At 35.9% G+C, this 172,379-nt stretch carries 154 protein-coding genes, 2 rRNA genes, 1 pseudogene and 2 riboswitches; of the genes and pseudogenes, 113 read left to right on the top strand and 44 right to left on the bottom strand.

Annotated features, from left to right (window positions below; genetic code table 11):
• From I7822_RS15700 to purD, 16 genes are all read left to right on the top strand, one after another.
• Positions 1-122 (top strand): 23S ribosomal RNA (locus I7822_RS15700); the annotation flags it as partial.
• Positions 123-202: 80 nt separating this feature from the next.
• Positions 203-318: ribosomal RNA gene (gene rrf, locus I7822_RS15695) — 5S ribosomal RNA — on the top strand.
• A gap of 431 nt (positions 319-749) precedes the next feature.
• Entirely contained in the window at positions 750-1,292 is a 543-nt protein-coding gene (locus I7822_RS15690) for a DUF2179 domain-containing protein (RefSeq protein ID WP_207979831.1), read from the top strand.
• Entirely contained in the window at positions 1,289-1,489 is a 201-nt protein-coding gene (locus I7822_RS15685; RefSeq protein WP_207979829.1) for an NETI motif-containing protein, read from the top strand. Before I7822_RS15690 ends, I7822_RS15685 begins: the two co-directional genes overlap by 4 nt.
• Before the next feature lie 85 nt (positions 1,490-1,574).
• Positions 1,575-1,676, top strand: a riboswitch (purine riboswitch).
• 171 nt (positions 1,677-1,847) lie between these two features.
• Positions 1,848-2,336, top strand: coding sequence for a 5-(carboxyamino)imidazole ribonucleotide mutase (gene purE / locus I7822_RS15680; RefSeq protein WP_207979827.1), 489 nt, complete (start codon positions 1,848-1,850; stop codon positions 2,334-2,336).
• Positions 2,323-3,453 (top strand): 5-(carboxyamino)imidazole ribonucleotide synthase, encoded by a 1,131-nt coding sequence (purK, locus tag I7822_RS15675; protein ID WP_207979863.1) that lies wholly within the window; start codon positions 2,323-2,325, stop codon positions 3,451-3,453. The genes purE and purK overlap by 14 nt, the downstream gene beginning before the upstream one ends.
• Positions 3,454-3,468: 15 nt before the next feature.
• Positions 3,469-4,761, top strand: a complete 1,293-nt coding sequence (gene purB / locus I7822_RS15670) for an adenylosuccinate lyase (RefSeq protein ID WP_066333783.1) — start codon at positions 3,469-3,471, stop codon at positions 4,759-4,761.
• Positions 4,762-4,895: 134 nt separating this feature from the next.
• Positions 4,896-5,615, top strand: a complete 720-nt coding sequence (gene purC, locus I7822_RS15665; protein ID WP_207979824.1) for a phosphoribosylaminoimidazolesuccinocarboxamide synthase — start codon at positions 4,896-4,898, stop codon at positions 5,613-5,615.
• Positions 5,615-5,869, top strand: coding sequence for a phosphoribosylformylglycinamidine synthase subunit PurS (gene purS / locus I7822_RS15660; protein ID WP_066333767.1), 255 nt, complete (start codon positions 5,615-5,617; stop codon positions 5,867-5,869). Before purC ends, purS begins: the two co-directional genes overlap by 1 nt.
• Positions 5,866-6,549, top strand: coding sequence for a phosphoribosylformylglycinamidine synthase subunit PurQ (gene purQ / locus I7822_RS15655; protein WP_207979822.1), 684 nt, complete (start codon positions 5,866-5,868; stop codon positions 6,547-6,549). The genes purS and purQ overlap by 4 nt, the downstream gene beginning before the upstream one ends.
• Entirely contained in the window at positions 6,533-8,761 is a 2,229-nt protein-coding gene (gene purL / locus I7822_RS15650; RefSeq protein ID WP_207979820.1) for a phosphoribosylformylglycinamidine synthase subunit PurL, read from the top strand. Before purQ ends, purL begins: the two co-directional genes overlap by 17 nt.
• Positions 8,737-10,149, top strand: a complete 1,413-nt coding sequence (gene purF, locus I7822_RS15645) for an amidophosphoribosyltransferase (protein WP_207979819.1) — start codon at positions 8,737-8,739, stop codon at positions 10,147-10,149. The genes purL and purF overlap by 25 nt, the downstream gene beginning before the upstream one ends.
• Before the next feature lie 218 nt (positions 10,150-10,367).
• Entirely contained in the window at positions 10,368-11,408 is a 1,041-nt protein-coding gene (purM, locus tag I7822_RS15640; RefSeq protein WP_207979816.1) for a phosphoribosylformylglycinamidine cyclo-ligase, read from the top strand.
• The gene (gene purN / locus I7822_RS15635; RefSeq protein WP_207979814.1) at positions 11,405-11,971 is read left to right on the top strand and encodes a phosphoribosylglycinamide formyltransferase; all 567 of its coding nucleotides are present in this window, start codon (positions 11,405-11,407) and stop codon (positions 11,969-11,971) included. Before purM ends, purN begins: the two co-directional genes overlap by 4 nt.
• 18 nt (positions 11,972-11,989) lie before the next feature.
• Positions 11,990-13,528, top strand: a complete 1,539-nt coding sequence (gene purH / locus I7822_RS15630) for a bifunctional phosphoribosylaminoimidazolecarboxamide formyltransferase/IMP cyclohydrolase (RefSeq protein ID WP_207979812.1) — start codon at positions 11,990-11,992, stop codon at positions 13,526-13,528.
• A 245-nt stretch (positions 13,529-13,773) separates the two neighbouring features.
• Positions 13,774-15,042, top strand: a complete 1,269-nt coding sequence (purD, locus tag I7822_RS15625; protein ID WP_207979810.1) for a phosphoribosylamine--glycine ligase — start codon at positions 13,774-13,776, stop codon at positions 15,040-15,042.
• Here the strand turns inward: purD and I7822_RS30685 are convergent.
• Together I7822_RS30685 and I7822_RS15620 are read right to left on the bottom strand one after the other, a co-directional pair.
• Positions 15,023-15,100, bottom strand: a complete 78-nt coding sequence (locus tag I7822_RS30685) for an EYxxD motif small membrane protein (RefSeq protein WP_372442165.1) — start codon at positions 15,098-15,100, stop codon at positions 15,023-15,025. The two genes, purD and I7822_RS30685, sit on opposite strands and share 20 nt — an antisense overlap.
• A gap of 83 nt (positions 15,101-15,183) precedes the next feature.
• Positions 15,184-15,450 (bottom strand): YgaP family membrane protein, encoded by a 267-nt coding sequence (locus I7822_RS15620; RefSeq protein WP_207979808.1) that lies wholly within the window; start codon positions 15,448-15,450, stop codon positions 15,184-15,186.
• Between the two features lie 111 nt (positions 15,451-15,561).
• Between I7822_RS15620 and I7822_RS15615 the strand changes: the two genes are divergently transcribed.
• The 8 genes from I7822_RS15615 to pruA all read left to right on the top strand — a co-directional run bounded on the left by I7822_RS15615 (position 15,562) and on the right by pruA (position 27,162).
• Complete coding sequence (locus tag I7822_RS15615; RefSeq protein ID WP_207979806.1) at positions 15,562-17,304, top strand: adenine deaminase C-terminal domain-containing protein; 1,743 nt, start codon at positions 15,562-15,564, stop codon at positions 17,302-17,304.
• A 37-nt stretch (positions 17,305-17,341) separates the two neighbouring features.
• Entirely contained in the window at positions 17,342-18,385 is a 1,044-nt protein-coding gene (locus I7822_RS15610) for a DUF3048 domain-containing protein (RefSeq protein ID WP_307847776.1), read from the top strand.
• Positions 18,386-18,404: 19 nt separating this feature from the next.
• The gene (locus I7822_RS15605; protein WP_207979804.1) at positions 18,405-18,713 is read left to right on the top strand and encodes a YerC/YecD family TrpR-related protein; all 309 of its coding nucleotides are present in this window, start codon (positions 18,405-18,407) and stop codon (positions 18,711-18,713) included.
• Positions 18,714-19,051: 338 nt separating this feature from the next.
• On the top strand, positions 19,052-19,735 hold the full coding sequence (gene pcrB / locus I7822_RS15600; RefSeq protein ID WP_207979802.1) for a heptaprenylglyceryl phosphate synthase: 684 nt from the start codon (positions 19,052-19,054) through the stop codon (positions 19,733-19,735).
• Between the two features lie 69 nt (positions 19,736-19,804).
• Entirely contained in the window at positions 19,805-22,027 is a 2,223-nt protein-coding gene (gene pcrA / locus I7822_RS15595; RefSeq protein ID WP_207979800.1) for a DNA helicase PcrA, read from the top strand.
• Between the two features lie 37 nt (positions 22,028-22,064).
• Positions 22,065-24,071 carry an NAD-dependent DNA ligase LigA gene (gene ligA, locus I7822_RS15590; protein ID WP_207979798.1) on the top strand — a complete coding sequence of 669 codons (2,007 nt, stop codon included), beginning with the start codon at positions 22,065-22,067 and terminating at the stop codon, positions 24,069-24,071.
• Positions 24,072-24,086: 15 nt separating this feature from the next.
• Entirely contained in the window at positions 24,087-25,274 is a 1,188-nt protein-coding gene (locus tag I7822_RS15585) for a CamS family sex pheromone protein (protein WP_243459488.1), read from the top strand.
• 340 nt (positions 25,275-25,614) lie between these two features.
• Positions 25,615-27,162, top strand: coding sequence for an L-glutamate gamma-semialdehyde dehydrogenase (gene pruA, locus I7822_RS15580; protein ID WP_207979796.1), 1,548 nt, complete (start codon positions 25,615-25,617; stop codon positions 27,160-27,162).
• A gap of 216 nt (positions 27,163-27,378) precedes the next feature.
• Here the strand turns inward: pruA and I7822_RS15575 are convergent, their stop codons facing one another.
• A complete protein-coding gene (locus tag I7822_RS15575) occupies positions 27,379-27,822 on the bottom strand; it encodes a hypothetical protein (RefSeq protein ID WP_207979794.1) in 444 nt (147 codons plus the stop codon).
• A 569-nt stretch (positions 27,823-28,391) separates the two neighbouring features.
• Between I7822_RS15575 and putP the strand changes: the two genes are divergently transcribed.
• The 6 genes from putP (at position 28,392) to I7822_RS15545 (ending at position 35,395) form a co-directional block, all read left to right on the top strand.
• Positions 28,392-29,864: a sodium/proline symporter PutP gene (putP, locus tag I7822_RS15570; RefSeq protein WP_243459487.1), complete on the top strand. Its 1,473-nt coding sequence runs from the start codon at positions 28,392-28,394 to the stop codon at positions 29,862-29,864.
• 270 nt (positions 29,865-30,134) lie between these two features.
• The gene (gene gatC, locus I7822_RS15565; protein WP_207979792.1) at positions 30,135-30,425 is read left to right on the top strand and encodes an Asp-tRNA(Asn)/Glu-tRNA(Gln) amidotransferase subunit GatC; all 291 of its coding nucleotides are present in this window, start codon (positions 30,135-30,137) and stop codon (positions 30,423-30,425) included.
• Between the two features lie 13 nt (positions 30,426-30,438).
• Entirely contained in the window at positions 30,439-31,896 is a 1,458-nt protein-coding gene (gene gatA, locus I7822_RS15560; RefSeq protein WP_207979790.1) for an Asp-tRNA(Asn)/Glu-tRNA(Gln) amidotransferase subunit GatA, read from the top strand.
• 14 nt (positions 31,897-31,910) lie between these two features.
• Positions 31,911-33,341, top strand: a complete 1,431-nt coding sequence (gatB, locus tag I7822_RS15555; protein WP_207979788.1) for an Asp-tRNA(Asn)/Glu-tRNA(Gln) amidotransferase subunit GatB — start codon at positions 31,911-31,913, stop codon at positions 33,339-33,341.
• 319 nt (positions 33,342-33,660) lie between these two features.
• The gene (locus I7822_RS15550) at positions 33,661-34,047 is read left to right on the top strand and encodes a MerR family transcriptional regulator (RefSeq protein WP_243459494.1); all 387 of its coding nucleotides are present in this window, start codon (positions 33,661-33,663) and stop codon (positions 34,045-34,047) included.
• A 52-nt stretch (positions 34,048-34,099) separates the two neighbouring features.
• Positions 34,100-35,395: a hemolysin family protein gene (locus tag I7822_RS15545; RefSeq protein WP_207979780.1), complete on the top strand. Its 1,296-nt coding sequence runs from the start codon at positions 34,100-34,102 to the stop codon at positions 35,393-35,395.
• A 218-nt stretch (positions 35,396-35,613) separates the two neighbouring features.
• Here the strand turns inward: I7822_RS15545 and I7822_RS15540 are convergent, their stop codons facing one another.
• Positions 35,614-37,128, bottom strand: a complete 1,515-nt coding sequence (locus I7822_RS15540) for a potassium/proton antiporter (protein ID WP_207979778.1) — start codon at positions 37,126-37,128, stop codon at positions 35,614-35,616.
• A gap of 17 nt (positions 37,129-37,145) precedes the next feature.
• Positions 37,146-37,703, bottom strand: a complete 558-nt coding sequence (locus tag I7822_RS15535) for a tyrosine-type recombinase/integrase (protein WP_207979776.1) — start codon at positions 37,701-37,703, stop codon at positions 37,146-37,148.
• 248 nt (positions 37,704-37,951) lie between these two features.
• Here I7822_RS15535 and I7822_RS15530 point away from each other — a divergent pair, with 248 nt between their 5' ends.
• The 3 genes from I7822_RS15530 (at position 37,952) to I7822_RS15520 (ending at position 40,950) form a co-directional block, all read left to right on the top strand.
• Positions 37,952-39,088: an AI-2E family transporter gene (locus I7822_RS15530; RefSeq protein ID WP_207979774.1), complete on the top strand. Its 1,137-nt coding sequence runs from the start codon at positions 37,952-37,954 to the stop codon at positions 39,086-39,088.
• A gap of 223 nt (positions 39,089-39,311) precedes the next feature.
• Complete coding sequence (locus I7822_RS15525; RefSeq protein ID WP_207979772.1) at positions 39,312-39,932, top strand: DUF47 domain-containing protein; 621 nt, start codon at positions 39,312-39,314, stop codon at positions 39,930-39,932.
• A gap of 19 nt (positions 39,933-39,951) precedes the next feature.
• A complete protein-coding gene (locus tag I7822_RS15520; protein WP_207979770.1) occupies positions 39,952-40,950 on the top strand; it encodes an inorganic phosphate transporter in 999 nt (332 codons plus the stop codon).
• Between the two features lie 339 nt (positions 40,951-41,289).
• Here I7822_RS15520 and I7822_RS15515 read toward each other — a convergent pair whose 3' ends face one another.
• Positions 41,290-42,042, bottom strand: coding sequence for an AAA family ATPase (locus tag I7822_RS15515; protein WP_207979852.1), 753 nt, complete (start codon positions 42,040-42,042; stop codon positions 41,290-41,292).
• A 433-nt stretch (positions 42,043-42,475) separates the two neighbouring features.
• On the opposite strand from I7822_RS15515, the gene I7822_RS15510 reads away from it, so the two are divergent.
• Both I7822_RS15510 and rlmD read left to right on the top strand, forming a co-directional pair.
• On the top strand, positions 42,476-43,387 hold the full coding sequence (locus I7822_RS15510; protein WP_207979768.1) for a diacylglycerol kinase: 912 nt from the start codon (positions 42,476-42,478) through the stop codon (positions 43,385-43,387).
• A 262-nt stretch (positions 43,388-43,649) separates the two neighbouring features.
• The gene (rlmD, locus tag I7822_RS15505) at positions 43,650-45,032 is read left to right on the top strand and encodes a 23S rRNA (uracil(1939)-C(5))-methyltransferase RlmD (protein ID WP_207979766.1); all 1,383 of its coding nucleotides are present in this window, start codon (positions 43,650-43,652) and stop codon (positions 45,030-45,032) included.
• Between the two features lie 349 nt (positions 45,033-45,381).
• Here the strand turns inward: rlmD and I7822_RS15500 are convergent, their stop codons facing one another.
• A complete protein-coding gene (locus tag I7822_RS15500) occupies positions 45,382-46,251 on the bottom strand; it encodes a helix-turn-helix transcriptional regulator (protein WP_207979764.1) in 870 nt (289 codons plus the stop codon).
• A gap of 80 nt (positions 46,252-46,331) precedes the next feature.
• On the opposite strand from I7822_RS15500, the gene I7822_RS15495 reads away from it, so the two are divergent.
• Positions 46,332-47,027 (top strand): DUF4386 domain-containing protein, encoded by a 696-nt coding sequence (locus I7822_RS15495; RefSeq protein WP_207979762.1) that lies wholly within the window; start codon positions 46,332-46,334, stop codon positions 47,025-47,027.
• 802 nt (positions 47,028-47,829) lie between these two features.
• Positions 47,830-48,822, top strand: coding sequence for a glycoside hydrolase family 43 protein (locus I7822_RS15490; RefSeq protein WP_207979760.1), 993 nt, complete (start codon positions 47,830-47,832; stop codon positions 48,820-48,822).
• 167 nt (positions 48,823-48,989) lie between these two features.
• Here I7822_RS15490 and I7822_RS15485 read toward each other — a convergent pair whose 3' ends face one another.
• The 3 genes from I7822_RS15485 to garR form a co-directional block, all read right to left on the bottom strand.
• The gene (locus I7822_RS15485) at positions 48,990-50,309 is read right to left on the bottom strand and encodes a gluconate:H+ symporter (RefSeq protein ID WP_207979758.1); all 1,320 of its coding nucleotides are present in this window, start codon (positions 50,307-50,309) and stop codon (positions 48,990-48,992) included.
• Between the two features lie 175 nt (positions 50,310-50,484).
• A complete protein-coding gene (locus I7822_RS15480; protein ID WP_207979751.1) occupies positions 50,485-51,918 on the bottom strand; it encodes a four-carbon acid sugar kinase family protein in 1,434 nt (477 codons plus the stop codon).
• On the bottom strand, positions 51,915-52,814 hold the full coding sequence (gene garR / locus I7822_RS15475; protein ID WP_207979749.1) for a 2-hydroxy-3-oxopropionate reductase: 900 nt from the start codon (positions 52,812-52,814) through the stop codon (positions 51,915-51,917). The genes I7822_RS15480 and garR overlap by 4 nt, the downstream gene beginning before the upstream one ends.
• 303 nt (positions 52,815-53,117) lie before the next feature.
• Here garR and I7822_RS15470 point away from each other — a divergent pair, with 303 nt between their 5' ends.
• From I7822_RS15470 to I7822_RS15435, 8 genes are all read left to right on the top strand, one after another.
• Positions 53,118-53,741, top strand: coding sequence for a GntR family transcriptional regulator (locus I7822_RS15470; protein ID WP_307847775.1), 624 nt, complete (start codon positions 53,118-53,120; stop codon positions 53,739-53,741).
• A gap of 366 nt (positions 53,742-54,107) precedes the next feature.
• Positions 54,108-54,641 (top strand): YehS family protein, encoded by a 534-nt coding sequence (locus I7822_RS15465; RefSeq protein ID WP_207979745.1) that lies wholly within the window; start codon positions 54,108-54,110, stop codon positions 54,639-54,641.
• Between the two features lie 196 nt (positions 54,642-54,837).
• Positions 54,838-55,545 (top strand): M48 family metallopeptidase, encoded by a 708-nt coding sequence (locus tag I7822_RS15460; RefSeq protein WP_207979743.1) that lies wholly within the window; start codon positions 54,838-54,840, stop codon positions 55,543-55,545.
• Between the two features lie 459 nt (positions 55,546-56,004).
• A complete protein-coding gene (gene bioD, locus I7822_RS15455) occupies positions 56,005-56,694 on the top strand; it encodes a dethiobiotin synthase (protein ID WP_207979741.1) in 690 nt (229 codons plus the stop codon).
• The gene (gene bioA, locus I7822_RS15450) at positions 56,691-58,082 is read left to right on the top strand and encodes an adenosylmethionine--8-amino-7-oxononanoate transaminase (protein ID WP_207979739.1); all 1,392 of its coding nucleotides are present in this window, start codon (positions 56,691-56,693) and stop codon (positions 58,080-58,082) included. Before bioD ends, bioA begins: the two co-directional genes overlap by 4 nt.
• Positions 58,075-58,665, top strand: a complete 591-nt coding sequence (locus I7822_RS15445; RefSeq protein ID WP_207979737.1) for a biotin transporter BioY — start codon at positions 58,075-58,077, stop codon at positions 58,663-58,665. The genes bioA and I7822_RS15445 overlap by 8 nt, the downstream gene beginning before the upstream one ends.
• Entirely contained in the window at positions 58,662-59,666 is a 1,005-nt protein-coding gene (bioB, locus tag I7822_RS15440) for a biotin synthase BioB (protein WP_207979735.1), read from the top strand. The genes I7822_RS15445 and bioB overlap by 4 nt, the downstream gene beginning before the upstream one ends.
• Positions 59,667-59,948: 282 nt before the next feature.
• Complete coding sequence (locus I7822_RS15435; RefSeq protein ID WP_207979733.1) at positions 59,949-60,449, top strand: hypothetical protein; 501 nt, start codon at positions 59,949-59,951, stop codon at positions 60,447-60,449.
• 115 nt (positions 60,450-60,564) lie between these two features.
• On the opposite strand, the gene I7822_RS15430 is transcribed toward I7822_RS15435, so the two are convergent.
• The gene (locus I7822_RS15430) at positions 60,565-61,086 is read right to left on the bottom strand and encodes a YpiB family protein (protein WP_207979850.1); all 522 of its coding nucleotides are present in this window, start codon (positions 61,084-61,086) and stop codon (positions 60,565-60,567) included.
• 159 nt (positions 61,087-61,245) lie between these two features.
• Here I7822_RS15430 and I7822_RS15425 point away from each other — a divergent pair, with 159 nt between their 5' ends.
• Together I7822_RS15425 and I7822_RS15420 are read left to right on the top strand one after the other, a co-directional pair.
• Positions 61,246-61,854 carry a methyltransferase gene (locus I7822_RS15425; protein WP_207979731.1) on the top strand — a complete coding sequence of 203 codons (609 nt, stop codon included), beginning with the start codon at positions 61,246-61,248 and terminating at the stop codon, positions 61,852-61,854.
• A gap of 87 nt (positions 61,855-61,941) precedes the next feature.
• Entirely contained in the window at positions 61,942-63,288 is a 1,347-nt protein-coding gene (locus I7822_RS15420; protein WP_207979728.1) for a sodium-dependent transporter, read from the top strand.
• 238 nt (positions 63,289-63,526) lie between these two features.
• Here the strand turns inward: I7822_RS15420 and I7822_RS15415 are convergent, their stop codons facing one another.
• Positions 63,527-63,880 carry a hypothetical protein gene (locus I7822_RS15415; RefSeq protein ID WP_207979726.1) on the bottom strand — a complete coding sequence of 118 codons (354 nt, stop codon included), beginning with the start codon at positions 63,878-63,880 and terminating at the stop codon, positions 63,527-63,529.
• 121 nt (positions 63,881-64,001) lie between these two features.
• Between I7822_RS15415 and I7822_RS15410 the strand changes: the two genes are divergently transcribed.
• From I7822_RS15410 to I7822_RS15360, 11 genes are all read left to right on the top strand, one after another.
• The gene (locus I7822_RS15410) at positions 64,002-64,592 is read left to right on the top strand and encodes a DNA-3-methyladenine glycosylase (RefSeq protein ID WP_207979848.1); all 591 of its coding nucleotides are present in this window, start codon (positions 64,002-64,004) and stop codon (positions 64,590-64,592) included.
• A 128-nt stretch (positions 64,593-64,720) separates the two neighbouring features.
• Positions 64,721-66,106 carry a protoporphyrinogen oxidase gene (locus I7822_RS15405; RefSeq protein WP_207979724.1) on the top strand — a complete coding sequence of 462 codons (1,386 nt, stop codon included), beginning with the start codon at positions 64,721-64,723 and terminating at the stop codon, positions 66,104-66,106.
• A gap of 234 nt (positions 66,107-66,340) precedes the next feature.
• Positions 66,341-68,974 carry an aminotransferase class III-fold pyridoxal phosphate-dependent enzyme gene (locus I7822_RS15400; protein ID WP_207979722.1) on the top strand — a complete coding sequence of 878 codons (2,634 nt, stop codon included), beginning with the start codon at positions 66,341-66,343 and terminating at the stop codon, positions 68,972-68,974.
• Between the two features lie 23 nt (positions 68,975-68,997).
• On the top strand, positions 68,998-70,164 hold the full coding sequence (locus tag I7822_RS15395; protein WP_207979720.1) for a DUF3419 family protein: 1,167 nt from the start codon (positions 68,998-69,000) through the stop codon (positions 70,162-70,164).
• Entirely contained in the window at positions 70,161-71,324 is a 1,164-nt protein-coding gene (locus I7822_RS15390) for a Glu/Leu/Phe/Val family dehydrogenase (protein ID WP_207979719.1), read from the top strand. The genes I7822_RS15395 and I7822_RS15390 overlap by 4 nt, the downstream gene beginning before the upstream one ends.
• Before the next feature lie 15 nt (positions 71,325-71,339).
• Positions 71,340-72,548: an MFS transporter gene (locus tag I7822_RS15385; protein ID WP_207979717.1), complete on the top strand. Its 1,209-nt coding sequence runs from the start codon at positions 71,340-71,342 to the stop codon at positions 72,546-72,548.
• 176 nt (positions 72,549-72,724) lie between these two features.
• On the top strand, positions 72,725-73,315 hold the full coding sequence (locus I7822_RS15380; protein ID WP_207979715.1) for a TetR/AcrR family transcriptional regulator: 591 nt from the start codon (positions 72,725-72,727) through the stop codon (positions 73,313-73,315).
• Positions 73,316-73,351: 36 nt separating this feature from the next.
• A complete protein-coding gene (locus I7822_RS15375) occupies positions 73,352-73,726 on the top strand; it encodes a DUF5367 domain-containing protein (protein WP_207979713.1) in 375 nt (124 codons plus the stop codon).
• A gap of 60 nt (positions 73,727-73,786) precedes the next feature.
• The gene (locus I7822_RS15370; RefSeq protein WP_207979711.1) at positions 73,787-74,920 is read left to right on the top strand and encodes an acyl-CoA dehydrogenase family protein; all 1,134 of its coding nucleotides are present in this window, start codon (positions 73,787-73,789) and stop codon (positions 74,918-74,920) included.
• Positions 74,921-75,392: 472 nt separating this feature from the next.
• Positions 75,393-76,580: a methionine gamma-lyase gene (gene megL / locus I7822_RS15365; protein WP_207979709.1), complete on the top strand. Its 1,188-nt coding sequence runs from the start codon at positions 75,393-75,395 to the stop codon at positions 76,578-76,580.
• Between the two features lie 440 nt (positions 76,581-77,020).
• Positions 77,021-78,442, top strand: coding sequence for an alanine/glycine:cation symporter family protein (locus I7822_RS15360; RefSeq protein WP_207979707.1), 1,422 nt, complete (start codon positions 77,021-77,023; stop codon positions 78,440-78,442).
• A 352-nt stretch (positions 78,443-78,794) separates the two neighbouring features.
• Here I7822_RS15360 and I7822_RS15355 read toward each other — a convergent pair whose 3' ends face one another.
• Both I7822_RS15355 and I7822_RS15350 read right to left on the bottom strand, forming a co-directional pair.
• Positions 78,795-79,097 (bottom strand): DUF5634 family protein, encoded by a 303-nt coding sequence (locus tag I7822_RS15355; RefSeq protein ID WP_207979705.1) that lies wholly within the window; start codon positions 79,095-79,097, stop codon positions 78,795-78,797.
• A gap of 268 nt (positions 79,098-79,365) precedes the next feature.
• Complete coding sequence (locus tag I7822_RS15350) at positions 79,366-79,947, bottom strand: YitT family protein (protein WP_207979703.1); 582 nt, start codon at positions 79,945-79,947, stop codon at positions 79,366-79,368.
• Between the two features lie 188 nt (positions 79,948-80,135).
• Here I7822_RS15350 and I7822_RS15345 point away from each other — a divergent pair, with 188 nt between their 5' ends.
• Together I7822_RS15345 and I7822_RS15340 are read left to right on the top strand one after the other, a co-directional pair.
• Positions 80,136-81,137 carry a cation diffusion facilitator family transporter gene (locus I7822_RS15345; RefSeq protein WP_279381981.1) on the top strand — a complete coding sequence of 334 codons (1,002 nt, stop codon included), beginning with the start codon at positions 80,136-80,138 and terminating at the stop codon, positions 81,135-81,137.
• Between the two features lie 413 nt (positions 81,138-81,550).
• On the top strand, positions 81,551-81,964 hold the full coding sequence (locus I7822_RS15340; protein WP_207979699.1) for a hypothetical protein: 414 nt from the start codon (positions 81,551-81,553) through the stop codon (positions 81,962-81,964).
• Between the two features lie 78 nt (positions 81,965-82,042).
• Here the strand turns inward: I7822_RS15340 and I7822_RS15335 are convergent, their stop codons facing one another.
• The 4 genes from I7822_RS15335 to I7822_RS15320 form a co-directional block, all read right to left on the bottom strand.
• Positions 82,043-82,414: a hypothetical protein gene (locus I7822_RS15335; RefSeq protein WP_207979697.1), complete on the bottom strand. Its 372-nt coding sequence runs from the start codon at positions 82,412-82,414 to the stop codon at positions 82,043-82,045.
• Positions 82,415-82,428: 14 nt separating this feature from the next.
• The gene (locus I7822_RS15330) at positions 82,429-82,947 is read right to left on the bottom strand and encodes an acyl-CoA thioesterase (RefSeq protein ID WP_207979696.1); all 519 of its coding nucleotides are present in this window, start codon (positions 82,945-82,947) and stop codon (positions 82,429-82,431) included.
• A gap of 339 nt (positions 82,948-83,286) precedes the next feature.
• Positions 83,287-84,189 (bottom strand): cidABC operon transcriptional activator CidR, encoded by a 903-nt coding sequence (gene cidR, locus I7822_RS15325; protein WP_207979694.1) that lies wholly within the window; start codon positions 84,187-84,189, stop codon positions 83,287-83,289.
• Positions 84,190-84,337: 148 nt separating this feature from the next.
• Entirely contained in the window at positions 84,338-84,508 is a 171-nt protein-coding gene (locus tag I7822_RS15320; RefSeq protein ID WP_207979692.1) for an aspartyl-phosphate phosphatase Spo0E family protein, read from the bottom strand.
• A gap of 347 nt (positions 84,509-84,855) precedes the next feature.
• Between I7822_RS15320 and I7822_RS15315 the strand changes: the two genes are divergently transcribed.
• From I7822_RS15315 to I7822_RS15280, 8 genes are all read left to right on the top strand, one after another.
• On the top strand, positions 84,856-85,950 hold the full coding sequence (locus I7822_RS15315) for a GerAB/ArcD/ProY family transporter (RefSeq protein WP_207979690.1): 1,095 nt from the start codon (positions 84,856-84,858) through the stop codon (positions 85,948-85,950).
• Positions 85,951-85,988: 38 nt separating this feature from the next.
• On the top strand, positions 85,989-87,554 hold the full coding sequence (locus I7822_RS15310) for a spore germination protein (RefSeq protein WP_207979688.1): 1,566 nt from the start codon (positions 85,989-85,991) through the stop codon (positions 87,552-87,554).
• Positions 87,555-87,583: 29 nt separating this feature from the next.
• Positions 87,584-88,732: a Ger(x)C family spore germination protein gene (locus tag I7822_RS15305; RefSeq protein WP_207979686.1), complete on the top strand. Its 1,149-nt coding sequence runs from the start codon at positions 87,584-87,586 to the stop codon at positions 88,730-88,732.
• Positions 88,733-88,765: 33 nt separating this feature from the next.
• The gene (locus I7822_RS15300) at positions 88,766-88,930 is read left to right on the top strand and encodes a hypothetical protein (protein ID WP_207979684.1); all 165 of its coding nucleotides are present in this window, start codon (positions 88,766-88,768) and stop codon (positions 88,928-88,930) included.
• Positions 88,931-89,140: 210 nt separating this feature from the next.
• Positions 89,141-89,368: a hypothetical protein gene (locus tag I7822_RS15295; RefSeq protein WP_207979682.1), complete on the top strand. Its 228-nt coding sequence runs from the start codon at positions 89,141-89,143 to the stop codon at positions 89,366-89,368.
• Between the two features lies 1 nt (position 89,369).
• A complete protein-coding gene (locus I7822_RS15290) occupies positions 89,370-90,488 on the top strand; it encodes a GerAB/ArcD/ProY family transporter (RefSeq protein WP_207979680.1) in 1,119 nt (372 codons plus the stop codon).
• Positions 90,481-92,082 (top strand): spore germination protein, encoded by a 1,602-nt coding sequence (locus I7822_RS15285; RefSeq protein WP_207979679.1) that lies wholly within the window; start codon positions 90,481-90,483, stop codon positions 92,080-92,082. The genes I7822_RS15290 and I7822_RS15285 overlap by 8 nt, the downstream gene beginning before the upstream one ends.
• Positions 92,079-93,293, top strand: coding sequence for a Ger(x)C family spore germination protein (locus I7822_RS15280; protein ID WP_207979677.1), 1,215 nt, complete (start codon positions 92,079-92,081; stop codon positions 93,291-93,293). The genes I7822_RS15285 and I7822_RS15280 overlap by 4 nt, the downstream gene beginning before the upstream one ends.
• A gap of 101 nt (positions 93,294-93,394) precedes the next feature.
• Here the strand turns inward: I7822_RS15280 and I7822_RS15275 are convergent, their stop codons facing one another.
• Both I7822_RS15275 and I7822_RS15270 read right to left on the bottom strand, forming a co-directional pair.
• The gene (locus I7822_RS15275; protein WP_207979676.1) at positions 93,395-94,267 is read right to left on the bottom strand and encodes a Cof-type HAD-IIB family hydrolase; all 873 of its coding nucleotides are present in this window, start codon (positions 94,265-94,267) and stop codon (positions 93,395-93,397) included.
• Position 94,268: 1 nt separating this feature from the next.
• On the bottom strand, positions 94,269-95,048 hold the full coding sequence (locus tag I7822_RS15270; protein ID WP_207979674.1) for a DeoR/GlpR family DNA-binding transcription regulator: 780 nt from the start codon (positions 95,046-95,048) through the stop codon (positions 94,269-94,271).
• Positions 95,049-95,278: 230 nt separating this feature from the next.
• Here I7822_RS15270 and I7822_RS15265 point away from each other — a divergent pair, with 230 nt between their 5' ends.
• Entirely contained in the window at positions 95,279-97,231 is a 1,953-nt protein-coding gene (locus tag I7822_RS15265; RefSeq protein WP_243459485.1) for a BglG family transcription antiterminator, read from the top strand.
• Between the two features lie 313 nt (positions 97,232-97,544).
• On the opposite strand, the gene I7822_RS15260 is transcribed toward I7822_RS15265, so the two are convergent.
• Positions 97,545-97,907, bottom strand: a complete 363-nt coding sequence (locus tag I7822_RS15260) for a winged helix-turn-helix transcriptional regulator (protein WP_207979671.1) — start codon at positions 97,905-97,907, stop codon at positions 97,545-97,547.
• A 193-nt stretch (positions 97,908-98,100) separates the two neighbouring features.
• On the opposite strand from I7822_RS15260, the gene I7822_RS15255 reads away from it, so the two are divergent.
• The 7 genes from I7822_RS15255 to I7822_RS15225 all read left to right on the top strand — a co-directional run bounded on the left by I7822_RS15255 (position 98,101) and on the right by I7822_RS15225 (position 107,139).
• Entirely contained in the window at positions 98,101-99,297 is a 1,197-nt protein-coding gene (locus I7822_RS15255; protein WP_207979670.1) for an MFS transporter, read from the top strand.
• 95 nt (positions 99,298-99,392) lie between these two features.
• A complete protein-coding gene (gene pgoN, locus I7822_RS15250) occupies positions 99,393-100,235 on the top strand; it encodes a glyoxal/methylglyoxal reductase (protein ID WP_207979668.1) in 843 nt (280 codons plus the stop codon).
• 564 nt (positions 100,236-100,799) lie between these two features.
• Entirely contained in the window at positions 100,800-102,743 is a 1,944-nt protein-coding gene (locus tag I7822_RS15245; RefSeq protein WP_207979660.1) for a PTS fructose transporter subunit IIABC, read from the top strand.
• Positions 102,744-102,858: 115 nt separating this feature from the next.
• Entirely contained in the window at positions 102,859-103,089 is a 231-nt protein-coding gene (locus I7822_RS15240; protein ID WP_207979658.1) for an excisionase family DNA-binding protein, read from the top strand.
• A 100-nt stretch (positions 103,090-103,189) separates the two neighbouring features.
• Positions 103,190-104,152: an alpha/beta hydrolase gene (locus I7822_RS15235; protein WP_207979656.1), complete on the top strand. Its 963-nt coding sequence runs from the start codon at positions 103,190-103,192 to the stop codon at positions 104,150-104,152.
• A 159-nt stretch (positions 104,153-104,311) separates the two neighbouring features.
• Complete coding sequence (locus I7822_RS15230; protein WP_207979654.1) at positions 104,312-105,319, top strand: BMP family ABC transporter substrate-binding protein; 1,008 nt, start codon at positions 104,312-104,314, stop codon at positions 105,317-105,319.
• Between the two features lie 143 nt (positions 105,320-105,462).
• Positions 105,463-107,139, top strand: coding sequence for a sensor histidine kinase (locus tag I7822_RS15225; RefSeq protein WP_307847771.1), 1,677 nt, complete (start codon positions 105,463-105,465; stop codon positions 107,137-107,139).
• A gap of 146 nt (positions 107,140-107,285) precedes the next feature.
• Here I7822_RS15225 and I7822_RS15220 read toward each other — a convergent pair whose 3' ends face one another.
• Positions 107,286-108,965, bottom strand: a complete 1,680-nt coding sequence (locus I7822_RS15220) for a glutamine--tRNA ligase/YqeY domain fusion protein (protein ID WP_207979646.1) — start codon at positions 108,963-108,965, stop codon at positions 107,286-107,288.
• Positions 108,966-109,222: 257 nt separating this feature from the next.
• Here I7822_RS15220 and I7822_RS15215 point away from each other — a divergent pair.
• The 9 genes and pseudogenes from I7822_RS15215 to I7822_RS15180 all read left to right on the top strand — a co-directional run bounded on the left by I7822_RS15215 (position 109,223) and on the right by I7822_RS15180 (position 119,631).
• Positions 109,223-110,439: pseudogene (locus I7822_RS15215) on the top strand (MFS transporter).
• Positions 110,440-110,570: 131 nt separating this feature from the next.
• Positions 110,571-110,696, top strand: a complete 126-nt coding sequence (locus tag I7822_RS30260; RefSeq protein ID WP_279381980.1) for a hypothetical protein — start codon at positions 110,571-110,573, stop codon at positions 110,694-110,696.
• 371 nt (positions 110,697-111,067) lie between these two features.
• A riboswitch (SAM riboswitch) is annotated at positions 111,068-111,175 on the top strand.
• A gap of 144 nt (positions 111,176-111,319) precedes the next feature.
• Positions 111,320-112,447, top strand: coding sequence for a sugar ABC transporter substrate-binding protein (locus tag I7822_RS15210; protein WP_207979644.1), 1,128 nt, complete (start codon positions 111,320-111,322; stop codon positions 112,445-112,447).
• A 161-nt stretch (positions 112,448-112,608) separates the two neighbouring features.
• A complete protein-coding gene (locus I7822_RS15205) occupies positions 112,609-114,114 on the top strand; it encodes a sugar ABC transporter ATP-binding protein (RefSeq protein ID WP_207979844.1) in 1,506 nt (501 codons plus the stop codon).
• Between the two features lie 2 nt (positions 114,115-114,116).
• Positions 114,117-115,118, top strand: a complete 1,002-nt coding sequence (locus tag I7822_RS15200) for an ABC transporter permease (RefSeq protein WP_207979642.1) — start codon at positions 114,117-114,119, stop codon at positions 115,116-115,118.
• A 537-nt stretch (positions 115,119-115,655) separates the two neighbouring features.
• Positions 115,656-116,477, top strand: a complete 822-nt coding sequence (locus I7822_RS15195) for a basic amino acid ABC transporter substrate-binding protein (RefSeq protein WP_207979842.1) — start codon at positions 115,656-115,658, stop codon at positions 116,475-116,477.
• Between the two features lie 205 nt (positions 116,478-116,682).
• Positions 116,683-117,321 (top strand): amino acid ABC transporter permease, encoded by a 639-nt coding sequence (locus I7822_RS15190; protein ID WP_207979840.1) that lies wholly within the window; start codon positions 116,683-116,685, stop codon positions 117,319-117,321.
• Positions 117,318-118,040, top strand: a complete 723-nt coding sequence (locus tag I7822_RS15185) for an amino acid ABC transporter ATP-binding protein (RefSeq protein WP_207979640.1) — start codon at positions 117,318-117,320, stop codon at positions 118,038-118,040. The genes I7822_RS15190 and I7822_RS15185 overlap by 4 nt, the downstream gene beginning before the upstream one ends.
• Before the next feature lie 229 nt (positions 118,041-118,269).
• Positions 118,270-119,631 carry an aspartate kinase gene (locus I7822_RS15180; RefSeq protein WP_207979638.1) on the top strand — a complete coding sequence of 454 codons (1,362 nt, stop codon included), beginning with the start codon at positions 118,270-118,272 and terminating at the stop codon, positions 119,629-119,631.
• A gap of 192 nt (positions 119,632-119,823) precedes the next feature.
• On the opposite strand, the gene I7822_RS15175 is transcribed toward I7822_RS15180, so the two are convergent.
• The gene (locus tag I7822_RS15175; RefSeq protein ID WP_207979636.1) at positions 119,824-120,327 is read right to left on the bottom strand and encodes a DinB family protein; all 504 of its coding nucleotides are present in this window, start codon (positions 120,325-120,327) and stop codon (positions 119,824-119,826) included.
• 402 nt (positions 120,328-120,729) lie between these two features.
• Between I7822_RS15175 and I7822_RS15170 the strand changes: the two genes are divergently transcribed.
• The 7 genes from I7822_RS15170 (at position 120,730) to I7822_RS15140 (ending at position 129,424) form a co-directional block, all read left to right on the top strand.
• Positions 120,730-121,710, top strand: a complete 981-nt coding sequence (locus tag I7822_RS15170) for a LacI family DNA-binding transcriptional regulator (protein WP_207979634.1) — start codon at positions 120,730-120,732, stop codon at positions 121,708-121,710.
• A gap of 127 nt (positions 121,711-121,837) precedes the next feature.
• On the top strand, positions 121,838-123,262 hold the full coding sequence (locus tag I7822_RS15165) for a sucrose-specific PTS transporter subunit IIBC (protein ID WP_207979629.1): 1,425 nt from the start codon (positions 121,838-121,840) through the stop codon (positions 123,260-123,262).
• A 265-nt stretch (positions 123,263-123,527) separates the two neighbouring features.
• On the top strand, positions 123,528-124,991 hold the full coding sequence (locus I7822_RS15160) for a glycoside hydrolase family 32 protein (RefSeq protein ID WP_207979627.1): 1,464 nt from the start codon (positions 123,528-123,530) through the stop codon (positions 124,989-124,991).
• A 17-nt stretch (positions 124,992-125,008) separates the two neighbouring features.
• Positions 125,009-125,983, top strand: coding sequence for a carbohydrate kinase family protein (locus I7822_RS15155; RefSeq protein ID WP_207979625.1), 975 nt, complete (start codon positions 125,009-125,011; stop codon positions 125,981-125,983).
• Positions 125,984-126,392: 409 nt separating this feature from the next.
• On the top strand, positions 126,393-127,079 hold the full coding sequence (locus I7822_RS15150; RefSeq protein ID WP_207979623.1) for a Na-translocating system protein MpsC family protein: 687 nt from the start codon (positions 126,393-126,395) through the stop codon (positions 127,077-127,079).
• A gap of 251 nt (positions 127,080-127,330) precedes the next feature.
• Positions 127,331-128,017, top strand: coding sequence for a Na-translocating system protein MpsC family protein (locus I7822_RS15145; protein WP_207979621.1), 687 nt, complete (start codon positions 127,331-127,333; stop codon positions 128,015-128,017).
• A gap of 210 nt (positions 128,018-128,227) precedes the next feature.
• On the top strand, positions 128,228-129,424 hold the full coding sequence (locus I7822_RS15140; protein WP_207979619.1) for an ATP-binding protein: 1,197 nt from the start codon (positions 128,228-128,230) through the stop codon (positions 129,422-129,424).
• 41 nt (positions 129,425-129,465) lie between these two features.
• Here I7822_RS15140 and I7822_RS15135 read toward each other — a convergent pair whose 3' ends face one another.
• Both I7822_RS15135 and I7822_RS15130 read right to left on the bottom strand, forming a co-directional pair.
• Positions 129,466-129,603, bottom strand: coding sequence for a hypothetical protein (locus tag I7822_RS15135; RefSeq protein ID WP_207979617.1), 138 nt, complete (start codon positions 129,601-129,603; stop codon positions 129,466-129,468).
• A gap of 17 nt (positions 129,604-129,620) precedes the next feature.
• Entirely contained in the window at positions 129,621-129,845 is a 225-nt protein-coding gene (locus I7822_RS15130) for a hypothetical protein (protein ID WP_207979615.1), read from the bottom strand.
• 170 nt (positions 129,846-130,015) lie between these two features.
• Here I7822_RS15130 and I7822_RS15125 point away from each other — a divergent pair, with 170 nt between their 5' ends.
• On the top strand, positions 130,016-130,618 hold the full coding sequence (locus tag I7822_RS15125) for a CBO0543 family protein (protein ID WP_243459484.1): 603 nt from the start codon (positions 130,016-130,018) through the stop codon (positions 130,616-130,618).
• A 77-nt stretch (positions 130,619-130,695) separates the two neighbouring features.
• Here the strand turns inward: I7822_RS15125 and I7822_RS15120 are convergent, their stop codons facing one another.
• From I7822_RS15120 to I7822_RS15090, 7 genes are all read right to left on the bottom strand, one after another.
• On the bottom strand, positions 130,696-131,889 hold the full coding sequence (locus I7822_RS15120; protein ID WP_207979612.1) for a 3D domain-containing protein: 1,194 nt from the start codon (positions 131,887-131,889) through the stop codon (positions 130,696-130,698).
• Positions 131,890-131,989: 100 nt separating this feature from the next.
• Positions 131,990-133,231: an MFS transporter gene (locus I7822_RS15115; protein ID WP_207979837.1), complete on the bottom strand. Its 1,242-nt coding sequence runs from the start codon at positions 133,229-133,231 to the stop codon at positions 131,990-131,992.
• A 220-nt stretch (positions 133,232-133,451) separates the two neighbouring features.
• A complete protein-coding gene (locus tag I7822_RS15110) occupies positions 133,452-134,525 on the bottom strand; it encodes an ABC transporter ATP-binding protein (RefSeq protein ID WP_207979611.1) in 1,074 nt (357 codons plus the stop codon).
• Complete coding sequence (locus I7822_RS15105) at positions 134,509-136,236, bottom strand: ABC transporter permease (protein ID WP_207979609.1); 1,728 nt, start codon at positions 136,234-136,236, stop codon at positions 134,509-134,511. The genes I7822_RS15110 and I7822_RS15105 overlap by 17 nt, the downstream gene beginning before the upstream one ends.
• A gap of 20 nt (positions 136,237-136,256) precedes the next feature.
• Positions 136,257-137,300 (bottom strand): ABC transporter substrate-binding protein, encoded by a 1,044-nt coding sequence (locus tag I7822_RS15100; RefSeq protein ID WP_207979607.1) that lies wholly within the window; start codon positions 137,298-137,300, stop codon positions 136,257-136,259.
• A gap of 313 nt (positions 137,301-137,613) precedes the next feature.
• Positions 137,614-138,801, bottom strand: a complete 1,188-nt coding sequence (locus I7822_RS15095) for a chromate transporter (RefSeq protein WP_207979604.1) — start codon at positions 138,799-138,801, stop codon at positions 137,614-137,616.
• Positions 138,802-138,814: 13 nt separating this feature from the next.
• Positions 138,815-139,123: a PadR family transcriptional regulator gene (locus I7822_RS15090; RefSeq protein ID WP_207979602.1), complete on the bottom strand. Its 309-nt coding sequence runs from the start codon at positions 139,121-139,123 to the stop codon at positions 138,815-138,817.
• A 250-nt stretch (positions 139,124-139,373) separates the two neighbouring features.
• Here I7822_RS15090 and I7822_RS15085 point away from each other — a divergent pair, with 250 nt between their 5' ends.
• The 9 genes from I7822_RS15085 to I7822_RS15045 all read left to right on the top strand — a co-directional run bounded on the left by I7822_RS15085 (position 139,374) and on the right by I7822_RS15045 (position 150,879).
• Complete coding sequence (locus I7822_RS15085; RefSeq protein ID WP_207979600.1) at positions 139,374-140,231, top strand: aldose epimerase family protein; 858 nt, start codon at positions 139,374-139,376, stop codon at positions 140,229-140,231.
• A gap of 277 nt (positions 140,232-140,508) precedes the next feature.
• Complete coding sequence (locus I7822_RS15080) at positions 140,509-142,239, top strand: ABC transporter ATP-binding protein (RefSeq protein WP_207979598.1); 1,731 nt, start codon at positions 140,509-140,511, stop codon at positions 142,237-142,239.
• Complete coding sequence (locus I7822_RS15075) at positions 142,220-144,040, top strand: ABC transporter ATP-binding protein (RefSeq protein WP_207979596.1); 1,821 nt, start codon at positions 142,220-142,222, stop codon at positions 144,038-144,040. Before I7822_RS15080 ends, I7822_RS15075 begins: the two co-directional genes overlap by 20 nt.
• A gap of 471 nt (positions 144,041-144,511) precedes the next feature.
• Positions 144,512-145,633 carry an ABC transporter ATP-binding protein gene (locus tag I7822_RS15070; protein ID WP_207979594.1) on the top strand — a complete coding sequence of 374 codons (1,122 nt, stop codon included), beginning with the start codon at positions 144,512-144,514 and terminating at the stop codon, positions 145,631-145,633.
• Positions 145,630-146,568 (top strand): carbohydrate ABC transporter permease, encoded by a 939-nt coding sequence (locus I7822_RS15065; RefSeq protein ID WP_207979592.1) that lies wholly within the window; start codon positions 145,630-145,632, stop codon positions 146,566-146,568. Before I7822_RS15070 ends, I7822_RS15065 begins: the two co-directional genes overlap by 4 nt.
• Entirely contained in the window at positions 146,565-147,377 is an 813-nt protein-coding gene (locus I7822_RS15060) for a carbohydrate ABC transporter permease (RefSeq protein ID WP_207979590.1), read from the top strand. The genes I7822_RS15065 and I7822_RS15060 overlap by 4 nt, the downstream gene beginning before the upstream one ends.
• A gap of 74 nt (positions 147,378-147,451) precedes the next feature.
• Entirely contained in the window at positions 147,452-148,831 is a 1,380-nt protein-coding gene (locus I7822_RS15055; RefSeq protein WP_207979588.1) for an ABC transporter substrate-binding protein, read from the top strand.
• A 321-nt stretch (positions 148,832-149,152) separates the two neighbouring features.
• Entirely contained in the window at positions 149,153-150,607 is a 1,455-nt protein-coding gene (locus tag I7822_RS15050; RefSeq protein WP_207979586.1) for an alanine/glycine:cation symporter family protein, read from the top strand.
• Between the two features lie 116 nt (positions 150,608-150,723).
• Complete coding sequence (locus tag I7822_RS15045; protein WP_207979585.1) at positions 150,724-150,879, top strand: hypothetical protein; 156 nt, start codon at positions 150,724-150,726, stop codon at positions 150,877-150,879.
• Positions 150,880-151,100: 221 nt separating this feature from the next.
• On the opposite strand, the gene I7822_RS15040 is transcribed toward I7822_RS15045, so the two are convergent.
• Genes I7822_RS15040 through I7822_RS15030 form a run of 3 tightly spaced genes read right to left on the bottom strand, consistent with a single transcriptional unit; the run spans position 151,101 to position 154,339 of the window.
• Positions 151,101-153,080: a hypothetical protein gene (locus I7822_RS15040; RefSeq protein WP_207979582.1), complete on the bottom strand. Its 1,980-nt coding sequence runs from the start codon at positions 153,078-153,080 to the stop codon at positions 151,101-151,103.
• Positions 153,055-153,957, bottom strand: coding sequence for an ABC transporter ATP-binding protein (locus I7822_RS15035; RefSeq protein WP_207979835.1), 903 nt, complete (start codon positions 153,955-153,957; stop codon positions 153,055-153,057). Before I7822_RS15035 ends, I7822_RS15040 begins: the two co-directional genes overlap by 26 nt.
• Entirely contained in the window at positions 153,935-154,339 is a 405-nt protein-coding gene (locus I7822_RS15030) for a GntR family transcriptional regulator (RefSeq protein WP_207979580.1), read from the bottom strand. The genes I7822_RS15035 and I7822_RS15030 overlap by 23 nt, the downstream gene beginning before the upstream one ends.
• Before the next feature lie 182 nt (positions 154,340-154,521).
• Here I7822_RS15030 and I7822_RS15025 point away from each other — a divergent pair, with 182 nt between their 5' ends.
• Positions 154,522-154,974 (top strand): hypothetical protein, encoded by a 453-nt coding sequence (locus tag I7822_RS15025; protein ID WP_207979578.1) that lies wholly within the window; start codon positions 154,522-154,524, stop codon positions 154,972-154,974.
• A gap of 141 nt (positions 154,975-155,115) precedes the next feature.
• Here I7822_RS15025 and I7822_RS15020 read toward each other — a convergent pair whose 3' ends face one another.
• Positions 155,116-155,331 carry a YczO family protein gene (locus I7822_RS15020; protein WP_207979576.1) on the bottom strand — a complete coding sequence of 72 codons (216 nt, stop codon included), beginning with the start codon at positions 155,329-155,331 and terminating at the stop codon, positions 155,116-155,118.
• 122 nt (positions 155,332-155,453) lie between these two features.
• On the opposite strand from I7822_RS15020, the gene I7822_RS15015 reads away from it, so the two are divergent.
• The gene (locus I7822_RS15015) at positions 155,454-157,346 is read left to right on the top strand and encodes an ABC-F family ATP-binding cassette domain-containing protein (RefSeq protein ID WP_207979575.1); all 1,893 of its coding nucleotides are present in this window, start codon (positions 155,454-155,456) and stop codon (positions 157,344-157,346) included.
• A gap of 27 nt (positions 157,347-157,373) precedes the next feature.
• Here I7822_RS15015 and I7822_RS15010 read toward each other — a convergent pair whose 3' ends face one another.
• Positions 157,374-157,883: a site-2 protease family protein gene (locus tag I7822_RS15010; RefSeq protein ID WP_207979572.1), complete on the bottom strand. Its 510-nt coding sequence runs from the start codon at positions 157,881-157,883 to the stop codon at positions 157,374-157,376.
• A gap of 275 nt (positions 157,884-158,158) precedes the next feature.
• Positions 158,159-159,436, bottom strand: a complete 1,278-nt coding sequence (locus I7822_RS15005) for an MDR family MFS transporter (RefSeq protein WP_207979570.1) — start codon at positions 159,434-159,436, stop codon at positions 158,159-158,161.
• Positions 159,437-159,702: 266 nt separating this feature from the next.
• Between I7822_RS15005 and I7822_RS15000 the strand changes: the two genes are divergently transcribed.
• The 3 genes from I7822_RS15000 (at position 159,703) to I7822_RS14990 (ending at position 162,582) form a co-directional block, all read left to right on the top strand.
• Positions 159,703-160,077: a DnaJ family domain-containing protein gene (locus tag I7822_RS15000; protein ID WP_207979568.1), complete on the top strand. Its 375-nt coding sequence runs from the start codon at positions 159,703-159,705 to the stop codon at positions 160,075-160,077.
• A 741-nt stretch (positions 160,078-160,818) separates the two neighbouring features.
• Complete coding sequence (locus I7822_RS14995; protein ID WP_207979566.1) at positions 160,819-161,505, top strand: hypothetical protein; 687 nt, start codon at positions 160,819-160,821, stop codon at positions 161,503-161,505.
• A 141-nt stretch (positions 161,506-161,646) separates the two neighbouring features.
• Positions 161,647-162,582, top strand: a complete 936-nt coding sequence (locus I7822_RS14990) for an alpha/beta hydrolase (protein ID WP_207979558.1) — start codon at positions 161,647-161,649, stop codon at positions 162,580-162,582.
• On the opposite strand, the gene I7822_RS14985 is transcribed toward I7822_RS14990, so the two are convergent.
• Positions 162,577-163,062 (bottom strand): GNAT family N-acetyltransferase, encoded by a 486-nt coding sequence (locus I7822_RS14985; protein WP_207979556.1) that lies wholly within the window; start codon positions 163,060-163,062, stop codon positions 162,577-162,579. The genes I7822_RS14990 and I7822_RS14985 overlap by 6 nt on opposite strands.
• A gap of 417 nt (positions 163,063-163,479) precedes the next feature.
• Here I7822_RS14985 and I7822_RS14980 point away from each other — a divergent pair, with 417 nt between their 5' ends.
• Positions 163,480-163,995 carry a type 1 glutamine amidotransferase domain-containing protein gene (locus I7822_RS14980; RefSeq protein WP_207979554.1) on the top strand — a complete coding sequence of 172 codons (516 nt, stop codon included), beginning with the start codon at positions 163,480-163,482 and terminating at the stop codon, positions 163,993-163,995.
• 327 nt (positions 163,996-164,322) lie between these two features.
• On the opposite strand, the gene I7822_RS14975 is transcribed toward I7822_RS14980, so the two are convergent.
• The 3 genes from I7822_RS14975 to I7822_RS14965 form a co-directional block, all read right to left on the bottom strand.
• On the bottom strand, positions 164,323-164,475 hold the full coding sequence (locus tag I7822_RS14975; RefSeq protein ID WP_207979552.1) for a hypothetical protein: 153 nt from the start codon (positions 164,473-164,475) through the stop codon (positions 164,323-164,325).
• A 58-nt stretch (positions 164,476-164,533) separates the two neighbouring features.
• Positions 164,534-164,758, bottom strand: a complete 225-nt coding sequence (locus tag I7822_RS14970) for a DUF1128 domain-containing protein (RefSeq protein WP_066328204.1) — start codon at positions 164,756-164,758, stop codon at positions 164,534-164,536.
• Positions 164,759-165,151: 393 nt separating this feature from the next.
• Positions 165,152-166,513: an alanine/glycine:cation symporter family protein gene (locus I7822_RS14965; protein ID WP_207979550.1), complete on the bottom strand. Its 1,362-nt coding sequence runs from the start codon at positions 166,511-166,513 to the stop codon at positions 165,152-165,154.
• Between the two features lie 207 nt (positions 166,514-166,720).
• Here I7822_RS14965 and I7822_RS14960 point away from each other — a divergent pair, with 207 nt between their 5' ends.
• The 3 genes from I7822_RS14960 to I7822_RS14950 are packed head-to-tail and all read left to right on the top strand — an operon-like array spanning position 166,721 to position 168,372.
• Positions 166,721-167,191: a low molecular weight protein-tyrosine-phosphatase gene (locus I7822_RS14960; RefSeq protein WP_207979548.1), complete on the top strand. Its 471-nt coding sequence runs from the start codon at positions 166,721-166,723 to the stop codon at positions 167,189-167,191.
• Positions 167,192-167,208: 17 nt separating this feature from the next.
• Complete coding sequence (locus I7822_RS14955) at positions 167,209-167,541, top strand: YtxH domain-containing protein (RefSeq protein ID WP_207979546.1); 333 nt, start codon at positions 167,209-167,211, stop codon at positions 167,539-167,541.
• 9 nt (positions 167,542-167,550) lie between these two features.
• Entirely contained in the window at positions 167,551-168,372 is an 822-nt protein-coding gene (locus tag I7822_RS14950) for a YihY/virulence factor BrkB family protein (protein WP_207979544.1), read from the top strand.
• 416 nt (positions 168,373-168,788) lie between these two features.
• Here the strand turns inward: I7822_RS14950 and I7822_RS14945 are convergent, their stop codons facing one another.
• Together I7822_RS14945 and I7822_RS14940 are read right to left on the bottom strand one after the other, a co-directional pair.
• Positions 168,789-168,938, bottom strand: coding sequence for a BH0509 family protein (locus I7822_RS14945; protein WP_504739647.1), 150 nt, complete (start codon positions 168,936-168,938; stop codon positions 168,789-168,791).
• A 148-nt stretch (positions 168,939-169,086) separates the two neighbouring features.
• The gene (locus tag I7822_RS14940) at positions 169,087-170,283 is read right to left on the bottom strand and encodes an MFS transporter (protein WP_207979542.1); all 1,197 of its coding nucleotides are present in this window, start codon (positions 170,281-170,283) and stop codon (positions 169,087-169,089) included.
• A gap of 148 nt (positions 170,284-170,431) precedes the next feature.
• Between I7822_RS14940 and I7822_RS14935 the strand changes: the two genes are divergently transcribed.
• Complete coding sequence (locus I7822_RS14935) at positions 170,432-170,812, top strand: OsmC family protein (protein WP_207979540.1); 381 nt, start codon at positions 170,432-170,434, stop codon at positions 170,810-170,812.
• 319 nt (positions 170,813-171,131) lie between these two features.
• The gene (gene cax / locus I7822_RS14930) at positions 171,132-172,187 is read left to right on the top strand and encodes a calcium/proton exchanger (RefSeq protein WP_207979538.1); all 1,056 of its coding nucleotides are present in this window, start codon (positions 171,132-171,134) and stop codon (positions 172,185-172,187) included.
• Positions 172,188-172,379 lie beyond the last annotated feature (192 nt).

Raw genomic sequence — 172,379 nt, 5'->3', positions numbered from 1 at the left:
ATGAGATTTCCCATAGCGTAAGCTAGTAAGATCCCTGAAAGATGATCAGGTTGATAGGTCTGAGGTGGAAGCGCGGTGACGTGTGGAGCTGACAGATACTAATCGATCGAGGACTTAACCTAATAAAAGCGTTAAATGAAGTGAATTGAATTGTGTATCGTTATCTAGTTTTGAAGGAATATCCCTTCAACTTAATAAATTATCTGGTAATGATGGCGAAGAGGCCACACCCGTTCCCATGCCGAACACGGAAGTTAAGCTCTTCAGCGCCGATGGTAGTTGGGGGTTTCCCCCTGTGAGAGTAGGACGTTGCCAGGTAAGAGAGAAAAAGATCAGTAGAGATACTGGTCTTTTTTTATTACGTTAAAAATAGTTGTAAAAACTATCCTCATTTCTAACTTTTATTAAGTTAAAGGTTGGATGTGTAAAGATAATCAATGGGTGGAAGATTATAAAGGTCTCGGTTATTGGCTGCAAACTTCGATAAAAGACAGATTAGAGATAGTGACATTAGTTACTAGTCTTTTTTGATACTTTTTATAGGGGTTTATAGGTTTTTCTTACACATAGATATTTTAAGATATTTTTTCATTGTTTAGTGTATCTGAATATTCAGTAATTATAAGGAAATCCTATTAGTATTCATAAGCTCCGTAACTTTTTCAAAAGAATAACTTTGACCCATTGTATCGGTGAATATATTTTAGTAAAATATAGCCTACTTTATTGTTATCTGAGGAGGAGTTGTGTTGCTTCACAACAGTATTACTATGGTTATGATTATTTTGGTCATTAATATCGTTTATGTCTCATTTTTTACGATCAGAATGATTTTAACGTTAAAAGGTCAGCGTTATTTAGCTGCATTTATAAGTATGTTTGAAGTTGTTATTTATGTAGTTGGTCTTGGTTTAGTGCTTGATAACTTAAATGAGATTCAAAACTTAATTGCATATGCAGTAGGATATGGAATTGGTGTTATAGTAGGAATGAAAATAGAAGAGAAATTAGCGCTCGGTTATATTACGGTTAATGTTATTACAACAGAACATGATAAGGACTTGCCAAAGCAATTGCGGGAAAAAGGATATGGAGTTACAAATTGGATGGCAAATGGATTAGAAGGTGATCGTTTATCGATGCAAATTCTTACTCCACGAAAATATGAGCTTAAGCTTTATCAAACGATAAAGGAGCTAGATCCTAAGGCGTTTATTATTGCCTATGAGCCAAAAACGATTCATGGTGGCTTCTGGGTGAAAGCTGTACGGAAAGGGAGAATCAAGGCATGACAACTAAGCCTAAAAAGCAAAAATTTACTGTTGAAGAGAACGAAACTATTGATGACTGTTTAGATAGAATGCGTCAAGAGGGCTATTTTCCAGTTAGAAGAATGGAGCAGCCAATCTTCAAGGAAGAGATTCGTGATAATATCGTTGAACATGTACCTTGTGGTAGGATGATTGTATTTGAAGGAAAATTACTGTAAAAACCGAACATTAACATACTAAAAAAATAAATCGTTCGATTTTACGTTGACATTGATAGTCTTCATTGTTAAGATAATACATGTAAATAAGCGATAACGATAACCTCATATAAAATTGGGAATATGGCCCAGAAGTTTCTACCCGTTGACCGTAAATCATCGGACTATGAGGGAAAGTGTACGTATATACGATTCGGATGAAAAATGATTAATCCGGGCTCGATGTACTGTACTTTCTCTATAAAAGGAGAAAGTGCAGATATCGAGCCTTTTGTGTTTGTATGAAAAAATGGAACAACGCTAATATTATTGAATAACCATTTGTATCAAAGTAAGTAATGCTAAAGGTGGGGAAAAGATGGAGCCGCTTGTTGGGGTTATTATGGGAAGTACATCTGACTGGGAAACAATGAAGCATGCATGTGAGATATTAGATGAGCTTAACGTACCATATGAAAAAAAGGTAGTATCTGCACATCGTACTCCTGATTACATGTTTGAATATGCAGAGAATGCTAGAAATAGAGGTTTAAAGGTAATCGTTGCTGGTGCAGGTGGTGCAGCACATCTACCGGGAATGGTTGCAGCGAAAACAACACTACCTGTTATAGGTGTTCCAGTTCAGTCAAAGGCGTTAAATGGTCTTGATTCATTACTATCAATAGTACAGATGCCAGGAGGAGTCCCAGTAGCAACAGTTGCTATTGGTAAAGCTGGGGCAACGAATGCTGGATTGCTTGCAGCTGAAATTCTTTCAACAGGAGATCAGAGCTTAGCTGACAAACTTGATACTAGAAGAGAAGAGCTTCGTTTAAAGGTGCTAGAGAGCAGTGATGAACTTGAATAGTAAAAGAATCCTTCCAGGTCAGACAATAGGAATTATCGGTGGTGGACAGCTTGGTCGAATGATGGCGATCGCTGCAAGGCAACTTGGCTATCGTATCGCAGTATTAGATCCAACAGTAGATTGCCCTTGTGGTCAAATTGCTGATATAGAGATCACAGCAAGCTATGATGATTTGGATGCAATAAAAAAGCTAGCTGAAATTAGTGATGTTATTACTTATGAATTTGAAAACATAGATTATACTGCTTTGACTTGGCTAGAGGAAAATGCACATTTGCCTCAAAAGAGTTCATTATTACTGCTTACACAAGATCGTGAAACAGAAAAAGCTGCCATTGAAAAAGCAGGATGTGTAGTAGCTCCGTATCAGATCATTCATGATGAAGTAGAGCTAACAGATGCCATAAAGCTACTTCAGTATCCTAGTGTGTTAAAAACGTGTAGAGGCGGTTACGATGGAAAGGGTCAGGTTGTACTCCGTTCAGAGCAAGATTTAGCTGAAGCAAAAAAACTATTATTACTTGGAACATGTATTTTAGAGAAATGGGTTCCTTTTGATAAAGAAATTTCAGTTATTGTCACGAGATCTGTTAATGGAGAAACAAAGACGTTCCCAGTAGCTGAAAATATCCATAAAGACAATATTTTATATCAAAGCATTGTACCAGCAAGAGTTACGGAAGAGGTCATAACAAGAGCACAACAGGTAGCAATAAAGCTTTCAAATAGCTTCGAACTTGTGGGAACACTTGCTGTAGAAATGTTTTTAACAATAGATGGAGACATTTTTATTAATGAATTAGCTCCACGTCCACATAATTCTGGTCATTATACGATTGACTTATGTGAAACAGATCAATTTGAACAACATATTCGAGCGGTGTGTAACCTTCCTTTAGGGCGTACTACATTACTACAAAGTGGAATGATGATTAACCTTTTAGGGGAAGATTTAAGTATTATCAATGACCATATTTCATTACTCGAAACTGCAAAGCTTCATCTTTACGGAAAGAAGGAACCAGTTGCTAAACGTAAGATGGGACATGTTACTCTTATAAGTGAATCAATAGAAAAAGACATAGAAAACATTAACCATATATGGGGCCAAAATTAGAACGGGGGCAAAAAGATGATTGAACGTTATACAAGAGAAGAAATGGGATCTATTTGGACGGAAGAAAACAAATTTAAAGCATGGTTAGAGGTTGAAATTCTTGCTTGTGAAGCTTGGGCTGAATTAGGTGTTATTCCTAAAGAGGACGTTGCTCTTCTTCGCAAAAACGCTTCATTTGATGTTAATCGTATCAATGAAATCGAGCTAGAAACCAGACATGATGTAGTAGCATTCACTAGAGCTGTATCTGAGACATTAGGTGAAGAGCGCAAGTGGGTTCATTATGGCTTAACTTCAACTGATGTAGTAGACACAGCCCTTTCTTACTTACTTAAACAAGCAAACGATATTCTTTTAAAAGATATCGAGAACTTCATTCAAATTTTAAAAGATAAAGCACAAGAGCATAAATATACAGTTATGATGGGGCGTACACATGGTGTTCACGCTGAACCAACAACATTTGGCTTAAAGCTTGGTCTTTGGTACGAAGAAATGAAGCGTAACCTAGATCGCTTTAAACGTGCGGCATCAGGTGTTGAATTCGGAAAGATATCTGGAGCGGTTGGAACATACGCAAATATCGATCCATTTGTAGAAAAGTATGTGTGTGAGAAATTAGGAACACAACCTGCACCTATCTCAACTCAAACGTTACAACGAGATCGTCACGCAGATTACATGGCAGCTTTAGCATTAGTTGCAACTTCGATTGAAAAATTTGCGATCGAAATCCGTGGATTACAAAAGAGTGAAACACGTGAAGTTGAAGAGTCCTTTGCTAAGGGTCAAAAAGGATCTTCTGCAATGCCACATAAACGAAATCCAATCGGATCAGAAAACATGACAGGCCTTGCACGTGTGATTCGAGGCTATATGCTAACAGCGTATGAAAATGTGCCGTTATGGCATGAAAGAGATATTTCTCACTCATCTGCTGAACGTATTATCTTACCTGATGCAACAATTGCATTAAACTACATGTTAAATCGCTTCGGAAATATTGTGAAGAACTTAACTGTTTTCCCTGAAAATATGAAGCGTAATATGGACCGTACACAAGGCTTAATCTATTCTCAACGTGTACTACTAGCTTTAATTGATACAGGTATGACTAGAGAAGAAGCTTATGACCTTGTTCAACCTAAAGCAATGGAAGCTTGGGAGAAACAAGTACCATTCCGTGGGCTAGTTGAAGCTGAAGAAAAGATTACATCACGCCTTTCAGCTGAAAAGATTGAAGATTGCTTTGATTATAACTACCACTTAAAAGGTGTAGATGCAATTTTCGAACGTTTAGGTCTATAAAGATCACAAAAAAATAGCAAGGGTCTACTAAAAAGCCCCTTGCTATATCTTTGATTAAAATACAGGGTTAGATTATCTAACAAATAATACGTACTAGCCTGAAAGTTCACAATATTCCGTTTAGGAGGGCTACCATGATTACTGAAAAACTTGACTTACTTTACGAAGGTAAAGCAAAACGCATTTATAAAACAAATGAACCAAACATTTTACTAGTATCTTATAAAGATTCTGCAACAGCTTTTAACGGTGTGAAAAAGGAAGAGATTACTGGTAAAGGTCGCTTAAACAATGAGATTTCAACATTGATTTTTGAAAAGCTAACAGCTAATAATATTGAAAATCATTTTGTGAAGCGCTTATCTGAGACAGAGCAGCTTGTGAAAAAAGTGACAATTATCCCACTTGAAGTTGTTGTTAGAAATGTTGTTGCTGGAAGTCTTTCTAAACGACTTGGTATTGAAGAAGGAACAGAAATCAAAGAAACACTTGTTGAGTTCTACTATAAAGATGATGCATTAGGTGACCCACTAATTACCGAGGATCATATTGCACTTTTAAACCTTGCAACGAAGGAGCAAGTTGAAACGTTAAAAACACTTGCTAAGCAAGTAAATGAAGTATTAAAGTCTCACTTTTTATCATGTGATGTACGATTAATTGATTTTAAACTAGAATTTGGAGTCACTGAAGAAGGAAACATCATTTTAGCTGATGAAGTTTCACCAGATACTTGTCGATTATGGGATATTAAAACAAATGAAAAATTTGATAAAGATGTTTTCCGCCGAGGTATTGGCAGTTTAACTGATGCATATGAAGAGATTTTAACTAGACTTGGAGGCCAATCATAATGTACAAAGTAAAAGTTTATATCACGTTAAGAGAAAGTGTATTAGATCCACAAGGAAGCGCAGTTAAGAGTGCATTACACAGTATGTCTTATAATGAGGTTCAAGATGTTCGTATCGGAAAATATATGGAACTAACGATTGAAAAGTCAGATCGTGACCTTGATGTAGCCGTTCGTGAAATGTGTGAAAAATTACTTGCTAATACAGTGATTGAAGACTTTAGCTATGAGGTACAGGAGGTTGTCACAAAGTGAAATTCGCTGTGATCGTTTTCCCAGGATCTAACTGTGATGTTGATATGTATCATGCTATTAAGGATGAGCTTGGTGAAGAAGTAGAGTATGTATGGCATGACGAAACAGATTTAAGTGGTTTTGATGGAATTTTATTACCGGGTGGTTTCTCTTATGGAGATTACTTACGTTCAGGTGCTATTGCTGGTTTTTCTAATGTTATGAAAGAAGTTGTAAAAGCGGCTGAAGCAGGTAAGCCTGTACTTGGCGTGTGTAATGGATTCCAGATTTTATTAGAAGTAGGATTACTTCCAGGCGCGATGAAAAGAAACGAGAACTTAAAGTTTATGTGTCGACCAGTAAACCTAAAGGTTGCCAATAATGAGACAGCTTTTACGTCTGCATATAAGCAAAATGAGATTATCTCCGTTCCGATCGCACATGGAGAAGGGAATTATTATTGTGATGAAGAAACACTTCAAACGCTAAAAGCAAACAATCAAATTGTGTTAACGTACGAAACGAATCCAAATGGGAGCTTAGTGGATATCGCTGGTATTACTAATGAACGTGGAAATGTTTTAGGAATGATGCCACATCCTGAACGTGCGGTTGACGAGTTACTAGGAAGTGCAGATGGATTAAAATTATTTCAATCTATTGTGAAAAACTGGAGGGAATCTCATGTCACTACTGCTTGAACCAACTAACCAGATGATAAAAGATGAAAAAGTCTACAGACAAATGGGTGTAAGTGATGATGAGTTTGCCCTTATTGAAAAGATAATCGGTCGTCTTCCGAATTACACTGAAATCGGTATTTTTTCAGTTATGTGGTCTGAGCACTGCAGCTATAAAAATTCAAAGCCTATTTTGAAGAAATTCCCTATAACTGGAGAAAAAGTATTACAAGGTCCTGGAGAAGGAGCGGGGATTGTCGATATCGGTGACAATCAAGCGGTTGTGTTTAAAATTGAAAGTCATAACCACCCTTCAGCAATTGAGCCATACCAAGGTGCAGCAACTGGTGTGGGTGGTATCATTCGTGACGTTTTCTCTATGGGAGCAAGACCAATTGCAATCTTAAACTCTTTACGCTTCGGTGAATTAAAAACACCACGTGTGAAATATTTGTTTGAAGAGGTTGTTGCTGGTATTGCTGGCTACGGTAACTGTATTGGGATTCCGACAGTAGGTGGGGAAATCCAATTTGACAGCTCATACGAAGGAAATCCACTTGTTAATGCCATGTGTGTTGGATTAATTAATCATGAAGATATTAAAAAAGGTCTGGCAAAAGGCGTTGGCAACACGGTTATGTATGTTGGAGCTAAAACTGGTCGTGATGGAATTCATGGTGCGACATTTGCTTCTGAAGAATTGACTGAGGATTCTGGAGAAAATCGTCCAGCTGTTCAAGTAGGGGATCCATTCATGGAGAAACTTTTACTAGAGGCTTGTCTTGAAGTCGTTAAAAATGATGCTCTAGTAGGTATTCAAGATATGGGTGCTGCCGGATTAACAAGCTCATCAGCAGAAATGGCTAGTAAAGCTGGATCTGGTATTGAAATGAACTTAGACCTTATACCACAACGTGAAACAGGCATGACGCCATATGAAATGATGCTTTCTGAATCACAAGAAAGAATGCTTCTTGTTATTGAAAAGGGAAGAGAGCAGGAAATCATTGACCTGTTTGAAAAATATGATTTAGAAGCTGTAACAGTTGGTAAAGTAACAGACGATAAAATGCTTCGTCTTTTCCATAAAGGAGAAGTAGTTTGTGAGCTTCCAGTTGATGCATTAGCTGAAGAAGCACCGGTTTATCATAAACCTTCAGCAGTACCTGCGTACTTTGAAGAGTTCCAACAAATGGACGTTGCACCAATTCAAGTGGATAACTATAAAGAGACGCTTATTAATTTATTAAGCCAACCGACAATTGCAAGTAAAGAATGGGTTTATGATCAATATGATTATATGGTACGCACAAATACAGTTGTAGCACCAGGCTCTGACGCTGCAGTTGTTCGTATTCGTGATACGAAAAAAGCATTAGCAATGACAACTGACTGTAATTCTCGTTATTTATACTTAGATCCTGAAGTTGGCGGACAAATTGCAGTAGCTGAAGCTGCACGTAATATTGTATGTTCAGGTGCAACCCCATTAGCTATTACTGATAACTTAAACTTCGGTAATCCTGAAAAGCCTGAGATTTTCTGGCAAATTGAAAAAGCAGCTGACGGTATTAGTGAAGCATGTCGTGTGTTAGATACACCAGTAATCGGTGGAAACGTATCGTTATACAATGAAACGAACGGAACGGCAATTTACCCTACACCTGTTATTGGTATGGTTGGGTTAATTGAAGATACAGACTATATTACAACTCAAGATTTCAAAGCAGCTGAAGATCTTATTTACTTAATTGGGGAAACTAAGCCTGAATTTGGTGGTAGTGAGCTTCAAAAGCTAACTTACGGGAAAATCTTTGGTAAATCACCAGAGCTTGATTTAGAGAAGGAAAGAAATACATTAGGACAGCTTTCAAAAGCGATCCGTGCAAATACAGTTGCATCTGCTCATGATGTATCAGAAGGTGGAGTTGCTGTTGCCCTAGCAGAGCCTCTATTTGGTGGAAACGGGCTTGGAGCAACTGTAACACTTAAAGGTGATGCAACTGCTGCATTATTTAGTGAATCACAAACAAGGTTTGTTGTTTCAGTGAAAAAAGAAAATCAACAAGCGTTTGAACAACTGGTTAATGCGGTTTGTATTGGAGAAGTAACTGATACAGGGAAACTTATCATAAATAACGAAAACGATGAATCACTTGTCGATGCATCTGTTGAAGAATTAAAGGATGCATGGAAAGGAGCTATCCCATGCTTGCTGAAATCAAGGGATTAAATGAAGAGTGTGGCGTCTTCGGAATTTGGGGTCACAAAGAAGCGGCTCAAATTACGTACTATGGTCTACACAGTCTTCAGCACAGAGGTCAAGAAGGTGCAGGGATTGTTACAACTGATGGTGAGAAGCTAACAGGCATGAAGGGGTTAGGCTTAATTTCAGAGGTTTTCGGAAACGGCAAATTAAATGAGTTATCTGGTAAAGGGGCTATAGGACATGTTCGTTATGCGACAGCAGGTGGAGGCGGATATGAAAATGTCCAGCCTTTGCTTTTTAAATCACATAGCGGAAGTTTAGCACTCGCTCATAACGGTAACCTTGTAAATGCTAATCAGCTTAAACATCAGCTTGAGAGTCAAGGTAGTATTTTTCAAACAACTTCGGATACAGAGGTGCTTGCACATCTTATAAGAAGAAGCGGCTATCAGGATATGAAGGAAGCTGTCAAAAGTGCGTTAACAGTTATTAAGGGAGCATATGCTTTCTTAATTATGACTGAAACGGAAATGATGGTTGCGCTCGATCCTAATGGTTTGCGTCCTTTGTCAATCGGTGTAATGGGAGATGCTTATGTCGTTGCTTCAGAAACATGTGCCTTTGATGTTGTTGGAGCAAAATACGAAAGAGATGTTCAACCAGGTGAGCTATTAATTATTAATGATGAAGGAATTCGCTCTGAGCGTTTCTCAATGAATATTAATCGTTCAATTTGTAGTATGGAGTATATTTATTTCTCTCGTCCAGATAGCAATATTGACGGAATTAATGTTCATACAGCTCGTAAAAACCTCGGTAAACGTTTAGCTGTCGAGTCAGAAATTGATGCTGATGTTGTAACAGGTGTACCGGATTCAAGTATTTCTGCTGCGATTGGATTTGCAGAGTTAACTGGTATCCCATATGAGCTAGGCCTAATTAAAAATCGTTATGTAGGACGTACATTTATCCAACCTTCACAAGAATTACGTGAGCAAGGTGTAAAAATGAAGTTATCGGCTGTACGTGGTGTTGTTGAGGGAAAACGAGTTGTTATGGTAGATGACTCTATTGTACGTGGAACAACTAGTAAACGAATTGTAACAATGCTTCGTGAAGCTGGAGCAAAAGAGGTTCATGTTCGAATCAGTTCACCGCCAATTGCGAATCCTTGTTTCTATGGAATTGATACATCAACACACGAGGAACTGATTGCATCAAGCAATTCAGTAGAAGAAATTCGTCAAATGATTGGGGCAGACAGCTTAGCCTTTTTAAGTGTAGAAGGTTTACTAGAAGGCATTGGTCGCCAATATGAAGGTGAAAACAAAGGGCAATGCTTAGCATGCTTTACAGGACGTTACCCTACTGAAATATATCAAGATACTGTGCTTCCACATGAGAAGGCATAAATAAGAAAAGCGTAAGCGCCTTGAGACCTGACAGGTATAAGACGCTCAGCAATAGAAGACGTTCTTTGTCTTCAATTCCTGAGTGGCTGTAGACCTAAGATGGTCTAGGCGCTGGAGCTGGACAATAAGTAAAACCAGATAGGAATCGACATATCGATTCCTGTCTTGCTTTAACATAAATTTATCACTTTTAAGAGATTGCTAAGGAGGAATCAGACATGTCCGACGTTTATAAACAAGCCGGTGTGGATATCGAAGCAGGCTATGAAGCTGTTTCAAGAATGAAAAAGCATGTTGCCAAGACAATGCGTGCGGGAGTAATGGGTGGACTTGGTGGCTTTGGTGGAATGTTTGATTTAAGTGAATTAGATTATAAAAAGCCTGTTCTCGTTTCAGGTACGGATGGCGTAGGAACAAAACTAAAACTTGCATTTATGGCTGACAAGCATGATTCTATTGGGATTGACGCCGTAGCAATGTGTGTAAATGATATTTTAGCTCAAGGTGCTGAGCCATTATTTTTCTTGGATTATTTAGCATTAGGAAAAGCTGTTCCAGAAAAGATTGAGCAAATTGTAAAAGGAATTGCCGATGGTTGTGAAGAATCTGGTTGTGCATTAGTCGGTGGAGAGACTGCTGAAATGCCTGGGTTATATGAAGAGGATGAATATGATGTAGCTGGTTTTTCAGTTGGAGTAGTTGAAAAAGATGCGATTGTAACTGGAGAAAATATTAAGCCAGGACACGTTTTAATAGGTCTTTCATCAAGTGGCTTACACAGCAACGGATTTTCATTAGTTCGTAAAATTCTTCTTGAAGATCAACAACTTGATTTGAAAACAGTATATGAACCATTTACTAAAGACTTAGGTGAAGTTTTATTAACACCAACAAGAATATATGTTAAACCGGTTCTTGATGTAATTAAAAAATTCCAAGTAGACGGTATGGCACATATTACAGGTGGCGGATTTATCGAAAATATCCCACGGATGCTTCCTGAAGGAACAGGTGCTGAAATTGATTATGGTTCATGGCCTTTCCCGGAAATTTTTGATTTCCTTAAAGAAAAAGGTGAGCTTAGCAGTGAAGATATGTTCAATGTCTTTAACATGGGAATCGGGTTTGTTTTAGCGGTTAAAGAAGAGCTTCTACATGATGTCATTCAGCAATTAGAAGGAAATGGTGAAAAGGCATATATCATTGGACGAGTGATAGAAGGTTCTGGTGTTTCGTTTGGTGGAGGAGCGCTTCGATGAAGAAAATAGCCGTTTTTGCATCAGGAAATGGTAGTAATTTTCAAGCAATACTTGATCAAGTACAGCTTGGTGCAGTAAAAGCGGAGATTGGCCTTGTTGTTTGTGATAAACCTCAAGCAGGTGTAGTAGACCGTGCGAAATCAGCAGGTATACCAGTCTTTTGTTTTGTCCCAAAGGAATTTAAAACAAAAGAAGATTTTGAAAGTGAAATTTTAGCTGCTCTACAAAAACATCAAATTGATTTAGTTATTCTCGCTGGTTATATGAGGTTAATTGGTTCTACATTGCTGGGTGCGTATGCAAATAAAATCGTGAATATTCACCCTTCCTTATTGCCGGCTTTTCCAGGAAAAGATGCTATTGGCCAAGCTTTTCACGCAGGTGTGAAGGTAACAGGTGTGACAATTCATTTTGTTGATGCTGGTATGGATACTGGACCAATTATTGCTCAGCAAGCAATTGAAATTGCAAATGAAGATACTGCCCTGACAATCGCGGATAAAATTCATAAAGTTGAACATGCCTTGTATCCAAAGGTGATCGGGGAGTTAGTATCAAAATAAAGCTTAGAGGTGAATGAAATGACAGTCAAACGTGCGCTTATTAGTGTGTCAAATAAAGAAAATCTCGTTCCTTTTGTAAAAGAGTTAATAGAGTTAGGTGTTGAAGTCATCTCAACAGGTGGAACGAAATCATTACTAGAAGAAAACGGTTTGAATGTAATTGGTATTTCTGAGGTTACTGGATTTCCAGAAATTATGGACGGACGTGTAAAGACTCTTCATCCTAATATCCACGGTGGTTTATTAGCTGTCCGTAACAATGAAAGTCATATGAATCAGCTTAAGGAAAATAACATTGAAACAATTGATATGGTTGTTGTGAATCTTTATCCTTTTAAAGAAACAATTTCAAAACCAGATGTTAAATTCCAGGATGCAATTGAAAACATTGATATCGGTGGCCCTTCAATGCTACGTTCTGCAGCTAAAAACCATGAAGATGTAACTGTTCTTGTTGATCCACAAGATTACGGTGTTGTTTTAGAGGAACTAAAAGCATCTGGAACGGTTTCGTTAGCACAAAAACAACGTCTAGCTGCAAAGGTATTTAGACATACAGCAGCATATGATGCATTAATTGCAGAATTTTTAACAAACACGATTGGTGAAGAAGACCCAGAATCTGTCACATATACATTCGAGAAAAAGCAATCTCTTCGCTATGGAGAAAATCCTCATCAAAAAGCAACGTTCTATCAAAAGCCTTTCGTACCAGTTGCGTCAATCGCAAACGCGAAACAGTTGCATGGTAAAGAGCTTTCATTTAATAACATTAAAGATGCTGATGCAGCATTGCAAATTGTCCGTGAATTTACAGAACCAGCAGCAGTTGCTGTTAAGCATATGAATCCATGTGGTGTTGGTGTTGGAACTTCAACATTTGAGGCATTTACACGTTGTTATGAAGCTGATAAAACATCGATTTTCGGTGGCATTGTTGCTTTGAACCATGAGGTTGATTTAGCAACAGCTGAAAAGCTTCATGAAATCTTCCTTGAAATTGTGATTGCACCTTCTTACAGCCAGGAAGCTTTAAACGTATTAACAGGAAAGAAAAATCTTCGTATATTAACAATTGATGTTTCAGCACTTTCAAAACCAGAAAAACAGCTTCAATCTGTCCATGGTGGTTTATTAGTACAGGATGAGGATATACTTTCTCTTGAAGATGTTAAGGTGACAATCCCTACGAAGCGTGAGCCTTCTCCTGAAGAGTGGAAGGATCTAAAACTAGCTTGGAAGGTAGTAAAACATGTAAAATCAAATGCAATTGTTCTTGCTAAGGATGAAATGACAGTTGGAGTTGGTGCTGGTCAAATGAACCGAGTAGGATCAGCGAAAATTGCTATCGAGCAAGCTGGTGAAAAAGCACAAGGTAGTGCGCTAGGCTCTGATGCATTTTTCCCAATGTCTGACACAGTTGAAGCTGCGGCAAAAGCTGGTGTAACAGCTATCATCCAACCTGGTGGATCAATTCGTGATGAAGATTCAATCCGCATGGCTGATGAATATGGAATCACAATGGTATTCACGGGAGTACGTCATTTTAAACATTGATAACTAAAGCGTAAGCGCCTTGGTCTGTCTCGGGCAATAAGACGCTCATGAATAGAAGGTGTTCTTTACCTTCAATTCATGAGTGGCTTAGACCAAGAGGGACAAAGCGCTGGCAGTCAAAATACGCGACGTCCTGTCGCACTCACTGACTGCACTTGCACGACCTGTGCTTGGGAGCTGGATGTGGTGAGCATATCTAAGTACAAGAATTTTTAAATTTCTTAAAGAGATAAAGAGGTGTTAACATGAAAGTTCTAATAATTGGACAAGGCGGCCGTGAGCATGCACTTGTATGGAAAGCTGCGCAAAGTGACCTTGTAGAAGAAGTGTTTGTTGCACCAGGTAATGATGGTATGAATGATCTTGCAACAAGGGTATCAATAAGTGAGTCAGATAATCAAGGCTTATTGGAATTTGCAAAGGAAAAAAACATCGACTTAACAATTGTTGGTCCTGAAGTACCGTTATTAAATGGAGTAGTAAATGACTTTGAAGCTGCAGGCCTAAAGGTTTTTGGACCAAGAAAAGAGGCAGCTCTTATCGAGGGCAGTAAAAACTTCGCTAAGGAAATCATGTTCAAATACAACATTCCAACAGCAGACTATCAAACATTTACAGATGTAGAAGAAGCAAAAGCTTATGTAGTAGAGAAGGGTGCTCCGATTGTAATAAAAGCAGATGGATTAGCTGCTGGAAAAGGAGTAACTGTTGCTGAAACACTTGATGTAGCGATTGACAGTTTGACTGAAATGCTTGAGGATGGAAAATTCGGAGACGCTTCTTCATCAGTTGTTGTTGAGGAATTTCTTGCAGGGGAAGAATTTTCATTAATGGCATTTGTAAAAGGTGAAAAGGTGTATCCGATGGTGATCGCTCAAGATCATAAGCGTGCTTATGACAATGATGAGGGTCCTAATACTGGTGGCATGGGGGCTTATTCTCCAGTACCACAAATTTCTGAACACGTTGTTAATACAGCTGTTGAGACAATTTTAAAACCAGCAGCAAAAGCACTTGTGAGCGAAGGACGTTCTTTTACAGGGATTTTATATGCTGGACTTATCCTTACAACAGATGGTCCTAAAGTAATTGAATTTAATGCACGTTTTGGTGATCCAGAAACACAGGTTGTTTTACCAAGATTAGAATCTGATTTGGTGGAATCACTTTTAGCAATCCTTGACGACAAACCTGTTGAACTTGTTTGGTCTTCTAAAGCTGTGCTAGGAGTCGTACTCGCTTCGCAAGGTTATCCAAACGAGTACGAAAAAGGACAGGCTATTGGTCAATTGACAGAAAAACATGATGAAGCAGTTATTTTTCATGCTGGAACAAAAAAAGTTGAAGATCAATTCGTAAATAACGGTGGTCGTGTGCTTGTTGTTTCAGGATATGGTGATACGATAAGCGAAGCTCAAAAAAATGCATATGAGCTAGTAGAAAAAATAGCAGCACCAGCTCTTTTCTATCGTAAAGATATTGGGAATAAGGCTATTAAGCACGGCGTTTCTTAATATAAACGAATAATAACGCAATAATTGCGCCAACTAATGCTATCAATATAAACGACATATCAGTTAAATATTCAAACATATTAACACCTCCAAGATGAATAAGGGGCTGGCTTTTTTAAGCCAGTCCCTTATTATTAATATTTAAGATGGATTATAAACAATCTTTTCATCATCTTCTTCATAGCCCTCTTCATCGTCAAAGAAATATCCATTTGAATTTTCAAACATATAAGTGATTGGACAGAAACGTAGAATTCCTTCTCCAACCTTCATTGCTCCAAGTACGATAGCAATTAAATATGAATCTCTCCAAGGTTTTTTACAGTATTTAGATGTAGCCCAAGCTAGTAGGGAAAGGCCACATGTAATACGTATTAAAGAATTGACGATGCCAATATTTGGTCGCATCAAATTTACCTCCCTAAAATTGTCATAAAAATGAAATAAAACTTTAATGCGTTAATAAATTCCATATGTTAACATAGTATTAAGTTAGTAACTAAAAATGGAGGGTTTTTTATGCCCGAGAGAAAATTCCAATGGAAAATTAGTCAAATCCGCAAACAAATAGATGTTTTATCAAACAAATGTGCACCAACTGTTGTCTTAAAGAATGCAACCTATCTGAATTCTTACTTGCGTCAATGGGTTAAAGCACATATTTGGATAGTCGAAGATCGAATTGTCTATGTGGGAGACAATTTACCAGAGTATACAAATCAAACCGAAATGATTGATTGTACAAACAAAGTGGTAGTGCCAGGATACATTGAACCACATGCTCACCCATTTCAATTATATAATCCCCATACGTTAGCAAAGTATGTATCGCAAACAGGTACAACAACATTTATAGGTGATAACCTTTTCTTTCTTTTACAATACGAGAAAAAGAAAGCGCTTACGTTTTTAGATGATATGGGGAAATTACCTTACCACTTTTATTGGTGGGCTAGATTTGATTTGCAAACAGAGGTACATGGTGAGGACAAAATTTTCTCGCATGACTTTCTTAAAACGTGGTTAGAGCATAAATCTGTTGTTCAAGGAGGAGAATTAACGAGCTGGCCTAAGCTATTAGATGGTGATGACTGGATTTTATATTGGCTTAGAGAAACAAAGCGAAGAGGGAAACGGATAGAAGGACATTTTCCAGGCGCTTCCGATAATACATTAATGAAAATGAAGCTATTTGGTGTTGACAGTGATCATGAATCTATGACAGGTAATGATGTGATAAACCGTCTAAAAATGGGTTATACTGCAGCCTTAAGACATTCATCAATTCGTCCAGATCTCGCAGTTCTTCTTAAGGAGATACAGGATGAAGGATTAACAACATATGATCATTTATACTATACGACAGATGGGGCAACCCCTACTTTTTATGAAAATGGAATGATTAATCGTTGTATAGACATAGCTTTAGAGTGCAATGTTCCTTCAATTGATGCATATAATATGGCAGCATTCAATGTAGCGAAATATTACCAATTGGAAGAGCAAATAGGTGTTATTGCACCAGGGAGAATTGCTACTCTAAACATTTTGGATAGCATTGACAAACCTGACCCATCCTCTGTAATGGCAAAAGGAAAATGGATTCTAAAAGAGGGTCATCGTCAGGAGGATAAAGAAGTTGTTGAATGGGCTGAATATGGTATTCAATCCGCAGATATAAAATGGGATCTAACAATAGATGATTTACAATTTTCAATGCCTCTTGGGATGAAGATGCGGAATGCTGTTATTATGGAACCATACTCAATTACAATCGATAGCTCTGTTAATGAGCTTTCCGAAATACATGACGAAAGCTTTCTAGCTTTAATTGACCGAAATGGTAAGTGGAGAGTAAATACAGTCATAAAAGGTTTCTCCAAACAAGTGCAGGGCTTTGCAAGTTCTTATTCCACAACTGGAGATATCATTATCATTGGTAAAAATAAAACTGAAATGCTTGCTGCCTTTTCTCGAATGAAGGAAATAGGTGGAGGGATTGTGTTAACTGAGAATGGAAATGTTACATTTGAAATGCCGTTACAGATAAATGGAAGCGCTTCAACAGAAAGGCTTGAAGAGGTTATGGTAAAACAGAATCAGTTGAACACTCTATTAAAAGAAAGAGGCTATGGCTTCGATGATCCTGTTTATTCGTTGTTGTTTTTGTCTTCAACGCATTTACCTTATATTAGAATAACACCAAGAGGTATTTTTGACGTAATGAAAAAAACGGTACTCTTTCCATCGATAATGCGTTAAAATATAAAAGTGGAAAAGTAGATAAGGTTGTGTTTTTGTGTTAAAAAGAAAATTCTCACTTGCTATATTTTCAATGCTTATAATAATAAGCGCTTGCAGTAATAAAGAAGAACAACGTTCAGTTGAAAATACAGATTCAAATCAGAAAGAAGAAAAGCCAGTTGTTGCTGAAGTTGAAGAAAAAGTGACTTACCCGCTTACTGGATTAGAAGTAGAAGAAACTGAACTAGATCAACGACCTATAGCTGTTATGATAAATAATCATCCAAGTGCAAGACCACAATCAGGTCTTCATAAAGCTGATGTTGTGTACGAAGTTCTTTCAGAGGGAAGTATCACTAGATTTTTAGCTATCTTTCAAAGCGAAATACCTGACATAATCGGACCTGTACGTAGTGCAAGAGAATATTATGTTGATTTAAGTAAAGGCTTTGATGCACTTTATATTAGTCATGGTTGGAGTCCTACAGCTAAAGAAAAGCTTGAAGCAGGCGAAGCGGATTATTTGAATGGATTATCTTATGATGGTACTTTATTTTGGCGAGCGGATCATCGTAAGGCACCTCATAATTCCTATATTTCAAATGAAAATATATTGAAGGGTGCAGAGTCCAATCAGTATGAAATAACTGCTGAAGTGGAGCCTTTTGAGTTTCTTTCTGAGGAAGAAGTGGTAAATTTAAAAGGTGAACCTGCAAACAAGTTTGTTATTAAATATGACAGCTCTCAAACATGGCATGCAACATATGAGTATAATCAATCTAACCAAAGCTATAGCAGATTTAGTAATAATGAACAAACGGTTGATTTAGAAAGTGAAGAACCGATTCAACTATCAAATGTGTTTGTTGTTGAAATGGATCATAATTCTATTGATGATTATGGAAGACGGGGCATTAATTTAACCTCAGGGGGAAAAGCGATTCTTTTCCAAAATGGACTTATGCAAGAGGTAGAATGGGAAAACCGTGATGGTAGAATTCTCCCTGTAAAAGATGGAGAACTTTTAAAGTTTGTTCCAGGAAGAACGTGGATCAATGTAGTGCCAAGCATTGAGGAAGCATTTCTAATTCAATCGTAAAAGTAAAAGGAGAATGTTTATGCAAATAGAAAAGCTACGTGGAAAAGAACTTGATCAGCTTTTTGAATCTATTTTGTCATTAAAAGATTTAGAAGAATGTTATCGATTCTTCGATGACCTTTGTACAGTAAATGAAATCCAATCGCTTGCACAAAGACTTGAAGTAGCAAGAATGCTGCGAGAAGGATTTACGTATCATAAGATAGAAACCGAAACGGGAGCGAGTACTGCAACCATTTCTCGTGTGAAACGCTGTTTAAATTATGGTAATGATGCTTATACAATGGCATTAGAACGTGTGCATGATCAGAAGAAACCAACAGAATAAGAATTGGAAAGCGCCGAGGTTATCGGTGCTTTTTCTTTTGCGCAGGCTTTTTTCTAAGAGATTGTTGCCTTTAAACCAAAACTGCTTAAGGCTGATTGGAGCGAGCATCTCTCGCTGCAATCAACCACACCGGAATACTTGGTAAATAGCAACAAAGTTTGCGAAAAAGGCTTGCATAAAAGTAAATAGAAAAACCATATAGTTAAAAACCAGTGCTTGTCTGCTGCATTTTATTACATTTTGATGAAAGCGAAATGGAACATCCGTTTTTAAGTTTTTTGCCTCCTTGTTATTTGCTATAATAATGAAATGGATGTTTTTGAATGGAGGATTCCTACATGTATGATATTAACGAGTGGAAACATGTGTTTAAACTCGATCCTGATAAAGTAATAAGTGATGAGGACTTAGAGAAAATTTGTGAATCTGGAACAGATGGTATTATTGTTGGAGGAAGCGACAATATTACTGAAGATAATGTGTTGAACTTAATGTCTAGGATCCGTCGCTATTTTATTCCCTGTGTTTTAGAAGTATCAACAGCTGAATCCATTATTCCTGGCTTCGACTTATATTTTATCCCTACAGTATTAAATAGCAGAAGTACTAAATGGATGATTGATTTACATCATGAAGCAGTGAAGGAATATGGAGAGATTATGAATTGGGATGAGCTAATTGTTGAAGGGTATTGTATTTTAAACCCCGATTGCAAAGCTGCGGCACTAACAGATGCAAATACAAATCTCTCACTTGATGATGTAACAGCATATGCACGTGTTGCTGAGAAAATGTATCAGCTGCCTATTTTTTATCTAGAATATAGCGGAATGCTAGGAGATCTAGCAGTTGTTGAACAAACTAAGAAGGTATTAACAAAAACAAAGTTATTCTATGGTGGAGGCATTACATCAGCAGAAGAAGCTAAACATTTTGCTCAATTTGCGGATGTTGTAGTAGTAGGAAATGTTATCTACACTGATTTAAAGGCAGCTCTAAAAACAGTAGAAGCTGTAAAATGAAATTTTTTTTGAACTCAACCTCATTTTTTTGATAAAATAGAACATATGTTTGTTAAGGTGGTGAAGAAGTTGCAATTCTTATCAAATCAATTACTTTCAGGTTTGAATGACATGCAACAAGAGGCAGTAAAAACAACGGATGGTCCGTTATTAATCATGGCGGGTGCGGGAAGTGGTAAAACCCGTGTGTTAACCCATCGGATCGCGTACTTAATGACTGAAAAACAAATCGCTCCATGGAATATTTTGGCGATTACATTTACAAATAAAGCAGCACGTGAAATGAAAGAGAGAATTCAACGGATTTTAGGACCTGGTGCTGATGAAATATGGATTTCAACCTTTCACTCTATGTGCGTTCGAATTTTACGTCGAGATAGTGACAGAATGGGAATTAATCGTAACTTTTCTATACTTGATACGACAGATCAATTGTCGGTTATTAAAACTGTGCTTAAAGAAAAAAACCTTGATCCTAAAAAATATGAGCCAAGAAGCTTATTAGGTTCAATCAGCAGTGCGAAAAATGAACTGATAACACCTGAGGAATATGATAAAACAGCTAATAGTCACTATGAACAAATGGTTAGTGATGTATACAGGGAATACCAAAAGAAGCTACGCAAAAATCAATCTCTTGATTTTGATGATTTGATTATGACAACCATTCAATTGTTTCAACGTGTACCTGAAGTGCTTGAATCTTATCAACGTAAATTTCAATATATCCATGTTGATGAGTATCAAGATACGAACAGAGCTCAATATATGTTAGTTAAGCTTTTGGCCTCACGGTTTAAAAACCTCTGTGTTGTAGGTGATTCTGATCAATCAATTTATCGCTGGCGTGGTGCAGATATTGCTAATATCCTCTCCTTTGAAAAGGATTATCCTCAAGCGAATGTGATTTTGCTAGAACAAAACTACCGTTCAACAAAGTTAATTTTAGAGGCTGCAAATGAGGTTATTAAAAGGAATTCAAATCGTAAGCCGAAGAAGCTTTGGACTGAAAATCAACAAGGGGCAAAGATTACGTACTATCGTGCAGATAGTGAAGCAGCAGAGGGACAATTTGTTGCAGGGAGAATCAAACAGCTGGTAGATTCAGGACAACGAAAGCTTTCAGAGATCGCAATTCTTTACAGAACAAATGCACAATCAAGGATTATTGAGGAAGTATTACTTAAATCAAATCTAAATTACACAATCGTTGGAGGCATTAAGTTCTATGATCGTAAAGAGATTAAAGACTTACTTGCCTACTTACGATTAATTGCAAACCCTGATGATGATATTAGCTTAGCACGTATCATCAATGTACCAAAACGTGGTGTTGGTTCGACATCTGTTGATAAAATTGCTAATTATGCAATAGACAATGATTTATCTCTATTTCAAGCATTAGATGAAATTGAACAAATAGGTGTAAGTGCAAGAGTTATAAACGCTTTAGTTGAATTCCGTGAATTGATTCGAAACCTTGGTAATATGCAGGATTATTTATCTGTTACAGAGCTCGCCGAAGAGATCATTGAGAAATCTGGTTATCGAGAAATGCTTAAACTAGAAAAAACAATTGAAGCACAAAGTCGATTAGAGAATATCGATGAGTTTTTATCGGTCACTCAAACCTTTGAAAAGCAAAATGAAGATAAAAGTCTTGTGGCGTTTTTAACAGATTTAGCACTTGTATCTGACATTGATAAACTTGAAGAAGATGAGCAGGAACAAAGTGATGCACTTGTGTTAATGACCCTTCACTCAGCAAAGGGATTAGAGTTTCCTGTTGTGTTCTTAATCGGACTTGAGGAAGGGGTTTTCCCTCATAGCCGTTCATTAATGGAAGAGGATGAGATGGAGGAAGAACGTCGTCTTGCTTACGTAGGGATTACTAGAGCTGAAAAAGAGCTGTTCATTACAAATGCACAAATGCGTACGTTGTTTGGGCGGACAAGTATGAATCCTGAGTCACGATTTATTTCTGAAATCCCAAGTGAGTTGATCGAGAATTTGAATGAAGTAAAGAAATCTACTTCTCCTTCTACCTCTGCTTTTAATTCAAGTCGTCGTCTTGAAAAGCGCCCACCAGTTTCTAAACCTATTGCCGCTTCAACTGGTGGGGACGGAATTTCTTGGGCTGTTGGAGATAAAGCTGAACATAAAAAATGGGGAATTGGTACAGTCGTTAGTGTAAAAGGTACAGGGGAAGGAAAGGAATTAGATATTGCTTTCCCAAGTCCTGTTGGAATAAAGCGTCTGCTTGCAAAATTTGCACCAATTAATCGCGTTTAAAGAGAAGATAGTTAGGTAGAAAGGATTGGACATCTGAATGGATAAACAATCAGCAAATAAACGAGCTCACGAGCTCCATGAGCTAATAAACACTTATAATTATGAATACAATGTTTTAGATAAACCAAGCGTGCCTGATTCTGAATATGACCGCCTTATGCAGGAACTATTAAAGCTTGAAGAAGCATTTCCTGAATTAAAAACATCAGATTCCCCTACACAAAGAGTCGGGGGTACAGTGTTAGCGGCTTTTCAAAAGGTTGTTCACAAAACACCAATGTTAAGCCTAGGTAACGCTTTTAATGAGACTGATTTACGTGATTTTGACCGTAGAGTAAAGCAGGCTGTTGGTGACGATGTTCAATATGTTGTTGAGTTGAAAATTGATGGTTTAGCGGTTTCTTTAAGATATGAGAATGGACTGTTTGTACAAGGTGCTACACGAGGAGACGGTACAACAGGTGAGGATATTACGGAAAACCTTAAGACGATTCGCTCCATTCCACTTAGATTAAAGAAGGAATTGTCCTTTGAAGTACGTGGTGAGGCATTTATGCCGAAAAAGTCCTTTGAGAAGCTTAATGAATTACGATTACAACTTGAGGAAGAGCCATTCGCAAACCCACGTAATGCTGCAGCTGGTTCCATTAGACAGCTAGATCCTAAAATAGCTGCAAAGCGAAATTTAGATATCTTTGTATACAGTATTGCAGATTTAGGTGGAACAGGTGTTGAAAAACATAGTGAAGCACTTGATTTACTAGAAGAAGTAGGATTTAAAACAAATCAAGAACGAAGAAAATGTGAAACGATTGAACAAGTCCTCAACATCATTGAAGATCTTCAAGAAAAAAGAGCAAATTTATCTTATGATATTGACGGTATCGTTATTAAGGTGGATTCTCTCGCTCAACAGGAAGAGCTTGGGTTTACTGCTAAAAGTCCACGTTGGGCCATTGCATATAAATTTCCAGCAGAGGAAGTTATGACAAAGCTAGTGGATATTGAATTAAGTGTAGGTCGAACTGGTGTCATTACTCCAACAGCTTTATTAGAGCCAGTTCGGGTTGCGGGGACAACTGTTCAACGTGCCTCACTTCATAATGAAGATTTAATTAGAGAAAAGGATATTAAAATTGGTGATACAGTTGTCGTCAAAAAAGCAGGTGATATCATACCTGAGGTTGTCAATGTGCTAATAGATCTTCGCACTGGTGAAGAACAAACCTTTTCGATGCCTACACATTGCCCTGCTTGTGAAAGTGAGCTAGTTCGTATTGAAGGTGAGGTTGCTCTTCGTTGTATTAACCCACAATGTCCGGCTCAAATTAAAGAAGGTCTTATTCATTTTGTATCAAGGAATGCAATGAATATTGATGGTCTTGGTGAAAGAGTTGTAGCACAATTATTTCAAGAGGGATTAATTAAAGATGTTGCAGATTTATACAGATTAACGAGAGATCAGCTTCTCGAGCTTGAGAGAATGGGAGAAAAATCTACCGATAATTTATTAAATGCAATTGTACAATCAAAGGAGAACTCACTTGAAAGACTATTGTTTGGTTTAGGGATTCGCCATGTTGGTGCAAAAGCAGCAAAAACATTAGCGCAAGAATTTGAAACAATTGAACAGCTTCAACAAGCCTCAAAGGATGAACTTATTACGATAAATGAAATAGGAGACAAAATGGCTGATGCAGTTGTCACTTATTTTGATAACCCAGATGTGCAGTATTTAGTGAATGAGCTTAAATCTCTAGGTGTTAATACGACATACAAGGGACCAAAGTTGATTAGGGTTGAAGACAGTGATTCATACCTAGCTGGAAAGACTGTTGTATTAACAGGGAAGCTTGAACAGCTATCAAGAAATGAAGCAAAAGAAGGTATTGAAGCACTTGGTGGTAAAGTAACCGGTAGCGTTAGTAAAAGTACAGATCTTGTTGTAGCTGGTGAATCAGCAGGAAGCAAGCTAAACAAAGCCCAAGAATTAAATATAGAAATATGGGACGAAGCTAGGCTCTTTGATGAACTAAATAAATAAGAGGTGTGGAATCACTTGAAAAAGAAACTATTTATGGTGTTAACAAGCTTTTTTGTATTAACAGCTTGTGCACCAAACTTTGGAGAGCAAGAAGAAATCGTGCAGGAAACAGAGGACGAATCAAAGGAACAGGCGATTATCCCCAAATACAATATTTCAGATTCGTATTACAAGATGATCTTGCCTTTTAAACCAGGGGAAGCAAGAGGACTTGTTTCAGAACAATTAAATACTCGCTTAGATATTGATGAATTTGAAACAGGTTTAATGAGGGTTGCCCAAGATACGTTTTCTCCTGATAAGTATTTATATCAAGAAGGCCAATATTTAACTGGGGAAGTCATTCAAGGTTGGCTGAATCGAAAGCTAACCGGTGAAAAGTTAAAAGCTGCTCAAGAAAAGGCGAAAAAGGCAAAAAAAGAATATACTGAGGTCGGGCTAAATCCAGCTTTGCCTGATGGTGGAAATCTTGAGGAATTACATTCAGAAAACCCGATCTACTTATCCCATATTCTTGAACATAACTATTTAATTCGCGAGGATGAAAATACAGTTGAATTAGGTGGAGTTGTCATTGGTCTAGCGATGAACTCTGTTCATTATTTTCAACAGGAAGATGGGTATGCTCGTGAGAAACAAATAAGTACAAGTGAGCTTTTAACAAAAGGAAAAGAATATGCACAACAAGTGATTAATCGTGTAAGAAACACAAAAGGATTGGAAAATGTTCCAATTGTTATTGCGATATATGAACAAGAAAAAAAATCTTCGATTGTTCCTGGTAATTTCGTGACGAAAACAGTTGTGAAGGCAGGCAGCAATAGTCTTGGCAAGTGGGAAGGAATTGATGAAGATTATTATTTCTTTCCATCAGATGAAGCGACAAGTGATTATCGAGATGATGCACAAATGTTCAATCGTTTTAAATCTGATGTTGAGGAATTTTTCCCTAATTACACAGGTGTAATTGGAAAAGCCTTTTATAAAAACGGAGAATTAAATTATTTAGATATAGAAATTCCAATGCAGTTTTATGGAAAAGCGGAAGTAATCGCCTTTACACAGTTTATAACAGGTAAGGTAATGGAATACTTCCCTGACTATATAACACTTGAAGTCAATGTTATGTCTAATTCAGGACAGGAAGCACTTATAATGAAAGAACCAAACCAAGAAGAGCCAACTGTTCATATTTATAAGTAAATGTAAGGTGAGAATGCAAGCTAAGAACAAAATCTTAGCTTGTTTTTTTACGTTTGCAAGAAAATAATAAAATTCTTTTACTATGGATAAGCGCTTTGACATTCACTTTAGTGCTAAAACAGAAGTGAACTTCCCTGCTAAAATGTTAAAGTCAACATCGAACGCTTTTGATCATGATTAAAATAACTAGAAAGAAAAGATACTCATTTCTATCAATAGGCATGCATACGAATGAAGCATAAGAGCTCAAACACAAGATCAGTTTTAATTTGTGAGTTTTAATGAAGGAAAAGTCATGATCTTAACGCTCTATCTTAAAATTTAAAGGAGGCATTCGAAAATGGTGGTACCTTACAAGCACGAACCATTTACAGACTTTTTAGTAGAAGAGAATAAACATGCGTTTGAAGCAGGTCTTAAAGTTGTTCACTCCTATTTAAATCAAGATTATGACTTGGTTATAGGTGGAGAGCGTGTGTCAACAAAGGATAAAATCATCTCCATAAACCCTGCAAATAAGGAAGAAATTATTGGTACTGTATCAAAGGCAACTAGGGAGCATGCGGAAAAAGCGATGCAGATTGCCGATGTAACGTTCAAATCTTGGCGAAAATCTAAACCTGAAGTGAGAGCGGATATTTTATTTCGTGCAGCAGCTATTGTTCGGAGACGCAAACATGAGTTTTCGGCACTCCTTGTAAAAGAGGCAGGAAAGCCTTGGAATGAGGCAGACGCTGATACTGCTGAGGCAATTGACTTTATGGAGTATTACGGTCGACAAATGTTGAGCTTAAAGGATGGGATTCCTGTTGAGAGTCGACAAATTGAATATAACCGTTTTAACTACATACCGCTTGGGGTCGGTATCGTCATTTCTCCTTGGAATTTCGCATTTGCGATTATGGCTGGGATGACTTCAGCTGCATTCGTTTCTGGGAATACAGTATTATTAAAGCCAGCTAGTACAACACCGGTAGTTGCAGCAAAATTTATTGAAGTATTAGAGGAAGCAGGACTGCCGCCAGGTGTCGTTAATTATGTACCGGGAAGTGGCGCTGAGGTAGGAGATTATTTAGTTGATCACCCCCAAACCAGGTTTATTAGTTTTACTGGCTCGCGTGAGGTTGGTGTAAGAATATATGAGCGGGCTGCAAAGGTCCATGAAGGGCAAATTTGGTTAAAGCGTGTTATAGCAGAGATGGGTGGAAAGGACACGATTGTTGTTGATTCATCTGCTGATTTAGAATTAGCAGCACAATCAATTGTGGCATCTGCTTTTGGGTTTTCAGGTCAAAAATGCTCAGCATGTTCTCGCGCTGTTATTCTTGAAGACGTATATGATCAGGTGTTAACTCGAGTTGTGGAAATCACAAAGAATCTTACAGTTGGTGATACAAAGGATTCAACGATTTTTATGGGTCCTGTCAATGATCAGGCTGCCTATGAAAAAATACTAAGCTATATTGAAATCGGTAAAGCGGAAGGGAGATTAGTCGCTGGAGGGAAAGGTGATAATTCACAAGGCTTCTTCATCGAGCCTACTATTTTTGCAGATGTTAGTGAAAATGCCCGAATTATGAAAGAAGAAATTTTTGGACCAGTCGTAGCCTTTTGTAAGGCAAGAGATTTTGAGCACGCAATTGATATCGCCAACAATACAGATTATGGACTCACAGGTGCTGTTTTAACAAATAATCGTTCACACATAGAAAAAGCTCGAGAAGACTTTCATGTTGGCAATCTCTATTTTAACCGTGGCTGTACAGGAGCTATTGTAGGCTATCAACCATTTGGCGGCTTTAATATGTCTGGGACAGATTCAAAAGCAGGTGGACCTGATTATCTGCTGCTGCACATGCAGGCAAAAACGACGTCTGAAATGCTATAAACAATAAAGGGACTGACTAAATTTGAGTCAGTCCCTTTATTTGTTTGCGTATGGTAAATTATGTAATTATTGTACTATGGATAACACTTTGACATCCAGCTCCAGCGCCTAGCCCCTCGAGGGCATAAGCTAATTTAGAATTGAAGGCAAAGAACGCCTTCTATTCTAAATCATCATATTTGCCCGAGGCTGTTCAAGGCGCTTGCGCTTTTGTTCTTAACCCTTCCAAAAAAAACGTTCATTATCCTGATTTTCTGATGCTTCAAGGCGTGGCTCAACTTTAGTTTTAGTCGCACTGATAATCTTCGCATCTGTATCTTTGTATTCCTCGCGAATTGAATTGTGATTATCCGTTTTTTTCTCATTTTGAATTGACCGTTGTTCAGAGAGTGCTTGAATTAATTGAGATGTTAGCTCGCTGCGCTTTTGATACTCGTTAAGGAAGAGTGTGATGGCGATAATCACTCCGCCGCCAATTATGCATGATAAGTAAGGTCCAATGGTTGAACCAGTCATTTGAAGGATCATGAGGTGAATGGATCCCCCATACATTTCCTGTTCCTCTTGTACCGCCTTTATGGCCATTGAAATATGATTAATAATTCCTGCTGCACCTAGAAGGATTAAAAAGCCTCCAAAGCCGAACAAAAATTTCTTCACTAAGTCCACTCCTGACAATGATTAATTTTGTACAATCTTATCATGTTTCAGAAGAATCTTCTAGAAATACAAATGATCTCCAATTAAGTTTACGAGATAAATAAATGAAGAAATTTAAAAAAGTTTTATACTGAAATTATTTTACATTTTCCATATGAAAGACAAAATTCGCGAAAAAAAACAGGGTGATTATTTAGAAAAATGCAAACTTAATTTTATGAATTTTAATGAATAGATATAATGAATAATAGGGTATAGTGCAAAATCGATACTTTTTTTTGAATAAATATACATTTCGGAGAAAATCCAAACCCACTCAATTTGTTAGGTTTGTCATACTGTGTTACGATTGTAGACGTCTTGTGTTTACTGGTAACCTATTAATCTGTAATGATCAATCATCATGAAATTGCATAAGCCTGCATAAGGATTTGTTGAAAGCAATTTTAGGAGGTGATAACGTGGAATTAACTGTAGCGACTTGGTTTTGGCTGTTAATACCTATGCCATTGTTAATATTACTATCAATTATTACGTATTTTACAGAGAAGAGGAGTGAGTAATGAAAAATGGATATTAATATAGCACAGTTAACATCAATAATTATCTATCTAATAGGAATGGGAGCTATAGGTATAGTTGCCACCAAAATGACAAGTAATTTAAATGATTATGTACTAGGTGGAAGACGTCTAAGTGCTGGAGTTGCAGCTTTAAGTGCAGGAGCATCTGATATGAGCGGGTGGCTAATGTTAGGGTTACCAGGTGCTATGTATGTTAGTGGAATGGGAGGTATGTGGATTGCAATTGGGTTATCAATTGGTGCTTACTTGAATTGGCAATTTGTAGCTAAACCGTTCAGAGTATATACAGAAGTGGCCAATGATTCAATTACCGTACCAGACTATTTTGAAAATCGTTTTCATGACAAATCAAAGCTACTAAGGGTAGTATCGGCAGTTGTTATTCTTGTATTCTTTACATTCTATACTTCTTCAAGTCTTGTAGGTGGTGCCATTCTTTTAGAAAGTTCATTTGGAATGGATTATAGGTTAGCTTTATGGGTCGGATGCGCAGTTATTCTTTCGTATACACTATTTGGAGGTTTCTTAGCTGCAAGTTGGACCGACTTTGTTCAAGGTATTTTAATGCTTTTAGCTCTAATTGTTATACCAATCGTTGTAGTATATGAACTAGGTGGTTGGGGAGAAACATTACAGAAAATCGGAAATATTGATCCATCTTATCTAAATGTCAATAATGGAGCAACATTTATAGGTGTCGCTTCACTACTTGCTTGGGGCCTTGGGTATTTCGGTCAGCCACATATTATTGTTCGCTTTATGGGAATTAGGTCAACAAAGGAAATCCCAAAAGCACGCTTAATCGGGATGACATGGATGATTATTTCACTATTTGGAGCGATTTTTATTGGGTTTACAGGGATTGCATACTTTGCTGATGCACCTCTAGAAAATTCCGAAACAGTTTTTATCATGATTTCACAAGTTTTATTTAATCCATGGGTTTCAGGATTCTTACTTGCAGCGATTCTTGCAGCGATTATGAGTACAGTTGATTCCCAATTAATCGTTGCCTCAAGTGCATTAGCACAGGATTTTTATAAGCAACTCTTTAGAAGAGAAGCTAGTCAAAAGGAAGAAATGTTGGTTGGTAGAATTGCATGTCTTGCTATCGCTCTTATCGCGATTTTCCTAGGCTATGATCGAGAAAGTAAAGTACTAGAGTTAGTAAGTTATGCTTGGGCTGGTTTTGGTGCTGCATTTGGTCCGGTAATAATCTTGAGCTTGTTCTGGAAGCGTATGACGAGAAATGGTGCATTGGCAGGAATGATTATTGGTACTCTAACAGTAATTATTTGGTCAAATCTTACAGGTGGAATTTTTGATCTGTATGAGCTAGCACCAGGATTCATATTTGCATGGATTGCAATTATGATTGTAAGTTTAATAGGAAAGGCGCCTTCAGAAGAAGTCCAAAATGAGTTTGATTCTTTTAAAGAAGAATTGAAAAAATCCTAATATGGAATTGAAACATCCATCTTCTATTTATTTAGAAGGTGGATGTTTTTTTCGTATTAAATTTTATTCCATAAAAAATGGTAGTAAGTGATACTTGGGGATTATATTGGTATTTGTCGAACTGACAATATCTTTATGTCGGCTATGTATTATACTTTTCTCTTAGTTAAGGACGCACGATGCTTTTCTTAGGGAAATGTTGATTAAATAGTCCTTAGTTTGGTATCATCAGAGTATTGTGAATGAACGATTTTGTGGAGGTGAAAGGATATGTCAAGAATTTCTACTGATCAAGTTAAACACGTAGCTAATTTAGCACGCTTATCAATTACTGAAGAGGATGCGGAGCTTTTTGCTAGTCAGTTAGATGCAATCATCACGTTTGCTGAACAACTAAATGAAGTAGATACTGAAAATGTTAAACCAACATCACATGTATTAGATATGAAAAATATCATGCGCGAGGATATTCCGAAAAAAGGATTAGACAACGAAGAAGTTGTTAAAAATGCTCCAGATCATGCAGATGGGTATATTCGTGTACCATCAATTCTAGAATAAAGGAGGGACAAGCATGGCGCTTTTTGATCATAAAATATCAGAATTAAAAGAACTTTTACATAAAAAAGAAATCAAAGTTTCTGAACTAGTTGATGAATCTTATAATCGTATTCAAGAGGTAGACGACAAAGTTGGCGCGTTTTTAACTTTAAATGAAGAAAACGCACGTAAATATGCGAAGGAATTAGATGAAGCATTAGGTAGTCGTGACGAGTTTGGCCTATTAGTTGGTATGCCAATTGGAATAAAAGATAATATTGTTACAAAGGGTTTGCGGACTACATGTGCGAGTAAAATTCTAGAAAACTTTGATCCTATTTATGACGCGACGGTTGTTAAACATCTTCAAAATGCTGAAGCTGTTACAATCGGTAAATTAAATATGGATGAGTTTGCAATGGGATCTTCTACAGAAAACTCAGGATACAAACCAACGAGAAATCCTTGGAATCTTGAAACAGTACCAGGTGGTTCAAGCGGTGGATCAGCTGCAGCGGTTGCAGCAGGAGAAGTTCCGTTTTCACTCGGCTCTGATACAGGTGGATCGATTCGTCAGCCAGCAGCTTTTTGTGGGGTTGTTGGGTTAAAGCCTACATATGGTCGTGTTTCACGCTTTGGATTGGTAGCATTTGCATCGTCTTTAGATCAAATCGGACCAATTACACGAAATGTTGAAGATAATGCATTCCTTTTACAAGCAATTTCTGGTGTTGATGAAATGGACTCTACTTCTGCAAATGTTGAAGTGCCAGATTTTCTTTCGTCATTAACTGGTGATGTAAAGGGATTGAAAATTGCCGTGCCGAAAGAATATCTAGGTGAAGGTGTTAAGGAAGAAGTAAAGCAATCTGTTCTAGATGCACTTAAAGTGTTAGAAGGGCAAGGAGCAACATGGGAAGAGGTATCATTACCGCACTCTAAATATGCTCTTGCTACATACTATTTATTATCTTCATCAGAAGCATCTGCAAATCTTTCACGTTTTGATGGTGTTCGCTACGGTCACCGTTCTGATAATGCAGAAAGCTTAATTGAATTGTACAAGCAAAGCCGTGCAGAAGGCTTTGGTAATGAAGTTAAACGTCGGATTATGCTTGGCACATTTGCGTTAAGCTCTGGTTACTATGACGCATACTACAAAAAGGCTCAAAAGGTTCGAACATTAATTAAAAAAGATTTTGAAGATGTTTTTGAAAAATACGATGTTATTATTGGACCAACAACACCTACACCAGCATTTAAAATTGGTGAAAATTTAAAAGATCCGTTAACAATGTATATGAATGACATTTTAACTATTCCAGTTAACCTAGCAGGTGTACCTGGTATTTCAGTTCCTTGTGGTTTATCCAATGGTTTACCACTTGGATTACAAATTATTGGTAAGCATTTCGACGAGAGTACAATTTACCGAGTTGCCCATGCATTTGAGCAAGCAACAGATCATCATAAAGCAAAACCTGAACTGTAAGGGGTGAGAAACCAATGAATTATGAAACGGTTATCGGACTAGAAGTCCATGTTGAGTTAAAAACAGAATCTAAAATCTTTTCAAGTGCACCAAACCATTTCGGAGCAGAACCTAATACAAATACAACTGTTGTCGAGCTAGGTTATCCTGGTGTTTTACCAGTTTTGAATAAAAAGGTTGTTGACTTCGCAATGAAAGCATGTATGGCACTAAATTGTGAAGTTGCAACTGAGACAAAGTTTGATCGTAAAAATTACTTTTATCCAGATAATCCAAAGGCATACCAAATTTCTCAATTTGATAAACCGATTGGTGAGAACGGATGGATTGATATTGAAGTAAACGGTGAAACGAAAAGAATCGGGATTACGCGTATTCATATGGAAGAGGATGCTGGAAAGCTAATCCACTCTGGTGACGGCTACTCATTAGTTGACCTCAACCGTCAAGGTACACCACTTATTGAAATCGTGTCTGAACCAGATATTCGTACACCTGAAGAAGCATACGCTTATTTAGAAAAACTAAAAGCTATTATTCAATATACAGAGGTTTCTGACTGTAAAATGGAAGAAGGCTCACTACGCTGTGATGCTAATATTTCACTTCGTCCAGTAGGGCAAGAGGAATTTGGTACGAAAACAGAGCTTAAAAACTTAAACTCATTTGCATTCGTACAAAAGGGTTTAGAATATGAAGAAAAACGTCAAGAAAAGGTTCTTCGCTCAGGTGGTGTGATTGATCAAGAGACACGTCGTTATGATGAGGCCTCAAAAAAGACGATCTTAATGCGTGTAAAAGAAGGTTCTGACGATTATCGTTATTTCCCAGAACCAGATCTTGTTGAGCTTTATATTGATGAAGAATGGAAGGAACGAATTCGCGCTTCCATTCCCGAGCTTCCAGACGATCGTCGTAAACGTTATATTGATGAGCTCGGTTTACCTGAATATGATGCACAAGTATTGACGATGACAAAGGAAATGTCCGACTTCTTCGAACAAACTCTAGAGGCTGGGGCGGAAGCGAAACAGGCTTCTAACTGGATCATGGGTGAAGTATCAGCATACTTAAATGCTGAAGGGAAAGAGCTGAAAGATGTGGCTCTAACTGCTAAAGGATTAGCTGGTATGATCAAACTCATCGAAAACGGAACCATTTCTTCTAAAATTGCTAAGCAAGTTTTCAAGGAACTTATTGAAAATGGTGGAGACGCTGAAAAAATCGTAAAAGAGAAAGGTCTCGTTCAAATTTCAGATGATGAAACACTACGTAAATTTGTAACAGACGCTTTAGATGCAAATCCACAATCTGTTGACGATTTTAAAAATGGGAAGCAAAAGGCAATTGGTTTCTTAGTCGGTCAAATTATGAAAGCGACAAAAGGACAAGCCAATCCACCAATGGTTAATAAGTTGTTGATGGAAGAAATTCAAAAACGTTAATAGAATAAAGCAGCCTGTCAGTCTGATAAAGCAGTGGAACTTAAGTCCACTGCTTTTAATTTTGGGTTATTTATTAAAAGGCTCTGTTTAAGCTCACTGTTGATATTGGCACTTTGTTTATTGAAACGGATACGTGAGTCTCCTGTGGAGTCTCACGGACTGCCCGCGGAAAGCGAGCGCTAGTAGCGGAAATCAACAGCCAAGTTTAACAGAGCCTATTAAAAGGTATTAATAAGTTGAAAGTTTGTTTGGTTTCTATTAAACTGTTAATATAAACTATAACGTTTTGGTTTTGGGGTGATAACATGGGGCAGAGAATCTGAGAATCGGCGAATTAGCTGAAATTACTAACGTGACGAAAAGAACAATTGACTATTATACAACGATAGGATTGTTGAAGGCAGAACGTTCTGCTTCAAATTATCGGTACTATGATCAATCTGCTATAGAGCGTCTACACTATATTGAAAAGTGCAAAGCAGAGGGCATGTCTTTAGATAAAATAAGAAAAGATATGTTAGAAAAAGATGCAGAAGAAATAGATGTTCACGAATTAAGACTGAAAATTAGAGGGCTAGAGAATGATGTATCTGAAATACTTGCCCATTTCGATAAGAATGATCCAAAAAGTCAAGAAGAGATGAAAAAGCAAATATCTCATGAAAGTCTTTCGTTAATACAAACATTGTTACTATTAATCAATTAAAATTATTTAACAATAATAGGAGGTGTAGGTCTTACTCTTGTAAGACTACTCATTGGCCACGATAAACTTATTTTTGCTTGCTTTATTAATAGCTTTCACTGCATTTTTCGTAGCAACAGAATTTGCTATTGTGAAAGTACGTACGTCTAGAATTGATCAACTCATTGCTGAAGGGAAAAAAGGTGCAGTTTCTGCTAAAAGGGTAGTATCTCATTTGGATGAGTATTTATCAGCCTGCCAATTAGGGATCACTGTAACTGCTTTAGGGATTGGTTGGTTAGGAGAACCTACGTTTGAAGAGCTGTTACATCCTATATTTGAATACTTCCATTTGAATGAATCTATTACTAGTATTTTATCATTTGGAATAGCCTTTGCGATCGTAACATTTTTGCATGTAGTAGTTGGTGAACTTGCTCCTAAAACGGTTGCTATTCAAAAGGCTGAGGCTATAGCCTTGTATTTATCTGTTCCAATTATTTGGTTTTACAGAATTATGTATCCTTTTATTTGGTTACTTAATGGTTCGGCTCGTTTGCTTGTTGGGATCTTCGGGTTAAAGCCGGCTTCAGAGCATGATTTAGCTCATTCAGAGGAAGAGCTTCGTATCTTATTATCAGAAAGCTACAAGAGTGGGGAAATTAATCAGGCGGAGTTAAAGTATGTAAACAACATTTTTGAATTTGATGAAAGAATTGCGAAAGAAATAATGGTTCCTCGTACTGAAATGGTGAGTATTTCGATTGATGATTCTCTTGATGAAATATTAAATACTGTAAGAGAAGAAAACTATACAAGATACCCAGTAGATGATGGAGATAAAGACAACATTCTTGGCTTTGTGAATATGAAGGAATTGTTAACTGACAAGGTTATGAATAAAGATCGTGTGAAAGAGTTAAAGCTATCAGCCTATATAAATCCAGTTATTAGTGTTATTGAGACGATAGCCATTCACGATTTATTAGTTAAAATGCAAAAGGAACGTACTCACATTGCTATTCTAATTGATGAATATGGCGGTACTTCTGGATTAGTTACTGTTGAAGATATTTTAGAGGAAATTGTTGGAGAAATTAGAGATGAATTCGATGAAGATGAAATACCGGAGATTCGTAAATTGAAGGATAATCATTATATTTTAGACGGAAAAGTTTTAATCGGAGATGTGAACAATTTACTCGGAACAAACTTATCGGATAAAGAAATTGACACAATTGGCGGTTGGTTCTTGACTGAAAATATCGATGCTAAGGCTGGAACGGAAGTCGAAAGAGAAGGGTTTTTATTCAAAGTTAGTGAAATTGATGGACACCATATTCAATATTTAGAAGTTCAAAAAGTGTAAAGATTACCGAAGCAAGACGTTCCTTTAATGGAACGTCTTTTTTCTTAGTTGCTTAGGAAATTATAAAATTCTTGTACTGTGGATAGCGCACACATCCAGCTCTAGCGCCTAGCCCCTCTAGGGTCTAGATAATTTAGAATTGAAGGCAAAGAACGCCTTCTATTTTAAATCATCTTATTTGCCCGAGGCTGATCAAGGCGCTTGCGCTTTTGTTCATATCATACAGATTGATATGAATCACTAGCTTCCTCATCTACATGATCTTGTTTCTCTTGAAGAATTTGTTTTAACTTTGATTTACTACTCTTGGATGCAAGGATATAGAGAAAATCTCCTAATTTAATCCTCGTGGTTCCAGTTGGGGTAATGAGTTGATCATTTCGGATGATTGCATTAACTAATGTACCTTCTGGGAATGGAATATCAAGTAGCGTTTTACCTACTAAGCTTGAGTCCGTATCAATTTCATATTCAATCATTTCAGTATTTACTTTTCCAAGAGATACAAGTTCAAGTGAATGCATGGGCGTGGCCTTTTTAGGACCAGTTAATCCTAATTTGTCAGCTAAGTTCGTAACGGTTGCTCCTTGAATTAAACAGCTAGTAAGAACAACGAAAAATACGACATTGAAAATGAGTTGACTACCTTCGATATTTGCTAATAATGGGAAAGTAGCAAGGACAATTGGTACTGCTCCTTTCAAACCTGCCCACGAAAGAAAGACTAATTCTTTATTTGTAAACTTCATTTTTATCGTTGATACATACACGGCAATTGGTCTAGCTACAAGCATAAGAATCGCTGAAATTAAGATGCCTTTAAAGATAATATCCCAAGTGAATAGCTCAGATGGGAAGACGAGAAGTCCTAAAATAACAAACATTGAGATTTGCATCATCCATGCAAAGCCCTCTGAAAAGCGGAAAATAGAATGTCTATAAGCAATTTCTGCGTTTCCGATAATGATTGCTAATACATACACTGCAAGAAGTCCGCTTCCGTTCATGAAGGCTGTGATACCGTAGGTGAGTAAGGCAAAGGCAATGGCAAAAATGGGATAAAGACCACTAGAATCAAGGTTTATCCTATTTAATGCTTTAACAGCTAATTTACCTGCAATAAAACCAAGTAATACACCAAGACCCATTTGGACAAAGAACGTACCGATCATTGTTATGATCTTAGTTTCAGGAATGGTAATCAATTCAATCATAGCAACTGTTAAAAATACGGCCATAGGATCGTTTGACCCCGATTCAGCCTCTAATGTTGTACCAATTCGTTCGTTAATATTTTGTCCCTTTAACACTGCAAACACCGCTGCAGCATCTGTCGAACCGACAATGGCTCCAAACAAAATTGCTTCTAGCCAGCCTAATTCAAGAATAAGCTTTGCTGCGACGGCAACAATACCAGATGTTAAAAGAACACCAATTGTTGCAAGGGAGAGAGAGGGGATTATGACAGGGCGAAGAGTTTTCCATTTTGTTTGAAGTCCACCTTCAAACAAAATAACAACAAGTGCAAAGACACCAATCATTTGGGCAGTACTTGCATTATCAAAATATATAATACCTAATACATCGCTACCCATTACCATACCAACCATCATAAATAGGACAAGGGCAGGTACGCCTAACCTTGCAGAAAATTTTGTCGTTAACACTCCTGCTATTAATAGAATGGCTGTTAGTAAAATAAATGTGTCTGTGTGTAAAATATCTGCAAACATATACATCAACTCACTTTCTATAAATTTACGTCAAGCTTGATTTGTACTGCAGTTTGGTTTGTCACTCCTATATATTGTCGTGTTTCCGAAGGGGTGGAGTGCTGGAGTCTTTTTTGAATGAGAGAGATGGCAATTCCCTTTCGATAGGCATGGTATCCGAATGTTTTACGAAGCGTGTGTGTACCAATTGAATCGCTAATCCCTGCTTGTTTAGCGGCCTCATTAATAATTCGATAGGCTTGCTGACGAGTAATTGGATCGTTGGTCTTTCTTGATTTAAAAAGAAAATCGTTATAATCTAGTGACCCATCTAAAATACAGGATTTTAATGCGTTACGAACTTGTAAGTTAAGGTAGACTGGAGGATTTGTGTGTACCGATGATTGAAGGTAATGATAGTATTCACCAGTTTCGGTCATAAAATCTTTTACGTGCAGATGTAATAAATCATGGATTCGAATACCTGTATTTATGCCAAGCATAAACAAACAGTAATCACGAGATGAGCGACACTCTAAGTAAGACTTAATTGAAAGAATTTGCTGTTCATCTTTAATTGCTTCTACCGTTTTCATTCAAAATTACCCCTTTATGTTACATAATGTAACTATAACACAGGATTATGTTACATGAAATCAATATGCTTCTTAGCTAGCTATATAGTCTAATGTAAATTAATGAAAGTATTTATTGTTTAAGGTGTCCAAAGTGATTTACAACATTGCGAAATTAAAGGTACTATAAATATGTAACTTAAAACAGGAAAGCCTTATGTTTCTATAAGGAGTTCTATTGTTTTGAAGTATTTGAGAGGGGAAAGTTGATGGAAAATTCACGTCATCCAAAAGGTGAGATATTTAAAAAGCTAATTTTAAATAATCGATTTGTGCTTTTTTTAATGATTTTATTATTAATCGGAATAAATATATTAATCTTTAGAGAGGTCTCATTTATCTTCACACCATTAGAAGTTCTGTTTAAAACAGTTCTTTTACCTATTATGATGGCAACAGTGCTTTATTATTTGTTAAACCCAATCGTTAACTATCTTGAAAAATTAAAAGTTAAAAGGGTCTATTCAATCCTTTTGTTATATCTTGTTATTATTGGCTTAATCAGCATATTAATTGTATCTGTTATCCCTTTTTTACGAGAGCAGATTATGAGTTTAGTTCATAGCTTTCCACAATATACGAAAGATGTAGAAGAATTGATTGAACAGATTGTTGGAAGCCAGTTTGTTAATGAGGCCCAAAAAACATTAAATATTAATGTGCCTGATCTAGCAAATAATATTTCTAATCAGGTTTCAAAAATAGTAAACAATACATGGATGGGAATTGGCGTTTTTGTAGGAGCAGTCAAGGATTTTATTTTAGCCTTAATTATCATGCCATTCATTTTGTTTTATTTATTAAAGGACGGAAAAAAACTTCCTAAATATATTTTAAGTTTATTGCCAGTGTCATTTCGTAGCCAGACATTCGATGTTATGAAGGAAATCAATAATAGTATTAGCCTTTATATTAGAGGACAAATTATCGTCAGTTTTTGTATCGGGTTCTTATTATTTATCGGTTTTTTAATCATAGGCCTTGAGTATGCTTCCTTGTTAGCTCTTATAGCAGCTTTTACAAGTATTGTCCCTTATTTAGGACCAGCAATTGCGATTACCCCAGCATTAATTATCGCGATTGTTACTTCACCGATCATGCTGCTTAAACTAATTATTGTTTGGACGGTTGTCCAACTTATAGAGGGGAAATTTATTTCTCCGCAAATTATGGGAAGAAATCTTCATATCCACCCAATTACGATTATCTTTGTTATCCTAACAGCAGGAAATCTTTTTGGAGTAATCGGGATTATTTTGGCAGTACCTGGATATGCAGTTTTAAAGGTTATTATTACACATTTGTTTGAGGAGTTAAAATCTAGAAGTGAATTGTATAATGATTAATCGAATAGATATTACGTTATTTTAGCAGAGGTGTAAAGCCTCTGTTTTTTTGCCTATAAAGCTCATGTATTAATAATCGTTTTTTGAAAAAAAAATAAAAATCAAAGGTCTATTGTAAAGGTTTTGTAAATTTTATATAAATATATTGTAAATTCGACAAAATGCAATAAAATAAGACATTGGGTGAAGAAAAAAATAGATAGAATCTATGGAGGGTTTTCTAATGGTGTTTGGATCAAAAAAAGATGTGTTTTTTGAGAAGATATTAACGGTTGCTAAAAATGTAGAAGAATCTGCAAAATATTTAGTTGATCTAAAAGTGAAAAATGTTAGTGATCTAAAAGAAATAGCATCAGTAATGAAAAACTATGAGAGTAAAGGTGATACTTACATACATGAGTTGATTGTTGACTTAAATAAGACCTTTATTACACCAATTGAACGCGAAGATATTTTACAGTTAGCAATGAAAATGGATGATATATTGGATGGCTTAGAGCAATGTGTAGCCTATTATGAAATGTTCTCTTTTACAGAATTTGATGAGCACATCGATAAATTTGTAGCTTATATTTACGATAGTACCATTGAAGTTACAAAAGCGATGGAATTATTATCAAACAAGAAATTGCTTGATATGAGGGCACATGCAATTAAAATTAAGGATATCGAATCAAAAAGTGATGAGCTTTTAAGGGTATCTATTAAAAATTTATTTGCTACACAAAAAGATCCAATTAAAATTATGCAACATAAGGAAATATATGAAATGCTTGAGAAAGTTACAGATAGCTGCCAAGATGTAGCGAATACAATCGAAACTATTATCATGCGTAACGCATAAGGGAGCGTTAATAATAATTATGGATACACTTCTATTACTAACAATCTTAGTTGTTATTTGTGCGTTAGCATTTGATTTTATCAATGGATTTCATGATACAGCAAATGCTATTGCAACTTCTGTGTCTACACGTGCTTTGTCACCAAGAAAAGCAATTATTTTAGCTGCTGTCATGAACTTTGTCGGTGCTTTAACTTTTACCGGTGTGGCTAAAACGATAACAAAGGATATTGTGGATCCTTTTGCACTTGATAATGGTTCAGTTGTCATTTTAGCGGCTCTTATTGCCGCGATAGCTTGGAATCTTATCACATGGTATTATGGTATACCAAGTAGCTCCTCCCATGCTTTGATTGGTTCAATAGCAGGCGCAGCTATCTCAGCAGCAGGTATTGGTATCCTGAATTGGAATGGATTTATCAAAATCCTTCAGGCGCTACTTATTTCACCATTCTTGGCTTTAGCTTTTGGATTTGTCATGATGAGTCTATTTGCTGTTCTTTTCAGAAAAACGAATTTATACAAATCTAATAAAGGCTTTAGATTATTTCAAATTGGGACAGCTGCTCTACAATCCTTTACACATGGAACAAATGATGCTCAAAAGGCAATGGGGATTATAACAATGGCGCTTATTGCGGCAAATTATCAAACTTCTGCTGATATTCCGATGTGGGTTCGTATTTCAGCTGCGACTGCAATGGGAGTTGGTACGTCTATTGGTGGTTGGAAAATCATTAAAACGGTTGGCGGGAAAATTATGAAAATTCGTCCGGTAAATGGTGCAGCGGCTGATCTAGCTTCAGCACTAATTATTTTCGGAGCGACTACCATTCACCTCCCAGTTAGTACAACTCATGTTATCTCTTCTGCTATTATGGGGGTTGGTTCTGCTCAACGTGTAAAAGGCGTAAAATGGGGAGTAGCTCGAAAAATTGTTATAACATGGGTAATCACTTTACCAATTTCAGCTATTTTAGCAGGAATTACTTATCAAATATTAAATTTATTTTTTTAAGATGAATTACATTGAGTACTTATAGATTGATTTCTACTATATAAATTTAATAAAGGACTCTACTTTTTTAAGTAGGGTTCTTTTTGCAAGGTAAGAAAGTATAAGTTTTTGTACTTAGTTTTGGTGTCTAGCTCCAGCGCCTATCGCCTATCAAACTTCAGATCATCTCCCTACGATAAGTCAACATCGGTTCGCTTACGCTTACCGTGTTTCCTTTATCTCAGTCGATGCTCCTCCAGTTTGTACGGCGATGATCAAGGCGCTTGCGCTTTTCTAATTGTTAAGTGATTAGCTAAAGCCAAGCGTTAGTAGCAATGGACGGGGATGTATCCTTTAAGATTATTCCTTTAATAAATGATGGATTAATCGTTCTCTATCATCAAAAAATTGCTTCATAATCGAATAATGATTTGTATCCTCTAGCCTCGATTCATTGATACCTGATTCAGTTAGTTCTAAAATTTTTGCTTTAGGATAGGACATTATAATTGGTGAGTGTGTAGCAATAATGAATTGTGAGTTTTTATTCACCAAATCATTAATCCTAGTTAACATTGATAATTGTCTTAATGGTGAAAGGGCAGCCTCTGGTTCATCTAGAATATAGATTCCATTTCCTCGAAAGCGGTTTGTGAAGGTTGCGAAGAAGGCTTCTCCATGTGATTGCTCGTGAAGTGATACTCCACCGAAGGAGTCTATAATACGCGGTCCATACGATTCTGGGTCATTATCTAACTCTTCAATATTTGACGCAACATTGTAAAAGCTTTCCGCCCGAAGGAAAAAGCCATCTTTAGGCTTCGTTACCCCTTTCGTTATACTGAGATAATTTTCAAGGCTGGAATGAGAATCATATGTTGTGAAGTTGAAATTCAATGATCCTCCCTCTGGATTAAAACCAATTGAAATCGCGATGGCCTCTAATAATGTAGATTTACCCATCCCGTTTTCGCCTATAATAAAGGTTACGTTAGGGTGAAGGGATAGTTCATTTAGGGACTTAATGCTAGGTAAGGTAAAAGGATAGGTATTAAATGAAGGAACCTCGTCTTTTTTGAGCTTTATACCTCTAATATATTGCTGATTAAACATACTCATGATAATCCTCCGCTCTGTTACCTTTTCTCCTATTTTAGCAAAATTTTCAATTTACTTCAGTGCTTTTCTCCATTCTTAGCAGGTAATAAGTGATCTAACGTTCAGTGGGGGATGAAAGAAACATTATAAAAAGAACAATTGGTGAAATTGATAATTAAAAACTTTACTTTTCTTTAAAAACATGGTGATAATAATAGTTGGGCATTAAACGGAAAAGAAGTTTTGTTGTCGCTTAAATTGGGCACATTATTGATATAGCTATTAATTGCGATACTTGTACATATAAATAAAGTTGTTATTGATTGACCACCATAAAATTTTGGCTTATTGCAGAGTCTATATGGTGAGTGCATTAGTTTATATTTTTTATACTATCTCGGTAGTGTAAATATGCAAAATACATTCTTTAGATAATAGGATGATGGGGATGAAAAAGGCAAGAATTATCTATAATCCAACTTCAGGTAGGGAGCTTTTTAAAAAGCATTTACCCGAGGTATTGCAAAAATTCGAACAAGCTGGGTATGAAACATCATGCCATGCAACAACTTGTGAAGGAGATGCAATTCAAGCTGCTAAGGTTGCAGGTGAACGAGGCTTCGATCTGATCGTAGCAGCAGGTGGAGATGGGACAATTAATGAGGTAGTTAATGGAATAGCTGAGCTTGAAGAAAGGCCACAACTGGCAGTCATTCCTGTTGGAACAACTAATGACTTTGCAAGAGCGATTGGGATTCCATTAAATAATGTCATTCAAGCAGTTGAGGTAATTTTAAATGGTGAGCCTCAAAAAATTGATATCGGTCGTGTAAACGATCATTATTTTATAAATATTGCAGGTGGAGGTCGTTTAACCGAGCTTACATATGAAGTGCCTAGTAAGCTAAAAACAATGGTCGGGCAGCTTGCTTATTATTTAAAAGGAATGGAAATGCTACCATCTATCCGTCCTTCTGAAGTGGAAATTGAATATGATGGCAAGCTTTTTCAAGGTGAAATTATGCTATTCCTAGTGTCGCTAACGAATTCGGTTGGTGGCTTTGAAAAGTTAGCACCCGATTCCAAGTTAAATGATGGAATGTTTGATTTGTTAATCTTAAAAAAGGCAAACCTGGCCGAATTTATCCGTGTCGCGAGTTTGGCTTTAAGAGGCGAACATATAAATGATGAGCATATTATTTATACAAAAGCGAATCGGGTAAAGGTTACAAATAATGATAAAATGCAGTTGAACTTAGATGGTGAATACGGTGGCCTGCTACCAGGAGAATTTGTTAACCTCTATCAGCATATTGATGTGATGATGTCATCTGACAAAGCTAGACAAATGGAGGAATAGAAACTTGGCAGAATCAGGCCAGGTTTTTTTATTTTTTAGGACATTTATAAAATTATAGTACTGTGGATACCGCTTTGACATCCAGCTCCAGCACCTAGCCCCTCGAGGTCTCATAAGCTAATTTAGAATTGAAGGCAAAGAACGCCTTCTATTCTAAATCATCTTATTTGCCCGAGGCTGTTCAAGGCGCTTGCGCTTTTGTTTCTAGTTAGTCTACTATGATAAAATAAGAAAATTAGTTTGCATGAAAAGGAAGAACAAAATGCCAAAATTACAAGCACCCGTTTTGAAAAATGAATATTACGAAGTAACCTTTGAGGACTTAACTCACGAAGGTGCAGGTGTTGCAAAAGTAGAGGGGTTCCCTATCTTTGTTGAAAATGCGCTCCCAGATGAACGTGGGAAAATTAAAGTGATTAAGGTGAAAAAGGGATTTGCTTTTGGTCGTTTAATTGAGCTATATGAAACAAGTAAAAATCGTATTGAAGCACCCTGCCCAATCTACTCTCAATGTGGAGGGTGTCAGCTTCAGCATTTTAGTTATGAAGGTCAGCTCAACTTTAAGAAAAAGCAAGTAGAGCAAGTGCTTGCAAGAATCGGGAAGCTAGATCTTAACAAAGTAAAGGTTCACGAAACACTTGGAATGAATGATCCGTGGAATTATCGAAATAAGGCACAAGTCCCTATAGGTGAGCGAGAAGGTGGACTTGTAGCAGGCTTTTATCAAAAACGAAGCCACGATATTATTGACATGGAACGATGCCTAATTCAACAAGCTGAAAATGATGATGTAGTTCAGGCTGTAAAGAAAATATGTGAACAGTACGGGATTCGAGCTTATAACGAAGAAAAGCATAAAGGGTGGTTGCGTCACATAATGGTACGCTATGGCCTCGTCACAAAAGAAATGATGGTCGTATTCGTAACGAAAACAAATGACTTTCAGCATAAACATGAAATCATTTCCCAAATTACCGAACAATTTCCTCAAGTAAAATCTATTGTTCAAAATATAAACAACAAACGCACAAACGTTATCTTCGGCGATGATACAAAGGTCCTCTGGGGAGAGGAATATATCTATGACAAAATTGGCGATGTGAAGTTTGCCATCTCAGCTCGTTCCTTTTATCAAGTTAATCCTGAGCAAACAAAAGTGCTTTACGATAAGGCATTAGAATATGCAGGCCTTACAGGTAAGGAATCTGTCATTGATGCCTATTGTGGGATTGGAACTATTTCGCTATTCCTTGCTCAAAAAGCGAAAAAGGTGTTTGGTGTTGAAATTGTCCCAGAAGCCATAGAAGATGCAAAACGAAATGCAGTGCTAAATGGAATTACAAATGCTGAGTTTGCAGTTGGAGAAGCTGAGGTTGTTATTCCTGAGTGGAACAAGCAGGGAAACAAAGCGGATGTGATCGTCGTGGATCCACCGAGAAAAGGCTGTGATGAAGCCCTTCTTAAAACAATACTGGATATGAAGCCTCATCGGGTGGTGTATGTTTCCTGTAATCCTGGGACACTGGCGAGGGATTTGAATGTGCTTGAACAGGGTGGATATGTGACGGTTGAGGTGCAGCCTGTTGATATGTTTCCGCATACGACTCATGTGGAGTGTGTAGCACAGTTAGCGTTGAAGTTGTAATCAAAAAAAATATGTCTTAATAAATATAAATAAACATTTTACTCCAACCGACCCCAATTTCGTAAAAAAACCTTTTGCGAATTTGGGGTCTTTTTCTTGCCCAATCCCTTATTGAGTCTGTGAAAAATAACTAATTATTTTCGAATAAAAAAATGGTGTAATAGTTGATTTAAAGGTATCTCAAAAGAGGTGCTTGTTCGTACTAATATTCCTATGATGATTTTCTAACTAATTACAGCAAGATTTGGAAAGTCTAAATAACCCTATTTTGTTATTTTATTATTATTCAGAATAACTTTATAAAATAGAAAGGAGCTTAATGAGAGTATGATTACCTTAAAGCATTAAATTAAAAATCCGAATCAATAGGTAGTTTCTTGATAGGTGTATATATGTGGTAGGCTGAATCAAGATTGTGAATGTTATCAAAAACTTGTATGAGTTCGATATGTGAATTTTCCGTTTCCTGCTTTGAGATTTTTAAAAATCTTGCAAAATCAGTTTTTAAGACATCTCCAATGACAAGTAGATCACCAAGATATTGGAATTTGGCACAAAAGAGTTGCGGTATATCAACGGTAAAATAATAGGGTTTATCTATCTGTATATCATGTGGAATCCCGAAAAGAACCTTGAATCGGGTTGAATTTGGTTGACAGTCTGAATAAATGACATAACATGGTCCATTTATGGTTTCATCAATGGTATTTAATAGCATTTTTGAATGAGAACGGATCTTCGTCTTATAATCATCAGTTGCTAGATCGACCTCAAAGGCTATTCCGCTTACCCTGATTGTTTCGAATTCCGTTAGGGTGAAATCGGTGACAATATCACCATTGATGTTCTTAATGTGTCTTTTAACCACTGAAGGTATTGGCACTTGAGAAATGGTTTTATCTTTCACTCTAAGAGAGCTTGGTGCTATACCATACTGGCGTTTAAAAGCACGGGTGAATGAAGATTGAGTTCCAAAGTTTAGCTGATAAGCAATATCTGTTAGAGATAAGTTATCGTTACGAATTAATTTTAGTGATGTATTCAATCTTCTAGATAGTATGTAATTGTTTAATGAACAACCCATCATGGCAGAAAAAAGTCTATGAAAATAGTATTTGGACATGTTGAAAGTATTAGCAACAGACTCCAATGATAGTGATTGTTGTATATTGTTTTCAATATATATCAAAGCATTCTCTATTACTTCATAATGGTCCATATTAACTCCTTTTTCCAAGCGTTTTTAAGATATTTCGTACGTAGTATAACATAGGTAATAATTTCAAGGAGGCAAAGATTATGACAAAAGACAGGATGAATGGAATTATAATAGGTATGTTATATATAGTAGCTGCAGTCACTTCAATCATAGCTGTTGTCCTTTATCAGCCAGTACTGTCAGAACAATGGTATATGACCGTGGAAAATGGATTTCAAACAAAGGTTCTGATCGGTGTATTAAATGACTTTTTGCTTGTAGTTACGGCTATTGGGACAGCCGTCATGCTATTTCCTTATATTCGTCGTTGGAATGAACATATTGCATTAGGGTATCTTTGTTTTCGATTTATGGAGGCTGTATTTATTTCCATAGGTTTGGTAAGTATATTAAGTTTATTGCATCTTAGTATAAATTATGAAGCAAGTTTAGTAAATGAAGAAAATCTTATCGCTAATGGTTTAATGTTGCAAGCATTTCATCGTTGGACTGCTATGTTAGGTCCTAATCTTATGTTAGGCTTAAATACAATCATGTATAGTTATTTACTTTTTAGAACAGGATTAGTTCCCAAATCGTTAGCTGTATTTGGTATGGTTACAGCCGTTTCGGTATTCATAGCTGGTTTATTAGAAATGTTTGGAGTATTAGAACCATTCTCTACAATAAAAGGACTCATTGCTCTACCTGTGGGAGTATATGAGATAAGTTTAGCAATCTGGCTAATTATGAAGGGATTTCATAAGCAAAGGCTCGAAAAACTAATGGTGAATTAATGTTTTTAAATATTACTGATGATATAAAGATGGCTTGCTGGACTGACAAGGAAAGAAGCTAATAAAGGCAAACACTTCTACTTCATAATATCTGCGATTAGTATTCAAGTCATGTGGAGTGTGTTGCACAACATATTAAAAGATGAAAACCCAAATAAACATTTGCTAGAAAAAAATACTCTTGCTAATCTTCTCCGAATGCGTTAAAAGTTCTTTTGCGAATTCGGGGTTTTTTCGTTTACAATCCTTGTCCAATCTATCTTATCTATCAATGTACTAGTAGATTTAATTAATGAGAAAGAAGCAGAGAAGGAAACGGTTGTTCCAACATCACTCGTATTAAGGGATTCTTGTGAACCATTTTCAGAATAATAAAATAAAATTGATTCTTTTCAAAATTCAAGTTACGATAAAAATGTAATTGGTTTCGTATTAAGGAATATAATTTTATAGTATTCCATTTTACTATAATAGATCATTTATATTTCTTTCTAAACGGTAATAATGAAAAGGGTTTCAAATTTGAAGGACTTGGTGAAATAATAGGAATTGAATGCAGTAATCCCTCTAGTCATTAGGACAATAAAGCAACCTACAGAAAGGCCTACCAGGGGAAATTATTAATTTATGTGAGGGCTACTGATCAACCTGGGACCGTTACATTAAAGACATCATCTGTTGGCAGCTATATGACAACGAACTTGTTCCATATATCCTTGTAAACATTTACTTTTTATAGAAAAAGCAAAAGGGATAGAAATGAAGTTTGATTTAAAAAATATAATTGTTAGGAGTTGCTTAAATGCCGTATAACAATGCGTCTGACACATCTAATCCTACGGATAGGCACCGACTTAGAGATATTCCTGCTCATGACCCGTTTGTCTTGTCACATAAAGATACAAATACTTACTATTTATATACAACAGGAATTCCAGAATTAACAGATTTGGAGAGAAATGGTGTACTAGTATATAAAAGCAAAGATTTACTAGATTGGGAGGGACCTTATGTAGTTTTCGAGATTCCTGATGGAACATGGGCACATCCACAGCATGGCACATGGGCACCAGAGGTTCACCAATACCATGGTAAATATTATTTATTCGTTACCCTTCATAATAGAGATACAATACTAACAGAACCACCAGAGGTTTGGAAAACCAATCATCTTCGTGGTACAAGTATTGCAGTATCTGATTCGCCAGAGGGCCCGTTTGAATTACTAAAAACGGATGGGCCAGTGCCACCTAGGAACTTCATGACATTAGACGGAACCCTGTATGAGGATGAGGGTGGAAAGCCATGGATGGTATATTGTCATGAGTGGATTCAGGTAATAGATGGTACGTTTGAGGCTATTCCACTAAAGGATGATTTGTCTGCGGCAGATGGTGAACCACAACATCTTTTTAAAGCATCAGATGCCCCATGGATCAATGCTGAACGAAAGCCTAATGTAAAGCATTCTGTTTATGTATCTGATGGATGTCAGGTTTACCGAACAAAAGGTGGTCAACTTGTTATGCTCTGGTCAAGCTATAACAATGAAGGATATGTCCAAACGATTGCTAGATCTAGGTCTGGTAAGCTAGAAGGGCCATGGGAACAACTGGATCCGTTAGTTGAAGGTGATTGTGGACACGGAATGCTGTTCAAAACATTTGAAGGTGCTTGGATGCTTATTCTTCATCATCCATTCAGTACACCTGAATCTCGAGCGAAGATTTATGAAGTAGAGGAAACTGAGGATAGCTTTAAGGTTATTAAACCTAGAGTTGATCTACATGATTAAATACTGGTGTAGGTTCTTCAGGCAATAATAAGGCGCAAAAATCAGGCAAAACTTCTCACCCCTATGTAAATGATCGTGATTTTTATTATGTCTAATATCAAATAAGAAAAAGGCATTGTATTAAACAATGCCTTTCTTATGCTTATTACACACTCTAGGTATCTTACCTACATGAACATATCTAGGATTAAGACACCAGCGAGTCCTACTAAAGAAATAATGGTTACCATGACGGACCAAGTTTTAATTGTCTGTCCAATGGTGAGGTTAAAGTATTCTTTATAAATCCAGAAGCCTGCGTCATTCACATGTGAGAAGGTAACGCTTCCAGCGCCAGCCGCTAATACCATCAATTCTGGACTTGCACCTGTTGCAGCAACAAGAGGTGCGGCAATACCTGCAGCGGTCATACCTGCTACTGTTGCAGAACCTACTGCGATTCTTAGAATAGCTGCAATTAGCCATGTTAGAAGCAGTGGTGAAAGAGTAGAGCCTGCCATTATGTCCGATATATATTTGTCGATGTGGCTGTCAATGAGTACTTGTTTAAACGCACCGCCAGCAGCAATAATTAATAAAATCATTCCTATTTCGCTAACGGCTTCAGTAAGTGATTGCATAACTTCTGGCATTTTTTTACCTAAGGTTAGACCAAAGGTAAAGAAAGCAACAATAACTGAAATTAAAAGGGCAATATTCGCATTACCGACAAAATCAGTCACAAGAGCAATCGCTGATTCAGGTGCGAAAATTTCTACAATCGCTTGCATTGCAATTAAAATAACAGGTAAAAGAGCGGTGAAAAGACTGATTCCGAACTTAGGAAGTTCCTCTTCTTTAAACTCCTTAGGGTTAAATAGACCTTTTGGAATTTCAATTTCCAATGCTTCTTTCTTAAAGAATTTTGTAAAAACTGGACCTGCAATAATAAATGAAGGAATAGCAATGATGATTCCCAAAATCATAGTTAAACCGATATTTGCACCAAAAACGTTTGCAATTGCAGTTGGACCTGGGTGCGGAGGTACAAAACCATGCATTGTAATTAGGGCCGCGATTACCGGCATTCCGATATAGAGTACTGGTACTCTAGCTGCTGTAGCAATGGTAAACACTAAGGGAATTAAAACAACAACCCCTGTTTCGAAGAATAAAGCGATTCCAACAACAGCTGCAGTAATAACAGCTGCCAGCTGAATTCTTTTTTCCCCAAATGCATTAATTAATGTTGTCGCGATACGTTGTGCACCGCCTGAATCAGTCATTAACTTACCAAGTACTGCCCCGAAGATAATAATCATGGTAAGATGTCCAAGTGTTCCTCCTAGACCAGCTTCAATTGATTCGATTGCCTCAATGGGAGACATTCCTTCTAATAATCCTACAATAAGTGCAACAATAATTAATGATACGAAAGCGTTTAATTTAAACCTCATCATTAATACTAGTAGCAGGGCAACTCCTATAGTAACTGAAATAATTGGCATTTTTCTCCCTCTTCTCCTTTTCATTTATAAAAAGTGGCTGACCCTTTAGGAGTCTACTCATCATCTTCCATAATCTTGTTGAATGGTATGATCGGTGTGAAAGACTATATGATGAGCGTGGACTCGTTACTTAAAGCCAACCCTTTTATAAGAAAAAATTAATTCCCCATATGGTTTACTTCTTGTTTAGCATCTCTACTACTTCTTTAAGATCCGTTTTTGTTCCAACGTTTCCTGGGAAGATGACATAGGAAATCCCTGGGAACTTACTTTCACTGCCTGTTGTCCAAACTGGAATCCCAGGTCTAATTTGACCTGCTACCGTAGCTCTTTGGACTTCAAGACCTTTTGTTCCAATATCACTTGATGTAATTCCGCCTTTGGCGATAATAAAGGAAGGTCTTACCTCTAATCGTTTTACGATACTTGTAACCGCATCGGAAATTTTTACAGACAGCTTTAATTCTTCTTCTTTCTTACCTTCACCAAGGTCCAATCTTTCTCTTCTTGTATAAACGGCAACATTTTTCCCATCAGTGATCAGCTGATTCATAGTTTCTACTACTCTTTCCAGTTCTTTTTCGAATTTTTCAGGTTCTAATACAAGATGAACATTAAATTCAATAAACTCAACCGCATCAGATTTTTTCAGTTCTTCAAACTGTTCTGTTGTCTTTTTAACATGCGAACCAATAATAACTAATCCGCCATTGTTTGTGTCTTCACTCATTAGTTCTTCACGAGTAAGCAGGGGTTTATCACTTACGCCTCCGATTACCTTCGTAAGGGCTGCTGCGCTTCTGAACATGAAGTTCTTTCCTTTATTCATGGCTCTAATTAAGGCAACTGTAAAGATTTTTACATCCTCATAATCTACAGCGTTTACAATTACTTTATTAAAATTTTCTATTTTCAAAAGCTGCTGTTCAATTATTTCAATATCCAGTGAACGCAGGCTTTCAAGTGAAATATAAGTCATATTCTCAGCTTTATATTCACCTTGTGATTTTTCTTCGGCCCACTCACCTAAATTTGATTTTGTATAGCCGAAAGTACGGTCTTTGGCAAATTCCGTTTCCCCTGCAGGGACTAAATATTCATCATATTGAACGTAGTGTATATTATCAATCGTGAAGCGTCCTCCTTCTTTAAAGAATGGTAGGATCACCTCGCCATCAAACCTAGTATCAGAATTCGATTCAACGGTTTCTTTTAAAATCTTTGTTTCCAGCGGATAATGACCTCTTAATGTTGAGTCACCGCGGCTGATAATCGTAAAATCTCGATTATTTCTCTTAGCTGCTTCTACAATATTAGCGGCAATTTCTTGATGTGCTTTTTTTGTCTCGTCAGCGGTAAATCCACGTGAATTTGTTAAGATAAAGAACATGGAATTATCTTCTTTAAAACCTTTGTCAATACTGTCTAAAGACCAATCTGTATAAACAGAAATCCCATGAACAGTTTGAACACCGGTTGGATCATCATCTAGTACGATGATTTTTTTATTTAAATTCTTAAGTTCCTTTGTCATTTCATTCACAATGGTTGTATCAACAGAAGGTATTTTACTAAAAACTTCTTCTACTAATCTTTTATTAGAATTCATTGATTAGAACCCCTTACTTCGACATTTGCAAGTTTTTCATAATATTGAACGATGCCACTGTGGTCATCCATTAATTTACCATCTACTTTTAACGCATGGAATATTTCTAATAAGTGACTTGATAATGGAAGCGGCACGCCAATTTCATGAGCAGTTTCCATTACATTTGTAATATCTTTCATATTGATAGCGATGGTTCCGCCTGGAGCAAAGTTTCTTTCTAAAATCAATGGAACTTTTGCGTCCAGTACCGCACTTCCTGCCAATCCACCTCTGATGGCTTGATACATTTTTTCAATATCAATACCAGCTTTTGCTGCTAGGACAAGCGCTTCTGACATCGCGGCGATGTTAAGATTTACAATAATTTGGTTGGCTAATTTTGCCGTAACCCCGCAGCCACTGTCTCCTACTAATGTAACTGCACTTCCCATATCGAATAGAACAGATTTCGCAGTTTCGAATACATCTTTATTACCGCCAACCATGATAGCTAATGTACCGTCAATTGCTTTTGGTTCGCCGCCGCTGACAGGTGCATCCAAAAAGCCAACACCTCTTTTTGCAGCTTCTTCCGCAAGCTCCTTTGTTACAGCAGGCGTAATTGAACTCATATCAATAATAATTGAGCCTTTTTTTGCTCCTGCTAAAATTCCATTGTCACCTAGAACAACAGCTTGTACATGTTTAGATGCCGGAAGCATGGTGATGATAATTTCACTCTTTGTTGCTGCTTCTTTTGCTGAACGGGCTGCTGTTGCACCCGCTTCCAATAATGTTTGTACTGCATCTTGATTAAGATCATTAACGATTAAGGTATGTCCTGCTTTTATAAGGTTTAAAGCCATTGGTTTTCCCATTATGCCTAATCCAATAAAGCTAATTTTTCTTGTCATGCTGTTTTCCTCCTAATGAAATTATGTTATGAAGAGCGAATAACTCCTTGAAAAAATGGACTTATACTCATTTTCTCTATCGAACAAGTCATCCACCTGATAATTGAAATTTCGCAAGCAATCGCTTACATGAATAAAGTGTATACTAAAATTTAATTATTGTATACACTTATTATAAAAAATGTATACAATTTTAAAAATTACGTATACAAAATAGCGTATTTATTATTTCTTCTGTGTGATTTTTTAAATATTATTTGGTACTATGGATATAAATAGGAAATGAATACTGAGGTGAAATTTGTGCTTGATAGTAATAGCTCACGCCCGGCGTATCTTCACTGTTATGAAATTCTGCGTGATAAAATTTTAACTGGTGAGCTTCCAGGTGGTACCAAAGTGGTGGAAGAAAAGATTGCTGCTGGACTTGGTGTCAGCAGAACACCGATCAGAGAATCAATACGAAAATTAGAAAATGAAGGACTTATTGTAAATAAGAAAGTGGTAAAACCTACGGAGAAGGATTTACGAAATATGTTTAGTGTCAGAATCTTGTTAGAAGGGTATTCCGCCAGATGTGCAGCAACCTTTTTAAAAGAGAAAGAAATTGAAAAACTATACGAATATGTTGAAATTGGCAGGAAGGGGAATAAAGAGGAAATCATGGCTGCCAATGAGAAATTCCATAACGATATTGTTAAAGCGAGCAATAATCCCGTAATGATTGATATCATTGATCGGATGCAGGCGATTATTTACTTGTTTAGAAAAATCGTTGTCATCTATAACCGGCCGCATCTCATTGATGAACATGAAGAAATTTATGAGTCGATCAAGGCAAGAGATGGAGAAAAGGCTGAAATTTTGATGAAAAAACACCTTGAAACTGACTTGAACTTTTATTTGCACGTAATGAGTAATGAATAGGATTTGCTGCCCTTAATTGATAGGAAAAGCAAAAATGTCTTCAGCGTCCTTAACGGGGCGTTTTTTGTTTCTAACGGACTGCTAGGAGAAAAGGCTAAAGTTAAAGTGTGTAAAAGGGCAAAGGATACAGATAAGTTTTACAAATATTAATTCAGGTAAAACTATAAAACATGTCTTTAAAATGTTAAACTTTTAATTTAATAAGCATTCGCTTAAAAGTGGTAGTTTTTTGTATTGTTGATATCGTTGGAGATACAATATTAAGGCCAATTCTTGGAATACTATATTATTAACATGATAACTGTTGAACTTTAGAATTTTTTGGAGAATGCGCTTTGACTGCTGTGCAAATTGGAGGGTTTAAAGATGGATATGAATAATAATGATATCTTAATCCGATTAAGATATGCTCTAGATATAAAAAATACAGATATGGTAGAGATATTTAAACTTGGTGGAGTTGAATTAACAAAAGAAGAAGTGCTTAAGATGCTCGTAAAAACAAAGGACAGTTACCATGATGAAGTTGGCTATGATGGTGATATAGATGAAGACGAAGAGAATATAAGATGCGATAATTTTATGTTAGAGTCATTTTTAAATGGTCTTATTATATTTAAAAGAGGAAAACAAGATTCCAAACCAGGGCAACCTGAAAGACCTGCAATGTCAATAAAGAATAATGCAAGTGTCAATAATGTATTGCTAAAGAAATTGAAAATTGCACTAGCATTAACAAGTGAGGATATGCTTGATTTATTAGAAGAAGCAGGAGTCTTTATAACAAAAGGTGAATTGAGCGCTTTATTAAGAAAAGAAGGACATAAGAATTATAAAATGTGCGGAGATAGGTACGCTAGGAATTTCTTAAAAGGATTAGCTATAAAATATAGGGGATAGATTCTCAGCTAACTCATTAATTTTATTAAGACATATTCTTTTCTGCGTAAGGTGACGAGTATGTATACTTACGTTAGGAACTAGTTGATACAATCGGTGGAGTAGGAATTTATATCCTACTCTAATTTTTTTACAACTAAACACCACGCATAGTTATAATGAGAAAATAACATTAATGGATACATTAGGTGATTACATGATACATACACACTCAGGTGAGGCAATTAGTTTTGATATAAAATACAAAAGACGGACATCCATAGGCATTTATATAGATCTTTATGGGAATGTTGAAGTCCAGGCTCCTCAAGAAACACCCATTGAAAGTGTGCTTCAATTATTAGAAGAAAAATGGGATTGGATTCAGCAAAAGTCTAAAGAAATGAAGGATAGAGCGCTTGGACCAAATGTGAAGGTCTATGATCAGGGTGAAAGCTTTCTTTATTTAGGAAACACATATCCCATACAGATCTCTCATGATATAAATATTAAGCAAGACTATGTAGTGTTTGAAGGGGATAAGTTACATATATATGTGAAACAAGTAGAGGATGAAAAAATAAAACAAGCCTTGAAACGATTTTATTATCAGCAGTGTAAATCGTTAGTAGAGAAGAGTATTCAGTCCTATCAGAGCAACTTTAAAATAAAACCACGTTCTATCCGTATTACAGATAATAAACGGACCTGGGGAACCTGTGATTCAAAGCTACAGTTAACTTTTAATTGGAGGTTGGCAATGGCACCACTAAAGGTGATCGACTACGTAGTCGTTCACGAAATGTGTCATCTGGTCCATCTAAATCACGATAGATCCTTTTGGCGCCTTGTTGGAAAAATAATACCCGATTATAAGGAACAGGAAAACTGGTTAGCATTATCAAGTTGGAAAATGACTGTTTAGCAGTGGAAGGGTTCTTTTCTCCAAAACTGACATTTTGTTAAATCAGCAATGTGTTATCTGCATGCTGAAAAGGAACTATTTACCCCTAAACTTATAAAAGAACAACAAAAGGTCCTTGACGGGGCCTTTTTTCTACTCAAAAAATAAGTCTTGCCTTTGTTTTTTATAGCATACTTAAATGATCAATTGAACCTCCGATATTCCCCTAGCATTAGACCGTACAGTACACATAAAATGTAACCACTTTAACATCAGCTTGGATATATCCAGACAAATTAAGAGTAGCATAGGTATATTCAAACCATATTTCAAAAATATAGTTGTTTGCTTGGAAGGTTTAATTAGTTCATTAAGGCCATTTTTCAGACTTGATTAAAATTATTGTATTCAAAATCTTCCCAAAATCACTGTTTATATGTTAACTTATTATGTATACAGGTTAACATATAAGGGGAGCTTATGAAAAAATCTTTTTGGATAGTAGGAACAGATACAGGGGTCGGAAAAACATTGGTCACTACATATTTTTTGCTTTACTTTCAAAAGAAGGGAAAGACCACACCGTATAAGCCTGTTCAAACAGGAATTATTGAAGACAATTTAAAGTCTTATTATGGTGATACACAATTCTATCAAGCTTTTAGTGAAGATAAATTAGTAGAAGCGCATTTGAATAGTTATTCCTTTAGAGAACCTGTCTCACCTCATTATGCTGCGATGTTAGAAGGAGCAAGTATTGATGAGGAAGTCATTCTTCAACATATCGAGGATTTAAAGTCTATATATGACTTTGTGATATGTGAAGGGGCAGGTGGATTATATGTTCCATTAGATGAACAAAGGAACTATCATTTACTTCAGTTGATTAAAGAATCACAACTACCAGTAGTACTTGTCACTCGTACTGAATTAGGTACCATCAATCATACATTACTATCAATTGAAGCGCTTAATAATAGAGCCATTCCAATTGCAGGTATTGTATTTAATGGTTATGGAGGTGCGAAGCTTGAGGTTGATAATATGAAAGCCATTCATCAATTCACACGTTTACCTTCGCTTGTCATGCCAAGATTAGAAAATCTATCAGACTTAAAAGATCTCCAGATAGAAAACACGAAGTTTTTCGAAAGGTTGTTAAGTATATGATTCCAACCATTTCAAGTTTACAAAGAAGAGATTTAAACCATGTTTGGCATCCCTGTTCTCAGATGAAGGATTATGAAGAATTTCCTCCTATCGTGATAAAAAGCGGGAAAGGTATTTATTTGTATGATGAAAATGGAAAGCAATACATAGACGCAGTTTCTTCTTGGTGGGTGAATTTATTCGGGCATGCGAATGAACGAATTAGTAACGCCTTAGCCAATCAAGCTTTTCAGTTAGAGCATGTGATATTTGCAAACTTTACTCATGAGCCAGGTATTTTTTTAGCGGAAAAATTGGTAGAAGTAACTCCGGAGGGTCTGACAAAAGTATTCTTTGCGGATAATGGATCATCTGCGATAGAAGTTGCTTTAAAAATGAGCTTTCAATACCATATGCAAAAAAATAAACCACAAAAAAGGCGTTTCATAGCTTTAACAGATGCTTATCATGGTGAAACCCTTGGGGCACTATCTGTCGGAGGAGTAGGTTTATATAACGAAGTCTTTCAGCCACTACTGCTAGATACTGTTAAAGCACAAGGGCCAGATTGCTTTAGATGTCCATTTAACGAAAGGCCAGATAGCTGTAGCACTCAGTGTATTTCCTATGTCGAAGATAAATTAAAGGCGCATCATAAAGAGTTAACCGCAATTATTATTGAGCCATTAATACAAGCGGCGGCAGGTATGAAAATGTATCCTCCTACTTATTTAAAGAAGTTAAAGGAGCTCTGCTTGCAATATGATGTTCACCTTATCGCAGATGAAGTGGCAGTAGGATTTGGTCGAACAGGAACGATGTTTGCTTGCGATCAAGCTGGTATTACACCCGATTTTATGTGTTTATCAAAAGGGTTAACAGGTGGTTATTTACCATTATCCGTTGTCTTAACGACAGACGATGTTTACGATGCATTTTATGATGATTATGAAACGATGAAAGCATTCTTACACTCACATAGTTACACAGGCAACCCTTTAGCCTGCCGAGTAGCACTAGAGGTGTTACATATTTTTGAAGAGGAACATTACATAGATGAGATTCATGTAAAAAGTACATACATGAAAGAGTTAGCTTCTAAAAGATTTGATCACCATCCATATGTTGGCGAATACAGACAAACGGGTATGGTAGGTGCAATTGAATTAGTAAAAAACAAAGAAACAAAAGAACCCTTCCCTAGTGGAGAACGAATTGGCTATAAAATTTACCAAATCGCGTTAGAAAAAGGATTACTCTTGCGGCCATTAGGAAACATCCTTTATTTTATGCCTCCATATGTGATTACGAAAGAGGAGATCAAAATGGTGATTAATACAACAAATGAAGCAATACAGGAATATTTTGAACATAATCACGTATGCAAGAAGGTACATGAATATGAATAAAAACTCAACAATTTCATTAGCGGTCACATCTTTGTTCGCATCTTTAACAGCAATTGGAGCATTTATTAAAATTCCATTACCTTATGTTCCCTTTACTCTACAAGTTCTATTTGTCTTTTTAGCAGGGGCTTTATTAGGAAGTAAAAGAGGTATGCAAAGTCAACTTGTTTATGTCGCGATTGGTCTAGCAGGAGCCCCTGTCTTTACACAAGGAGGTGGGATTGGCTACGTTCTGCAGCCTACATTTGGGTATTTAATTGGCTTTATTGCCGGAGCGTTTGTAGTGGGTTGGATTACAGAACGTATATCTAATCCGAAAACGTATCAATTTGTTTTGGCCAACCTTGCTGGACTCATAGTCGTTTACTTATTTGGTGTAGCCTACCTATACATGGCGCTTAATACATGGATGGATGTTAAGAGCAGCTGGTCACATGTAATCATGGTTGGTTTTCTATATAGTATAGCCGGTGATATTTTCATTTCAATCATTACCGGATTACTTACGGTGAGATTATATAAAACATTTTCTACCGTTCGCACCAGTAATAAAACAAATATACAAAAGGAGAGGGTATTGTGAATTGGTTACAGTTAGCACAAGAGGTTGTTGGGGGAAAAATGATTAGTGATCAAGAAGCAATTAGCATATTGAATTGTGACGACGATGAATTACTACTTTTGTTAAACGGTGCTTTCCATATTCGTAAGCACTATTTTGGAAAGAAAGTTAAATTAAATATGATCATCAATGCTAAGAGTGGCTATTGCCCAGAAGACTGTGGATATTGTTCACAATCTTCAATCTCTACAGCCGAAATTGAAAAATATCCATTTATTACAAAAGAAGAAATATTAGAAGGTGCAAAGATTGCGTTTGAAAATAAAGTAGGTACATATTGTATCGTTGCTAGTGGTAGAGGGCCTACTAGAAAAGACGTGAATGTGGTAAGTGAAGCAGTAGAAGAAATAAAGGATAAATATGGACTGAAAGTGTGTGCATGCTTAGGGATCCTAAAGGAAGAACAAGCAGCTCAATTAAAACAAGCAGGAGTAGATCGTTACAATCATAACTTAAACACTTCTGAACGCCATCATTCCTATATTACAACTTCACACACGTATGAGGACAGGGTAAATACAGTTGAAATTGCAAAGAAACATGGTATTTCACCGTGTTCAGGAGCCATTATTGGAATGAAGGAAACGAAGGAAGATGTAATAGATATTGCCCGTGCCCTTCGCCAACTAGATGCCGATTCGATACCGGTAAACTTCTTACACGCGATCGATGGAACAAAACTAGAGGGTGTACATGAATTAAATCCTAGATATTGTTTAAAGGTGCTAGCATTATTTCGTTATATCAATCCAACTAAGGAAATCCGTATCTCTGGGGGACGTGAGGTTAACTTAGGAAGCTTACAGCCTTTAGGTTTGTATGCCGCTAACAGTGTTTTCTTAGGAAACTATCTAACTACTCAAGGGCAGGAGTCTAATCAGGATCACAAGATGTTGAGCGATTTAGGGTTTGAGATTGAATTGGTAGAAAAGCAGGAAGGGGTATTTTCCCAATGTAACTAACATTTAAACATTCCATCTTTCTCACATAAAATAAACATTTCCGATTCTGACTCGTTTTTCGTGAAAAATACCTTTCCGATTTCCGGGTCTTTTTCGTGTCTATTCCTTATGACAGTGATCATTGTATTTTTCTTCATAAATAATCCCTTATATTTTTTATGAAATTTATACAAAAGTTTATGTCACAAGTGTATCTTACATTTATTAATACATATCTGTCTAAATAGTTGGCAGGGTAAATGCTCTTTTTTGTCGAAATAATTCGTGAAGGGAGAGTATTTTATGGTTGAAGTTAAATCAGTAAAAATAGATGGAGAGAGTATCCATGTATTTAATAGTGCGATATATATCTTTGAGACTAGTACGGGATATACGTTGGAATTGGGTATAATCGTGAGTGAGATTGTTGTAAATAAATATAAACATGAAGAAAATTTAATTTTAGAGATAGAATTACTAGATGGTAGAGTGATAAATACAATTATGCATTTACAAGACTTGTCTGGAGGGTTACCTCGGCTTAATTTATATTGTGAACTGAATGAAATTGAAGAATATCAGGATTTCCTAATGGTCAACGAAAATCATTTAATGTTTCCAAACATAGAAGAGGGCATCACACTAGAGGAGATAAGAAAATATGAAATGCCTGATGAAAAAGTAACCTTAAAAATGAAGCTACCAATTGTTCAAGTTGAATGGCTAAAAATGCAAAAAAACGAGGATTTAACTGAAATTTTCAAAGAAGCTATATATGATTACTGGAAAAAGTATAATAATTAGAGATTGATTATTTCTACAATACTAAGGCTTGACAGCTTTTATTTGAAAAACTGGTAGCAGCTAAGGGTGAACTTAGAGGTCTTAAGTGCACCCTTTACTATTCATTCAACAAGGTTTAATTAGTAATTTCCTTCAACTTCCCCACTAAAGCTTTAAAAAGCTCTTCATCTCGATCATCCAATGCTTTATTAATCTGACTTTTAAGTAACGCAATTTCAACAACAATATCGGTTGCTTTTGCATCTTTTTCGGATTGCTCATATTGTTTAATAGACTGTAGTCTGCGTGTTTCAACTAACTCTTTAAAGCGATAATTAGCTTGTTTTCCAAAGAAGTGGAGGATGAGATTGACTTTGTCTGTAGGGTTATTAATTAAGGATCCAAATGCCCTCGAGACATCTTCCGTTTTCAAGTTATTAGCATAAAAGAGAAAGCCTGCTTCATCTGAGCTTACACTTGAGATGACAATGGTCCGTTCATTTGGATGAACCGTCTCTATGAAGGAAAGATTCTTGAGGATATGGTGATTATTTTGAATATATTCAATGAGCCTTCGAGCTTCTTTATTCTTTAGTTGATGATGATTTAAAAACCATTTGAGAAAATCGCCTTTTTTAGTGGTTGATACCCAGTTCATTAAATCCCACCTTTTACTTTCTAGTAATATTTCTTTCTATGATAACATTTTGCTCAGGATTTAACATATTGAGTTTTGATAAGTTTCTTTATGATTAAAATAACTTTACGTTTATAATATAGTTTATAGAAAATAGGTAAATACATTTAGGAGTGCAAAATGAAAGAAATATTTTATGATAAACTGCTAAACATAAAGACAGGTGGAGAACAAAAGGGGTTCAATAAGTCTTTCCATTATCATCGATATGAGCCAACACCATATAGTGCCCTGCAACATTTGCTTAATCATTATGAATTAAAAAGCAGTGATCGGATTGTTGACTTTGGGTGTGGAAAAGGAAGGCTAAACTTCTTTATCAATTATTTAATAAATACAACAGTTGTAGGTATAGAAATGAATGAGGACTTTTATATGGAAGCAATTGAAAATCTTACTCGTTATATAAAGAAAACGAAAAAAAGTGCCGATAAAGTTCATTTTCATTGTTGTTTAGCAGAAGAGTATCAGATTGATCCATTAGACAATCGATTTTACTTTTTTAATCCCTTTTCGATTCAAATTTTTATGAAAGTCATTAAGAATATATTGATTTCAGTGGAAAAATCGAATCGAGAAATAGAGCTTATTTTATATTATGTGTCAAAAGAATATATCTATTTTTTAGAAAACCACAGCTCTTTTGAATTAAAAAAGGAAGTCAATCTGCCAGGAATATATGAACATAATCCTAATGAGAGATTTTTAATTTATCGATTGGTCCGGTAAGTGTATAATTTGATTCACTTCGTATGAATGTCGACAAAAATCTACAAATACCGGGGGGTGACAGGCACCCAACAAAAGGAGGAAATCATGGAAAACAAACAACGTGAGCAATGGTCATCCAAAATAGGCTTTATCCTTTCCTCTGCTGGAGCCGCAATTGGCCTTGGCGCAATATGGAAGTTCCCTTATGTTGCAGGGATGAATGGAGGGGCTGCTTTTTTCTTGGTCTTTCTCGCTTTTACAGTCCTCATCGGGCTTCCGATGCTTATTTCAGAGTTTATTATTGGACGAGGAGCGAAGCAAGAGGCAATTTCAGCGTATAAAATATTAGCACCGAAAAGCCAGTGGGATAAAATTGGAAAGCTTGGTGTGATTGGCTGTTTTTTATTGCTATCATTTTATTGTGTTGTTGGTGGGTGGGTTTTAATTTATAGTTTTCTTTCCATTACTGGTCAAGTGATTCATGGCGGGGCAAATTATCCTGAGCTCTTTGGAAGGATTACAAGCTCACCAAGTTTAACTCTTCTTGGCTTAGCCCTATATTTACTAATCAATATTGTTGTTCTTACATTTGGGATAAAGAATGGAATTGAAAAAGCTAGTAAGTATATGATGCCGTTATTATTTATCTTTTTTATCGTCCTTGTCATTAGGTCTTTAACATTGGATGGTGCTATGGAGGGTGTACAATTCTTCTTAAAGCCTGACTTCTCAAGCATAACAGGTGAGGGTATTTTGTATGCATTGGGTCAATCATTTTTCGCATTAGCAGTTGGGTTCTCATGTATGGTTACATATAGTTCCTATTTAGATAAAACAGTAAGTATTCCATCCGCTGCAGGCTCAGTCGTCCTTATGAATATTTTTGTGTCATTACTGGCAGGATTAGCAATATTTCCGGCTGTCTTTGCACTTGGACTTGAGCCTACAGAGGGTCCTGGGTTATTATTTATCGTTCTACCAACTGTATTTTCTCAAATCCCATTTGGAGAGTTCTTTTTAAGCTTGTTTTTACTACTTTTCTTATTTGCAACTTTAACATCTTCATTCAGTTTACTAGAAATTATCGTATCAGCTTTTACAGAAGGTGGAAAACGCTCAAGAAGGAATGTTTCATGGGTAGCTGGTTTAGCTGTTTTTATCGCTGGAATCCCAGCTGCTTTATCAATGGGTGTCTTAGGTGATTTTCTCATTTTCGGTAAAACAATTTTTGATGCGACTGATTACCTTGTTAGTAATATTATGTTGCCGCTTGGCAACTTACTAATTGCGTTGTTTATTTCATTTAAAATGAACAAAACAATCGTTGAGCAAGAATTTAAATTGGAAAATTCATACTCACCATTATTGTTCGCATCATGGAGATTTTTAATGAAATGGATTGTCCCTCTTACAATTATCATTGTCTACCTTCATACACTAGGTGTGATATAAAAAGGGTTCGAGTTCAATGTAGAAGAGTATACTATAAAATTATTGAACTGTGGATAAGCGCACGATATCCAGCTCCAGCTCCCAGCGACTAGTGGACTTCCTTCACCTCTGTACGATAATTCAAACATCGAATCTCTAACGCTCTTCGTGTTTCCTTTATCTCCTACGGCTCAGTCCAGTCCATACGTCGCTAAACGGGCGCTTGCGCTTTTGTTCTTGACACTTGTGCTTTGGTTCATTAACCCTTTGAAAGCTTCCAAGCCGGAATAAGGGAATGGAAACGAAAGAGAGAGCTGATTATCACATGAATGATGACGTAGATTAGTAGTGTAAATGAATAAGTGGAAAGCCACATAGTCCAGCTTTCATTTAAAAAGAAAAACAGCAGAAGCATTCCAACGGGAAAAGGTGTAAGAATAATCAGCCACATCGGTGCACGTAATTTTTCTGCAGTGGCACCTAAAATAACCACACTAGCTCCAATTATTAGAGCTTGCCATATTAATAAGCCCTTAGTCAGGAATAGATCTCCTAGAAAATAAGAAAGACTTGTTAGCGTAATTGCTGCAATGAAACTACTAAAATATTTCATTTTAGTTTTTCCCCCTAATCTTAAATCTCTACATGCTATTATTATTTTATGATGAATACAAAATAATTGCATAGGACTTTGTGTAAAATATAGGAACAAGGGGGATAAGAAAGATTTGGACATAGAACCTTTTTTAAAGCCTTTACCACAAGCATTTTATAACCAACCAACACTAGAATTAGCTCAAATGCTACTCGGATGTTTACTAGTGAAAGAAACAAAGGATGGTATTTCATCTGGAATGATTGTTGAAACAGAAGCATATAAGGGCCCTGAAGACCGTGCTGCTCATAGTTTTGGTAATAGAAGAACAAAAAGGACGGAAATAATGTTCGGGGAGCCTGGATATGTGTATACATATGTCATGCATACTCATTGTCTTGTTAATGTCGTGAGTGGAGATGTGGAGAAACCAGAAGCAGTGCTAATCAGAGCGGTTGAACCGTTCTCCGGAATTGACCTTATGAATAAAAGACGGCCTGTAACAGACCAAAGAAACCTTACAAATGGACCAGGAAAGCTTACTAAGGCATTAGGAATTGGAATGGAAGACTATGGTCACCCCATTTTCAAGCCTCCTTTATATCTAGCTGAGGGATCTAAGCCTGAAGGAATATCTTGTGGAAAGAGAATTGGAATTAATAATTCAGGTGAAGCAAAAGACTATCCTTGGCGTTTCTGGATATCAGGAAACAAATTTGTGTCTAAATAATGTGTTAATTAAACGTTTGTTTAATGTGAGTAATGTCAGTTAATATGTATCAAATATCACTGAATGGATGGTGGAATATGGTACACTTTAAATGATTTAAATTGGATTGTAAATAGAGGTGTGCATAGGTGAAAACAGTAATAGTCATTGGTGGCGGTATTACAGGATTATCTACCATGTATGAATTGCATAAATGGAAAAAAGCGAATCAATCAGATGTGAGGCTTATTCTTGTAGAAGCATCTGCAGAACTCGGAGGGAAAATTCGCACAGTAAAAGATAGCGGTTTTGTGATAGAAGCGGGGGCAGATTCAATTGTAACTCGGAAAGCTAGTACGATGACATTTATTGAAGAACTCGGTTTGCAGAGTGAAGTCGTATACAATGCTACAGGCCGTTCGTTTATTTATACAGAAGGTGAATTAAAGCAGATTCCTACTGACGCAGTTTTCGGAATTCCAGCAAGTGTTGAGTCGTTAGCGAAAAGCACACTTGTTTCTGCAGAAGGAAAAGTCGAGGCCCTAAAAGATCTTTATACAAAAAATGAGACGTTCACCAAAAATGATTCTGTTGGAGCGTTTCTTGAACATTTTCTCGGAAAAGAATTAGTGGAAAAACAAATTGCACCAGTTCTCTCTGGTGTATATTCCGGGAAACTAAGCGACTTAACACTTGCATCAACATTGCCATATTTGCTTGAGTATAAAGACAAATACGGTAGTATTATAAAGGGTTTAGAAGCGAATAAGGAAAAATTCCAAATCGGTGGAGAAAGGAAGTTTCTTTCTTTTAGAAGCGGTTTAGGTACACTTGTTGATGCATTTGAAAATAAGCTTGCGGATGTTGAAATTTTAAAGAACACCAAAGTAAGTAAAATTGAAAAAGAGAATAACAGGTATAAAGTTTCTTTTGTGAATCAGGAAGTGATTGAAGCAGATCATGTGGTATTGAGTATACCCCATACAGCTGCGGGGAAAATCCTCAATGATAAAGAAATCATAGGGGAGTTTGACAAACTAAAAAGTAGCTCATTAATCAGTGTTTATGTGGGATTTGATGTTCCTGATTCACAACTTCCAACAGAAGGAACTGGATTTATTACTGCAAGCAATAATGAGTTGACATGTAACGCATGTACATGGACAAGCCGGAAATGGGAGCATACGTCAGAAAGTAAGAATTTGCTTGTAAGACTGTTTTATAAAAGTAGTCATCCGGCATTTCAAGCTTTACAAAAGATGAATAAGGAAGAACTTCTTCAAGCTGCACTAAGCGATATTAAAAAAAGCCTGGGTATTTCAGCTGAACCGATTACAAGTGAAATAACAAATTGGTCAGATCAGATGCCTAATTATCGAATTACACATTCTCAAAGTGTGGAAGCGATCGAAAGTAAACTTGCTGCAGCATATCCAGGAATTGTAATTGCGGGTTGCTCCTACTACGGCGTTGGCATCCCAGACTGTATTGAAAACGGAGAAAATACTGCAAGAAAGATCATTGCATTACAATAACTTAAAAAACAGGACAGTTTAAGTAGCAGCTGTCCTGTTTTTTTACGTTAGTTCAAATATCAGATGCTTCGACAAATATCAACAAAAACTGGGTAGTGACAGGCACTACACTTGAGTTAAAAATAGTACGTTTTACACAATACAATCGAGGATATTCTAAGTAGAATGGATATGTATTGGAATACAAGGCAAAATTTTACAGGTTTGTTAATTTACTGAGAAAGGAAAATAAACTTGGAATATTTAAATCCTTCTGTTAACAAGATCATGGGCCTATTTCATTTGAACAAAGTTTTTACTAAAGGGGAGAGCTACTACATTTTTGACGAAAAACAAAGATATACAGATTTCATCGCGCAATATGGCGCACTTCCTCTAGGTTATAATCATGAAGAAATTTGGCAAAGTATAACCCAATTTAAAGAAAATAAAACTCCGAGCTTTTGCCAGCCTTCGATTCCATTGGTAACTCAAGAGTTAGCTAGTCAACTAACTAACTTATTTCCTGGTGATTTAAACATTTGTACTTTTGCCCAAAGCGGAGCAGAGTCGATTGAAGCAGCTATAAAGTTAGCTCGAGCAAAAACAAAGAAAGAAAAAATTTTGTCTTGTCATAAAGGTTTTCATGGCAAGACACTAGGTGCACTTTCTGCAACCGGGCAAGCACAATATCAAGAGCCATTTTTTATTCAACAAGATGTGTTTTTAAAGATTTCATATAATGATCTTTCAGCTCTTCAGGAGACTCTAGAACAACATAGTGAGGAAATAGCTGCATTTATTGTTGAACCTATACAGGGAGAAGGCGGTGTCAGGATTCCTCATAAACAATATCTCTCTAAAGCTATCGAATTATGCAGACAATATGATGTATTAGTGATCGTAGATGAAATTCAGACCGGTTTAGGCAGACTAGGGAATTGGTCTGTTACGACTGAGGAAAATCTATTGCCGGACATGGTAACCTTATCAAAAGCATTAGGGGGAGGCCTTGTACCAATATCAGTTTGTATCAGCCGTTCTTCCATCTGGTCAGAGGATTTTGGATTTAACCATAGTTCCACATTTGCAAATAATAATTTCACCTCAAGTGTGAGTTTATCTTTTATCAATTATTTGAAAAAAAATGATGAATTATTTACGGAGGTAAAACAAAAGGGCTCGTATTTCAAAGCGAAACTGGAGGACATACATACGAAATGGCCTGGTGTAATTCGTGAAGTGCGCGGTTATGGCTTGATGCTTGCGGTTGAATTTGAGGTAATTGATGCTGGAGACTCATTTGAGATCGCAAATATGACGAGTGCTGGGGGAATGGGATATTTACTAAGTGGCTATTTGTTAAATGTTCATCAAATACGGGTGATGCCATTTTTAAATGATTCTCTTACAATTCGGATTCAGCCGCCTCTAATAATCGATAGACAAGAGATTGATCAATTTATAGAAGCATTTAACGAATTATGTGAGATTTTATACAGAAGAGATTTTTATTTAATTTATCGCTATACAACTGGGGATTATAGAAAGCCTGAGTTCATTAAAGATTACCGTCACCACCATTCACCAATCATATCATCCTTATTAGATGAAAATGACAAGCCTAAGACTTCCTTTGCCTTCTTATGTCACTATCCCTCACCACAAGACTTAGTGACTAATACACCATCTTTTGAAAGGTTTTCAGATCATGAGCTTAGTAAAATATTTGAATGGCAGGCAGACTACTCTGGAGCAGGGGTGCTGTGTCATATGCCATCAGTTCGTACACCTGCAGGAGGCTATGTTGAGGGTTGGTTGATAGGGTTAACCTATGGAGGAAAAGAGATTTTAGAAAGACCAAGAAAAGAAGTAGTAACTGCAATAAAAAAAGGCATAAAATTGGCAAAAGAACTCGGAGCAAAAGTTGTTGGTTTAGGAGCCTATACCTCAATTGTTACTCGTGGTGGCTATGATCTTCTTGACCAAAATATTACGTTAACAACCGGTAATACATTAACGATTATTACTGCAGTTGAAGCATTGATTGAATCTGCCCCAAAAAAGGGGCATGACATTAATACCGCCAAAATAGGGATTTTAGGTGCAAATGGTTCAATAGGGAAAAAATGTGCGATGATTTTAGCACAAACAACTTCAAATATAACGTTGATCGGTAGAAACAATAACCCTTCTAAAAATATCGAAAGACTTAAACAGTTAGCAAACCTTATTTACGTGCATGCGTTATGCATAAATGAGGAAGATAAAGGGGTACGTAAAGAAGTTTTGTCAAAGCTTGAGTTAATGAAACGTAATTTCAATGATGCCCCTTCAACAACAGCAATAGAACAAGTACTCATGCAAAAGAATCCTGGGGAGGAGATTGAGTCTATTAACGTGATTGATGAAATAGAGGAGGTTTATACATTTTTAAAACTACAACCACCTATTCATTATAGCGTAGTGATAGAAAATGAGATTAGTAATTTAGACATGATGATTACAGCAACAAGCTCGATGGAGGAAATAATTCCTGTTGATCAGATAAAATATGGGGCTATTATTTGTGATGTATCACGTCCAGCTAATGTAGGGCCATTAGTTAAAGAGCTAAGGAAAGATGTGCTTGTGATTGAAGGTGGCCTTGTCCAATACCCTGAACCTATTTCATTTGGGCAAAATCTAGGATATAAGCCTGGTGTGAATTTAGCTTGTTTATCTGAAACAATGCTTTTAGCTCTAGAAAATGAGAAGAAGAACTTTGGGATAGGTGGAAGAATCACAATGGAGGATATCTACTATATACAAAAAATTGCTAAGAAACATCAGTTTACTTTAGCAGAATTAGATAGTTTAGATCTAAGCACAGAAATGGTGAAGGTTTAAAATGGAAGGAGATCATAAATCTAATGTCAATTCAGACGAATCATTCTCTTAAACCAGATCAGATTACATGGACTGAAGAAAAAATGGAAAATAGCATCTATCGTGATCAATGGTTGCTTTATACGACTAGTGATGAGGATTCAGAGTCAGAATTAAAGGCTTTACAAATTAAACCAAGTGACACAGTAGTATCTATCACTGGAAGTGGATGTCGGAGTCTATCGTTATTAGTTGATGGCCCCAAAAAATTAATATCTGTTGATGCAAATCCAAATCAAAACTTTCTTTTGGAATTAAAGATAGCAGCAATAAAGGAACTTGATCATGACGAGTGTTTATCCTTTTTAGGTATAAAACAAAGTGGAGTATCTAGAAAAGAAGTATTTCACACCTTGCAACATCATCTTTCACCACCTGCACAAAAATTTTGGCAAACACATCTTTCAAAGATCCAAGAAGGAATTATCTTTTTAGGTAAGCACGAAATGTTTTATAAAAAATATTTAGGTTCACTTATTTTTCGAGTGAAACGGCCCCAATTTGAAAAACTACTAGAATGTGAAAGTATTGAAGAACAAAGAAAGTTTTACGATGAGAAATGGAATACCCCTTTTTGGAGATGGTTAGTTCGAACATGTAGTAAAAAGAAATTTTTTGAAATCTTTTTAGGAGATCCAAGTTATTTTAACCAAGTTGAGGATGGTTTTTCTATAGGGGATTATATGCTATCTCGTTTTGATCAATCATTTAAGGAACATTTAGTTAGAGATAATCATTTTATGACATTTTTATTTTGTAGCAAATATATGAATGAAGAAGCATTGCCAGTATATATACAAAAGAAGCATTATCAAACGATCAAAAGAAATTTAGATTGTGTTGAGATTGTGACAGATAGAATCGATCAATTTTTAGCACAATGTCCAAATGGTGTATTAGATAAATTTTCACTTTCAGATATTTCAGGATGGATCCCCAAGGAAGAGTTTGAAAAAATCCTATTCCATGTTGAGCGAACGATGAGAAATAATGGGATCGTATGCTTTAGAAATTTCCTTGCCAAAAGGGATATACCTGTATCTGAGTTTCCTAGTCTATCGATTCAAAATGAAATGATGGAAAGATTAAATAAAGAGGATTGTGCTTTTGCCTTTACGTTTCAAGTAGCAAAAAAGGAGGTCGTCAAATGAAAGCACAATATGAAATAGAACTGTTTGATCCTAAAACATCTACAAGAGCTTTTATTGTTATTGATCGGCTTATTGGTGGGCTGGCTGCAGGTGGTATTAGAATGAGCCCCAATGTAACAATGGATGAAATTCGAAGTTTGGCAGAAATAATGACCTACAAACATAGTATGATGGATATTCCTTTAGGTGGAGCTAAAATAGGTATTGTATGCGATCCAAATTCTAATCATAAACTGGAGAAAATAACAGCATTTGCTAAAATGGCAGACCCTATTTTACGCGCCATGCTTTTAGTTGGTGAAGATATGGGGATAACGAGTACGGATGTGAAGCATGTTTATAATAGCATTCAGTTTGACCCTAGCTCGCTTGTCATTGATAGGTTAAGTGAAAAAGGAATTGAAATTAAGTTACCAGAAGGAAAATCAATTGATGATTTATTAAGTGAAGAATTTATGGATTACTTAGCAGGATTTGGCTTAATAGAGGCCATCGAAGAATCAACAGACTTTTTACATTTAAATCTTCAAACTGTAAAAGTTGCAGTACAAGGCTTTGGAACAGTTGGTAATGGAATTATTCGCTTGCTCGCAGCAAAGGGTGTTAAAATCTGTGCAATCAGTGACATAATTGGGACGGTTTATTCTGAAAATGGTTTTAGCTTTGAGGAATTAGAAAATGCTAGAACAGAAAATGGCTTGATTGATCGAGACCATTTGAAGCATTATACATTTTTGGAACCAAATGATATTTTAACTTTACCAGTCGATATCTTAATTCCTGCAGCTGTATCTAACGTAATTACAGAAAAAAATGCAAATCAAATAACGGCAAAAATAATTGTAGAAGGCTCCAATATGCCAACAACAAAAGAAGCTGATTATATATTAAGAAACAATCAGATTACAGTATTACCAGACTTTGTAGTGAATTCCGGTGCTGCAACTGGATTTGGTTTATTAATTACAGCTCAAGCTAATGTTGAGAATGTACTTGATGAGTGTTCAAAACGAATTAGACAAAAGGTTAACCGTATTTTAGTGGAAAGTGATAGGAAGAACAGAACAACTAGAGAGATAGCAATGGAAATAGCTACTACTAATTTACAGCAAATCATTGAAGCAGAAAGTGAAAAAAATACCACCAAAGCGAGTAGATAAAAGATGGAAAAAGCTATGGGGATTTCACAAAAAATTTATCTTTGGGTGATTGGTCTTAGTGTTTTCTTTGTTATGCAGGATGGAACATTACTTTATGTTTTGTTGCCTATCATTCAGACAGATCTTCAAATAGAAATGTCTCATACTATTTGGATTATGAATGGGTATATATTACCTTTTGCTTTATTAATGCCGTTAGTAGGAGTACTGTCCCAACGAATTGCTAATCAACGACTCTTCTTTTTCGGTGTATTGTTATTTAGCTTTGGCTCTTTGTGTGGAGCGTTGAGTCCATCATTTATATACCTGTTAATTGCACGTATTATACAAGGGATTGGCTCATCTATTATAGTTCCGATTAGCCTTGTGCTCATGCTAAATCAGAGTAAAAAAGAGGACTATACAAAGGTAATTGGAATATGGGGAGCACTTAGTGCATTAGCAGCGTCAGTCGGGCCAATTTTGGGCGGAATCATAGGACAATTTGGACATTGGAAAGTCATTTTTCTCGTAAACTTAATAGTCTTTTTAATGATTCTCATTTGTTCAATCACTATGCAAAAGCACTCTGATTCAGAATTATTTGGAAAGCTTAATTTTAAAGTTGTATTAAAACAATCAATTTTACTGTTTACTATGCTTTTAAATTTCGGAGTAGGATTTATACTAAATAGTATTTTATACGTTGAACCATTTATATTATCTAACTTTATTGATTCAACTTTTGGTATTGCTATTGGTGTGGTTCCTTTATGTATAAGTATTATTTTAGCAGCTGTTTTGATCAGAAGGCTGGAGAAACAACTTTCATTATTAAACCTGGCGATAGCAGGGGTGGCCTTCTTACTTTGTGGTTTGCTGTTTATCATCCTATCTGCTAGCTTTAATTTATTAGCGATAGCGTTAGCCAACCTGTTTGTTGGATTAGGGTTGGGGCTCATAATCATAAGTAGTACATCACAGGCAATGATAGAAATGGAAATAAAGTATCATAGCTTTGTGTCATCTATGATAAATATGTCACGTCTTCTTGGAGCAGTAATAGGAAGTACAATTTCTTCACAGGTTTACAACCATTTTGCATTAAGTGATGTGAAAAACGGTGCAAATACCTTTTATACTTCCTTACTACTTCCGGCGGCGATGATTTTGCTAATTCTCATTTACCAGTCATATTGGCAACGTAAAAATAAATCTTTTAACAAAATTCACGAAGAGATGTAAAAAGCGTAGGAAAACGTTTAATAGAAAGGCTCTGTTAAAGCTCACTGTTGTTTTTGGTACTTTATTGATTGGAGCGGAAAGCGAACGCATGTAGCGGAAATCAACGACCAAGTTTAACAGATCCTAATAGAAAAAGGATTATTTTGGCTTTATGGAAATGAAGGGGAGAAATCGATATGGCTAAACCAAATGTTGTAACAAAAGAAGAATTAATCGAAGCTGCGAAGCGTTGTATCGTTGAAAAGGGAATTCAAAATGTAACATTAAAATCTGTTGCAGAAGTAGCAGGGATTTCCCAAGGTACAGTCTATTACCATTTTCGTAGCAAGGATCAATTAATGATGGAAATTGTAAAGGATATAAGTACTATTTCTTGGAGTACATTAGATCGTCTTGCTAAACAAAAAGAAAAAAGACATGAAAATTGGATGGATAATGCACTAGATTCAGCTCAAGATCGAATCACAAAGGATAATTACTTTCATAAGTTGTTTTTGTCTTTAGCAGTTACTGGATTCAATAATGAACTGATGCGAGAACAATTGGGAAACCTATTAAATTATGAGAACCATGTCTTAAAACAACAAATGAACGCTTTTATTGGAGATTCAACTCTACATGGGGTATCCAATGAGGTTTGGAGTGTATTACTTAATGCATTATTTGACGGTTTAGCCATTCAAGCTTTAATGAGTGAAGATACAGATATTGATGGTGTTTTTCGTGATTTGAAATTTTTAATAAAGAATCTATTGGATAAATCATAGTACATGTAAACGAAAAATAATAGAGGAGTGTTCTTCATGTTTTTTCTGTTATGGGGACTATTAGTTTGGCTTGGAGCGACATTAATTTTTAGATTTGGAGGTCAATTCTTTTTTCTACATGATCAACCAATGCTAATGATTTTGTCTTATATTTTGGTAGTACCATTAATTCTTGTTTTAACATTGCCAATATACAAATGGAAAAGGGTTACAGCAAGTCAAAGGATAAAAGCTGCGATGTTTATTGCCTTACCTGGTATGTTGATTGATTCAATTGTTCTTATTTATTTCCAAGACATATTTACAAACCTTAGTCATGATACGGATAAATTTTTTGCTTCTTGGTTGCTTTGGGCATACTCACTAATTTTATTATCTGGTTTTATAGGTAATCGTAATGAGTTGGAATAGCCGGAATCTACACTAGTGTAATATCAGAAGGAATAAAAAATAGCTAGGGAGAGTGTAATCATGTCATTACTATTAGCAAAAGAACGTTTAGTAATTGAAGAGTATTTTCCAGGTCTGGATGATAAACTAGCTTCTTTTACTTTTATGGAAAGAGAGTCTCAAGGAAATGAGTGTATGGATCTAATAAAACATATGGGTGTTCCTTCACTTATGATTCCAAAAGAATATGGTGGAAAAGGTGCTAGCGCATTAGACGCCATTTACATTCAAAGAGCAATTGGCTCTAGATCCCCTTCTTTAGCAATAGCACTGACAATGCATCAATTTTCAGTTGCATCTTTAATAGGTGCAATAAGCGTACAACCTGAATTAGAGCGAATTTTAACTATGATTGCAGAAGAGAATCTTTTATTGGCTTCAGGGTTTGCTGAGGGAATTAGCCAAAATATTTTTTCACCTACAGTAGAAGCTATGCCTGTCACAGGAGGGATAATTGTTAATGGTAGGAAAAAGCCATGCACTTTATCTCACACGATGGACTTATTGACTGCAAGTGTCAAGCTGCCCAATGACCAACTAGCCATCATTATCATACCTAGTAGCACACCAGGAATAAAAGTAAATGATTTTTGGAATCACTGGATTCTCAAAGGTACTGATACTCATGAGGTGATTCTTGAGGATGTATTTGTCTCAAATGAAAATATATTTCATGCCGGAACTGAGCAAAACGTAAGTCCGGTCATTATGAATGGGTTAATTTGGTTTGAATTACTTGCTACAGCATCTTACATAGGTGTAGTTTCTTCCATGGTTGAAAAGGTCCTACAATCGAATAAGGCTCCAAATTTAGATAAAATGCATGACTTAACCGCTGATTTAGTTCAAGCGATGAATTCTCTTGAAGGTTTAGCATATAAATTTATCAATAATCAATTTTTAGACTTTTTGTTAAATGAGGTTTTAATGGTTAGGGATAGTATTGAAAGAAAGATTGAGCAAATTTCAACACAATCAGCTAAACTATTAGGTGGTATGAACTTCTTAACATCTTTAGATACGTCATATCTTCTTTTGGTATCTCAGCTTCTTACATTTCATCCACCTTCCAAACAAGATTGCTTAGCGCTTTTTGAACAATATATTCATGGTAGTGAAAGTCAACAAGTAAATGAACCAACTGTAATAAAATAAGGCTCTTTCTTAGAGATTGTTGCCTTTAAAACGAAAACTGTTTAAGGTTGATTGGAACGGAAATCAACCACACCACACTCTTGGTAAATAGCAACAAAGTTTGCGAAAAATGCCTAAAATAAAAATAAGATTGAATCAATTTTGAAAGCATCTACATTAAGAAGAATGTAGATGCTTTTTTTGCTGTCTAGGAAATTATGAAATTCGTTGAACTGTGGATAAGCGCACGACATCCAGCTCCAGCGCCTAGCCCCTCTAGGGTCTAGCTAATTTAGAATTGAAGACAAAGAACGCCTTCTATTCTAAATCATCTTATTTGCCTTAGGCTGTTCAAGGCGCTTGCGCTTTTGTTCTGTTGAATATCCATCACAAAAAAATTACAAGTATACATGTGACGAAATAAGGATTGATTAAATATGATATAAAATGCAACCGCCTAGTATCTATCATGTTCCGGACAAGGGGGATAACAATGAAAAAAGAAGGCACATATCATTTTGAAACAAAGGCAATCCATGCAGGTTATACTTCGAAAGAGCACTCAGATAGCTTAACCCCACCAATTTATCAATCTTCAACATTTACTTTTACATCATTAGAGCAAGGAGCTAATCGATTTGCAGGTGTAGAGGATGGCTATATTTATTCAAGGCTTTCAAATCCTACTGTTACAGTTTTAGAAGAACGTATGGCCCAGTTAGAAGAGGGGGAAGCGGCACTTGCATTCGGGTCAGGAATGGCTGCAGTATCAGCCGTGTTAATTGGACTAACAAAGGCGAATGATCATATTTTATGTTCAAGAGGTGTGTACGGGTGTACCTTTGGCCTTTTAAGGATGCTACAAGAAAAATATCAAATCGATCATACCTTCTCAGAATTAGCTACAACTGAAGAAATCATTTCGAAAATTCAAGAGAACACAACGTGTATTTATATTGAAACACCCATTAATCCTACAATGAAATTAATTGATTTAGAATTAGTTGTTAGGATTGCTAAAGAAAAGGGAATAATGGTTGTTGTTGATAATACTTTCTCAACTCCGTATTTACAAAAGCCTTTAACATTAGGCTGTGATATTTCCATCCATAGTGCAACGAAGTACATTGGTGGGCATGGTGACGTAATTGCAGGTATCATTGTCGGAAATCATGAAATAATAAAACAATTAAAGAAAACGACCCAAAAGGATATCGGAGGAGTCATTTCTCCTTTTGATGCTTGGTTATTGCTTAGAGGAATCAAAACATTGGCAGTAAGAATGGATCGCCATTGTGAAAATGCAAAAAAGCTTGCAAATCTTTTGGGTAATCATCCAAGGATTAAGGCAGTTTATTATCCTGGAGACCAAAATCACCCAGATTACCAAATAATGAAGAGACAAATGAAAAATGGTGGAGGTCTTCTTTCATTTGAAGTTAATGGGACATATGAAGATGCTGTAAAAGTGGTAAATCAATTAAAATTAATCCCAATTGCAGTAAGCCTAGGTGATGCAGAAACACTTATACAGCATCCCGCTTCAATGACACATGCAGTCATCCCTGAAGAAGTGAGAAAAGATATGGGGATTTCAAATGAATTACTTCGTTTATCGGTAGGACTGGAAGCATGGGAGGATATTTGGGATGACTTAAAGCAGGCTTTAGATTCATTGTAAAAATATGACGGGACCTGCTTATATGGTACGGATGTGCAGGTCTCCTTTAAGAGATTTTATAATATTCTTAAGCTGGATTTCGCCAAACTATTACTTGAAGTTTTTTATCCGGCTTTTCCTAGTTTTATGTTTACTACATATGGTTTAAATGGATTTATATACATTTGGTCTTTTACATTACTTGTAATAAATTGATCACCTATAGTAATACGCTCTAAGAAGGAGGATTGCTATTAAGTTTAAAAAAAGATTCTGACTTTATTCACAAACTGAATAGTAATACGCCTAATATTTGTAATTATTTTATTTATCAAAAAGTTTGGATAAAAATAAAGGTTTTTAGGAAGTAGGTAATATGCTAATATAGTAAAAGTGTATATCTGTAGACGATTGTGCATCATATGAAAGTCTAGAGTAAATAAAGTAAGGGGTGTTGTGAATTGAACATAATTGAAACGTTTATTAATGGAACGAATACTTTACTTTGGTCATATGTTTTAATTATATTGTTAATTGGGACTGGTCTTTATTTTACTTTTCGAACAAAGTTTGTACAGTTTCGTTTAATTGGCGAAATGTTTAGGCTTTTAGGTGAAGGTGCAAAGGCTGATAAAAAAGGTGTCTCTTCTTTTCAGGCTTTTTGTATTAGTACAGCCTCACGCGTAGGTACAGGTAACCTTGCAGGGGTTGCAATTGCAATCACAACTGGTGGTCCAGGAGCAGTATTTTGGATGTGGTTAATTGCCTTAATTGGTTCAGCTTCTGCATTTATAGAAAGTACACTTGCTCAAATTTACAAAATTAAAGATGGTAACACATTCCGAGGCGGACCTGCTTACTATATGGAAAAGGCGTTAAATGCCCGCTGGATGGGTGTAACATTTGCTGTGTTAATTTCTCTAACGTTTGGATTAGCATTTAATTCTGTTCAGGCAAACACAATTACGAGTGCGCTAAATGGAACTTTTGGAATAAATAAAGTCATCATTGCGATCGTCTTGTCTATTATTACAGCAGTGGTTATCTTTGGCGGGATTAAACGAGTTGCGACAGTATCTGAATTGATGGTGCCAATAATGGCCGGAGGATATATCTTAATTGCTCTGTTTATCATGATCATGAATATCTCTGAACTACCTGGTGTAATCGTTTTAATATTTGAGAGTGCTTTTGGTCTCAATGAAGTAGCTGGTGGGGCATTAGGTGCTGCGATGATGAATGGAATAAAACGTGGATTATTTTCAAATGAAGCGGGTATGGGTAGCGCCCCAAATGCCGCTGCTACAGCTGATGTCAGTCATCCTGTAAAACAGGGACTAATTCAAGCTCTTGGCGTTTTTGTGGATACACTTCTCATCTGTAGTTCAACAGCATTTATTATTCTCTTGTCAGGTCTTTATAAATCAACAGAATCAGACGGTATCCTTCTAACACAAAATGCACTAGAAACATCAATGGGGTCATGGGCTGGAATATTCCTTGCAATCATTGTCTTTCTATTCTGCTTTAGTTCGGTTGTTGGAAACTATTATTATGGTGAAACAAATATTGAGTTCATTAATACAAATAAACTCTGGCTAAACACTTATCGTGTTGCAGTAGTTGGGATGGTCGCATTTGGATCTCTTGCATCATTAAGTTTTGTTTGGAGTCTTGCAGATTTACTAATGGGCTTAATGGCAATTATTAACTTAATTGCGATCTTGCTGCTAGGGAAGGTTGCTATCTCAGCACTTAATGATTATATGAAACAAAAAGCGAATGGAAAAGATCCAGTCTTCCATGTTTCAAATATTAAAGGTTTAAAAAATGTTGAAGCATGGGGTGGCTCTTCAGAAAAGAGCAGTGGTGGTAACAAATAAATTTTGTTGAAGGTAATGAAAATTGCTTTTCTCATCGTTTAGGAAATTATAAAATTCTTGAACTGTGGATAAGCGCACGACATCCAGCGCCTAGCCCCTCGAGGTCATAAGCTAATTTAGAATTGAAGGCAAAGAACGCCTTCTATTCTAAATCATCTTATTTGCCCGAGACTGATCAAGGCGCTTGCGCTTTTGTTCTGGACTATTGTTAATTGTTAAGCTAAAGATGATTAGTCAATTTTTGTTTCTAAACAAAATAAAGCCTTAGCTCGATATTTTTCGGGCTAAGGCTTTTTGTTGTAAGACTAAGGATAAGAACTTAGACATCCAACTTGATCACCTAGTGAATCTCCTAAATTTCACGAAGGGCATCCTCTAATCCCTTAAATCCTTTCAAATCCTTTTTAGCAGGTTCATCAGATTCTATTGTCCATTCGTTTTTCTCTGGAGATAAACCTCCATGATTGTTTTTTAAATAAGGTGAATGGATATGATACGTTTTTCCTTCTTTTCGAACTGTATAGCCTAAATAGTAATGTTTATCTTGACCTTCTTCTTCAAAAATACCAATGTCCTCTATTCCATACTTATTAATAATAGGTTGAAACGAATCCTGTAGTTCGTTAATAATTTGCTCTCTTGATAAAAAGTCCATCTTTTCAACTCCATTTCATTTTCCTCTTATCTTAATATGTCATTCTTTTTTTGTTGCTAAACACCTTTTTTTTAAAGGTTCTGATAATGCTCACTGGTGATTTTATATTTTGTTAATTGGAACGGATTCGTGAGACTCCTTCGGAAAGCGAACAAATACAGTGGAAATCAACAAATAAGTTAAACAAGCCCTTTAAAAAATGATAAAGGTGTGCGCTCCTATATATATGTATAAGTACAAGATCTCCAGGTGCTTGTACGTATTTAGATTAATCTGAATGTATAACATTTCTAGTAAATATACTTGTCGTGATTCCAACAAAAAGAATGGTAATGATCGAGAGCAAGAGAGTTTCGGTTGAAAATAACAGACCACCAGATAAAATAACAACTGCATCAATTATAAAAATGAGGATACCCACATTAATACCTGTTTTATCAGAGATAAATTGAGCGACGAGATCAGTTCCACCAGTACTCGTTTTATATTTCAACATCAGCCCGATTCCTAAGCCAACTAAGATCCCGCCTATCATGGAGCTAAGTACAGCCTCGATACGAAAAAATGTATGAATTGGGTTTAAGATATCAATAAAAAAGGAAGAGATAACCATACCATGTAAACTATTGTAAAAATAATCTCTATAGCCAAACCAAGCGATGAAAAAGATAGGAATACTAAAAATGATAATCATCAGGCCTGCTTTAAGGCCCCATAAATAATTTACAATAAGCCCTATCCCGATGATTCCTCCATCCAACACTTTGTAGGGGACCAAAAAGTAATTTATTCCTAACGATATTAAAATGCTTCCGATTATGATGATCAAGCCTTTTCTAATAAATTTCATAGATAAACCCCTCCAAAGAAAATGGACATGTATTTATCATATGTACGTATTTGATTTTAAATGAAGTCTGCCTTTTATTATTTTTATATGAGCTTAGGGAATGCAATTTCACGTTCAGTAGTAATAATTCGAGAATTTTAAAGAACAATAAACATAATTTAAAATGCTGATTTATGGAGGCGTTAATCTTGAGTAATGATACAGATCATAATGGATTCATATCGCTAATTAAAAAGGGGAATAAATCATCTGCAGTTGCAATGATTGGCAACGGGATTATTGCAGCATGTAAGGCAGTTGCCTATGTAATGAGTGGGAGTGGGGCGATGTTTGCATCTGCAATGCACTCACTTGCAGATGCAGTAAATCAAGGGTTTGTGTTTATTGGTAGTGTTTTATCAGAAAAACGGCCGACGCCACAATTTCCAACCGGTTTTGGTCGTGTAATCAACATTTTTTGTATGATCGCAGTCATTGTTGTGACTATCATGGCTTACGAAACAATCAAAGAAGGCTGGCATTTACTACATCACCCTGTAGAAAATACTGGTGGGTTTTGGTTAAGTATAGGTGTATTAATCATTAACTTGGTTATTGATGGTGGTATTTTACTAAAAGCAATGAAAGAAATTTTAAAGGAAGCAAGAGTAGAGAAAGCAAAAGGATGGGGAATAGCCATAGCGGCATTTAAAAACGTTGGTCGTGCAGCACCGCCTACTCGTTTAGTTTTTTATGAAGACATCGTAGCTGTTACGGGGGCATTATTAGCCTTAATCGCAATCATTGTCACAGCATTTACTGATTTCACAAGCTTGGATGGTATAGCTACAATTCTAATTGGTTTTTTAATGATTGGAGTAGCCTTTAGAGTAGGGTTTGATAATATGGTTGGACTTATAGGGGTAGCTGCTCCGAAGGATATTGAAGAAAAAGTGTTCAAAACAATATTAAGTGATGAAGATGTTACAGATATTAAAAAACTCAGAATAATACAAGAAGGTCGTTATTATCATGTTGAGGGCCTAATTGAATTAAGAAAAGGACTTTCACTTGCAGTTGCAGATGATATAAAATTCAGGGTACAAGATAATATTATATCTGATCAAGATATTACCGATGTTACTCTCGGTATTATAGAGGATGATGGGATTATGGATCTGTCCCCAGATCGGTTAAATGGTCTGATTTGAAACTAAACTAACTCAAGCAGTATTTTTGCTTGAGTTTATTTGTGTCGTAATTTTTTTAGTGCATGCTAAATACATTTTATTTTTTCAATATGGCTGTTATCGCAAACTTTGTTGCTTGGTAATTAGTGTTGAGATAGTTGATTGGAGCTCTAGGATGCTCGCTTTCCGTGGGGCGTGCGGTGAGCCTCCTCGGCGCACAGCGCCTGCATGAGTCTCACCTGCCACGCTACTCCCACAGGAGTCTCGCATATCCGTTCCAATCATCAGAACAATTTTTGTTCAAGAAACTTATTAAAAAACAACTATTAGAAAAGAGCCTTCAATAATATAATATTTATTTAGAGAAATATGATGTTCAATTCGATGAGACCACCTACATATACTGTTTATTAGCTTATTTGGGAGGTATTAATATGAATAGCAAATATAAATTATATGTAGACGAAATTTTAAATACATGGCAAGAAAAACTGAGAAAAGGTGCTTTTAAGCTAATAAATAAGTATGGTTATCCTGATGAAGCGTCAGCAAGTAAACTTATTTGGTATAACAATGGGAATTGGAAACGAACAATTGCCCACCGTGATGCGTTAACATACTTACTGTCTAATAATCAACCGAACTTTCTTGAACAAACGTTTGAATATATTCATTCTATGGGTGAAATGAATTTAGAAGGTTTTAATAAAGAGAATATTTATATAAATAGAACAAATAAGGAAATAACAGTTTTCGGTGAAAACGAAGCGGTAAATCTTATAGCGCTAAATATCCTCCTTGATAAGGATAAAGAGAGTTACAAGAGCAAAAGTCAAAAGGCACTTTGAATGACTTGAAATATGATTACTACTGAACGAAAATGGGTGCTAACCGAGTTAGCCCACTTTCGTTCAGTGGTGGATTTTTTATTGAATAGAAGATGAGCCTACTAACGATTCGGCTTTATGACCAAGAAGTAATAAACTAATCTTTGCATAGCCAATACTTTTATTTTCTGCAAGAAAATCCTTTATAACTTGTGAATCCATGTCATTGACTAATTTTTGTAATTCTTTCTTATATAAGCGTAAAACAGACCCATAAACAAAATTAGGTGTGCAATTATGAACTTCTTCATCCATAATTAAACAACCCATATATTGAAATTTGAATTGGAATGCTCTTGTTAAATTCACGACATGCAATAGTTTGTCAAAAAGTTGAGGAAAGTCCCGTTTTAATTGTTTAACCGCTTCTTCGGTGGCCATCAATTCATCATGACTAGATATGGTAATCATTATTCGCCCTCCTCTTATTTATCCCATGGTTTTCTAACTGTAATATATTCCGCTAATTCCTTACTTTTCTTTCTTCTTAATCTGCGCATTTCCGCTCTTTCTTTAGCAGTGTTGTAGAGAAATTTTTCTTCTTCTGTTTCTGGGATAATACCAGGAACCTCAACTGGTTGTTTCTTCTCGTCTAATGCAACAAATGTTAAAAATGCAGTTGCAGCCATCCTACGTTCGCCTGTCATCATATCTTCTGCAATTACTTTACAAAAAATTTCCATAGATGTTTTTCCTGTATAGGTAACAAATGATTCAATGCAGACTGAATCAGTTTGGTGAATTGGACATAAAAAGTCGATAGAATCTGTAGATGCTGTTACACATTCCTTTACTCTAGAATGTCTACGTGCTGATAAAGTTGCGACATTGTCGAGTTTTTTCATCAGAACTCCACCGAAAAGAGTATTATAATTATTTAAATCACATGATAATACTTGATCTGTATTAACAATGCGGCTTTCTTTTGTTTTTATAGCTTCCATTTTTAATGCATCCTTTCATATTGGATTTGCACAGGAATGTGCTTCCTTCTGCATTTCTTCATAGAGATGATAAAGTGATACAGAAGCTTGTTAAAAATGGCTGGTACCAAAAACCATTTAAGAAAAAAGTTATTGTTCACTTGATACAAGTGTAGACCTGAGTTTTTGTTAAGTAAAATGGTTATATTTTATCTGAAGTATAGCTTTTATCTATGTAAATGCTTTCAAATGTGAATTGAGTGAATGAGCTGGAAGGGGGGAGATTTTCAAGTAGTGGCAAAAAGAAGGTATCTCAAATTTCTTTTCTAAATAAAGTAGGCGATCCCTAACTGGGGTCGCCTATTTGAAGCTTTCATGGATGTTTATTTGCAGATGTTCCTTCGTAAACTGTAACCATTCCTTTGCTGCAGTCGAAAGGTATTGGTTTTTCCCCCAAATGAGGGCAAGGTTCCAGCTGATCGAAGGATTTACTATTTTTACTGTTCGGACATCCTTGTTTAGATGACGGCAAATGCTTTCTGGTAAAAGGGATATTCCAAGCTTTGAGGCAACCATTTCTTCAATAAAGGACCATTGGGAACTTTCAGAAATAATATGTGGATTAAAGCCAATATTATTACAAGCATTTATGATCCGGTCATTTAAAACAAAATCCTTATTAAAAAGAATAAAAGATTCATTTGCTAATTCTGTTAAATTAACTTCAATATTGTTAGCTAATGGGTGTGTTGGGTGGAGGATTAGTTTCAAGTCTTCCTCCATAAAAGAAAAGTGTTCAAACATTTCATTGTTAGTTGGAAGGACAACAACACCTACATCGAGGAGATTGTTATCCACATCATCTTCTATCTTCTTTGATCCATCTTCAACAAATTGAAAGGTAATTCCTGGGTACTTTTCGTGAAAACAGCCAATGATTTTAAGGAAAAAGTGCGCATCAAATATAGGTGGTAAACCAATTCTAATATGTCCCTTTTTCAAACCTAAAAGATTATCTAACTCTATTTCTAAATTCGTAAACGCTTTGTTGATCAACTTTGCTTGTTCTAATATTGTATGTCCTGCATCGGTTAAGAGAAGCTTTTTTCGAGAGCGATCAAATAATGGCACACCTAATTCTGTTTCAAGGTTTTTAATCATTTTACTAATTGTGGGTTGAGTAATAAATAAGTGCTCGGCTGCCCGGGAGAAGCTATTATTATTTGCAACTTCTATAAAGTATTGTAATTGTTTGATATCCAATGAATTCCACCTACTTGTATAATCTAGTACAGGTATTTAATGTATCATGAATCTGCGACAATTCAAGTATTGTGGAAACAGATAGATATTTATTAATTCTAAGAGGTAATAGCCCATGCTTAATGGGCAGCAAATTTGGCAATATAGACTAACTGCAGGATTTTAAAAATACTTGTGTTTCAAAAATAAGTCTATCTAATTCCTCACTATATTTAATTGTTTCAGGATTATTGAATCCCTTTGTTTGCGCTGTGACAATCATAAGTTTTCTTACTAGATTTATCTTATATGTTAATTCAGAGTAATATTTTGTATTCATAGTTCATTGCTCCCACTAATAGGTATGGTAAATATAACTTTATTATTAATGATTTTGGTGGATTTTGAAATGCTTTCGACAATTCTTCTAGTAAAAAGACATTTTTCCTTAAGAAGTTCCCTAAAGGATCGACTAAAAACTTTTAAATACGTACAAAATCGATGAAACCTTCCAATTTATTAGCGGAAGGTTTTTATTCTTACAGAACAAAAAACAAGAATCTCTACATAATATATTGGCGTTATAGTTCTTAAAATTGTTTAAAAACGCATAACGAGGATTAAATCGGAAAAGATAAATTTAACCAGAGGCGAAAATTTATGGTAAGGAATTGGTGGGAGTGACAGGTGGAAAAGGAAAAAATAAGCTCACTTCAACTTTTTTATATTCTAATTGGGTTTGAATTTGGGACAACAATCATTCTGGGGTTAGGCGCAGGCGCAAAGCAGGATGCTTGGATAGTGATTTTGGTTGCTACTGTATCTAGTCTCGTCTTAATGAGTACTTATGTAAAGCTAGCATCTTTTTATCCGAATATGACATTGATTGAGATCATTCCGAAGTTAATAGGGAAATACCTTGCTTATCCTGTCATCTATTTGTACATTGCTTATTTTATCTACACCGCTGGAAGAGCCTGTCGCGATTTTGGTGATCTGATCGTATCAACAATTCTAGTTAAAACTCCTTTAGTAGTCGTTATTGGGAGCTTTATGGTCTTGGTGATTTATTGTTTACGTGGGGGGGTTGAAATATTTGGCCGTATGGGGGAGGCGGTATTTCCAATCTTTATGTTTTCGTTAACCATTGTGTGGATTCTATTATTAAGTGTTGAATCTATTCAATTTAAAAATCTTACTCCTATCTTAGGGAATGGAGTAAAACCAATATTAAAAGAGGTATATCCAAAGAGTCTAAATTTCCCCTTCGGAGAAACTGTCATTATTATGATGTTTCTTCCTTTTTTAAAAGATCAAAAAAATGCAGGTAAGGTAGGATTTGCTGTGATCTTAATTGGTGGGATCCTGCTCACGATTAATTCAGTATTAATCATATCTGTGGTTGGTCCAGAGCTATACCAAATGGATTACTTCCCGCTACTTTCAGCTACAAGGTTAGTAAGTATTGCGGACTTTTTAGAAAGATTTGATGCATTAATTATTCTAATGATGGTGGCTGGTGTCTTTTTCAAGATGGGTGCATGGATGTATGGTGCAGCAGTAGGGATCGCGCAATTATTCAGTGTGAAAAGCAAGAAAGCAATCATACTTGGTTTAGGTACAATAATAACACCATTATCCTTAGTAATTGGAAGTGACTTTGTAAAGCATTTAGAAATTGGTTTTGGTTTAATTGTTACATATGTTCATACTTTGCTGCACATCATCTTGCCGATTTTATTTCTTTGTATAGCATTTATTCGTAAAAAAGTTCTGTCATAAATGTGGAATATAATTCATCCTTTTGGGAGGTGTATGGAATGAAAATGAAAAGATTGATGAAACTTTTAAGCTCTACTCAAAAAGTTATGAATAAAAATAGCAATACCCATACCAATAAGGATAAAACTGATTATTTAACAGGAGCTCTTGAAGAGGATTTTTATAAAATTAGACGAATGTTTGAAGGTTCCTCAGACTTTACTTATCGAAAATTTGACATAAATAAAACGTATACTGCAATTATTCTATACCTTGATGGACTAGTAGATATGAAAAGAATGGAAAATAATATTTTAGATCCGTTATTAAACCATAATGAAGATTTACAAAAAAGAGAATCCTTAACAATGAAAGATATTGAAGATGAAATAAGCTCAGGACAAGTTAAAAAAGGAGATACTATTCAACAAATTGCTGATCATTTATTTATTGGTGGGACAGTCATCATCATTAATGGGTTCAAACAATCGCTTTTTATAAGTGAACAATCATGGCCACAACGATCAGTAGATGAGCCAGCTTCAGAAGCAGTAGTACTAGGGCCGAGAGAGGGCTTTACTGAAAACATACGAACAAATACAAGCATGCTTCGTAGGAGAATTAAATCACCACAGCTTAAATTGGAAAGCATGAAGTTGGGAAGACTTTCTAAAACTGAGGTCGTAATAACATACGTTGAAGGCATTGCAGAGTCGTCATTAATTGAAGAAGTACGAAGTAGACTTAAGCAGATAGACATTGATGGAATTGAGGATAGTGGATATATTGTAGAATTTATTGAAGACAATCCTTACTCTGTATTTCCTCAAGTATTACAAACGGAAAGGCCAGATCGTGTAGTTGGGAACCTTCTTGAGGGAAGAGTTGGAATAATTGTTGAAAACAGTCCATTTGTACTTGTTGTACCAGTTACTTTTTTTCAAATGATGGCTTCTCCAGAAGATTATTATGGAAGGTTTCTCATGGCATCCTTTATCCGATGCATTCGATATTTATTTTTATTAATTGCCCTGTTGTTTCCTTCAATTTATATTGCCGTAACAACATTTCATCAGGAATTATTACCAACAAACCTCTTGTTTAGTGTCGCTGCTTCTCGAGAGAAGGTACCATTCCCTGCTGTAGTAGAAGCATTGCTAATGGAAATAACATTTGAAGCTTTAAGGGAAGCTGGATTAAGGCTACCTAGACCAATTGGGTCGACAGTAAGTATTGTTGGTGCATTAGTTATCGGTCAAGCTGCAGTTGAAGCAGGAATTGTCTCCGCCCCATTGGTTATCGTTGTTTCCATTACAGGGATTGCATCGTTTATGTTCCCGAGCTACAGCTTGACAGGGGCGATTCGGCTTCTTCGTTTTTTGATGATGTTTTTAGCAGCACTGCTTGGATTTTATGGGATTCTGTTAGGAGGATTTTTTATACTGGTTCATCTTGTCCAGCTCCGTTCATTTGGGGTTCCTTACTTGGCACCTATTGCTCCATTTAATTTCAATAATCTTAAGGATGTCATTATTAGGGTTCCTTGGTGGGGAATGAATGAAAGACCAGAGCAATCTGGTAAAAGGAATTTAAAGAGGTTAGTATCAAAGAAACGTAAATATTAAATCGCTTCTAAGAGGGCAGGATGGTACAGATGAAAACAACTAGAATATTGTTCATTTTTGCAATGTCAGTCTTCTTGCTATCTGGTTGCTGGAATCGAATTGAAATAAATGATATTGCAATCGTTACTGCTGTTGGATTAGATCTAGAAGACGATAAAATTCGTTTATCACTTCAAGTAGCGGTCCCATCAAAGCTAGGTCCAACTAGTGGTACAGCAGGTGGTGGCGAAAATAGTACATTTATGATTTCAGATACTGGTGACACACTTTCTGAAGCATATAGACATCTTCAAGGAAAGTTATCAAGACGCATATTCTTTTCACATAGTAGGGTTTTAATAATAGGGGAAGAACTCGCTAAAAAGGGTGTCTCCCATATTCTTGATTTCTATTCAAGGTTTCATGAGCCTCGGATGAATAGCTATATTATGTTTACAAAAGGCAAAGCCTTTGAAATCATCAAGAATAAACCTACATTAGAAAGTGTGACAGCTGAAGAAACTAGAGAGCTAACGAAGCTTAGTGTGGGGTTGTCCATAAATATTAAAGAGTTTCTCGATATGCTCCTTACTGAAGGCTTAGAGCCAGTAGCTCCCCAATTTGCGTCAGAACCAATGGAAATAGGAGGTAGTGCTGGGACTGATAAAACACAAGCGATCACAGGAGCGGCAGTTTTTAAAGATGATAAATTGGTTGGGTGGATGAACGAATCGCAAACGAGAGGAATTTTATGGTTGCGAGATGAAATGGAGATTGGAGTCATTACCGTCAAAGTCCCAGAAGAAAAGGGTGGTGGTCATATTAGCACGAATATTATTCGAACGGAAACACAAATTGTTCCTAAAATTAAAAATGGAGAGATAAAAATAGCTGTAAATACTACATCAGAAATGAATGTAATGGAAAACGCTTCCGAATTAAATTTAGATGATTCGAAAAACATCGATAAATTACAGGTTGAGATCGAGAAGGAAGTTAAAGATAGAATTCAAAGTGTATTAGATAAGGCAAAAGACGATCTTGGTACAGATATATTTGGTTTTGGAGAAGCTGTGTACAAAAAATATCCAAAACAATGGAATGATAAATATAAAAAAGATTGGAATGAAAGATTTACAGAATTAGAAGTATCGATTCATCCCACTGTATACGTAAGAAGAATCGGTTTAACTAAATAGTATCATATCACTTAGTAAGAGAAGGTTTGATATATGTCTAAGTTTTTGTTGATTTTCGTCATTTTTGTCATCATCTTTGCGTTTGAAATCCCAAAACTAGTTAGGAAAAAAGAAATAAAAGAATTAATCGTCTTTTCCTGTCTTGGGTTGATAGGGTTCATTTTAAGTATCATGTTGGTTATTCGATCGTTTATTTAAATCTAAAAAATATTAATCGTTTTTACAGCTTTTGCTTCTAAAAACGTAATTAGGAAAAGACTGATCATCAATCAGTCTTTTCTTAATCGTATACTTTTAGTGATCATTTTGAAAGGATTGAGAAAAAAATACTAAAATGTCCTTTATTGACCATAATAATCCATATATAGAAAATTGACGACGTAAAAATATGGTTGTAGGAAGGTTTCGATGAGAGTATTCATGTTTCTAATGATCCTGACAATTCTTACTGTTCTTGTAGCAAGTATCGATGCATTTATATATAAGAGTGATTTGATAACCGAAATACTCAAAATCCTTAGTTTTGCCCCTGGAACAAATAAATGGATGGTGTATATCTTTTTATTCATTGGGTTTATCTATCCAATTGTAGCCGGAATTAAGGGGAAGCTTCAAAAGAATGGAATGAAATCCTAGTATGAGTAATCTTGTAGAGAAGATATCTCTTTGGCAGTTATACATTATTATTATATGCTTTCAAATTGGTAGTGCAACCTTGGTTGGGATCGGTAATGAGGCGAAGCAAGATGCTTGGATAGCTGTTATTCTAGCTACATTTATTGGGGTAGGTATCATGCTTTATTATGTATTTCTATTATCAAAGCTACCTGGGAAGAATCTATTTGAATTATTTGTCTTTTGCTTTGGGAAATGGTTTGGAAAGTTTTTCACTCTTTTGTATGTAATTTATTTTTTTTATCTTTCAGCAAGAGTATTAAGAGATTTTTGTGAGCTACTAGTTTCAACAATTTTTGAGTTTACTCCACTCGAAGTTATCTGTATTACGATGATGCTTGTTATCATTTTTATGCTACAACATGGTTTGGAAGTGTTAGGACGTACAAGTGAAGTTTTCTTTCCATATGTTGTGACATTTATCGTTACAACAGGATTAGGCATATGGTTTTCAGGAGGCTTAGAATTTCACCATTTACAGCCGGTGCTTTCAAATGGACTTGGACCTGTATTAAAAGCAGTATTTCCGCAATTGCTCACCTTTCCATTTGGTGAAGCCATTGCCTTTACAGTAATTATTGTTTATGTGGGGAAAATTAAGAAGGTTGGAAGGGTTAGTGCAGCAGCTGTTTTAACTAGTGGTTTATTGTTAACATACGGCTCACTTGTTCAAATTGCTACTTTAGGAGTAGATTTAAAAGAAAGAGCTAATTTTCCCTTACTAAGTGCATCACGCGAAATATCATTATTAAATTTTATAGAACGGGTGGATTTGATCATTGTTTTTTTCGTTATGTTTGGGATTATTGTAAAGGTAAGTATTTTCTTTTATGGAGGATTAAAAGGGCTGGAGCTTATTACGAAAAGGCCCTATCGTACCTTGACCTTTCCGATGGGTACCATTATTGGGTTTCTCACAGTAGTTATTAGCTATAACTTTGTAGAGCACATAGAGGAAGGTCTCAAGTTTGTACCCTGGTATATGCATATGCCATTTCAGTTTGGTTTCCCTGCTATAGTACTCCCTATTTTATTATGGAAAACAAGAAAAAGCAGGAAAAGGAGTCAAGTTTATGAGTAAACTTTCTTATATGTTTCAGCGTAGAAAAAATAAAAAAAGTGGGGAAACAACTGAGAAAGAGATTTTTGACAAGGAAGGTATTCCAAAGAATTATGACCCTAAGCTAGAAATTAATTTAAAGAGTTTGCATGAGTTATTTTATCAAACATCAGATTATCAGAAAATTGATATAAAAATAGGTAGCAAGAACGGTTGTGTTTGCTATTTAGGTACTACACTGAATAAAAATGAGCTAAATTCACAAGTATTAGAACCTTTAAGAGACGCATTTAAAGAGGTTAAAGAAGATGATAAAGATATTGATAAAATTAGGGAAGCCTATTTTCCAGCAGTTGCATATGAGTATGCAGAGACACTCCATCAGATTGTATGGCAGATGCTCAACGGCTTTGCAGTAATATTAGTAGATGAGCATATGAAGGCCTTGGGTTTGAACATTGGTGGAATGGAAAAACGATCAATTGATGAGCCAAGTACACAAACGATTATCCGGGGACCAAAGGACGGTTTTGTAGAAGATATTGATACAAATATCGGATTAGTTAGAAGAAGAATAAAGAATCCGCGGCTAGTATTTGAAAATTTTCATGTTGGAAGTGATTCACATACAAAGCTCGTAATTGGTTATATGAAGGGAATTGTTAATGAGGATATATTAGATGAAGTAAAACAAAGAGTTCAAAAAATAAAGACATCGGGTGTGCTAGATACTGGGAATATTGAAGAGTTTATTACAGATGATAACTTTACTTTTTTTCCTCTCATTTTCAACACTGAGCGCCCAGATAGTATTAGTGGGAATCTATTAGAAGGGAAAATTGCGATTTTTCTTGATGGGACTCCCTTTGTATTGATCGTTCCCTCTGTTTTTACAGATTTCTTTCAGTCAACAGAAGACTATTACCAGCCTTTTTTTATGACAAGCTTTATACGGATCGTTCGCTATACCGCTTTTATGATAACTTTAACATTTCCCTCATTGTATGTGGCATTAACAACTTATCACCATGAGCTTTTACCGACTCCGCTTCTAATAAGTGTTCAAGGTCAGAGGGAGGGAGTACCATTTCCAGCTGTTATTGAAATATTAATAATGGAACTTACATTTGAAGTTTTACGGGAAGCGGGGGTCAGAATGCCTAGAGCAGTTGGGCAAACGCTTTCTATAGTAGGTGCTCTTGTAATCGGACAAGCTGCTGTTGAAGCTGGATTAGTATCCAATGTATTAGTCATTGTTGTTGCATTCTCAGCAATTGCAAGCTTCGTATCGCCGATATATAATTTTTCAATCGCTGCTCGCCTTATAAGATTTATTTTAATATTTATGGCAGCTTCCTTAGGTTTATATGGAATTCTTATCTCACTTATCATAATGGTTATTCATTTGGTAAGTTTACGAACATTCGGAGTCTCTTATTTAACACCTGTAGCACCGTTTAAGCTAAAGGACCAGAAAGACGTCTTTATAAGATTCCCTATTTGGTCAGATCGAAATAGACCTTCCTACTTAGTGACAGATGCTCCAGTAAAAGAGGAAGGATCGTCACGACCTTCTCCACCTGATTCGAGTTCACAGGGGGAGAAAACAAAATGAACAAAAAAATGATTGGTTTTTTTGTGTTAATGTCCTTCCTATTAACCGGTTGTTGGGATAAAGAAGAGTTAAATGACGTATCAATAGTTACAGGAATTGCCGTTGATCCCGGCGAAGAAAAAAAGTATAAGATGACGGTTGAAATCGTTAATTCTCCAGAGTATGGAAAACAAGGAGCCCTAGGGAATACACCGGTTATTACTTATTCATTAGAGGGAAACTCTCTTTCGGAATTATCTAATAAAATGAATGTTGGATTGGACCGTAAGCTGATCTATTCCCATACGAGAGTCCTTTTTATCAATGAGGAAATCGCACGAGAAGGATTGTTTGGATTTTTAGATTTCTTAGAGAGAAGCGGACATTTCCGTAATGACTTTAATATTCTTATTACAAAGGGAAATCCTGCCTCTGATTTCACAAAAATCACTTACCCTATTCAAAAAAGTCCATCTTTAAAACTACATAAACAAATCCAGACATTTCTAGAAGAATGGGGAGGAGATCCCCGCGTGCGATTGACTGATTTTATATCTTCTATTATTTCTAAAGGCAAAAATCCAGTTGCTGCAACTGTTGTACTAAAGGGTGATGTAGAGAAGGGGAAAAATGTTGAGAATAATAAATCATTAGAACCAGAGGCGCTTATTCTCATAGATGGGATTGCCATTTTTAAGGATGATAAAATGCTTGGGTCTATACCATTGAAGGAAACAAGAGCTTATTTATGGACACAAAAGTTAAAACATACGAGCTTAAGTATACCGTGTGAAGAAGGAAAAGAGGAGAAAGAGCTTTATTTTGATGTAAGGGTTTCTAGGTCTAATACTAAACTTAAGGTAAGTTACAAAAATAACAATCCCAAACTTATCGTGAAGATTACAGGGGAAACAAAAATACAAGGGTCAGAATGTACGAACGATCTAACGAAAATCGACGTTTTTATGGAATACGAGAAAAAGATTAATGAGTTTGTAAAAAAAGATATCACTTCTACGATACAGAGTATACAAGAAGAATATGGTGTAGACATCTTTGGATTTGGAGAAGCATTATATCGCCAAGACCCTCAAAAATTCAAAAAAGAAGAAAGCAAATGGGATGAAGTGTTTGCAGAAGCTGAGGTCGATGTTGAGGTGGATCTTCATTTATTGCGATCAGGTATTAAAAATAAAAGTTTTATGACAGATCTAAAAACAAATAAAGAGTAACAATTGAGAACATGATTATGAAAAAATGAAGCCAACCATCTTCGTCACGCCACCAATAAAGATGTTACGCCGAGGGTTGGTTGGCTAAAATTACATATGTCTTATTTAATGAGGGTTCTATTGATAGCTGATTGGATGATCTTTGCAACACCATGCTCATCATTTGTCAAAGTAATTTCATCGCTAATTTCTTTAACCTCTTGTCTTGCATTGCCCATCGCAACTCCTCTTCCTGCTAGTTTTAGCATCGAAACATCATTCATGCTATCACCGATTGCGATTGTGCTAGTAAGAGGAATATTGAGCTTCTTCGAGAGGCGTCTTAAGGCATTCCCCTTAGATGCCTCGCAGTGTTCAAGCTCAAAGTTATGATGTGCTGAGGATACGATAGTTAGTGCATCTATGTTTCCGTATTTTGCCCACCCTGTTGCTAATTTTTCCTCGAAGAACGAAAAAGCAAGGATGTTATAAACCTCAGCAGAAGCATTCTTTATATCTTTATAAGAATCAATAAAACAAAAACCAGTTTGACTAAATTGCTTTACTAAAGCTTCCTCTAAGCTAGAGATATTAACCTCAGGGTTTGCACTTTTCATTCGATCAATTTCTATTTTCAAAAGTTCTCTTCCATTCTGAGGTGTGAAAATACATTCCTTGCTAAAGACTTCATAGTAGTAGCCATCTTCTTCTAAAGAACGTAGGATATCATAGGCTAGCTCAGGTTCGATTGGTTGTGAATAATAAAGTGAACTATCGGGTGCATGGATCGTAGCCCCATTAGCCCCTATAATCCACGTTTTTACCCCAGTGTTTTTAAAAAGAGCTTGCACATCAAAATGAGCACGACCAGTAGCGATAACAACCTCAATCCCAGCATTTTGAGCATTTTTTATTGCCTCAAGGTTTTCAGTGCTTATTTGACTCTTACTATTTAAGAGAGTCCCATCTAAATCGATTGCAATCAATTTCGTCATATTATCGACCTCCATCAAGTGATTGAGACACAATCAGTAATTCCACCCCATGCTTCTCAAGAAGCTCTTGAAATTCTTCATCTATTTCCTGATCTGTAATAAATAAATCAATATCGTTTAAGGTTGCACAGCGAAAATAACCAGTAACACCAATTTTTGTATTGTCTGCTAGGAGGATCACTTGATCTGCTTGCTGAATCATTTTTTGCATGACCATTCCATCCTCTTCATGTGCAACTGTTAAACCTTGCTCAGAAATACCGACACAACCAATAAACGTTTTGTCTACATGGTAATGTGAAAGTTTTTCAATGACAGAAGTTCCGTATAAATAACGATGTTCTTTGTGGAATTCACCACCAAGTAATTGAATATGGGCTTGTGAATTCTTCGCTAAAATATCTGCTTGATTTATAGAATTCGTGATAACTGTACATTCAATATCCTCTAAATGTTCTGCACATGCTTGAACGGTTGTTGATGTATCAAGAATAATATAATCACCAGGCATTATTAGTGAGGCAGCCTTTTTTCCAATCCGTTTCTTTTCGGATGAGACTAGGCTTAAACGGTTAGAGTAATCCTTAATCACATGCTGGCCTGAAGGAAGAATGGCTCCTCCTCGTGTTCGGATAATCGCTTTATCTTCCTCAAGTTTTACTAAATCTCTTCTCGCTGTATCTCTTGATACGTCAAAAAGGCTACAGATTTCATCAACAGATATTCGTTTCGCTTTTTTTAAATAATCGATAATTGAGCGTAATCTTTCTTCTTGGAACATTAAATCAGCCCTTGTTTAAGTGTTTTTAAGTATATATAAGTATTTATAATTAATTATAAGTGATTTCTAATTGTGCTTCAAGTTAAATTATGAATAATAAGCAATATGGCCGAATGACATATATATAAAGCAAGTGAATTTCGTTACTGTTTTTGTTATTAAGGAACGTCTTATGGTATAAATGGAGTAGATAAATGTAAGGCGTTACAATCAAGAAACAGGTGAAAAGTATGAATGAAAGACAAAAAGAAATTTTAAGAATATTAGTAACTGAATCTGGAAAGCCATTATTTGTACAGGATATCGCGGAACGCGTAGGTTATTCTGAGAAAACAATTCGAAATGATTTTAAAACAATTGAAATCTATTTGCGAGAAAACACAAGTGCAAAGTTGATTCGCAAGCCTGGTCTGGGTGTATATATAGATATGGATGATCTTGAAAAAGCTCAGCTTTTTCAAATGCTCCAGTTAACTAGCTCAATGACTAAAGATGAAGAGGATTCAACTCGACTGTTACATATTGCTTATGAACTCATTATGGGCAGAGAGCCAATTTCTGCGCAGGAACTTGCAGAAAAGCATTATGTTAATAAATCAATAATAAAAAAAGATCTAGAAAAACTTGAGAAATGGTTAACTCAAAAAGAATTATCCTTACAATCAAAACAAAAAATCGGCCTAAGCATTGAGGGTTCTGAAACGAATAAAAGAAGAGCTTTAGCGAATTTGTCCGATTTAAACAATGAACCAACAACTGGGTGGGCGTTTTTGCTAAACAAGTTTTCACAGCATGAAATTGAAATAATCCAAAGAGAACTACTAGACTTTCAACAGATCCATTCATTATTTTTCACTGATGAAACAAATGACAGACTTTTAACTCATATTCTCCTGATGATCAGAAGAATGAAATTAGGGCAGCCTATTTCGCTCGCTAAAGAAGATATGAACATTGTAAAGGATAAGTTGGAATTTGAATGGGCACATACTTTTCTAAAGAAGCTTGAAATTATGTTCGTTGTACACTTTTCAGAGGAGGAAATTGCTTATTTTACATTGCATCTGCTAGGAGGCAGGTTTCGGATACAGCATAATCAAGAAATTAGTGAGATCTATGAAAATCCCAAAATGAATGCTCAACTTTCGGCTATTATTAAAGAGCTCATATCGAATATGACTGAACTAACTAAGGTTGATTTTACGAATGACAGCTCGTTAAAAGAAGGTTTGCATATACACTTATACTCAGCTTTAAATCGCTTAACGTACGGTCTTACGGTCTCTAACCCAATGCTTTATGAAATCAAAAGGATGTACCCATATGTATTTGATTCGGTCATACATGTATTAGAGGAAATCAACCATATGTTTTCAATTGAAATTCCAGAGGAAGAGGCGGCATATTTAACGATCCACTTTCAGGCTTCAATTGAGCGGCTTCGTCAAAATATAGGAAATGACCATAATGTGATCATCGTTTGTCATATGGGCATCGGAATGTCACAATTATTAAATGCGAAGATAGAGAAAAAAATCCAATCTATAAATATAATTGGTTGTATTGCAAAAGCTGATTTACGAGACTATTTAACTAATCATGAGGTAGATCTGATTATATCAACGATTGATCTCCCTGATGTCATGATTCCTCATATTGTCATTTCACCTTTATTAGAAGGGGCAGAAGAAAAAAGGCTTAAAGCATTTATTGCAAAACAAACTACATCAACTGAAGAAAATCAACATCATAGTATGCTAAATCAGTTTATCGAAACATCCACCCTTTTCCTAAATCAAGCCAGTGATCATCGCTTTAAAATCATAGAAAAGTTGGCAAACGCATTATATGAAGCTGGATTTGTGGATAATAAGTATGGTCATAGTGCCATCATAAGGGAAAGGATGTCAGCAACAACGATTGGATCAGGCATAGCCATTCCACATGGTAACCCAAAGCTAATTAAGAAGCCTGCTATCGCGGTAGCAACCTTGAAGCATCCAATAGAATGGGAAATAGAAAAGGTTTCATTAGTCTTTATGCTAGCAGTTCCGAATCAAGATCAACAAGCAACAAAGCAACTATTTCGGGAATTATCGTCTATTAGTGAACAGCCTAGGTTAATAAAGAAATTAACTGAAGCAATGTCGATCGACCAATTTTTATCGCTGTTAAATAAGTGAAGCCTCTTTTCTAAGAGATTGTTGCTTTTGAAACAAAAACTAATTCAGGTTGATTGGAGCGGAGGTGCGAGACTCCTGCGGGTGAAGCGGGACAGGTGAGACTCATGCAGGCGTTTACGCCGAGGAGGCTCACCGCCCGCCCCGCGGAAAGCGAGCAACTCTCGCTGCAATCAACCACACCGCATTACTTGGTAAATAGCAACAAAGTTTACGAAAACAGCCTAAGTGAAAGATAACGTGAAAAACCTGTTAAATGATAAATTTAACAGGTTTTTCTAATGAAAAGAGTTAATGTTGGAATTAATGATAGTATTCAATTATTTAAAATACTCTCTTCTAAGACAGCAGATTTATCTCCGTACACTTTTGTGATATGTTTTTCTCCCCAATCACATAGGGATGACAAGATACTTTCTAAGCTCTTTCCATAATCACTTAGTTCATATTCAACTTTTGGCGGGATTTGATTGTAAACAATACGGTTAATAACCCCATCTTGCTCTAATTCACGTAATTGTTGTGTTAGCATTTTCTGTGTGATTGTTGGCATTAGACGCTTTAATTCACTTGTACGTTTTTTACCATGTGTGAGATGGCAAAGAATGACGCATTTCCATTTGCCGCCGATAACTTCTAACGTTGCTTCTACTGATATATTGTACTTCTTTTTCTCCATATAACCCCTCCTAAATATAGGTACCAAAAAGTACCTATATAACTTTTAGGTGCCTTCAGCACAAAAAAGTGCGTACTTTCCAATTGTGTTTCCATAATTCATAATAACATTTGCAAGCCGATAGTTACTATTTATTCATTTTAATGTTTGTTTCTATTATTAGTAATTTAAACGGAAAATAGGAGGAGAAATTATGTCGATAGATAAAAAGCGTAGTACTCTGGCATTGCTTGCATTAGCAGTGAGTGCATTTGCCATTGGTACGACGGAATTTATTAGTGTTGGATTACTACCACTAATTGCTGAAGATTTAAATATTCCTGTGACCACTGCAGGGTTAACTGTTTCTTTATATGCGTTAGGAGTGACCTTTGGAGCACCTATCTTAACATCTTTAACATCAAGCATGTCACGTAAATCCTTATTGCTTTGGATTATGGTGATCTTTATTATTGGTAACAGTTTAGCTGCAAGTGCTACAAGTATTGGTGTCTTACTAGTAGCTCGGGTCATTTCAGCCTTGTCACATGGTGTGTTTATGTCCATTGGCTCGACAATTGCAGCAGATTTAGTACCAGAAAATCGAAGAGCTAGTGCTATCTCTATTATGTTTACAGGACTTACAGTCGCAACCGTTACAGGAGTACCATTTGGAACATATATCGGGCAACAATTCGGCTGGAGATTTGCCTTCTTCGCAATTATTATCATTGGTATTATTGCATTTATTGCCAACAGCATCCTTATTCCATCTGATTTACGAAAAGGACTTCCGACAAGCCTTCGAGATCAGGTCAAACTTGTGACAAACGGTCGTTTATTACTACTATTCATTATTACTGCATTAGGCTATGGTGGAACATTCGTTGTATTTACGTATTTATCTCCATTATTACAAGAGATTACTGGTTTTAAGAGTGAAACAGTTGCGATTATTTTGCTTGTTTACGGAATTGCTATAGCAATTGGGAATATGATTGGTGGAAAGTTATCTAACCGAAATCCACTTGGTTCATTGTTTTATATGTTTATTGTCCAAGCTATTGTCCTTTTTATTTTGATGTTCACAGCACCATTTAAACTAGCTGGTCTTATTACGATACTCTTAATGGGTTTACTAGCCTTCATGAATGTACCAGGCCTACAAGTATATGTCGTGATCCTAGCTGAACGATTTGTACCAAGTGCGGTTGATGTGGCCTCTGCAATTAATATTGCTGCATTTAATGCAGGTATTGCAATCGGTTCGTATTTGGGTGGTTTGATTACAGATTCTATTGGACTCATTCATACTTCATGGATCGGTGCGGTGATGGTTCTACTAGCCGCAATTCTAACTGGTTTTAGTCGAGCTCTTGAACGAAAAGATCAGGTAAGTAAGGCGGCGTAGAATTTTTGAGAAAAGTAATATTTAAAGGAGGTGTTCCTTCTTTAGTTAGAAACATATTTTGAAAAAACTTAGTTGAAATAGGAGGTTTATATAGAATGGTTAAACATTTACAAGATACAACAACTTTGCATAACGGGGTAAAAATGCCTTGGTTTGGTATTGGGGTATTTAAAGTAGAGGAAGGACCTGAGTTAGTAAATGCTGTGAAAACAGCGATTAAACATGGCTATCGAAGTATCGATACAGCAGCGATCTATGAGAATGAAGAAGGTGTAGGACAAGCTGTTCAAGAGGTTATGAAAGAAACGGGCATTTCTAGAGAAGAATTATTTATTACATCAAAAGTCTGGAATGCTGATTTAGGATACGAATCTACGATTGCAGCTTATGAAACTAGTTTAAGAAAACTTGGTTTGGATTACTTAGATTTATATCTTATTCATTGGCCTGTTGAAGGTAAGTATAAAGAGGCATGGAGAGCGTTAGAAACTCTTTATAATGAAGGAAAAGTAAAAGCCATCGGAGTAAGTAATTTCCAGGTGCACCATCTTGAAGAATTAATGAAAGATGCTGAAATAAAACCAATGGTTAATCAAGTGGAGTACCATCCACGTTTGACACAAAAGGAAATCCAAGCATTTTGTCAAAAGCATGGGATCCAGTTCGGGGCTTGGTCACCTTTAATGCAAGGTCAATTACTAGATAATCAAGAACTACAAGAGATTGCCGATAAATATAAAAAATCGATTGCTCAAGTCATCTTGCGCTGGGACTTACAAAATGGTGTTGTCACGATACCTAAGTCAACAAAAGAGCATCGAATTGTTGAAAACGCGAATGTATTTGATTTTGAGCTATCAAAAGAAGATATGAAACAAATTGATCGTTTAAATCAAAATGTAAGAGTTGGCCCAGATCCAGACAATTTTGATTTTTGATTTAGTTAAGGTTGAAAAAAGTAGCATATGGTAGCAAGGCTTAGCACCGTTCGGAATTTGAACGGTGTTTTTGGTTCAGGTTCAAAAGAATGGAGAAGTGGTTCAATAAACGTAAAAAGTGGTTCAATTCGGGAGCAAACAGGTCCAAATTGTAGAAAAGTTGGTTCAATAGTCCGCATAAGAGGTTGTAAATAGGGTTCAGGTTTAAAAGCAAGGAGAAGTGGTTCAATAAATGTAAAAAGTGGTTCAATTCTGGAGCAAATAGGTTCAAATAAAAGAAAAGCTGGTTCAATAGTCCGCAAAAAGAGGTTGTTAATAGGGATCAGGTACAAAATCATAGAGAAGTGGTTCAATAAATGTAAAAAGTGATTCAATCCGGTAGCAAACATGTTCAAATAATAGAAAAATGGTGAATAAAGCTTCCGTCATAAAGAAACCTAACCAATAAGATGAAATGATAAATACTTATTTTCCGTAGCTGCGGTAAAAATCTTATCTTTTTTTGTCGAATTCATGAAGTATAGTATATGTAAGCGATTGATAAAGACATAAGGAGGTTATTTCATGAAGCTGTTAGCGATTACATCATGCCCGAATGGGATTGCACATACGTATATGGCTGCTGAAAATTTACAAAAGGCAGCAGATAAAATAGGTGTTTCAATGAAAGTTGAAACCCAAGGCTCCATTGGAGTAGAAAATGAATTTACCGAAAAGGATATTATTGAAGCTGACGGAATTATTATTGCAGCTGATAAAACAGTTAATAAAGATCGTTTTGTAGGGAAAAAGGTATTAGTTGTCGGGGTTCAAGACGGAATTCGTAAGCCTGAGGAACTCATCAAAAAGCATATGAATGGTGAAGTTCCAGTTCTTAAAGGTGAATCAAATAAAGCTGGTGGTGATAATAGCTCAAAGAAGGATAAACAAAATCCAATTTACAGGCACTTAATGAATGGAGTATCTTATATGATTCCATTTATCGTAATTGGTGGATTATTAATTGCCGTTGCCTTAACACTTGGTGGAGAAAAAACTCCTGGTGGCCTAGTGATTCCAGATGATTCTTTCTGGAAAACAATTGAAAAGCTAGGTGGAGCATCATTTACATTCATGATTCCAATCTTATCTGGTTTTATTGCCTATAGTATAGCTGATAGACCAGGACTCGCTCCAGGTATGATCGGCGGTTATATTGCAGCCAATGGTAGTTTTTATGGAAGTGAAGCAGGTGCAGGTTTCATTGGAGGGATCATCGCTGGTTTCCTTGCAGGGTATGTTGCTTTAGCCATTAAGAAGATGAAGGTTCCTAGAGCTATTCAACCAATCATGCCAATCATCATTATTCCCGTTATAGCTTCATTAATTGTAGGCTTAGCATTCGTATATATTATTGGTGCACCAGTTGCACAAGTGTTTGAATCATTAACAGCTTGGTTAGCAGGTATGCAAGGATCAAGTTCAATTCTTTTGGCTCTTATTCTAGGTGCAATGATTTCCTTTGATATGGGGGGACCTGTAAATAAAGTTGCTTTCCTTTTCGGATCAGCAATGATTGGTGAAGGAAATTATGAGATCATGGGTCCAATTGCAGCTGCGATCTGTATCCCACCAATTGGAATGGGACTTGCAACATTTTTAAACAAAAAGAAATATCAACCCTCTGAAAGAGAAGCTGGTAAAGCATCCTTTACGATGGGATTATTCGGAATAACAGAGGGTGCGATCCCATTCGCTGCCCAGGATCCACTTCGAGTTATTCCAAGTATTATGGCAGGTTCTATGGTAGGTTCTGTTATTGCAATGATGGGTAGTGTTGGAGACCGTGTGGCACATGGAGGTCCCATTGTTGCTGTACTTGGAGCAGTAGATAATGTGTTAATGTTCTTTGTAGCCATTGCCGCTGGAGCATTTGTGGCAGCTATTTTAGTTAACTTCTTAAAGAAAGATATAGCTTTGGTGGAGGACTCAACAGGAGCTGAGCCAGTAGATAACAAGGATAAGTTTGAGCAGCAACGAGAAAAAGACAGTGAAGTAGTAGTTGAAGAGGTCAAAAAATTAACTGATATTACAAGTCTCAACCTTATTAATACGCAATTAAAAGGAAATACACGTGACGAGATCATTGATGAAATGATTGCAAAGCTAGACAGTGAAGGTGTATTAACTTCAAGAGAAGAATTCAAACAAGCAATCATTAATCGTGAAAATGAAAGTTCAACTGGAATTGGAATGAACATCGCTATCCCTCATGGGAAATCAGATGCAGTTACTAAGCCAAGAGTTGTATTTGGAATTAAGCAAGATGGTGTAGACTGGAAAAGTCTTGATGGTACAGAAGCAAAATTAATTTTTATGATTGCTGTACCGAAAACGGGTCAAGGTGATGCACACTTGAAAATTCTGCAAATGCTCTCCCGTAAGTTAATGGATGATACTTTTAGAGATAAATTGTTAGCAGCTCAATCAGAAAAAGAAGCATTTGAACTTCTTGGTGAAATAGAATAAACAGAAAATATATTTACTTTTTGAGCCTTTCCTTATAATCTTTTTAGGGAAGGCTTTTTGATATTTGTAAATAAAATCAAAATTCTCCAGTATTTATGAAAAGGAATGATAAAAAATGTATTTAACGATTAAGGAGACAGCAGATTACTTGTCTTTACCAGAGGATCTTGTAAAAGGCTTAGTTCTCCAAAAGAAAATTAGATCCCTATATGACGGTGAACAATATTTAATTTATAAAGATCAGTTTCAATCACACTTAGAACAAGTTGAGAAATATAAAATGTTATATGATGAATATCTGAAAGAGCCAATACCGGAGGATATAGATGTAAAAGATGAGGATTAAATAGAAATTTGCAAAGAAAAATTTATAAAAAATAGTCTATAACTATTCTTGGATTAATGTTATCATTATTGATAATGAAAATAAAAGGGGATAGTCACTTATGAACTCAATAATAGAGGAATTAGTCAGTATCAAAAGTGATGTAATATTAAAAGGAACACTTGCTTTGCCGAACACTGATTTTGATCATTTTCCAGCTATTGTCATCATTAATGGTTCAGGTAAGGCAGACAGAGATGGGAATATGAAAAAACCTGTACTTGTTACAAATTTATATAAGGAACTTGCCCACTTTTTAACGGATTTAGGATTCATCACACTTCGTTATGATAAGAGATCTGTTGGTGAAAGTGAAGGCGATCCGATCACAAGTGGAATGCTGGACCTTGCTAATGACGTAAAAAGTACAATTTCGTTTTTAAAGCAGCATAGTAAAGTTGATAGTGAAAAGATCATTTTGCTTGGACATAGTGAAGGATGTATTCTAGCAACAAAGGTAAATGAAACAACACCTGTTGCAGGATTAGTTCTGATTGGTGGGGCAGCAACCAGTTTAAAAGAGCCAATAATGTATCAAAATCGTCAAACACTTGAGGAAATTAAACGACTAAAAGGGATTAAAGGCAAGTTGTTAAGGTTTCTTGTAAAGGAACATAAAATAGTAAAGCAGGCAGAAGAGCTTTTTAGTAAAATGGAAGGCTCTGAAGGTGATACAGTTAGGTTTAAGCTGAAAAAAATGCCTGCTAAATGGTTTAGAGAGCACTTTTTATATCGTACAGAAAATGTTATTGAAGCATTAAGACAGGCAAAGTGTCCGTTATTGGCTATAACAGGTGACAGGGATGTACAAGCGAATTCAGAGGATTTAAAGCGAGTGGATAGTCTTGGAAAGCTAGATGCAAAGACAGTCGTAATAAAGAACATGGATCATATGCTTAAAGAGTATAAGGGTGAGAAGACGGTATTGAATCTAATGAAGCAATACAAGAAAGAGGCAACAGCTCCAATTCACACACAGTTGAAAGCTGAACTAAGAGATTGGTTAACAGAACAATATTTATGAGGGTCAGTCCCTTCAGCGAGGTCAAAGCTGGGGACTGACCCATGTTTTTGTGAAGATTTTGTCGAATTGTGTAGATATTTTTAGATATTTGTAGATTGATTGTGTGTGGTTCGTTATAATGAAGAAGGAGAATAGTACTATAGTTAGGGGAGAAAAAAATTGCAACAATCTAAACAACTGAGAATAATAGGATTTATCACCTTGATTGTTGTTATTGTAATAGTAGGAACAATTATCCTTCAAACAAAAGGGATTATGTTGGAGGCCGAAACTAGCTCTAGCAATAGATTAGAAAAAACAAAAGTAACGATTATTACATCAGATATCGTTGCAGATCAAAGCTGGGGGAGTCTTGCATATAAAGGGCAATTAAAAATAGAGGAACAGTATCCAGTTGATGTTGAGCTTTATAGTGAGATAGAAACAGATAAATTGATGATTGAAACAATAACTACTGCAATTAACGAAGGGTCAAAATTAATAATAGGACATGGTCGGGAGTTTTCTGATGTTTTTACTGCAACAGCACTAAGTCATCCAGATGTTCAATTTGTTACAATTCATGGGTCATCAAAATATCCTAATCAAACCGTTTATACGTTTGATCAAGGTGAAATAGAATACTTTGCAGCACTATCTGCTGCTTTAAAAACTAGTACAAATAAGATTGGAGTACTTTATCCATTTGAACCAGAGAATAACATTTCTGAATTTGAAAGAGGTTTAGCCTATTATGCGCCTAATTCAAAATCGTACTATAAAGCGGTTGGAAGTCGAGATGATGGTGTCAAGGCAACGCAACTTATGAAGGAGTTAATTGCAGAGGGTGTAGATGTTATTTATAGTAAAGGTAATTCCTACAATCGAGATGTCATAGATTTGGCCAAAAAAGAGAATGTGTATGTCATTGGTTACCTTGATGATCAATCATATATGGGGAAAGAACAAGTTTTAACGAGTGTGATGAATGATGTTTCACAAGCATATGTGGCCGTAATGGAAGATTATTTTAGCGGGTCTGGTATGCCATCAGGAAAAGTAATTCTAAATGAGAGTCACGGAGTATATAGCTTGGCTCCTTTTGGGCCAATGTTTTCTGAACAAGATATAAAGTATATAGAAACTGAAATGAAGAGATATAGTAGTGGGGAACTAGCGTTTCCTTAGAAGGAGGTAAGGAAATTGTGATGAAGAAATTAATAAAAAATATGTCTTTTCGTACCAAAATTCTCACAATTCTCCTAATACTTACTTTTATTTTTAGCGGATTTTCTCTTATTCTAGTACAGTCGATAGAGGATATAACTCAAGTGAGTAATAAGATTAAGGGGACAAATATTCCAGAGCTTTTTTGGCTTTCTCAGTTAGAAGAGGAGTTACATGTAAAGGAATATATTGTTGAAAGTGTTATTGACAATGATATGTGCTGTAACTTGGTAGCTGATTATCAAAATTATGATGCACAAGGTTCTGAAGAGTTAGAAGAGAATTCAATCCCAAAATCCCTTGATAACTATAATAAAAGAGTAGACTTACTTGATTTTGTAATTGTTAACAATGTTCAAGGACTTCTTAACTACAATGATAAAAAGGGAGCGGAAGAGTATATTAAATCTAATTTCCTCCCACAGCTTACTACCCTACAGCAAGAGATAAAAGCAGCAAAAGAAGCATCTTATTCAAAATTAAATGGGCATTCTAATACATTTACCGATATTATTAAGGGTTCATTATGGTTACTAATGTTAGTAACTACAGTAGCGATAGGTTTGTCAATTTTTGTCTCGTATCGGATTAGTGCTAGCTTGACAAATCCGATTGAAACAATGATAGGCAAAGTAGATCGTATAGCTAATGGGCAATATGGGTTAACACTCCACTCTACGGATCAATTAGAGCTTCAGTATTTAACACAATCGATTAATCAAATGTCCAGACGACTTAAAGAATCTTTTAATACAATTATGAATGATAAAATTTATCGAGAACAAATATTAAATTCTTTGCCAGTAGGTATTATTACGATCAATGATAAAACCTCAGAAATATCATTAAATACATCAGCAATCAAACTACTAAATAAGAATGAAGAACAGGTAAAAGAACTTGCTTCTATTCAAGGTGATGTAGTGAATGAAGAGTTTTGGCGAATTTTGTCATCGAAGAAGGCTTGTAAGCATACAAAGGTTCCATTTAGCACACCCGAGGGTCAAAGATTTTTATTAGTCTCTCAAACAGAGCTATTAAATCAGAATCATAGCGTTATTGGTCGGATCATGAATTTTATTGATATAACGGAAACAGAAGAATTAGAAAAAAGAATGCATCAGTCGGAAAAGTTGGCTGTTGTAGGAGAAATGGCTGCTGGTGCTGCACATGAAATTCGTAATCCGTTAGCTGTTGTACATGGTTTCTTATCATTAATGAATCAATCATTTTCAGTACAACATAGAAATCAATATCATTTGCCGCTCATCATGAAGGAAATTGAACGAATCAATGTAATTATTGAGGAAATGTTACTGCTATCAAAGCCTGGAGCACCAATAAAGAAAGAAACGTATCTTGAAGATATTTTAGCAGAGTTTTTACCACTCATTATCCAGTCATCAGAGGAGATTGAATTCAACATTAAATTGGAACGCACACCATTATCTGTTGATGCAAAACAGATAAAACAGGTATTCCATAATCTGATTCGAAACAGCATTGAAGCAATGGGCGGAAAAGGAGTAATCACCATTTATTCACAGGTGACTGAAAAGGACTATCAGGTCTTTATAAAGGATTGTGGCCCAGGTATTCCTTCGTCGATGTTGGAAACGATCTACGACCCTTTCTCAAGTTCTAAGGAAAGTGGTACAGGATTAGGGTTAATGATTGTAAAACGTATTATTGAAAACCACCAAGGTAGTATTGATTTGCATGAAACATCTGAAGCGGGCACAACCTTTCTGATTCACTTGCCGTTACCTAAAAAAGAGTAAGAAAAAGCAGATTCCAGATGGTTCTAATCGGAATCTGCTTTTTTATCGTTTAGGTATTGTACTGTGGATAACACTTTGACATCCAGCTCCAGCGCCTAGCCCCTCGAGGTCATAAGCTGATCAAGGCGCTTGCGCTTTTGTTCCAGTTATTTCAATTTAAAGGAACTCTTTAACGAAACGATACGATTAAAAACGATATTTTCATTTGTAGAATGCTTAGGATCTACATTGAAGTAGCCGTGACGGAAAAATTGAAATTTATCGTGAGCAACTACTTCCTTCATATTGGGCTCGACAAAGCCTTGTAAAACTTCTAATGATTGATCATTAACAAAGTCAAGGAATGTTTTTTCTTCAGAACTTACTTGTTCCGTACTGTCCTCTTCATTCTCAGCCTTATCAAGGATAAGTGGTTCGTATAAACGAAATTCAGCTGGTAACGCATGCTTAGCGTCGACCCAGTGGATAGTTCCTTTTACTTTTCTTCCTGTAAATCCTGTACCACTCTTTGTTTCAGGATCATAGGTGCAATGAATTTCAATGACATTTCCATCGGCATCTTTTATCACATCTTCACATTTAATAAAGTATGCGTGTTTCAAACGTACTTCATTACCAGGGAAGAGACGGAAGTATTTTTTTGGAGGATTCTCCATAAAGTCTTCCTGTTCAATATAAATTTCACGTGAAAATGGAATTTGTCTTGTACCCATCTCAGGAACTTCAGGATTGATCTCAGCGTCAAGCATTTCCACTTGATCTTCAGGATAATTTGTAATAACTACCTTTAAAGGTTTTAATATTCCCATTGTACGTGGTGCTTTTAGCTTTAAGTCTTCTCTCACAAAGTGCTCAAGCATTGCTTCATCAACTGTTCCAAACCCTTTTGATACTCCAGTTTCTTTAACAAATTCACGGATGGATTCTGGTGTGTATCCTTTTCTGCGCAAACCTGAAATTGTTGGCATTCTGGGATCATCCCAGCCATCTACAAACTTTTCATCTACAAGCTGTTTCAATTTACGCTTACTCATTACTGTATTTGTTATGTTTAAACGACCAAATTCAATTTGTTGTGGCTTATGCTCCATTTCACATTCTTCAATTACCCAGTTATAAAGTGGGCGTTGATCTTCAAATTCTGTTGTACATAAAGAATGTGTTATCCCTTCGATTGCATCCTCAAGTGGATGTGCAAAAGCATACATCGGATAGATGCACCAAGCATCACCAGTATTATGGTGTGTCGTATGTGATACGCGGTATATAACTGGATCACGCAAGTTTATGTTAGGTGATGACATATCAATTTTTGCACGAAGCACCTTTGTTCCATTTTCAAATTCACCTTTACGCATGCGCTCAAATAAATCAATATTTTCTTCTATAGAACGATTTCGATAGGGGCTTTCTTTCCCAGGCTCTTTTAAGGTCCCGCGGTATTGTCTGATTTCATCAGCAGATAAGTCATCAACATATGCTTTTCCTTTTTTTATGAGAAGCATTGCGCGATTATACATTTCTTCAAAATAATCGGAAGCAAAAAACATGCCATCCCATTCATAGCCCAGCCATTCTACATCTTCTTTAATTGATTCAACGTATTCTGTATCTTCTTTTAATGGATTTGTGTCATCAAATCTTAAGTTTGTTTTACCATTAAAATCATCCGCTAGTCCAAAGTTAATCACGATTGATTTTGCATGACCAATGTGGAGGTAGCCATTTGGCTCTGGTGGGAATCGTGTGTAGACATAATCACGTTTTCCAGTTTCAAGATCCTCTTTAATAATACTTCTTATAAAGTTTGAGGAATTGTGTTCCAAGTCAGATCAAACCTTTCTTTTATATGTAAAAATAAGTTCTGTCTTCCATTATACCAATAGAAAGGCAAAAGGTTAATTTACTAAGGTAATTTTGTCATAATAGTATATATACTTACATGATTACTTAATCTGTATTCAGGATTAGCGATAAAATAATTGATATTTCATCATATAAAAGGAATTATTTGGGATAAGTGGAATTATTATATATGGTGCGTGAATTAATTTTAGATTGTTGAATAGTGGAGGATAAAAGGATGAAACAAGAAACAAGCTTTAAGGAGTTTATGAGCAATCGCTTTGTTAGAGCGATATTATTTTCTGGATTATTCTTGCAGCTTGGTATTTGGGTAAGGAATTTTTCTGTTTTATTATTTGTCATGGAGCAAACAAACGAAGATCCATTTGCAGTCTCAATGATTTCGGTTGCAGAGTTTGCACCGATTTTTATTTTCTCAATCATTGGCGGGACATTTGCAGACCGGTGGAAGCCGAAGAAAACGATGGTTTGGTGTGATATTTTAAGTGCTATTTCTGTTTTTGCCGTGTTACTCACGTTAATATTCTCAACCTGGAAGGTCGTCTTTTTTGCAATGCTTATTTCCTCAATTCTTTCTCAGTTTTCTCAGCCTTCAGGTATGAAGCTATTTAAGGTGCATGTTCCTGAAAAACAACTGCAAATGGGAATGTCAATTTATCAAACGATGTTTGCTTTATTTATGATTATAGGGCCCGTAATCGGGACAGTGGTGTTTCAACAATATGGAATTGAAGTATCAATTGCGATTACAGGGATAATGTTCTTGCTTTCAGCTGTTGCCCTTACATTTTTACCTGCGGATAAACAATTGGAAGGAACTTCGGGGAAAACAACAGTTGTTGAAGAATTTGTTCAGGGATTTAAGTATGTAGCCAAAAATAGATTTTTAACGATTTTAGGAGCAAATTTCTTTGTAGCAGGGTTAGCTGTTGGTTTAATTCAACCATTGGGTATCTTTATTGTGACCGAACAGCTACATATGAATAAGGAATTTGTTCAATGGTTCATGGCCATAAATGGGGTGGCATTGCCTTAGCATTATCTAAGAAAGTGACACCTATTCGAATGCTTGCAGCTGGTATGCTCGTAAATGCTCTTATGATTTCAGTTATTGGGTTTTCAGAGATTTTATGGTTGACTCTTATCGCTCAGTTTTTTACCGGATTAATGATGCCAGCGATCCAAATTAGTATTAATACAATGATTCTCCAAAATGCAGAGGAATCGTTTGTGGGTCGAGTAAATGGCATCATGACACCACTTTTTATGGGAGCAATGGTGATAATGATGAGCCTTGCAGGCATATTAAAAACACTTGTGGGTCTTGTGGTTTCCTATCAGGTTTCAGCGATTTGCATGATCATTGGAGTGATTTTTGTGCTCCCCCTTGTACTAAACAAACCAGCAAAAAAAAGCGTTAAGGTTAATGGATAGGTAAAAGAAATGCCCATAAAGCATAATGATGGTCATTGATCATGTATTATGCTTTTTTACTTTTCAAACAGTGATACGGATAAAAATAACACTTTAGTATAAAATAACCAAGTCAAAAAGGAGGTGGGAAAATGCCAAACCGTAATGATAATAAATTTAGGAAAATAGAGTCTGAAAGCGCAAAGCAAGGTAAATCTCAAGAAGAGTATGCAGCTGAGCTTGAAGCGAACCGTGCGAAAAGTCAAAAGAAAAAATAATCAAACGATAAATGAGGAAGGTGATGCTATGATGCGCTTTCCTTATTTTTTTGTATGGCAATTTTCTAAGAGATTGTTGCTTTTAAAACAAAAACTAATTCAGGTTGATTGGAACGGATTGCGAGACTCCTGCGGGAGCAGCGGACAGGTGAGACCCCACAGGCGTTTACGCCGAGGAGGCTCACCGCCCGCCCCGCGGAAAGCGAGCATCTCTCGCTGTAATCAACCACACCGCACTACTTGGTAAATAGCAACAAAGTTTTCAAAAACTGAATTATCTCGAAATAGAAATATTCAAAAAATAGTTGACAATAATTCTATACCCGATTAAAGTATATATATTCTTTCTTTTACTTAAATGCATATATAATCTCTTATCAAGAGTGGCAGAGGGACTGGCCCGATGACGCCCGGCAACCGTTCTATTATAGAATTGGTGCTAAATCCTGCAAAACCGTTTTGGTTTTGAAAGATAAGAGAGGAGACTCCTATATATACTTGTGGCGAAACCTCTCTATCTTAGAGAGGTTTTTTGTGTATTCTAGGCCTTTATTTAGATAGAGATAATACCTAGATGTTACTAAGTAAAATTATATTAAAAAAGAAAAGGGGAGTTTACAATCATGAAAAACAAAATTTTTCACTCTGCATTTATTTTTATTCTAGTATTTACACTATTACTAACAGGTTGTGCTTCAAATAATGGAGAAACAACTGAACCTGAAAAAGGGAAAGGCAACCCTGATGTTTCATTAGAGAATGTTCCAGAACGCTTTGCTGGTGGTGAGGGTGCAAAGATTAAAGTCATCCGCAAAATCGGTGGAGATGATCATACAGCACAATTTTTAGCTGGTGCGAAGGAAGAAGGAGAAGCATTAGGCTTTCAAGTAGATGTATTTACAGCTAATGGAGACACGGCAAAATTTCATGATGCCATAGCACAAGGACTAGAAGAAGATTATGATGGATTTATTATTTCTCACGGAGATGACGCTGCAACTGTTGATGCGGTTCAAAAACTAGTTGATGCTGGGAAAAGTGTTGTTACATTTGATTCAACGGAAAAATTAGCGCAAATTGAAAATGTAACATTAACATCTCAGGATGATGAAGCACTTGCAACATTAGCATTAGACCAACTTATTAAAGATACTAATGGAGAAGCGAATATTGTGTATCTCTGGGTAGACGGTTTCCCTCCAATGGTTAGACGTAATAAAGTTTACCAAGAAAAATTAGCAAGTAATTCTGGTATTAAAGAAATTGAGCGCTTTGGAGTGGCAGCAGCAGATACTTCTGTAAAAACGCAAAATGCTGTAGCAGCAATGCTTAATAAACATCCTAAAGGTGAAATTGATGTAATCTTTGCGACATGGGATGCATTTGCAATCGGTGCAGCACGTGCAATTAAAGAAGCTGGTAGAGATGAAATTAAGATTTATGGTATTGATGTTTCGAATGCAGATCTACAAGAAATGCAGGATGGTAGTAGTTCTTGGAAATATACAGCAGCAGTAGATCCAAAGTTAATTGGAGCAGTTGACATGAGATTGTTAGCTAAAAAGCTAGCTGGTGAAGAAACTCCAGCAACGTATAACCTTGAAGCATCACTTATTTCTGGAGAAGAATTAGGGAAATCAGATGAGCCTATTAATATGGTAAATCTTGCAGATACTGTTGAAGGTTGGGGACAGTCTACGGCATTTGAAGAGGATTGGATGAAGACATTAAAAGAGTATTATAAAAAGTAAGATCTATTCTATGAAGAAAATGAGCGAACACTCTCTTTGTCTAGTATAAGAGGGTGTTTGCTTTTATCCCCCATATACTGGTAGAAATCTCCACAGATGAAAAATAGCTTTTGATAGAATAATAGCAAAATTTTCTCCATTAACATCAGAGGAGGTAAATGATGATTCATACAGTATTAAAAATGAAAGAAATCTCGATCGAATTTCCTGGTGTAAGGGCATTAGATTCTGTAGATTTTACAATGAAAAGTGGTACAACCCATGCTCTCATTGGAGCAAATGGTGCAGGGAAATCAACGTTAATGAAGGTTTTATCAGGTGCATATGACCATTACACTGGTGAGATCTTAATTGATGATAATAAAACAAATATACGTACCCCAAAGGAAGCGCAAGGCTATGGTATTCAAATTGTTCACCAAGAGGTAGATACGGCGCTCATTCCAAATTTAACAGTAGGTGAAAATATTATGCTTTCAAATACTGTTAATGAGATGGGGAAAAGACAATTTGTAAGGTGGAAGGATCTTCATAATAAAGCAACAGTTATTTTGAAGAGCCTAAACATTCATGTCTCCTCAAAAAAATTGGTTAGCGAGTTAACCTTGGCAGAAAAACAAATGGTACTGATTGCTAGAACAGTCTCCACAGATTGTAAATTTCTTATATTAGATGAACCGACAGCCCCACTTAGCCATTCAGAAACAAAAGAGTTGTTCAGGATTGTACAAGAGCTTAAAGGTAAGAATGTAGGAATCATCTTTATTTCCCACAGGCTCCCGGAAATTTTTGAGATCTGTGATGAAATTACAATTATGAGGAACGGTAAGCTAGTTACACATGAGTTTGTTGCTGATACCTCGACAGGCAAGGTAGTGGAACACATGTTAGGTAGAGAATTACAAGAACAATTCCCGAAAAAACCTTCTCAAATTGGTGAAACGATTTTTGAGGTAAACACTCTTTCAGATGCGGATAAAATAAGGAATATTTCTCTGTCAGTTCATAAAGGTGAAATTGTTGGAGTTGCAGGCTTAGTTGGAGCTGGTAAAACAGAATTATGTAAAGCTTTATTCGGCGAAGCTAAAATAAAGTCAGGTGAGATAAAACTACGAGGTAAGGTGTTAACTTTATCAAATCCATATCAAGCAGTAAAGCAAGGAATTGCATTAGTACCTGAGGAAAGAAGAAAAGAAGGTATTCTTGTGATGGAGTCAGTTGCAACCAATCTAACCGCAGCAAACTTAGGCGCTTTTACAAAGCCTTTTAGTTTCTTAGATCGAAAGGCAGAAAAGCAAAAGGCATTAGAGCTTATTGAAAGTCTAGGGATTAAAACACCTTCAGAAGAAGCAAAAGTCCAAAATCTGTCTGGTGGTAATCAACAAAAAATTGCCATAGGTAAATGGTTAATAGCTGATGCAGACGTTTATATCTTTGACGAGCCGACTAAAGGCGTGGATGTAGGAGCGAAAAAGGATATTTTTGAGCTAATATGTGAGCTGGCACAAAGAGGGAAAGCGATTATCTATGCCTCCTCTGAGTTATCAGAAATAATTGGGATTACCAATCGATTATATGTTTTATATGATGGACAGGTTGCTAAAGAATTAGAAACTGACTTAACCAATGAAGAAGAGCTATTATTTTATTCAACAGGAGGCAACTAAGGATGAATCAATCAAATCCTGTACAAGCGAGTAATCCTTCAAAAAGGACATTTGATCTTTTTCAATTTTTATATAAATATGGAACAATTTTAACAATTTTTATTCTCATTATAGTTTTTGCTACATCTAATCCAACATTTATTCAAGGCAATAATCTTATTAATATACTACGTTCTATTTCTATTGTAACGATTATCGCAATTGGAATTACGATCTCGTTATCTGTAAATGGTTTTGATTTGTCAGTTGGATCAGTGGCATCATTATCAAATGCAATTGTTATTTCAATGTTTGTGTGGTTTTCTCAAAACACGCTTATTGCGATATTGTCAGCCATTGTGGCATCATTACTTGTAGGAGTGTTAAATTCATTTATTATTGTGAAACTCAAGGTTCCAGATATGCTAATTACATTAGCGACAATGTTTATTGTACAAGGAATTGCACTCACATACACAAAGGGTGCAACTGTTTCGCAAAATATGGTGATGCCTGATGGAACGTTTTCAGCAGGAATCATTAGCCCTATATTTGAGAAAATTGGTCAAGTTCCTTGGATTATCCTGATTATGGTCATTGTTGTAGTGGTTGTACACATTTTTCTTACCTATACAAAGCATGGGAGATACATGTATGTGATTGGTGGGAATATCGAAGCGGCAAGATTATCAGGAATTCCAGTTAATAAGTATAAGATAGCAGCTTATCTATTATCTGCTCTTTTTGCATCAATTGGTGGAATCGTTCTAGCATCTCGTGTTATGACAGCAGAAATTAATGCTGGTTCCCCATACTTAATGGACTCTGTTGCTGCAGCATTTATTGGTTTCTCAGTACTAGGAGCGGGAAAGCCAAATGCGTTTGGTACATTTATTGGAGCAGTGTTAATTGGAATTCTTCAAAATGGTCTAGTTATGATGTCAGTACCTTACTATGCAATGGATATTGTAAAAGGTACAGTACTTGCGTTTGCACTGGCACTTACGTATTATAAAACAAAATAAACGGGGATTATCGGATATCTAGCAGTAAACTTGCTTTGGAGATTACGTAAGAGAGGTTGTTGGCATTTTAGCCAGCAGCCTTTTTTAATGTCCAGGAAATAATAAAATTCTAGTACTGTGGATAAGCGCTAGGCATCCAGCTCCTAGTGCCTGGTAAACCATGGAATATACATTTTTAATGTGCATAAATATTAGTGATTTTATAACATTGATTATTTATTATTTAATAATAATTAGCGTCAGGTAAACTCACAAAAAGATTGACAGTTTTCTACAAATTCTTAAAATTAGAGGGAAAGTTGAAGTTTTTTAAAAAAAGATTGAAAATAAACCCTATTCTAATAAAAGATTTTTATACATTATATTGTATTTAAATACATATACTGATATACTTCATACAAGCATATGTTATATCATGGCACATGATAACAAATGTAATAAATTAAAAGTTGTTTATAATGAATGAGAGTAGGCTACATAGTAATTATAGTTTTCTGAATTATTAAATTACAATAATAACCAAAGGGGGAAATTATGATGAAAAAAGGGTTGTTTACATTAGGATTCATACTTGCATTTATGATGATTTTATCTGCTTGTGGAACTAGTCAGGAGACTTCAGGTGGAGAAGGTAACGATTCTGGAGAAGAGAAAAAGATACTAAGAGTTGCAACAGAAGCAAATTATGCACCATTTGAATATCAGGATAAGGGAGAAGTCGTTGGCTTTGATATTGATTTTATTCAAGCTGTTGCAAAAGAGGCTGGTTATGAAGTCGAAGTTGTAAATGTAGGTTGGGATCCATTATTCGTAGAAGTAAAAGATGAGATAGCAGATATAGGTTTATCGGCAATAACAATAAATGATGACCGCAAGCAAACATATGACTTTTCAGTACCATATTTCTTATCAACAAACAAAATTCTAGTGCCTGAAGGCAGTGATATTAAGACTGCGGCCGATTTAAAGGACAAAGTAATTGCTGTTCAAACAGGAACAACTGGTCAAGAAGCTGTTGATAGTATTGTAGGAGAGAATAATCCTAAAGTTAAAAAATTTGAAAATAATAATCTAGCAATAATGGAGCTTAATAGTGGTGGAGCAGATGCAGTAGTTGCTGATAATACTGTAGTTGAAGAATATGTTAAAAATAATCCTGACAAAAAATTAACTGTCGTTGAAGATGAAGATAGTTTTGATGCAGAATACTACGGATTAATGTTTCCTAAAGGAAGCGAATTGAAAACAGAATTTGATGAGGCTATTAATCAAGTATTAGATAATGGGAAATATACAGAAATATACAATGAATGGTTTGGTTCTGATCCAGATGTTGAAAACTTAAAGGCACAGCAATAAAGGACAATATAAATTGCGTACCATCCTTAATAAGGTGCTACGCAATTTTTTTCCTTAAAGTAAGTAATTGATGGTTTTTATGAAAATTATAGCTCCAGCGCCTCGCTCACCGGAGTCATAAGCCACTCATGAATTGATGGTAAAGACATCTTCAATTGATGAGTGTCTTATTTTTCAGAGCTGATCAAGGTGCTTTCGCTTTGATATTATTATTGAATATGCTCCATTTTTACTTAAAGGGACATTATTAACGATAGGTTTATCTCTCGCAGGGATTATTATAGGCATGATTCTTGGACTTGGTATTGGTCTTGGAAAAATGCTGAATAACAAATTGCTAGCGCTTCCTTTTAAATGGTACATTATTTTCTTTCGAGGAACACCATTATTTGTTCAAATTTTAATTGTCCACTTTGGTGTGGTGCCATTATTTACTGGTGAAACAAATGGAATAGCTGCAGGGATTATCGCGCTTTCATTAAACGCAGCAGCCTATATTGCTGAAATTTTTAGAGGAGGAATTCAATCGATTGATCGCGGACAGATGGAAGCGGCGCGTTCACTGGGGATGAATAATGTTCAAGCAATGACACATGTCATCTTACCTCAAGCGATTAAACGTATGATTCCTCCTTTTGGAAATGAGTTTATTGTTCTAATAAAAGACTCATCTTTGATATCTGTTGTTGCAGCACCAGAAATCATGTATTGGGGACGAGCAATGTCAAGTCAATATTACCGTGTATGGGAGCCATATATTACGGTTGCACTGATTTATTTAGTACTAACTCTATCACTAAGCTTCCTGCTTAATTTACTAGAAAGAAGGCTGAAGACTGAATGATAACCGTAAAACAATTGAAAAAGTCATTTGGAGTAAATGAAGTCCTAAAGGATATCAATGTAGAAATTAAACCACAAGAGGTTGTTGTCGTTATCGGACCCTCTGGATCTGGAAAATCGACGTTTTTACGTTGTCTCAATTTACTTGAATCTATTACAGGTGGTCAAGTTATCATCGATGGAATCGATCTAACGGATAAACAAACAAATATAAATAAAATTCGCGAGGATGTTGGAATGGTCTTTCAACAATTTAATCTATTTCCACATAAGACGGTTCTTGAGAATATTATTTTAGCCCCGATTAAAGTGAAGAAACTTAATGCAGAGCAAGCGAAGGAAAAGGGCTTATCTTTGCTTCGTAAGGTAGGATTAGAGGAAAAGGCTTATGCCTATCCAAATTCATTATCAGGTGGACAAAAACAACGGGTAGCCATCGCGAGAGCTTTGGCAATGGAACCAAAAATCATGTTATTTGATGAACCCACATCAGCTTTAGACCCAGAAATGGTCGGTGAAGTATTAGAGGTTATGAAACAGCTTGCTAAAGAGGGAATGACAATGGTAGTCGTCACACATGAAATGGGTTTTGCAAAAGAAGTGGGTGATCGTGTTATTTTTATGGACGGTGGATATATTGTAGAAGAAAACCAACCGCAACAGCTATTTGATCAACCACAACAAGAAAGAACAAAAGCCTTTTTGAGTAAGGTTTTATAATTCAAATTTTTACTTATTATTATAGGGAGATAGCACATACTTAAAAGAGGTAAAAAGGAGACTAAGAGGTTAGTCTCCTCTCATTTTAGGTATGGTTTACAACTTGTTTTGTCCTTTATAAAAATACAAATGTGTTTCTCTGGAAGAAAACCCTTGATTATTTAGTGAAAACAAGAGATAATAAAAACTAAAATTTGACTGAAAATTTTAAATAGTAGGAGTTGTGGAAATGAAGGTCGTAAAGTTTGGGGGTTCTTCTTTAGCATCTGGAGAACAACTTAAAAAGGTTCTACAAATCGTTGTGTCAGACCCAGAGAGAAAGGTAGTCGTTGTCTCTGCTCCTGGAAAACGTTATTCAGATGATATTAAAGTCACAGATTTACTAATAGAATGTGCGGAAAAGCACTTAGCAAATGAAGATGCTGGGGAAGTTTTTGAAGTAATCATTGAGAGGTATGCAAGCATTGCTAAGGAATTAGCGATTTCTTTAGATGTCGTTGAGACGATTTCCAGTGATTTAAAGAATTTACTTAATGGAGATAAAAGTAAACCAGAAAGCTATTTAGATGCAGTAAAGGCAAGTGGTGAGGATAATAATGCAAAGCTCATTGCTGCTTATTTTCAGCATAGCGGTGTAGACGCACAGTATGTTAGTCCAAAGGAGGCTGGTTTATTAGTATCTGATGAACCAGGTAACGCACAAGTCTTACCTGAATCCTATGAAAATTTATATAAGCTACGTGACCGTTCAGGAATTATCGTCTTTCCAGGATTTTTTGGCTACAGTAAAAGTGGAGATGTTTTAACCTTCTCACGGAGTGGATCTGATATTACTGGATCAATTCTTGCTAATGGAATTAAAGCCGATTTATATGAAAACTTTACAGATGTAGACGCTGTATACTCAGTAAATCCTACGATTGTACAGAATCCAAAGGAAATCAGAGAGCTAACATATCGCGAAATGCGCGAGCTTTCATACGCTGGTTTTTCGGTCTTTCATGATGAAGCCCTAATTCCAGCGTTCCGTGCCGGAATCCCAGTGAATGTAAAGAATACAAACAATCCATCTGCTCCAGGGACACTAATTGTAAATGAACGCGCAAATTCAAATGGTCCCGTTATTGGTATTGCGAGTGACGAAGGCTTTTGCAGTATTTATGTCAGCAAATATTTAATGAATAGAGAAATCGGCTTTGGTCGAAAACTTCTACAAATTTTAGAGGATAATGGTTTAACGTATGAGCATGTGCCTTCTGGAATTGATGACATAACTGTTATCTTAAGACAAAATCAAATGGATAACAGAATTGAAGAAGCAATAACTGAACGGATAATGACAGAATTACAAGCAGATGAAGTGATTATCGAGCATAACCTAGCACTAATTATGGTCGTTGGAGAAGGAATGCGCCACAATGTAGGAACAACAGCTCGAGCTTCCAAAGCACTTGCAGATGCAGGTGTAAATATTGAAATGATCAATCAAGGCTCTTCAGAGGTAAGCATGATGTTTGGAGTTAAAGAGCCTCAGGAAAAACGTGCAGTACAAGCACTTTATAATGAATTTTTTGTAGCTGTTCCAGTGTAATAAGACAGAACGATATAAAGTTGAATTTAAATCGCTAGGTTTTGTTAATTAAAGGTTCCGTTTTAAGGTGCTTTTTTGAAATTTAAAGTTGAAATGACACAACCGTATTGACATAGCTATTGGTTTATAAAATGCAAAAACTTGCCTTAACTTTGGCGAGTTTTTGCATTTTATGGTGATAAAGGTTTCTTATTAAAGTGGTGGATTTTCTATACCTAAATGAATCCAATCTTCTTTTGGTGGTCCATAAACCCCAAAAGGTTTTATTCCTGCTTGACGCATAAGAATAGTAACTTGTTCACGATGATGAACAATGTGCTTGATAAGTCCCATTAAAATTTGCGCATTTGATTCTTCTCTTCCAAATGCATTTTGCACATTCTTTAAAGATTCATCTGTCCATTGTTGCTCAATGGCTTGAGAGGCAGTAGAATTTATATTTTTAAAGGTTTCAGCAATTTCTTTGGCTGAGGTTGGGACACTTTCTAAATATTCTACTGCATTCATCTCCAATCCGAAATGAGTTAAATACTCTGGAATGCTTGTTGTTAAATGCCACGCAATTCTTCCTAAAGTACGACCTTCTGGATAAACTTGTTGTTTTATCGAATCATCTGTCAAACCATCCAACACGTTTTGAGTTAATATGGCTTCCTTGTCCCATTCTTTTATGAAGTCTGAAATTGTTACATACATATATAATTCCCCCGCAATCATATTAATAGATATTTTATTCTTAGGTTCTTTTCTAAGAGCTTGTTGCTTTTAAAAAACTATTTCAGGTTGATTGGAGCGGAAAGCGAGCAACTGGAGCGCAAATCAACCACACCGTACTTCTTGGTAAATAGCAACATAGTTTACGAAAACAGCATATTCTTAAAATACATTATAGAACATTTGTTCGATTATTTCAAATCCCATCTTTACTAATCTTCACCGATTAATAAGAAAGCACCAGAAAACGGACCCATTATTTTGTTAACTTTTCGTCTTTATTTTCATGAATCTATACTTAAATAGTTCACGAACATCTGTTATTGTAAAATCCATTTCGTGTATACTTGATAACAAGCATATAAAAGTGGAGTTGTGAAAGAAATGACAATTGGAGAGATCGCGAAGCTAGCAGGAGTGGCGAAGAGTACAGTTTCAAGGTACTTGAACGGTGGATCTGTTGGTGTAGCTACGAGATTAAAACTAGAGCGCGTGATTAAAGAAACAGGTTATGTCCCAAATACATTTGCACGTAGTTTAAAAGCGAAGAAGACAAATATTATTGGTACGATTGTGCCTAGGCTTAATTCCTATGCAGCTACACAGACCTTGATAGGAATTGATGAGGAATTAAGAGAACAAGGCTATCAGCTGCTTATATCCAATACAAGTCAAAACTTAGACCGCGAAATTGAAAGTATTTATAGCCTGGAGAATCAAAAAATTGCAGGGATTATATTATTGGCAACACAAATAACAGATGAGCATTTAGACGCATTTCAAAAAGTAGATGTACCTGTCTTGTTAGTCGGACAGCAACATGAGCAATGCTATAGTTTAATCCATGATGATGAAACAGCAGGTTATGAGATTGGAAAGTATGTTCTTAGCCAAGGTCATCGGAAAATTGCTTTTGTTGGTGTGACAGAGAATGATATTGCGGTTGGAGTTAAGAGAAAGCGCGGCTTCCAAAAGGCTATTCAGGAAGAAAAGGAATGCGAGGTTACCTATTTTGAAACAAGCTTTAACTTAAAGGAAGCAATAAAAAAATTCCCTTCTATCATGGAAGCGTACAAACCTTCAATATTTGTTTGTGCAACCGACAATATTGCTCTTGGTATCCTAAAGGCTGCTCAGATGGAAGGATTAAATGTACCACGAGATTTGTCGATTACAGGGTTTGGGGGATATGAGGTAACAGAAGTTATTCACCCAGGTATTACGACTGCTAAATTTTTCTACCAAGAAGCGGGCGAGCTTGCTGCAAAAAAGATTGTGAAACTAGTTAATGGTGAAGAGGTTGCTAAAGTGACAGTTTCGAATTTCGACATTATTCTACGAAATAGCGTTGACAGTCTGATATGAAGTTTATATAATATAAGAAACCGGTTCCAATACCGGTTTTAAATTTTGAATGAATTGGAACCGGTACCAAGTTTTTTTGAAGATAAAAGGAACCGGTTCCGTTAATACTTGTAAAGGGTGATAAAAAATGAATTATCCGCAAAATGCAAAAGAGATATTAGAAGCGATCGGGGGGAAAGAGAATGTTTCTGCTGCTGCTCACTGTGCAACAAGACTTCGTCTCGTTTTACATGATGAGGGAAAGGTTGACCAAGCAAAGTTAGATGAAATGGATCTTGTAAAAGGGACATTTTCAACAGGCGGTCAATACCAGATCATTTTAGGATCAGGTATTGTAAACAATGTTTACAAGGAGCTGTCAAAGTTGACTGGCTTAGGAGAAATGTCAACAAAAGATGTTAGTAGTGCTGGTTCTAAGAAAATGAATCCGCTTCAGCGTTTTGTAAAAATGCTGTCAGATATTTTTGTCCCGATTATTCCAGCGATTGTTGCTGGTGGTTTACTGATGGGGATTAACAACCTTTTAACAGCACAAGACTTGTTTATTGACGGGATATCACTTGTTGAGGCAAATCCTGGGATGGTAGATTTAGCAGCACTAATTAATACATTTGCAAATGCAGCATTTGTCTTTTTACCGATATTAATTGGGTTTTCAGCAACACAGCGTTTTGGCGGGAATCCTTATTTAGGAGCAACACTTGGTATGTTGATGGTTCACCCAGACTTATTAAATGGTTGGGGATATGGTGCAGCATTAACAAATGGTGAAATTCCGTATTGGAATATTTTTGGATATGAGATTGCAAAGATCGGTTATCAAGGTACAGTTTTACCAGTCTTAGTAGCATCCTTTATTTTAGCGAAAATTGAAACGAATTTACGAAAAATTACACCTTCTTCACTAGATAATCTATTAACACCGCTATTATCTATTTTTATTACTGGATTACTAACATTTACATTGGTTGGCCCTATTACACGAACTGCTGGAAACCTTTTATCAGATGGGCTTATTTGGTTATATGATTCAACAGGATTTATCGGAGCAACTTTGTTCGGTTTAGCCTATGCACCAATTGTAATTACAGGTATGCACCATAGCTTTATTGCAGTTGAAACACTATTATTAGCTGATATTGCAAAAACTGGTGGTTCTTTCATCTTCCCTGTAGCTGCGATGTCAAATGTGGCACAAGGGGCAGCAACACTTGCCGTGTTACTAATTACTCGTGATGCAAAAGTAAAAGGTGTGGCTTCAGCTGCAGGTATTTCTGCATTATTAGGTATTACGGAACCAGCGATGTTTGGTGTGAACTTAAAACTACGCTACCCGTTCATTGGAGCGATTGTCGGAGCAGCAGTCGCATCAGGCTTTACAGCATTATTTCATGTTAAAGCAGTTGCATTGGGAGCTGCAGGTCTTCCTGGGGTTATTTCAATTAAACCAGGTACTATTACATTTTATGTAATTGGTATGGTTATATCATGTGCGGTAGCATTTATCGTGACTTATATATTGGGGAAAAGAGCGGCGAAAAAACAAGCTTAATAAAGGTTAGGGGGGAATCCACAAGATTCTCCTGCTTTTATTTAATGGCTCTGTTAAAGCTCACTGTTGATTTTGGCACTTTGTTGGTTGGATTGGAACGGATACGTGAGACTCCTGCGGGAGTGCGAGTTCAAGGGAGACTCATGCAGGTACAAGGCACCGAGGAGGCTCCCGGACCGCCCGCGGAAAGCGATCGCCAAAGCGTAAATCAACAACTAAGTTTAACAGAACCTATTTATTCAAAAATTTGAGGTGATTGTTAGCTATGGAATGGACAACAGAGATGAGATATCGCAGAATTGAAGATGTTAGTCATGAAACACTTGAAACAATAAAAAAGAAAGTGAATAGCTGTCAATGGAGACAGAACTATCATATTCAACCTGAAACTGGTTTATTAAATGATCCGAATGGATTTTCATTTTTCAATGGTGAATACCATTTATTTTATCAATGGTTCCCACTTGGTCCTGTTCATGGGTTAAAATATTGGTATCACACAAAGTCCAAGGATTTGGTTCATTGGGAAAATGTAGGGATAGCCATTAAGCCAGACCAAGATTATGACAGCCATGGTGCGTATTCTGGTAGTGCAATTGAGCACAAAGATGAGTTATATTTAATGTATACAGGTAATACCCGAAATGAACTGTGGGAGCGTCATCCATATCAAGTTATTGCTGTTATGAATAAGCAAGGTGAGATTAAAAAGCTGCAATCTCCTGTAATACCCGAAGTTCCTAAAGGATATACAGATCATTTCAGGGATCCAAAGGTATGGAAATCTGGTGACTTATTTTATGCAGTAATAGGTGCTCAAAGGGAGAATAATACGGGCTGTTCTGTACTCTTTCAATCAATGAATCTTACAGACTGGACGTTATTAGGTGAAATGAAAACAGAATATGAAGATTTTGGATATATGTGGGAATGTCCTGACTACTTTGATTTAGATGGAAAGGGAGTTTTTGTCTTTTCACCACAAGGGCTTAAGCCAAAAGGTGATCATTATCAAAATATTTACCAATCCGGTTATTTAATTGGTCAGAAGCTAGATTTAGACACTCTCTCATTTTCACATGGTGATTTTCATGAACTTGACCGCGGCTTTGATTTTTATGCACCTCAAACGACGCTTTCTCCAGATGGTCGGCGACTTTTAGTAGGCTGGATGGGTCTTCCTGAGATTGAATATCCAACAGATCAACATGATTGGGCCCATTGCTTAACACTTCCAAGAGAGTTAAAGGTTAAAGATGGGAGGTTATTGCAGCAGCCTGCACAAGAACTAACAAAGCTACGTAAGGATAAGAGTGTATTGGAAGCTACCATTACAAATGAAACAATGAAAGCTTTTAATGGCATAGCTTACGAGCTGATTTTTGAGATTACTGATAATAACGCAACAGTATTTGGAATTGAATTTCGTGCTAAAGATGATGAGAAAACGGTTTTGAAGTATGATGCAAATACGAAAAAAATTGTGTTAGACAGAAGTATGTCAGGTGATCCTGTCGGGGAAAGTTTTGGTACAAGCCGACAATGCTCAGTAGAAGGAACTAAAATGAAATTTCATTTGTTTGTTGATACTTCTTCGGTTGAGATATTTGTAAATGATGGTGAAGAAGTATTTACAAGTAGAATTTTCCCTAGATCAGATAGTGATGAAATTCGTTTTTTTGCAAATGGAGGTAGTGTAACTTTCATTGCTGAAAAATGGGATATATAAAGGAGAGGTGAATGGTAATGGCGGGGTTATTTTCGATAGGTGAAGTGTTAATAGATTTTATTCCAGAACAAAAAGGTAAGGCCTTAAAAGATGTGGTTTCGTTTGAACGAGCACCAGGTGGAGCACCTGCAAATGTTGCAGCAGCAGTGGCAAAGGCTGGGGGAAAAGCTTCAATGATTACAAAGCTTGGTATGGATGGCTTTGGTGATTTTTTAGTAGAGACATTAAACAATGTTGGCGTAAATACTGAACATGTGCTCAGAACAAAAGAAGCAAACACTGCATTAGCCTTTGTTTCATTGAAAGAGGATGGGGAAAGGGACTTTTCCTTCTATCGAAAGCCTTCTGCAGACCTACTCTTAAATGAGAAGGAGATTGACGAGAGCTGGTTTGGTGCTGGAGATATTCTTCACTTTTGTTCGGTTGATTTAGTAGAAAGCCCTATGAAGCAAGCTCACATAAAGGCAATTCGTTCGGCTAAGGAAAAAGGTGCAATCATTAGCTTTGATCCAAATGTCCGGTTACCATTATGGGAGGATCCTCAAGATTGTCGTAAAACGATTCTTCAGTTTATCCCTGAGGCGCATATTGTGAAAATTTCAGATGAAGAGTTAGCGTTTATTACGGGATTGAATGATGAAGCAGAAGCCATTCAATCATTATTTGTAGGAGATGTAAAAGGAGTTATTTTTACTAGAGGCTCTGAAGGTGCAGATCTTTATGTTAATGGAGAATGCTATCGTTCATCTGGCTATCGTGTTTCTGTACAAGATACAACAGGAGCAGGTGATGCATTTATCGGTGGTTTTTTATATAAATTATTAGAAAAAAACGCAACTGTGTCTCGATTAAGTACGATCTTACAGGAAGAAAATCAGGATATTCTTTCATATGCTAATGCGAGTGGTGCTTTAACGACAACTGGTAAGGGAGCCATCTCTGCTTTGCCAACAAAGGAAGAAATTTTTCAATTAATTAAAAGTCACTCATAAATTTAAGTTTCGCCTTTTATTAAAATGGGTATTATTAAAATGAGATTTAAGATGTTAGGTTTGGATAACATATTTTTAAATGTCCTAATTGATAGCTTCCATTAACAAAAACTGACATTTGTGTTCAATAGTGAAGTATGATAAAATAATGTCGATTAATGTCTAGCAGTCATTAATATTTATCGCTAATCAATCTATTTAAACAATCATAGGACATTAATATCTATGTAACTATAAAAATCAAATAATACATTGGTAAATGGAAGAATTAAAATAAGTCTATCCGTGGCCTAACTTCATCTTTTGAGGTTAGGCCATTTTTGCTTTCTTAGGAAGCTATCTAAAGGCTAAAAATGCACTTAGATTTGTGTCCTGTATTTTTGTGGATAGGATTGGGGGAATTGGATATATGATAAAAACGAGGAACAATCATGAGGATGTCACATATTTAAACAGCTATATTAGTAAGGTTTTAAAAAAAAATTTTGGCAAGGGGCCAGCAACCTGCTTTACATCACTCACAAACGATAAAATGTTTATTTATATGAAGCATTTTATTACACCAGCTGAAGAGGTTTTACTTAAAAAGAATGAACTTCATTTAGCTTATAAAACTCGTTCAGTTGTTGTAGAATCAATTTTTGACGTGGTAAAGGATGAAATAAAGAAAGTATTAGGGATTGTCTTTACTTCAATACAACATGATTGGGATTTTCATCATAATACTGGAATATTGTTATTAGGAAAAGAGTCGGCTCTTCATTTAAACAATTTTGCTCTAAAGTCTGATCAAATGTATAGTGAAATTCAAAAAATATGTTCAGAGGTACATAAACTACCAGATCAAATAAATATTGTGAATGCCACACCTTCTATCTACTATATAGAATACTCCGGTTTTAAGTCGCGAATTGAACATGTTCTCTATACGAAAGGGTACGATGATTTACTGCTCGATTGGTGTAATGAGGTAAAAAAGACTTATAGAAAAAACAAACGTTTGTTTGAAACATGCTTGAATACCTCTATTGAAGATATATTTACTATACTGGATTATGAACGTGATCGCGGTACAATCATTTTTTATGTAAAATGACAAATGCTATATCATCTGGAGTAAGTAGTGATAGTTCTAATATTTCTAGACAAAAATTTTTCTCTCAAAAAGCATTATAAAAAAGCTAAGTTAAAGAAACACTTACTATAAAAAGGGAAACGGCATAATTAACGTAAAATAGGAACACAAAACTACTTTACTGTAAATAAGTTCCTATGATACCATAAACATGGTTAATGCTTTATAGGCATTAATTATTTTCGGTTCCCGTATTTGAAAGAAGTGTTTCTATGCAAATTCAGGACCAATTAAGTTATATTAGCGGGTACACGAGCAAATTGCTAAGGCAAAAGTTCGGAAGAGGACCTCAATCGTGTCAGGCTACAGTAAACCAAAAGCATTTAGTGATCTATATCCGTGGATTTCTGTCGCCGATGGAAGAAGTTTTATTAAGCCAAGGACAAAATGATATTATAGATCTAATTAGAATAGCTATTATTAAGTCTGTATTGGAAGAATTAAAGGGTGTCATTCAAGTAACGATACAAACAGAAGTCTGCGATTTCTACCACGATTGGAATATCCCGAATAATTCAGGAATCTTAATGTTCGTCTTAAATAATCCAATAATTCAAGACAATGAACACATCCAGCTAGACACTAATGAGTTTGAAGCAGAGATTTCTAGACTCAGTGCACTTGTTCAAAAGGTACCTGATGAAATTATTCTTTATCCTTTATCTAGACAGATTCTACTAGTAGAGAGAAAAGGAATCTTAGTTCCAATCGAAAAGGCTCTCATTTCGAAAGGATTTGATGAAGAGCTTAGAGTGGTAAAGGATGAGCTTGAAAAGAAATATTTTCATCGTAATGGTAAATTTGATGAATTGTTGAAACAAAGAGTTGTTGATATTTTTATTGATTGGAATCTTAAGGATGATAAATCCTTAATGAGCTTTATTATACATAATAGGTAAATACTGTGAAGAAGTCATCTTTTGATGATGAAAGTCACATATGGCCTAGCCTCTAATATTAATTAGGGGTTAGGCCTTTTTTATTCTCATTAAAAATAATGAATAGTAGTGAGGAGGAACAAGCCTTCGATCCCATCTCGAAGCAAGCAAAGAACGCAAATTTTATATAGTAAGTCATGTTCTTAAATAGATGAACCTAGGAGGTACTTTATGCTGTTGAGAAAATTGCTTCAGGATCAAGATAAGTTTATTATTATTTCAACTTGCTCGATTGGATTGATAGGTATAGTTAGTTTATTACTTCAAATACAAATTTCTATTGCAATCTTGATTGCCATAATCATGGTTATACAATTGGTTCTTATAATTGATAGGAGTAGACAGAGGTCTAAAATGGCACAGAAAGTTTTTTTAGATGATATCCCATTGCCTATCATAATAACAGACAATGAGAAACTTCTAGATTTGAATACAGCTACAGTATTCATGTTTGGTGCAAAAGATAAATATGAATTAATTGGAAGGGCTGTCAATGAGTTTATAACGTTTCTAGAACGAGGGAATAATTCTTTACATGTCGAAAATTTTCAACATGCTCAGTTAAGTATAAAAGGGAAGATAAATTGTATAAATGGCAGAGTGCTAGATATAGAACTCATTAGTAGTGTCCGCTCTAATGAACTAAATGGTAGGATATGTTATGTAATAAAGGATATTAGTGAATATATTGAAAGTGAGAAGAAGCTCCAGCATTCTGAACAGCTTTCAGTTCTTGGGGAGCTTGCTGCAGGTATTGCACACGAAATTCGAAATCCTTTGACAAGCTTAAAAGGTTTTTTACAGCTTTCTACAGGAACAGAGAAAAATAGAGAGATATACAATAATATTATGCTGTCAGAAATTAATCGAATTAATTTAATTGTAGGAGAATTGTTGCTTTTATCCAAGCCTAAGGAGATGGTTTTTCAACCCAGTCATCTATTATCCTTAATAAGGACTGTCGTAACAATTGTAAATACACAAGCAATCTTATATAACATTGAGATCATAACTGAGATCGACCATGAAGTACAAAAGTTAAATATTAGCTGTGAGGAGAATAAATTAAAACAAGTGTTTATTAATATTTTGAAAAATGGAATTGAAGCAATGCAAATAGAAGGAAAAATGTACATAAAGGTTAAGAGGTTAAATAATGATGTTCACATCTCTTTTATTGACGAAGGGAAAGGAATCCCAGAGGAAGAACTTGAACGATTGGGTAAACGATTTTATTCAACGAAGGAAAATGGAACTGGGTTGGGACTTATGATTAGTTTCAATATTATCGAAAATCACAAAGGTAAGATGAATATTTCAAGTAAAGTCGGGAAAGGAACCGTAATTGATATCGTTTTACCAGTTTAATCAAAATAAAAGAGGCTGAGTGAGTCAGCCTTTTTTAGATGTTACCTATTGTTTTCAGTAGAATTTTTTAATGATCTACCTTTAAAAGTATTCTGCCTACTTAATAGCATTTTTGAGGAACGAATACTTTTAGCTGGTAAATTGTTATTAGGTGCAGCTTGTTCATTCCAATCTGACATTCAGTCATCACCTCACTTTATTCTTCCACTTTTTTCCCCTTCATTAGCTTTTCAAATGGAGCCATAGTTGGATTTGTTTTAAATTGATGATCAAACGGGTTCTTTTCTTGAGTAAACTCTGGATCGGCATCCAGCTTTATTCCAAGTTGCGAACCTGATGTAGCTAATGAATCATTTATAATCGATTCCTTTTTTCCATCAGGATGAGGAGTTACCTCAGAATGTAAGTTTCTTCTATCCAAGTTATCATCTCCTTTATTTAAATTTGTATATTCTTAAGATAACTTAGTTGTGGTTGAAGTATTCCTTTTAAATTTTTGCAAGAGGGGGATAACGCAAACAAAAGTCATCCTCTAAATGAATAGGTTTTTTATTTAATGGATAAAGTAAAAAAAATAGTAGAGGTGAGTAAATGAAGTCTACAATTCCTCCTGAACAAAGTAAGCAGCTGCAAGAATTAAAAGAGACCCAGGAAAAGCTTGCAAATCAATGGATTGATTATTGGAATGATTACTCTTCTTTCGATACCTGGCAATTTTGGTTTAATGTTGGAATGATTATTATTCCTTTAATTTTCCTTTATTATTTTATTGACAGAAAAAAGGCATTCCAATTGGGTTTTTATGGCTTCAATATTCATATTTGGACAGTATATTTAGATGCCATTGCAACCAGATATAACTATTTGGGATATCCATATAAAGCCATTCCTTTTCTTCCGATCAATTTTGGAATAGATACATCATTAGTACCAGTGATGTTTATTTTTGTATACCAATGGACAATGAATAAATATAAAAACTTCTACTTATATACTCTATTTTTGATTGTTTTTATATCGTTTGTTTTTAGGCCCTTGTCTGTTGAACACAATCTTTTGCAACTAAGCAAAGGAGTGAATTATCTACACCTATTTTTTGGATACATCATAATTGCATTAATCTCTAAATGGATAACAAACCTTTTTCAATATTTGCAAATTCATTCAAATAGAACAAAATTAGAGGTAGAATAATTAGACAAACGATAAAAGGATAGATAAAACAGATATTATCTGATTTTATCTATCCTTTATATTGAAAGTAACACTAATTAATCTAAAATAATAATTTTCACTGTTTTACGTCCCCATTGCTTTGCTCGTGCACTTGAAGGCATTAACACATCGATCTTATGGCCAATAATTGCACCACCAGTATCACCGGCAATAGCAGTTCCATAACCTTCTACCCAAACTTTTGATCCAAGCGGGATTACACCAGGGTCAACAGCAATAAGCTTCATGTTAGGATTCTTTTTAATATTATATCCTAAATAGGTTAGGTCGCTTTTTGTATCCTCGTGGCTATAGGCTGTTGCAGTAACGTACATTTCTTTATTATTTGTATTAGGTGTTTCACTTTTGTTAGAAGTAGAAGTTGATTTATTTTTAGTTGAAGGAGGAGGTGCAACAGCTACTTCTACAGCAGCAGCTTCTTCTTTCGCTTTTTTAGCTTTAGCAAGTTCAATTGCTCTCGCTTTTGCAGAAGCTTCCTCTTTTTCAATCTGAGATTGAATCGTTTTTATTTGTGATTGGATATTATTTTTTTTCTGTTCGGCAATACTAATTTCAGATGCTAGCTTTGTATATTTATCCTGCATCGCAACTAGTGCTTGATTTCTTTTTACACGATTTTCTTCAAGGTTTGCCTTTTGGGTTTCAAGGTCTGCTTGCTGACTAATAAGGAGTTGTTCTTGTTTATCGATTTCTTGTTTATCTTCCTCAATTTGCTTTAAGTCAGCTTCTTGTTCATCTAATATTTTTTTATCGGCATTTAATAGTGTAGTAACTGCGCCAACACGCTCAAAGAAATTTCCGATACTTTCAGAGTTGATAAGTGTTTCAATCACAATTGTTGTATGGTCGTGGTGTTGGAGAGCGACTAGACGCTTTTCCATAATTCCTTCACGCGCATACACCTTGTCCTGTAAGAGAACAATCTCTTCTTTTTTTTGTTGGATAATTTGTTGAATTTCTTTAATTTTACCTTCAACTTGTGCCATGCTTTGTTGATTTTGTGAAATTTCACTTTCTAAAGCTTGTACATTTTCTTGAATGCTTTTAACTTCTTCATGAACAGCTTGCTGTTCTTTTTCCTTTTGAAGAATGGTTTGTTGATTCTGCTCTAGCTGTTCTTCAGCACTATTTAAAGTGTCTTTAGTAGATTCTGCGTTTGCCACATAAGAAATAGGTAATGATAATAGAAGGATACCAAGTGTGGCAAGCGTTCGCTTTAAAGCTCGCATAAAGCAACCCCTTTCTCGTCTTATTAGTTATAACATAGAAAGGGGGCTGTTTAGGTTACAAATAGATTAAATTTTCCGGAAGTTTTTTCCTATTATTCTATTAATTCTCTTGTTGCCACTCAGATAATTTTCGATCTGTTGGTAATAAAAATGCTAGAATTCCAATTAAAGGTAATAGTGCGACACCAATCATAGTAGGTGTTAAGCCGATAAAATCAATCATAGCGCCTAACGCAACCGAGCCGATTGCTCCCATACCGAAGGCTAGCCCTACTGTTAGACCTGACATTGTACCAATTTTTCCAGGAACAAGTTCTTGAGCGTAAACAACTGTTACCGAAAAGCTGGACATTAAAATTAATCCAATTAGTGCTAATACAATAAGAGAAAAAGTAGAACCGACAAATGGTAATAATAGAGTGAGTGGTGCTGTTGCAAGTAAGGAGACAATAATGACGTTTCGCTTCCCGAATTTATCAGCTAATGGTCCACCAATAAATGTACCAACTGCACCCATTAATAAAAAGCAAAAAATATACACTTGTGATCCAGCAATTGTTAAGTCGTATTTTTCAATTGCATAAAATGTATAAAAGTTTGAAATAGCACTTACATACCAAGAACGAGCAAAAATAAGAAAAATAATGATTAATAGTGCATTCCTAATAGCTTTAGAAAATGATTGATTTTTCGCTTGGGCTTTTGGTTTTGATTTTGTTGTAGATTTTATATCTGTTAATTTGTTAGAATACCAGTTTGCGATATAAATCAAAAATGCAACTGCAAGTGCTGCTACAATCGTAAACCAGATCGCACCAAATTGACCAAGTGGTACAAGAATTAATGCTGTAATAATCGGGGCAAGTGCCTGACCACTGTTACCGCCAACCTGGTAAATGGATTGTGCCAAGCCGCGCCGATCGCCTGCAGCCATATAGGCCACTCGCGAACCCTCTGGGTGAAATACAGCTGACCCTAAACCGATAAATACTACGGAAAGCAGGATTGTCAAAAAGGATGGTGCAAATGCCAATCCTAAAACACCGAGCATACTGCACGTTAATCCAATCGGAAGAGCGTATGGCATCGGGCGTTTATCTGTATACAGCCCTACAACGGGTTGCATGACAGAGGATACCATATTGAGCGCAAATCCGATCAGACCAAGCTGGGTAAAGGTGAGGCCCATTGATTTTTCTAAAATTGGGAACATTGCAGGAATAACAGATTGGATGCTATCGTTTAAAAGATGACAGAGGCCAATAATAAATAATATATTATAGACAGTTCCTGTATCTTTTTGGTAGGGTGCGGGTTGCTTTGGAATAGAAGCAGTTGACATAGTATATTCTTCTCCCTCGTAGTAAGTAGTTGTTTCGATCATCGAAATACTCTAATAGTCATATTATTGTCATTTGCAGGAAAAAATTCAAGTGAATTATGAGAATATTAGGTTAAAAGTGAAAATTAGATGTTAAGGGATCGATCTCTTATTGTTTTTATGGGACAAAAAAGCTTGTAGATCTGTCTATTTTTCACAGGATCTACAAGCTCTATCTACGTTATATAGTGATTAGGGAGGGTACATTATTTCTCTGGTTTAAATTAATGTATACCTTATCACCAATATAAAAAGGTCTATTTTGAGAATCCTCATGAATGGCGATGAGGTCAGAACCGATATTTACAGTATAATGGATTTCCTTTCCTTGAAATTGGACATTCATAATTTCACCTTCAATCCCTTCGCCTGTATAGGATAAAGAGAATTGCTCTGGCCTAATTGGACAAAGATTTTTAACTCTTAAATCTGCTGAGACTTCAATATTCATCCAATTTGCTTGGATCGTAATTGAATCAGGCTTGAATGTAACCTCATTCAACCATTTTCCATGAATAAGATTTGCTTTACCTACAAATTTGGCTACAAATTCAGTATTCGGATTACGGTATATTTCTCTTGGAGTACCTACTTGTTGAATTTGTCCATTGTTCATAACAACAATTCGATCTGCCATTGCAAGGGCTTCTTCTTGATCATGTGTCACATAAACAATTGTGGCACCAGCAATTCTATGGAGACTTTGTATTTCCCTTCTCATTTCCATTCTTAATTCTGCATCTAAACTGCTTAAAGGCTCATCCATTAGAAGCAGGGCTGGTTTTGGAGCAATCGCTCTTGCTAATGCAACCCGCTGTTTTTGACCACCCGATAATTCATGTGGCATTCTATTTGCATATGTTTGTAGATCAACAATGTTTAAAACCTCATCAATTCTCTTTTCAATGTTGTTTTTTAGATCGTTTGCTAAAAATTGATGGTGAAGCAAAGGGAACTTTATATGATCTTTTACGGTCATATGCGGCCATAATGCAAATGACTGAAATACCATACCAATATTACGTTTCTCTGGAGGTGTTGAATTGTTATTCTCACTTACACATTGATGATCAATCATAATAATCCCATCTGTAGGTGAATCAAATCCAGCCAATAGTTTAAGTAATGTTGTTTTTCCACATCCAGATGGTCCGAGTATTGCAATAAATTCACCATCTTTAATCGATAAGTTTATTGATTTTAATGCTTGTGTTTTTCCGAAAAACTTAGATATATTTTTAATCTCTGTTGCCATTATGTAACACCTTTCTTTCCCAAAGCTTTTGAATGAGGAAAATAGCTAAAAATCCTACGAGGATAAGTAATAAAATAATGGTAGAAAAAGCGGTTGAATGTGTTGTATAGCCGGCCTGTTCAAAATTAAAAATTACTAGACCAATTGTTTCTGAACCACTAGACCATAACAGGGACGATACAGTAAGTTCAGTTAAGGCAGTCAGAAACACAAGAAATGCCCCGCTTAATACACCTGGTAATATGAGTGGAATCAGAATCTTCCTCCACTTAATATAAGAAGAAGCCCCACTTGTCCTAGCTGCATCTTCCATTGATACATCTATCTGTAAAAGAGATGTTACACTTCCTCTAACTTGCAGTATGAGAAACCTTGTGAAATAAGCGATATACATAATCCAAATTGACCCATATATACCAGGGTTCCAGCCAGGTAGGGGTTCTAACCATGTGAAGATCATAGCTAATGCCAAAACAGTCCCAGGAAGAGCATATGGAATACTAATCATACCTTCTATCGTTTTATTGAAAAAAGAAGGTTGTCTAACACGTAAATAGGCAATCAATGTACCAACGAATAAGCCTATTAGTGTGACGATTGACGCAAGTTTTAGGCTATTTTGAATAGATTCCTGTGTTTTGGTGCTAGAAAATAGAATAAATTCATAATGTTTAAAACTAATATTTTGAAATGAAAAATCTAATCCGTATGCCTTTATTAATGATGTAGAAGCCATAGATAAAAGGGGGATAAGACTTGTTGAAATTAAGAAAAACCATAACCCACCTTCAATTATTACTCGTTTTTTCGTAGATAGAATAATGCGAGGTTCCTGGTCTTCTCTTGATGTTTCAAATTGCCTTGAACGCCTAAGTAACAGCCATTGAATGAGCGTGCCAATGATAGCAAAAATCCCTAAAATAACAGATAGTGTAGCTCCTTTTGCAAAAGCTGAAGGGCCGAATCCGATGATTTGTTCATAAATATAGGTGCTTAGGACACGGATGTTAGCGGGAATTCCTAAAAAAGCAGGGATTCCAAAGTTATCAAGGCTTGCAAGAAAGGCTAATAACCCACCACTTGCAATCCCTGGAAGTGCTAGTGGCATCGTGACTTTTCGAAATGAAGTGAATCTCGAACCACCAGAAACTTTAGCAGCCATTTCAAGTTCTCTTGGGATTTTTCTAAGTACACTAATTGTTAGCAAATACACTAAAGGGTAATGAGAAAATCCCATTACTAGAATAATTCCTGATAGACTATATAAATTAATAGGTTCTAAGTTGCCTGGTATGCTATTTAATAGTTTAGCGACTGGTCCATTGCCCCCCATAAATTGCGTCCAGGCTAAAGTTGTTATGTAGGAAGGAATGACAAAGGGTAAAAAAATAAAAGCCTGCAATAGCTTTTTATTTTGAATATTTGTATAAGCGACCAACCAGGCTGTTAACAAACCTAATACAACTGAAAGAATCGTAGAGCCGGTAACGATTATAAAGGTATTAAAGAGTGTTCTCCAGGTCACAGGACTATGTAAAACCTCATAATAGTGTTCAAAGCTCAAGCCGCTTTCAGAGGTAAAGCTTAAAAAGATCAGCCTAACAATTGGGATAAAAAAGATAAGTATAACGACAATAAAACCAATTATTTTCAAAAAAGAAGGGGAATACATAAAAAGACGATTCCCCGTATTTGTTGCTGAACGAACCATTCTTGACGCCTCATTTCATTCTATTGATCACCAAATAAGCTGCTGAACTCTTCTTTATCTGTTTCACGTGCTTGATATAATTCGGATAATTCTGCTTCTAAAACGTCCATTTCTTCAATTGTTTTAAGTCCTTCTGGAGCATCTATCCCTTTTCGAATAGGTGTATAGCCTATTTCTGCTGCTAGTTTTTGCCCTTCTTCAGAAAGTACGAAGTCTACGAATGCTTTCGCAGCAGCTTCATTACTAGTATTTTTCATAATTGCAATAGGTTCAGTAATAACTGGTACACCTTCTTTTGGATAAATAAGATCGATTGGTGACCCGTCAGCTTTTGCACGGGCGATAATAAAGTCAACAACCATACCATATGATTTTTCTCCAGCTGCTACAGCTTGTTGAACAGCACCGTTTCCTTCTGTAATCATCACTTCATTTTCTTTTAGTTGCTCATAAAAATCCCAATTGAATTCGTCATTTCTAGTAAAAACACCTAGGTTATAGGCAGCAGCACCAGAGTATAATGGGCTAGGCATAATACCTTGTCCCTTTGCTTCTTCAGTAGTTAAAACATTCCATGAATCTGGTAAGTCTGTAACCTTTTCTGTATTTACTGCTAAAATCGTTGCCATAACTTTTGTTCCTGTATACATTCCATCTTTATCTACAAAAGTTTCCGGAATCTCACTTGTTTCTTCGGATTTATAAGATAGAAGAAGGTCTTCGCTTTTTAAATTCTCAAATGTTACAGCATCTGCTACTAATAAAACATCAGCTTGTACTTCACCAGCTTGATTTTCTGCTTGGATTTTACTTATTACTTCTTCAGTACCAGAGCGGAAAATCTCTACATTTACATCTGGGTATTTGTCTTTAAATGCATCTACAAGTTTTTGAGCATCTTCGTCAGGCTGTGAAGTATAAAAAGATAAATCTCCTTCAATCGCTGTTTGCTCGTTATTTTCAGTTCCTTCATCAGCCCCTGTTGGTTCTGAATCATTACTACTACAAGCTACTAAAAATAAAAAAATGATTACAAAGCTGAATGTTTTTTTGATTGTGATCATGTTTAGTTCCCTCCTAGAAATGGTAAAATTTCAGTTTTGATCTTGAATAGTGAAAAATGGAAAGGATATGTACATTTACTTTTGTTGGCTACCCCCTGTAGTTACTAGTCTATTGATTTATTATTAAGACTAGGTAAACGCAAGGTTCTTGTTTTGTTAAATAAATGTAAATATAATCATAATTGCTAAGGTAAAAGTTGAGCGGGATCGAAAAAGCTAAAAAAAGACTGTCTTTCATTAGTAAATACTAATAAAAGGCAGTCTATCGGAAGATGATGTTTTCTGTTAATCTTCAAAGCATCCAAATTAAATATTATATAAATGAAAGCAGCCAACCACCAACAGCACCAGATACTACAATCACCCATGGTGGAAGCTTCCAAAAAACAAGCATGCTGAATAAAATCGCAGCAAAAGCAAAATCGATAGGTCCTAAAATTGAGCTCGTCCATATAGGGTGATAAAATGCTGCAATTAAGATCCCAACAACTGCTGCATTAACGCCCATTAATGCTCCTTTCATTGCAGGGTTCTTACTTAAAATTGTCCAAAAAGGTAATGTACCTAAAATAAGCAGAAATGCTGGTAAGAATATTGCTAGTGTAGCTAATAACCCACCTTGCCAGCCATTTATAACTGCGCCAATATAAGCTGCAAATGTAAATAATGGCCCAGGGACTGCTTGGGCGGCGCCATAGCCAGTCAAGAAGGCTTCCTCACTTAACCAACCAGTTGGAACAAATTCTCTCTCAAGCAAAGGTAAAACAACATGTCCTCCACCGAATACTAATGCACCAGAACGGTAAAAGCTATCAAACATTGCGATCCAACTAACTGAAGTCATTTCACTTAATATTGGTAGTAGAATCAATAATCCAAAAAATAAGGCTAAGCAGATTATTGCAAAGCGACGTGAAATTGGAAAACTTATGGTCGATTCTTCTTCAGTTTTATGATGTTTATAAAGTGAAAATCCGATAACTGCAGCAATTAAAATAACTGCTACTTGAATATAGGCTGTTTGCCATAGTAGCGTTGCCACTAATGCAAATAAAGCAATTGCTTTTCTTTTTAAGTCTGGAGTTAATTTTTGAGCCATACCTAAAATAGCATGGGCAACGACTGCGACTGCAACAAGCTTTAGTCCGTGTAGCCAACCAGCATCACCAATATTTAACCCTTGTAAAACGAGTGCAAAGATAATAAGTGCAAGAACTGAAGGGAGTGTAAACCCAATAAAGGAAATGATGCCACCTAGAACTCCAGCGCGCATGACGCCGATCCCGATCCCAACCTGGCTACTTGCTGGACCAGGTAAGAATTGACATAGAGCAACTAAGTCTGCATAGCTTTTTTCATCCATCCATTTCCTTCTACGTATATATTCTTCATGAAAATACCCTAAGTGAGCAATTGGTCCACCGAACGATGTGAAGCCAAGCCTTGTAGAAACGATAAGTATTTCAAAAAGTGTTTTTAAAGTTGTATTTTTCTGGTTCATTTATGAGCTCCTTTTACGTTTTTATTTCCTTGAAAAGTTCATAGGCTTTTTTCCTAGCTTCCACTAATACTGTATTTCCTTTTGTAGTTGTGGAATAATACTTTCTAATTTTCCCCTCTACATTTTTATCTTCTCTTACTAAAAGACCATCTGACTCCATAGTGTGGAGAATAGGGTAGAGAGTGCCAGCACTTATGTTATAACCATGTTCCTTTAATTCTTCAAGCATCCATAACCCAAAGATTGGATGTTCCTTCGCATGATGAAGGATGTGGATATGAATAAATCCAAGAAACAACTTTCGTAATACTTTATCTTCCATTCGTTCACCTTCCTTTAATATCGAAACGCAATATCGGAAACCGATAATGCGTTTCTAATGGAATTATATCAGTTGAATATCTAATATCAAAGTAAAGAGAAGGAAATTTACAAAACTGTAAAAAACATTACTTATTTCATAATTCTCAATCAAGGATAGGAATCAATCTTTTATCCAAACTAGATAAGGTAAACAAATAACTGTATAGTTAAACGTAAATCAAATGATAAAGAGACAAGGAGGAACCGGAATGTATAAAATGAAAGAGTACAAAGAAGGAAAGCTGACATTCATAGAACTTCGAAATGAAAGCAATTCTTCATGGTTAAAAGTGGTTCCAGAGCGAGGCGGAATTATTACGAGATTAGGGATTCGTGGTGAGGAGTTACTATTTATCAATGAGGAAACATTACATAATGTAGAAAAAAATATTAGAGGCGGTATCCCAATTCTTTTCCCAATTTCTGGTCAACTTACCAATGGACAATATGAATGGGATGGAAAAACTTATACTATGAAAAACCATGGTTTTGCTCGTGACCTGCCTTGGGAAGTTGTTGAAATAAATACTTACGAGGAAGAGGCTTTAATAAAAATAAAGCTTGAAAGCAATGATGAGACGAAAACAGTCTATCCATTTGAGTTCGAATTGGTATTTACATACATTTTACGAGAAAATGAATTAATTATTGATCAAACTTATCAAAATAAATCTACAAAAGAAATGCCGATTTATGCTGGCTTCCATCCTTATTTTAAAACAGCGAATAAACAGCTTAAGATCGATACTGATGCAAGTGATTATCTTGATTATAATGACATGCAGAACAAGAGAATAGAGGGTGTTATCAGCATTGACCAAAAGGAATCATATCTATTAAAAAGTGGTACTAGGTCGATTCGTTTTTCACTTGAAGAGATAGACAAATTAGTAACGATAAATTATGGTAAGGAATTTCCTTATATTGTTCTCTGGTCAGAAGAAGGTCAAGGATTTGTCTGTGTGGAGCCATGGATGGCGAAAACAGATGAACTAAACAAAAAAGATGAATTAACAATGATTCATCCTGGAAAAGGAATTCATACGAAAGTAAGTATATCTATATAAAATTATTAGCTGTAATCGCTCCTTGAAAAATGGACGATTACAGCTTTAATATTTTAAAGCCATATAACATATGGATTAAATAGGGGATAAGTAAAAAAAAACCAGGCTTTCTGCTCGGCATTCAATTCATTTACTGGTAAACTAGTAAAAAAGAAAACTTTCAATATAATGGAACTTTAGGATGTATGATTACAAAAATGAAAACCCTTACTTTCGTACTTAAGTAATTGTTATATATTAATCTTTTTTTCTGCAACTAATTGCTTGGAGGACTCATATGTTAAAGTTTAGCTCATTTCTTAAACCATATCGATTTTCAATGTCGATCGCACTTTTATTAATGCTTACTGAATTAGCGGTTGAACTCCTTCATCCACTTTTAATGGCGAAAATTATTGATGAAGGCATACTTCAAGAGGATCTATCTGTTGTCATACGGTGGGGCGGAGTAATGATTGGGATTTCACTTTTTGCATTTGCATCAGGAATGATCAACTCATTTTATGCTGCACACGTAAGTCAAAGCTTTGGGTTTGACATTAGAAAGCAGATTTTTGTTAAAGTACAACAATTCACATTTGAAAATTTAAGTCGTTTTCCAGCAGCCTCTCTTATTACACGGATGACAAATGATATTACTCAGCTGCAAAACACGTTATTTATGGGGCTAAGAATCATGTTGAGAGCACCTCTCCTTATTATTGGATCGGTGGTTATGTCTTTTTTCGTAAACCCAGTATTAGCAAGTGTTTTTGCCTTTGTTATCCCTGTAGTTGTGATGATGCTTATTTGGATTATGAAAAGGGGTAGCCGTTTATTTAAGAAAGTACAATCAATGTTAGACAATGTAAATGATGTTTTACGCGAAAATTTAATCGGGATGAGATTAGTTAAAGCCTATGTAAGAAGAGATCATGAAATAAAACGATTTTCACTTGCCACTAACTCATTAAGAGATTCCACGGTTACGGCATTACGAATGATTGAAACGTCGATGCCTATTTTATTGTTCATCATGAATATGGCGATTCTTTTTATATTGTGGAATGGCAGGGCACAAGTCGTAAACGGCAATGTTCAGGTAGGGGAAGTAGTTGCGATTGTAAATTATGGACTTAGAATAACCTCAGCCTTGTCGATGTTCTCATTTATTGTTATGTTTCTTTCACGCTCTCGTGCCTCAGCATCGCGGATTTCAGAGGTTTTAGAGACTAAGATTGATATAGAAAATCATGAAAATCCACACAAGTTCCTACATGGTAAAGTAATCTTTGAGCATGTTTCATTTACATATCCAGGAACAGATCAAGTTGTTCTAAAAGACATTTCATTTACTGCAAATGCAGGTGAAACAATTGCTGTAATGGGAGGAACAGGATCAGGTAAATCATCACTTTTTCAGCTGCTGCCACGGCTTTATGAAGTAGATTCAGGGAGGATTTTTATTGATGATATCTCTATAGATTCTATTAGTATGCAAAGCCTACGAGGGCAAATCGGCCTTGTTCCACAAGAAGCTGTTTTGTTTACCGGTTCAGTAAAGGAAAACATTGCGTGGGGTAAGGAGCATGCGTCCTTTGAGGAAATAATCGAAGCGGCCCATGCAGCACAAATTCATGAAACGATTGAAAAATTACCTTCTAAATATGACACTAGGATAGGTCAAAAAGGAGTAAATCTATCAGGAGGGCAAAAGCAACGAATGTCTGTTGCTAGAGCATTAGTACGAAAGCCAAAGCTACTTTTATTAGATGACAGTACAAGTGCATTAGACGTAAAAACAGAAATAAAACTGTTAACGGCGTTACGTGATTATTCCTGTACGATATTTTTAATTACTCAGAAAGTTAGTTCTGCAAGGGAAGCGGATAAAATCCTGCTACTAGAAGATGGTGTTTTGATTGCAGAAGGTAGTCATGATGAATTACAAAAAACATCATCTCTTTATCAAAAGATCTATCACTCTCAGATGATGGAGGAACTAACTGATGTTAAAGCAACTAACTAGTCCATTTAAATATGAAAGAATAGCAGTCCAAGAAAAGAATATTAACACTAAGCAAAAACAGAAGGTAAATGTTAAAAATGGCTTCAAAACATTACGTAGATTATCGGCGTATTTATCTGAAAAACGTGCTCAATTTACATTTGTACTATTTATGGTAGTGGTAAGCTCAGGTCTAGGGTTACTTGGTCCATATCTAATCGGAACAACAATTGATGAATATATTGTTACTCGGGAAAGTGAAGGTATCATCTTTTTGTTGGGAGGTCTAGTTGTCGTCTTTGCTTTGCATTCACTATCATTATTTTTTCAAAATTTCTGGATGATTGGCATTTCACAATACACAGTAAATCAAATGAGGAAAGATTTGTTTCACCATCTACATATGCTTCCGATTTCCTATTTTGATAAAAGACAGCATGGTGAATTAATGAGTCGTGTGACAAATGATATTGAAAATGTTAGCTCCACGTTAAATAGCTCTGTTATTCAGATCTTCTCAAGTATATTAACGTTAGTAGGTACAGTTTCGGTCATGATTTTGCTAAGTCCATTATTAACTTTAATCACCTTGCTTATTGTTCCATTAATGGTCATTGGGATGAATTGGATTACAAAACGGACAGGTACACTATTTAAGAAGCAGCAGCAAAACTTAGGGGAGCTTAATGGCTATATTGAAGAAGTCATCTCAGGACAAAAAATGATTAAAGCATTCTCTCAAGAGGAAAAAGTGATTGCTAGCTTTATTGAGAAGAGTAACATTCTTAAACAATCAGGCTTTTGGGCGCAAACAATATCAGGCTTTATTCCAAAGGTTATGAACATGTTAAACAATCTAAGCTTTGCGTTGATTGCTGGGATAGGTGGTGTGTTGGCGTTTAATGGTATGGTAACAATTGGAGTCATCGTGATCTTTGCTGAATATGCTAGACAATTTACTCGTCCATTAAATGACCTTGCTAACCAGTTTAATACCCTTCTTTCTGCGATTGCGGGAGCGGAAAGGGTGTTTGATATCCTCGATGAGAAGGTAGAAAGAGATGCAAATATTGATTCTGATCAGCTTCCTTCTATAAAAGGAGAGGTTGTTTTTTCAGATGTCTCCTTTTCATATGAAGCGAAAGAGGACAAACAAACTGTTGAGCATGTTAGTATAAAGGCATCTCCAGGTGAAACGATTGCCTTAGTTGGGCCAACTGGTGCTGGGAAAACAACATTAATCAATCTTTTATCACGATTCTATGATGCTGATACTGGTGTGATTACTGTTGATGGAATTGATATTAATCGAATTAACCGTGATCGCCTTAGAAAACAAATGGCCTTTGTGTTACAGGATACATTTCTTTTTCAAGGTTCGATTCTAGAAAATATTCGCTATGGAAGATTAGATGCAACGGATGAGGAAGTGGAAGAAGCGGCTAGACTAGCTAATGCAGATTCGTTTATTCGCAAGCTTCCAAATCAATATCAATCCATGATTAGCTATGATGGAAATGGAATTAGTCACGGACAAAAACAGCTCCTAGCAATCGCTAGAGCAATGCTTGCTGACCCTAAAATATTAATCTTAGATGAGGCGACAAGTAGTATTGATACAGTAACAGAATTACGAATTCAAGAGGCGTTGACTCGTTTAATGTCAGGCAGAACGACCTTTGTGATTGCACATCGTCTAAACACAATCCAAAAAGCGGATAAAATCCTTGTTTTAAAAGATGGGAGGATCATTGAGAGTGGGACACATAAGGAACTTTTGAAGCTGAGAGGATTTTATTTCGAGCTTCAAAATAGACTGTAGATTGGTTTCTAATCCTGTTAATACTTAAAATCGCTATCTTAAATGATTTTGTGAAATATGAATAGTTTAAAGTTTGGCAGTGATAATCTTAATAGATTTCACTGCTTTTTTTATCCCATTTTTAACGGGCAGTAAGAATGAAAAAAGAACCTCGCCGAATGGAGTCTCACTTTATCTACATAACTGATGAAAATAGGACAAAAATTTACAATTTAAACAAAAAATTAACAAATATATACATAGTATTTATACAGACTTTATATTCCATTAGTAAGATAAGCAGTGAAGAAAAGGGGAATTATACTAGGCTGTGAAAATGAGAAACCATAAAAAAGGAATAGGTGACTTACATGCGTAACCCTTTTGTTTTTTTATGGTTTTTATTATGACAGCTACTGCATTCCGATGGTACCTTCTCATATTTTATTTCTATTTTAAAGTTAAACGACAAACTAAGAGGAGGAATAAAGAATGAAACGTGTTGAGCTAAAGGAAGTTTCAAAATCCTACGATGGAAGGACAAATGTCATTAAAGAAATTGATGTAAAAATAGAGTCGGGTGAGTTCTTTGTATTAGTTGGACCATCTGGTTGTGGGAAAAGTACAATGCTTCGCATGATTGCGGGACTTGAGGAGGTTACTGGAGGAGAATTATCTATCGGTGATCTAGTCGCAAATAATCTGCCGCCAAGTCAACGTGATTTGTCTATGGTCTTTCAAAATTATGCGCTGTATCCACATTTAAGTGTTAAACAAAATATTACCTTTGGATTACATACGAAAAAGATAGCGAAGCAGGAGCAAAAGCAAAGGTGCTTGGATGCTGCTGACATGCTAGGTTTAACTGAATTATTGGATAGAAAACCGCGACAATTATCAGGTGGACAGCGACAAAGGGTTGCACTTGCTCGAGCGATCGTTACGCATTCACCGATTTGTCTTATGGACGAGCCCTTATCAAATTTAGATGCAAAACTACGTGCGAAGATGAGATCTGAGATTCGCCAAATTCAACGTAGACTAGGAATTACAATGATTTACGTTACACATGATCAGACAGAAGCAATGACAATGGCAGATCGAATGATGATTTTACATAACGGAGAAGTACAGCAAATCGGACGACCTTTAGATATTTATAACAGTCCTGCTAATACGTTTGTTGCCTCATTTATTGGAGCTCCGCCAATGAATCTAGCTGATGGAAAAATGACGGAGGACTCGTTTTTACTAGAGGACAATTTTTCAATTTTGATAAACAAAGAGATTGTGAGTTCGGTTCCTTTGAGCCAAAAAGTAACAATCGGAATTCGTCCAGAGAGCATACAGCTTGCAAAGGACGGTCAAAGGAGCTTTTTTGCTGACGCAGTAAATGTAGAAGTTCTTGGCACTGAAACACTTATTACTTTTGAGGTTGGCTCACAGCAATGGGTTGCAAAATGGAACGGCCAATGGAATATAGAAATTGGAGAACGGGTTCCATTATTTATTCATGAATCAGATTTATTCTTTTTCGAACCAGAAAATGGGGAATGTATTTGGTACCAAACAAAAGGTGATGATAAACGAACTCTTAAGGAGGCTGTGTTATGAGTAGTTTACCAGATGTCTCCAATCCCCCCATAAAGGTAAAGGAAAGGTCACTAGGTAGAAGAAAAGAGTTACCTAATGTACTTGTAGGGCTACTCTATCTATTACCATCTATCATCTTATTTGGATTTTTTCTCTTTTATCCAATGCTTCGCACTTTATATTTAAGTTTTTTCTTAACTGATGGTCAGGGGGCGCCGATTACGTTTGTTGGTGTTGAAAATTTTACTTATCTATTACAATCTACGAGCTTTCAAAAAAGCCTAAAGGCAACAATCCTCTTTGTTGTTTTTACGGTTCCGATGGGAGTTATTCTCGCTCTTTTTTTAGCTCTTATAGCAAATGAAAAGGTTAGAGGAATTGGTTTTTTTCGGACGATGTTTTCCTCGACAATGGGAATGAGTGTTGCTGCTTCTTCTGTTATCTGGATGTTTATGTATAACCCATCTATTGGTATTTTAAATAAACTCGTTAGTGCAGTAGGTATCTCAGAGATTCAATGGCTACTAGATCCAAAGTTTGCCTTGATTTCTGTGTCGATATCAACAATTTGGATGAACACGGGTTTTGCTTTTCTAATTTTATTAGGTGGGTTACAAAATATCGATGAGCATCTCTATGAAAATGCAGAAATTGCGGGTGTAAGCTATTGGTATAAACTGCGGAGGATTACAATCCCAATGCTATCACCAACACTCTTTTTTATCATCACAGTGTCATTAATAAATTCCTTTCAAACCTTTGGACAAATAGACATATTAACAAAGGGTGGACCTGTAGAATCAACAAATGTCATTGTTTATTCCATATATAAGGATGCCTTCATTAATTACAATGTCGGATCAGCCAGTGCTCAAGCAACAATTCTTTTCTTCTGTATATTAGTTATTACCATTCTTCAATTTAAGCTTGGAGAAAGGAAGGTGCATTATCAATGAGCATAGTGAAAAAAATCATTTTATATGGACTATTAATTATTTCAGTTGTGTTCATGATGTTCCCAATTTTCTACGCGTTTATGATTAGCTTTATGCAAGGTGGGGAGGTTCTAAAAGGAAATCTTATCCCTGATACGTTGACAATGGATAATTATATTTCTGCCTTTGAAAAGGTACCGCTTGTTCGTTATCTCTGGAATAGCTTTTACGTTTCAATGGTTGTTATGATCGGACAATTAATAATTTCAAGCTTAGCCGCATTTGCATTTGTATTCATACCATTTAGGGGAAGGGACTTTATATTCTTTTTATTCATTTCAACAATGATGATTCCTTGGGAAGCAACGATGGTTCCTAACTTCTTGACTGTTCAAAAGCTTGGTTGGATAAATCAACCTGCAAGTTTAACCATTCCTTTTTTCGCATTAGCCTTTGGAACATTCTTGTTGAGGCAGCAATTCAAAACAATTCCAAACGAATTGTTCGAAGCCTCACAGTTAGCAGGGATTAGTCGATTTCGCTTCTTTTGGAATATTGTCTTACCTGTTTCGAAAACAAGCTTAATGACATTAGGAATATATAGCTTTTTAACTACGTGGAATATGTATTTATGGCCATTGCTCGTAACAAACAATGAAAGTGTGAGAACAGTACAAATTGGTTTAAAGCAGTTACAGTCGCAAGAAATCTCAACTGAATGGGGGGTGGTGATGGCAGCGGTAGTTGTTGTGATACTCCCAACTCTCATTCTATTGTTTTTAGGGCAAAAGAGCCTACAAAAAGGACTAACACAAGGTGCAATCAAATGAAGATTTGTAGAGTCACTTGCTTTTGAAAGAGGCTTGCGAATATAGTCTTTAAATAAAAAAAGGAGGCGTTATCCATGAAACAAAAATTTCTTATCGTTTTATCCGCTTTATTTTTATTGTTATTAAGTGCTTGCTCTAGTACAAATACTGGTACAAATGGATCTGAAGCAGAGGGTGAAGGAACAGAAGGTACAAACACAGAGGAAACGGCAGAAAAACAAGAGGTTGTATTTTGGCATGCGATGAGTGGGGAGCTTGAGACAGTTTTAAATGATATTGTTGCTGACTTCAATGAATCGCAAGAGAATATTGAAGTGAAACCAATTTTTCAAGGTACATATGAAGAGGCTTTAACGAAATTTAACACAGTTGCTGGTACAGAAGATGCTCCAACCATTATGCAGACCTTTGAGGTTGGTACAAAATACATGATTGATAGTGGTCACATACAGCCAGTTCAAAAGTTTATTGATGAAGACAATTATGATACTTCACAATGGGAAGAAAATATTTCAAATTATTACTCAGTAGATGGTGAGCAGTATTCAATGCCGTTCAATTCATCAACTCCAATCCTTGTATATAACAAAGATGCATTTAAGGAAGCAGGTTTAGACCCTGAAAAGGCACCAATGACTTATAGTGAATTGAAGGACGCTGCGAAAAAGCTAACAAAAACTGAAGATGGAGAAACAAGTCAATACGGATTCTCTATCTTAAACTACGGTTGGTTCTTCGAAGAGATGCTAGCAGAGCAAGGTGGTCATTATGTAGATAATGAAAATGGCCGTAGTGGGAATGCAACAAAAGCAACGTTTAATGATGAATTAGGTTTAAATGTTTTTAATTTAATAAGTGAAATGCACAAAGAGGGAACATTCTTTAATGTAGGACAAAACTGGGATGATATGCGTGCTGCGTTCCAATCAGGTAAAATTGCCATGTATTTAGATTCTTCAGCAGGTATTAAAGCGATGGTTGATAATTCTGATTTTGAAGTAGGTGCATCATACCTACCAATCCCTGATGATGCTGATCGTGAAGGAGTTATTATCGGTGGAGCCTCAGTTTGGATGTCTAGTGGTATTAATGAAGACAAACAAAAGGCAGCGTGGGAGTTTATGAAGTATTTAACAACTCCAGAGGTGCAAGCAGAATGGCATGTGAAATCAGGTTATTTTGCAATCAACCCTGCTGCATATGATCAAGATATCGTAAAAAAAGAGTGGGAAAAGTATCCACAGTTGAAGGTTACAGTTGATCAACTCCGTGAAACTAAGAAAGGTACAGCTACACAAGGTGCATTGATTTCTGTATTCCCTGAATCACGCCAAAAGGTTGTATCGGCGATGGAAAGCTTATATCAAGGAATGGATCCAAAGGAAGCGTTAGATCAGGCGGCTGAAGAAACAAATCGTGCATTAGAGGTCGCGAATAAAAAGCAAGGAAATTAAATAACAAATAAAAGTGACCCGTGAAGGTATATTTCTTCAAGGGTCATTTTTCTAGTTAAAAATGATAGGGTTGATTATCCTGATATAGAAGGAAAGGTTTTGAAAAAATTATATTAATATATAATAGTTATGATGATGGACAACCATAATAACCTCTTATAATAAGAACTTAATGGCTGGACTTAAAAAGTTCAGCCTCTTATTTTTATTATAATAAAATAAAATGTGAGATTTCCTAACATTGCTATTGTATTATATGGACATATTGATTATAATTTTAAAAGATAGAAAATTCTGCATTCAACAAAGGGGGTAAGGTTTTTGGAGCAATTTGTTACAGGTTTAAACGGAATTTTATGGAGTACACCAGTGATCTATATCTTACTTGGTGTAGGTTTATTGTTTTCAATTTTAACTCGTTTTCTTCAAGTGAGGCTTATTAAGGAAATGGTTGTACTTATGTTTCAGGGGAAGAGCTCCGAGGCAGGTGTATCATCATTTCAGGCACTTTCAATTGCCCTTTCAGGACGAGTCGGGACAGGAAATATTGCAGGTGTTGCAACCGCAATTGCTTTTGGTGGTCCTGGTGCCGTTTTTTGGATGTGGGCAATTGCCTTTATCGGTGCATCAAGTGCATATATCGAATCAACTTTAGCACAAATTTATAAAGTAAAACAGGATGGACAATATCGTGGAGGGCCTGCTTATTACATAGAAAAGGGGATTGGTTGGAAATGGTTTGCAGTCCTTTTCGCATTCGCAGCTCTTATCGCAATGGCAATTTTAATGCCGGGTGTACAATCTAATTCTATTGCACTTGGAGTAGAAAATGCATTTGGAATTCCAAAATACATCACTGGTGCTGTAATTGTTCTTTTATTAGCGTTTATTATTTTCGGTGGAGTTAAACGAATTGCAAATGCTGCTCAAATTATTGTTCCCTTTATGGCTTTAGGATATATTATCTTATCTGTTGTTATAGTGTTAATGAATATTCAGGAGTTACCAGGAGTGATTTCACTTATTTTCCGAAGTGCTTTTGCATTAGATTCTGCCTTCGGTGGATTAATCGGAATGGCCATTGCTTGGGGAGTAAAACGTGGAGTTTACTCAAATGAAGCTGGACAAGGTACTGGTCCACATCCAGCAGCTGCTGCAGAAGTTTCACATCCGGCAAAACAAGGATTAGTACAGGCATTTTCTGTTTATATAGACACTTTATTCGTATGTTCTGCTACAGCTTTTATGATTTTATTTACGGGAATGTACAATACTGAAGCACCAGATGGATCATTTATTGTGAATAATTTGGAAGGTGTAGAGGCTGGTCCAGGGTACACTCAAGCAGCAATTGATAGTGTTCTTCCAGGATTTGGTGCAGGGTTTGTAGCTATAGCATTATTCTTCTTTGCCTTTACAACCATTATGGCTTATTACTATATTGCAGAAACCAATATAACTTATTTAATTCGTGGTAGCAATAAAAAGCTGTCCTTGCTTTTATTGAAGCTTGTGATATTGGCAGCAACATTCTATGGATCTGTAAAAACAGCATCACTAGCTTGGGCATTAGGGGATGTAGGACTCGGAATTATGGTATGGCTAAATGTCATTGCGATTCTTATCCTCGCAAAGCCAGCGTTAATTGCATTAAAAGATTACGAAAAACAGAAGAAACAAGGACTTGATCCAGTTTTCGATCCAAAAGCTTTAGGAATAAAAAATGCGGATTATTGGGAAACAGAATATAAGAAAGATCAAGATCAAGCATCTTAAATAAAAATGGGTTGACCGTAATTTTCGGTCAACCCATTTTTTATTGCTTTAAAACTGAAAGAAATTCCTGTTTACAGTACATATTAAGAAAGATCGTAACATGAGGAGGTTTATGAATGTCTAAACAAGGTAAACAAAACGCTGAACAAACTAGTCAACAATTGGCAAAACAGCAGAAGAAAAATGATATTGAATTTGGCAGTGATATGCAAGTAGGAAACAGCAAGCATCAAAGTCAAAAGAAAAGTGGAAAACAAGTGAATAAGAAGTAGCTATAAGACAACAAGAGGCTGGATCTCTTTGAGATTCAGCCTCTTGTACTCATTGAGTAATAATGATTATCTTGTACAGTGTATAAGCGCTTTGGCATCCAGCTCCAGCGCCTAGCCCCCTCGAGGTCATAAGCCACTCATGAATTGAGGGTAAAAAACACCTTCTATTCATGAGCGTCTTATTTGCCCGAGACTGTTCAAGGCGCTTGCTCTTTTGTTTCTTACTTAAGTTTATTCTCTATATCAGTCGGAATAGCTTCATCTGGAATAGTACCATACCATTCATTTCCGTCTTTTAAAGTAAATTTAACATAATACATATGTTCCTCCGAATACTCAGTAAACTGTTCAAGTGCGTTTGATAAGAATTCTTTATCTGTTATTGTGGAGAATTGTTCTCCCGAATTGAATAGTTCATCAGGGTTATAGTATTCCAAGTTCTTTGGATGATTTACTTTAGTAATTTCGGCTTTTAAGAGATCTTCACTATTTATTCTGGCATCGTCTAAATATCCATGTTCATCAAGCCATTTAGTAGTCTCATCATATGATTTTTTCCATTCAATTGGATAGCCTTCATATGATTGTTCTTCACCTGTTGCTTTTGTAGAAATTTCAATATAGCCCCATGGACTAGTGGGTTGAACTAAATCGTCCAATGTCTGTGAGAGCAAATCCTTCCTAATTACTCTGCTAAACTCCTCAATTTCCTTTTGATCTGTCAACATAACCTGTGTTCCAACAGGACCATTAGGGACAATTTTAATTGAAAGGGCATTTTCTTGTAATAGAGTGTACTCAGGGAGGATTTTTTTGTATGACTCAGCCTCCATGACAGGCGTTAATTTTTCTTTCATCAATTGAACTGGCGATCTATATTCACGTGTAAGTAATTTACCGTCATTTAAACGATAAGAGATCACCATATCTTGTCTATATTTCTCGTCAGTTTGAGATTCTATAAGATCCTGCTGACTAGTTATATATTCGTGGAGATTTCTTACATCTTGAATATAGAGCTTTGAATCTGAGTAAACCTCTATATCCTTCCTCAACAATTCCTGCATTTCATATTTATCACCAAAGTAAACCTCACTAATATGGTCCATACGAGGAAGTTTCTTTTCAAAATTAATTAAATCAGTTTTAATGCTGAAAAGGATGATGATAAAAATGATGCTGTAACCTATAAACCCAGTAAATACACGGAAATGGAAGATCCTCCAGGTTTTTTGCAAAATCATCTCAGCTACAACATAGCCGATTAGTGCGCCACTGATATAACCGAAAATGATCCAGCTCCAATTAAGTGTACCTGTAACAGAAAAATAAGAACCTCCCATAGTCATGCTACAAAATGTCACACCATATTTAAAAACAGGCTTTAAAAATGGAAAAGCAATTACATCGGTTGCACTTTCCAGCTGTCTTGCTTTATAAAGTCCTAAACCAATAAAGAAGGAACAAATGACGATGATTGTGTAAATGAATATTTCAAGCATCGAAAATGGATCTTTTGTATTCCAGATTTCAATGAATCGTAGGAATGGTGATAAATACGTAAGTTTCTCATCAATGAATATAGGAGAAAATCCAAATAGTAAAAAGGATAAATTATAGCTTACCATTGTTACCATTCCAATAGGTAAAAAGAAAAAAATGTACGTTAAGATTGCTTGTGCACTCGACATACCTGTCATCATTCCGACTGCAACAGTAACGAAAAACATCATGCATGTTAGTAAAGTGATAAGACCTGTCCATGATAAAAGCTCTGAAGGCGTCAGGATTGAGTGAAATTCTTCAATTGATTGTGTAACAAAAAATGTCACACATGACATGAGAATAATTGGGACCAATAACAACAATAATCCACTCATGATATGACTAACATACAATGTCACTCTACGAATAGGTAAGCTGTGAATCATATCAACTGATGCTTCATTTTGAAGATATCGGAATAGTAGCAACCCTGCTGCAACTGGGATCGTGAATAGAAAAAGTACTTGGAGTTCTGTATTTACATATAAATAATTCTTGTAATCTTCGAACACAACATAGTCTCTAGTTGCTAGCTGCATTAGCTCTAATGGTACGGTAAACATTAGACATATAAAATAAACAATACTAATCCAACCGTGCTGTCTTAAGTCTTGTTTAATGATTCCGTTCTTAAAGAAGGATTTTTTCGATTTCATATCCGACATCCTCCATTTCGTAAATGAATATCTCTTCAAGTGTTAATGGTAATAGATCAAATAGAATAACATTTGTAGAATGTATGGCTTTTTTTATTTGTTCTTCATTGCCTCTAACAATAAGAAGCGAAACACTGCCTCTTTTTTCGTGGTGTAAGATGTTTAATTTATTTAATAGATGCTCTTCATGAGTAGGATCTGCCAATGCAAGCTGGACTTTATGAGTATCAGATTTTAAATCATCAATTTCCTTCTCAATAATGATTTTTCCTTGGTGCATGATACCAACATGATCGCATAGATCCTCAATTTCACGAAGATTATGAGATGAAATGAGCACAGTCATTTCTCGCTCGGCGACATCCTGAAAAAGTAGGTTTTTGATTTTTTGTCTCATAACAGGGTCAAGTCCATCGATCGGTTCGTCTAAAATTAAAACATCAGGCATTGCGGATAATGCGAGCCAAAATGCTACCTGGCGCTTCATCCCCTTAGATAAGCGGTGAACTTTTCGATTTAATTCAATGTTAAATGCAGGAGTAAGTTGTTCAAATCGCTCTTGGCTCCAGCTAGGATAATATTCTTTATATTGGGAAGCCATTTGTGCAACAGTAGCTTGTGGGAAAAAATAAAGTAAATCTGGAATGAAAACAACCCGTTCTTTGATTGCTACATTTTCATATGCAGTTATGTTATCAATTTTAATCGTCCCTTTATCCTGACGGTTAATCCCCGCAATCATTTTTAAAAGAGACGTTTTACCGGCTCCATTAGAGCCTAGTAGACCATAAATTGATCCTTTATTAACTTTCAGTGAAAGATCATTTACAGCAAAGTGTTTATTATATTTTTTACTAACGGAATGAACTTGTATCATCACTGTTTATCCCCTTTGTTTGTTGATGTGCTTCATGAAACAGTACATAAATATCATCTTTTGTTAAACCTAAATAAATGGCTTCTGCAATAAGCCTTTTTATATCTGTTTTTAGCTCGGCTAATTTCTGTTCATTGGGTTTTAGCTCGATTGCTGCGACAAAATTACCTTTGCCTTTAATAGAATAAATGTAACCTTGATTTTCGAGTTCGCGGTAAGCTCGTTGAATCGTATTTGGATTTACTGTTAATTGACTAGAAAGCATTCTGACTGAAGGCAATTGTTCATCAGGCTTAAGAATCCGATTAATAATAAGCTCTTTAATCTTATCGACTAATTGCTCATAAATGGGCTTCCTGCTTCTAACATCTAATTGAAACATAAGTTACCCCCTTCGTATTAACTGTATTAATGTTGTTAGTACAGTTAAATTTTATAAGATAATAAAGAAAAAAACAATGCTAATAAATAAAAAAATGATTATTTGGGTGTCATAAATATGAGAAGATAAGCATAGAAGGGTTTAAATATTACTTAAAATAAAGAAAGGTGTGAATCATTATATTGCAGCCTAGAGTCGTTGAAACTGTTGTGAATGAATTACTGCTGCGGTCTGGTTCTTTAGTTAATGTTAAAGTGGAATCAACATTCCCAGATGGACGCCTTGTAGGGGGGAAATATCACTTGGGAACTCATACCATTACCTTATACCTTGATGAAATTAAAAAGCAGTGTGAAAAGTTGTTTTCTACTAATAAATATTTCATTGACTATCTATCTATTGTACTTGCTCATGAAATTGGCCATGCAGAAGATCAGCAATTAGGTAATTTATGTGATCAGCTAGATGAATGCAAGTCTCAATTTGAAAGAGATAAAATAGCCTTAATAATTGAAGAAAATGCATGGCGGTATGCTGAAATTCTTTTAGAAGGTATTAACTATAGTATATTTGAGGAAGTTATTTTTCATTCTCTGCAACCGTATCGTGAGAAAATTAAAATCGAGATTGCATGATAAAAATGATTTTTTTGTAAGAATAATTTTGGTAGCTAGGCAGGAATATTGGAAGAATTAAGGAATAGGTTTTGCCATGTTAATAAGGATAGATGGCAAAACCCTTCAAGGATGTGTTCATGACTAACGTAAAAGTATTCATTATTCGAATTTTTCTTCACTAGAAGAGTCCTTTTTTGTTTTGTGTTTTTGTTTTTCTTCACGTAATTCCTTTTTAAGATCTTCCATTGGGATGGGGTCTACATTTTGTTCACTTTCAAAACGGTCAAATAAGGTCTCCTCCTTTGTTTTATATTGCTCAGGATGATCAGTTTCATTTCTTCTATTAGATGCCGTCATTCGTATCACCACCTTCATATCTATGTTTTCATTTACCACAAATATAGAGTAGAAAAACATAAGATAGACTATTTTTTTAGCATTGAGTACCTGTTATGCTATACAATAGAACAATACTGTGTAAAAGGATAGGATAAACAATGAGTATTTTACATGTTGAAAATTTATATAAAACATATGGTGAGAAGATATTATTTGATCATATTTCCTTTGCTATCGCCGAAAAGCAGAGAATTGGTTTAATTGGTGTGAATGGTACGGGGAAATCTACATTATTAAAGGTAATAGCAGGTCTGGAAACTGCGGATTCAGGTGAAATCACTCACTCAAATTCAATGCGGATTGAATATTTACCTCAAGACCCTGAGCTAACTAAAGGCTTATCTGTACTTGAGCAAATCTACTATGGTGATGCGCCGATTATGCAAGTGATGAGAGAGTATGAACTTGCGTTAAGTGAGCTTGAGAAAGATCCTGAAAATGAAACAAAGCTAAAGCAGTTAATGAATATGCAGCAAAAAATGGATCAGCAGGATGCATGGGAAGCGAATACAATTGCGAAAACTGTGTTAACAAAGCTTGGGATAACGGATTTTTCTAGCCCAGTTACTCATTTGTCTGGTGGTCAAAAGAAGCGAGTTGCGATTGCGAAGGCACTCATTCAACCTGCAGATATATTAATACTAGATGAGCCTACCAACCATCTTGATAATGAAACAATTGAATGGTTAGAAGGGTTTTTAGCGCAATATAAAGGCTCAATTGTCTTAATCACACATGATCGCTACTTTTTAAATCGTGTCACGAATCAAATTTTTGAATTGGATCAAGGGCATCTATATACGTATTCAGGAAATTATGAAGTTTTTCTTGAAAAGAAGGCAGAGAGAGAAATCAATGCTGAGCATTCAGAAGAGAAAAGACAAAATCTATTACGACGTGAACTTGCTTGGCTCCGCCGTGGTGCAAAGGCAAGAACAACAAAGCAGAAAGCGCGAATTGGTCGAGTGGAAGAGCTTCAGGAGCAAAAAGGGCCAGCATTAAGTAAGGATCTTGATTTTGCAATTGGCTCTACACGCTTAGGGAAAAAGGTTCTTGAGCTTGAGCATATTTCCAAAGCATATGACGGAAAGAAAATGATTAATGATTTTAGTTACTTAGTTACACCAGGTGAAAGATTAGGTATTATTGGTCCAAATGGTAGTGGGAAATCAACGCTACTTAATATTATGGCTGGTCGCATTCAGGCTGATCAAGGCTCTATTGATGTGGGTACGACTGTAAGAATCGGATTTTATACACAAGAGCATGAAGAAATGGATGAAAATCTTCGTGTGGTTGAATACATTAAGGAAACGGCAGAGATCGTCCATACAATTGATGGCGAGGTTATTACTGCAGAGCAAATGCTTGAGCGTTTTTTATTTTCACGATCAGCTCAATGGACGTATATTCGTAAATTATCTGGTGGAGAAAGACGACGCCTTTACTTATTAAAGGTATTAATGGAAGAACCAAATGTTCTTTTTCTTGATGAGCCAACAAATGATCTTGATACACAAACGTTGAGTGTTTTAGAGGATTACTTAGATCAATTTCCGGGAGTTGTTTTGACTGTTTCGCATGATCGCTATTTTCTAGATCGGGTAGTTGACCATTTAATCGTTTTTGAAAGAAACGGGCAAATAAGTCGTTTCCAAGGTAGTTACACAGACTATATGGAAGAAACTAAGTCCCAGGAAGTGAAGCAAGACAAAGAGACAGCCTCTGATAAAGCAAGCTATAAAAAAGAGAAGAAAAAACGTCTTTCATATAAAGAACAGCAGGAATGGGAACAAATTGAAGATAAAATCGCCAGCCTTGAGGAAAGAAAGGAACAGTTAGAGCAAGAAATTGCAGCTGCTGGAAGTGACCTAGGGAAGGTGCAGGAGTTTTATAAGGAACAAGAGCAGATTGAGGAAAAGTTGGAGGAAACTATCGAACGTTGGGAAGAATTATCTCTTCTTGTTGAAGAGATTGAGCAGGGAAATTAAGGATAGGCAGGACTTAAGCCAAATGGTTTAAGTCCTGCTTTTTTCTTTACTTTGACAGTCAGTTGATTGATTGACCTTTTTATTTTTATAAATACGAATAATCGCTTTTCCATCACTTGGACTCCCATCCGGATAATCCATTGGTATTAAGGCAAAGAAAACAGTATAGATGGAAAAGTAGATAAACTGATAGGTTATATTTGAAGCCTCTATTAGATCTAGCTTAATAAACATGTGGACAATGAATATACCTAACATGTTAAAAAAAGCTCCACCAAAATAAATCAAAAGATGACGAAATTTATTGTTTACCTTAATATGTGATAACTCACAGCCACCATACCAAAAGTAAAACTTACGAACTTCAACTTTTCGGAAGGTAAAGAGCTTTTTTCCGCACCCAATAATAATGTAAACATCATGACAACCATTGATTCTAGCAAACAGATAATGTCCAAACACATGAATGAGTGTAACAATCGGAAAGACAATGAAAAAGGCTCGAAAAAACACAAGGAAGTCGTCTAAGCCAAACATCTAAAAGCCCCCGTTTCATTTCAGCAAGGTGAACAAAAAGAACCTTATATTCATCTTCAGTACTGTACCCTGCTTGTCAGACTTATAACAGAATCCTTGAAAAATATGAAAATAGTCTTAGTGTATGGAAGGCATAGTGTCTATAGTGGGGATTAGAGATTTGCATTTTTTAGAGGAGTTATGAGCTATATTTTTATAATTTTAGAAAATATTAAAAATACATTTTGCTAAAATAGGAAAAGCTGTATTGCGCATAGATGGCATACAGCTTTTTTCTAATTAGATTCAGCATGTTCCATAGTCTTTTGTCCAACCTTTTGGAACATTAGATAATATAGTGCCCCACTAAAAATAGCTAAAGCTCCTAGTATTGCAAAAGTAATCGGATAGCCAAACCAAAGTGACATTGGTATTGCGATCGGTGCGATTGTTCGTCCAATTGTATACCTGAGACTTGCAGCTGCAAAATATTGACCGCGCATATGCTCAGGAGCAATTTTTGAAACAAACGTTTGTTGAATTCCAGCTGTCATTAGTTCTGCAAAAGTGAATAATCCCATGGCTACAATAAATACCCATATGGATCCTGAAAGACTAAATGTAATAATGGATAATCCGTAAATTATTGAAGAAAGAATAAAAACATTTCTTTCTTGATACTTGCCCATCCATTTTGTCACACTAATGGTGAAAAGTGCTACAAGCAGACCATTTTCTGAAAGAATGACTCCAAATGCTTGCTCACCGTTTAGTGATAACGACCAGTCTCCAAGTTTAATCATTTCTTGATGGTGGACCATATCCGTAATATATACGGGAATGATCATGTCAAGCTGCATAAAGGTAAGGGCTACAAGGACACCAGCGATAATAAAGAGTAAAAAAGTGGTGTCCTTCATGATAATGCGATAGTCTTGAATTTGCTGGACAATCGCATGATACCATTTTCCAGATACTTCGTTGCTCTCAGCTTGAAAAACAGGTGCAGTTTCACGAATTTGTTTTGCCAATAAAATCGAAAGGAGCATACAAACTATACCTGCAATTAGCAGAACCTCAAATGGATTATGAACATAGAAGATCGCTCCTAAAATTGGACCAATTACGACAGCAATATTAATTGATGTATAAAATATCGCAAACACACCACTACGGTCTTTTTCATCAACAACATCTGCAACCATTGCTTGTGAAGCAGGCCAATAAAAAGCACCAAACACACCAGCGAATGAAAAACAGATAAATCCAAGGATGGGTAGATCGAGCCACGGTGAATTCGAAAAGGCAAATATAATAAACGATAATCCTTGTCCAAAGGCTGAAAGAACCATCATTGTCTTTCGACCAAAGCGGTCAGCACAATAACCCCCCATTAAATTAGCAAGGACAGAAAAAACTTGAGAAATGATAAGAAATAGTCCAGCCTGTTCTTTTCCAAATGCATCAGCAAAATAGATGGTTAGAAAAGGGAAAAACATCCAAAATGTGATGTTCATCAAGGACTCACCAAATAATCGAATTTTAAGGTTATAATCCCAATCTCGTATTCTCATTGCTGTTACCTCAATTCTTGTAATCTACCGTACTCATAATACTCTTTCGAGTCCCGAAATACAATAGAGTCTTCATAAGCTTTTTAAGAGTGTTACATTGAAATTTAGTAAAGAAGGAATGAAAAAGTTATACTAAAAAGTAGAGAAAAAGTCGTCATTTTAAATTCGGATAAAAACAGGTGGTAGCTAATAAATTTGTATGCTCCAGTAAACCTTATTACTCATTTATTTGAAGGTTACTTTAATATATCGATAGGGGGGAAAGTATGGACTTTTTTTCAATTATTGCCGAAGATAAAATTCGAAAGGCTATTGAAGATGGTGAGTTTGATAACCTGCCTGGTCAAGGAAAACCATTGCAGTTAGAAGACTTGTCACATATTCCGGAAGATCTTCGTGTTGCCTACAAAGTTTTAAAAAACTCGAATATGTTAAATGATGTCGATCGTTTAAAAGAAGAATTAATGACGATTGATGATTTACTTAATACTTGTAAGAACAGTGATGAAAGCCAGCGTCTAAAAAAGAAGAAGCATGAAAAACAAGTAAGGCTAGATGCTTTATTGAATAAAAGGAAGGTACTTGATTCACCAGCATCAGCTTTTTATAAGGACAAATTGTATAATCGATTTAAAAAGTAAAATAAGTGCCGTAAATCTTTATTTCCCTATTTTTTATAGGCTCTTTTCTAAGAGATTGTTGCTTTTAAAACATAAACTAATTCAAGTTGATTGAAGCGGTAGTGCGAGACTCCTGCGGGAGTAGCGGGGCAGGTGAGACTCATGCAGGCGTTTACGACGAGGAGGCTCACCGCCCGCCCCGCGGAAAGCGAGCATCTGCAGCGGAAATCAACCTCACCGCATTACTTGGTAAATAACAACAAAGTTTACGAAAACAGCCTTTTAATAAAGGTAAAACGCATTGGGTTATCCGTGGTTAAATAACAAAAGACAAGACTTGTCCATTTACAAAGTGGAATATTTCTTGTCTTTTTTACTTTGGAAATCCTAAAATTGTAAATGATTTTAGAGTTTCTGTGCAGCCTAACTAAAAAACTCCATATGTTTACAATGGCTGGGCTTCCATTTTATTTTGGCGAAAGCCATTATCAAGATATTTAGCCATCAACATAGAAAAAAACTGAGCAATTTCACTTAAAAAATCTTATGAAAAACGACTTAGATATTGTCCCGAAAGTCAGTATTAGCGCCACTATTACTCGTTTATCATTTGCTTCTCGGAATAAAATGGTTGTGATGAAGAAATGATTATTAACATAAATCTTGTACAAAGATAACTTTCTACAGTTTCTAAAACAGGAATTTGAGAGGCCTCTAAAGAAGAGGTGAAGGAGTTAAAAATAAACAATGAGGAGGAGCACTATGAAAAAATTCATTTTTACATTATTGCTTTTGATCGTGTTTATTACTGTAACAGCCTGTGGGAATCAAACCTCAAATGAAAATGAACCAAAGAGTGAAGATTCTAGCCAAGTTGAAGAAGAGTCTGTTAAAGAGGATACACAAGGTTCAGAGGAAATTAAAAATGATGAACAAACAGAAGAAGAGGCAAAGGAAATCATCATGGATAAGGCTGATGAAGTTTTGAAGCTTTTAAAGGAGAAAAACGCAAAGGAATTAACAAACTATGTGCACCCTGAAAAAGGTGTTTTGTTTTCACCTTATCTATTTGTCGATAAAGAGGCAGTAACATTCGATAAAGAAAAAGTTAAAGAACTTTATGAGGATGTGGAGACTTATACTTGGGGAACTCAAGATGGTAGTGGTGAACCAATTGAGTTAACACCGAGTGAGTATTATTCTAAATTTATATATGACAGTAAATATGATCAAGCAGACGAGATTGTGTTTGATCGCAAAGAAGCAAGAGGCAATACGATTAGAAATATTACTGAGGTATTTCCAGACTCACATTCTGTTGAATACTATGTGAAAGGTACAGAGGAGAATGGGAATATGGATTGGAAGGCGTTAAACCTTGTGTTTGAAAAGGATGCAGAAGGTGAATGGAAGCTTGTAGCGATTGTACATGATCAGTGGACGATATAAAATGTGAAACCACCGCAAAAGGTTGATCGCGGTGGTTTTTAGTTTGAAAAGAATGAAATATTTACAGAGGTAAGAAAGTTTTTCACACCCTTCAGTCTTTTTTAATAGGATATAAAAAAGCCTAGAAGGGAGGAGAAGTCGATGCTGCATTGGCTTTTTCAATCAATTCTGATTGTTACTTTAGTCAGTATGTTGGTTGTGTGTTTATTAGGCCGTCTTCTTCTTTCACCAAAACGGGTGTCATATGAAAAAACCTATAAGTTAGGGATTCAAAAGGGAGAAATTGATGAAAGTATTTTTCATTCGATAAAAAAAGAAGAGTTATTTATTCAGTCATATCATGGATATAAGCTACATGGAATGTTTTTCCCTGTAGAAAAGGGAGAAAAGGTTATCATTATCGCACATGGTATTACATGGTCGTTGTTCGGTAGTTTTAAATATGTAGAAATGTTTCAAAAAAGAGGGTTTCATGTTTTGTTATGTGATCATAGATATCATGGATTAAGCGGTGGGAAATATACATCATATGGTTATTATGAAAAGGATGACCTAAAAGCATGGATTGATTATTTAACCGATCAAATGGGGGCAGAGGTTTTTATTGGATTATTGGGAGAGTCGCTAGGGGCTGCTTCAGCTTTAGAGGTTAGTAAGCGAGATCGACGTGTGAAATTTTGCATTGCTGATTGTTCGTTTAGCGACTTTCAATCTCTATTAAGATTAAGACTTAAAATGGATACAAAGCTAAGACTATACCCACTAATTGATTTGGTAAGCTTACTTGTAAAGCTTCGTCATGGCTGGAGTTTTCCAGATATCTCACCAATAAAGGATCTAGAAAAAACAAAAACTCCGATTCTTTTCATTCACGGTAAAGAAGATTCGTTTATCCCGCTGCAAATGACTTTAGATATGTTTAAACGTAAAAAGGACAATAAAAAGCTATATTTAGTCCCTCGAGCTGGCCATGCTGAGGCTTATAATACAGATCCTAAAGGATATGAGAAAAAGGTTATTGAATTTATTAAGGACATTGAACAAGCTTGTCTAAAGGAAAAAGCCAACTTATTATAAGTTGGCTTTCATATCCCATGAAGTTCCACCAACACCAATTTTTTTGAAATTGAATCTTTCGTATAGGCGTAAAGCGGGATTTCCTGGATCAACGCTAAGGGAAATAGCTTTGTACCCGTTTATTTTGGCAAGAGTGCAAACCTCTTGAATAAGCCTTGTACCAATACCCTTTCCACGATATTTGGATAAAATAGCCATACTAAGAATAGGTATATTTTCATTAATATAACCATACGTTTTGTTTTGCTCACTAAAAAGTCTGATCCAAATCGCCCCTACTTTATTGTCTTCAGAATCAGTGGCAATGAGAGCGTGATCTCCATTCCTTCCCCAGTTTTCCAAACCATGTGCAAGCTCCGGCCTATCTAATATACTCCTCGGAGGCCTTTCTTCACCCTCACCAACATAAATCGCTTCGTACAACATGTCCCATAAGAAGGGAATATCTTTTTGGGTAGCTTGTCTTATATTAATATTCATAACATCATCTCGTTTCCTTTTTATTTACTAATTCTTTATAGGTTTTAAGAATTCCTTTTTAGAGGTGAATTAATTATAAATTGGGATTCTGAGTAGTGTAGGCTTGGGGACAATTAAGAGGGGAAGTAGTTAGATCCATACAGGCGGGTTCAATCCAGATGAAAAGTGGTTCAATTATTTTGATGAATTGAATCAATCCTCAAGAAAACTGGTTCAATACAACGTAAAGATGGTTCAATCAATAACAAAAAGAGACGTGTAAAGATAGGTTGGATCAATTATGTAAGGAAAACAATCGAATATATACATAAATAACCTCATAACCATACAAGTTTAGATGTAAACGAATTTAAACGTTTATCTCATTCAAGCTCGGGTAAAGATCAATATAAAAATAAATTGGAGGTTTTGTACAGCATGTCAAAAAAAATCGCAGTATTATTAACAGATTCGTTTGAAGATGTAGAGTATACTGAACCAGCCAAAGCATTTAAAGAAGCAGGACATAGCTTAACTGTGATTGAGGAGACAAAAGGTAAAACGGTAGAAGGAAAACAGGGGAAAGCAAGAGTTGGAATTGATGCTGGCATTAATGATGTCAGCCCAGATCAATTTGATGCTTTATTTATTCCAGGTGGATTTTCTCCGGATATATTAAGAGCAGACGAGCTTTATGTAGCTTTTGCAAAGGTGTTCATGGATGACAAAAAGCCAGTATTTGCAATCTGCCATGGTCCACAGCTTCTAATTTCATCTGAAACATTAACAGGGCGCGATGTAACAGGCTACAAATCGATTCATATTGATTTAAAAAATGCCGGAGCAAATCTTCATGACGAAGAGGTAGTCGTTTGTGGAAACCAGCTTGTAACAAGTCGAACTCCTGATGATCTTCCCGCATTTATTAGAGAAGCTTTGAAATTGCTAAATTAACAATTAAACAAACGTTTAATTAACGCTTGAAAGTCATTGAATTAAACTTTTTCAGGAAAGAAAACCCCATTTTGAGTGAGGAATAAGCTCAAAATGGGGTTTTCTATCGTTCAGTAAAATTATAAAATTCTTGTACTGGCTCCCTGAGCTTTTGTTCTCGTTTAGGAAATTATAAAATTCTTGAACTGTGGATAAGCGCACGACATCCAGCTCCAGCGCCTAGCCCCTCTAGGGTCTAGCTAATTTAGAATTGAAGGCAAAGAACGCCTTCTATTCTAAATCATCTTATTTGCCCGAGGCTGATCAAGGCGCTTGCGCTTTTGTTCTTCATTCCTTACTTTCAGTGTCATCATTAGGTAATGGGTCCACGCGGTATGCATCATCTGAGCAGACAGAACTTTTTAATGTGTAAAGGACAAGACCAATTGATATTACGAGGAATCCACCTAAACTGATTGTTGCTAACCACCAATTTAACATAAAAACCTCCCCCTTATTCCATTCATATGACGATAAGGGAGAGGTCAGAATAATAATACTAGCCTTTGCGAAGATTTCCTAGTTCTTCAACGATGGCTTGCATTTCATTCGGGCTGAATGAATTTTTTTTCATAACAAGGTCATAAATATCTTTAAGCTCTTCATACATATTTTCGTCAAAGTGTGAAGGTTTGATCGCACCAAAGTTAAGAACTCTTAGCTTTTCTTTAATTTGCTCGATCATATACTCGACGTTTTCAACAGATTTTTCTGTTAGGTTCAATTTACTTCATTCCTTTCTACCAATAAATATTATGTAATTTTGTTTCAGAAAAAAGTGAATGTCTAGCAACAAACAAAAGCGCCTCGAACTCATAATCGTCTTTTTCGCCCGAAACTGACCGAGGCGCATGCGCTTTTGTTCAAAGTTAAGAAAATATAGGTTTTTACTTAGTTTTGGTGTCTAGCTCCAGCGCCCAGCGCCTAGTGAACTTCACACTCCTTATACGCTAAGTCAACATCGAATCGCTACCGCTCTTCGTGTTTCCTTTATCTCATACGGAGTGCTCTTTTTTCTACGTCGCTTAACGGGCGCTTCAGCTTTTCTCAATTACTGTTATTGTAACATGATTTGCTAACAAGCATTCAAAAACTTGTCAATTTTCTAAACAAAGCGTTACGAAGCAGATCCTTCTTTTTCTTGTTTCTTTTCTTCCTTGACTACTGCTAGAAATCTCTTCGTTTCTGCTACAACAACTCCTGATAAGCCAATGAGTCCAATTAAGTTAGGGAAGGCCATTAGTCCGTTCATAACGTCTGCAATACCCCAAACAATGTCAATGGTTGTTATGGATCCTAAGAATACTGCAAGAACAAATGCATAACGATAATATTTTACAACGGATTCGCTAAAGAGATAGGAGAAGCATTTTTCTCCGTAATAGGACCAGCCTAGTATGGTTGAATAAGCGAAAAATAGCATTCCGATTGCTACAATGATCGAACCTGCTGGGCCGAGGAATTGTTCAAATGTAACTGAAGTAAGGGCATTTCCCTCTGCTCCACTTGTATAAAGATCTCCCATAACAATCGTAATACCTGTTATTGAGCATATTAAAATTGTATCGATAAATACTTGAGTCATTGAAACGAGAGCTTGCCTGCCAGGGTAATCTGTTTTTGCAGCAGCTGCAGCAATTGGTGCTGAACCTAAACCAGCTTCATTCGAGAATACACCACGTGCAACACCCCAGCGGATGACGGAGCCTAGTGCACCTCCGGCGACTGCTTCACCTGTAAAAGCATCTGTAAAAATAAGACCAATTGCATCCGGGACAAGATTAGCATTCATAATTAAAACAATTAATCCGGCAATTAAATAAAATAAAGCCATAATAGGAACGAAATAGGCTGTTACTCTTCCGATTGATTTTATTCCACCTAAAATAACTAGCGCAGTAAAGATCGTAATAATGATACCTGTGACAAAAGTAGGTACAGAAAAAGTTGCCTTCATTACACCAGAAACAGAGTTAGATTGAACCATGTTTCCAATCCCAAACGCAGCAACCGCACCAAAAATGGCGAATAGCACACCTAGCCATTTTTGTTTCAATCCATGTTCTAGATAGTACATAGGACCACCGGACATTTCTCCGTTTTTATCTTTCACCCGATATTTTACAGCTAAGATGGCTTCGGAATATTTCGTTGCCATTCCAACTAGTGCGGTAACCCACATCCAGAAGACAGCCCCTGGTCCACCCATTAATACAGCTGTTGCAACCCCAACAATGTTACCAGTTCCAACTGTTGCGGCCAAGGCAGTCATGAGTGCTTGGAAGTGAGAGATATCCCCTTCTGACTTTTTGTCCTGCTTTTTTGAAAATGCAAGCTTTAATGAATAAGGCAGCATTCTAAATTGCAGAAAACCTAGACGGATTGTTAAATATAAACCTGTACCAACCAATAAAATTAGAAGCGGTGGACCCCAAACAAAGCTACTCACATCACCGATGAACGCTTCAAATTGTTCCATAACATCCCCCTTATTGATTGTAATGTGACCTCTTGTCAAGACTGTCCTTTTAGGCCACTTAATGAAGGATATTCTGACAGTGTAATGTAAATGTCAACAATTTAAAGAATGATTTAGGGAAATCTTAATAGAAAAATATTATGATTATAGAGGAGTAGTCGTTTTTTCTTATAAAAATATGGGTAGATAAAGATAGGAGGAAAAATAATGGTAAAGATCTTATTTGTTTGCTTAGGAAACATCTGCCGATCACCAATGGCTGAAGCAGTTATGAGACATTTAATCCAAAAGGAAGGATTAGAGAAGGAAATCCTTGTCGACTCTGCAGGAACAGGTGATTGGCATATTGGAAAGCCACCACATGAGGGAACTTGTCATATTTTAAACAAGCACCAAATATCTTATGAAGGACAAAAGGCAAGACAAGTCATAGCAGAGGACTTAACTAGCTTCAACTACATTATTGGCATGGATATTGAGAACGTAGGGAATATTAGACGACTAGCAGGGTATAAACAAACAGGTGAAATTGTGCGACTTCTCGATTATCTTGAGGATTATCCTATTGCAGATGTACCCGACCCTTACTATACTGGAAATTTTGAAGAAGTATATGAAATGGTTAGTAAAAGCTGTGAAAATCTGTTAGATGAAATTAAAGCAAATCATCATCTATAAAGGGGGAGACAACTTTTATGGCAAATGAGAATAAGTTGTTAACAGGGATGCTAGTAGGAGCCTTTGTAGGAGCAGCAGTATCACTTTTGGACAAACGTACTCGACAAGATGTTGTTCAGTCTGGAAAAAAGTTTTCTTCTAAAATTAAGGGCTATATTGAACAGCCAGCGACTTTTACAAATGATGTTAAGCAAAGAATTGTAGATGTAAAAGATACTGTAAAGGAAGTATCAGAGGATGTAACATTTATTAATGAAAAGGTAAACGAGCTAAAAGAAACAACACCACAAGTAGTAAATATGCTTCAAGAAACTAGGGACAGATTCATTCCAAAACGACAACAATCGTGAGGTGAATACATGTTTAGAGAAGGCTCATTTCTAAAGGAATTAATCAAACGATTTACTAGTGATGAGGTGCCTGGGTTATCTGCACAGCTTTCTTATTTTTTCCTTTTGTCCTTGTTTCCATTTCTTATTTTTTTAATTACTTTAATAGGGTATTTACCAATTTCACAAGAGGATGTACTTGTCACCATTAGACAGTTTGCACCTGGTGAATCCGTGCAAGTAATTGATAATACCTTAGACCAAATTATAAATAAAAAAAATGGTGGGCTATTGTCGTTTGGTATTATTGCTACGCTTTGGTCAGCCTCCAATGGAATTAATGCCATTGTAAGAGCTTTTAATAAAGCTTATGATGTGGATGAAACTAGGTCATTTATTGTTGCTCGTGGAATGGCAATTTTATTGACGGTTGCAATGGTGTTTGTCATTGTCGTTGCGTTATTATTACCTGTGTTTGGCAGGGAAATTGGGTTATTTATCTTTTCGAACTTTGGTTTCTCTGAGGAGTTTTTAACAATATGGAATACTTTACGATGGCTCGTTAGTGGCATCATTTTGTTTATAGTCTTTACTGCACTTTACTATGTAGCACCTAATAAGCACCTACATATTAAAGATGGATTACCGGGATCCTTTGCAGCAACAATTGGTTGGATCGTTGTATCCTTGGCTTTTTCTTATTATGTAGGAAACTTTGCAAACTATAGTGCCACATATGGTAGCATAGGTGGTGTTATTGTGTTAATGATCTGGTTATATTTGTCTGGAATGATCATTATCTTAGGTGGAGAGCTAAATGCACTGTTATATAAAAGGAAGCATGCAGCTTAAAAGGTTTCCATTAATTAATTCACATACAGTCACAACTCCTGAGGAATAGTAATTATTGAAGACAAATAGTCTTTACTACCATGAAAAGCGGGGGATTAAGATGACAAAAAAAACGAAAAAGGGCGGAAGCCACACGAAACAAAATTCAAATCAAAAGCCAAAGCATAAGACAAGTGGTAGCGCAAACGGACAAAACGGCTATCATTAAATAGACAAACGGCTGACAAAGGAGTACACTTCCTAGTCAGCCGTTTTTGTACTGGATAAAAAAGTATAAGTTTTTATTCATGTTATAGTGTCTAGCTTCAGCACCTAGCCCCTCTTGGGTCTACAGCCACTTAAGAATGAAGGTAAAAAACACCTTCTATTCTTAATGGCTTATTTGCCCGAGGCTGTTCAAGGTGCTAACACTTTTCTTATTCAGCAAGCTCAATATAACTGTTATATACAGTGCTATAAATATGTTCAATATCCGCATCTGTCATATAAAGAAATGATTCTTTGTCAATGTCCTTCATTCTCTTAATAAATTCAATCATATTCTTTCGCTCTTGTCTGTTCATCATTTCAACCATCTCCCTTTATTGTTATGGTACAGTTTATTATTATTAATTGTATTATATAACAGATAAATCGAAATGTTCAAACATTAATTTGAAAATATTGAAAAAATTTTTGGAATAAAAAGAAGCTGACGGTTTGTCAGCTTCAATCTTAATTTGAGAGTGTAACTTTTTCACTCTTCAATTCACTTTGTGAGACTTGGTTAGGTTTAAAGGCTGTAATGGCGATAAAAATCATGAATAACATACTACTAATAATCAGGAAATAACTAATATTCTTTGTATACTCGATAAAAATTCCACCAACATAGGGACCTGCTAAGCTACCGACACTAAATGCGACTCCACATAATAAATTCCCTGTAGGTAATAGATTCTTTGGCATTAGGTCGGTCATATAGCTAATTCCTAGTGAAAAGGTTGAGCCTACAACCATTCCTGCAATAAAAAGACAAATCGTTAATGCTATAACAGACTTTTCAAGAAAACTTGCGGACGTAAAGCTAACGAAGCCTAAGAAAAGTATCGTCATTAAAATTGTTCTTCTTCCATATTTATCGCTGAGCAAACCAAGTGGGAGTTGAAAAACAATTGCTCCTATGGCAAATGAAAATAATAAGATAGAAATACTTGAAACTTCTAGTCCGATTCTTAATCCATATATAGGAAAGCTTCCATTTAATGATGATTCCAAAAAACCGTAACCAAGAGGAGGTAAAAATGCTACCCAACCATATTTAAGTGCATTTCGAAATCGTTTCATCGTTTCATTTATTGAATTTATTTCAATTGTTTGTTCAGGAAAATCATTTTTTAACGTAAATAGTAAAAGCCATCCAATAAAGCAAAGTACTGAAGATACAATGAATGGTAATGATTCATGTAAGTGTAGTAAAGGAGTCATTAATGGTCCGACTGAAAAACCAATTCCAAAGAATAATCCATAAAGAGAGATGTTTCTTCCACGTTTATTTTCTGGTGAAAAAGATGTAATCCATGTTTGTGTCCCGAAATGTAAAGCATGATCTCCAATTCCAATCAATAGACGGAGAATGAACCAAAACCAAAATGAATCCCAAATTGGAAATAACCCAAGTGACACAGCAACTAAAAGTCCGCCAAGGAGAATGATTGGTTTAAAGCCAAATTTTCGAAGAGGATATTCCATAAAAGGTGATACTAATAATATACCAATATATAACGCAGTTGCGTTCAAGCCGTTTAAGGTAGACGAAATGCCAGTGTTTTCAAAAATAACTGCAATTAAAGGAAGAAGCATACCTTGGCTAAAGCCTGATATACCAACGATTGATATCAGTATCCAAAATCTCATGCGCTGTTTATTCATTGTAGTTACCTCTGTTTCTAAAAATATAGGTTACCACTCTGAATAGTATAATGAAATAAGAAAGAATACAAGAAACAAAAGAATCAACAAACTTTCCTATAAAATATTTTTCATATACAATAATGTTAAAAAAGCAGGGGTGAATAGTGTGGAATTTAAAATGAAGGAAGTCGGCTTTCATACAACAACAGAATACGGTGAATTGCATGTAGCTGGAGATGAGGCTTATGGTTACCGTCCTTATCAGCTTATGGTAGCCTCAATCGCCGTATGCAGTGGTGGTGTTTTGAGAAAAATATTAACGAAAAAAAGAATTGAAATAGATGATATGACGATCTCAACAAAGGTTGAACGTATTGAAGCAGAAGCAAATCGAATTGAAAAAATACATATCCATTACCGTATTAAAGGAAACGATTTGAACCCTAATAAGATCCAACAGTCAATTGAACTAGCAAGTAAAAATTGCCCAATGGCTCAATCAGTTAAGGAGAGTATTAAGATTGAAGAAACATTTGAGCTAATTTAAGGCTACTCCTTTAATAGGGACTAAAACCATACCTCTTTAGATGGTCAGTCCCTTTCATTTCTACTCCCTCAATTAATTCCTTGGATAAATTTCTTACCTATTCCATAAAATATCATGACAAACTGATACACATAAACTCTAATATTGGTTAATAAATACTTAAAAGGATATTATTTCCTGCGAAGGCGAAAACAATTATAATACAACTTAGAGTGTAAATGTTACATAAATAATATTTATAGGTTTTTAAATTATGTAGAAAAGGTATTGTCTCAATTGTAGAAAAGTATCATTTTAAATGTGAGGATAGGTGAATCTATTGGTAAATCGAATTTTTACGCTCATTGTTTTAATTGGTATTCCACTTTCTGTTTTAGGGAGCATATTTCACTGGCCTTCTGTAATTATGTTTGGCGTTTATTGCCTTACAATTATTGCCCTCGCTGGCTTTATGGGTAGAGCAACAGAAAGCTTGGCAATCGTAACAGGTCCGAGGATCGGCGGATTGTTAAATGCAACGTTTGGAAATGCTGTTGAGTTAATTATTTCAATTTTTGCTTTAAAAGCTGGGTTAGTGGGCGTTGTGTTAGCTTCCTTGACTGGTTCTGTATTAGGGAACCTTCTTCTAGTAGCTGGATTAAGTTTTTTTGTTGGTGGATTGAAATTTAAGCGCCAGGAATTTAATGTTTATGATGCTCGTCATAATTCAGGACTTTTAATGTTTGCTGTAATTGTTGCATTTGTTATTCCTGAAGTATTTGCGATGGATATGAACGAAACAAAAACGTTATCACTGAGTATAGGAATTTCTGTCATTTTGATTATTCTTTATTTAGCAGCATTGTTTTTCAAGCTTGTTACACATCGTGGAGTGTATCAGCATAAGACAGATCTTGTTGAAGAGCATGAGGAACCAGAATGGTCAAAAATGAAGGCTCTCGTTATCTTATTACTTTCCACAGTCGCAGTAGCATACGTATCTGAAAATCTTGTCCATACGTTTGAGTCGGTTGGTGAGAAGTTTGGATGGTCAGAGTTATTTATTGGTGTTATCATTGTAGCGATTGTTGGAAATGCGGCTGAACATGCTTCTGCAATTATTATGGCCTATAAAAATAAGATGAACATTGCAGTAGAAATTGCTGTTGGATCAACATTGCAGGTAGCAATGTTTGTTGCTCCAGTCTTAGTGTTAATATCCCTTTTTTTTCCTCAAAACATGCCGCTAGTCTTCACGTTGCCAGAATTAATCTCGATGGTTACAGCTGTACTATTAACCATTTCGATCACAAATGATGGAGATACTAACTGGTTTGAAGGTGCAACACTATTAGCAGCTTATATCATTATGGGGATTGGATTTTATCTACTATAGAGATGTCTTTTCTATTAAATAAGTTGTGTGAAGAGCCATATTAAGAAAGAAGAGTGAATCTAAAAATAATATGGTACCTATAGATAGGACACTTATAAAAGAGTGTTTCATCTATAGGTATTTTTTTATATACTTTAATTTCAAGATAATGGGGATTAGGGGACAACATGAGTAAAATAACATTTTCAACTA

The sequence above is a fragment of the Metabacillus bambusae genome (assembly GCF_017497975.1).
GTDB lineage: Bacteria > Bacillota > Bacilli > Bacillales > Bacillaceae > Metabacillus > Metabacillus bambusae.
This window is presented reverse-complemented; position numbering and strand designations above follow the sequence as displayed.

Excerpts from the sequence above, each read along its gene's own strand:
- I7822_RS15480 (WP_207979751.1), bottom strand. The coding sequence starts at position 51,918 with ATGAATTCTAATAAAAGATTAGTAGAAGAAGTTTTTAGTAAAATACCT.
- I7822_RS15685 (WP_207979829.1), top strand. The coding sequence starts at position 1,289 with ATGACAACTAAGCCTAAAAAGCAAAAATTTACTGTTGAAGAGAACGAA.
- I7822_RS15030 (WP_207979580.1), bottom strand. The coding sequence starts at position 154,339 with ATGTTTCAATTAGATGTTAGAAGCAGGAAGCCCATTTATGAGCAATTA.
- purF (WP_207979819.1), top strand. The coding sequence starts at position 8,737 with ATGCTTGCTGAAATCAAGGGATTAAATGAAGAGTGTGGCGTCTTCGGA.
- I7822_RS15330 (WP_207979696.1), bottom strand. The coding sequence starts at position 82,947 with ATGGAAGCTATAAAAACAAAAGAAAGCCGCATTGTTAATACAGATCAA.
- purL (WP_207979820.1), top strand. The coding sequence starts at position 6,533 with ATGTCACTACTGCTTGAACCAACTAACCAGATGATAAAAGATGAAAAA.
- gatC (WP_207979792.1), top strand. The coding sequence starts at position 30,135 with ATGTCAAGAATTTCTACTGATCAAGTTAAACACGTAGCTAATTTAGCA.
- purM (WP_207979816.1), top strand. The coding sequence starts at position 10,368 with ATGTCCGACGTTTATAAACAAGCCGGTGTGGATATCGAAGCAGGCTAT.
- I7822_RS15525 (WP_207979772.1), top strand. The coding sequence starts at position 39,312 with ATGGTGTTTGGATCAAAAAAAGATGTGTTTTTTGAGAAGATATTAACG.
- I7822_RS15120 (WP_207979612.1), bottom strand. The coding sequence starts at position 131,889 with ATGCGAGCTTTAAAGCGAACGCTTGCCACACTTGGTATCCTTCTATTA.
- I7822_RS15435 (WP_207979733.1), top strand. The coding sequence starts at position 59,949 with ATGGTTGAAGTTAAATCAGTAAAAATAGATGGAGAGAGTATCCATGTA.
- I7822_RS15260 (WP_207979671.1), bottom strand. The coding sequence starts at position 97,907 with ATGGAGAAAAAGAAGTACAATATATCAGTAGAAGCAACGTTAGAAGTT.
- I7822_RS15270 (WP_207979674.1), bottom strand. The coding sequence starts at position 95,048 with ATGTTCCAAGAAGAAAGATTACGCTCAATTATCGATTATTTAAAAAAA.
- I7822_RS15005 (WP_207979570.1), bottom strand. The coding sequence starts at position 159,436 with ATGAGAATACGAGATTGGGATTATAACCTTAAAATTCGATTATTTGGT.
- I7822_RS15425 (WP_207979731.1), top strand. The coding sequence starts at position 61,246 with ATGAAAGAAATATTTTATGATAAACTGCTAAACATAAAGACAGGTGGA.
- I7822_RS15350 (WP_207979703.1), bottom strand. The coding sequence starts at position 79,947 with ATGAAATTTATTAGAAAAGGCTTGATCATCATAATCGGAAGCATTTTA.
- I7822_RS15490 (WP_207979760.1), top strand. The coding sequence starts at position 47,830 with ATGCCGTATAACAATGCGTCTGACACATCTAATCCTACGGATAGGCAC.
- I7822_RS15390 (WP_207979719.1), top strand. The coding sequence starts at position 70,161 with ATGAAAGCACAATATGAAATAGAACTGTTTGATCCTAAAACATCTACA.
- I7822_RS15070 (WP_207979594.1), top strand. The coding sequence starts at position 144,512 with ATGAAACGTGTTGAGCTAAAGGAAGTTTCAAAATCCTACGATGGAAGG.
- I7822_RS14985 (WP_207979556.1), bottom strand. The coding sequence starts at position 163,062 with ATGAATATTAATATAAGACAAGCTACCCAAAAAGATATTCCCTTCTTA.
- I7822_RS15310 (WP_207979688.1), top strand. The coding sequence starts at position 85,989 with ATGAAAATGAAAAGATTGATGAAACTTTTAAGCTCTACTCAAAAAGTT.
- purC (WP_207979824.1), top strand. The coding sequence starts at position 4,896 with ATGATTACTGAAAAACTTGACTTACTTTACGAAGGTAAAGCAAAACGC.
- gatB (WP_207979788.1), top strand. The coding sequence starts at position 31,911 with ATGAATTATGAAACGGTTATCGGACTAGAAGTCCATGTTGAGTTAAAA.
- I7822_RS15210 (WP_207979644.1), top strand. The coding sequence starts at position 111,320 with ATGAAAAACAAAATTTTTCACTCTGCATTTATTTTTATTCTAGTATTT.
- I7822_RS15115 (WP_207979837.1), bottom strand. The coding sequence starts at position 133,231 with ATGTCAACTGCTTCTATTCCAAAGCAACCCGCACCCTACCAAAAAGAT.
- I7822_RS15275 (WP_207979676.1), bottom strand. The coding sequence starts at position 94,267 with ATGACGAAATTGATTGCAATCGATTTAGATGGGACTCTCTTAAATAGT.
- I7822_RS15065 (WP_207979592.1), top strand. The coding sequence starts at position 145,630 with ATGAGTAGTTTACCAGATGTCTCCAATCCCCCCATAAAGGTAAAGGAA.
- I7822_RS14995 (WP_207979566.1), top strand. The coding sequence starts at position 160,819 with ATGAAAAAATTCATTTTTACATTATTGCTTTTGATCGTGTTTATTACT.
- I7822_RS30685 (WP_372442165.1), bottom strand. The coding sequence starts at position 15,100 with ATGTCGTTTATATTGATAGCATTAGTTGGCGCAATTATTGCGTTATTA.
- purD (WP_207979810.1), top strand. The coding sequence starts at position 13,774 with ATGAAAGTTCTAATAATTGGACAAGGCGGCCGTGAGCATGCACTTGTA.
- I7822_RS15140 (WP_207979619.1), top strand. The coding sequence starts at position 128,228 with ATGCTGTTGAGAAAATTGCTTCAGGATCAAGATAAGTTTATTATTATT.
- putP (WP_243459487.1), top strand. The coding sequence starts at position 28,392 with ATGGATATTAATATAGCACAGTTAACATCAATAATTATCTATCTAATA.
- I7822_RS14955 (WP_207979546.1), top strand. The coding sequence starts at position 167,209 with ATGGCAAATGAGAATAAGTTGTTAACAGGGATGCTAGTAGGAGCCTTT.
- I7822_RS15460 (WP_207979743.1), top strand. The coding sequence starts at position 54,838 with ATGATACATACACACTCAGGTGAGGCAATTAGTTTTGATATAAAATAC.
- I7822_RS15495 (WP_207979762.1), top strand. The coding sequence starts at position 46,332 with ATGACAAAAGACAGGATGAATGGAATTATAATAGGTATGTTATATATA.
- I7822_RS15540 (WP_207979778.1), bottom strand. The coding sequence starts at position 37,128 with ATGTTTGCAGATATTTTACACACAGACACATTTATTTTACTAACAGCC.
- I7822_RS14965 (WP_207979550.1), bottom strand. The coding sequence starts at position 166,513 with ATGGAACAATTTGAAGCGTTCATCGGTGATGTGAGTAGCTTTGTTTGG.
- I7822_RS15145 (WP_207979621.1), top strand. The coding sequence starts at position 127,331 with ATGCAAATTCAGGACCAATTAAGTTATATTAGCGGGTACACGAGCAAA.
- I7822_RS15100 (WP_207979607.1), bottom strand. The coding sequence starts at position 137,300 with ATGATCACAATCAAAAAAACATTCAGCTTTGTAATCATTTTTTTATTT.
- I7822_RS15300 (WP_207979684.1), top strand. The coding sequence starts at position 88,766 with ATGTCTAAGTTTTTGTTGATTTTCGTCATTTTTGTCATCATCTTTGCG.
- purS (WP_066333767.1), top strand. The coding sequence starts at position 5,615 with ATGTACAAAGTAAAAGTTTATATCACGTTAAGAGAAAGTGTATTAGAT.
- I7822_RS14945 (WP_504739647.1), bottom strand. The coding sequence starts at position 168,938 with ATGATGAACAGACAAGAGCGAAAGAATATGATTGAATTTATTAAGAGA.
- I7822_RS15200 (WP_207979642.1), top strand. The coding sequence starts at position 114,117 with ATGAATCAATCAAATCCTGTACAAGCGAGTAATCCTTCAAAAAGGACA.
- I7822_RS15095 (WP_207979604.1), bottom strand. The coding sequence starts at position 138,801 with ATGAACCAGAAAAATACAACTTTAAAAACACTTTTTGAAATACTTATC.
- I7822_RS15520 (WP_207979770.1), top strand. The coding sequence starts at position 39,952 with ATGGATACACTTCTATTACTAACAATCTTAGTTGTTATTTGTGCGTTA.
- I7822_RS15155 (WP_207979625.1), top strand. The coding sequence starts at position 125,009 with ATGGCGGGGTTATTTTCGATAGGTGAAGTGTTAATAGATTTTATTCCA.
- I7822_RS15195 (WP_207979842.1), top strand. The coding sequence starts at position 115,656 with ATGAAAAAAGGGTTGTTTACATTAGGATTCATACTTGCATTTATGATG.
- I7822_RS15175 (WP_207979636.1), bottom strand. The coding sequence starts at position 120,327 with ATGTATGTAACAATTTCAGACTTCATAAAAGAATGGGACAAGGAAGCC.
- I7822_RS15290 (WP_207979680.1), top strand. The coding sequence starts at position 89,370 with ATGAGTAATCTTGTAGAGAAGATATCTCTTTGGCAGTTATACATTATT.
- pruA (WP_207979796.1), top strand. The coding sequence starts at position 25,615 with ATGGTGGTACCTTACAAGCACGAACCATTTACAGACTTTTTAGTAGAA.
- I7822_RS15380 (WP_207979715.1), top strand. The coding sequence starts at position 72,725 with ATGGCTAAACCAAATGTTGTAACAAAAGAAGAATTAATCGAAGCTGCG.
- bioA (WP_207979739.1), top strand. The coding sequence starts at position 56,691 with ATGATTCCAACCATTTCAAGTTTACAAAGAAGAGATTTAAACCATGTT.
- I7822_RS15340 (WP_207979699.1), top strand. The coding sequence starts at position 81,551 with ATGAATAGCAAATATAAATTATATGTAGACGAAATTTTAAATACATGG.
- I7822_RS15615 (WP_207979806.1), top strand. The coding sequence starts at position 15,562 with ATGCCCGAGAGAAAATTCCAATGGAAAATTAGTCAAATCCGCAAACAA.
- purB (WP_066333783.1), top strand. The coding sequence starts at position 3,469 with ATGATTGAACGTTATACAAGAGAAGAAATGGGATCTATTTGGACGGAA.
- I7822_RS15090 (WP_207979602.1), bottom strand. The coding sequence starts at position 139,123 with ATGGAAGATAAAGTATTACGAAAGTTGTTTCTTGGATTTATTCATATC.
- I7822_RS15045 (WP_207979585.1), top strand. The coding sequence starts at position 150,724 with ATGTCTAAACAAGGTAAACAAAACGCTGAACAAACTAGTCAACAATTG.
- I7822_RS15085 (WP_207979600.1), top strand. The coding sequence starts at position 139,374 with ATGTATAAAATGAAAGAGTACAAAGAAGGAAAGCTGACATTCATAGAA.
- I7822_RS15080 (WP_207979598.1), top strand. The coding sequence starts at position 140,509 with ATGTTAAAGTTTAGCTCATTTCTTAAACCATATCGATTTTCAATGTCG.
- I7822_RS15075 (WP_207979596.1), top strand. The coding sequence starts at position 142,220 with ATGTTAAAGCAACTAACTAGTCCATTTAAATATGAAAGAATAGCAGTC.
- I7822_RS15125 (WP_243459484.1), top strand. The coding sequence starts at position 130,016 with ATGAAGTCTACAATTCCTCCTGAACAAAGTAAGCAGCTGCAAGAATTA.
- I7822_RS15355 (WP_207979705.1), bottom strand. The coding sequence starts at position 79,097 with ATGGACTTTTTATCAAGAGAGCAAATTATTAACGAACTACAGGATTCG.
- I7822_RS15020 (WP_207979576.1), bottom strand. The coding sequence starts at position 155,331 with ATGAAGGTGGTGATACGAATGACGGCATCTAATAGAAGAAATGAAACT.
- I7822_RS15370 (WP_207979711.1), top strand. The coding sequence starts at position 73,787 with ATGTCATTACTATTAGCAAAAGAACGTTTAGTAATTGAAGAGTATTTT.
- I7822_RS15375 (WP_207979713.1), top strand. The coding sequence starts at position 73,352 with ATGTTTTTTCTGTTATGGGGACTATTAGTTTGGCTTGGAGCGACATTA.
- I7822_RS14990 (WP_207979558.1), top strand. The coding sequence starts at position 161,647 with ATGCTGCATTGGCTTTTTCAATCAATTCTGATTGTTACTTTAGTCAGT.
- I7822_RS15010 (WP_207979572.1), bottom strand. The coding sequence starts at position 157,883 with ATGTTTGGCTTAGACGACTTCCTTGTGTTTTTTCGAGCCTTTTTCATT.
- I7822_RS15185 (WP_207979640.1), top strand. The coding sequence starts at position 117,318 with ATGATAACCGTAAAACAATTGAAAAAGTCATTTGGAGTAAATGAAGTC.
- I7822_RS15160 (WP_207979627.1), top strand. The coding sequence starts at position 123,528 with ATGGAATGGACAACAGAGATGAGATATCGCAGAATTGAAGATGTTAGT.
- I7822_RS15035 (WP_207979835.1), bottom strand. The coding sequence starts at position 153,957 with ATGATACAAGTTCATTCCGTTAGTAAAAAATATAATAAACACTTTGCT.
- I7822_RS15295 (WP_207979682.1), top strand. The coding sequence starts at position 89,141 with ATGAGAGTATTCATGTTTCTAATGATCCTGACAATTCTTACTGTTCTT.
- I7822_RS15165 (WP_207979629.1), top strand. The coding sequence starts at position 121,838 with ATGAATTATCCGCAAAATGCAAAAGAGATATTAGAAGCGATCGGGGGG.
- I7822_RS15135 (WP_207979617.1), bottom strand. The coding sequence starts at position 129,603 with ATGTCAGATTGGAATGAACAAGCTGCACCTAATAACAATTTACCAGCT.
- I7822_RS15245 (WP_207979660.1), top strand. The coding sequence starts at position 100,800 with ATGAAGCTGTTAGCGATTACATCATGCCCGAATGGGATTGCACATACG.
- I7822_RS15530 (WP_207979774.1), top strand. The coding sequence starts at position 37,952 with ATGGAAAATTCACGTCATCCAAAAGGTGAGATATTTAAAAAGCTAATT.
- I7822_RS15430 (WP_207979850.1), bottom strand. The coding sequence starts at position 61,086 with ATGAACTGGGTATCAACCACTAAAAAAGGCGATTTTCTCAAATGGTTT.
- I7822_RS15465 (WP_207979745.1), top strand. The coding sequence starts at position 54,108 with ATGGATATGAATAATAATGATATCTTAATCCGATTAAGATATGCTCTA.
- I7822_RS15235 (WP_207979656.1), top strand. The coding sequence starts at position 103,190 with ATGAACTCAATAATAGAGGAATTAGTCAGTATCAAAAGTGATGTAATA.
- I7822_RS15240 (WP_207979658.1), top strand. The coding sequence starts at position 102,859 with ATGTATTTAACGATTAAGGAGACAGCAGATTACTTGTCTTTACCAGAG.
- I7822_RS15265 (WP_243459485.1), top strand. The coding sequence starts at position 95,279 with ATGAATGAAAGACAAAAAGAAATTTTAAGAATATTAGTAACTGAATCT.
- I7822_RS15500 (WP_207979764.1), bottom strand. The coding sequence starts at position 46,251 with ATGGACCATTATGAAGTAATAGAGAATGCTTTGATATATATTGAAAAC.
- I7822_RS15515 (WP_207979852.1), bottom strand. The coding sequence starts at position 42,042 with ATGTTTAATCAGCAATATATTAGAGGTATAAAGCTCAAAAAAGACGAG.
- garR (WP_207979749.1), bottom strand. The coding sequence starts at position 52,814 with ATGACAAGAAAAATTAGCTTTATTGGATTAGGCATAATGGGAAAACCA.
- I7822_RS15485 (WP_207979758.1), bottom strand. The coding sequence starts at position 50,309 with ATGCCAATTATTTCAGTTACTATAGGAGTTGCCCTGCTACTAGTATTA.
- pcrB (WP_207979802.1), top strand. The coding sequence starts at position 19,052 with ATGTATGATATTAACGAGTGGAAACATGTGTTTAAACTCGATCCTGAT.
- I7822_RS14940 (WP_207979542.1), bottom strand. The coding sequence starts at position 170,283 with ATGAATAAACAGCGCATGAGATTTTGGATACTGATATCAATCGTTGGT.
- I7822_RS15170 (WP_207979634.1), top strand. The coding sequence starts at position 120,730 with ATGACAATTGGAGAGATCGCGAAGCTAGCAGGAGTGGCGAAGAGTACA.
- rlmD (WP_207979766.1), top strand. The coding sequence starts at position 43,650 with ATGCCAAAATTACAAGCACCCGTTTTGAAAAATGAATATTACGAAGTA.
- I7822_RS14950 (WP_207979544.1), top strand. The coding sequence starts at position 167,551 with ATGTTTAGAGAAGGCTCATTTCTAAAGGAATTAATCAAACGATTTACT.
- I7822_RS15605 (WP_207979804.1), top strand. The coding sequence starts at position 18,405 with ATGCAAATAGAAAAGCTACGTGGAAAAGAACTTGATCAGCTTTTTGAA.
- ligA (WP_207979798.1), top strand. The coding sequence starts at position 22,065 with ATGGATAAACAATCAGCAAATAAACGAGCTCACGAGCTCCATGAGCTA.
- I7822_RS15305 (WP_207979686.1), top strand. The coding sequence starts at position 87,584 with ATGAAAACAACTAGAATATTGTTCATTTTTGCAATGTCAGTCTTCTTG.
- I7822_RS15620 (WP_207979808.1), bottom strand. The coding sequence starts at position 15,450 with ATGCGACCAAATATTGGCATCGTCAATTCTTTAATACGTATTACATGT.
- I7822_RS14975 (WP_207979552.1), bottom strand. The coding sequence starts at position 164,475 with ATGTTAAATTGGTGGTTAGCAACAATCAGTTTAGGTGGATTCCTCGTA.
- I7822_RS14960 (WP_207979548.1), top strand. The coding sequence starts at position 166,721 with ATGGTAAAGATCTTATTTGTTTGCTTAGGAAACATCTGCCGATCACCA.
- I7822_RS15445 (WP_207979737.1), top strand. The coding sequence starts at position 58,075 with ATGAATAAAAACTCAACAATTTCATTAGCGGTCACATCTTTGTTCGCA.
- I7822_RS15055 (WP_207979588.1), top strand. The coding sequence starts at position 147,452 with ATGAAACAAAAATTTCTTATCGTTTTATCCGCTTTATTTTTATTGTTA.
- I7822_RS15205 (WP_207979844.1), top strand. The coding sequence starts at position 112,609 with ATGATTCATACAGTATTAAAAATGAAAGAAATCTCGATCGAATTTCCT.
- pgoN (WP_207979668.1), top strand. The coding sequence starts at position 99,393 with ATGGTTAAACATTTACAAGATACAACAACTTTGCATAACGGGGTAAAA.
- megL (WP_207979709.1), top strand. The coding sequence starts at position 75,393 with ATGAAAAAAGAAGGCACATATCATTTTGAAACAAAGGCAATCCATGCA.
- I7822_RS15105 (WP_207979609.1), bottom strand. The coding sequence starts at position 136,236 with ATGGTTCGTTCAGCAACAAATACGGGGAATCGTCTTTTTATGTATTCC.
- purH (WP_207979812.1), top strand. The coding sequence starts at position 11,990 with ATGACAGTCAAACGTGCGCTTATTAGTGTGTCAAATAAAGAAAATCTC.
- purN (WP_207979814.1), top strand. The coding sequence starts at position 11,405 with ATGAAGAAAATAGCCGTTTTTGCATCAGGAAATGGTAGTAATTTTCAA.
- I7822_RS15280 (WP_207979677.1), top strand. The coding sequence starts at position 92,079 with ATGAACAAAAAAATGATTGGTTTTTTTGTGTTAATGTCCTTCCTATTA.
- I7822_RS15285 (WP_207979679.1), top strand. The coding sequence starts at position 90,481 with ATGAGTAAACTTTCTTATATGTTTCAGCGTAGAAAAAATAAAAAAAGT.
- I7822_RS15060 (WP_207979590.1), top strand. The coding sequence starts at position 146,565 with ATGAGCATAGTGAAAAAAATCATTTTATATGGACTATTAATTATTTCA.
- I7822_RS15110 (WP_207979611.1), bottom strand. The coding sequence starts at position 134,525 with ATGGCAACAGAGATTAAAAATATATCTAAGTTTTTCGGAAAAACACAA.
- I7822_RS15040 (WP_207979582.1), bottom strand. The coding sequence starts at position 153,080 with ATGAAATCGAAAAAATCCTTCTTTAAGAACGGAATCATTAAACAAGAC.
- bioD (WP_207979741.1), top strand. The coding sequence starts at position 56,005 with ATGAAAAAATCTTTTTGGATAGTAGGAACAGATACAGGGGTCGGAAAA.
- purE (WP_207979827.1), top strand. The coding sequence starts at position 1,848 with ATGGAGCCGCTTGTTGGGGTTATTATGGGAAGTACATCTGACTGGGAA.
- I7822_RS15320 (WP_207979692.1), bottom strand. The coding sequence starts at position 84,508 with ATGAATACAAAATATTACTCTGAATTAACATATAAGATAAATCTAGTA.
- gatA (WP_207979790.1), top strand. The coding sequence starts at position 30,439 with ATGGCGCTTTTTGATCATAAAATATCAGAATTAAAAGAACTTTTACAT.
- purK (WP_207979863.1), top strand. The coding sequence starts at position 2,323 with ATGAACTTGAATAGTAAAAGAATCCTTCCAGGTCAGACAATAGGAATT.
- I7822_RS15385 (WP_207979717.1), top strand. The coding sequence starts at position 71,340 with ATGGGGATTTCACAAAAAATTTATCTTTGGGTGATTGGTCTTAGTGTT.
- I7822_RS15535 (WP_207979776.1), bottom strand. The coding sequence starts at position 37,703 with ATGAAAACGGTAGAAGCAATTAAAGATGAACAGCAAATTCTTTCAATT.
- I7822_RS14980 (WP_207979554.1), top strand. The coding sequence starts at position 163,480 with ATGTCAAAAAAAATCGCAGTATTATTAACAGATTCGTTTGAAGATGTA.
- I7822_RS15150 (WP_207979623.1), top strand. The coding sequence starts at position 126,393 with ATGATAAAAACGAGGAACAATCATGAGGATGTCACATATTTAAACAGC.
- I7822_RS15180 (WP_207979638.1), top strand. The coding sequence starts at position 118,270 with ATGAAGGTCGTAAAGTTTGGGGGTTCTTCTTTAGCATCTGGAGAACAA.
- I7822_RS15255 (WP_207979670.1), top strand. The coding sequence starts at position 98,101 with ATGTCGATAGATAAAAAGCGTAGTACTCTGGCATTGCTTGCATTAGCA.
- I7822_RS15415 (WP_207979726.1), bottom strand. The coding sequence starts at position 63,880 with ATGAAATATTTTAGTAGTTTCATTGCAGCAATTACGCTAACAAGTCTT.
- I7822_RS30260 (WP_279381980.1), top strand. The coding sequence starts at position 110,571 with ATGCCAAACCGTAATGATAATAAATTTAGGAAAATAGAGTCTGAAAGC.
- I7822_RS15335 (WP_207979697.1), bottom strand. The coding sequence starts at position 82,414 with ATGATTACCATATCTAGTCATGATGAATTGATGGCCACCGAAGAAGCG.
- I7822_RS15420 (WP_207979728.1), top strand. The coding sequence starts at position 61,942 with ATGGAAAACAAACAACGTGAGCAATGGTCATCCAAAATAGGCTTTATC.
- I7822_RS15015 (WP_207979575.1), top strand. The coding sequence starts at position 155,454 with ATGAGTATTTTACATGTTGAAAATTTATATAAAACATATGGTGAGAAG.
- I7822_RS15395 (WP_207979720.1), top strand. The coding sequence starts at position 68,998 with ATGTCAATTCAGACGAATCATTCTCTTAAACCAGATCAGATTACATGG.
- I7822_RS15000 (WP_207979568.1), top strand. The coding sequence starts at position 159,703 with ATGGACTTTTTTTCAATTATTGCCGAAGATAAAATTCGAAAGGCTATT.
- I7822_RS15510 (WP_207979768.1), top strand. The coding sequence starts at position 42,476 with ATGAAAAAGGCAAGAATTATCTATAATCCAACTTCAGGTAGGGAGCTT.